At 59.8% G+C, this 220,296-nt stretch carries 207 protein-coding genes, 1 tRNA gene, 1 pseudogene and 3 riboswitches; of the genes and pseudogenes, 58 read left to right on the plus strand and 151 right to left on the minus strand.

What is annotated here, in order from left to right; genetic code table 11:
- Window positions 1–359: 359 nt before the first annotated feature.
- The 11 genes from KI810_RS10515 to KI810_RS17345 all read right to left on the minus strand — a co-directional run bounded on the left by KI810_RS10515 (window position 360) and on the right by KI810_RS17345 (window position 11,832).
- Complete coding sequence (locus KI810_RS10515) at window positions 360–1,337, minus strand: DUF4140 domain-containing protein (protein ID WP_214175499.1); 978 nt, start codon at window positions 1,335–1,337, stop codon at window positions 360–362.
- Between the two features lie 33 nt (window positions 1,338–1,370).
- Complete coding sequence (locus KI810_RS10520; protein ID WP_214175500.1) at window positions 1,371–1,841, minus strand: FKBP-type peptidyl-prolyl cis-trans isomerase; 471 nt, start codon at window positions 1,839–1,841, stop codon at window positions 1,371–1,373.
- A gap of 52 nt (window positions 1,842–1,893) precedes the next feature.
- Window positions 1,894–2,358, minus strand: coding sequence for an EVE domain-containing protein (locus KI810_RS10525; protein ID WP_214175501.1), 465 nt, complete (start codon window positions 2,356–2,358; stop codon window positions 1,894–1,896).
- Window positions 2,358–3,599, minus strand: coding sequence for a DUF1015 domain-containing protein (locus tag KI810_RS10530; protein ID WP_214175502.1), 1,242 nt, complete (start codon window positions 3,597–3,599; stop codon window positions 2,358–2,360). The genes KI810_RS10525 and KI810_RS10530 overlap by 1 nt, the downstream gene beginning before the upstream one ends.
- Window positions 3,600–3,763: 164 nt before the next feature.
- Window positions 3,764–4,579 (minus strand): C40 family peptidase, encoded by an 816-nt coding sequence (locus KI810_RS10535; protein WP_214175503.1) that lies wholly within the window; start codon window positions 4,577–4,579, stop codon window positions 3,764–3,766.
- A 76-nt stretch (window positions 4,580–4,655) separates the two neighbouring features.
- Window positions 4,656–5,769, minus strand: a protein-coding gene (prfB, locus tag KI810_RS10540) for a peptide chain release factor 2 (RefSeq protein WP_214175504.1) whose coding sequence is annotated in 2 segments (ribosomal slippage) — window positions 4,656–5,699 and window positions 5,701–5,769 — 1,113 coding nt in all. Because the reading frame shifts where the segments join, the coding sequence is not laid out codon by codon here.
- A gap of 52 nt (window positions 5,770–5,821) precedes the next feature.
- Complete coding sequence (lnt, locus tag KI810_RS10545) at window positions 5,822–7,384, minus strand: apolipoprotein N-acyltransferase (protein ID WP_214175505.1); 1,563 nt, start codon at window positions 7,382–7,384, stop codon at window positions 5,822–5,824.
- Complete coding sequence (locus KI810_RS10550) at window positions 7,384–8,238, minus strand: hemolysin family protein (RefSeq protein WP_214175506.1); 855 nt, start codon at window positions 8,236–8,238, stop codon at window positions 7,384–7,386. The genes lnt and KI810_RS10550 overlap by 1 nt, the downstream gene beginning before the upstream one ends.
- 132 nt (window positions 8,239–8,370) lie before the next feature.
- Window positions 8,371–9,078, minus strand: a complete 708-nt coding sequence (locus KI810_RS17595; protein WP_214175507.1) for a diacylglycerol kinase — start codon at window positions 9,076–9,078, stop codon at window positions 8,371–8,373.
- A complete protein-coding gene (ybeY, locus tag KI810_RS10560; protein ID WP_281412588.1) occupies window positions 9,075–9,449 on the minus strand; it encodes an rRNA maturation RNase YbeY in 375 nt (124 codons plus the stop codon). Before ybeY ends, KI810_RS17595 begins: the two co-directional genes overlap by 4 nt.
- Window positions 9,433–11,832 carry an HD family phosphohydrolase gene (locus tag KI810_RS17345; protein ID WP_246525500.1) on the minus strand — a complete coding sequence of 800 codons (2,400 nt, stop codon included), beginning with the start codon at window positions 11,830–11,832 and terminating at the stop codon, window positions 9,433–9,435. Before KI810_RS17345 ends, ybeY begins: the two co-directional genes overlap by 17 nt.
- A 334-nt stretch (window positions 11,833–12,166) precedes the next feature.
- Between KI810_RS17345 and eno the strand changes: the two genes are divergently transcribed.
- The 4 genes from eno to KI810_RS10580 all read left to right on the plus strand — a co-directional run bounded on the left by eno (window position 12,167) and on the right by KI810_RS10580 (window position 16,907).
- Window positions 12,167–13,456, plus strand: coding sequence for a phosphopyruvate hydratase (gene eno, locus KI810_RS10565; RefSeq protein ID WP_214175509.1), 1,290 nt, complete (start codon window positions 12,167–12,169; stop codon window positions 13,454–13,456).
- A 259-nt stretch (window positions 13,457–13,715) separates the two neighbouring features.
- Window positions 13,716–15,146, plus strand: coding sequence for a nicotinate phosphoribosyltransferase (locus KI810_RS10570; protein WP_214175510.1), 1,431 nt, complete (start codon window positions 13,716–13,718; stop codon window positions 15,144–15,146).
- Between the two features lie 17 nt (window positions 15,147–15,163).
- Complete coding sequence (gene pncA / locus KI810_RS10575; RefSeq protein WP_214175511.1) at window positions 15,164–15,757, plus strand: bifunctional nicotinamidase/pyrazinamidase; 594 nt, start codon at window positions 15,164–15,166, stop codon at window positions 15,755–15,757.
- Between the two features lie 85 nt (window positions 15,758–15,842).
- Window positions 15,843–16,907 (plus strand): 3-deoxy-7-phosphoheptulonate synthase, encoded by a 1,065-nt coding sequence (locus KI810_RS10580; RefSeq protein ID WP_214175512.1) that lies wholly within the window; start codon window positions 15,843–15,845, stop codon window positions 16,905–16,907.
- A 106-nt stretch (window positions 16,908–17,013) separates the two neighbouring features.
- Here KI810_RS10580 and KI810_RS10585 read toward each other — a convergent pair whose 3' ends face one another.
- Window positions 17,014–18,135 carry a hypothetical protein gene (locus KI810_RS10585; protein ID WP_214175513.1) on the minus strand — a complete coding sequence of 374 codons (1,122 nt, stop codon included), beginning with the start codon at window positions 18,133–18,135 and terminating at the stop codon, window positions 17,014–17,016.
- 292 nt (window positions 18,136–18,427) lie between these two features.
- Here KI810_RS10585 and KI810_RS10590 point away from each other — a divergent pair, with 292 nt between their 5' ends.
- The 3 genes from KI810_RS10590 to KI810_RS10600 all read left to right on the plus strand — a co-directional run bounded on the left by KI810_RS10590 (window position 18,428) and on the right by KI810_RS10600 (window position 20,334).
- Entirely contained in the window at window positions 18,428–19,183 is a 756-nt protein-coding gene (locus KI810_RS10590; protein ID WP_214175514.1) for a right-handed parallel beta-helix repeat-containing protein, read from the plus strand.
- A gap of 48 nt (window positions 19,184–19,231) precedes the next feature.
- Window positions 19,232–20,059: a hypothetical protein gene (locus KI810_RS10595; RefSeq protein WP_214175515.1), complete on the plus strand. Its 828-nt coding sequence runs from the start codon at window positions 19,232–19,234 to the stop codon at window positions 20,057–20,059.
- 89 nt (window positions 20,060–20,148) lie between these two features.
- Entirely contained in the window at window positions 20,149–20,334 is a 186-nt protein-coding gene (locus KI810_RS10600) for a hypothetical protein (RefSeq protein WP_214175516.1), read from the plus strand.
- Between the two features lie 161 nt (window positions 20,335–20,495).
- On the opposite strand, the gene KI810_RS10605 is transcribed toward KI810_RS10600, so the two are convergent.
- Both KI810_RS10605 and KI810_RS10610 read right to left on the minus strand, forming a co-directional pair.
- Entirely contained in the window at window positions 20,496–21,956 is a 1,461-nt protein-coding gene (locus KI810_RS10605) for a helicase HerA-like domain-containing protein (protein WP_214175517.1), read from the minus strand.
- Window positions 21,957–22,008: 52 nt separating this feature from the next.
- Entirely contained in the window at window positions 22,009–22,443 is a 435-nt protein-coding gene (locus KI810_RS10610) for a PPC domain-containing DNA-binding protein (RefSeq protein WP_214175518.1), read from the minus strand.
- A 590-nt stretch (window positions 22,444–23,033) separates the two neighbouring features.
- Between KI810_RS10610 and KI810_RS10615 the strand changes: the two genes are divergently transcribed.
- The 3 genes from KI810_RS10615 (at window position 23,034) to KI810_RS10625 (ending at window position 25,170) form a co-directional block, all read left to right on the plus strand.
- A complete protein-coding gene (locus tag KI810_RS10615; protein WP_214175519.1) occupies window positions 23,034–23,816 on the plus strand; it encodes a carboxypeptidase-like regulatory domain-containing protein in 783 nt (260 codons plus the stop codon).
- A gap of 116 nt (window positions 23,817–23,932) precedes the next feature.
- On the plus strand, window positions 23,933–24,718 hold the full coding sequence (locus KI810_RS10620) for a carboxypeptidase-like regulatory domain-containing protein (RefSeq protein ID WP_214175520.1): 786 nt from the start codon (window positions 23,933–23,935) through the stop codon (window positions 24,716–24,718).
- Between the two features lie 11 nt (window positions 24,719–24,729).
- Window positions 24,730–25,170, plus strand: a complete 441-nt coding sequence (locus KI810_RS10625; protein ID WP_214175521.1) for a hypothetical protein — start codon at window positions 24,730–24,732, stop codon at window positions 25,168–25,170.
- Window positions 25,171–25,286: 116 nt separating this feature from the next.
- On the opposite strand, the gene serA is transcribed toward KI810_RS10625, so the two are convergent.
- On the minus strand, window positions 25,287–26,912 hold the full coding sequence (gene serA / locus KI810_RS10630) for a phosphoglycerate dehydrogenase (protein WP_214175522.1): 1,626 nt from the start codon (window positions 26,910–26,912) through the stop codon (window positions 25,287–25,289).
- Between the two features lie 294 nt (window positions 26,913–27,206).
- On the opposite strand from serA, the gene KI810_RS10635 reads away from it, so the two are divergent.
- Both KI810_RS10635 and KI810_RS10640 read left to right on the plus strand, forming a co-directional pair.
- Window positions 27,207–27,716, plus strand: a complete 510-nt coding sequence (locus tag KI810_RS10635) for a tRNA (cytidine(34)-2'-O)-methyltransferase (protein WP_214175523.1) — start codon at window positions 27,207–27,209, stop codon at window positions 27,714–27,716.
- A 2-nt stretch (window positions 27,717–27,718) separates the two neighbouring features.
- Window positions 27,719–28,105, plus strand: a complete 387-nt coding sequence (locus tag KI810_RS10640; protein ID WP_214175524.1) for an HsmA family protein — start codon at window positions 27,719–27,721, stop codon at window positions 28,103–28,105.
- Between the two features lie 115 nt (window positions 28,106–28,220).
- Here the strand turns inward: KI810_RS10640 and KI810_RS10645 are convergent, their stop codons facing one another.
- From KI810_RS10645 to KI810_RS10700, 12 genes are all read right to left on the minus strand, one after another.
- Window positions 28,221–29,786 (minus strand): Ig-like domain-containing domain, encoded by a 1,566-nt coding sequence (locus KI810_RS10645; RefSeq protein WP_214175525.1) that lies wholly within the window; start codon window positions 29,784–29,786, stop codon window positions 28,221–28,223.
- Between the two features lie 90 nt (window positions 29,787–29,876).
- Window positions 29,877–31,439: an Ig-like domain-containing domain gene (locus tag KI810_RS10650; protein WP_214175526.1), complete on the minus strand. Its 1,563-nt coding sequence runs from the start codon at window positions 31,437–31,439 to the stop codon at window positions 29,877–29,879.
- 223 nt (window positions 31,440–31,662) lie between these two features.
- Entirely contained in the window at window positions 31,663–32,637 is a 975-nt protein-coding gene (locus KI810_RS10655) for a Tim44 domain-containing protein (RefSeq protein ID WP_214175527.1), read from the minus strand.
- Between the two features lie 114 nt (window positions 32,638–32,751).
- Window positions 32,752–33,537: an HD domain-containing protein gene (locus KI810_RS10660; protein ID WP_214175528.1), complete on the minus strand. Its 786-nt coding sequence runs from the start codon at window positions 33,535–33,537 to the stop codon at window positions 32,752–32,754.
- A 4-nt stretch (window positions 33,538–33,541) separates the two neighbouring features.
- Window positions 33,542–33,790, minus strand: coding sequence for a hypothetical protein (locus tag KI810_RS10665; protein WP_214175529.1), 249 nt, complete (start codon window positions 33,788–33,790; stop codon window positions 33,542–33,544).
- A gap of 521 nt (window positions 33,791–34,311) precedes the next feature.
- Window positions 34,312–35,583, minus strand: a complete 1,272-nt coding sequence (locus KI810_RS10670) for a class II fructose-bisphosphate aldolase (RefSeq protein ID WP_214175530.1) — start codon at window positions 35,581–35,583, stop codon at window positions 34,312–34,314.
- A gap of 175 nt (window positions 35,584–35,758) precedes the next feature.
- Window positions 35,759–36,466, minus strand: coding sequence for a response regulator (locus tag KI810_RS10675; RefSeq protein ID WP_214175531.1), 708 nt, complete (start codon window positions 36,464–36,466; stop codon window positions 35,759–35,761).
- Between the two features lie 19 nt (window positions 36,467–36,485).
- Window positions 36,486–39,158: a sensor histidine kinase gene (locus tag KI810_RS10680; protein WP_214175532.1), complete on the minus strand. Its 2,673-nt coding sequence runs from the start codon at window positions 39,156–39,158 to the stop codon at window positions 36,486–36,488.
- Window positions 39,155–39,724, minus strand: a complete 570-nt coding sequence (gene kdpC / locus KI810_RS10685) for a potassium-transporting ATPase subunit KdpC (RefSeq protein ID WP_214175533.1) — start codon at window positions 39,722–39,724, stop codon at window positions 39,155–39,157. The genes KI810_RS10680 and kdpC overlap by 4 nt, the downstream gene beginning before the upstream one ends.
- A gap of 47 nt (window positions 39,725–39,771) precedes the next feature.
- On the minus strand, window positions 39,772–41,841 hold the full coding sequence (gene kdpB / locus KI810_RS10690) for a potassium-transporting ATPase subunit KdpB (protein ID WP_214175534.1): 2,070 nt from the start codon (window positions 41,839–41,841) through the stop codon (window positions 39,772–39,774).
- A 135-nt stretch (window positions 41,842–41,976) separates the two neighbouring features.
- Window positions 41,977–43,734 carry a potassium-transporting ATPase subunit KdpA gene (gene kdpA, locus KI810_RS10695; protein ID WP_214175535.1) on the minus strand — a complete coding sequence of 586 codons (1,758 nt, stop codon included), beginning with the start codon at window positions 43,732–43,734 and terminating at the stop codon, window positions 41,977–41,979.
- Between the two features lie 20 nt (window positions 43,735–43,754).
- On the minus strand, window positions 43,755–43,982 hold the full coding sequence (locus tag KI810_RS10700) for a hypothetical protein (protein WP_214175536.1): 228 nt from the start codon (window positions 43,980–43,982) through the stop codon (window positions 43,755–43,757).
- Between the two features lie 209 nt (window positions 43,983–44,191).
- Here KI810_RS10700 and mnmH point away from each other — a divergent pair, with 209 nt between their 5' ends.
- The 5 genes from mnmH (at window position 44,192) to KI810_RS10725 (ending at window position 49,489) form a co-directional block, all read left to right on the plus strand.
- Window positions 44,192–45,220 carry a tRNA 2-selenouridine(34) synthase MnmH gene (gene mnmH / locus KI810_RS10705; RefSeq protein ID WP_214175537.1) on the plus strand — a complete coding sequence of 343 codons (1,029 nt, stop codon included), beginning with the start codon at window positions 44,192–44,194 and terminating at the stop codon, window positions 45,218–45,220.
- 279 nt (window positions 45,221–45,499) lie between these two features.
- Window positions 45,500–45,964, plus strand: coding sequence for a (2Fe-2S)-binding protein (locus KI810_RS10710; protein WP_214175538.1), 465 nt, complete (start codon window positions 45,500–45,502; stop codon window positions 45,962–45,964).
- Window positions 45,961–48,129, plus strand: coding sequence for a xanthine dehydrogenase family protein molybdopterin-binding subunit (locus KI810_RS10715; protein WP_214175539.1), 2,169 nt, complete (start codon window positions 45,961–45,963; stop codon window positions 48,127–48,129). The genes KI810_RS10710 and KI810_RS10715 overlap by 4 nt, the downstream gene beginning before the upstream one ends.
- 3 nt (window positions 48,130–48,132) lie before the next feature.
- Window positions 48,133–48,978 (plus strand): XdhC family protein, encoded by an 846-nt coding sequence (locus tag KI810_RS10720; RefSeq protein ID WP_214175540.1) that lies wholly within the window; start codon window positions 48,133–48,135, stop codon window positions 48,976–48,978.
- The gene (locus KI810_RS10725; RefSeq protein WP_214175541.1) at window positions 48,896–49,489 is read left to right on the plus strand and encodes a nucleotidyltransferase family protein; all 594 of its coding nucleotides are present in this window, start codon (window positions 48,896–48,898) and stop codon (window positions 49,487–49,489) included. The genes KI810_RS10720 and KI810_RS10725 overlap by 83 nt, the downstream gene beginning before the upstream one ends.
- Here KI810_RS10725 and KI810_RS10730 read toward each other — a convergent pair.
- Window positions 49,476–50,354 carry a DUF2156 domain-containing protein gene (locus KI810_RS10730; RefSeq protein ID WP_214175542.1) on the minus strand — a complete coding sequence of 293 codons (879 nt, stop codon included), beginning with the start codon at window positions 50,352–50,354 and terminating at the stop codon, window positions 49,476–49,478. The genes KI810_RS10725 and KI810_RS10730 overlap by 14 nt on opposite strands.
- A 304-nt stretch (window positions 50,355–50,658) precedes the next feature.
- Here KI810_RS10730 and KI810_RS10735 point away from each other — a divergent pair, with 304 nt between their 5' ends.
- Genes KI810_RS10735 through KI810_RS10745 form a run of 3 tightly spaced genes read left to right on the plus strand, consistent with a single transcriptional unit; the run spans window position 50,659 to window position 53,316 of the window.
- Window positions 50,659–51,099, plus strand: a complete 441-nt coding sequence (locus KI810_RS10735; protein ID WP_214175543.1) for a hypothetical protein — start codon at window positions 50,659–50,661, stop codon at window positions 51,097–51,099.
- A 16-nt stretch (window positions 51,100–51,115) separates the two neighbouring features.
- Entirely contained in the window at window positions 51,116–52,435 is a 1,320-nt protein-coding gene (locus KI810_RS10740; RefSeq protein WP_214175544.1) for a glycosyltransferase family 2 protein, read from the plus strand.
- Window positions 52,435–53,316, plus strand: a complete 882-nt coding sequence (locus KI810_RS10745) for a hypothetical protein (RefSeq protein WP_214175545.1) — start codon at window positions 52,435–52,437, stop codon at window positions 53,314–53,316. Before KI810_RS10740 ends, KI810_RS10745 begins: the two co-directional genes overlap by 1 nt.
- A 1-nt stretch (window position 53,317) precedes the next feature.
- Here KI810_RS10745 and KI810_RS10750 read toward each other — a convergent pair whose 3' ends face one another.
- Window positions 53,318–53,758: a DUF4149 domain-containing protein gene (locus KI810_RS10750; protein ID WP_214175546.1), complete on the minus strand. Its 441-nt coding sequence runs from the start codon at window positions 53,756–53,758 to the stop codon at window positions 53,318–53,320.
- Between the two features lie 212 nt (window positions 53,759–53,970).
- A riboswitch (cyclic di-GMP riboswitch) is annotated at window positions 53,971–54,047 on the plus strand.
- 145 nt (window positions 54,048–54,192) lie between these two features.
- Window positions 54,193–54,269: riboswitch (cyclic di-GMP riboswitch) on the plus strand.
- A gap of 166 nt (window positions 54,270–54,435) precedes the next feature.
- Here KI810_RS10750 and KI810_RS10755 point away from each other — a divergent pair.
- Window positions 54,436–56,913: a hypothetical protein gene (locus KI810_RS10755; protein WP_214175547.1), complete on the plus strand. Its 2,478-nt coding sequence runs from the start codon at window positions 54,436–54,438 to the stop codon at window positions 56,911–56,913.
- 79 nt (window positions 56,914–56,992) lie between these two features.
- On the opposite strand, the gene nudC is transcribed toward KI810_RS10755, so the two are convergent.
- Window positions 56,993–57,859: an NAD(+) diphosphatase gene (gene nudC, locus KI810_RS10760; RefSeq protein ID WP_214175548.1), complete on the minus strand. Its 867-nt coding sequence runs from the start codon at window positions 57,857–57,859 to the stop codon at window positions 56,993–56,995.
- Window positions 57,860–58,295: 436 nt separating this feature from the next.
- On the opposite strand from nudC, the gene KI810_RS10765 reads away from it, so the two are divergent.
- From KI810_RS10765 to KI810_RS10775, 3 genes are read left to right on the plus strand one after another with little or no spacing between them, the layout of a single operon-like run.
- Window positions 58,296–59,318 (plus strand): agmatine deiminase family protein, encoded by a 1,023-nt coding sequence (locus KI810_RS10765; protein WP_214175549.1) that lies wholly within the window; start codon window positions 58,296–58,298, stop codon window positions 59,316–59,318.
- Window positions 59,315–60,199, plus strand: coding sequence for a carbon-nitrogen hydrolase (locus tag KI810_RS10770; RefSeq protein WP_343213494.1), 885 nt, complete (start codon window positions 59,315–59,317; stop codon window positions 60,197–60,199). The genes KI810_RS10765 and KI810_RS10770 overlap by 4 nt, the downstream gene beginning before the upstream one ends.
- 9 nt (window positions 60,200–60,208) lie before the next feature.
- On the plus strand, window positions 60,209–60,733 hold the full coding sequence (locus KI810_RS10775; RefSeq protein ID WP_214175550.1) for a DUF2721 domain-containing protein: 525 nt from the start codon (window positions 60,209–60,211) through the stop codon (window positions 60,731–60,733).
- Window positions 60,734–60,801: 68 nt separating this feature from the next.
- On the opposite strand, the gene KI810_RS10780 is transcribed toward KI810_RS10775, so the two are convergent.
- Window positions 60,802–61,008, minus strand: coding sequence for a SlyX family protein (locus KI810_RS10780; RefSeq protein ID WP_214175551.1), 207 nt, complete (start codon window positions 61,006–61,008; stop codon window positions 60,802–60,804).
- Between the two features lie 10 nt (window positions 61,009–61,018).
- The gene (locus KI810_RS10785; RefSeq protein WP_214175552.1) at window positions 61,019–62,224 is read right to left on the minus strand and encodes a class I SAM-dependent rRNA methyltransferase; all 1,206 of its coding nucleotides are present in this window, start codon (window positions 62,222–62,224) and stop codon (window positions 61,019–61,021) included.
- Window positions 62,225–62,468: 244 nt separating this feature from the next.
- On the opposite strand from KI810_RS10785, the gene KI810_RS10790 reads away from it, so the two are divergent.
- Complete coding sequence (locus KI810_RS10790) at window positions 62,469–63,119, plus strand: hypothetical protein (RefSeq protein ID WP_214175553.1); 651 nt, start codon at window positions 62,469–62,471, stop codon at window positions 63,117–63,119.
- 13 nt (window positions 63,120–63,132) lie between these two features.
- On the opposite strand, the gene KI810_RS10795 is transcribed toward KI810_RS10790, so the two are convergent.
- From KI810_RS10795 to KI810_RS10845, 11 genes are all read right to left on the minus strand, one after another.
- On the minus strand, window positions 63,133–63,714 hold the full coding sequence (locus KI810_RS10795; RefSeq protein WP_214175554.1) for an LOG family protein: 582 nt from the start codon (window positions 63,712–63,714) through the stop codon (window positions 63,133–63,135).
- 177 nt (window positions 63,715–63,891) lie between these two features.
- Entirely contained in the window at window positions 63,892–64,941 is a 1,050-nt protein-coding gene (locus KI810_RS10800; RefSeq protein WP_214175555.1) for a hypothetical protein, read from the minus strand.
- A gap of 120 nt (window positions 64,942–65,061) precedes the next feature.
- A complete protein-coding gene (locus KI810_RS10805) occupies window positions 65,062–65,313 on the minus strand; it encodes a hypothetical protein (RefSeq protein WP_214175556.1) in 252 nt (83 codons plus the stop codon).
- 116 nt (window positions 65,314–65,429) lie between these two features.
- Window positions 65,430–65,621: a hypothetical protein gene (locus KI810_RS10810; protein ID WP_214175557.1), complete on the minus strand. Its 192-nt coding sequence runs from the start codon at window positions 65,619–65,621 to the stop codon at window positions 65,430–65,432.
- 441 nt (window positions 65,622–66,062) lie between these two features.
- The gene (locus KI810_RS10815) at window positions 66,063–67,445 is read right to left on the minus strand and encodes a sigma-54-dependent transcriptional regulator (RefSeq protein WP_214175558.1); all 1,383 of its coding nucleotides are present in this window, start codon (window positions 67,443–67,445) and stop codon (window positions 66,063–66,065) included.
- Window positions 67,446–67,488: 43 nt separating this feature from the next.
- Window positions 67,489–68,190 carry a zf-TFIIB domain-containing protein gene (locus KI810_RS17600; protein WP_214175559.1) on the minus strand — a complete coding sequence of 234 codons (702 nt, stop codon included), beginning with the start codon at window positions 68,188–68,190 and terminating at the stop codon, window positions 67,489–67,491.
- A gap of 13 nt (window positions 68,191–68,203) precedes the next feature.
- Complete coding sequence (locus tag KI810_RS10825; protein ID WP_214175560.1) at window positions 68,204–69,307, minus strand: SPFH domain-containing protein; 1,104 nt, start codon at window positions 69,305–69,307, stop codon at window positions 68,204–68,206.
- 101 nt (window positions 69,308–69,408) lie between these two features.
- Window positions 69,409–69,750 (minus strand): HVO_A0114 family putative DNA-binding protein, encoded by a 342-nt coding sequence (locus tag KI810_RS10830; protein ID WP_214175561.1) that lies wholly within the window; start codon window positions 69,748–69,750, stop codon window positions 69,409–69,411.
- Between the two features lies 1 nt (window position 69,751).
- A complete protein-coding gene (locus KI810_RS10835; RefSeq protein WP_246525503.1) occupies window positions 69,752–70,069 on the minus strand; it encodes a toxin-antitoxin system TumE family protein in 318 nt (105 codons plus the stop codon).
- 132 nt (window positions 70,070–70,201) lie between these two features.
- Window positions 70,202–70,600, minus strand: a complete 399-nt coding sequence (locus KI810_RS10840) for a hypothetical protein (protein WP_214175562.1) — start codon at window positions 70,598–70,600, stop codon at window positions 70,202–70,204.
- A gap of 67 nt (window positions 70,601–70,667) precedes the next feature.
- Window positions 70,668–72,635 carry a cache domain-containing protein gene (locus KI810_RS10845; protein WP_214175563.1) on the minus strand — a complete coding sequence of 656 codons (1,968 nt, stop codon included), beginning with the start codon at window positions 72,633–72,635 and terminating at the stop codon, window positions 70,668–70,670.
- A 219-nt stretch (window positions 72,636–72,854) separates the two neighbouring features.
- Here KI810_RS10845 and KI810_RS10850 point away from each other — a divergent pair, with 219 nt between their 5' ends.
- Complete coding sequence (locus tag KI810_RS10850) at window positions 72,855–74,870, plus strand: diguanylate cyclase domain-containing protein (protein WP_214175564.1); 2,016 nt, start codon at window positions 72,855–72,857, stop codon at window positions 74,868–74,870.
- Window positions 74,871–74,945: 75 nt separating this feature from the next.
- Here KI810_RS10850 and KI810_RS10855 read toward each other — a convergent pair whose 3' ends face one another.
- The 16 genes from KI810_RS10855 to KI810_RS10930 form a co-directional block, all read right to left on the minus strand.
- Window positions 74,946–75,728 (minus strand): inositol monophosphatase family protein, encoded by a 783-nt coding sequence (locus tag KI810_RS10855; RefSeq protein ID WP_214175565.1) that lies wholly within the window; start codon window positions 75,726–75,728, stop codon window positions 74,946–74,948.
- A 254-nt stretch (window positions 75,729–75,982) separates the two neighbouring features.
- Window positions 75,983–77,401, minus strand: coding sequence for a B12-binding domain-containing radical SAM protein (locus KI810_RS10860; protein ID WP_214175566.1), 1,419 nt, complete (start codon window positions 77,399–77,401; stop codon window positions 75,983–75,985).
- Between the two features lie 357 nt (window positions 77,402–77,758).
- The gene (locus tag KI810_RS10865) at window positions 77,759–78,592 is read right to left on the minus strand and encodes a sensor histidine kinase (protein WP_281412589.1); all 834 of its coding nucleotides are present in this window, start codon (window positions 78,590–78,592) and stop codon (window positions 77,759–77,761) included.
- 167 nt (window positions 78,593–78,759) lie between these two features.
- A complete protein-coding gene (locus KI810_RS10870; RefSeq protein ID WP_214175567.1) occupies window positions 78,760–80,232 on the minus strand; it encodes an ammonium transporter in 1,473 nt (490 codons plus the stop codon).
- Between the two features lie 33 nt (window positions 80,233–80,265).
- Window positions 80,266–80,604, minus strand: a complete 339-nt coding sequence (locus tag KI810_RS10875) for a P-II family nitrogen regulator (protein WP_214175568.1) — start codon at window positions 80,602–80,604, stop codon at window positions 80,266–80,268.
- A 182-nt stretch (window positions 80,605–80,786) separates the two neighbouring features.
- Window positions 80,787–81,545, minus strand: a complete 759-nt coding sequence (locus KI810_RS10880; RefSeq protein WP_214175569.1) for a hypothetical protein — start codon at window positions 81,543–81,545, stop codon at window positions 80,787–80,789.
- A gap of 337 nt (window positions 81,546–81,882) precedes the next feature.
- Complete coding sequence (modC, locus tag KI810_RS10885) at window positions 81,883–82,938, minus strand: molybdenum ABC transporter ATP-binding protein (RefSeq protein WP_214175570.1); 1,056 nt, start codon at window positions 82,936–82,938, stop codon at window positions 81,883–81,885.
- A gap of 1 nt (window position 82,939) precedes the next feature.
- Window positions 82,940–83,629, minus strand: coding sequence for a molybdate ABC transporter permease subunit (gene modB / locus KI810_RS10890; RefSeq protein ID WP_214175571.1), 690 nt, complete (start codon window positions 83,627–83,629; stop codon window positions 82,940–82,942).
- Between the two features lie 3 nt (window positions 83,630–83,632).
- Window positions 83,633–84,403, minus strand: coding sequence for a molybdate ABC transporter substrate-binding protein (gene modA / locus KI810_RS10895; RefSeq protein ID WP_214175572.1), 771 nt, complete (start codon window positions 84,401–84,403; stop codon window positions 83,633–83,635).
- Window positions 84,404–84,803: 400 nt separating this feature from the next.
- Window positions 84,804–85,289, minus strand: coding sequence for a peroxiredoxin (locus tag KI810_RS10900; RefSeq protein ID WP_214175573.1), 486 nt, complete (start codon window positions 85,287–85,289; stop codon window positions 84,804–84,806).
- Window positions 85,290–85,343: 54 nt separating this feature from the next.
- A complete protein-coding gene (locus KI810_RS10905) occupies window positions 85,344–86,057 on the minus strand; it encodes a type 1 glutamine amidotransferase (protein ID WP_246525533.1) in 714 nt (237 codons plus the stop codon).
- Complete coding sequence (locus KI810_RS10910) at window positions 86,057–88,051, minus strand: heterodisulfide reductase-related iron-sulfur binding cluster (protein WP_214175574.1); 1,995 nt, start codon at window positions 88,049–88,051, stop codon at window positions 86,057–86,059. Before KI810_RS10910 ends, KI810_RS10905 begins: the two co-directional genes overlap by 1 nt.
- Before the next feature lie 147 nt (window positions 88,052–88,198).
- Entirely contained in the window at window positions 88,199–89,527 is a 1,329-nt protein-coding gene (locus KI810_RS10915) for an electron transfer flavoprotein subunit alpha (protein WP_214175575.1), read from the minus strand.
- Between the two features lie 100 nt (window positions 89,528–89,627).
- On the minus strand, window positions 89,628–90,440 hold the full coding sequence (locus KI810_RS10920) for an electron transfer flavoprotein subunit beta/FixA family protein (RefSeq protein ID WP_214175576.1): 813 nt from the start codon (window positions 90,438–90,440) through the stop codon (window positions 89,628–89,630).
- A 358-nt stretch (window positions 90,441–90,798) separates the two neighbouring features.
- Entirely contained in the window at window positions 90,799–91,674 is an 876-nt protein-coding gene (locus KI810_RS10925; protein ID WP_246525506.1) for a GNAT family N-acetyltransferase, read from the minus strand.
- Entirely contained in the window at window positions 91,671–92,537 is an 867-nt protein-coding gene (locus KI810_RS10930; protein ID WP_214175577.1) for a radical SAM protein, read from the minus strand. The genes KI810_RS10925 and KI810_RS10930 overlap by 4 nt, the downstream gene beginning before the upstream one ends.
- 393 nt (window positions 92,538–92,930) lie before the next feature.
- Here KI810_RS10930 and draG point away from each other — a divergent pair, with 393 nt between their 5' ends.
- On the plus strand, window positions 92,931–93,893 hold the full coding sequence (gene draG, locus KI810_RS10935; RefSeq protein ID WP_214175578.1) for an ADP-ribosyl-[dinitrogen reductase] hydrolase: 963 nt from the start codon (window positions 92,931–92,933) through the stop codon (window positions 93,891–93,893).
- Between the two features lie 71 nt (window positions 93,894–93,964).
- Here draG and KI810_RS10940 read toward each other — a convergent pair whose 3' ends face one another.
- The 5 genes from KI810_RS10940 to KI810_RS10960 all read right to left on the minus strand — a co-directional run bounded on the left by KI810_RS10940 (window position 93,965) and on the right by KI810_RS10960 (window position 101,718).
- A complete protein-coding gene (locus tag KI810_RS10940) occupies window positions 93,965–95,158 on the minus strand; it encodes a pilus assembly protein TadG-related protein (RefSeq protein ID WP_246525508.1) in 1,194 nt (397 codons plus the stop codon).
- A 128-nt stretch (window positions 95,159–95,286) separates the two neighbouring features.
- Window positions 95,287–96,588: an L-lactate MFS transporter gene (locus tag KI810_RS10945; protein ID WP_214175579.1), complete on the minus strand. Its 1,302-nt coding sequence runs from the start codon at window positions 96,586–96,588 to the stop codon at window positions 95,287–95,289.
- Window positions 96,589–97,009: 421 nt separating this feature from the next.
- Window positions 97,010–97,687: a DUF1318 domain-containing protein gene (locus KI810_RS10950; protein ID WP_214175580.1), complete on the minus strand. Its 678-nt coding sequence runs from the start codon at window positions 97,685–97,687 to the stop codon at window positions 97,010–97,012.
- Between the two features lie 146 nt (window positions 97,688–97,833).
- Entirely contained in the window at window positions 97,834–101,367 is a 3,534-nt protein-coding gene (locus KI810_RS10955; RefSeq protein WP_214175581.1) for a DUF748 domain-containing protein, read from the minus strand.
- Window positions 101,368–101,544: 177 nt separating this feature from the next.
- Window positions 101,545–101,718 (minus strand): ribbon-helix-helix protein, CopG family, encoded by a 174-nt coding sequence (locus tag KI810_RS10960; RefSeq protein ID WP_214175582.1) that lies wholly within the window; start codon window positions 101,716–101,718, stop codon window positions 101,545–101,547.
- Window positions 101,719–102,007: 289 nt separating this feature from the next.
- Here KI810_RS10960 and KI810_RS10965 point away from each other — a divergent pair, with 289 nt between their 5' ends.
- Window positions 102,008–102,805, plus strand: a complete 798-nt coding sequence (locus tag KI810_RS10965; RefSeq protein WP_214175583.1) for an IclR family transcriptional regulator — start codon at window positions 102,008–102,010, stop codon at window positions 102,803–102,805.
- A gap of 79 nt (window positions 102,806–102,884) precedes the next feature.
- Here KI810_RS10965 and KI810_RS10970 read toward each other — a convergent pair whose 3' ends face one another.
- Complete coding sequence (locus KI810_RS10970; protein ID WP_214175584.1) at window positions 102,885–104,942, minus strand: hypothetical protein; 2,058 nt, start codon at window positions 104,940–104,942, stop codon at window positions 102,885–102,887.
- A 236-nt stretch (window positions 104,943–105,178) separates the two neighbouring features.
- On the opposite strand from KI810_RS10970, the gene KI810_RS10975 reads away from it, so the two are divergent.
- Window positions 105,179–105,472, plus strand: coding sequence for a hypothetical protein (locus tag KI810_RS10975; protein WP_214175585.1), 294 nt, complete (start codon window positions 105,179–105,181; stop codon window positions 105,470–105,472).
- Window positions 105,473–105,555: 83 nt separating this feature from the next.
- Here KI810_RS10975 and KI810_RS10980 read toward each other — a convergent pair whose 3' ends face one another.
- The 3 genes from KI810_RS10980 to KI810_RS10990 form a co-directional block, all read right to left on the minus strand.
- On the minus strand, window positions 105,556–106,602 hold the full coding sequence (locus KI810_RS10980; RefSeq protein ID WP_214175586.1) for a ParM/StbA family protein: 1,047 nt from the start codon (window positions 106,600–106,602) through the stop codon (window positions 105,556–105,558).
- 140 nt (window positions 106,603–106,742) lie between these two features.
- Window positions 106,743–107,522: an amidohydrolase family protein gene (locus tag KI810_RS10985; RefSeq protein ID WP_214175587.1), complete on the minus strand. Its 780-nt coding sequence runs from the start codon at window positions 107,520–107,522 to the stop codon at window positions 106,743–106,745.
- A gap of 144 nt (window positions 107,523–107,666) precedes the next feature.
- A complete protein-coding gene (locus tag KI810_RS10990; RefSeq protein ID WP_214175588.1) occupies window positions 107,667–111,113 on the minus strand; it encodes a pyruvate carboxylase in 3,447 nt (1,148 codons plus the stop codon).
- Window positions 111,114–111,395: 282 nt separating this feature from the next.
- Between KI810_RS10990 and KI810_RS10995 the strand changes: the two genes are divergently transcribed.
- On the plus strand, window positions 111,396–112,427 hold the full coding sequence (locus KI810_RS10995; protein WP_214175589.1) for a peptidylprolyl isomerase: 1,032 nt from the start codon (window positions 111,396–111,398) through the stop codon (window positions 112,425–112,427).
- A 72-nt stretch (window positions 112,428–112,499) separates the two neighbouring features.
- Here KI810_RS10995 and KI810_RS11000 read toward each other — a convergent pair whose 3' ends face one another.
- From KI810_RS11000 to KI810_RS11020, 5 genes are all read right to left on the minus strand, one after another.
- On the minus strand, window positions 112,500–112,772 hold the full coding sequence (locus KI810_RS11000; RefSeq protein WP_214175590.1) for a DUF1450 domain-containing protein: 273 nt from the start codon (window positions 112,770–112,772) through the stop codon (window positions 112,500–112,502).
- Window positions 112,773–112,782: 10 nt separating this feature from the next.
- Window positions 112,783–113,298, minus strand: coding sequence for a ferritin (locus KI810_RS11005; protein ID WP_214175591.1), 516 nt, complete (start codon window positions 113,296–113,298; stop codon window positions 112,783–112,785).
- Window positions 113,299–113,383: 85 nt separating this feature from the next.
- The gene (locus KI810_RS11010) at window positions 113,384–114,889 is read right to left on the minus strand and encodes a phosphotransferase (protein ID WP_246525537.1); all 1,506 of its coding nucleotides are present in this window, start codon (window positions 114,887–114,889) and stop codon (window positions 113,384–113,386) included.
- A gap of 112 nt (window positions 114,890–115,001) precedes the next feature.
- On the minus strand, window positions 115,002–115,763 hold the full coding sequence (locus KI810_RS11015; protein ID WP_214175593.1) for a slipin family protein: 762 nt from the start codon (window positions 115,761–115,763) through the stop codon (window positions 115,002–115,004).
- Window positions 115,764–115,858: 95 nt separating this feature from the next.
- Window positions 115,859–117,145 (minus strand): NfeD family protein, encoded by a 1,287-nt coding sequence (locus KI810_RS11020; protein WP_214175594.1) that lies wholly within the window; start codon window positions 117,143–117,145, stop codon window positions 115,859–115,861.
- A 116-nt stretch (window positions 117,146–117,261) separates the two neighbouring features.
- Here KI810_RS11020 and KI810_RS11025 point away from each other — a divergent pair, with 116 nt between their 5' ends.
- On the plus strand, window positions 117,262–118,623 hold the full coding sequence (locus KI810_RS11025) for a sigma-54-dependent transcriptional regulator (RefSeq protein WP_214175595.1): 1,362 nt from the start codon (window positions 117,262–117,264) through the stop codon (window positions 118,621–118,623).
- Window positions 118,624–118,627: 4 nt separating this feature from the next.
- Here KI810_RS11025 and KI810_RS11030 read toward each other — a convergent pair whose 3' ends face one another.
- The 5 genes from KI810_RS11030 to KI810_RS11050 all read right to left on the minus strand — a co-directional run bounded on the left by KI810_RS11030 (window position 118,628) and on the right by KI810_RS11050 (window position 123,233).
- Window positions 118,628–118,915, minus strand: coding sequence for a sll1863 family stress response protein (locus tag KI810_RS11030; protein ID WP_214175596.1), 288 nt, complete (start codon window positions 118,913–118,915; stop codon window positions 118,628–118,630).
- A 67-nt stretch (window positions 118,916–118,982) separates the two neighbouring features.
- Window positions 118,983–120,374, minus strand: a complete 1,392-nt coding sequence (locus tag KI810_RS11035; RefSeq protein WP_214175597.1) for an MBL fold metallo-hydrolase RNA specificity domain-containing protein — start codon at window positions 120,372–120,374, stop codon at window positions 118,983–118,985.
- Window positions 120,375–120,444: 70 nt separating this feature from the next.
- On the minus strand, window positions 120,445–121,800 hold the full coding sequence (locus KI810_RS11040) for an FAD-dependent oxidoreductase (RefSeq protein ID WP_214175598.1): 1,356 nt from the start codon (window positions 121,798–121,800) through the stop codon (window positions 120,445–120,447).
- A gap of 198 nt (window positions 121,801–121,998) precedes the next feature.
- Window positions 121,999–122,439, minus strand: coding sequence for a PaaI family thioesterase (locus KI810_RS11045; RefSeq protein WP_214175599.1), 441 nt, complete (start codon window positions 122,437–122,439; stop codon window positions 121,999–122,001).
- Window positions 122,440–122,468: 29 nt separating this feature from the next.
- Complete coding sequence (locus KI810_RS11050; protein WP_214175600.1) at window positions 122,469–123,233, minus strand: uracil-DNA glycosylase; 765 nt, start codon at window positions 123,231–123,233, stop codon at window positions 122,469–122,471.
- Between the two features lie 47 nt (window positions 123,234–123,280).
- On the opposite strand from KI810_RS11050, the gene KI810_RS11055 reads away from it, so the two are divergent.
- Complete coding sequence (locus KI810_RS11055) at window positions 123,281–124,189, plus strand: zinc dependent phospholipase C family protein (protein ID WP_214175601.1); 909 nt, start codon at window positions 123,281–123,283, stop codon at window positions 124,187–124,189.
- Between the two features lie 17 nt (window positions 124,190–124,206).
- Here KI810_RS11055 and coaBC read toward each other — a convergent pair whose 3' ends face one another.
- The 17 genes from coaBC to KI810_RS11140 all read right to left on the minus strand — a co-directional run bounded on the left by coaBC (window position 124,207) and on the right by KI810_RS11140 (window position 139,586).
- Window positions 124,207–125,403 carry a bifunctional phosphopantothenoylcysteine decarboxylase/phosphopantothenate--cysteine ligase CoaBC gene (gene coaBC, locus KI810_RS11060; protein ID WP_214175602.1) on the minus strand — a complete coding sequence of 399 codons (1,197 nt, stop codon included), beginning with the start codon at window positions 125,401–125,403 and terminating at the stop codon, window positions 124,207–124,209.
- 83 nt (window positions 125,404–125,486) lie between these two features.
- Window positions 125,487–126,113 (minus strand): MBL fold metallo-hydrolase, encoded by a 627-nt coding sequence (locus tag KI810_RS11065; protein WP_214175603.1) that lies wholly within the window; start codon window positions 126,111–126,113, stop codon window positions 125,487–125,489.
- 36 nt (window positions 126,114–126,149) lie between these two features.
- On the minus strand, window positions 126,150–127,247 hold the full coding sequence (locus tag KI810_RS11070; RefSeq protein ID WP_214175604.1) for a 3'-5' exoribonuclease YhaM family protein: 1,098 nt from the start codon (window positions 127,245–127,247) through the stop codon (window positions 126,150–126,152).
- Between the two features lie 177 nt (window positions 127,248–127,424).
- Window positions 127,425–129,005 carry an NAD(P)/FAD-dependent oxidoreductase gene (locus tag KI810_RS11075; RefSeq protein WP_214175605.1) on the minus strand — a complete coding sequence of 527 codons (1,581 nt, stop codon included), beginning with the start codon at window positions 129,003–129,005 and terminating at the stop codon, window positions 127,425–127,427.
- Between the two features lie 8 nt (window positions 129,006–129,013).
- Complete coding sequence (locus tag KI810_RS11080; RefSeq protein ID WP_214175606.1) at window positions 129,014–129,418, minus strand: response regulator; 405 nt, start codon at window positions 129,416–129,418, stop codon at window positions 129,014–129,016.
- Between the two features lie 71 nt (window positions 129,419–129,489).
- Entirely contained in the window at window positions 129,490–130,674 is a 1,185-nt protein-coding gene (locus KI810_RS11085) for a hybrid sensor histidine kinase/response regulator (RefSeq protein WP_214175607.1), read from the minus strand.
- 110 nt (window positions 130,675–130,784) lie between these two features.
- On the minus strand, window positions 130,785–131,225 hold the full coding sequence (locus KI810_RS11090; protein WP_214175608.1) for a universal stress protein: 441 nt from the start codon (window positions 131,223–131,225) through the stop codon (window positions 130,785–130,787).
- Between the two features lie 31 nt (window positions 131,226–131,256).
- Window positions 131,257–131,649: a response regulator gene (locus tag KI810_RS11095; RefSeq protein WP_214175609.1), complete on the minus strand. Its 393-nt coding sequence runs from the start codon at window positions 131,647–131,649 to the stop codon at window positions 131,257–131,259.
- Between the two features lie 60 nt (window positions 131,650–131,709).
- Window positions 131,710–132,438, minus strand: a complete 729-nt coding sequence (locus tag KI810_RS11100; RefSeq protein WP_214175610.1) for a GAF domain-containing protein — start codon at window positions 132,436–132,438, stop codon at window positions 131,710–131,712.
- An 83-nt stretch (window positions 132,439–132,521) separates the two neighbouring features.
- Entirely contained in the window at window positions 132,522–133,334 is an 813-nt protein-coding gene (locus tag KI810_RS11105) for a helix-turn-helix domain-containing protein (protein ID WP_214175611.1), read from the minus strand.
- 8 nt (window positions 133,335–133,342) lie between these two features.
- Window positions 133,343–134,089, minus strand: a complete 747-nt coding sequence (locus tag KI810_RS11110; RefSeq protein WP_343213495.1) for a tetratricopeptide repeat protein — start codon at window positions 134,087–134,089, stop codon at window positions 133,343–133,345.
- A gap of 163 nt (window positions 134,090–134,252) precedes the next feature.
- Entirely contained in the window at window positions 134,253–135,167 is a 915-nt protein-coding gene (locus KI810_RS11115) for a PfkB family carbohydrate kinase (protein WP_214175612.1), read from the minus strand.
- Between the two features lie 16 nt (window positions 135,168–135,183).
- Window positions 135,184–136,047, minus strand: a complete 864-nt coding sequence (mtnP, locus tag KI810_RS11120) for an S-methyl-5'-thioadenosine phosphorylase (protein ID WP_214175613.1) — start codon at window positions 136,045–136,047, stop codon at window positions 135,184–135,186.
- Between the two features lie 45 nt (window positions 136,048–136,092).
- Window positions 136,093–137,130, minus strand: coding sequence for a dual-specificity RNA methyltransferase RlmN (rlmN, locus tag KI810_RS11125; protein ID WP_214175614.1), 1,038 nt, complete (start codon window positions 137,128–137,130; stop codon window positions 136,093–136,095).
- Between the two features lie 62 nt (window positions 137,131–137,192).
- Window positions 137,193–137,606: a nucleoside-diphosphate kinase gene (gene ndk, locus KI810_RS11130; RefSeq protein WP_214175615.1), complete on the minus strand. Its 414-nt coding sequence runs from the start codon at window positions 137,604–137,606 to the stop codon at window positions 137,193–137,195.
- Between the two features lie 159 nt (window positions 137,607–137,765).
- Window positions 137,766–137,969 carry a hypothetical protein gene (locus tag KI810_RS11135; RefSeq protein ID WP_214175616.1) on the minus strand — a complete coding sequence of 68 codons (204 nt, stop codon included), beginning with the start codon at window positions 137,967–137,969 and terminating at the stop codon, window positions 137,766–137,768.
- A gap of 189 nt (window positions 137,970–138,158) precedes the next feature.
- Window positions 138,159–139,586, minus strand: coding sequence for an aldehyde dehydrogenase family protein (locus KI810_RS11140; protein WP_214175617.1), 1,428 nt, complete (start codon window positions 139,584–139,586; stop codon window positions 138,159–138,161).
- 99 nt (window positions 139,587–139,685) lie between these two features.
- On the opposite strand from KI810_RS11140, the gene amrA reads away from it, so the two are divergent.
- Window positions 139,686–140,228 (plus strand): AmmeMemoRadiSam system protein A, encoded by a 543-nt coding sequence (gene amrA / locus KI810_RS11145; RefSeq protein ID WP_214175618.1) that lies wholly within the window; start codon window positions 139,686–139,688, stop codon window positions 140,226–140,228.
- A 112-nt stretch (window positions 140,229–140,340) separates the two neighbouring features.
- Here the strand turns inward: amrA and KI810_RS11150 are convergent, their stop codons facing one another.
- The 4 genes from KI810_RS11150 to KI810_RS11165 form a co-directional block, all read right to left on the minus strand.
- Window positions 140,341–141,669 (minus strand): citrate (Si)-synthase, encoded by a 1,329-nt coding sequence (locus tag KI810_RS11150; RefSeq protein ID WP_214175619.1) that lies wholly within the window; start codon window positions 141,667–141,669, stop codon window positions 140,341–140,343.
- Window positions 141,670–141,953: 284 nt separating this feature from the next.
- On the minus strand, window positions 141,954–143,144 hold the full coding sequence (locus KI810_RS11155) for a M24 family metallopeptidase (protein WP_214175620.1): 1,191 nt from the start codon (window positions 143,142–143,144) through the stop codon (window positions 141,954–141,956).
- 86 nt (window positions 143,145–143,230) lie between these two features.
- The gene (locus KI810_RS11160) at window positions 143,231–143,389 is read right to left on the minus strand and encodes a hypothetical protein (protein WP_214175621.1); all 159 of its coding nucleotides are present in this window, start codon (window positions 143,387–143,389) and stop codon (window positions 143,231–143,233) included.
- A 43-nt stretch (window positions 143,390–143,432) separates the two neighbouring features.
- The gene (locus KI810_RS11165; RefSeq protein WP_214175622.1) at window positions 143,433–145,088 is read right to left on the minus strand and encodes an AMP-binding protein; all 1,656 of its coding nucleotides are present in this window, start codon (window positions 145,086–145,088) and stop codon (window positions 143,433–143,435) included.
- 450 nt (window positions 145,089–145,538) lie between these two features.
- Here KI810_RS11165 and KI810_RS11170 point away from each other — a divergent pair, with 450 nt between their 5' ends.
- Window positions 145,539–146,219 (plus strand): response regulator, encoded by a 681-nt coding sequence (locus tag KI810_RS11170; protein ID WP_214175623.1) that lies wholly within the window; start codon window positions 145,539–145,541, stop codon window positions 146,217–146,219.
- The gene (gene pnpS, locus KI810_RS11175) at window positions 146,216–147,985 is read left to right on the plus strand and encodes a two-component system histidine kinase PnpS (RefSeq protein ID WP_214175624.1); all 1,770 of its coding nucleotides are present in this window, start codon (window positions 146,216–146,218) and stop codon (window positions 147,983–147,985) included. Before KI810_RS11170 ends, pnpS begins: the two co-directional genes overlap by 4 nt.
- Before the next feature lie 113 nt (window positions 147,986–148,098).
- Here pnpS and KI810_RS11180 read toward each other — a convergent pair whose 3' ends face one another.
- The gene (locus tag KI810_RS11180; RefSeq protein ID WP_214175625.1) at window positions 148,099–149,115 is read right to left on the minus strand and encodes a peptidoglycan DD-metalloendopeptidase family protein; all 1,017 of its coding nucleotides are present in this window, start codon (window positions 149,113–149,115) and stop codon (window positions 148,099–148,101) included.
- Between the two features lie 61 nt (window positions 149,116–149,176).
- Between KI810_RS11180 and nfi the strand changes: the two genes are divergently transcribed.
- Window positions 149,177–149,836 (plus strand): deoxyribonuclease V, encoded by a 660-nt coding sequence (nfi, locus tag KI810_RS11185; RefSeq protein ID WP_214175626.1) that lies wholly within the window; start codon window positions 149,177–149,179, stop codon window positions 149,834–149,836.
- Window positions 149,837–149,863: 27 nt separating this feature from the next.
- On the opposite strand, the gene KI810_RS11190 is transcribed toward nfi, so the two are convergent.
- Together KI810_RS11190 and msrB are read right to left on the minus strand one after the other, a co-directional pair.
- Window positions 149,864–150,307, minus strand: coding sequence for a tetratricopeptide repeat protein (locus tag KI810_RS11190; protein WP_214175627.1), 444 nt, complete (start codon window positions 150,305–150,307; stop codon window positions 149,864–149,866).
- Between the two features lie 192 nt (window positions 150,308–150,499).
- A complete protein-coding gene (gene msrB, locus KI810_RS11195; RefSeq protein WP_246525510.1) occupies window positions 150,500–151,042 on the minus strand; it encodes a peptide-methionine (R)-S-oxide reductase MsrB in 543 nt (180 codons plus the stop codon).
- Window positions 151,043–151,202: 160 nt separating this feature from the next.
- Here msrB and KI810_RS11200 point away from each other — a divergent pair.
- From KI810_RS11200 to KI810_RS11250, 11 genes and pseudogenes are all read left to right on the plus strand, one after another.
- Window positions 151,203–151,641 (plus strand): annotated as a pseudogene (locus tag KI810_RS11200) (phosphate-starvation-inducible PsiE family protein).
- A 111-nt stretch (window positions 151,642–151,752) separates the two neighbouring features.
- A complete protein-coding gene (pstS, locus tag KI810_RS11205; RefSeq protein WP_214175628.1) occupies window positions 151,753–152,784 on the plus strand; it encodes a phosphate ABC transporter substrate-binding protein PstS in 1,032 nt (343 codons plus the stop codon).
- A 247-nt stretch (window positions 152,785–153,031) separates the two neighbouring features.
- Window positions 153,032–153,994, plus strand: a complete 963-nt coding sequence (gene pstC, locus KI810_RS11210; RefSeq protein WP_425513896.1) for a phosphate ABC transporter permease subunit PstC — start codon at window positions 153,032–153,034, stop codon at window positions 153,992–153,994.
- A 5-nt stretch (window positions 153,995–153,999) separates the two neighbouring features.
- Window positions 154,000–154,881, plus strand: a complete 882-nt coding sequence (gene pstA, locus KI810_RS11215) for a phosphate ABC transporter permease PstA (RefSeq protein WP_425513899.1) — start codon at window positions 154,000–154,002, stop codon at window positions 154,879–154,881.
- A gap of 59 nt (window positions 154,882–154,940) precedes the next feature.
- On the plus strand, window positions 154,941–155,699 hold the full coding sequence (pstB, locus tag KI810_RS11220; protein ID WP_214175630.1) for a phosphate ABC transporter ATP-binding protein PstB: 759 nt from the start codon (window positions 154,941–154,943) through the stop codon (window positions 155,697–155,699).
- A gap of 119 nt (window positions 155,700–155,818) precedes the next feature.
- Window positions 155,819–156,490: a phosphate signaling complex protein PhoU gene (phoU, locus tag KI810_RS11225; RefSeq protein ID WP_214175631.1), complete on the plus strand. Its 672-nt coding sequence runs from the start codon at window positions 155,819–155,821 to the stop codon at window positions 156,488–156,490.
- Window positions 156,491–156,836: 346 nt separating this feature from the next.
- Window positions 156,837–157,556, plus strand: a complete 720-nt coding sequence (locus KI810_RS11230) for a DUF4388 domain-containing protein (protein WP_214175632.1) — start codon at window positions 156,837–156,839, stop codon at window positions 157,554–157,556.
- Window positions 157,557–157,558: 2 nt separating this feature from the next.
- Window positions 157,559–158,248 (plus strand): roadblock/LC7 domain-containing protein, encoded by a 690-nt coding sequence (locus KI810_RS11235; protein WP_214175633.1) that lies wholly within the window; start codon window positions 157,559–157,561, stop codon window positions 158,246–158,248.
- Window positions 158,249–158,424: 176 nt separating this feature from the next.
- Window positions 158,425–159,789, plus strand: coding sequence for a S41 family peptidase (locus KI810_RS11240; protein WP_425513897.1), 1,365 nt, complete (start codon window positions 158,425–158,427; stop codon window positions 159,787–159,789).
- Window positions 159,767–160,687 carry a tRNA (adenosine(37)-N6)-dimethylallyltransferase MiaA gene (miaA, locus tag KI810_RS11245; protein ID WP_214175634.1) on the plus strand — a complete coding sequence of 307 codons (921 nt, stop codon included), beginning with the start codon at window positions 159,767–159,769 and terminating at the stop codon, window positions 160,685–160,687. Before KI810_RS11240 ends, miaA begins: the two co-directional genes overlap by 23 nt.
- Window positions 160,677–161,948, plus strand: coding sequence for a glycosyltransferase family 2 protein (locus KI810_RS11250; protein ID WP_214175635.1), 1,272 nt, complete (start codon window positions 160,677–160,679; stop codon window positions 161,946–161,948). Before miaA ends, KI810_RS11250 begins: the two co-directional genes overlap by 11 nt.
- 22 nt (window positions 161,949–161,970) lie before the next feature.
- On the opposite strand, the gene KI810_RS11255 is transcribed toward KI810_RS11250, so the two are convergent.
- Window positions 161,971–162,891, minus strand: coding sequence for a zinc-ribbon domain-containing protein (locus tag KI810_RS11255; RefSeq protein WP_214175636.1), 921 nt, complete (start codon window positions 162,889–162,891; stop codon window positions 161,971–161,973).
- Window positions 162,892–163,256: 365 nt separating this feature from the next.
- Between KI810_RS11255 and KI810_RS11260 the strand changes: the two genes are divergently transcribed.
- The 3 genes from KI810_RS11260 (at window position 163,257) to KI810_RS11270 (ending at window position 166,528) form a co-directional block, all read left to right on the plus strand.
- Window positions 163,257–164,936 (plus strand): ExeA family protein, encoded by a 1,680-nt coding sequence (locus tag KI810_RS11260; RefSeq protein ID WP_214175637.1) that lies wholly within the window; start codon window positions 163,257–163,259, stop codon window positions 164,934–164,936.
- Window positions 164,933–165,631, plus strand: a complete 699-nt coding sequence (locus KI810_RS11265; protein ID WP_214175638.1) for a general secretion pathway protein GspB — start codon at window positions 164,933–164,935, stop codon at window positions 165,629–165,631. Before KI810_RS11260 ends, KI810_RS11265 begins: the two co-directional genes overlap by 4 nt.
- Before the next feature lie 66 nt (window positions 165,632–165,697).
- Window positions 165,698–166,528 (plus strand): RMD1 family protein, encoded by an 831-nt coding sequence (locus tag KI810_RS11270; protein ID WP_214175639.1) that lies wholly within the window; start codon window positions 165,698–165,700, stop codon window positions 166,526–166,528.
- 24 nt (window positions 166,529–166,552) lie between these two features.
- On the opposite strand, the gene KI810_RS11275 is transcribed toward KI810_RS11270, so the two are convergent.
- Genes KI810_RS11275 through sixA form a run of 7 tightly spaced genes read right to left on the minus strand, consistent with a single transcriptional unit; the run spans window position 166,553 to window position 171,864 of the window.
- The gene (locus KI810_RS11275) at window positions 166,553–168,106 is read right to left on the minus strand and encodes a Ppx/GppA phosphatase family protein (RefSeq protein ID WP_214175640.1); all 1,554 of its coding nucleotides are present in this window, start codon (window positions 168,104–168,106) and stop codon (window positions 166,553–166,555) included.
- Window positions 168,103–168,993, minus strand: coding sequence for a CHAD domain-containing protein (locus KI810_RS11280; protein WP_214175641.1), 891 nt, complete (start codon window positions 168,991–168,993; stop codon window positions 168,103–168,105). The genes KI810_RS11275 and KI810_RS11280 overlap by 4 nt, the downstream gene beginning before the upstream one ends.
- A gap of 4 nt (window positions 168,994–168,997) precedes the next feature.
- Window positions 168,998–169,417, minus strand: a complete 420-nt coding sequence (locus KI810_RS11285; RefSeq protein WP_214175642.1) for a hypothetical protein — start codon at window positions 169,415–169,417, stop codon at window positions 168,998–169,000.
- A gap of 2 nt (window positions 169,418–169,419) precedes the next feature.
- Window positions 169,420–170,100 (minus strand): dTMP kinase, encoded by a 681-nt coding sequence (locus KI810_RS11290; protein WP_214175643.1) that lies wholly within the window; start codon window positions 170,098–170,100, stop codon window positions 169,420–169,422.
- A gap of 25 nt (window positions 170,101–170,125) precedes the next feature.
- Window positions 170,126–170,812 (minus strand): dTMP kinase, encoded by a 687-nt coding sequence (locus tag KI810_RS11295; RefSeq protein WP_214175644.1) that lies wholly within the window; start codon window positions 170,810–170,812, stop codon window positions 170,126–170,128.
- Window positions 170,813–171,340 (minus strand): helix-hairpin-helix domain-containing protein, encoded by a 528-nt coding sequence (locus KI810_RS11300; protein WP_214175645.1) that lies wholly within the window; start codon window positions 171,338–171,340, stop codon window positions 170,813–170,815.
- A 32-nt stretch (window positions 171,341–171,372) separates the two neighbouring features.
- On the minus strand, window positions 171,373–171,864 hold the full coding sequence (gene sixA / locus KI810_RS11305; protein ID WP_214175646.1) for a phosphohistidine phosphatase SixA: 492 nt from the start codon (window positions 171,862–171,864) through the stop codon (window positions 171,373–171,375).
- A gap of 207 nt (window positions 171,865–172,071) precedes the next feature.
- On the opposite strand from sixA, the gene KI810_RS11310 reads away from it, so the two are divergent.
- Window positions 172,072–172,374: a YcgN family cysteine cluster protein gene (locus KI810_RS11310; protein ID WP_214175647.1), complete on the plus strand. Its 303-nt coding sequence runs from the start codon at window positions 172,072–172,074 to the stop codon at window positions 172,372–172,374.
- Between the two features lie 45 nt (window positions 172,375–172,419).
- A complete protein-coding gene (locus KI810_RS11315) occupies window positions 172,420–173,706 on the plus strand; it encodes a DUF6178 family protein (protein ID WP_246525513.1) in 1,287 nt (428 codons plus the stop codon).
- 212 nt (window positions 173,707–173,918) lie between these two features.
- Here the strand turns inward: KI810_RS11315 and mtaB are convergent, their stop codons facing one another.
- The 26 genes from mtaB to KI810_RS11445 form a co-directional block, all read right to left on the minus strand.
- A complete protein-coding gene (mtaB, locus tag KI810_RS11320) occupies window positions 173,919–175,214 on the minus strand; it encodes a tRNA (N(6)-L-threonylcarbamoyladenosine(37)-C(2))-methylthiotransferase MtaB (RefSeq protein ID WP_214175648.1) in 1,296 nt (431 codons plus the stop codon).
- A gap of 194 nt (window positions 175,215–175,408) precedes the next feature.
- Entirely contained in the window at window positions 175,409–176,524 is a 1,116-nt protein-coding gene (gene mnmA / locus KI810_RS11325; protein ID WP_214175649.1) for a tRNA 2-thiouridine(34) synthase MnmA, read from the minus strand.
- A 3-nt stretch (window positions 176,525–176,527) separates the two neighbouring features.
- Window positions 176,528–177,670, minus strand: a complete 1,143-nt coding sequence (nifS, locus tag KI810_RS11330; protein ID WP_214175650.1) for a cysteine desulfurase NifS — start codon at window positions 177,668–177,670, stop codon at window positions 176,528–176,530.
- Between the two features lie 19 nt (window positions 177,671–177,689).
- Window positions 177,690–178,154, minus strand: coding sequence for an Rrf2 family transcriptional regulator (locus KI810_RS11335; protein ID WP_214175651.1), 465 nt, complete (start codon window positions 178,152–178,154; stop codon window positions 177,690–177,692).
- Window positions 178,155–178,156: 2 nt separating this feature from the next.
- Complete coding sequence (gene cysE, locus KI810_RS11340) at window positions 178,157–178,885, minus strand: serine O-acetyltransferase (protein WP_214175652.1); 729 nt, start codon at window positions 178,883–178,885, stop codon at window positions 178,157–178,159.
- A 158-nt stretch (window positions 178,886–179,043) separates the two neighbouring features.
- Entirely contained in the window at window positions 179,044–181,086 is a 2,043-nt protein-coding gene (locus KI810_RS11345; protein WP_214175653.1) for a hybrid sensor histidine kinase/response regulator, read from the minus strand.
- 569 nt (window positions 181,087–181,655) lie between these two features.
- Window positions 181,656–181,742 (minus strand) — tRNA-Leu (locus tag KI810_RS11350).
- Window positions 181,743–181,847: 105 nt separating this feature from the next.
- Window positions 181,848–182,132: an integration host factor subunit beta gene (locus KI810_RS11355; protein WP_214175654.1), complete on the minus strand. Its 285-nt coding sequence runs from the start codon at window positions 182,130–182,132 to the stop codon at window positions 181,848–181,850.
- A gap of 39 nt (window positions 182,133–182,171) precedes the next feature.
- Complete coding sequence (locus KI810_RS11360; protein ID WP_214175655.1) at window positions 182,172–183,932, minus strand: 30S ribosomal protein S1; 1,761 nt, start codon at window positions 183,930–183,932, stop codon at window positions 182,172–182,174.
- A gap of 76 nt (window positions 183,933–184,008) precedes the next feature.
- Window positions 184,009–184,851, minus strand: a complete 843-nt coding sequence (locus KI810_RS11365; RefSeq protein WP_214175656.1) for a 4-hydroxy-3-methylbut-2-enyl diphosphate reductase — start codon at window positions 184,849–184,851, stop codon at window positions 184,009–184,011.
- Between the two features lie 2 nt (window positions 184,852–184,853).
- On the minus strand, window positions 184,854–185,588 hold the full coding sequence (cmk, locus tag KI810_RS11370) for a (d)CMP kinase (protein ID WP_214175657.1): 735 nt from the start codon (window positions 185,586–185,588) through the stop codon (window positions 184,854–184,856).
- On the minus strand, window positions 185,585–186,874 hold the full coding sequence (aroA, locus tag KI810_RS11375) for a 3-phosphoshikimate 1-carboxyvinyltransferase (protein WP_214175658.1): 1,290 nt from the start codon (window positions 186,872–186,874) through the stop codon (window positions 185,585–185,587). The genes cmk and aroA overlap by 4 nt, the downstream gene beginning before the upstream one ends.
- Before the next feature lie 56 nt (window positions 186,875–186,930).
- A complete protein-coding gene (locus KI810_RS11380) occupies window positions 186,931–187,791 on the minus strand; it encodes a prephenate dehydrogenase (RefSeq protein WP_214175659.1) in 861 nt (286 codons plus the stop codon).
- Between the two features lie 190 nt (window positions 187,792–187,981).
- Window positions 187,982–189,058 (minus strand): prephenate dehydratase, encoded by a 1,077-nt coding sequence (pheA, locus tag KI810_RS11385; protein WP_214175660.1) that lies wholly within the window; start codon window positions 189,056–189,058, stop codon window positions 187,982–187,984.
- Window positions 189,059–189,180: 122 nt separating this feature from the next.
- Complete coding sequence (locus KI810_RS11390; protein ID WP_214175661.1) at window positions 189,181–189,936, minus strand: hypothetical protein; 756 nt, start codon at window positions 189,934–189,936, stop codon at window positions 189,181–189,183.
- The gene (locus KI810_RS11395) at window positions 189,924–191,846 is read right to left on the minus strand and encodes a GspE/PulE family protein (protein WP_214175662.1); all 1,923 of its coding nucleotides are present in this window, start codon (window positions 191,844–191,846) and stop codon (window positions 189,924–189,926) included. The genes KI810_RS11390 and KI810_RS11395 overlap by 13 nt, the downstream gene beginning before the upstream one ends.
- 53 nt (window positions 191,847–191,899) lie before the next feature.
- Window positions 191,900–193,417, minus strand: coding sequence for a LysM peptidoglycan-binding domain-containing protein (locus KI810_RS11400; RefSeq protein WP_214175663.1), 1,518 nt, complete (start codon window positions 193,415–193,417; stop codon window positions 191,900–191,902).
- A 32-nt stretch (window positions 193,418–193,449) separates the two neighbouring features.
- On the minus strand, window positions 193,450–194,754 hold the full coding sequence (locus KI810_RS11405; RefSeq protein WP_214175664.1) for a hypothetical protein: 1,305 nt from the start codon (window positions 194,752–194,754) through the stop codon (window positions 193,450–193,452).
- 400 nt (window positions 194,755–195,154) lie between these two features.
- The gene (locus KI810_RS11410) at window positions 195,155–196,321 is read right to left on the minus strand and encodes an ABC transporter permease (RefSeq protein ID WP_214175665.1); all 1,167 of its coding nucleotides are present in this window, start codon (window positions 196,319–196,321) and stop codon (window positions 195,155–195,157) included.
- A complete protein-coding gene (locus KI810_RS11415) occupies window positions 196,322–197,479 on the minus strand; it encodes an ABC transporter permease (protein ID WP_214175701.1) in 1,158 nt (385 codons plus the stop codon).
- Window positions 197,480–197,495: 16 nt separating this feature from the next.
- Window positions 197,496–198,218 carry an ABC transporter ATP-binding protein gene (locus KI810_RS11420; RefSeq protein WP_214175702.1) on the minus strand — a complete coding sequence of 241 codons (723 nt, stop codon included), beginning with the start codon at window positions 198,216–198,218 and terminating at the stop codon, window positions 197,496–197,498.
- A 10-nt stretch (window positions 198,219–198,228) separates the two neighbouring features.
- Window positions 198,229–199,443, minus strand: coding sequence for an efflux RND transporter periplasmic adaptor subunit (locus KI810_RS11425; protein WP_214175666.1), 1,215 nt, complete (start codon window positions 199,441–199,443; stop codon window positions 198,229–198,231).
- 248 nt (window positions 199,444–199,691) lie between these two features.
- Complete coding sequence (locus tag KI810_RS11430) at window positions 199,692–200,120, minus strand: quinol oxidase (protein ID WP_246525515.1); 429 nt, start codon at window positions 200,118–200,120, stop codon at window positions 199,692–199,694.
- 14 nt (window positions 200,121–200,134) lie between these two features.
- Complete coding sequence (locus KI810_RS11435; RefSeq protein ID WP_214175667.1) at window positions 200,135–200,638, minus strand: type 1 glutamine amidotransferase domain-containing protein; 504 nt, start codon at window positions 200,636–200,638, stop codon at window positions 200,135–200,137.
- 13 nt (window positions 200,639–200,651) lie between these two features.
- A complete protein-coding gene (locus KI810_RS11440) occupies window positions 200,652–201,230 on the minus strand; it encodes a superoxide dismutase (protein WP_214175704.1) in 579 nt (192 codons plus the stop codon).
- Window positions 201,231–201,453: 223 nt separating this feature from the next.
- Entirely contained in the window at window positions 201,454–201,735 is a 282-nt protein-coding gene (locus tag KI810_RS11445; RefSeq protein WP_214175668.1) for a DUF503 domain-containing protein, read from the minus strand.
- A gap of 195 nt (window positions 201,736–201,930) precedes the next feature.
- On the opposite strand from KI810_RS11445, the gene KI810_RS11450 reads away from it, so the two are divergent.
- A complete protein-coding gene (locus tag KI810_RS11450; protein WP_214175669.1) occupies window positions 201,931–202,938 on the plus strand; it encodes a DUF3187 family protein in 1,008 nt (335 codons plus the stop codon).
- A 22-nt stretch (window positions 202,939–202,960) separates the two neighbouring features.
- Here the strand turns inward: KI810_RS11450 and KI810_RS11455 are convergent, their stop codons facing one another.
- The 3 genes from KI810_RS11455 to KI810_RS11465 are packed head-to-tail and all read right to left on the minus strand — an operon-like array spanning window position 202,961 to window position 206,129.
- Window positions 202,961–203,503 carry a beta-class carbonic anhydrase gene (locus KI810_RS11455; protein ID WP_214175670.1) on the minus strand — a complete coding sequence of 181 codons (543 nt, stop codon included), beginning with the start codon at window positions 203,501–203,503 and terminating at the stop codon, window positions 202,961–202,963.
- A gap of 21 nt (window positions 203,504–203,524) precedes the next feature.
- Window positions 203,525–204,904 (minus strand): sigma-54-dependent transcriptional regulator, encoded by a 1,380-nt coding sequence (locus KI810_RS11460; RefSeq protein WP_214175671.1) that lies wholly within the window; start codon window positions 204,902–204,904, stop codon window positions 203,525–203,527.
- Between the two features lie 31 nt (window positions 204,905–204,935).
- The gene (locus KI810_RS11465) at window positions 204,936–206,129 is read right to left on the minus strand and encodes a pyridoxal phosphate-dependent aminotransferase (RefSeq protein WP_214175672.1); all 1,194 of its coding nucleotides are present in this window, start codon (window positions 206,127–206,129) and stop codon (window positions 204,936–204,938) included.
- A gap of 207 nt (window positions 206,130–206,336) precedes the next feature.
- Between KI810_RS11465 and KI810_RS11470 the strand changes: the two genes are divergently transcribed.
- Window positions 206,337–206,984 carry an OmpH/Skp family outer membrane protein gene (locus tag KI810_RS11470; protein WP_214175673.1) on the plus strand — a complete coding sequence of 216 codons (648 nt, stop codon included), beginning with the start codon at window positions 206,337–206,339 and terminating at the stop codon, window positions 206,982–206,984.
- A gap of 85 nt (window positions 206,985–207,069) precedes the next feature.
- Here the strand turns inward: KI810_RS11470 and KI810_RS11475 are convergent, their stop codons facing one another.
- The 4 genes from KI810_RS11475 to KI810_RS11490 all read right to left on the minus strand — a co-directional run bounded on the left by KI810_RS11475 (window position 207,070) and on the right by KI810_RS11490 (window position 210,902).
- Window positions 207,070–207,687 carry a tRNA-uridine aminocarboxypropyltransferase gene (locus KI810_RS11475; protein WP_343213496.1) on the minus strand — a complete coding sequence of 206 codons (618 nt, stop codon included), beginning with the start codon at window positions 207,685–207,687 and terminating at the stop codon, window positions 207,070–207,072.
- A gap of 71 nt (window positions 207,688–207,758) precedes the next feature.
- Window positions 207,759–208,244 carry a ferritin-like domain-containing protein gene (locus KI810_RS11480; protein ID WP_214175675.1) on the minus strand — a complete coding sequence of 162 codons (486 nt, stop codon included), beginning with the start codon at window positions 208,242–208,244 and terminating at the stop codon, window positions 207,759–207,761.
- A 162-nt stretch (window positions 208,245–208,406) separates the two neighbouring features.
- Window positions 208,407–209,204 (minus strand): rhomboid family protein, encoded by a 798-nt coding sequence (locus KI810_RS11485; RefSeq protein WP_214175676.1) that lies wholly within the window; start codon window positions 209,202–209,204, stop codon window positions 208,407–208,409.
- A gap of 60 nt (window positions 209,205–209,264) precedes the next feature.
- Window positions 209,265–210,902: an ABC-F family ATP-binding cassette domain-containing protein gene (locus KI810_RS11490; RefSeq protein WP_214175678.1), complete on the minus strand. Its 1,638-nt coding sequence runs from the start codon at window positions 210,900–210,902 to the stop codon at window positions 209,265–209,267.
- Window positions 210,903–211,133: 231 nt separating this feature from the next.
- On the opposite strand from KI810_RS11490, the gene KI810_RS11495 reads away from it, so the two are divergent.
- The 3 genes from KI810_RS11495 (at window position 211,134) to KI810_RS11505 (ending at window position 213,776) form a co-directional block, all read left to right on the plus strand.
- A complete protein-coding gene (locus KI810_RS11495) occupies window positions 211,134–211,664 on the plus strand; it encodes a MarR family winged helix-turn-helix transcriptional regulator (protein WP_214175679.1) in 531 nt (176 codons plus the stop codon).
- Between the two features lies 1 nt (window position 211,665).
- Entirely contained in the window at window positions 211,666–213,384 is a 1,719-nt protein-coding gene (locus KI810_RS11500) for a SulP family inorganic anion transporter (RefSeq protein WP_214175680.1), read from the plus strand.
- Window positions 213,385–213,449: 65 nt separating this feature from the next.
- The gene (locus KI810_RS11505) at window positions 213,450–213,776 is read left to right on the plus strand and encodes an RNA recognition motif domain-containing protein (protein ID WP_214175681.1); all 327 of its coding nucleotides are present in this window, start codon (window positions 213,450–213,452) and stop codon (window positions 213,774–213,776) included.
- An 89-nt stretch (window positions 213,777–213,865) separates the two neighbouring features.
- Here KI810_RS11505 and KI810_RS11510 read toward each other — a convergent pair whose 3' ends face one another.
- Both KI810_RS11510 and KI810_RS11515 read right to left on the minus strand, forming a co-directional pair.
- Window positions 213,866–214,879, minus strand: a complete 1,014-nt coding sequence (locus KI810_RS11510) for a DUF4382 domain-containing protein (protein WP_214175682.1) — start codon at window positions 214,877–214,879, stop codon at window positions 213,866–213,868.
- Between the two features lie 88 nt (window positions 214,880–214,967).
- Window positions 214,968–215,043: riboswitch (cyclic di-GMP riboswitch) on the minus strand.
- 99 nt (window positions 215,044–215,142) lie between these two features.
- Entirely contained in the window at window positions 215,143–215,523 is a 381-nt protein-coding gene (locus KI810_RS11515) for a hypothetical protein (RefSeq protein WP_214175683.1), read from the minus strand.
- Here KI810_RS11515 and KI810_RS11520 point away from each other — a divergent pair.
- Window positions 215,507–215,920 (plus strand): hypothetical protein, encoded by a 414-nt coding sequence (locus KI810_RS11520; RefSeq protein ID WP_214175684.1) that lies wholly within the window; start codon window positions 215,507–215,509, stop codon window positions 215,918–215,920. The genes KI810_RS11515 and KI810_RS11520 overlap by 17 nt on opposite strands.
- A 124-nt stretch (window positions 215,921–216,044) precedes the next feature.
- Here the strand turns inward: KI810_RS11520 and KI810_RS11525 are convergent, their stop codons facing one another.
- The 6 genes from KI810_RS11525 to KI810_RS11550 all read right to left on the minus strand — a co-directional run.
- Window positions 216,045–216,452 carry a YidB family protein gene (locus tag KI810_RS11525; RefSeq protein WP_214175685.1) on the minus strand — a complete coding sequence of 136 codons (408 nt, stop codon included), beginning with the start codon at window positions 216,450–216,452 and terminating at the stop codon, window positions 216,045–216,047.
- Between the two features lie 45 nt (window positions 216,453–216,497).
- Entirely contained in the window at window positions 216,498–217,076 is a 579-nt protein-coding gene (locus KI810_RS11530; RefSeq protein WP_214175686.1) for a ComEA family DNA-binding protein, read from the minus strand.
- A 64-nt stretch (window positions 217,077–217,140) separates the two neighbouring features.
- Complete coding sequence (locus KI810_RS11535; RefSeq protein ID WP_214175687.1) at window positions 217,141–217,425, minus strand: hypothetical protein; 285 nt, start codon at window positions 217,423–217,425, stop codon at window positions 217,141–217,143.
- Window positions 217,426–217,534: 109 nt separating this feature from the next.
- Window positions 217,535–218,170 carry a hypothetical protein gene (locus KI810_RS11540; protein WP_214175688.1) on the minus strand — a complete coding sequence of 212 codons (636 nt, stop codon included), beginning with the start codon at window positions 218,168–218,170 and terminating at the stop codon, window positions 217,535–217,537.
- A 180-nt stretch (window positions 218,171–218,350) separates the two neighbouring features.
- Complete coding sequence (locus KI810_RS11545; RefSeq protein WP_214175689.1) at window positions 218,351–219,580, minus strand: putative nucleotidyltransferase substrate binding domain-containing protein; 1,230 nt, start codon at window positions 219,578–219,580, stop codon at window positions 218,351–218,353.
- A gap of 86 nt (window positions 219,581–219,666) precedes the next feature.
- Window positions 219,667–220,296 (minus strand): sodium:solute symporter family transporter (locus KI810_RS11550; protein ID WP_425513898.1); only part of this gene is annotated, 630 nt, incomplete at its 5' end.

Genomic DNA, 220,296 nt, shown 5'->3' on the forward strand with positions numbered 1-220,296 from the left:
ACTCGCAACACCCCCCTGCCATATCACCTGCACCACTAGCGCTATCACCGTTACGGTAAAGAGGTTTCTCATTACGGTTGACATATAAATCACCCCTAATTACTTTGACTTAGGATTCATACCGCTGGCTACAGGAAGTTTCTGGGCGGAAATCCTTTACAGGACAGCAAGTTAAGTGCCATTAATTGAATTATTGATTTATTCCTATCATTTCAGTTTGTTACGAAAAACATGCGCAGAAACGTTTACCGCATAAAAAAACCGCCTTGCCGGAATGGCAGGACGGTTCGTGGTGAATTCGTGCATTGGCGCGAAACGGTTACGCCAGAACGCGAACTTTGGTGGGGGTGGAAACCTTGTTATCTTCCGCAGGTCATCTCCCGCGTTTCGCCGGGAGCAACGTCGGCAAAAGGAACCATTCCGAGAAATTCCCCCTGGCGGTAGCAGGTGGCCTCACCAGGTAAGAGAGCACGGTCCGACAGATTCCTGAAGGTGAAGGTAACAACCGGTTGGGGTGTGGAAGCGACCAGCTCTTTCTCCAGCGGCAGGACCAGGGTAGTGACCGGCGCCAGTGGTGCAGCGACGGGTTGAGCGGCAGGATGGGGGAGGGGGGCATCAAAGGCGCCGGAGACGACCGTTACCATGGCATCCTTGCCGAGTGGCGGAAAGTCGGCCCGCATGACCAGTTCCAGGCGGTTTCCCTCCCGCAGGTGCACGTCATAGACCGGGTGCCACTTCAGATCGGGGCGGAGGTATGAAGCCGTCACCCTTCCCCCCTTTCCGGCCAGCCAGACCCGGGCCACGGTGCCGTCGGCATTGCCGTTTTTCTTCAGAGCAGCCAGTTGTTCTTCAACGCTTTTGAGGTCATGCTCCGTCTTGCGCCGTGACTGGTAGACCCCTTCAAGCTGGGCAATGGCGAAATCGGTGCCCTGGCGGACACTCGCCAGAGGCTCAGGATTGGCCTTGGTTTTCCTCGGAGCCTTGCCGCTCTGAGCCTTGGCTGCGGCCTTGAAGATATCCTCCCGCGTAGCCAGTGCTTTCAGCCGATCATGGAGGAGTTCCCGCCGTTCCTCCAGCCGGGCAAGTTCCCGGCCAAGCTTCGGCTCGGGGCGGGCCGGAACCAGTTCGACCCTGCTCAACCGGGTACCCCCCTGCGGACGGATGCGCAGCGAATCGGTGGTTGCCCCGGCAGGGAGAGGTATCTCCAGGTAGGAACCCGAAACGGTGACACTGCTCTCTACCCGGGCACCGTCAAGATAGAGCGTAACCGATTTCGTCGCCGCAACCGCCGGCAGTGCAACGAGCAGCATACCGATACAACCGAGGACCGTTCGCATCCTTCCCCCTTGCCCGTTATAGGGCACCGAAGATTATTTCGCCACGTCCAGGAGCTCCACGTCGAAGATCAGAACCGCATCGGGGGGAATCACCCCACCCGCGCCGGCAGCGCCGTAGCCGAGCTGGGGAGGGACGATCAGCTTCCGCTTCCCCCCGACCTTCATGGACAACACGCCCTCGTCCCAACCGGGTATCACCTGACCGGCACCGATGGTGAAAACGAACGGCTCTCCCCGGTCCACCGAACTGTCGAACTTGACGCCGTTCTCAAGCCAGCCGGTGTAGTGCACCTTTACCGGTTTGCCAGCCGTGGGAGCCGGTCCGCTCCCCACAACCATATCCACATAGGCAAGGCCGGAAGGAGTCTTCTGCGCATTTGCCGGTAGTGCTGCGGCCACCTTCGCTTCACCGTCGGGCTGTTTCGCTTCTTTCTGGACACAGGCGGGGATCGAAATCGCCACCACCAGCAACAACGCCACTATCCATTTTTCCATACTTCTCACACCATCCTCCAACTCAGATGTTGATGTTAATTCAAAACTCAGAACTCAAGTATTAAAGTCCGCCTAACCCCAGAATGATCGTCCATTCCTCCGGTGTCACCGTCTGGATCGACAGTCTGCTCCGCTGCAGGAGCACCATCCCGGCCAGCAAGGGATGGGCCTTCAGCTCGGCAAGGGTGACCGGCCGCCTGAAGGCTTCCCCGTACCGGACATCGACCATATACCAGATGGGATTATCGGCCGAACTCTTGGGGTCGAAATGCTCGCTCGCCGGGTCGCAGGCAGTCCAGTCCGGATAACCGGCCCGCACTACCCACGCGGTACCCGCTATGTGGGGCTCGGGGATGTTGCTGTGGTAGAAGAGCACCCCGTCCCCCACCTGCACCTGGTCCCGCAGGAAATTGCGGGCCTGGAAATTCCGCACCCCGTCCCACTGCTCGGTCTGCCCGGGCCGCTGCGCCAGATCATCGAAGGAGAAACATCCCGGTTCCGATTTGAAGAGCCAGTAATTCGTCATCAGGATAGCAGATGAACAAACAGGCCCGACCTCAACTTCGGCTCAAACCACGTCGACTTGGGCGGCATAATCTTGTTCGCATCCGCCAGTTCCATCAACTCCTCCATGGAGGTCGGATGGAGGGAGAAGGCCACTTCGTACTCACCGCTCGCCACCAGCCGTTCCAGTTCCTCCACCCCCCGGATTCCGCCGACGAAATTGATCCGCTGGTCGGTACGGGGGTTGCGCACCCCGAGGACCGGGTTGAGGAGGTTGTTCTGCAGGATGGAGACGTCGAGCCGTTCCACCGCATCCTCTTCCGTAAAGGAGCCCTCCCTGGCCCGCAGTTCGTACCACTTGCCGTCCAGGTACATGCCGAACTGGTGACGTCCGGCCGGCGTGAAGCTGCCGTTTACCGGGTCGATCTCGAACCGGGCGGCCACCTTGGCCATGAACTCCGCGATGGTATGCCCGTTGAGATCCTTAACCACCCGATTGTACGGCATGATGTTCATCTCGTTGTCGGGAAAGATAACGGTCAGGAAGTAGTTGTACTCTTCCGTACCGTCATGGGCGGGGTTTTTTGCCCGGCGCATGTCCCGCACCCGGCTGGCGGCAGCGCTCCGGTGGTGACCGTCGGCCACGTAGAGAGTGGGGATGGCATGGAACAGGTCGGTCAGCCGGTCGATCCGCTGCCGGTCGTCGATTATCCAGAGGGTGTGGGCTACCCCGTCGTCGGTGGCGAAGTCGTAAGTAGCGGGACCGGCCGCAACCTCGGCAACGATGGCGGCGATGGCCGGCTCGTGCCGGAAGGTGTAGAAGACCGGCTCGTCGTTGGCATCCAGGTAGTCGATGTGCATCACCCGGTCCTCTTCCTTGTCGGCCCGGGTCAGTTCATGCTTCCTGATCACCCCCGTCTGGTAGTCGTCCACGCCGGAACAGACCACGAGCCCGGTCTGGACGATGTTCCTCATCCGCTGCCGGTAAACGTAGTAGCACTCACCATCATCCTGGGTCATGGTGCCGTTCTGCACGAACTGGCGGAGGTTCTCCCGCCCCTTCAGATAGACCGGCTCGGAGTGGGGGTCAAGCTCCGGGGAAAGATCGATTTCCGGACGCGAGATGTGGAGGAAGCTGTGGGGGTTTCCCGCCGCCATCTCCCGCGCCTCGGCCACGCTCATGACGTCATAGGGGAGCGCCGCGACCTTCTCGGCCAGCTCCCTCGTTGGTCTGACAGCTCGGAAGGGCTTAATGAATGCCATGCAACACCTCGTAATAAATGAAGTTTTGAGTTTTGAGTTATTAATTTTGAGTTAGTGAACACAAATTCCAGCAGACTCGTTCCCAAGCCATAACTTCGTGACGAAGCATATTTTGAATTTCAGACTTTCAACTAAAAACTAAAAACTCATAACTCAAAACTGCTTTAAAAGTACCGTTTCGCGCCGACGAATCGCGACGCGAAATAGTTCTCATCCAGGGCCGACACCTTGATGTCGTCCCCCCGGCGGGGAGCGTGAACGAAACGGCCGCTCCCGACATAAATCCCCACGTGGTTGATCTTCTCCTCCGACTCACCGAAGAAGACCAGGTCCCCGTCCTTCAGATCGTCCCGGCCGACCTGGTCACCGACTTTGTACTGATCCCGGGAAGTGCGGGGGATGTTGACACCGCACAGATTGAAGACCGCCCGGACGAAACCGCTGCAATCCATCCCGTCGACCACCGTGTCGCCTCCCCAGCGGTAGGGAATGCCGACGAAGCGCTCGGCGGTGCGGGCCGCAATCCCCCCCATGTCGCTGGACGTCGTCGGTCGGGATTTGGCGGGCGGGGTTGCCGGTGCGTGTGCAGCTGTCGGCGGCAACTGACGCGGCTCCGGCCCCTTCACTTTCCGGGCGGGTGCAGGACGGGGTACGGCGATGAAGAACGCACCCACCAGCTTCTCCGCAACCAGTTTCCTGCCTGCCTGCTTAGCCGCTTCGTGGGTAGAAAAGTCGCCGAAGCGGACTGCGTAGACGCCGTCCTCCTTCTTGAAGTAGAACGCATCGATCCCCTTCGCCTGCAGCTTGGCGGCCAACCGCTCGGCGTTCCCCACCTCCTTGAAGGCCCCCACCTGGATCGAATAGCCAAGCCGGCTGATCCCGGCAGGCCCGGCGGTAATCTTGCGCTGGGCGGCGCAGCCGGTGGTGGCGAGCACCAGGGTAAAATATACGATCCATGCAACGGAAAATAATCGGGTCATACGGGAATCCTCAACAGCAGAAAGGGAAAAAAGCTCTCTCAACAGGACAGACAATAATGCCCGGAAACAGGGTTTATCAGTCGTCGGTGACGTTTCGCCTTACCCCCATGAGAAAGGCGATGATGAACTCCTCCAGTGCGCCGTCCAGCACCGCATCGGGGTTGCCCGACTCCACGCCGGTACGGAGGTCCTTCACCATCTTGTAGGGGTGGAGCACGTAGGAGCGGATCTGGCTTCCCCAGCCGATCTCCTTTTTGTCCGCGGAAAGCTCAGCCGCCTGGGCCTCCCGTTCCTGCAACTCTTTTTCGTAGAGCTTGGAGCGGAGCACCTTGAGGGCCGCCGCCTTGTTCATGTGCTGGCTCCGCTCGCTCTGGCAGGCCACCACGATTCCGGTCGGGAGGTGAGTGATCCGGATAGCCGAGTCGGTGGTGTTGACATGCTGCCCCCCCGCGCCGCTGGAGCGGTAGGTGTCGATCCGGAGGTCGGACTCGACGATCTTCACCTCGATGTCGTCCTCGATCTCCGGAAAGGCGAAGACCGACGCGAAAGAGGTATGGCGGCGGGCGTTGCTGTCGAAGGGGGATATGCGCACCAGGCGGTGAATTCCCGCCTCGGCCTTGAGATAACCGTAAGCGTATTCACCCGTGACGGTGAACGTGGCCGACTTGACCCCCGCCTCGTCCCCCGGCTGGTAATCGGTGATCTCCGTTTTCCACCCCTTCCGCTCGCAGTAGCGGAGGTACATCCGGAGGAGCATCTCGGCCCAGTCCTGGGCCTCGGTGCCACCGGCGCCGGCGTTTATGGAAAAATAGCAGTTGCTGGCATCGTGTGGTCCGGAGAGCATCCGCTGGAACTCGGCGCCTTCAACCTCCCGCTCCAGGGAATCGTTGAGCCCACGCACTTCGGCCAGCACCGCCTCGTCCTCCGCCTCACCCCCCAGCTCGATGAGGATCAGGATGTCCTCCATCTGCCGGTTGAGCCGGTCCCACATCTCGACGGCCTTTTCCATCACCGTCCGCTTGCGAAGGAGCTGCTGGGCCGCTTCGTTGTCGTCCCAGAAGTCGGGGGCGGCGATCCGCGCCTCCATCTCCTGAATATCCTCCCGCTTGCGATCTATGTCAAAGAGACCCCCGGAGTTTGGCGATCCGTTCTGCAAGGGCTTCGATACGCGCTACTTCTTCTCTGAACATCACATGCTCCTTTAGTATGACAAGTAAATGATTACGGGAAGGGAGAACTGCCTCACCTCTGCGATTTTTTCCTTCTGAATCCAAGCACCCCGACAACGGCGGTTCCCGCCAGACAGAGCCCGGCAAACAGATCGCCATAACGGCTATAGAAGGTGTCACCCGTTCCGAGACGCACCTCTCCGGTCAGGACCGCTTCCTGGAACAGCCGGGTCGCACCCCGCACATGGCCCCGGCTGTCGATAATGGCGGTAATACCCGTATTGGTCGCCCTCACCAAGGGAACCCGGTTCTCCACGGCGCGGAAGACGGTCATGGAGAGGTGCTGGTAGGGGGCAGACGACCGCTTGTACCAGGCGTCGTTGGAAATGTTCACCAGCAGCCGGGCGCCGGCTTGGACGTAGGCGCGGGAAAGCTCGGGGAATATCCCCTCGAAACAGACCAGTACGCCGATCACCCCTTTGCCGGTATTGAGGGGGACGGCCCGCTTCCCCGGCGAAAAATCGCCGACCCCCTCCACCAGCTTATGGACGAAGGGGAGGAAACGGGCGAGGGGGACATACTCGCCGAACGGCACCAGGTGAATTTTGTCGCTCCGCCCCAGTTGTTCTCCGGTCGCCGACAGGAGAAAGGCGCTGTTGAGAAAGTGCCTCCCCTGTTCGTCCTTCTCGACGGCGGGACTGCCGAACACCAGGGGAGTGTGCAACTCCCTGGCCAGGTTCCAGATACGGGGAGCATAGGTGGGGTCGCTCTGGAAAAAGAACGGTGCGGCGCTCTCAGGCCAGACCACCAGGTCGGTCCCTCCGCCAGCCGCCGCCTGACGGGAAAGCCGCTCGTAAATGGCGACCGTCGCCTCCACGAAGGCCGGATCCCATTTCACGTCCTGGGAGATATTCCCCTGGATGAGCGCCACCTTGAACGGTTCTCCCTCTTCCTGCTGGTGAAGGCGGTAAAAGCCGTAACCGGTCATGGCAACAAGCAGGACGAACAGCACCACGGCGCCCCTGGTGGGATATCCTGTTCTCTCCTGCCCGAAAAGCCCCCGCAGGATACGATAGATGACCACATTGGCCAGGATGATGACGAAACTGAGGCCGTACACCCCGGTCATATCGGCCACCTGGATGAGCGGCAGGGTACGGAACTGGGAATAGCCGAGGCTTGCCCAGGGGAATCCGGAGAGGAAAAAGGAGCGGAGGTATTCCAGCCCGACCCAGAGCACGGGAAGGGATACGAGCGGCGAAACGCCTGCCAGTTCCCCCCTCCGCATGAGCCAGACGGGCACGGCCACGAACAGGGCGAGATAGGCCACGAACAGGAGATAGAGGCAGACGCTCACGCTCCAGTGCAGCTTGCCGTAGGTGACCATCACGATATTGAGCCAGTAGAGAAGCCCTGCAAAGGCGGTCGCACCGCAGACGAAACCGAGCTTGAATGCCTTCTCGGGGCTCTTCTTTCCCAGGGACATGAGCAGCGGCACGAAGGCGAACCAGGCGAGCAGGGAAAGGGCCGGCTTGGGAAAGGAGAGGGCCACCAGCACGCCGGAGAGGACCGCAAGCAGAAAATCGCGACGTTGAATGGCCTTGAAATCGGGCATGTTGAATCTTCGATAATCCACTACGCTTCCGTATCCTCGTTCTCAGGCAGGATACGTACGATCCTGACCTTGCTGACCCGCCGCTCGTCCGCCTCCAGCACCGTGAACCGGATGGTGCCGTTTTCTATCTCCTCCCCCACCGCCGGGATGCGGCCGGTGAGATGGAACAGCAGGCCACCGACCGTATCGAATTTCTCCCGCTCGACCTCGATACCGAAGTGCTCTTCCAGTTCCTCGATGGGGAGCCGACCGTCCACCACCAGCGAGCCGTCCGCCTCCTGCACCAGCCACTCCTCCTCCACGTCGTACTCGTCCTGGATGTCGCCGACAATCTCCTCCAGCAGGTCTTCTATGGTGACGAGCCCCGACGTACCGCCGTACTCGTCGACCACGATGGCCAGATGGACCCGCTTTTTCTTGAATTCCTGCAGCAGTTCCTCCAGGTTCTTGGTTTCGGGGATGAAATAGGGGGGGCGGAGGATCCGTTTCAGGTCCACCGCCGATTCGTCCATACCCCAGTACTTGAGAAAGTCCTTGGCGTAGATCAGGCCGATGATGTTGTCCGTGGTGCCGTCGTAAACGGGAAGACGGGAATGGCCGCAGCCGACGATCGCCTGCAGCACCTCCTGCACCGTGGCGTCCACCGGTACGCAGGCCATGTCGGTCCGGGGAACCATGATCTCCCGCGCCGTCGTGTCCCGCAGGGCGAAAATAGAACGGATCATCTCGTTTTCTTCTTCGTTGATGAGCCCCTCTTCCTCGCCGGCGTCCATCAGGTCCTGGATCTCTTCCTCGGTGATCCTGCGCCGTCCCGACAAGAACCTGCTCACCGCTTCCAGCAAACCCGGCCGTTTCCTGCCAGACCCTTCTTCCACAACCAGACCCTCCTGAAAAAAATCAATTATGGATGTTGAATTATGAGTTTTGAATTGAAATCCATAGTGACAACGTAATGATTAGCTTACGAATTTTCTTTGCTTTTACTTCATAATTCATACTCTCAACCTTTATCGCAAGGTTCGAAACAGCAACATGACGACGAGGGTGATGATCGTACCGGTAACCGCACCGAGGAATACCTCCCGCAGAGAGTGGATGCGGAGAAGCAGCCGGGAGTGGCTCACCATCACGGCCATGGCAATGACCAGGATGGAGATGATGGGATCCTGGGTGAGAATCGATACCAGCGTGGCGATAGCGAAGGCGACTGCCGCATGCCCGCTCGGCAGTCCACCTTCCAGCGGTGTTCCTTTACCGGAGACCGCCTTGAGGATCACCACCGCGATCACCACCATGAGGAGCGAAACCACCGCCACCATCTCGGTGGGAGAACCTGCCATGGCGAGCGCCTCCTTGTAGACGGGGAACATGTACCGGGAGAGGATGAGGTACCCCATGACCGCCGCGCCGATGGAGGCGACGAGCACCGCTCCCGCCGCCACGTCCTTGGCAATCTTGGCCACGGGATGATACTCCGGACTGACCAGGTCCACCAGCGCTTCGATGGCGGTATTCAACAGCTCGGCAAACAGGACGAAGCAGATGGAAACCGTGAGAAGCGTGAATTCCAGCGGCGAAACCCGGAGGAAGAGCACCGTCACGAGGAGCACGAGAGCCGCAAGAAAATGCCAGCGCATGTGCTTCTGGGTCCGGGCGGTATGGATGATCCCCTCGATGGCGCAGTTGACGGAATCTATGAAGCGCGTCGGTTTCACATGAACTCCGTTAACCCTTCCCCCTCAAGCATCGCGAACAGTTCCCGCTCCTTCTTCTCCATCCGGCGGGCTTCCGCTTCGCCGCTCCGTTCATGGTCGTAGCCGGCAAGGTGAAGGATACCGTGCAGGAGGAGAAAGCAAAGCCGGGCCGTGAAGGAGATATCCCCCTCCGCCGCTTCCCTCGCACAGGTATCGGCCGAAATGGCCACGTCACCGAGCACTTCGGGGGAGACCCCCCCGAACTCCCCCTCCTGCATGGAGAAGGAGATGACGTTGGTTGCCTTGTCCCGCCCCAGGTACTCCCGGTTCAGGATGCGGATGCTCCGGTCGCCGACGATGACGACCGACAGCTCGCTAGTGGGTAATCCCAAGGCGCTTAAGATCCTCTCCGCCACTTTTCTCAGGTTCCTGATGCTGACCGGATGGCGTCTCTGGCGGTTCTCGATGGCTATCTTCAAGGGTCTTTTTCCCTCCCGCGGTTTTTTCCTTGTATGCCGGCTCCGGGTAGTCGATGCGGTGGTGGTAGATGGCACCCAGTATCCGGTTGAAGCTCTTGGCGATCCCATGGAGGTTTTTCAGGGTAAGTTCGCACTCGTCGAGCTGGCCGTCGATGAATACCTTGTTGATGATCTTCTGCACGAGCCCCTGGATGCGGGCCGGGGTCGGGTCGGTGAGGGTGCGGGATGCCGCCTCCACACAGTCCGCCAGAAGCACGAGCCCCGCTTCGCGGGTCTGGGGTTTGGGACCGGGATAGCGGAACTCCCGTTCGTCCACGGTCTTCCCCTCTCCCGCCAGCTTTTTCGCCTTGTCATGAAAAAAGGTGATGAGACTGGTGCCGTGGGACTGGCGGATGATATCGATGATGGGAAGGCCGAGCCGGTGCTCCCGCGCCAGCTCCACCCCTTCCTTGACGTGGGCTATGAGGATGAGGGCGCTCATGTTGGGGGAAAGCTTGTCGTGGCGGTTTTCACCCCCTCCCACGTTCTCGATGAAGTAGAGCGGCTTGGATATCTTCCCCACGTCATGGTAGTAGGCCGCCACCCGCGCCAGGAGAGGATTGGCATTGATCTCCTCCGCCGCCGACTCCACCATGTTCCCCACCAGCACGCTGTGGTGGTAGGTACCGGGAGCCCGGATCATCAGTTCCCGCAGGATGGGAGAGTTGAGATTGGCCAGTTCCAGGAGCTTGATGTCCGTGGTGTAGTGGAAGAACCCCTCCAGTATGGGGATGATGCCGGTTACGAAGGCCGCGTTGATGATACCGCCTGCCAGGGCAAATACGATGCAGTAAAGGGACTGCATGGAGAAGAGGCTGTCTCCCACTATCTGAAAGGAGATGGCCAGGGCCAGGTTCGCCACGCTCACCTTCGCCCCCGCCTTGTAGATGGTCCCCCGGTCCTTGCACTGCCGGACCCCATGGGCACCGACCACCCCGCCGAGAAGGGAGTAGATGACCACCGGGAGGCTGTTGTTGAACATTATCCCGAAGAGAGGGGCACAGATGGCGGTATGAACCAGGGCGACCTCGGAGTTGAGGATGATCCGCACGAGGATGGCGCCGACGGCGAAGGGGAACAGGTAATAGTAGTTGGCGGTGTCGATGGAAGGGAATATCCCCCCCATCACCGTGGAGACGATATAGACGGTTTTCAGGAGCAGGAAGGAGCAGATGGTGATAAACGCCAGGAGCAGCAGGTCCTTGTTGGACGGATTGAATTTGCGGATGTTCTTGCGGGCGAAGCGGTAAGGGAGATAGAACAGGATGAGCACAAGTCCGTAGATGCCGACCCCTCCCACCACCCGGTTCATCCCCTTGCGGGCCTCGGCTATCCGCTGGAGCTTGAGAGCCTGCTCGGCGGTGATCCGTTCACCGACCCGGACGATCATCTCACCCTGCTTCAACTGGAACAGCACCGGACGCACAGCCTCCCGCGCCTCCCGCTTCTTCTCGTTCGTCGCCTCGCGGTTGAAGGTCAGATTCGGCTTAAGCATCCGTGCAAGAATTTCCTTGACGGTTGCCAGGGTATGCTGTCCCCCCCCTTGCGACATCCGGGCACGTTCCAGCGCATTGCGCGCATCTGCCAGCCCGATGTACGCAGTCGAGTTGCCGGCGGCAATCACCTGGCGGGTTTCCGCGTCGACGATGAGAATGCCGTGGCCCATATCTGAGGAAAACACCTGCCGGTCCACGACGATTCTCTGACTGTAGATCTGGCCGGTAATACGACCGATTTCAGTCAGAAGTGTCCGGTCCGACCTGACGGCCAGGAGTGCACCGAGTTCCACCGGCGACAACTCCACGCCGAGGGATTTGGAGACCACATCCCGCAGGTTCTTGATGTCGGGCCCTTCCTCCTGCCCCATCGCCTCACGTACCAGCGCCAGTCCTTTTTCGAATCGCAGGGTTATTTCTTCGGCGGCACTGGTGTTGAAATCGTAGACAAAAGGAGCAACGGATTCCGCCTCCGCCCGTTTCTTTTCGGTCAGGGGGTGGTCTTCCAACAGGTAGTCCTGGGTGGCGCGGATGTCGGAGGTGGCGATATCACCCACCTTGTAGCTGACCGCATGGAACTGCTTGCCGGGGATAATGAGAAAGGCGAGAATGGCGGCTGCAAGAAAGAGAAGGATGAAGCGGTTGCGTTGCTCGTGTCGGCCACCGGCGAACCTTTCCACCAGGGAATCCAGAAAGTGTTCGGCGATGAGGACCAGGGAATTCCGGGCAGGCTTATTCTTGTCACCAGTCTGGGTGGGCATGTGCGTTTGTTAAAACCCCGTCTGTACTGCCGTGGCGGTGGATTGCGTAAAGGCATACTATAGACGTATAGCAGATTGCTGTCAACTCAAACCATCCGCCCTAACACCCCACGATTACGGAAAAATCCTTCCCTTTCGGTCCTGTCTGGTATATATAAAAAACATTTATACTACAACCCCGGCTTCGGGATGGTCACTGCCACGAAAACAGGATTCCGGAAACAGTTCGGCGGTTCGTGCCGGACAGCGTGAACGACCGGACGCGGAGTTGTATATAAAACTGTAGACAGGTCAGCGGACCTGCCACTCCATATTCATCGCAAGGGGGCATGAAATGAGTCAGATTACCGATGTGTACGCCAGAGAAATCCTCGATTCCCGGGGCAACCCGACGCTGGAAGTGGAAGTTTTCCTCGAATCCGGCGCCATGGGGCGGGCCGCGGTTCCGTCCGGTGCATCGACCGGCGAGCGCGAGGCACTGGAACTCCGTGACGGCGACAAGTCCCGTTACCTGGGGAAAGGCGTTCTCAAGGCGGTCGACAACGTCAACGACATCATCGCGGACGAAGTCATCGGCATGGAAGCGAGCGACCAGGTCGGCATCGACCGGAAAATGCTGGAAATGGACGGGACCGAGTACAAGAGCAAGCTGGGGGCCAACGCCATCCTCGGCGTCTCCCTGGCGGTGGCCAAGGCGGCCGCCGACGAAGCGGGACTCCCCCTCTACCAGTACATCGGGGGGGCCAACGCCAAGGAACTGCCGCTTCCCATGATGAACATCCTCAACGGCGGCGCCCACGCCGACAACAACGTGGACATCCAGGAATTCATGATCATGCCGGCCGGTGCGCCCAATTTCCGGGAAGCGCTCCGGATGGGTGCGGAGATATTCCACGCCCTCAAGGGGGTGCTCAAGGCCAAGGGGTACAACACCGCCGTCGGCGACGAGGGGGGATTCGCCCCCAACCTGAAATCCAACGAAGAGGCGCTGGAAGTGATCATGGAGGCGATCGAAAAGGCGGGGTACAAGCCGGGTGACGAGGTGCTGCTCGCCCTGGACGTTGCGTCGTCCGAACTGTTCAAGGACGGGGTCTACACCCTGGAGAACGAGGCCCAGCCGAAGAAGACCCCCGAGCAGATGGTGGATTTCTACGAGAACCTGGTCAACAAGTACCCGATCATCTCCATCGAGGACGGCATGGCCGAAAACGACTGGGACGGATGGAAGAAGCTGACCGACCGCCTCGGCAAGCGGATCCAGATCGTCGGCGACGACCTGTTCGTCACCAACCCGGCCATCCTCAAGGAAGGTATCCGGAAGGGGATCGCCAACTCCATCCTCATCAAGCTGAACCAGATCGGCACCCTGACCGAGACCCTGGACGCCATCGAGATGGCCAAGCGGGCCGGCTACACCTGCGTCATCTCCCACCGTTCGGGCGAGACCGAGGACACGACCCTGGCAGACCTCTCCGTCGCGGTCAACGCCGGCCAGATCAAGACCGGGTCGCTCTGCCGCACCGACCGGGTCGCCAAGTACAACCAGCTGCTCCGGATCGAGGACGAACTGGACACCACCGCCCTCTTCCGCGGCAAGGACGTGTTCTACAACGTGAAGAAATAGCTACCTTTACATGGGAGACGAGGCTTTCCCGAAAAGAGAGTTCGTCTACCCCCACCCACCCCTCCCCCGCTGGGGGAGGGCAGAGAGTTCTCCCCCCGGAGGGGGGAGGTAGGAGGGGGGCTTTTTCGAATTGACAGTTGTTAGTACAATCCCAACGAAGGGGCCGACATCCGTGTCGGCCCCTTTTTCCGTCCGCCCCCATCGCACCTGCCCTATGGTATACTTGGAGGCACCTGCAATTCCAGCCAAGGAGTATTTCATGCGCTACTCGCCACTCATCACCGATCTCTACGAACTGACCATGCTGGCCGGCTACCTGGACGAGGGGATGGACGACACCCCTGCCGTCTTCGACCTCTTCTTTCGCCACAACCCGTTCAAGGGGGGGTATGCGGTCTTTGCCGGCCTCGACACCGCTCTCGCCTACCTGGAGAACCTCCGTTTCACCGAGGAGGAGCTCGCCTACCTGGCCAGCCTCGGCCTCTTCCGCCCCCTCTTCATCGATTTCCTCCGCGAGTTCCGCTTCCGGGGGACTATCACCGCCATGCAGGAAGGGACGGTGGTCTTCGGGCGGGAGCCGCTGGTCACCGTGGAGGGGACCCTGGCGGAGGCCCAGTTCGTGGAGACGGCCCTTCTCAATATCATCAACTTCCAGACCCTCATCGCCACCAAGGCGGCACGGGTCTGCCAGATGGCGGGAAAGGCCTCGGTCATCGAGTTCGGCCTGCGCCGCGCCCACGGACCGGACGGCGGCTTGTCCGTGGCACGGGCCGCGTACATCGGCGGGGCACGGAGCACGAGCAACGTGGAAGCCGGCCACCGGTTCGGCATCCCGGTCAAGGGGACCCACGCCCACAGCTGGATCATGGCCTTCCCCGACGAGCTGACCGCCTTCCGCAAATACGCCGAGGTCTTCCCCGACTCCTGCATCCTCCTGGTGGATACCTACGACACCCTGAAGAGCGGCATCCCCCACGCCATCACCGTAGCAAAAGAGTTGCGGGAGCGGGGGCACGAACTGGCCGGGGTCCGGATCGACTCCGGGGACCTGGCCTACCTCAGCAGGGAAAGCCGCCGGATGTTCGACGAGGCAGGTTTTCCCCGGGCCAGGATCGTCGCCTCCAACGAGATCGACGAGTACGTCATTGAATCGATCCTCGCCGAAGGGGGGAAGGTGGACATCTACGGCGTCGGGACCAGGCTCGCCACCGGCATGGGGGAAGGAGGCGGAGCGCTGGGGGGGGTGTACAAGCTGGTCCGGATCGGCGACCGACCCAAGCTCAAGGTGACGAGCGACGTCGCCAAGGCCACCCTCCCCGACCGGAAGCGGCTTTTCCGGGCCGTGGCCCCGGACGGCGCGTTCCTCATGGACGTCATGACACTTCAGGACGAAACGGTGCAGCCGGGAGAGCTGGTCTACAACCCGGCCAACCCCCTGGAGCGGAAGCAGATCCCCGCCGATGCCCGGCTGGTGGAACTGCGTCAGGTGGTGATGACCGAAGGAAAACGGACCGGCGCCACGCCGAACCTGGACGCCATGGCCGACCGCTGCGCCGACCAGCGCGGCCGCCTCCCCCAGGGGTGCCTGCGCCACGTCAACCCCCACATCTACAAGGTCTCCATCAGCCGCGGGCTCAACGACCTGCGCAACCGGCTCATGGACGAGGTTGAGCAGGGATATAAACCGTAAACCTCAAAGGAGTGCCCATGGAAAAAGATTCCGCCCTGCTCATCGTCGACATCCAGAACGACTTCTGCCCTGGAGGCGCCCTCGGTGTGAGCGAGGGGGACAAGGTGGTGCCGGTGCTGAACCGCTACATCGAGCTGTTCACGGCCCAGGGGCTCCCGGTCTTCGCGACCCGCGACTGGCACCCCGCCACGACCTCCCACTTCCAGGCCTTCGGCGGCGTCTGGCCGGTCCACTGCATACAGGGGAGTACAGGAGCCGCCTTCCATCCGGACCTCAAACTCCCTCCCCATGCCGTCATCATCTCGAAGGGGATGGACCCGACCAGGGACGACTACTCCGCCCTCCACGGCATCGGGCCGGACGGCACCCCCCTTCCCGACCTCCTGCGGCAGCGCGGGGTCAAGACGGTCTACGTGGGAGGGCTCGCCACCGACTACTGCGTCAAGGAATCGGTGCTGGAAGGGATAGCCCGGGGGTTCACCATGGTCTACCTGGCGGACGCCTCGCGGGGGGTTAATCTCCAGCCGGGCGACACGGATAAGGCCGAGGAGGAGATGGCTCGAGCGGGAGCAGGCACGGCTTCCCTGGCGGAGCTGGCCGCAAAAGGTTAATTTTATTGCATTTACCCGCCAAACGGCGTATATATGGGGCTCAGCTTATCCTTCATCCCACGTAGGCAAGGAAGCCCCGAACGCCATGATCAAGACCAACAACCTGAAAATCAAGAGCATCACCCCCATCATCGCCCCGGCCGACCTGCGGCAGGTATTCCCCCTTTCCGAAGAGGCGAGCGAGTTCGTCGCCGCCAGCCGCACCAGCATCAAAGAGATCCTGAAGGGAAAGGACCCGCGCCTCATGGTGGTGGTGGGACCCTGTTCCATCCACGACCCGGCCGGCGCCCACGAATACGCCCACCGCCTCGCCGAGCTGTCGAACGAGCTGTCCGACCAGCTCCTGCTGATCATGCGGGTCTACTTCGAGAAGCCCCGCACCACGGTGGGGTGGAAGGGGCTCATCAACGACCCGGACATGGACGGCAGCCACCAGATTTCCAAGGGGCTCGGCATCGCCCGCGGCCTCCTGAACCGGATCACCGCCCACAAGCTCCCCGTCGCCACCGAAATGCTCGACCCCATCACCCCCGAGTACCTGGCCGACCACCTCTCCTGGGGAGCCATCGGCGCCCGCACCACCGAGTCCCAGACCCACCGGGAACTGGCCAGCGGCCTCTCTTTCCCCATCGGTTTCAAGAACGGCACCGACGGCAACCTTCAGATCGCCATCGACGCCATGATCGCCGCCCTCCACCCCCATCACTTCCTCGGCATCAACCGCGAAGGGCTCTCCTCCATCGTCCAGACCACCGGCAACCCGGACGTGCACATCGTCCTGCGGGGTGGCAAGAAGCCGAACTACGCGCCGGAAGACATCAGGAAGACCGAGGAGATGCTGGAGAAGAACGGCCTCTTCCCCACCATCATGGTGGACTGCAGCCACGGCAACTCGGAGAAGAACCACGAGAAGCAGCCCCAGGTCCTGGAAAGCGTCGTCGAACAGATCGCGGCGGGGAACCGCTCCATCTCCGGCGTCATGATCGAGAGCTACCTGGAGGCGGGCAACCAGCCGATGCCGGAAAACCCGAAGCAGATGAAGTACGGTGTCTCCATCACCGACAAATGCATCGACTGGGCAACCACCGAACGCATCCTGCGCCAGGCCCATGCCCGGCTCAAGGCGTGCGGCGGACGGCGGCTGGCGTAAGACTTTTCCCCTATCCTGCAACAAAAAAGGCTCCTTCGGTTGAAGGGGCCTTTTTGTTGTGTCACGGATGGTAACGGTGGCGTACGGAGAACATGAAACCGGGAATTCAGATTCCAGTCTCCATACTTCTCAGCTCTGAGCCACTGACCGTTATGCCACGTTTTGCGAGTGTCTGGAGTAATTTCAGTGCTTGGCGCAGATCGGCATTACGCCCGACAGTTACCCGCCAGACTTTCAGCGGGACCATGACTCTGACGATCTGCAGCCCTTCCAGCCCTTTGGTAGCAAGCCGCTTCTGCTCCCTCCTGGCGCTTTCCTCAGACATGAGAGAGCATGCAACTACGCTATAAGAGTCGCCATCCCTGACTATGAATGCATCCTTGGTGTAGAGGGCGACCTGGGCTCGTCTTTGCTCGGCCGACTTCGCATCGGCGTAGCGGGCAACGAGCAAACGGAAGACCTCCACCTCCTTTGTCGCTGCGGCAACATCCGGCTTAAGGCCAGCGGCTATCACTTTTCTCACGACAGTGTCGAGCTTTTTCCGGCTCATGGCTTCCCCGACTACCAGAACAATGCGCTCGTTCGATTTCGCCCGTGGCGCGGTTGCCGGGGCAGCATTTTCGGCAGTTACGGGGAGCCGGGAAGGTGTCGACTTCGCAACCGGAGCAGACTGCGTACCTGTGTCAGTCGGCAATGCCGAAGCGACCGGGACGACCGGTTTATCCCTGGCACTCACGTAATAAGGCTCCGCCGGAAGGGCCGCCATGGGAACCCGCAACCCGCGGGAATTATTCAGCGCCTCGACCCGGGAGGGAAGCGGCGTCCCCTCCGCAGGAAACACCATAACCCTGAGAAAGTCGTCATTATTCATAAAAAAGACTTTGGCGATGCCTATCTTGTTGATATCGATCATGTCCGCTCCCAGCGCATTCGCAGCACCATGGATATCGATTTCAAGCCGGGACGGTGGTAAAAGGACGGTACGTACCTCGTACGAGACACTTCCTGTAAATATCATCTCCAGCGCGTCAGGCCGGACGGTCATCCCGATGAGCACTTTTTTCCCTTTGAACGACGTGACGGTGTCCCTCTTTGCCCGCCAATGTACCTGCTCCTGCAGGGTTTGAGCAGGTGCATCAGCCGGACCGGCAATCGGTTCCGTTTCGGCGATCGCGGTTGTGCTCAGAATCAACGAAACGATACTTAACAGTCGAACCGTTGTTTTCATATATTCTCCATCTCGACGCAACTCTTCCAGCACATCGCACTCTTACGTCGCGTGTCACGACGAACACTCCCTAGTTATATCAGAATACAAAACAATTGTTAGATACCTTCCATATTTTGCCTGCCTGAATCCGCCGCGTCCAGCCGTTGCGGCTCCCCTCTGCGCGATTGCCCGCTGTGCGCGGACGCGGGGGCAAAATCTTCCTTGACACCCTCCACGGAGAGGATTACAACCGTCTCATCTATCCCTCTTAGGAGTCGAATTACATGAGATTATTTGCCCGAGGAACCTCTTGATTCTGGTATTCATCCTGGCGGAGGCCGCACAGGCAGCAGGTGGCATATCCGGCAAGAGCAAAAGTATCGTCTGGCAAGGAACCGTCCAGGTCAATAAAACCTATACCGTTCCCAAGGGCAAAACCCTCGAAATCCGGCCGGGAAGCAGGATACACTTTGCAAAGGGGAGTGGACTGCTTGTACGAGGAACACTCCGGGCATTTGGCCGGAAGGGACAGGAGATTGTCGTCACCTCGACCAAAACGGGCTCTCGAGGGAGTTGGGATGAAATCAGGCTTGAAAGTGCCAGTGACAGTACTATGGAGCATTGCATCATCGAGAATGCCACGTGGGGCATTCAAAGTCATGATACTCGGCTGAACCTCACAGCCTGCACGTTCAGAAACGGCGAAGGGGGGATCAGGTTTCGCGGTGGGCCCCTCACCATCAGCAAGTGCACATTTACCGGCAACGGGATCGGTATAAGGTCGTTTAAGGGAATAGCGCAGATATCGGAATCTGATTTCACGGATAACGAAATCGGTATTTTTGTCCGGGAAAAAGGAAGCGGACTGAACATAACCGGAAGCAACTTCCGAAATAGCTCTTACAACATTAAAATCGGCGATTTCAATGACGAGGATGTGAAAGCTCCAGACAACTGGTGGGGAGGAGAGGACCCATCAGTAACTATCTACGATGGCGTAAGAGAGCCCGGAATTGGACGTGTCCTGTTTGAGCCCTTCAGGAGAGAGCGGATTTCATTGCACTAGACAGGAATGTTCGTAACCGATTCAATACAATGAGTAAGGAGTTTCTCCATGAAACTGCTGCGCCTGCTCGTTACCGGTTGTATGATGTTTCTTCTGGCCGGCTGTTTTCAGGTTACGACGGTGGTTCGCGTCAATCCCGACGGGAGCGGTACGGTGGAGGAACGGGTGCTCTTGAGCAATAAGATCGTCGCCCAGATCGAGGAGCTCGTGCGGAGCTTCGAAGACAAGGGTGGCAAGGGGAAACCCTTCGATATGTTCCAACCGGACCAGCTCAAGGAACATGCCCGCTCCATGGGGAAGGGTGTCACCTACCGCGGGGGGGAAAAAGCGGTAACTCCGGACTACACGGGCTATTGGGCAACCTACGCATTCAGCGACATCAACACGCTCAAACTCAACCAGCAAAGCGCCCCGGCCGGCGGCACCGAATCAAAGGCCCTCCCCCTGAGTTTCCGCTTCAAAAAGGGCCCCGCGTCAACCCTGACCATCCTGCAGCCCAAGACGGAACCATCCAGGGTGGCTCCTGCCGTGCCGGACGGGAAACCGGCCTCCCCTGCCGACGTTCCACCCCAAATGACCGAGGAAAAGACAAAGGAATTGCTGGAGATGTTCATGGGAATGAAGTTTGCCCTTGCCGTTGAGGTGAACGGCACCATCCTCAGCACCAACGCCACCCATCGCGACGGGAATCGCCTGACTATCGTCGATTTCGACCTCGGCAAGCTTGGCAATGCAACACCGGATGAACTGGAGAAGTTGAGCCAGATGAAGGGCGGTTCGCTCGAAGAGGCAAAGGAACTCGCGAAGAACATCCCGGGGGTAGCGTTTGATTTGAATGAAAAGGTGACGGTGGTCTTTGAGAAAGGGAGGCCCTGAAGAGCTACCTGAACACCTGACGTTGTTCTTCAGTCACGCGTTACCATTGCATGGCAACAAATGACCTTCAAAAGGAGGATCGAGCCATTATGTCTGAAAAACTGACTGACGATCAGGCGGTCGCCCTGGAAGAAGCGGTCATCAGCACGAGTTGTGAGATTGCCGCCCTGGTCAACATCCTTGAGCGCAAGGGGCTGATAACGCGCAACGAGCTTACGGAGGAGGTCCAGCGCATCAGGGAATCCATGCGCGGAATGATTGTCACGTACAAGTAAGTGAGCGACTGCCGATTCCTTGCAACCAAGCCTCTTGCAAAAAGAAAAAAACCTGCAAAATCTGTAACCCCCCTGCTTCGCTCCGCTCGCTTCCCCCCTTAGATAAGGGGGGATTGAGGGGGGTTATGGGGGCTTTGCTGTTTTCGGCAACGGTGAACCGTTTACCGCCGCCCCCCGCCGAAGATGGAACCGAGGACCCCGCGGATGATCTGCCGTCCCACCTGGCTCCCTATGGCATGGGCCGCGCTCTTGGCAAAGGCCCCCAGGAGATTTCCCACCTGGCCGGCCGCCTGGCTCTTGCCGGCCTGCTCCGGTGCGGGCGCCTCAGCGGCAGCTGCCGCCGCCCTGGCCTGGAGTGCTTCATAGGCCGATTCGCGATCCACCACCTTCTCGTAAAAACCTGCCAGGGGCGAACGGGCAACGACCGCCGTCCGCTCGGTGCCCGACAGGGGGGCGAAGCGGCTCTGGGGGGGACAGACCAGGGCCCGCTCCACCACGGTGGGCGCACCCTTTTCGTCGAGGACCGACACCAGTGCCTCTCCCACCTCAAGCTGGGTGATGACCGTCGCCACGTCGAGATCGGGGTTGGAGCGGAAGGTATCGGCGGCGGCCCGCACCCCCTTCTGGTCCTTGGGGGTGAAGGCCCGCAGCGCATGCTGGACGCGGTTGCCGAGCTGTCCCAGCACCGTGTAGGGGAGGTCGACGGGGTTCTGGGTGACGAAGTAGACCCCCACCCCCTTGGAGCGGATGAGCCGCACCACCTGCTCGATCTTCTCCACCAGCGCCTTGGGGGCGTCGTCGAAGAGAAGGTGGGCCTCGTCGAAGAAAAAGACGAGGCTCGGCTTCTCCGGGTCCCCCACCTCCGGGAGCTGTTCGAAGAGTTCCGAGAGCATCCAGAGGAGGAAGGTCGCGTAGAGCTTGGGGGACTGCATCAGTTTGTCGGCGGCGAGGATATTGACCACCCCCCGGCCGTCGGAATCGGTCTGGATAAGGTCCTGGATGTTGAGGGCCGGTTCGCCGAAAAACCGGTCCGCTCCCTGCTCACCCAGGGCCAGGAGGCTGCGCTGGATGGCGCCGATGCTGGCGGCCGAGATATTGCCGTAGGAGGTCTGGAAGTCGGCGGCGTTGTCCCCCACGTGGCGGACCATGGCCTGGAGGTCCTTGAAGTCCAGGAGGAGGAGCCCGTTGTCGTCGGCCACCTTGAAGATGAGCGTGAGGACCCCGCTCTGGACATCATTGAGATTCAGGAGCCGGGACAGGAGCAGCGGCCCCATCTCGGAGACCGTGGTGCGGACCGGGTGACCCTGCTCGCCGAAGACGTCCCAGAAGACCACGGGAAACCCTCCGTAGGAAAACCCCTCCAGTCCCATCTTCGCCACCCGCTCGGCCACCTTAGGGTTCTCCTCCCCCGGCAGGGCCATCCCCGACAAATCCCCCTTCACATCGGCCATGAAGACCGGCACCCCGATGGCGCTGAACCGCTCGGCCAGCACCCGCAGCGAAACCGTCTTCCCGGTGCCGGTTGCGCCGGCGACAAGCCCATGACGGTTGGCCATCCGCGGCAGGAGACCGATCTCCCGCTCCCCCCTGGCGATCAGCAGTGGTTCCGTTGCAGCACCCATAGAACACCCTCCTTCGATAGTGTGTATTCCCGTATACTCAGTGACCCAGTCATCACAACTTCAGCAGCACCATCCCCGACGCGGGGTCGAGTTCCCGGACGGCCGTTACCCCTCTGATCTCGGTGATCACCGCTTCCAGGACCAGGAACACCTCCGAAGCCTCCCGCAGGCAGCCGACCCGCACCGCATCACCCTTGCCGAAGGAACCGTGGAAATGGACCTTCGGCCGGTCCCCCTCCCGGAAGATGGTCCCGAAACCGACCGCCTCGTGGCTCCCGGCCAGCTGGCGCCAGACCGGGACCGGCGGCATCTCCTCCGTTTCCGGCCCCACCACGAAGCGTCCTCCCTGAAGTGCCCCCACGAGGTGAAAGGCAGCAGCCTGGAGATTCTCCCGGCGGGCGATCTCTACGAGTCCGGCCAGGACGTCCTCGCCGTGATTGAACCGGGCCACGATGATGCGCCCCGGAGTTCCTGTCTGGTAGTCCATGGAATCCCCTCCTCCTTCCGGTAATGTATTGAACATGAACGGGACGAAGTCCATTGTCAAGAGCGTGTCATTTCTTTCGCGAGAGTTACGGCAAAATATTTTCAGGAGGCGGTCAATTCATTACAGGAACATGAAATAATGCCCTGCAATTAACTAGCTGTTTTTTAAGCAGAAATTCACGAAAAAGGGCAAAATAACATTTGACAAGAGGTCATTAATTCTTAAAATCACAAATTGTATACATTCAGATAACGAGCACGCTGTAATTCTACCAGACCGGATGCATCGAGCATCGCTTGAGTACCACTCCCTGGGGAGAGAAAGGAGAGAAACCGATGAAAAAAGCCAAATACGTTGCCCCAAAGGTTGTCGGCAGTGCCACCGTCCACCCCTGTTGAGATGCACCCGCGCCATGCGTGGCACCGGGTACAGGCGCAGGTATCGCCCGTCCCCGGTGCCTCCATCAGCGCAGGATACACCTGCCGTCGCGCACTTTTTTGCTTTTCCGGCAACCGGACATAAGGAACAATTCTAGACTGCGTACGTACGACGGGACATGCAGGGCTCGCACGTACGAGGGGGCATTCCTGATGAAGATACAACAATGGGCCACGCTCGTTTCGTCATGGGTGATGGTACTCATGCTTTCCGTCGGCCTGGCAGAAGCTGCCAACGGCACGCTGAAATACACCTTGAAATACAAGGATCCCACCACCGGGGTTGAAACGAATCTTACCCGTGGGTATCTCTATCTTCACGACGCAACCAAACCGCCCCCCATGGAAAAATTTTTCACCAAGGCGGATTACGTCAATATGGTTTCTTTCGGCAACGGCACGTATGCGGACCCGAATGTCCCCGCGGGGACGTGGTACATCCGCATCACCCAGAGAAAAGGGGCCATAAAGCCGTACGGGCCGCCGGAGATGGGTGATTTCACCTGGATGCAGACGGCCCCCATCACGATCACTGCCGGCAGCACGCTGGACCTCGGAACGCTCTATGCGTATCCGTTTGCCGCCGCACCCATCACCATTACCGGCACCGTCAAGTCGCAGGCCGGCGCGCCCCTGGCGGGCCGGTACGTGCGGGCACAAACCGAACCGTGCAGGGACGACGGCTATAATTACGATATCAACCAGTGTGGTCCGGTCAAGCTCCTGGCACTGCAACCCACCGATGCCAACGGCACGTACACGCTGCAGATAAAAGAACCCGGCACCTATTACCTGTATACCTCTCCCTGCATCAGCGCCGACTACTCCCCCTATACCGGCAACCGGTGCGAGTACACCGCCGCAGCGGCGAATCCCGTAACGGTGAAGATACGGGATGTCAGGACGGTGGATATGACCGTCGGGGTATACCCCTGACACGTGTCGCTGGAGAGGGGCTGCCGGGGGTGCGGCACGTACTCCGGACAGCTAAGGGACGAAGGGGATGGCGCTTACCTGCAACGAGGCCGGAATAATCGCGTAACGGGGGGACAATGATGAAAACGAAACCATGGGCTGCTCTATCGCTATGCGTGCTCCTGACCATGTTCGCCGCCGGACTGGCGGAAGCCGCTAATGGCACGCTGAAATATGCCTTCAAATACAAGGACCCCGCCACCGGGGTTGAAACGAACCTGCCCTATGGCTATGCCTATCTCCGTGATGCGACGAAATCCCCCCCCATGGAAAAATTCCTCTCCAAGGCGGACTACATCCTGAGACCCTCCGGTCTTCGTGACGGCAGCGCTACGGTTGATGTCCCGGCGGGTAAATATTACCTCCGCATCCTGCAGCGGAAAGTCGTCGGGGGGACCGCGAGGCCTTACGGACCACCGGAAGCGGGGGACCTCACCTGGTTCCAGACGGCACCAATCACGATCACAGCCGGCAGAACCCTGGATCTCGGCACCACATACGCCACTCCGTACGGTTCGACCATTACCATTACCGGCACCATCAGGAATTCAACGGGAACACCCCTGGCAGGCCGTTATGTCAGGGCACATACGGTACCCTGCACCGAAGGGGGGTTTGATTACGGCCCCAACCAATGTGGCCCGGTCAAGTTCCTGGCCCTGCAGCCCACCGATGCCAACGGCAGATACACGATTGTCCTGAGAGATCCCGGCACCTATTATCTCAGCACGTTTTCCAGCTGGGACACCAGGCCCGGCTGCTCCGGGTATTGCGCCGCCCCGATCATAGGGACGGGGTATCCCCAACCCGTGACGGTGCAGATGGGGGAACACAGGGCAGTTGACATGGTTTCATATAACTGACGGGTGCACCAATGAATATCGCGATCCTCTGTGCCGTCGTTCTCTCGGCAGCCACGGCCGCCGCGGAAACGGTAATCGTCGAATATCCGGACCACTATTATGTCGAATCGACCGGAACTCCCGAGGCAAAACCGGCACCCTCCCGGGAAGGGAATGCTCCTCCCCGGACCGTCCCCGCACCCGACCGTGAAAGCGGGACGCCTTCCGCGGCGGCAAGCCCTGTCACCAACTTCGACGCTACTCCGCAACCCGTCGCTCCCGGCGAACGGCGGGCAGCGCTGGAGAGAGAGTTACCCCGGCTGCAGGGTCAGTATCGCGAGTTGACGACCCCGCGGGAAGGGGAAACCGCCGAGCAGGCCGACCGCAGGCAGCGCGAAGCAGAGGGGAAACTCCGGAAAATGAACAGGCTGTCGTCTGAGTTGCAGAAAATCGCTGGCCAGGGAACCGAGTGAAGTAAGTTCTCCCCCTAAAACCAAAAGACCCCGCCTGAACAAAGGCGGGGTCTTTCAGTATCCATGGAGCCCCTCCCGCGCGGGAGGGGCTTTTGCTATTACGGCTCTTTAAAAACCTATATGCCGCAGCCGCAGCCCCGGTTGCACTTGGCGGTCGGCATGTGGAGCGCCTTGACAAACGAGGCGTCGGTCGCCTTGCGGAGTTCGTCCACCACATTCTGGGGAACCGGCGAGTCGAGGGAGAGGATGACCATCGCCTCCCCCTTTTTCTCCCGCCGCCCCAGGTTCATGGCGGCTATGTTGATGTCGTGCTGCCCCATGATGGTGCCGATCCGGCCGATCATGCCGGGACGGTCCTCGTAGTGCAGGAGCAGCATGTGCTCCGCCGGGGCGAAGTCCATGGCGTAGTCTCGCAGCCGGACGATGCGCGGCTCCCCCTCGAACAGGGTGCCGGAGATGAGCTTGCGCTTCCCTCCCCCTTCGATCACCAGGGTGATCAGGTTGGAGAAGGCGTCGGTCTGGGTCGATTTGGTCTCTTCGATGACGATCCCCATCTGCTCGGCGATGAGGGTGGCATTGACCATGTTCACGTCCTGGTCCACCCGCCGGTTGAGGAGCGCCGTCAGGCCGCAGACCGAAAGGGGGGTGCAGTCGTAGTGGGCGATGTTGCCGGCGTAGCCGAAGGTGACCTTCTCCAGGTTGCAGTCCACCAGCTGGATTCCCAGGTCGCACATGACGCTCATCAGGTTCAGGAACGGCCGCATCTGGTCCATGAGGGCCATGTCGAAGCGGGGGATGTTGACCGCGTTCTCCAGCGGCATTTCGTCCAGGTAGTTGAGGATCTCCTTGGAGACGTCAACCGCCACGTTGATCTGGGCCTCGACGGTGTTGGCACCCAGGTGCGGGGTGACCACCAGTTTTTCCTGGGCAATCAGCTCCTTGAGTATCTCCGTCTTCGGCGGCTCCTCGCTCCAGACGTCCACCGCTGCGCCGAAGACCTTGCCGCTCTTCAGTCCCTCCAGCAGGGCCGCCTCGTTGATGATACCGCCGCGGGCAGCATTGACGAGGATGACGCCGTGCTTCATCATGGCCAGCTCCCGCTCGCCGATCATGTCCCGGGTCTCGTCGTTCAGGGGGGTGTGGAGGGTGATGATGTCGCAGTTCTTGTAGATCTCGTCGTGGGAAACGAGCTTGACCCCCAGGTCATGGGCACGCTTCACGGCGATGTAGGGGTCGCAGGCGAGCACGTCGCACTCGAACGCCTTGAGGCGCGTGGCGACGCGGCCACCCACCTTGCCGAGGCCGATGACGCCGGCGGTCTTCCCCTTGAGCTCGACGCCGGTAAAGGGTGCGCGCTTCCATTCGCCGCTCTTCAGGCTGGCGTTGGCCTTGGTGATGTTGCGGCAGAAGGCGAGGAGGAGCGCCATGGCATGCTCGGCAGCGCTGTTGGTGTTGCCGAAGGGGGCGTTCACCACGATCACCCCGCGGGAGCTTGCGTAATCGACATCCACGTTGTCGATGCCGACTCCGGCCCGGGCCACCATCTTCAACTTCTTCCCCGCATCCAGGACATCCTTGTCCACCGTGGTGCCGCTCCGGGTGATGATGACGTCGTAGTCGCCGATGACGTTGAGCAGCTCTTCCTTCTTCAGTCCGAGCCGGACCTCCATCTCGACCCGGGGGTCCTGTTTCAGCAGTTCGAGCCCTTCCTGGGCCACCTCGTCGGTAACGATAACCTTCATTGCCGCTCCTTATGGGATAAGAGATTTGGGGAATGTGCGCCACGAAACCTTGCGGCACACCGTCGTCCGGAAATAAAGGAGCATAATAGCCCCGCCGGCAAAAAATTGCAAGACCGGCCGCCCCGATTCGTGGTATACAATTTTGAATTCTTTGCCCCACCTGTCCAGCCCCTCACCCGGCCTTCGGCCACCTTCTCCCAGAGGGAGAGGGTGAACAGAATACCTTCTCCCTCTGGGAGAAGGATAGGATGAGGGCTGAGAGTGAGTTAACTGCAGACTAAAAATCGAGTCCCCATGGAACCTTGCACCCCCTTTCACATCGTCCTCGTGGAACCGGAGATACCTCCCAACACCGGCAATATCGCCCGTCTCTGCAGCGCCACCGGCACCGTGCTGCACCTGGTGGGAAAGCTCGGCTTCTCCACCGACGACCGACAGCTGAAAAGGGCCGGCCTGGACTACTGGTCTGCGGTGGAAATCCACTACTGGCCCGACCTCCCTGCCCTCCAGGCCGCCTACCCCTCGGCACGCTTCATCTACACCAGCAAGAAAGCGGTCCGGACCCACGTGGCCATCCGGTATGACGCGGGTGATTTCCTCGTCTTCGGCAAGGAGACCAAGGGGCTCCCCGACTCACTCATCGATGCCAATCCGGAAACGAGCGTCCGAATACCCATGTCAGGACCGGTCCGGAGCCTCAACCTCTCCACGGCAGCGGGGATCGTCCTCTATGAAGCCCTGCGCCAGACGGGACAGCTGGAAAACGGGGATCAGGGACCGGGGATCAGGGACCGGGAAGAATAATCATGCTCATGACCGGTGTCATCTACATGAATCTGGCGCTCATCTTCTACACTTATGCCGTCTTCAGCGGCCGGAAGGAGGGGCTCCATCTCAAGCACCTGCTCGTCTTCGGCATCGGCCTCCTCTGGGACTACCTGGGGACACACCAGATGAGCCTCTATGCCGCCGCCACCGGCCCTGCCCCCGAATACCACAACCTGTCCGGTATCCTCTCCCTCGCCGGCATGGGTTTCCACTTCCTTCTGGCCCTGGCCGCCACCCTCCTCAAGCGGGCCGACCGGGTCAACCGCACCTTCCACCGGGTCAGCCTCACCATCTACACCCTCTGGTGCGTCGCCTTCGCCAGCGGCGCCATCGCCGGCATGCTACGGGTCAGCTCCCACCACTGAACCGAGACAAAATCTGCTGCATGAAAGAATAAAACCCCAGCGGTGAGGCTGGGGTTTTAGACCAATGGTCAGGAAAAGATTCACAACATACGCTGGGATAACTAGCAGATATTCACTAGTGAAACAGCCCCACACCGAGCCCCATCACCGACGGGTAAAAATACAACCACACGGCAACCGCTTCGCCCCGTGAATTCATAGACACCTTTGCAAACGCAGCGTCAACATCCTGTCGACACAGGTAAGTGGGAGAACTCCATCCAATCCCGTTTTGATACCTGCTGCTGTATATGTGTTCGCTACCGCCCGAAGTGTCGTACCCATACCAAACAAGAAGGTAGTTGCCAGACTCATCAACCTGTAGACTGTTGTGTAGTAGAAGGTCAGTGCGTCTACCCCCGCTGATATCGACCGGTTGCTGCCATCCATTGTTGCTGTCATAGCGAATGGCTAAATGCCGGTGGGACGATGCCGAAGTCTCTGAGGTAACAAGCATCGCGTTACCAAGATCGTCCATCGCGATCTGCGGAATTGTATAGAAGGCATAGAGGTCCCCAGCCTGCTTCTGGTAGACAGGGACCAACGGGGTCCAGCCGGCGCCGGGCGTGGTGCTGGCAATTCTTATATCGTTCATCGTTGAGAAAGCGACCATGCTTTTGCCACTGGAATTCACCGCTGCAGAATGGGCAGTGAGATATGCGTACTCTCCGATTGCAACCGGTGCTGACCAGCCCGAATTCACATCATAGCTTTGGGCGTAGCCCGTGTTCAGAGCATTGCCCCGGTTTGCCCACGCAATAACGGCCTTGCCGGAACGGTGAAAGCCCCCCACAAACCATGCATTTTGCTCTGCAAGCGCCACAGGTGGCTGCCATCCCCTATTCGGGATAAATCTCCGGGAATACGCTTGAGCCCCGTCGGCACCGCCGTTAAACATGTAAATGACGAACAGCGAGTTATCAGAAAAAATCGTAGAGATGGCATTGAACGATACGGCATCCATCGTCGCGAATGTCTCAGCAGGCTGCCACGCGCCGTCTACAAAACGGGCACAATACATCTTGATTGTGTTGCCGTTATTGACCTGCCAAAAAACAGCATAACTGTCATTGGCGGCTACAACGCTGTACAGATACCCCCCCTCCCCCAGCAGAACGGGTGCTGCCCATGCGCCGTTGACGAGGAACGAAGCATAAGTTCCTGCCGTTGTCGACCACGCCAGCATCACCCTTCCGTTATCATCTATTGCAGCTTGGCTTGTGTTAGATTCCGAACCTCGAGGAGGTTCAAACATATCCCAGAGTCCGTCACGCGTGGTGAAACTCCACTGGTATGACTGGGCCAACATGTGTCCGTATACACCGTAAACGGTAGGTGAAACAGTAGCCGTATATTTACAGAAAAGGGATAGGGGTTTATTGGGGGTGAAGGTTATGTTGCTGCCGTTTATCTGTAAGGTTCCACTTACTGCACCACCCTGATTTGATAACCTGAAACTACTTGAGTCAACTGTTGCGGAGTTTATGGGTTCACTGAATGCCATAGACACCGTTGCGTCTGGAGTTGCTGTTGCTTCAACTGCTGGCGAGTGGTTCACTACTTGAAGTTGACTCTGATCTTGACGTTCACCGCAAGCAGCAACAAACAAAAGGGCAGAAATCAGGAGAACAAGCTTCCACATAAATCCCTCCGTTTAGCAGCACAAATAAATATTAATGTTTTGTAAAATAGAAAATACTGCTTGAACAATCAAGGCTATTTTGCAAAGGCTCTAGTGAAATAGCCCCACGCCGAGGCCCACAGCCTGCTGATAAAAATTCGGCCACACCGCCACCGCTTCACCTCGTGGATTCATGGACATTGTTGGAAACGCGGCATCTACATCCTGTCGGCCGAGGTAAGTCGGGGCATTCCACCCAACTCCTTTTTGATACCTGCTGCTGTACACATGCTCAATGCCGCCCGGAAGGACGTCGTACCCATACCATACCAGAAGGTAGTTGCCAGACTCATCAACCTTTAGATCATTAGGTAGTAAAGGGTCAGGGACTCTGCCACCACTGATATCGACTGGCTGCTGCCACCCATTGCTGCTGTCGTAGCGAATGGCCAAATACCGATGGAACGATGCCGAAAACTCTGAGATACAAAGCATCGCGTTACCAAAATTGTCCATCACTAGCTGCGAACCTGAGTATAATGTAAGAGCCTGCCTCTGGTAGAGAGGAGTTAACTGTGTCCAGCCTGTACCGGGCGTGGTGCTGGCAATTCTTATGTCGTTTGCAGTTGCATAAGCGACCATGCCCTGACCTCTAGAATTCACTGCGGCGGAGTGCGCGGTCAGGTATGTGTACTGCCCGATAGCGACCGGTGCTGACCAACCCGAATTCACATCATAGCTTTGCACATAGCCCGTGTTCGGAACATTGCCTCCGCTTACCCAAGCAATAACAGCCTTGCCGGAACGGTGAAAGCCCCCCACATACCACGCATTTTGCTCTGTCAGCGCTACCCGTGCCTGCCATCCTTGACTGGGGATAAATCTCCGAGAATACGCTTGAGCCCCATCAACTCCGCCGTTATACCAGTAAATGGCTAACAACGAGTTATCAGAAAACATTGTCGGAATGATGTAGATGGCCGTAGCATCAACCGTCGCGAATACCTTAGAAGCCTGCCATGCTCCGTCAACAAAACGAGCACAATACATCTGGATTATATTGCCGTTTCTGACCTGCCAAAAAACTGTATAATTATCATTAGCAGATACAACGCTGTCGAGGTGGCCGCCTTCCCCCAGCAGAACGGGTTCCGCCCATGCACCGTTGACGAGGAACGAAGCATAAGTTCCTGCCGTTGTCGACCACGCCAGCATTACCCTTCCGTTATCGTCTATTGCAGCCCTGCTTGAATCCGATTCAGAACCTTGAGGAGGTGGGGCAAGCATATCCCAGAGTCCGTCACGCGTGGTGAAACTCCACTGGTATGACTGGGCCAACATGTGTCCGTATACGCCGTACACAGTCGGTGAAACAGTAGCCGTATATTTGCAGAAAAGGGATAGGGGTTTATTGGGGGTGAAGGTTATGTTGCTGCCGTTTATCTGTAAGGTTCCACTTACTGCACCACCCTGATTTGATAGAGTGAAACTACTTGAGTCAACTGTGGCGGAGTTTATGGGTTCACTGAATGCCATAGACACCGTTGCGTCTGGAGTTGCTGTTGCTTCAACTGCTGGCGAGTGGTTCACTACTTGAAGTTGACTCTGATCTTGACGTTCACCGCAAGCAGCAACAAACAAAAGGGCAGAAATCAGGAGAACAGGCCTCCACATAAATCCCTCCGTTTAGCAGCACAAATAAATATTAACGTTTTGTAAAATAGAAAATACTGCCTGAACAATCAAGGATATTTTGCATAAACTAATCATTTAAATTCTCGTAACTGATTGCAAATTAGCGAAAAAAGAAAAACCCCCTGACAAATGTCAGGGGGTTAGATCAACCATTGAATTTGGTAACAGCAGTTTCATCCACCGGCTACAAATTTAGCCGTGTCTACTTCTGATCGATCCCCGACAGCTTCCACGGATTGTTCCCCACCGGCCTTGTAAAGGTCCAGTACTCCTCGAACTTCACCGGGTCGGTCTTGCTCCCCGCCACCACCTGGCCGGTGGTGTCGTCGGTTGTGTAGTCAAGGAGGTTGGCATAAATGAGGGCGGTGATGAAGTCCTGTCCCGACTCCTGCCACGCCTCCACCACCTCCACGCTCCGGACGGCGATGTTCTCCAGACGGTTCACCTTCTTGCTGGCCAGGAGCTTGTCGACATCTTCCTGGAAAATCCGGCGCATCTCGTCGGTAAGGAGGTTTGTGACCGGCGCCAGGTCACGGTTCATCCAGGCCCCCTGGATCTTGAAGAAGATGTCCATGACGTTGTCGTTGAAGCGGTTCTCGTCGAAGGATGAGTCCATCTGGCGGATGTGGGCAAGCCCCGCAGCCACGTCGTTCGGGTCGGGCTCATGGCTCTGGGGTGCCGCCTGAGTCGCCTGCTGGTACCCACCTTGCCCGTAGGAGGTCTGGTTGTAATAGGAGGGGCCTGCCTCGACCGCTTCACGTCTCCTCTTCACCATCCTGAAAATAAAATAGCCGATCCCCGCCAGGAGCAGGATCTCGAACAGGCCGATGCCGCTACCCCCCATGCCGGCGCCACCGCCGAAACCGAGGCTGCGGAACAGCATGCCGCCGAGCATGCCGCCGACAAGGCCTCCTGCCATGCTCCGCAGGAATCCGCCCCCCGCAGGCTGGGGCTGCTGGAAGGGTGGAGGTGTGGTGGGTTGCTGCTGGGGTGCAACCTGCCGGGACGGAGACGGCTGGCTGTAAGGGGTGGCGGGACGTGAATAGCTGCGGGAACCGCGGCTGCCGAAGGACCGTCCGCCACCGGCCCGGGCCGACGCCTCCATCTCCAGAACGCTCAAACTGAGAAACAGTACTGCGATTGCCATTGCAAAGAGTTGTCCTGTTTTTCTTTTCATTGTTCAAAGTTCTCCATGGTTTGTGGGGTTTCATTCATCGGGGGCAGTTTAGCATTATTTCCGGGATTTACTGCAAATTAATTACTGTTTTCTCCCCTGTCAACCTGAGGGTTACTACAGGGTTCCCCTCCGCTCCAGTTCCGTCAGCACCGCTTCAGCCGCTTCACGCACCTCCGGGATCGGGGGGAGGGTAGCGGCGATCCCCGCCAGGTACCCCTGTTCCCAGGCCAGCCGGAAGGACGCGGGGAAGTTCAGGTCGTGGACCCACGAGAGCTGGAGGAGCTTGAAGTCATTGAGGGTGGCGAGCTGGGAGAGGTTCACCATCTTCCCTTCCCGCAGGGAGTCCAGCACCGGAGCCGAGCATTCGGGGCGGTCGGCAAAGCCGAGGGAAACGGCCGACGCCCGTTCATTTTCGGGAGCCCGGTAGTAGTCGAGGAATACCCGCCAGATATCCAGCTTGTCCGCATCCCGGATAAGGCGTAGATGGAGGTCGGTGGTCCCGTCCAGGTCGGTGGGGAGGACAAAGGCGTTGTGGAGGGCAACGGCGCGGATGATGAGGGACTGGTCCGCCGTGGGAAGAGTGTCCAGCACACGCTCTTCAGTGAGGACCCGTGCCCCGAGTGCGGCATGGTTCACCGACGCCGCATCACTGAAGGTGCCGTACCGGCGATACTGCTCGAACCGCCCCACGTCGTGGAACAGGGCGACCGCCATGGCCAGCCGCCGGCCCCCCTCGTCAAGACCGAGGCTCTCCACCAGCAGTTCCATGTTGGCGCAGACCCGGTGGGTATGCTCCTCCTTGAGAAGGATGTTGCGTTGGGCGTCCGCATCGTCGACGTAAAAGGTCCGGCAGTAGCGGGAGAACCAGTCGCGCAGGCTGCTCAGGGCGGCGGGTTCCATGACTTCAGTCCCCCTTCTTCCCCTTCATGAGCCGTGCCACCCAGGTCACCAGCTTGTGGAGAAGGCTGAACTGGAAGATAGCGGCGAACATGATGAGCGATACGTTGACGAACTGGGTCCAGACGGGATCAGGGACTACCACAGCACGGTTCTTGAAAAGAACATACCAGATGCTGACGATGACGCCGACGACGATGCCGGCATAGATGAAAGAGCGCCGGGACGGTCCGGCAGGTTGTGGGGAATCGTTCATGGGCACCAGCCTGTGACAGGGCGTTAACTGCGCAATAGAGGGACTATCACTTTAGCCGGAGTGGTCTGATACGTCAACAGGGAATACTAGTTGAGGTTGGGGGAGCGTTGGTAGAGTTTCGTCCGTTGCGGTTGCCCCCTCGCTGCGGACCTTGACCGGCGACAGTACAATCCGGATATGGTTCAGCTATTCGCGAAGTCCATACAATGATACTTCTGGCTGGTGTCCGCTGCCGCTCGGTTTCTTCCCTCCACTCCCGAAACCCTGTCAACGCTCCCTCTTCCCGATATCCCCGAACCCGTGAGGGGAGGGTGCCCCGTGGAGCGAATGTGCCCGAGTGCCAGCTGATGTAGGCAAAATTGAGCAAAGCCGGCCAACGACCGGCGCGAAATGAGCCGTACAGCAGCGGCACGAGGGGACTCTGAGCGGAGCGGGACGCCCTCCTCTCACGAATACACGCAAAAATGGGGGGCTGCAAGAGCCCCCCATTCTGTTTCTTTTCGAATTGTTTTCCGCGTCAACTAGTCGTCGAAGTTCCCCGCCGGTCCCTTGTCTCCCGCCAGGCTCTTGGCCCGCTCCCTGATCTGGCTTTCGGTCCAGTGGGCCGGATCCTCGATCTGGCTCCCCTTGGGCCCCACATCGGCAGAACTGGCCTTCAGTATCGCCTCCACGGCCAGGGGGGCGGTGTCTTTCGAGTTGAACACCTCGGTGATCATCTTGTAGGCGAAATCCTCCACCCGCTTCGCCATCCGCTCCCGGATCGCCTCAGGCTGCGCCAGCAGCTTGTTCTCGAAGGGAAGGTTCAGGTTCTTGTAATCCCCCTTCTTCCACCCCTTGGACTCGGCGTGGGCGACCATCTCGGCCCACAGCTCCTCGGTCACCCCTTCACCCTTCACCTTGATAAAGTTGCCGCTGGCGTCCAGCTGGGCGTTGCCGTAATCGTTCACCTCCAGCCCCCAGGAGATCATCTGCAGGGCGGTGGCGACGTTCGCCTTGGTGGTCCTGGTCTTGGTGGCAATTTCCCGCAGCCGCTCCGAGCTGTTGCCGGAGGTGCCGTGCTGGGCGCCGCTCACCTTGTAAGGGGCGAGGGCCTTGTGGATGTCGGCGGTGAGCCCCACCTGGATACCGGCGTCGGAGGCCTCGAGACCGTGGGTGGTGCCGTTGTTGAGGGCGATCCAGTCGGGGAAGATGCCGTTGGCGTTCAGCCCCTGGATGAGGAATTTTGCCTCCTCCACGGTGGAGAGTCCCTGGTTTCCCTTGATCTCGCCCACCTCGGTCTCCAGTCCGGCCCAAGCGGGGATGAAGGGATTGATGGCCAGGTTGGCCAGCAGGTTCTCGTCGTCGGGGAGATGGGAGGCGTCGATGGCAATGGAGGTGATCCCCGCCTCGAACATGGTCGGCACTTCCACCTTGGCGGCGGCCAGGTCCTTGTCGTTCTTGATGCCGTAGTGATCGGCGTGGATCGCCACCGGGACGGTGATTCCCAGTTCGTTGCAGAGGGCATCGACGATGCGGGCCATGTTCCAGTAGTTGACGGCGCAGTAGGACTTCTGCCCCCCCTCCGATTTTGCGATCTCGATGATCACCGCCGCGTTCGCACGCTGGGCGGCCTTCAGCACGCCCCGGATGACGAAGTAGTTGCGGCCGTTGGCGGCCAGCGCCAGGGCGTTCCCCTTGGCGAGCATGGCCCGGTCGATCACCTTGCCGCTGACGATGAGGGCCTTGGAATTGGGGAAGAGCCGCTGGATGTTGGCGGGGCGTCCTACCGCCAGGGCCTTGTCGAAATCTGCCATTGCACACTCCTTTTTCAGTATTAGTGAAAATTTTTCGGATAACAAAAAAAAACGCATCACCTTATAGCACTTTAACCCTTAAAAATCAAGGATGAATGAGCCTCTGGGAGCGATCCAATGACGTACGGGGATTGCGACCGTCCACCGAAAACGAGCAACCGGAAGAGGGCAAAGGCTAAAAGTCAGCCCGCAGCCGATACCCCACTCCCGGCTCCGTCAGGATATACCGGGGACGTGAGGCATCCGCCTCGATCTTGTGCCGCAGGTTGCTGATGTTGACCCTGAGCACGTGGGGCTGCTCCATATAGGCAACCCCCCATATCTGCCGGAGTATCTGGCCATGGGTAAGAACCTTCCCCGCATGGGTCACCAGCAGACGCAACAGGTCATACTCGGTCGGGGTGAGCTGTACCTCGTCACCACGGACCACGACCCGGCGTCTGGTGAGATCGACTTCCAGATCGTCGATTGTGTAGACCGGTTCGGGTGCCTGCTGCACCGACCGGCGCAGCACCACCCTGATCCTCGCCAGGAGTTCCGCAATGCCGAACGGCTTGGTCAGGTAGTCGTCCGCGCCGGTATCGAGCGCCTGCACCTTGTCGTCCTCCCTCTCCCGCACCGAGAGAACAATAATCGGAACCTGCGACCATTCCCGGATGCGCCTGATCACCTCCACCCCATCCATGTCCGGCAGTCCCAGATCGAGCAGAATGGCATCCGGTTTCAACGCTACGGCGGCCGCCAGCGCTGCGTGGCCGTTTTCCGCCTGATGCAGGGAAAACTCGCCGGTATCGAGGGCGGTCCGCAGAAACCGCTGGATTGCCACCTCGTCATCAACCACGAGTATGCGCGGCAGGTTGGCGTTTGGTTTTTCGTTCGGCATGCGCCCCTTCCCTTCCCGATCATTTCAACGGCAGGGTGATGATCACCCGCAGCCCACCGCCACTACGATTCTCCGCCAGAATCTTCCCGCCGTGGGCCTCGACGATCCCCTTGCAGATGGAGAGCCCGAGGCCGGTCCCTCCCGCCCCCTCGGGGACCGGGATCCGGTAGAACTTGTCGAAGACCCTCCGGAGGTCCGCTTCGGGTACGCCCGGCCCATGGTCGGCGACCTCCAGCCTGAGCTGACGCCCCTCCGTTCTGGCCGCAATCTCGATGTCGCTCCCGGGGGGGGAATATTTCAAGACGTTGTCGAGCAGGTTCACCAGGACCTGGGCCATGAGCGCCATGTCCATCCTGACGGGGGGGAGGTCGGACGGAAGGCGGACATCGACCTTGCGCGTTCCGAGCCGGCGCTCAAGTGCCGCCAGGGCACATCCTACCAGATCCTGGACATCCAGCGTCTCCTTTTTCAGATTGATCCCCCCCGCCTCCAGGCGGGTCATGTCAAGGAGATTGCCGACGAACCGGTTCAGCCGCTCCGCCTCCTCCCACGCCATATCCAGGAGCTCCATGCGGGCTTTGTCGGCAAGTGTATGCACCTTTTCCCGCAACGTATCCAACGCGCCGGTGATGGAGACCAGGGGGGTACGCAGGTCGTGGGAGATGGAGTTGAGCAGGGCGCGCTCGAGCCCTTCCCGTGCCTGAAGAACCTGGGCTTGCTCGGCCTGCTTCGCCAGTTGCACCCGTTCGATGGCCAGTGTCGCCTGGGAGGCGAAGGCATTGAGGAGCCGGCGGGTTTCCGGGGAGGCATACTCTCCTTCATCCTTGAGCTTTACCCCCAGTACGCCGAGCACGTCAGTGGCCGTCTGGAGCGGCAGATAAAGCAGATCGGCAGAGATGAGGGTATCAGTGCCGCGCCCTGCCGGCTGCCGGTTCCGAAAGGTCCAGTCGGCCACGGCAAGCTCTTTTGCCGCAAGATGGACTCCTTCGCTGGCCGCCTTGGTCTCCAGCCGCTCCCCTTCCGCCAGTAGCACAACCAGCCTGGCATCGAGGCTTTCTCCGATATTCCTGACGATCGCCGCCAATATCCCCTGCACGTCGGCGGCGGCAGCCAGATCGCGGCTCAGGTAATAGAGGCTTGCGGTCTGCGCCTCCCGGCCCCTGATGGTTTCGGCCCGTTGCCGGGACTGGGAAACGAGCGTGCTGATGACGACGCCGACGGTGAACAGGGCGAAAAAGGTGAGAAAGTACTGTGTATCGGAAACGGCAAAGGTAAAGCGGGGGGGGACCATGAAGAAATCGAAGGCGAGTACGCTGAGAAACGCACTCAGGACCGCGGGTTTCAGCCCCAGCCGGGTGGCCGTCAACACCACCGCAAGGAGGTAGATCATGACGAGATTGGTCGGTGCGAGGAACGGTCGGACCAGCTCGCACACCCCTGTCGCAGCAATGACCAGGGCCAGGCTTTTCCCGTAGTCCTGCCACGCGGTCTCTTTTCGCGGACTGGCCGGAACCGGCTCCGGCTTCTTCTTTTCTTCACCCAGCAGGCTGACGACATAGACATCGATCGTCCCGCTCAGGCGTATGATCTGGTCAACGAGCGGAGTCCGCAGAAATTCCTGCCAGCGGGGCTTGGTCGGTTTGCCCACGACGATCTTGGTAATATTGTGTTTGATCGCGTATTCCATGACGGTGCGGGCCACATCGGTCGCGGTCAGGGTAGCGACATGGGCGCCAAGGGTTTCCGCCAGACGGAGATCACGCCAGACCCGTTCGCGGTTTTCCTGGAGATGCCTGCCGTCGCCGGGAGTTTCGACATAGACCGTATGCCAGTGGGCCTTCATTTCGTCCGCCAACCGGCGGGTCGAACGGATCAGCTGCTCACTGAACGGGCTGCCGCTGACACAGACGAGAAGGCGTTCCGCCGCAGGCCATGGGCCGACGATGGCACGGGTCTCCATGTAGATCCGCATCTCTTCGTCAACCCGGGCGGCTGCCTTGCGCATCGACAGCTCGCGAAGCGCGATCAGGTTCCCCGGCTGGAAGAACTTCTTCATTGCCAGGGCCGCCTGTTCCGGGATATAGACCTTCCCCTCGTGGAGGCGCTGGAGAAGGTCGTCCGGAGGGAGATCGACAAGCCTGATCTCGGCAGCCTCGTCCAGGAGGCGGTCGGGGACCGTCTCCCGCACCTTGACGCCGGTGATCTGGGCAACAATGTCGTTCAGGCTCTCGAAGTGCTGGATGTTGACCGTGGTGTAGACGTCGATGCCGGCAGTCAGGAGTTCCTCCACATCCTGCCAGCGCTTTTCGTGACGGGAACCGGGGGCGTTGGTGTGGGCCAGCTCATCCACCAGGGCGATCCGGGGCTTGCGGTTCAAGACGGCATCGATATCCATCTCCGGGAGTGTCACTCCCATGTACTCGATCTGGACCTTCGGAATGATCTCCAGCCCGGCGAGCATGGTATCGGTCTCGAACCGTCCATGGGATTCCACGTACGCCGACACCACGTCGCACCCCTCAAGCTTCCGCTGCCATGCCGCCTCCAGCATGGCAAAGGTCTTGCCGACACCGGGGGCGTAGCCGAGGAAGATTTTCAACTTCCCCCGCCCGTTCTCCGCAGTCTCTTCCGCCTGGGCCAGTTTCAGGAAGGCTTCGGGGGAGGGACGGATTCCGTCGCCGTTGTCAGTCATGGTGCCAGTTTATCCAATACCAGGTTTACCGCAAGCACATTCACCCGCGGTTCGCCGAGGAAGCCGAGCTGACGCCCTTCGGTATGGGCGACAACGAGCTTGGTCAGAGCATCATCGGCCATCCCCCGTGCCTTAGCGACCCGGGCAATCTGCACATTGGCAGCTTCCGGCGAGATGTGCGGATCGAGACCACTGGCCGAGGCCTGGACCAGGTCGGCAGGGACAGTGCCGGCACCCCCCGTATCCTTAAACGCCTTAACCCGCGCCTCCACTGTCTTCAGGTAGTCGGGATTGGTGGGGCCGGCGTTGGAACCGCCGGAACCCATCGGATTGTAAGCAAAATCGGTGGCGGCCGAAGGGCGGGGCCAGAAGTACTTCGAATCGGAGAAGGGCTGGCCGATCAGGATGGAGCCGACCTCGCGGCCGCTCGTATCCGTGATAAAGCTTCCCCCCGCCTTGTCCGGAAAGGCGACCGAGGCAATACCAGTTACCACCGCCGGGTAGATGCCGCCGCAGATGACGGTGAAGGCGATGAACATGAGAATTGCGGGCTTCAGTTCTTTCATGTTTTCTCCTGTTATAGGACCTATAGGTCGTATAGGACGTATAGGTCCTAAAAAAAGCCTCCCACCACCATATCGATCACCTTGATCCCCACAAACGGCGCCACAATCCCCCCGACGCCGTAGATCAGCAGATTGTGGATCAGCAGCTTCTCCGCAGGCATGGGATGGAACTTGGTCCCCTTGAGGGCCAGCGGCACAAGGCACGGAATGATGACCGCGTTGAAAATGACCGCCGACAGGATCGCACTCATGGGGGTCGCCAGGTGCATGACGTTCAGCACGTTCAACTGCGGATAGATGGAGAGCAGCATCGCCGGGACGATGGCGAAGTACTTGGCCACGTCGTTGGAGATGCTGAAGGTGGTGAGGTTCCCCCGGGTCATGAGAATCTGCTTCCCCACCTCGACGATGTCGAGAAGCTTGGTCGGGTTCGAGTCCAGGTCTATTATGTTGGCCGCCTCCCGGGCCGGCTGGGTGCCGGTGTTCATGGCCACTGCCACGTCCGCCTGGGCCAGTGCAGGGGCATCGTTGGTGCCGTCGCCGGTCATGGCAACCATGAAGCCGGCGTCCTGATTTTCTCTGATCAGTCGCAGTTTGTCCTCCGGCTTGGCCTGGGCGAGAAAATCGTCCACCTGGGCCTCGGCGGCGATGGCCGCGGCGGTGAGGGGATTATCGCCGGTGATCATCACGGTCTTTATCCCCATGCTCCTGAGTTGCTGGAACCGCTCCTGGATACCACCCTTGATGATATCCTTGAGGTTCACGACCCCGAGGATCTCGGCATCGCAACTGACCACAAGCGGCGTCGCCCCGGCCCGGGCCACGCGGTCGACTACGTCTCGCAAGTCGCCCGGGATGTTCACTGCACCAAGCCCCTTCGCGAAGGAGACGGTCGAGTCGGAGGCCCCCTTGCGATACTGCTTCCCCGCCGTATTCATGCCGGAAAGACGGGTATCGGCGTTGAACGTTATGGTTTCGGCATCCGTGGGGGGCGCTTCCGCTTGCAGTCCGTACTTCTGCTTGGCCAGCACCACAATGCTTCGCCCTTCCGGGGTCTCGTCGGTGAGCGAAGCCATGAGCGCGGCTTGGGCCAACTCCCTGTCGGTATGCCCTCCCACGGGGATGAACTCCACCGCCTCACGGTTCCCCAGGGTGATGGTGCCGGTCTTGTCCAGCAACAGCACGTTCACATCCCCGGCTGCCTCGATGGCACGGCCAGAAAGGGCGATGACGTTCTTCTGGAAAAGACGGTCCATCCCGGCTATGCCGATGGCGGGGAGGAGCGCGGCGATGGTGGTTGGCGCGAGGCAGACGAAGAGCGCCACGAGGACCGTCAGCGAAACAGGGGAACCCTGGCCTGCCGCCTTCACGCTGTAAATTGAGAGGGGACTGATGTTGGCGCATACCAGCAGGAACACCAGGGTCAACGCAATCAGGAGCACCTCCAGCGCAATCTCGTTGGGTGTCTTGCGCCGCTTTGCCCCCTCGATGAGGGAGATCATCCGGTCGAGGAAGGTCTCCCCGGGGTTTACGGTTATCCGGACGATGATCGAGTTGGCGATCACCGTGGTCCCGCCGGTGACCGCGCTCCGGTCACCGCCCGACTCCCTCACCACCGGCGCCGATTCGCCGGTGATGGCCGCTTCGTTCACCAGGGCCGCGCCGGCCACCACGTCGCCATCGCCGGCAATCAGATCACCGGCCTCCACCAGGATGTGGTCTCCTTTGCGCAGCTGGTTGGCATCAGCCGTGGTGTAGTCGCTGCCAAATTCGGGCTTGGCAAGGACCTTGGCCGTCACTTCCGTGCGGGTCTTGCGCAGGCTGGCCGCGCGCGCCTTGCCGCGCCCCTCCGCCAGCGCCTCGGAGAAGTTGGCAAAGATAACCGTCAACCAGAGCCAGGCTGAAACGAGGCCGGTGAACCAGGCCGGCTCCTTGTTGGCACCGGTGAGCGACATGACGAACGTCACCAGGGTGATGAAACTGGCGATCTCCACCGCGAACATGACCGGGTTACGCCACAGGTCGCGGGGGTCGAGTTTTCTGAAGGAATCGATCAGCGCGGGTCGCATGATCCGCGGATCGAAGATGGAAATCGGTTCAGGTGCATGTTTGGACATGGGTTAATCCTTTCAGAAAACCTAAAGGACGCAGATTCAAATCCGATGAACGCAGATTTAATCAACAATACTTTTTTTGTAATTTTACTTTGATCCGCCTTTTCTGCGTTCATCTGCGTCCTGTTCCGTTTAATTCTATAACCCCATCATCTGCAACTGCTCTACAATCGGCCCGAGCGAAAGCGCCGGAAAAAAGGTGAGCGCCCCCACGATCAGGATGACCAGGGTCAGCCAGAGCGCGAACGGCACCTTGTCCGTGGGAAGCGTCCCGAGGCTTGGCGGGACGTACTTCTTCTCCGCCAGCGAACCGGCCATGGCGAGCACCGCCACTGCCGGAACAAACCGCCCGACCAGCATGGCGATGGAGCCGAGGATGTTGAAGAAGTTTATATTGGCGCTCAGCCCTGCGAAGGCGCTGCCATTGTTGTTGGCCATGGAGGCGAAGGAGTAGAACACCTCGGAAAGACCGTGGGCGCCCGGATTAGCCATGGATGATACAGCCTGCGGGGTGATCATGGCGATCCCCGAGAAAATCAGCACCGTCACCCCGGCGATCAGGACGGTCACTACCGACAGCCACATCTCCCGCACCTCGATCTTCTTCCCGAGATATTCCGGGGTCCGCCCGATCATGAGTCCCGAGACGAAGACCGCGATGATGGCAAAGGCAAGCATGGTATAGAGCCCGGAGCCGACCCCGCCGGGAACCAGTTCACCCAAGAGGATCAGGGAGATCGGAACCATCCCGCCGATGGGGGTCAATGAATCGTGCATGGTGTTCACCGCGCCGCAGGAGGTGCCGGTGGTGGCAACGGTGAAGAGGTTGCTCCCGGCCAGGCCGAAGCGGGTCTCCTTCCCTTCAAGATTGGCTCCGTGGACGCCGAGCTTGGCGATAGAGGGATTGCCCCTCGATTCAACTCCCTGTAGTACCGTGAAGGAGAGTAGCAGGATCAGGAGCATGACCCCCAGGAGCGTCCACCCCTGGCGGGTGTTCCCCACCATCGCGCCGAAGGTGTAGGTGAGGGAGAACGGAATGAGGAGAATCAACAGGATCTCCACCATGTTGGTAAGCGGGGTCGGATTCTCGAACGGATGGGCCGAATTGGCATTGAAAAATCCGCCGCCGTTGGTCCCGAGTTCCTTGATCGCTTCCTGGGAGGCTACCGGCCCCATGGGGATGGTTACGTCCTTAGCCGTCACGCTCTCGGTCACCGGATTTCCCTTGTCGTCCAGCTTCGGCTTGTCGTAGGTGACCGGCTGGACCAGCGCTACCGTCTTGTAGGGGCTGAAGTTCTGGATCACCCCCTGGGAAACGAGGACGAGAGCGGCGAGGAGGGAGATCGGTACCAGGATGTAGAGGGTGCAGCGGGTCATGTCGACCCAGAAGTTTCCGAGCATCGAGGTCGTGCGTCGGGCAAAGCCGCGGATCACGGCGATCGCCACGGCGATGCCGGTGGCGGCGGATACGAAGTTGTGCACCGCCAGCCCCACCATCTGGGTAAAGTAGCTGGCCGTGGATTCGCCGCTGTAGGCCTGCCAGTTGGTGTTGGTGACGAAGCTGACGGCCGTGTTGAGCGCCAGTTGCCAAGTGAAGGCCGGGAATTTCTGCGGATTGAGCGGTAACAGGTGCTGCAGCATCAGCATGGTGAAGAGAGCCACAAAGAGGACCAGGTTGAAGAGGACCATGGCCCAGGCGTAGCGCTGCCACCCCATCTCCTCCTCTTTCCTTACTCCGCATATACGGTAGAGGATGTTCTCGCAGGGGGCGAAGGCGTGAGACAGGAAAGTCCGCTCCCCCTGGAAGACCCTGGCCATAAAGGCGCCCAAGGGTTTGACCAGCACCAGGAGAACGATAACGAAGATAGCTGTTTGCAGCCACTCATAGGGAGTCATCACTCCGCCTCCATCGATTGCTATTTCAGTGTATCACCTATTCCCGGCACCGAAAGGCGGCCGATCTCCGTCTGTAGCCATTGCTGCCGGACAGCGTCGAAGCAGAGGCAGTGCCCCGGAACTGCCGACGGCGGGGCAATGGTGGTAGAACCAGGAGAGATTTCGTACTGACCGGACCACATCCCTTCGTCGGCGAAGTCCTCCCCTTGATAAATGCCGGTTTCCGTGTCGTAATAATAGATACGCATGCTAAGAGCCTCTCTCTCTGGGCACATGCCCTGTACCCTTTAAGATCACCTTATCCCGTTATGCATAAAAAGGGTGTCAAGATAGAAGGATACTGCATCAAGGAATCATCAAGATGATGCCAGTCGCCAGCAACGTAAGCAGTATCGCCTCCCTTGCATTTGTCACCTCCTCTCCTCTATAATGCGGCCGACTGATTCCGGAGGAAAAGATGCCCGCTACCGTACCGTTCAACGAATCCCTGCTCGACAGCCACCTGGTGGTGGATGCCCGCACTCCGCTGGAGTTCGCGGAAGACCATATCCCCGGCGCCATGAACGTGCCGCTCCTTTCCAACGAGGAGCGGGTGGAGATCGGTACCCTCTACAAGCAGACCGGTCCCTACGAGGCCCGCCGCCGAGGCCTGGAGCTGACCGCCCATCGCTATCCCGCCATGGTGGCTGAAATAGCCGAAGCCGCGAACGGTCGTCCCATCCTGGTCTACTGCTGGCGGGGAGGACTCCGGAGCAAGACCGTCACGAGCATTCTTGAGCTGACCGGACACCAGGCGGTCCAGCTGCAGGGGGGATACCGCGACTTCCGCAACCACGTCGCAGCCTTCTTCACCCCCTATGTCCCCTCCGGCCCGCTGGTGGTCCTCCACGGCATGACCGGCATCGGCAAGACCACCTTTCTCCTGGGTCTAAGGACCGACATCTGGCGGGTCGTCGACCTGGAAGGGCTCGCCTGCCATCGGGGTTCCGCCTTCGGCGAACTGGGGCTCACCCAGGACCTCACCCAGAAGCGCTTCGAGACCCTCCTCTGGAATGAGCTTCGCCAGGTTCCACCGGGCATGCCGATTCTCCTGGAAGGGGAGAGCCGGCGCATCGGCAGGATATCGCTCCCCGGCAATTTCTACGACGTGATGCGGGAAGGAACGCTGGTCTGGTGCGATGCCTCCCTGGAAACCCGCGTTGCCCGCCTCATCGACGAGTACGGCAGACCCGAGTACAAAGAGGGGATGGGAGCGGCCCTGGAGCGGATCCGGAAAAAGCTCGGTGGTGAAAAGTACACCGAGATCGCCGGCTACCTGGAGCGGTGGGAACTGAAGCCGTTCATGGCCGAGCTCATGACCTCCTACTACGACCGGCTCTACTACAAGACCCGGGACTGGCAGGAAGATTTCACCCTCTCCCTGGAGGATTTCCCCGCCGCCGGTGAAGAGCTGGAGCGGCAACTGCGGGACCACCTCCGTTTCTGACACGGCAATATCCTCCCTACCCTGTATCCACAAGGGGTGAGTGCCCCGTGGAGCGAATGTGCCCGAGTACCAGCCGATGTAGGCGAAATTGAGCTGAGCCGGTCGGACGACCGGCGCGAAATGAGCCGTACAACGGCGGTACGAGGGGACTCTGAGCGGAACGGGGTGCTCGCCCCTTGCGCATACAGTCTCCTTTCCCTTCCCTTGCATTGCCCCCCAACCGTGCTATCCTTCTAAAATCGCATTGTTTTTCCCCTTTTCCCCTAAAAAGGAGGCACCATGATAGCGTTGAACGTGAACGGCAAGGCGTACCAGGTAGATGTGGAGCCGGATGTGCCGCTCCTCTGGGTCATCAGGGAGCAGCTGAAGCTGACCGGCACCAAATTCGGCTGCGGCGAAGGACTGTGTGGCGCCTGCACGGTCCATGTGAACGGCGAGCCTGCGCGCTCCTGCATCACCCCCGTCGGGGACGTCGCGGGGAAGAAAATCGTCACCATCGAGGGAATTCCCGCCGGGCATGCGGTGAAAAAGGCATGGCTTGCCGAGGAAGTTTCCCAGTGCGGCTACTGCCAGCCGGGACAGGTCATGTCCGCCGTCGCGCTGCTGAAAAAACATCCCAAACCGACCGACGGCGACATCGACAGCGCCATGTCGGGGAATATCTGCCGCTGCGGGACCTATCCCCGCATCCGTACCGCGATCCACCGGGCCGCCGGGGCGAAAAAGAAAGGGGGAAAACCATGAGCGAGATCATCAGGATGAGCCGCCGTGACTTCCTCAAGACCGGTGCGGTCCTCTCGGGGGGGCTGGTGCTCGGCTGCTATCTGCCCTTCGGCAACTCCGCGGGGGCGGCCGATCCCGCAACCACCTTTGCCCCCAACGCCTTTATCCGGATCGGCAGCGACGACACCGTCACCCTCATCATCAACAAGTCCGAGATGGGTCAGGGGGTCTATACCTCCCTCCCCATGTTGATCGCCGAGGAGCTGGCGTGTGACTGGAAAAAAATCCGCATCGAGGCGGCGCCGGTTGACCCGGTCTATAACCATACGGTTTTCGGCCTCCAGGTGACGGGGGGAAGCACCAGCGTCCGGACCGAGTGGGAACGTCTCTCCAAGGCAGGGGCAGCAGCCCGGGAGATGCTCATCGCCGCAGCTGCCAGGCAGTGGAAGGTCGACCCCGCCTCCTGCCGGGCGGAGAACGGCTTCGTCGTCCATGCAGGCAAAAAACTCTCCTACGGCCAGTTGGCCGCCAAAGCGGCAAAACTGCCGGTCCCCCAGGAGGTCCGCCTGAAGGATCCGGCGCGGTACGCCATCGTCGGCAAGCCGCGGCACCGCCTGGACAGCCCTGCCAAGATCGACGGAACGGCGCTCTTCGGCATCGATGTGCAGCTGCCGGGACTCCTGACCGCCGTGGTAGCCCGGCCACCGGTATTCGGCGGCAAGGTGACGAGTTTCACGGCGGACAAGGCGAAAAAAGTTCCCGGCGTGGTGGATGTCGTACAGGTCCCGTCGGGGGTGGCGGTTATCGCCACCGGCTTCTGGCCGGCGAAAAAGGGGCGGGAACTTCTGGACATCGTCTGGGACGACGGTCCCGAGGGGGGGCTGGCAACCCCGGCACTGCGGCAACAGTATGTCTCCCTTGCCCAATCCCCCGGGCTCGTCGCCCGGAAGGAAGGTGAACCGGCCCAGGCGATGCAAAAGGCGGCAAAACAACTCACCGCCGAATTCGAGGCACCCTTCCTCGCCCACGCCCCCATGGAGCCCCTCAACTGCTGCGTCGACCTGAAGAGCGACCGCTGCGATATCTGGACCGGCACCCAGTTCCAGACCGTGGACCGCAACAGCGCGGCAGAGGTGGCAGGACTCAAACCGGAACAGGTGCATCTCCACACTACCTTCCTCGGCGGCGGCTTTGGCCGCCGGGCCAACCCCGCGTCCGACTTCGTCAGGGAGGCGGTTCACGTGGCGAAAGCGGCCGGGAAACCGGTCAAGGTCATCTGGACCCGGGACGATGACATGAAGGGGGGATTCTACCGCCCCTTCTGGTACGACCGGATCAGCGCCAGCCTCGACGACACGGGAAATCTGACCGCCTGGCAGCACACCATCGTCGGCCAGTCCATCGCCACCGGCACCCCCTTCGAATCGGCCATGGTGAAAAACGGCATCGACGATGCGTCGGTGGAAGGGGCGGCAGAGATCCCCTACGCCATCCCCAACATTCAGGTTGACCTCCATACACCCAAGCTCCTGGTTCCCGTTCTCTGGTGGCGCTCGGTCGGTCACTCCCACACCGCCTTCGTGGTGGAGAGCTTCATGGACGAAGCGGCCCACGCCGCCGGGAAAGACCCCTTCGCGTTCCGGCGCGCACTGCTGGCAAAACACCCGCGGCATAAGGGAGTTCTGGAACTGGCAGCCGCCAAGGCAGGGTGGGGTAAGCCGCTCCCTGCCGGCCGTGGCCGGGGCATCGCCGTGCACGAATCCTTCGGCAGCTTCATCGCCCAGGTTGCGGAGGTATCGGCGGACAGGAAGGGAACCGTCAAGGTCCACCGGGTAATCTGCGCCATCGACTGCGGCCGGACCGTGAATCCGGACACCATCAGGGCGCAGATGGAATCGGGGATCATCTTCGGCCTCTCCGCTGCCCTCCACGGCGCCATAACCTTCAAGAACGGCAAGGTGGAGCAGGACAATTTCGACGGCTACCCCGTGGTGCGAATGAACGAATCCCCCGCCATCGAGGTACACATCATGCCGAGCAAAGAACCGCCGGGAGGGGTCGGCGAACCGGGGGTCCCCCCCATCGCACCGGCAGTCGCCAACGCCCTGTTCGCCGCCACCGGCGTGCGGCTCCGCACCCTCCCCTTCAACCCGAAGGCTCTTCTGGACGGCATGGGGAAGGGGTAGTCCATGACCGACCTTGATATCTACGAGGAACTGGTCAGGCTGAGCCGGGCCGGCACCCCCTTCGCCCTCGCCACGGTCATCGCCAGCAGCGGCTCGTCACCCCGCAAGCCGGGGGCGAAGATGCTCGTCCGGGATGACGGCACGACCGTCGGTACCATCGGGGGGGGACGGGTGGAAGCGGAAACCATCCAGGCCACCCTGGCCGCCATGGCGAGCGGTGTGCCGTCGACGCTGTCGTTCCAGTTGACGGAAGAGCACGGCTTCGTCTGTGGCGGCGCTCTCCAGATATACGTCGAGCCCCATGGCAACAGCCGGCGGCTCGTCATGTTCGGCGGGGGGCATGTGGGAAAGGCGGTGACGGAACTGGCGGCAGGGTGCGGTTTCCATGTCACGGTGGTGGACGAGAGGCCGGAGATGGCCAGCCGGGCGGCGCATCCTGCCGCGGCCGACGTTATCTGTGCTGAGGTTGACAATGCCTTTCCCGCCTTGACCGTCACGGAGGAAACGGCCATCGTCATCGCCACCACCGGTCATGAGAAGGATTTTCAGGCGGTGCGGGGTGCGCTCCGGACCCGGGCGGGGTTCATCGGCCTCCTCGGGAGCAGGCGCAAGCGGGAAGTGCTGCTGCAGACACTGGAGCGGGAAGGTTTTTCAGCGGAGGACCGGGCGCGCGTCGTGACGCCGGTGGGGCTCCCCATCGGCGCCGAGACCCCGGCGGAGATCGCCGTCAGCATTGTCGCCCAACTGGTAAAGGAAAGGAGGAGCCATGCAGCCGCACGTGTCGGCCATACTCCTGGCCGCCGGGATGTCGCGGCGGATGGGGTGCTGCAAGCAACTTCTCCCCCTTGACGGGCGGCCGGCCATCGTCCGGGGCATCGAAAGCCTGCTGGCTGCGGAGTTGGATGAGGTCATCGTGGTGGTAAATCCTGAAGGTGAGGAGGTGGCAGCCGCCATCTCCCATCTACCGGTAACCATAGCCGTGAACGGAACGTCCGGCAGTGACATGGCCGGATCGGTTCGGGTCGGCCTGAAGAGGATAGCCGCAACGGCGAGCGGTGTGCTCATCTCCCTGGCGGACACTCCGCTGGCAAGGGAAGAGACCTGCCGGTTTCTGACGGAGCTGCACCGGCGCCACCCGGATGACATCCTCATCCCGGCCTACCGGGGGCGCAAAGGACACCCCACTCTCTTCCCCCGCCAGGTTCTTGCCACCATCGACCGGCACCCGACCCTGCGCGACGTCATCCAGGCACATGAAGAGCGGGTTCAGCTCCTGGAAGTCAACGACCCGTGGGTGATTGAAGAGATGGACACGCCGGAAGACTACCGGCGGCTGGTCTCCCTCCTCACACCCTCCTGACGCGGAATTTCTTGACCAACTCCACGGGGTGATAGGACAGCTTGGCAGCTCGCAGCCCCGGTTCCCCCAGGTCCTGCTCCCGGTTGACGAACCTGCAGTCGGTGAAGAGGAGCCGGTTGAACTCCCGGTCCACCAGCTGGGAGACCCCTTCCAGAAACGGGTCGGACTTTTCGAAGTGGCAGACCGACGTCGTTTCGTTCAGCCGCTCTCCCAAAGCGAATGCCTGCACCACCCCCTCCACCAGCACCACCACCCCCGCAAGCCCCAGGTCGCCGGCCAGTTCCAACGCTTCCCGGGTCGCCGCCACTTCCTGGGCAATTGAAGGGCTTTCCATCTCCCCCCGCACCCGGAACCACTCCTCCAGGAGCGCCATCGCCCCGGCCAGATGGTTTCTGCCATAGAGCTCCACCACGTGCCCGTACCTGCCCGTAAAATAGTTCACCCGGTTCTTCTTCTTGTGGAACCGGTTGCCGGCAAGCTCCGCCAGCTCCTGACGGAGATAGAGATAGTCGAAATTGTCCCGGTCCTCGATTATTTCCATCCCCTCCCTGTCCAGATACTCCTCGATGAACTCCCCCTCCGCTACCGCCAGAGTCAGCCCCTTGGCCAGCAGGAAATGCAGGGTGCGCCCCTTCTCCCCCGACAGCGGCGGCAGGAAGTACTCTTCCCCTCCATACCCCCGTCCCAGCACCACGAGGGAATCCCCCACCATGGTCAGGCGATAGGCATGGGGAACCCGGAACAGATAAAGATTGGCAAAGGTAAACTCGGAAACCCGGGGCTGAATCCGGGAAAACAGGTCGTCAAGGAGTCGCTTGTCGGCCAGTCCGAGGTCGCGGGCGTCGGGATACGGGGGGATGTTCATGGTTGTCTCCTTCGGGAGGTAAGTATACCAAATCCCCGACACGTAGTGATTGATTTGTCAGTTAATTAATGAGCGAGCACCGCGTTCTATATTTCCAGGACATACCACACATTAGAAATATCATAAAAACTATTGTTTTTGCGGTAAGTTAGTGGTAAAAAGTACAATCAGCATTAAAATATAGATAACGGTGAGCTTACCGCTACATTCCTCTGCAATATCAGAACCGTAATGGGTCATGGCATCCCCCCCCTCAGGCCGATTCAATGAGAGGGGCCATGAAAGCTCCCAAGGAAAGCGTATCATGGGAAAATGGTTTCCGATTCTGATTATCTGCATAACCATCGTGTGGAGCGACGCAGACGCCAGGTCATACAGGTCTGTTGCCGGAGCGAGGGAGGCGGAGGAAACGGAACCTGCTCCAGGTGCCCCGCCACCGGCGCCAGCCTCCGGTGTACCGGCCATTCCGCCTTCCCCCCCCGCGCAGGCCGGGGGAGCAACGACGCCTGCAACTCCCGGGGCAAGCGAATCGCAGATATTTGTCTGGAAAGAGGGGAATGTCCTGCGCGCGACGAACAACCTGAGCGACGTCCCCCCCCGGTATTCGAAGCGGGTGGAAAGCGCGGACGGGAACCCGAAAGTGATCCGCATGGTGGCTGAGAAAGAGAAACCCCTCCACACAAAGCCCGTAAAGAAGGCACGAAAGAAACCTTCACGGCGTCACGGCCACAAACCCGGCCGATGACGCAGCAGGAGCGAACATGTATGTCTACGTACGGGTAAAATTCACGCTGGCGCTCATCCTGTCGGGGCTCTGGACGCTCACCTCCATCTACCTCGCGATCCCCTGGTACGTGGGACTGTCAGAACGCATGTACCATCCCCTGCCAGCATTGATCGTGCTAGGACTCGCCATCATACCGGGATGGGCCATGTCCTTCATGATCTTCTCCCTGCTCCTGGACCGGCGCCCCAGGTACGTCGAGAAACCGTTCGTCGCCCCGCCGCTGACATTGCTCATCGCTGCCTATAATGAAGAGGACAAGATATTCGATACGCTCATGTCCGTCTGGCTCCAGCAGTACCCGGCACATGTGCGGGTAGTGGTCATCGACGACGGCTCGACGGACCGGACCGCCGAGAAGGTCACGGAGTTCATCCAGCAACACCCGACAACGGGCAAGTCCTTCGAACTGATCCGCCATCCGGAAAACAGGTGCAAGGCCGCCGCCCTCTCCACGGGACTGGATACGGTAACGACCGAGTTCGTCATCACCATCGACGCCGATTCCTACCTGTACGAGAAGGCAATCGAAAACCTGGCCAGAAACATCGTGCTCGGCCCGAAACAGACGGCTGCCGTGGCAGGAAACGTCCTGGTGCGCAATTCCCGGGAAAACATGATGACCAAGCTGCAGGAATGGGACTATTTCCATGGCATCGCCGTCATCAAGCGGGTGCAGTCCCTGTACCAGGGGACCCTCGTGGCCCAGGGGGCTTTTTCCATCTATCGCACCGCAGCCGTCAAGCGCCTCAATGGCTGGCCCCCGAAAATCGGGGAAGACATCGTCCTCACCTGGGGGCTGCGCGACCTGGGATACAGGGTCGGCTATGCCGAAAACGCTTTCTGCTTCACCATGGTCCCGGAGACGTACCGGCAGTTCTTCCGCCAGAGAAAGCGCTGGTCGCGCGGCCTCATCGAGGCATTCAAATCCTACCCCTCCACCCTGGTCAAGGTAAGGATGAATTCCCCCTTCATCTGGTACAACCTCTTCTTCCCGCTGGTCGACAGTGCCTACCTGCTCTTCTTCCTGCCGGGACTGATCGCCGCGGTCTTTTTCCAGAACTACCTCATCGTCGGCATGATGACGGTACTGCTCCTCCCCCTTGCGCTCATTGCCAACGGGCTTTTCTACTGGCAACAGAAAAGGATATTCTCGGAGTACGGGCTGAAGGTAAGGATGAATCCCTTCGGGTTTCTCGTCTACCTCCTCGGCTACCAGGCGATCATGGCTCCGGCGACGGTTACGGGTTACCTGAGCGAGATTCTTAACATGGCCAAGAAATGGGGTACCAAATAATGAGACAGATAGCGCTATTGACGGCACTGGTGCTGGCCATCCCCCCCTCCGCGCACGCGTGGCAGCAACATGACGTGGAAGTCAGGTCGGAAATCTTCAACGACAACGACGGCACCCACAGTATGGGGTTCGACCAGGTTTTCCACTGGAAGGACAAGACGACAAAGGTTGGTGTCGGCGCCACCCAGACCGTCATCGATGAATCGGGAGGAAGCAGGATTTTTGCGGGTGGACTGGTGGAGGGATACAAGAAGCTGGACAACGTGGACTTTACGGGACAGATGAAACTTCTGGGCTGGAACGGCGAGTTCAAGACCCCCCTCTCCTTCGGCTCATCCCAGACAATCGGGCCGCTCCGCCTGGAGGAGAGCATCGACCATGGCACCATCGACTCGGTGAAGGCCTACGATGCAAACATAGACTACTGGTCCGCCGGCGGCTCCCTCGACTGGGAACTGGTGAAGAACTTCACCATAACCGGCGGATACTGGCACCGCTGGTCATCCGACAGCAACAGCCGCGACCTTTACGTGGGGCGGGCCGTCTACAGCTTCACCGACAATTTCCATGCCCAGTACCGCTACCGGGGAATCAGGAACAGGGAGAGGGTCCCGGAGTATTACAGCCCGGAATTCTTCGACCAGCACGCGCTGCTTGCCGGCTACGCCGATTCGTTCTTCGACAGGCTCAGGGTGAGACTGTGGGCCGGCCCCGTCTCCCAGGATGACGGGTTTTCGACGCACATCGGTGCACTGGAAGACATCAGGGTAACCTGGAGGATCGACGACCACTGGCAGATCGCAGCCCGCGCCGAGGCGAACCAGGTCGGCTCCGGCTATCAGTACGTGTATTCCACGATCGGCATTACCTACGATTTCTGATTCAGAGCAGCACCACCAGCACTACCCCGCCGCCGAACACCACCAGGTTGCAGACCGCCGAGATGCCGTGGAGCCTGGCGAACTCCTGCCGTTTCGGGTGATCCCGGGGGGTCGTTTCGAACGAGGGGATGTCCTTCTTGATTTCAGCCGCCTTCGGTTCGATGTAGAACGCCTGAAAGGCGGTCGCCGCCAGCATCAGCACAATGAGCGCTAGGGCGATGACGGAGCATTTCCCCCGCGCCAGAAGCAGTGTCACGAGCGCCACGGAGCCGCAGGCGAGCCCCCAGCGGAAATAGCCGGGGAAGAGGACCCCGACGATCATCCCCGCCAGATCCCGGGGCTGGGTCTTGAAGAGGATCGGGGTGAGAACGAAGGTGAAGATGGCGACACCGCCGACCCAGAAGGACACGGCAAGGCGGTAGATGACGGGTATGATCTGCATGGGCATCTCCTTTTTATGTGAATGACGCGCCGGTTTCCTGGTTGGCGAGCGGCGATAACCGGTCTTTATCCACGTATCCTACCAAGTAATACCACTGTTTGTCCGGTTGCGATACCTTCGGATTGTATTAGAAAGATTTTTTTTGACTTTGCCTGCCCGAATGGGGCATAAAGGGAACAACGCAGGAGTTACAACACAATAACAGTCGTGATACACGATAATACTCAACCATCCGCGAGGGTGGGGCGGAAAGCCTACAGGGTCTCACCGAGACAGCCGGGTTGCCGAAGATCGCACGAGATTCGGACCCGGCTTTTTTGTGTCCGCTCTCGAAAGGAGCGCATTATGGGAAAAACGGCAGTACGCGCCTGAAAAGGCGCAGGTTCATGCCGGTTTGCAGTCGTTGCAAACATTGGCATGATTGAGCAGGTGGTACACGATAATACTCAACCATCCGCGAGGGTGGGGCGGAAAGCCTACAGGGTCTCACGCAGACAGCCGGGTTGCCGAAATATCACGAGATATCGGCCCCGGTTTTTTTGTATGCGGAATCTCCGGGCCTCAACCAAGCACGTGGAGGAAACGTGAAGGAAATGAAGCAGTCATCACTTCCGCTCACCGGTGAAGAGCAGTACCAGGGAACGTTTTGTTCCGAGCAAACAACAAAAGGAGTAACCATGAAGAAAGTCAGTAAAACGTCGGTGCAGTTTCTTTTTGCAGTGGCGCTGGCAGCAACGGCTCCGGCCGTTTTCCAGCTGCCGGGAACGGACGCTTTGGCACAATCGTCGTATTTCACCAGCAGGGGCTGCGTAGACTGTCATGCAGCCCCGGTCACGGCAACCTGCAACGGATGCCATCATCACGGAAATTCCAACCTGAGCGCCTCTACCAACAAAACCTCCTATGCTCCCGGTGAGACCGTCACCGTAACCCTGAACGGCGGCAGCAGGACCGGCTGGATCGGTGCCCGCCTCTATAACCAGACCGGTGCCGAAATCGCCCGTCCCACCGGCAATCAGAGCGGCATGGGGAGTTCCACCACCTTCCCGGCTGTCCTCAGCGCCCCGGCCCCCGCGACGGCCGGTACCTATACCTGGAAGATGTCCTACTTCGGCAACCAGGACGGCACCGGAACCGGCGACGTTCACGCAGAAGCGGCTGTAAATGTCACGTTTACCGTGGTCTCAGCCGCTGACACCACCGCACCGGTGGTCAGCGCCTTCACTCTTCCCGCAACCGCCACCAGCCTCACCGTTCCGGTCAGCAGCTTCACCGCCACCGACAACGTGGCCGTCACCGGCTACCTGATCAACAAGGTCGCCACTGCTCCGCTGGCATCCGCCGCCGGCTGGACCGCTACCGCACCGGCCAGCGTCACTGCCGTGGCCGGCAGCAACACCTTCTACGCCTGGGCCAAGGATGCGGCGGGCAACGTGTCCCTCGCCAAGAGCGCCAGCGTTACCGTCACCCTCCCCGACACTACCGTACCGGTGGTCAGCGCCTTCACCCTGCCGGCTACAGCCACCAGCCTCACCGTGCCGGTCAGCTCCTTCACCGCCACCGACAACGTGGGCGTCACCGGCTACCTGATCACCACCAGCGCCACCGCTCCGGCGGCATCCGCAACCGGCTGGACCGCAACCGCCCCGGCGAGCGTCACTGCCGTGGCCGGCAGCAACACCTTCTACGCCTGGGCCAAGGATGCGGCGGGCAACGTGTCCCTCGCCAAAAGCGCCAGCGTCACCGTCACCCTCCCCGACACCACCTTACCGGTGGTCAGCGCCTTCACCCTTCCCGCCACCGCCACCAGCCTCACCGTGCCGGTCAGCAGCTTCACCGCCACCGATAACGTCGGTGTTACCGGCTACCTGATCAACAAGGTCGCCACTGCTCCGCTGGCATCAGCCGCCGGCTGGACTGCAACCGCACCGGCCAGCGTCGCCGCCGTCGAAGGTAACAACACCTTCTACGCCTGGGCCAAGGATGCAGCCGGCAACGTCTCCCTCGCCAAGAGCGCCAGCGTGACCGTCACGCTCCCCCCGGCAGCCGACACCACCGTACCCGTAGTGAGCGCCTTCACCCTGCCGGCAACTTCCACCACTCTGACTGTGCCGGTCAGCAGCTTCACCGCCACGGACAACGTTGGTGTCACCGGGTACCAGATCACCAAGAGTTCCACGGCCCCCACAAGCGGCTGGCTCACTTCTGCACCGGCCAGCGTCACCGCCGTCGAAGGGAACAATACCTTCTACGCCTGGGCCAGAGATGCAGCAGGCAACGTCTCCCTCGCCAAAAGCGCCAGCGTGACCGTAACACTCCCCCAGGCGGGTGACACCATCAAGCCGACCCTCACCGTCTCGGCCCTGGCAAACGGCACCCAGACCAACAAGGTAACGCTGAACATCAGCGGCAGCGCCAGCGATGCAGGTGGCCTCCAGTCCGTCACCGTCAACGGCCAGGCAGTCACCGTCAACGCTGACGGTTCCTTCAGCACCGCCCTTACTCTCGTTGCCGGTGCCAACACCGTGACGGTCATCGCCACCGACAAGGCCGGCAACCAGACGACCGATACCCGCACCATAACCTTTGACCCGACCGCACCAGTCCTGACCGTCTCCGCACCGGCCGACAACAGCACAACCAGCCAGTCGTTCATTACCCTGAACGGCACCATCAACGAGGCCTCGTCGGTCAGTGTCAGCGTCAATGACGGTGCACCGCAATCCGCCTCCATTTCCGGCACTACCTACAGCGCCACCGTCTACCTGGTAGCGGGCGTCAACACCATCACGGTCAATGCTACCGACCTGGCCGGTAACATCACTACCGTAAAGCGGACGGTAAGCTACACCGCTACCACCAGCAACCTCTCGCTCGCAGTCACCTACCCAACGCAGGACATCACCACCAGGAATTCGTCCCTGGTCCTCAGTGGCAAGGTTGCCGATGACGACGAGCACATAACCGTCAAAATCACCATGAACGGCAGGACCTATACTCCCCAGGTTGATGACGGAGCGTTCAAGCAGCGGCTCACCTTCTCCTCTCCCAAGCTGTATGCCATCACTGTCACCGCCACGGATGAGGCAGGCAACAGCAGCACGGTCGTTCGTAACGTGATCTACCGTCCTGGCAACAACCGTAGCGACGATTAATTAGCACTACACTGAAAACTGAAAAAGCCACCCGGCAACGGGTGGCTTTTTCAGTTCATCAACCAGGGAAACTGAGGCCTCAAGGGACGTTCTCCAGCCCATAGGTATCGATGATCCAGCGGGCTATGCTCCGCTTCCCCGGCAGCGACGCCGGAATGGTCTCCCGGCAGAACCAGCGGGCGTCTTCCAGTTCCTCCCGGTCCACCGCGATCTCCCCGCCGGCGTAGTCCGCCACGAAACCGGCCATGAGCTGGCTCGGAAACGGCCAGTTCTGGCTTCCGACGTACTGCAGGTTGGTCACCCGGATTCCGGTCTCCTCCAGCACCTCCCGGTGTACGCACTCCTCGAGGGATTCGCCGAAATCGAGGAAACCGGCCACCAGGCTGTAGCGCCCCGCCGGCCACGCGCTCTTTCTCCCCAGGAGGAACTCGCCGTTCTTCCGCACCAGTACGATGACACAGGGGTGGATGTGGGGGAAATGCTCGTGCCCGCAGCCGGTACAGCGCTTCCCCCAGCTGAGGGGGATCCTCTCCAGGGAACCGCCGCAGCGGGAGCAGAGTGCGCTGTGCCGATCCCAGGAAAGCACCTGGCTGGCCAGCCCCCCCAGGGTCAGCAGCCGGTCGTCGAGCCGCTCCTCCATGGCATTGAACGGTTCAGTCACCAGTCCCGCGGGCAGGTTCTTCTTCCGTGATAACGAAACCGCAAAGAGCGGCTTACCGTACCAGGTGCCGAAACATATCCCCTCCATCCCCTCCAGCCAGTCGGGACGATCTCCTTCAAAGAAACTGAACTCACCCTGTTCCTTCACCAGCACCAGGTCATTCCCCCGCACCACGACCCAGAGGGCCGGGCCTGCCGGCACTGGGTCACCGGGACGGAGCGGCCGGAACCCCTCCTGGATAATGGTACCGTTGAAGGGGAGATTGACCGCCTCCGGATACCGCATACCTGCCTCCTCACTGTATTTCACAAAGTGGGTAATGGGCGGTCCGTAACGCAAATGTGCCCGAGTGCCAGCCGATGTAGGCGAAATTGAGCTGAGCCGGTCAACGGCCGGCGCGAAATAAGCCGTACAACGGCGGTGCGCGAGGACTCTGAGCGCAACGGGGCGACCATTACTCACGGGTCGGAATTCTGTGATAGCATACCGGATTGAAAAATCGACGCAACCCTTTTGCTCCTGCTTGCCCTTGAATTCCCGCGGTAGCGATGATATGGTACGAAAGGTTATTTTACAAAAGGTACGCTGACTACTCGACATAGCCTCTTCCCCCACCCACCCCTCCACCGCTGAGGGAGGGCAAGGAGTTCTCCCCCCGGAGGGGGGAGGAAGGAGGGGGGGAATATTGGGTCGTCAGGTTTCGTCTTAACGAGGATGCCGTATGACACGACGATTTCCCGCCGAATGGGAAGAACAGGACGGGGTTCTGCTGGCATGGCCCCATGAGTCCACCGACTGGCGACTCCACCTGGACCTGGTGGAGCCGGTCTTCACGGAGATCGTCCGGTCGATCAGCCGCTTCGAGAGCGTGCTCCTTGTGACCCCCGACGAGGTGGAGACTGAACGACTCCTGGCCGATGCGGGGGTGGAGATGGCCAATGTCCGGCTCTTCCCCGTGGAAACCAACGATACCTGGGCGCGGGACTTCGGCCCCGTCACGGTTGAGGAGAACGGACAACCGCTCCTCCTCGACTTCGGCTTCAACGGCTGGGGGCTGAAATTCCCCGCCGACCTGGACAACCTGATCACCGGCCGACTCTGCAAGCTGGGGGCCTTCCGGGCCGAGCGCCAGATTGCCGGGCTGATCATGGAGGGGGGGAGCCTGGAGAGCGACGGCAGCGGCACCATCCTCACCACGGCCGAATGCCTTCTCTCCCCCAACCGCAACCCCCATCTCTCCCGGCAGGAGATCGAAGCGGCCTTGAAACAGGAACTGGGGGCGGAGAGGGTGCTCTGGCTGGAGAACGGCTACCTCGCCGGAGACGACACCGACTCCCACGTGGATACCCTGGCCCGGCTCTGCCCGGACGAGACCATCGTCTACCAGTCGTGCGACGACCCGGCCGACGAGCACTACGGGGCACTCGGCACCATGGCCGAAGAGCTGAAAACCTTCCGCACCAGGGATGGGAGCCCCTACCGCCTCCTCCCCCTCCCCTGGCCGGAGGCGCGCTTCGACGATGACGGCCAGCGGCTCCCCGCAACCTACGCCAACTACCTCGTCATCAACCGGGCGGTGCTCGTCCCGACCTACCGGGACAAGAACGACGGGGCGGCACTCGCGGTAGTCCGGTCCGCGTTCCCCGACCGGGAAGTGATCGGCATCGACTGTTCGCCCCTCATCCTGCAGCACGGCTCGCTTCACTGTGTCACCATGCAGCTTCCCAAAGGAGTCCTCACGTGAACAACCTGACTGTCGCCCTTGTCCAGCAGAGCTGTGGCGAGGACAAGGATCTCAACCTGGCCAAGAGCATCGAGAGCATCCGCCAGGCAAGCGCCCTGGGCGCCAAACTGGTGGTGCTCCAGGAACTCCACGCCGGCGTCTACTTTTGCCAGACCGAGGATACTACCCGTTTCGACATGGCGGAACCGATACCCGGACCCACCAGCGACAACCTGGGCGACGTGGCGAAGGAATTCGGGGTGGTCCTCGTCTCTTCCCTCTTCGAGCGGCGCGCGCCAGGGCTCTACCACAACACCGCCGTGGTCTTCGAGAAGGATGGCACCATCGCCGGCACCTACCGCAAGATGCACATCCCCGACGACCCCGGTTTCTACGAGAAGTTCTACTTCACCCCCGGCGATCTCGGGTTCACCCCCATCGACACCTCCGTCGGCCGGCTCGGCGTCCTGGTCTGCTGGGACCAGTGGTACCCGGAGGGGGCACGGCTCATGGCCATGGCCGGCGCCGAACTGCTCATCTACCCCACCGCCATCGGCTGGGACCCCACCGACCCGGACGAAGAGAAAGTCCGCCAGAAGGAGGCGTGGATCACTATCCAGCGGGCCCACGCCGTGGCCAACGGAATACCGGTGGTGAGTGTCAACCGGGTCGGTTTCGAACCGGACCCGGCAGGGGCAGGGCACGGCATCACCTTCTGGGGGAGCAGCTTCGTGGCGGGATGCCAGGGGGAATTCCTGGCCCAGGCGGCAAACGACCGGGAAGAACTGCTGGTGGTGGAGATCGACAAGGGGCGGAGCGAGTCGGTGCGTCGCATCTGGCCGTTCCTGCGCGACCGCCGCATCGATGCCTACGGGGATCTGCTGAAGCGGTACCGAGACTAGGAGTCTGTCATGGCAATGGTCGAAAGAGAACTGCTGGATGCACTCTCCAGCGCCCGCATCCTCACCTCCATGATCACCCCGGCGGTGCTCATCTCCGCCTGCGGCACCCTGATCTTCTCCACGTCTGCCCGCCTGGGGAGAATATTCGACCGGGTCAACGCGCTGAAGGGGGAACTGGAAGAGGTGCTGACGGATCGGCTCTCCTACCCCGGGGAGCGCATCGCCTTCCTCAGGGATCAGTTCCAGCTGCAGCGGATCCGCGCCGGCCTCATTCAGAAGGCGATGGCCGCCCTCTATACCGCCACCGCCCTGTTCGTGGCGGCAAGCCTCGCCATCGCCTTCAACGTGGCTTACGGCACAGCCGATACCGCCTGGATTCCCACGGCCATCGCCCTCCTGGGAGGTGTATTCCTCTTCGTCGCAAGCGCCATCCTGCTCTACGAAAGCCGCTTCAACCTGAGATTCGTCAGCCGACACCTGGACTTCATCCAGTTCCTGCAGGATCAGCACGAGCAAAAAGGCGATGGGCACTAGGCAATGGGCAAGGGGAACAGCCCCCCCTATCGCCTATCGCCTATCGCCTATCGCCTATCGCCCGCCTCTCAATAATGCGGCGGCGGTTCCTCGTCAGCCGGCTCTCGCACGGTGGAAGGCGCCATGCACTGGAGCTGCTGCTTGAGCAGTTCAACCTCCGCCGCCAGCCGGTCCAGTTGCTGTTGCTGCAGGTACACCACCTCGTTCAGCTGCTGGATGGTATCCTCCTGGTGCATCAGGTGGATTTCCAGATCGGTGATCCTCTGTTCCGTCATTCCCTCCTCCTCAACTCCTAACACTGATAACGTACTTGAGATAGCGCCCCTCGGGAAATGTCACCGGGTAGGGGAAATCACCCGACTGGCCGTTGCAGGCAATGACCCGCAGCTCAGCCCCCCCCTTGAGGGCGCCGCGCCGCAACTCCTTGAGGTAGTCGGGCACCTCCACCTTCTGATGGTTGGAGGAGGTGATGAGCAGACCGCCGGACGGCAGAAGCGGCAGGGCAGCAGCCACCAGGTCCGACGTCCCGCCACGGGTGGTGAAACGGCTTTTGGCGGTGGTGGAAAAAGAAGGAGGGTCCATCAGGACGATGTCGTAGGTTTTCCCCGCCGCGGCAAGCTCCTGGAGCACCTGAAAGCAGTCGCCGACGATGAACTCGTGGCGTTTCGGATTGAGCCGGTTGGCACCGAAATTCTCCCGTCCCCACGCCGTATAGCCGGGAGAGGCGTCCACGCTCGTCACCAGGGTCGCTCCGGCGGCGGCCGCAGCCACGGAAAAGGCGGCGGTATAGGCGAACAGGTTGAGCACCCGTTTCCCCTTGACCCGCCCCATCAGATCGCGCCGGTTCTCGCGCTGGTCGAGGAACAGGCCGGTATTGAGCCCCTGCTCAAGGGTCACCAGAAAGGTCAGGCCGTTCTCCTGCACCGCAAGGCGAGGGGAAGCCGGCTGACCGGCGAGGAGCCGGCCGTACGACTTGGAATCGCTCACCGCTTCCAGCTCCCGGGTGTTCCGTGGACGGGTCTTTTCATAGACACCGGCGGGGGAGAATATCTGCTGGAGCCCCTGCACGATCAGCGGCAGGTGGGGGCGCCACCCTTCGCAGTAAATCTGCACCATCAGGTAGTCGCCATACCGGTCCACCGTCAGTCCGGGAAGTCCGTCCCCCTCGCCGTTGACCAGCCGGTACGCGGTACTGCCGGTGAGGTCCAGGTGGTTCCGGCGCAACCGCAACGCCTGTTCGAGGCGGCGGTTCAGCCACCCCCTGTCCAGCTCCATGGGTCCGAACTCCAGCACACGGGCCACCACCCGCTCACCCGGGTCGAGGAGCGCCGTGGCCAGCAGGCGGCCCCTGTCGTCCACCAGTTCCGCCAGGGCACCGGCTCTCCCCTTCGGCCACTTTTTCGTCCAGGCATCGGCAATGAGCCATGGATGGCCCAGTTCCAGCATCCGCACCGACTCCGGTCCGACGGTGCACCGTATCCGTTCTGTCATGAATCCCTCCTGCAGTTCCTGCCACGACAGCAATTCTATCCGAAAGCCAGCGTTCGGCCAAGGCAAAACATCCCGCGAGTGGTTCCCATCCCGGCATAATCGTGCTATTAACAGTTGAGCCTCTTGCTAAAGTCTTGAAAGACGATCCCCCTCCCGAACCCTCCCCTACCAGGGGGGAGGGAACCTTTTTAGACTTTTTGCAAAAACCTCAATTGACACATCAGATTACAGACAGGAGCAGTCCATGGAAGCCACCCACCAATCCGGCGCAGAGCGCCACATAGAAAAGATCATGGAAGAACTCGACCCCGCGTCGGAGCGCTACCAGGTGCTCGACACGGCCAAACGATTCAAGTCCTCGTGGGTGGAACTGGGGGACAAGCTGCTGAAGGTGAGCAGCAGCACCAGGTACCGGGAATGGGGCTACCAGAGCTTCGAGGAGTATTGCGTGCAGGAGATACGGATCAGGAAACAGACCGCCGAAAAGCTGACCCTGGCCTACCGTTTCATGGAGCGGCATGAGCCGGCACTCCTGGAACGCCGGGAGGACCCACGGCCGCTCCCCGATTTCCGGACTGTCGATCTCCTGCGCCAGGCACGGGAGGAGAAGGGATTTTCCGACGAGGAGTATGCCACGCTGAGAAAAAGCGCGGTGGAAGAAGAGCGGAGTCACCCGACGGTTCTGAAGCGCTTCAAGGAGGTGACGGCTACCCGAGGAGACGTCCCGCCGGACCCGACGACACCCCTCAAGGCGAGTCTGGCAGCTGCCCGCCGCCTCGACACCATGTTGCACGAGGTAGCCGGCCTGCCAAGGGAATACGGGAACCAGCTCGCCGGGCTCATCGGCTATCTGGAGGGCGAACTGGAAAAGGTCGCTTCATCCTCCCCGGAGTGAACGCCAGCTCCTCTCAGATGCTCCTGACGTCCAGCACCCTTTCCACCTCCGGTGCGACGAACCCGGCGAACCTGCCCAGCAGTTCCATCGGGGTCGCTGCCACAAGCAAGCCAGCACGGTGACGCTCACGAATAAACTGCTCCGCCTGGGCGTGGTCGAGAAATGCAATGAGGCGGTCGTAATAGCCGCCGACGTTGAGCAGCCCGCACGGCTTGGCATGCATGCCGAGCTGCCCCCAGGTGAGGACCTCGAAGAACTCCTCAAGGGTGCCGAGTCCGCCGGGAAGGGCGATGAATCCATCGGACAGATCGGCCATGAGCGCCTTGCGCTCATGCATGGAACCGACACGATGAAGGGTGGTCAGGCCCGGATGGGGGGTCTCCTTGCCCTCCAGCACCCTCGGTAACACGCCGATGGCCTCTCCCCCCTCCGCGAGGACGGCGTCCGCAACAGTCCCCATCAATCCGCCGCTTGCCCCGCCGTAGACCAGTCCCACCCCCATGGCAGCCAGAAGGCACCCCAATTCCCGGGCTACACGGGCATATTCGGGAGAAGATCCCCGGCTGGAGCCGCAAAAGACGCATATTCGTCGCATGGAAAGACTCCTGGCAAGAAATCGCTCATTTACGTACGTCAAGTGTAGGGCGGGGTCGGCAAAAATCAAGGCGAGAAACACATCTGCTGCATGGAGAGTACAAAAAAAGGGGAACGGTAACCCGCTCCCCTTTATCCAACGGCGTTGTCTGCCGTGACTATCTCTATGCAAGTACCATCAGTGCTTCTCGATCGCCGTAGACTTGGACGGACCGTTCATCCGTATCGCCGCGGCAAATTCCATCCAGAAAATCAGGTAGATGGAGACCATGAGCGACAGGCCGATGTTCTGATTCTCGGGCCCGAGGGCCTTGGCCAGGATCGGAGAGGCAAAACCCGCACCCAGGGTGCCGGTGGCGCGCTCCAGTAGATAGAAGACCGGCAGGGTGAGAAGGGTGCCGACCACCATGATGGCAATGCCACGCCCCCGCTTCACCCAGTATTTGGGGGAGAAACCGAACATCCGCATGAAGATGACGACCCAGATTATCCAGACCGAGTAATCGACGGCTGCATCGGGAAGGGCCAGTTTGCTCTTCACGAGCACCAGTTCGAGTACGGTCACGACGCCGAGCAGGGTGAACATCCAGGAAAACTTTTCGTTGGCCTGGGTCTGCCATTTGCGGCTGTCCGGTGCGGCGCTCTCCTGTGCCGAATGGGAATGGGTGCCCAGCGCCGAGAAGAGAATGGCGAACCAGATGCCGGCGTTATGGAAGAGGAGTGAAGCGTGATTGCCGGCCACGTTGGCGATGCGGGCCATTGGTTCGCGGGCGAAGTCGGCGGCAATCCGCATCAGGAAGAGGTTGACGATGATGGAGCAGGTAGCGATGACCGTTACGGTGAAAATACGCCGGGGAAGCAGATAGGGATCGACCCGGTCGGGGAAGCCAAGGATGAAAGCGAACCAGATCAGGTACATGATGAGCGGAATGCCGAAACAGATGCCGTACACGGAGTCGCCGGCAAAATCGCCCGCCTGGGCATAGATGGTATATTTTTCCTTGCTGTCAGGATCCATGTTAGCAGCCTTCACCACATCCTTGGGCATCTTCTTGACGTGGGGAAGGATTCCCATGGCATACCAGCCGTGATCCCCCTGGGTAGTGTCCACAACCCAGTACTGATCACCCATCATCTCGTCCAGCCCCTGGAATATCCGCATGGAGAAGGTGGCACAGAGCGTCACCACCACAAGCAGCAGGATCGCGTTGGAAATTTTCATCGGCATAGGAGTACCCTCCTTGTTAATCTAGGTAAAGGTAAAGGTAAAGGTAAAGGTAAAGGCAGAGGATTTAGTATTTCTTTACCTTTACCTGTGAGCGCAGTGAACGCATACCTTTTCCTGTTTTCAGTTTTTATGCGTGGTCCAGAACATCGACACCGCATTCGCCGCAAACAGCCCGTAGAGCCACATGGTGTTCCAGGCAGGTCCCGACCAGTGACTGCCGCGGCCGCCACCGACCACGCCTGAAGCCACGATAATGCCGATCATTGCGGTGAACGCCACCATCGCCACGGCCCGCAGAATGGCACTGTTACGCCAGGTGTGCCGTTCCAGCTCCTCTATCCGTTCAAGAAGTTCAAGCTCTTTTTCGCTCATCTCTCTTCTCCTTTGCGATGGTAATAAGTACGAAAGCCGTCGCTGCCGTCAAGGCGAACGTAACGAGAACCACGTTGAAATGCAGACAAAGGTTGTACATCATAAAAAGCCTCCCGTTAACACTTGATCAGATCCAAAGCCTCGGAGGGGAACCGGTCGGCCAGTTCCTGGTATTTGAGACACTCCTTGTGGCGGCAACTGCAGTACCTGATAATCATGTTCACATCATAAGGCGATATATAGCCACATCCGACATCGCAGTAATCATCGCTCTTGCCATAGAAGGGGCACACTATCGCTGCCTTCATATCTACCTCATGGCTGTCGTCCAGCCTGCTGAAAGTTCGGGTTTGGCCGGAACCGCCTCCCAACGGTTCCGGCTGCCCCCATTTACGAAGGAGTAACTGTCTATGGTAAGAGCAACCTGCATACCAACATGTGCCAGCAGTAGACATAAATTTTATTATTGAATGATTTAAGCGAGTTGCGGGTTGGGTACTCTTTTGTGGGGGGGAACGCATGGCACGGCTGTTTTTGCAGGGATGCAAAACAAACGCTGCCGTGCAGCCTTCAGCACATCCCGGCAGGATGACGACCCCGGGAAATTACCGGAGTACACCAATAATTACCGGCAGTTAGAACAAAAGAGACCTAGCGGGGTGAGGAGATTTGCAGCACTGCAAAGGGAACGATGGACGATTTGCAGATGTGCGAATAAAGGGAGAGGCGGCGTCACGTCCGGCGCCGCGCTAGGAGTAGTCTTCTTTCCGGATGGCGTATTTCTTTATCTTGCGGTAGATGGTTGCCATGTTCGTCCCCGCATCACGGGCCGCCGCCTCGATATTCCCCTGGTGCTTCCGGAGGAGCCCCTTCAGGTAGTCGGTTTCGAATCTGGCCAGGGCGAGGACATAGTCCCCTTCTTCCCCACCCGATTCACCGAGGGTCTCCGCAGCGGGGAGGTCGATGAACTGGGCGATGACCGGCTGGCTGAGGTACTCGCCGCTTTCCAGCGCCATGGATGCCTCGACGACGTTTCTCAGCTGGCGGATGTTGCCGGGCCAGTCGAACTGGATGAACGCATCCAGGGCGTCCGGGGCAAGACCGCGGACCCGGGTGCCGAACTTCTTGTTCTGCAGGGTTATGAAATGGGCCGCCAGGAGCGGTATGTCCGCCCGCCGCTCCCGCAGCGGCGGAAGATGGATATTGACCACGTTGAGCCGGTAGTAGAGGTCCTCCCGGAAGGCGCCGCTTTTCACCGCGTTCTTCAACTCCGAGTTGGTGGCCGAAAGAATACGCACGTCCACCCGGGTGGGGGTGGTGTCGCCAAGGCGGTGGAACTCCTGCTCCTGGAGAAAGCGGAGCAGGGTCTTCTGCACGTTCATGGGGAGGTTCCCCACCTCGTCAAGGAAGAGGGTCCCGCCGTCGGCTGCCTCCAGAAGCCCCTGGCGGTTCTCCTTGGCGCCGGTGAAAGCCCCCTTCTTGTAGCCGAACAACTCCGACTCCAGGAGCGATTCAGGGAGCGCCCCGCAGTTGATGGCGATAAACTTCTTCTCCTTCCGGAGCGAGTTGTAGTGGATCGCCTGGGCGATGAGCTCCTTGCCGGTCCCCGATTCGCCGGTGATGAGCACCGACGTGTCGCGGATGGCGATCTTCTCCACCTTGGTCAGGATCTCCTTGAGCCCCTCCGAAGCGCCGATGATATTGTCGAACCGGAACTTCCCCACCAGCTCCTCCCGTAACTCCCGGTTCTCCTCCAGGAGCTGGGTATGCTTGAGGGCGTTCTTGATCCGGTAGAGAAGCTCCTCCGGCTCGAACGGCTTGGTGAGCATGTCGTACGCCCCCCGGCGCAAAGCCTGGATCGACATCTCCACCGTGGCATAGGCGGTGATCATGATGACCGGAATACCCGGATCCTTCTGCTTCAGCTTCTGCAGCACCTCCAGGCCGTCCATCCCCGGCATCTTGATGTCGGAGACCACCAGATCCCAGTCGCCGGGGCGAAACGCCTCAGCCGCCTCGAAGGAGCGGGTGAAGGCCTTGACCGCGTAGCCGTTATCCAGAAGCACCGCCTCCATCATCCGGCAGAGGGCCTCTTCGTTGTCGATGAGCATGATGCGTTTCTTGTCGGTCACCTGTATGAACCTCGTGAAAAGTAAAAAGTGAACAGTAAAAAGATTATCTGGTAAAGAAAGCGATCGCTTTCCTGATGAGATGGAAGAGTTCGGGATCTCCCGCTCTCAGGATGCTGCCGTAGTCGTCGAAGATGGGATTCTCCGGATAATTCCCCTCCGGGATCCGCGCGATCCTGTTGCGCTCCTCGCGCTCCCGTTCCGCTTCGGCCTTCTTCCGCTCCTCCTGCCGCTCCTGATCCAGCAGCTTCCCCCCTGCCTTCATCCATTCGAACAGGTGCCGCAGCTCGCCGCCGTCGAGCCAGACCCCGTGCTCCTTGCAGCGGTCAACGATGACGCCGCTCTTCGTTCCGAAGTTGATGCGGTTCATGATCTTGGCGCAGACCGGGCACTTGACGTAGGAGACACCGTAGTCGTTGGACCTCCTGGCGGTGCTGATGGTGTCAAGCCGGCTCCGGTCGACGGCGAACACGTTGGTCACCGTCGCCTCCAGGAGCGCCTCCAGCTCCCCCGGGTCGAAAAAGAGCCCGAGACATTCATCGCACCGCTCGATCAGGAACCTGCCGTCCAGCTTCAGGTCGATGGTCGTCAGGCCGACGTTGCACCGGGGACAGGTACGGCCGGTAGCGACCTCGTGGGTCGTATAGTAATGGACCCCCTTGAGGTCGATGTCGTTCCGGCTGCCGCAGTAGTCGCAGCGGATCGAGTCGGGAGGGAGGGGTGCCGAACAGTTGGTACAGTTTGCCACGTCGCCTCCCCTCTTATTTCGGCAACGGGGGGGGTGTCGTCCGGAACAGGGAGGCGAAATCGCCGAACTGGCCCGCCGCCTGCCACTCCGCCATCCCCTCCTTCCACAGGAGGGTTTCCCTCGTGATGGCCCCCTTGGTTATATAGCCGATGATCGTGGTCCTGTCGAAGGGTCCAGCCTGCTTGCCGTTCTTTCCCACGTAGTACCGCTCCTCCCCCGGAAGGGGGGGGGGCTGCGGAGCAGCCGATGCTGGTTCCTGGGGGGTGGCCAGCGCCTTTCCCAGCTGGTTCGCCATGGCGAACCCCATCCCCATCCCCACGCCGGCCGAGGCGTCTCCGCCGGGGTTCTTCGCCGCGGCCTCCATGGCGTTGGCGCTCTGGAACTTCACGTAGTTGTCCAGGTTACCCACTATCCCCATGCTGCTCTTCTTGTCCAGAGCTTCTTCCACCTCCCGGGGGAGGGATATGTTCTCCACCAGCAGCTTGGTGACCTCCAGGCCGTACTCAAGAAACTCGGGGGCTATTTTCCGGGCAAGTGAGGTGGAAAGCTCATCATAGCTGGCTGACAGGTCGAGCAGTGGAATCCTGCTCTCCCCGAGCATATCCGAGAAGCGGGTGACCACCAGGTTGCGCAGCTGATCGGCAACGTCGTTCAAGGTGAAATGCCCCCCCGTGCCGACGATCTCCCGGATGAACTTCGCCGGGTCGTTCACCCGCACCACGTAGGTCCCATAGGACCTGAGCCGCACCGGACCGAATTCCGGGTCGCGCAGCATGACCGGATTGCTCGTCCCCCACTTGAGGTTCGTGAAGTTCCGGGTGTTGACGAAATAGACCTCGGCCTTAAACGGGCTCTGGAAGCCGTATTTCCACCCCATGAGGGTGGCGAGGATTGGGAGGTTCTTCGTGGTCAGCCGGTGCTGCCCGGGAGGAAACACATCGGCGATCTCCCCCTGGTTCACGAAGACGGCGGCCTGTGACTGGCGCACCACCAGCTGCGCCCCTTGCTTGATCTCGTTCTCGAACCGGGGGAACCTCCAGACCATGGTGTCGCTTGAATCGTCGGTCCATTCGATGATGTCGAGCAGTTCCGCTTTGGCTTTTTCCCATAGGGTCATGATTTCGCTCCTGAGAAGAGTATTCATGCTCCACACAATTCAACTATACGTCCACGTCCGGATGATTTTGACCGTCATCCAACACCTGGCACTGCCGACACTCATGCGGCTTTCAGCATGAAATCCACATGCACGACGTCAAAGGGGAAGACGATCAGCCCTTTGTCGGTTTTCTGAAGAATTCCGGCTTTAAGGAGCGCCTGGACATCGCCATGCACCCCCTTCACATCCCGCCGCACGCGGCGGGCCGCCTCGCGAATCGTCATGGGTCCGGCACCGGTCATGGTCTTGAGGAGGTCCCAGCGTTTGCCGGAAATCACCTTGAAGAGAAGTTCGGGCGATTCGAAGCTGATGAATGTCCCTTGTGGTTCATCCTCAAACGCCCGCAGGAACCTTCGGTTGATTTTTTCGCGGGTAGAAACTTCCAAAGTTACGGTACGCATATCAGGACCTCCACGTGTCCACGTCGTTCCAGAAATCATCGAGCAGTACCTGCGGCGAGATGAAAACATAGGGAGTTTCTTCCTCGCCAACATGCCGGTGATCCCCCTTACCTGCCTCATTGTCGTAACGCAGCACGCAATGACCGTCAACAACAAGGGCGAGGCGATACTTGAAGGTGTGATGACTTCCGGAAAGAGGAGACGGCAGACGCCACACGACCATTTCTACAAATGCATGGTCCGAAACGATGTGGCGCTCGTTGAGCATCAATCTGGCATTCATGTTGGAAACAATACCAACAGCTGCAAATGTTGTCAAGCACTACAACACGTGCACATTAATTGATGGGAAATGCCAGAGAACGCAGCAGAGGAGCAATCGCCCTTTCGTATTTCAACGAACCGGGCAGTGGCCTGGCGCCTTTATCCGGGCCACTCTCCTTTAAAATGATTATTTCGTAAAGGTATACGTTGCGATATTGGAGGAACCTCCAACCGCATTCGAGAGATATACCGTCAGTGTATAGGTCCCCGCAGAGAAACCGGCATAACTTTCCGAAAAGCTGATGGTGCCGCTCCGCTGCCCTGGCGCGCTCACCCCGGGTTGTTCACGGAACACTTCAACACCCTGTGCGTCCCTAAAGTAGGCCGTGCGGGAGGCAAGGTCATCCACCGGGGCTTCGAACCCGAGCGTCACATCAATCTTTTGAGAGAGGGTGTCATTGACGAAGTTCGAAGAGGTGATAGTCGGATGGGTGGATGGCTGCGGAACTATCGAGATGTCATCGTTTCCGCAACTCGTGAGAAACAACGTCACTAGCGTCAGGAATAGGCAAAAATACTTTTTCATTATGTAACTCCTCCCCTCACCCGGCCTTTTGCCACCCTCTCCCGCGGGGAGAGGGGAACCGGTCTCCCTACAGCTCCTCCCGCTCCACCGGCAGCTTCACGGTGACGGTGGTCCCCTCCCCCACCACGCTGGCGATGGCGATCTTCCCCTGGTGCTGTTCGACGATCTGCTTGGTGATTGCGAGGCCGAGGCCGGTCCCCTTGACCTTGGTGGTGAAGAACGGCTCGAAGATCCTTTCCAGGTTCTCCGGCGGGATGCCGGCGCCGTTGTCGGCGAAGCGGATGACCACGTACCCCTCGCTGTCGAGGGACGTGCTCACCACCAGTTTCCCCCCCTTCTCCATGGCGGAGCCGGCATTGAGGATGAGGTTGATCGCCACCTGCCGCATCTGGTCGCCGTCGGCCTGGATATGGGGGAGGTTCCGGGCGAACTCCTTGGACACGGTCACGTGGTACATGTCGGTGTGGTTGGCGGCGAAATCGACGATCTGGTCCAGAAGGTCGTTTACGTCCGTATCCTCCAGGGTGGGCTTGGGGGTCCGGGCAAAGGAGAGGAGGTCCTGGACGATCTTCTTGCACCGCTTGCTCTCCCGCTTTATCTCGTGGATGTAATGATAGTTGGGGTCGCTCTCGTCCAGGCGCCCTTCCAGGTAACTGGCGTAGCCGAGGATCACGCCGAGGGGATTGTTGATCTCGTGGGCAACGCCGGAGGAGAGGACGCCGAGGGATGCCATTTTCCCCTGCTGGGCCAGGTTCGCCTCCATCTCCTTGTTCCGCTTTATTATCTGGGTCATCCGGTTGAAGGCGGTGGCAAGCTCCCCAAGCTCGTCGTTGGAATCCACCTCCATCCGCTCGTCGAGCCGTCCCTTCTTGACCTTGCGGATCACCTCCGTCATGTGGCCGATGGGATCGGTGAGTATCTTGGAGGCGAGAAACACCAGGGCAACGGAGATGATGCAGACCAAGATGGTGAGGACGATCATGCTCTCGGTGATCCGCCCCTTGATCTCGTTCGCCTCCTTGTAGAATTCGTCCTCGTAGGAGCCGACCGCCACGATCCAGTCCCACGGCTTGAAGTACTCGTAACGGACGATCTTCATCCGGGGGGTACGTTCGCCGATGTTCTTCCAAGGGTAGCGGATCCAGCCGTTCTTGTTCTCGCACATCTCCTTGATGAACGTAAACCCGTTGAAATCCTTGGCAGCGTAGAAATTCTTTCCCTCCCCGTCCGGATGGATGGTGAAGTTCCCCTTGCTGTCCATGCAGAAGATGTAGCCGGTCTTCCCCACCTTCTTGGACTTGATCTTCTCCTTCAACTCCTCGAAGGAGCGGCGCTCGAAGGCCTCATCTTCGTAGGTTTCCTCAAGATACCCGCCTGCAGCGACGATCCAGTCCCACTCCTTGAAGTAGCGGTAGGCCACCACCTTGTTGCGCGGTTTCTTGTCGCCGAGGATCTCATTCCGCCAGGGGTAGATGATGAAAAGCACCTCTCCCGGCTTGGACTTCAGGGCATTTTCGCACATGACCCGGATAAAGTAGCGGCCGTTCTCGTCTTTCTCGTTATAGACGTTGTCCCCTTCCCGCGCCACATGGACCGTCAGGTCCCCCTTAGTGGTCATGGCGTAGATGTAGCCGGTCTCCCCCACGTTCACCTTCTTCAGGGCCTTGTTGGCTTCCATCTTGGCGGTTCGCAGGTCGAGTCGGCCGCTCTTGTACTGACGGTGCTGCGTCTCGACGACGTTGTAGGCCAGGTTGGTGAGGGTAGCCAGTTCCATGTTGAAACTGCGCTGTTTGTCCTGTTTGTAGACCTGGAACTGCTGATAGTGGGAATTGAGAAGGTCGATGGTGAAATCGGCCATATGGGACAGGTCGTCTTTGGAGGTATGGGTGATGCCCAGGTAGGCCTGACGGGTCGAGATATAGCCGATCACCCCCCCCACCAGGAAAATGGGGATGATAATCAACGGAATAACCACCACGAGGAGTTTCCAGCGGAGTTTCAAGTTATCGATGAAACCGAACAGGTACCTGTGCATGGAAGGCCTTTATGCGCGGAATTAACGAATATTAGGTAAACACAGGGGCAAAGTCAAGGAGTATGACCCCGTTGAGCGGCCGATCTTTACCAAACATGATATATTGTTAATCCCCAAGGTTTGGGGTAGAATTGATAAGCCTTTTTGCCCATGCCCCGTCTGGCGGTCCGGAGCCCCCTTCGCCACAGGAGAACCTTATGCCCCCCGAGGTAACCTGCCATGCCTGAATCACCGGCACTCTCTCTTAAAGCCAAGCTGGCACTGGCGGTATCTTCCCTGCTGGTCATCCTCCTGACCTTCTTTTCCCTGGTCTTTTTCGGCTATTTCAGGACCGAGTTCAAAAAGACCATCGCGAACCAGCAGGAAACCCTCGCAAAAGGACTGGCAGACCAGATTGACGACAAGCTCAGGGCGGCACAGAAGACGCTCCTGACCATGGTGGACGATTTCCCCCCCGCCATCGCCGACTCCCCCGACAAGGTGCAGCAGTTCCTCGACACCCATCTGGGAGCTTTTCCCGTCTTCGATAACGGAATCTATCTTTTCTCTCCCGCCGGGCAACTGGTGGCCGAATCCCCGTTCCAGCCGGCGCAGCGCGGTCAGAATTTCTCGGGCCGAAGTTTTTTCAAGGAGGCACTGAAATCCCGCAATCCTGAAATTTCCGACCCGTACTACTCGACGCAACCTCACCATCCCACGGTCATCATGTTTACCGCACCGATCATCGACGAAAACGACACCATTGTCGCCATCCTGGGGGGAAGCTTGGACATCATGTCCGACAGCTTCCTCGGGGAACTCTCCCGGATCAGGATCGCCCGCAGCGGCTATCTCTATCTCTATGACACCAAAGGGACCATGATCATGCACCCCAACCGGCTCATGGTCCTCCGCAGGGAGATGCCGGCCGGTTCAAAGAAGTTCTTCGACGCCTCAGTCAAGGGATTCGAGGGGACCGGCACTACCGTCACCGCCGACGGAGTGCGCATGGTGACGAGTGTGAAGCGCCTCACCACAAAGAACTGGATCCTGGGGGCCACCTACCCGGAGGCCGAGGCCTATGCCCCCATTGCCAGGGCGCGGCGATACTGGCTGGCTGCCACCCTCATCGTGGCCTGTTGCGCTATCATCGCCACATGGCTCTTCGTCAGGCGCCTCACCATTCCCCTCTACCAGTTGAACCACCACATGCGGGAGATATCCCAGAGCGGCATGAAAAAACCGCTCCACCTTGACTGCAACGACGAGATTGCCGAACTGGCGGAAACGTTCAACCGGATGATCGAGTCCCTGGGCGAAAAGGAAGCCACCGTCAAGAAGCTCTCCGTAGCCGTAGAACAGAGTCCGAGCATCGTAGTAATCACCGACGCCTCGGGGGTGATCGAGTACGTCAATCCGAAATTCTGCGATGTGACGGGGTACAGCCGGGACGAAGCGGTCGGGGAGAACCCCCGCATCCTGAAGTCGGGTGAAATGGATCCTGCAACCTACCGGCAGCTATGGGAATGCATCGTGGCGGGGGGGGAATGGCGGGGCGAATTCCACAACAAGAGAAAAGACGGCAGTTGCTACTGGGCGGCCGCCACCATCACCGGGATTCGTGACGAAGCGGGGGAGATCACCCATTTTCTCGGCATGCAGGAGGACATCACCGCCCGGAAGGAGGCGGAGACGCGGCTGATGAACATGGCCATGCTCGACAATCTTACCGGGCTCGCCAACCGCAACCTGCTCCAGGACCGGCTGACCCAGCAGCTGGCCTACGCGGAACGTCACCAGACGACCATCGGGCTCCTGTTCATCGACCTGGATCACTTCAAGCAGGTGAACGACACCCTTGGCCACGCCATCGGCGACCTGCTTCTCAGGTCCTTCGCCGACACCCTGGTTTCCTGCGTCCGCAAGAGCGATACTGTGGCCCGCCTCGGCGGAGACGAGTTCATCATCATGCTGACCGACATCACGGACCCGGATACCCCCGGCATGATCGCCCGGAAGATACTCGACGCCCTCCAGACCCCCTTTGATCTGGAGGGGCACCGGCTGGCGGCCCATGCCAGCATCGGGATCGCCATCTACCCCATGGACGGGCGTGACGACGAGACCCTCCTCAGGAATGCCGACCTGGCCATGTACAACGCCAAGCAGGCCAGCCGCAACACCTACCTGTTCTACACCCCCGAAATGCGGACAACCACAGTCTGCTGCGACGGGTCCATCCAGCCATCGGCCTAGTCCTGCTTTTTCAGGAAAGTAGGTAGGCGGGGGTGGGGGCTTTTGGGAAAGTCCCCACTCCCGCTCCATAGACCCTCAACACACGTTCACCCCCGCCAGCACCGCCACCATCTCGTCGTGGATCAGTCCGTTGGAGGCGAGGATGCGGTGGTCGTAGCACGACCAGGCTCCCCCTTCGTGACTGGTCACCATCCCCCCCGCTTCGGTCACCAGCAAATGCCCCGCCGCCACGTCCCACGGTTTGAGCTTGCACTCCCAGTAGCCGTCCAGCCTCCCGGCAGCCACGTAGGCAAGGTCCAGGGCCGCCGCACCGGCCCGTCGCACCGCCCGGGCCGTCATCTGGAAATTTATGAAATGGGCGAAATTGTTCTCGTTGGAACGGGTCCGGTCATAGGGGAAGCCGGTGGCCAGCAGGCATTGCCGCAGGGGTGCACGCCGCGAGACCGCGAGCCGCCTGCCGTTGACAAACGCCCCCTCTCCCTTGACCGCCGTGAACAGCTCGTCCATCATGGGGTGGCAGATAACCCCGAGCCGCACCTCCCCCCCGATCTCCAGGGCGATGGAGACCCCGAACCAGGGGAAGCCGTGGGCATAGTTGGTGGTGCCGTCCAGGGGGTCGATGATCCATTTGTGTGACGAGCGGAGGGAGGCGTAGTCGTTCTCCTCCGCCAGGATGTCGTGGTCGGGAAACGCCTGCCGGATGCTGCCGACGATAAGCTCTTCGCAGGCCCGGTCCACCTCGGTCACCAGGTCGGTCTCCCCCTTGAAATCGATGGCGAAATCGCTCCAAAGCCGCTCCCGCTGGAGCATACCGGCGGCCCGGGCAGCCTGCACGGCGATGTCGAGGTAGTGTTGCATGGCGAATAACCTCCAAAAGCATTAACCACAGAGGACACAGAGGAACACGGAGAAAACCAGCAACAGAAAATATATTCGGGACACGGAAAAATCGGAAGAATCAGGATAGCTGCGGATAGGGGCCTCAACCTCAACCAACCTTCAGGGTGGGATCTGAAATCCCGGGTTCATCCGCCTTTATCAAAGATGTTATCCGCTCTTTCCGTGTTCCATTGCCGTTATGGGTTTATTTTCGTGTCCTTTGTGGAGCTTTTCTACCACTTCTGCTTCATTTCGAACTTCAATATCTCCGGCAGATTCCTGAGAAACGTCATGATGCTGTGGGGTGACTTCCAGACCATCTTCGCGTATCCCATATGGATGCGGGTGCGGTGGAAGAAACGGCGGATGAACTCGTCGTAGAGCTCCTCCAGCCGCTCTTTGGTCATGCCGTGGGGGACGAAGACGAAGTTGACGCAGTTCATGGAAGGCCAGTCCTCGGTGAACTCCCCCTGCTCACGAATGGTCTTGTAGATGGGGGCGCCGGGGAAGGGGGTGAACTTGGTGACGTTAATCTCATCGAGCGGCAGGGTCAGGGCGTAGTCTATGGTCCGGCGGATGGCCACCTCGTCCTCCCCCGGCAGCCCCACCATGAAGAGCCCCTTCACCCGCATCCCCGACTCCTTGACCATGGAGAGCTTCCGCTGCACGTCGTCCAGCTCCATGAACTTGCGATGCTTCTTGAGGACCTCCGGGTCCCCCGACTCGATGCCGAAGTTCACCTGCCAGCACCCCGATTTCTTCAGGAGCGCCACCAGTTCGGGGTCCACGTGCTCCAGGCGGGCGATGCAGTTGTAGGTCACCGGCAGCCGGCTGTCGGACAGGAGCCGGCAGAGCTCCTCCACCCGCCCCCGGTCGAAGGTGAAGAGGTCGTCGTAGAAGAATAAGTGGCGGATGCCGAAGTCCCGGTGCAGGTAGGACATATGCTCGTGGATATAGCCGGGAGAATTGAAGCGGAACCCCCGGTTGAACACCGACCGGTCGCAGTAGCTGCAGTTGTAGGGGCACCCCCGGCTGGAGATGATGCTCGTGTTGGGGGCCTTGGGGTAGCTGAAGAGGGGGAGGTTGTAGCGCCGGGGGAAGTCGGGGAGTCGGTGGTAGGCAGGGAACGGGAGGGTATCGAGATCGGCGATGTTTTCCCGTACTGCCGACAGCACCCCCTTGCCGTCCCGGCGAAAACCGACACCGGGTATGCCCTCCACCCCCCGGAAATCGGCGTTGATCAGCTCGTAGAAGGTCCGCTCCCCCTCGCCGATGACCAGGTAATCGATGGCCGGAAAGCTGTCGAGGAGAGAAACGCCGACGGAGCAGGCATGGGCGCCGCCGAATACGATCCTGACCTGGGGCGCCTCCTCCTTCAACCGTTCGGCTATCTGGTACCCCTCCAGGAACGAGGAGGTGGTGGTGGAAAAGCCGACAACGTCCGGTGCCCGGCGGACGATGGAGGCCACCAGTTCCTCCAGAGGGGCCGGGTGGGCGTAACAATCGAGGAGATCGACCTCGACCCCCTGCCGTTCAAGAAACGCGGCGATACTCATCATCCCCAAGGGGGGCATGAGGTTGAAGATGGTGCTGATATCCTTCATGGACCCCATCCAGTTCTTGCCATGGGGGTGAACAAACAGGACTTTCACGTAAACACCTCTTGGTAAATACAGGTAAAGGTAAAGGTAGAGGTGGCGTTAAACCCAAAACCTGCCTCGTTATTTCGACGGGTCATGCTAAACGGTTTACCCCTTAAAAATCAAGGGGCAAAATCCCATGGCTGGTGTTTGCGTGATGTCCAAGGGGGAACCAGGTGAAAGCGGGAGGTTGATTTGTTCTCAATCCGTGGGGGGTGAGTGTTTCGTGGAGCGAATGTGTCCGAGTGCCAGCCGGCATCGGCGAAATTGAGCAGAGCCGGCTGCACGGCCGGCGCGAAATGAGCCATACGGCGGTGGGACGAGGGTGCTCTGAGCGGAACGGAACGCTTGCCCCTCGCGGAGTTACCTTCAGGCAGCCGGAAAGACGGCGGTAAAGGTCGTCCCTTCACCCACGACGCTCCGCACCGTGATCCGTCCCCCCATCAACTCCACGATGGTCCGGGTGATGAAGAGGCCGAGGCCGGTCCCTTCGCCGACAGCCTTGGTGGAGTAGAACGGTTCGAATATGCGGGGGAGCACCTCCGGCGTGATTCCCGGACCGGTATCGGCAATCTGCGCCTCCACCGAGCCGTCCTGGGCGATGGCGGTCCGCACCAGCAGCGTCCCCCCCTGCTCCATCGCCTGGAGGGCGTTCATGACCAGGTTGATGAAAACCTGCTTCAGACGGTTACCGTCGGCAGCCACCGAGGGAAGATGAAAATCCAGCTCCTCGACGACCGTAATGGAGCGTTTCTGGGCCTCGTATTTCAGGAATGCCATCACCTCCCGCAGCACCTGGTTGATGTCGGCATCCGGACCGGCGTCATCTTCTCGACGGGCAAAGGTGAGAAGCCCCTTGGTAAACTGGGAAAGGCGCTGGGCCTCCTGGTCGATCCGCTCCACCATCTCCCGGACAAACTCCGGCAGTTCCTCTTCGCGCATGATCATCTGGGCGGCGGAGACGATCACCGAAAGGGGGGTGTTGAGCTCGTGGATCATCCCCGCGGCCAGCCGGCCGATCTCCGCCATCTTTTCGTTGAAGGCGAGCTGCTCCAGCAGATCTTCCGGGATCCGGCCTTCGTCGTTCACGTATTTGGCAAGGAGATGACTCATCCGCTTTTCCTGTCCTGGCTGCCGCATGCTGCCGGGATAACCGGCAGCAACGCTTTTCATCCGATACAATACAGGCATAAGCTGTGCCATAAAGATATCCCTTTGAATTCATTGTAGTTCAGCACAAAAATTGATATCGCGGAACTGCTGATGCCCAATAAACGGGCAAAATATGCCCACGGATAGAGCATTCCTGAATAAAGAAAAGCCGCCCTGAACGGACGGCTTTTCTTTGCGGACAAATCTGCCAGCGGCAATCAGTTGTAAGCGCTTTCCGAATGCTGGGTCTGGTCGAGCCCCATGATCTCGTCTTCCTTTTCCACCCGCAGGCCGATGGTCTTGTCGAGAATGAAGGAGATGACGAGGGTGACGATGAAGGCATAGGCGCCGGCCGCCGCAATCGCAATAATCTGGATGACCAGCTGCTTGAAGTTGCCCGACATGAGGCCGGTGGCGCCGACTGTGGCAAGGACGCCGGTAATGAGGGCGCCGAAGGTCCCGCCGACACCATGGACGCCGAAGGCATCGAGGGAATCGTCGTACTTGAGCTTGGCCTTCATCAGGACACCCAGGTAGCAGACCACACCGGCGCCAAGGCCGATGATGATGGCCGCGCCGGGCTGGACGAAGCCGGCAGCCGGCGTTATGCCGACCAGGCCGGCCACGACGCCGGATCCGAAACCGAGTGCCGACGGTTTGCCGGAATGGATCCATTCCGCGATCATCCAGGCCAGGCCCCCTGCGGCCGGGGCGATGGTGGTGGTGGCAAAGGCGAGACCGGCCAGCCCCCCCGCCGCATCGGACGTATTCACACCCACGATGGCCGAACCGGCATTGAATCCGAACCAGCCGAACCAGAGGAGGCCAACGCCGAGGAGGGTCAGCGGGAGACTATGGGGAGCCATCCGCTCGGTGGGGAAGCCGTGGCGCTTGCCAAGGAACATCAGGATGGCCAGGGCGGAGATACCGGACGAGAGGTGAACGACCGTGCCGCCGGCAAAATCGAGCGCTCCCTTCTTGAAGAGCCAGCCGTCAACCATCCAGACCCAGTGGGCGAGGGGATCGTAGACGAGGGTGGTCCAGAGAAGGACGAATACGCACCACGCGGCAAACTTGATCCGTTCGGCCACCGCACCGGAGATGAGTGCCACGGTGATCATGGCGAACATGCACTGGAACATGGCGAATACATATTCGGGGATGGAACCGGGCTCGGTCGCCACGTTCTGGAACAGGGTATAGACCGGGTTGCCATCCTTGAAGGTGATGAGCCCGTTGAGCATCGCCTTGGAAAAGTTGCCAACCAGGCCGCCGACCGCATCGGGTCCGAAGGCCAGCGAGTAGCCGATGACAGCCCACTGGACACCGACGATCCCCATGGCGACAAAGGAGTGCATGAAGGTGGAGAGGACGTTCTTGGAACGAACCATGCCGCCGTAGAAGAGCGCAAGTCCGGGCAGCATCAGAAGGACCAGGGCGCTGCAAACCAGAATCCAGGCGGTGTCGCCGGTATTGAGGACCGGATCGACGTTTTTCGGCTTGGCTTCCCCAGCCGGTGCGGCAGGGGCCGCAGCCGCGGCATCAGGGGAGGGAACGGCAACCGTCGCAGCAGCCGCCGGCGCTGTTACGGAAGCTTCGGGAGTCTTGGCCTCCTCGGCCAGGACCGCCGCCGGAGCCAGGAGCGTGCTGGCGGCCAACAGCAGCTTTATGAATGTGAGTCGAGCTTTCATGACAATAACCTCCACTTTGAGCTTGTGATTTTCTTAAATGGCGTCGGCGCCCTTTTCGCCTGTCCGGATCCGGACGGCCTCATCCAAGGGAAGGATGAAAATCTTGCCGTCGCCGATACGACCGGTCTTGGCGGTGGCTTCGATGGTCTCCACCACCTTGGCCACCAGTTCGTCGGCCACCGCTATCTCCAGCTTGACCTTGGGGATGAAATCCACCACGTACTCCGCACCCCGGTAGAGCTCGGTGTGCCCTTTCTGGCGGCCGAACCCCTTCACCTCGCAGACCGTGATCCCTTCGATGCCGATTTCGTTGAGGGCGTCCTTCACCTCATCCAGCTTGAACGGTTTTATGATTGCCTCTATGAGCTTCATTGCGTGCCTCCCTGTTGTGTTGGTGCAGGTCCGATTTCGTGCTGTTGCAGAGGTAAGAGCATCGGTCATGCCAAGCGTAATACACTCATAATTTCAGTATGTTACCCAACCACGACCTCTTATCCTGTTTCACCTGTTGCTGTTGCGGACCACTATCTGCCTGGAAATTGAGCATTTCCAGATCAGGGAAAGTTGATGTCCACCTGGGTGGTGAAGGTGTTCTTGCCGCCGGTCATGGCGTTGTTGTAGATATCATAGCCGAAAATCACCGACACGTTTTTGGCGAAGGCCCAGGAGACGCCGAAGTTCAGGGCGCCGTTCGCATTTTTGCCGCTCATGTAATCTACGGCTACCCACAGTTTATCGGATATTTCGCTCATCGTCCGGTCCCAGGAGAGCATGACACCGTCGTTGGCAGACTTGCCGTTCTCATCGAGAAGTACCGTGGAACTGCCGTGGTAACCCCCGGCAGAGATTCTTCCCACGACCGGGATGGTTTTGGCGAGGAGGCCGTAGGCAATATTCTGCTTGGTCATGGCGGTCCCCCCTGTCTTGGTCCCCATATTATAGATACCGACGGCGATTGCCGGGGAGTGGTTGAAGAGGGAACCTTCCGGGGTGCCGAGCTTGCCATGGAAATAGATCGGGCTCTGATCGGTCCCCGAGCTGGTGCCGCCGTCGATGTAATCGAAGCCGACTTCAGCCTGTACCTTCTCAAAGGGGAGGACCCCCACGGTCGGACCGGCGACGATGTAGTTGTTGCTGACCGGGCCGTTCTTCGACGTCCTGATGTAGGTATCGAAGTTCAGGTGGGCCGTTCCGAACGCCTGCACATCGGTGGAAGGAATCCATACCTGGGTGGAGGGGGTTGCCAGTGCTGCACCGGTGGTTGCCACGAACAGCGCCATTGCCAATCCTGCGGTTCTGATCATCTTTGTCATCTCTTACTCCTTTGTAATGTATTTTTTCCTGCCCACGAACCCGCTAAACAAAAAGGCGCCTCCACCCCGTGAGGGTGAAAGGCGCCTTTGCCTTGAATAATTCTGCGTTGGATGCACATCGTTGTGCGAATCTACTCAGGCTTTTAGCACAAGCCGTGCCAGCTGATTCATGAATAAAATATTCAGTATGATCCCGGAAAGTTAGCTCCGAACACTGGCAAATCCAGAATAAAAGAAAAGGGGGTAACGGCTCCGTCCACCCCCTCGTCCTGACTATTTATTGTGCAGCTGGTTACGTCGTCACCAGACGACAACGTGCCGCGTCCTCCTGTGGCGGTCAGCCGAGGGGACGGAAGGCCGAAGCCTTTATGGCCGCGTAGAGTTCACCTCCGGGCCGGATATCGAGCTCTGCAGCCGCCTCGTGCACCACCTCGGCGATGAGCCGGTCGCTGCCGCATGCCAGTTCCACACCCGTCTTGCTGCCGCTCTCGAAGGTGGCGACGACCAGCCCCTTGAGCAGGTTGCGGGCGCTGATCGCCTCGGGGTGCTGTTTGAAGAGGATGATATCCCGGGACGACAGTTCGTAGAGGCCAGCCTCGCTCTTCGGCGCCGCCGAAAGGAGCAGCTTCCCCCCTCCCCAGGCGAAGGTGTGCAGGCCATTGCTCCCGACAGGCCGGCCGAGGCGGAGGAGGTTGATGTACCCGACCTGGCCCAGTCCCATCCGCCGGCGAGCCAGTTCATCCGCGCTCCCCTGCTCCACCAGGCGCCCCTTGTCGAACATCAGGACCGTATCGGTCATGAGCCGCATTTCCAGAAGGGAGTGGGAGATGAAGATGAAAGGGATGCCGAACTGGCCGCAGACCCTGGTCAGGTAGGGAATGATCTGGAATTTAAGGTCGTCGTCCAGTGCCGAGAGGGGCTCGTCCATGACGAGGAGCCGGGGGCTGGCCATGACCGCCCGGCCGATGGCAACCCGCTGCTGCTCACCCCCGGAGAGGTTGTTTACGCCACGATCGAGAAGCCCTTCCAGCTTCAGGACCTGCACCAACGGATCGAATTCCACCCGGCGGTGCTGGGATGCGCACCGGTTGTAGCCATAGAGAAGATTGTTGCGGACAGAAAGATGGGGGAACAGGCTCGGCTGCTGGAAGACCATGGCGATCCTGCGCCGCTCGGTGGGAATGGCGACACCCTCGCCTCGGCTGAAGAGGGTCTCCCCCTCAAGGCATATGGTTCCGTCGTCCGGCTCCACCAACCCGGCGAGCATACCGATCAACGTCGACTTGCCGCTCCCCGACTCGCCGAAAATGCCGATCCGCTCCCCCTGCACGCTGAAATCGGCATCCAGGCGGAACGGACCGTAGCTCTTGCTCACCGCCATCCTCAGTTCCATGTCAGTCCCTCCGCGCCATTTTGAAGGCATCAGGACGCAACACATTGAGGGCCAAAAGCACAAGGAAGGAAAAAATCAGCATTATTGCCGCCATGCGGTGGGCCTGGGCATACTCCAGCGCTTCCACGTGGTCGTAAATTTGCACCGAAGCAACGCGGGTAACACCAGGAACATTGCCGCCGATCATCAACACGACACCAAATTCACCGACCGTATGTGCAAAAGTCATAATTGAAGCGGTCAGAAATCCAGGACGGGCCAAAGGCAGAGCCACCGTAAAGAATGCATCCAGCCGCGAAGCCCCTAGGGTGGTAGCTACCTCCAAAGGGCGGTCGCCGATAGCTTCAAAGGCATTTTGCAGCGGTTGAACCATGAATGGCAGAGAGTAAAATACCGAAGCCAGCACCAATCCCCAAAAAGTAAAGGGCAAGGCCCCGATTCCCAAAGCCCGGGTGAGATGTCCCACCGGGCCGTTGGGCCCCATGGCCAACAGAAGATAGAAGCCGAGCACCGACGGCGGCAAGACCAGCGGCAAGGCGATTACCGCGCCAAATGGTCCTTTCAGCCGCGATTTGGAATGGGCAAGCCACCAGGCAATCGGAGTTCCAACTATCAGTAAAACAAAAGTTACAACCATGGCCAGCCTGATGGTGAGCCAGATTGCCTGGATGTCACTATCCGTTAGAAACATTTTTTACTTGCCCACCTTTTCGGCCGGCAGAGCAAAGCCATACTTCATCATGATGCCACGAACCTGCTTCGAGTCCATGTACTCGGCAAACTTTTTGGCAAGGGGCTTGTTTGCTCCCCGTTTGGTGATGATGTAGCCCTGCTCCAGGGGGTTATGCAGGTTTTCAGGGATGAGGTAATACCTCCCCTTCTTCGCCAACTCCGGATTAAGGGCCAACGACAAGGCAATGATTCCCACTTGGGTATTGCCAGACTGTATGTATTGGGCGGTCTGAGCGATGTTCTCACCAAACACCAGCTTGGACTGTATCTTTTCCCACAGACCAACAGCCTTGAGTGCTTCTTCGGCACGCTTGCCGTATGGGGCATGCTTAGGGTTGGCAATGGCAATCTTAGTGATTTTCGGGTTAGTAAGGTCGTACAAGGTCATTTTGGTGGCATCCACCACTGCGCTCCATAATACGATCCGGCCAACGGCATAGGGCTTGACTTCGGACGCAGACTGACCTTGTTTGGCAAGCTCGCGGGGGAAACCGATGTCCGCAGAAAAAAACAGATCATAGGGAGCACCCTGCTGGATCTGAGTATGGAATTTGCCTGATGAACCATAGACGACCTGCACCTCGTCTCCAGAATGGATTTTGTTAAAGCCGGTAACAATCTCATCCATGGCAAATTTAAGATCGGCAGCGGCAGCAACTGTAATCCTTTCAGCATGGGCAGTGGTGGCCATTAGCAGGAAACATGTAGCGAATAGCAGTTTGAACAGTCCCATGCTTTGAGTTCCTTTGACACATTATTGCTTTGCTACATAAGAGGAAATAGCCCCTGGTCGCCATCGCCCCTCGCGGTTTCCATCCTCACGTCAGTGACCTCCAAATCGCATTCCGTCCGTATATATCACACTATGCAATGTTGCGCAAACGGGAGTTACGCCGCCCATAGCCAGCTACCTCTGGCGGCAAACAACTCCTGCAGTTTCCGGTTGCACTATCGATGCCACAGGCGTACCCATCTCTTCCACCTTTCGGGACGAAAAACCCCGCGTGCTGATGCACGCGGGGCACCGTTGCCCTGATACCGTACGTTCAGTTCAATGCTGGTACAATGCATGCCAGCAGGAAGACAGCCGGCAAATGACTGGCCGATACACCTTGCGTAAAACGATTACCTGCTCACTCTCCCAGCTTCTCCAACTCCTTCAACAGCACCCCGTTGTCCGGCACCCCCTGCTGGATGAACCGGACGACCCCTTCCCTGTCGATGACGTAAGTCACCCGGCCGGGGGCATACTGTTTCCGTACCTCCCCCGCCTCGTCGGCGACAAGTGGATACCGCAGACCGTTCTTTGTGCTGAATTCCTCGTGGGTCGCAATGCTGTCGGGACTGACGCCCAGGACCTGGGCGTTGAGCTTTTCAAATTTGTCGAGATCCCTTTGAAAAGCCTGCATTTCACCCGTTCAGACAGGGGTGAAATCGGCGAAGTAGAACACCAGCACCACGTTCATTTTACCCTGGAAATCGGCCAACCGGACGGAGCCTCTTGTGGACATGGCCTCGAAGAGCGGCGCCTTCTCCCCCGCCTCCAGGGCGTGGGCGCCGATACTCCCCAGGGCCACCAGGGCGGACGTGAAGAGCCCCTTGACGACAGATTTGCGCATGGAACACCTCCTGTTCATGTTCCCCAAGGGTATCATCCGGAGTGAGAAATACAATCAGGCGGGGTGAGATTCAACAAGGCGGGCGATGTTGAGGAAATTGAGGAGAATCCGGCGGGATGCCGCATCGTACTCCCGCAACCGGAGATCGAACTCCTCCTGGTAGTGACGGGTCCGGACCATTCTTTCCGGAGTCCGGCCGCTCCAGTCGGCGATGATCCGCCGGTTCACCTCGGGATGGAACTGGGTGCCGTAGGCAACGGGGCCGTAGCGGAACGCCTGGCCGGGACAGGTGGGGGACGAAGCGAGGAGGACTCCCCCTTCGGGGACGAGGAAGCTGTCGTTGTGCCACTGGAAGCTCACGAACTCCCGGCTCACCCCCGCAAAGAGGGGATCACTCTCCCCTTTCTCCGTAAGGATGACCGGCAGGGTCCCCTTTTCCCGGTGGGGGGAGTTGTATGTCACCGTGGCGCCGAGCACGTCGGCCAGAAGCTGCCCCCCGAGACAGATACCGAGAAGCGGCACCTCCCCGTCCACCATCTCAGCGATGAAGTGCTTCACCTCGTGAAGAAAGGGGTGACGGTCGGTGTCATGCACCCCCATGGCACCACCGAGGATGATGGCAGCGGCCACACCTTCCGCCTCCGGCAACATCTCCCCGCGGGAGGGCTGAACGGTGCGGTAGGGGACCGCCAGTTCCGCCAGATAGTCGGCGTAGCTGCCGAGGGGGACTTCCGGGTCGTTCTGGACGATGGTCAGCAGGGGGATCATCACGCCGGCCTGAGCCCCTCCGCCACCACCTCGGCTATGTCGCGGACCCGGGTCTGGCCAGCCTGCCGGTCCTTGAGCCCATCCTCGAACATGGTCATGCAGTAGGGGCAGGCGGTACAGATGGTGTCCGCATTCTGCCGGAGCGCCTCGTCCACCCGGTTCAGGTTGATCCGCTCGCCGCTGTGCTCCTCCATCCACATCCTTCCTCCCCCGGCACCGCAGCAGAAGGAGTTGTTGCGACTGCGCTCCATTTCTGCGGGAGCGCTGCCGGTGGCAGCCGTTATGGCACTGCGGGGAGCATCGTAGACGTCATTGTGCCGCCCCAGGTAACAGGAGTCGTGGAAGAGGACGCCCCCCAGATCGCTTACCTGCCGGTTGAGTTTCAGCCGGCCCGACGACAGGAGCTGGTCGAGCAGTTCACCATGGTGGATTACCTCCAGTTCCAGACCGTACTGCCGGTAGTCGTTTTTCAGGGCGGAGAAGCAGTGGGGGCACTGGACGATGACCTTGGTGATCCCCTTCTCCCTGAAGAGCTGGACGTTCTCCTTCGCCATCCGGTCGAAGACGAACTCGTTCCCCAGCCGCCGCACGCTGTCGCCGCAGCACTTCTCCTCTTTCCCCAGAATACCCCAGGATACACCCGCGGCATCCAGGATGGTAGCGAGCGCCACTGTCACCTGCTTGCTCCGGGAGTCGAAGGTGCCGGCACAGCCGATGTAGAAGAGGTACTCCGTCACCCCTTTTTCAAACGGCTTGATCTCCATAGTGGAACACCATTTGGTCCGCTCGGAGGGTGCTATACCCCATGGGTTGGAGCGCTGTTCCATGTTCTCGAAGAGATTGAGGAGTTCCTCAGGGAATTTGCTCTCCATCTCCACCAGGTGCCGTCGCATCTTGACGATCTTCGGCATGTGCTCGATGAGGACCGGGCAGGCCTCCATGCAGGCGCCGCAGGTGGTGCAGGCCCAGATGGTCTCCTCCGTGCTGCTCCCCTCCCCTTCTTCCCCGATGAGGGGGATGACCGGCGCGCCCCCTTTCTGCAGGAGCGGGCCGTTGGCAAGGAGATTGGTCTTGATGGCATGGATCACCTGGCGGGGATTGAGGGACTTGCCGGTGGTGGTCGCCGGGCAGGCATTCTGACAGCGGCCGCACTCGGTACAGGAGAAGCTGTCGAACAGGTCCTTCCAGGTGAAGCGGTCCACCCGGGCCACGCCGAATTCTCCCCCCTTGGCGAACTCCTCCCGAGGCTGGGTGTTCGGTTTCTCCAGTGAGGCGAAGAAGCAGTTGGGGATGGCGGTGAGGATGTGCATATGCTTGCTGTGGGGGAGAAAGCAGATGAAGGCAAGCAGCACGAGGGCATGTATCCACCAGGAGAACCAGGCGATAGACTGAAGGCTGACGGCTGAAGGGAAGGCCAGAAGCAGTCCGGCAACAGCAGAGGAAACCGGCATATAGGGAGCGGCCGGCTCATTCCCCAGGGAGATCTCCGCCCCGTGCAGGCCGAAGTAAGCGAGCATGAGGAGAGCGATGAAAGCGAGGATGAGGAACCCCTCCAGGCTGCGCGCCTTAACGTAGGTGGTGCTCATGTACGTCGGCGGGAAGAATATCCGTCGTGCAAACGCAAGAAAGATGGCCGCCAGGGTCAGCAGGGACACCAGGTCAAAGGCGAGGAGCAGTCCGTGGTAGAGAGGAGCGGGGAGGAGCGCCAGGGAGAAGGAGGGAACGACCCCTTCCACGAGGAACTCGCCGTTGGCCAGGAGCAGGATTATGAAAGACCAGAAGATGATGAAATGGTTGACACCGAACGGTTTCGCCACCACCCGTTTCTGGCCGAAGGCGTAGAGGAGCATCTCCATGAGCCGCATGCCGGGATCGGAGAACCGGTCCTCGGGGCGGCCGAGGGTGACGAGGCTGAAACGCCGGTAGCAGCTCCAGACGAAGAAGATGCCGGCGGCAATGAGCAGGGGGGTGAAGATGGCAGGATTGGGGGTCATGGTTATTCCTCGTGCAGATAAAATCAAATCTTTAATGGTACACGGAAAAAGCGGACACTGCAGATAAAGGCGGATAGATCATATTCCTGATCCGCCTTGATCAGATTTTTTCGCCTTTTCCGCGTGCCATTCGTTTTTCGGTGTTGTTTACGCGATTTTTCCCTGGCGCTCGGCCTTCAGTTCCCGCAGGCGGTTGGTAATGGCGGGGATGATCTTGAACAGGTCGCCGACGATGCCGTAGGTGGCCACCTCGAAGATGGGGGCATCCTTGTCCCGGTTGATGGCGATGACGATGTCCGAGTCCTGCATCCCCACCAGGTGCTGGATGGCCCCGGAAATCCCGCAGGCGATGTAGATCTTGGGGCGGACCGTCTTGCCCGTCTGGCCCACCTGACGCTCCTGGGGCATCCACCCCGCGTCCACGGCGGAGCGCGACGCTCCCACCACCCCGCCCAGCTCGTCAGCCAGCTCCTGGAGCATGGCGAAGTTTTCCTTCGCCATCAGTCCCCGGCCGCCGGAGACGATGAAATCGGCTCCCGCCACGTCCACCTGGTCCTTCTTCCGGTCGGAAATGATCTCCAGCACCTTGACGAGGATATCCTCTTCGGCGATGGGACAGCTCTCCCGGACGATCTCCCCCCCTGCCCCTTCCTGCCGCTCGGGCATGGGCATGACATGAGGACGGACAGTGGCCATCTGGGGGCGGAACTTGTCGCACATGATGGTGGCCATGATGTTGCCGCCGAAGGCGGGGCGGGTCTGCATGAGGTTTCGCTTGTCGTCGATGGCAAGACCGGTGCAGTCGGCGGTAAGGCCGGTCCCGACCACCGTGGCGACGGCGCCCGCAAGGTCGCGTCCCAGGCCGGTGGCTCCCATGAGGATGACTTCGGGCTTGTATGTTTCCACTAAATGACAGACCGCCTTGAGATAGGCCTGGGTACGGTAATACCTGAACACGGGGGCATCGATGAGATAGGCTTTCTCCGCCCCGTGGGCGAATGCCTCCCGGCAGAGGTGTTCCACGTTGTCGCCGATGACGATTGCGGCCAGTTCCACATCCAGAGCCCGGGCCAGTTCTTTCCCTTTCCCCAGCAGTTCCCAGGAGACCTTGGCCGGCTCCCCTTCCGTCTGTTCGACAAAGACCCAGACCCCCTTGTACTCCGCCAGCTTCTTCGCCAGGGCGGCGGCTTCCGGGTCGATTTCCTCTTCGACGGGAGCCGCCGAGGCAGCCAATTCCGCGAGGATTTTCTGTTCCTCGGGCGTAAAGTACATCTCCAGGGCAGAGGCAGGACAGATTTTCACGCATTTCTGGCAACCGATGCACTTTTCCTTGTCGATAATCGGTTCACCGGCATCGTTCATTTCTACGCAGTTGACCGGGCAGACACTCTGGCAACGGGCACCACAGGCGATACAGGCACCGGCGATGAGTTGGGCCACGCCCCGGGGTTTCTTTGGTTTCTTCGGTTCGGTCATTGATGAGTCCTTATGGATTGTATATGATCAAACCCCTCCCCCGCCTCCCCTTATCAGGGGAGGGGTTATCTTCCCCCCTGACAAGGGGGGACCGGGGGGGTTACAACGCCAGCAGGTCTTTGCTCAGCAGCTTGTCGATGAGCAGATTCGCCGTTCCGTCCGGATCGTGCACCCCATCGCCGATGATCTCCCCCTTGTCCCGCTCGGGGGAGAATATCCGGCTCACCCAGGTGGGAGAGCCTTTCAGTCCGATGGTCGGTTCGGGAAGCTGCATGACCTGGTTGTTCCAGACCTTGACCTCGGCATCCGCCGATTCCAGGCGTCGGGGGACGGTGGGGTAGCGGGGACGGTTCAGTTCACGGACCACGGTCAGCATGACCGGCAGGGGGGCCTCGACGATCTCGTGCCTTCCCTCCAGCTTGCGCCGTACCCGGATGACCCGTTTCTCCAGGTCGATATGCTCGATCCGGTCCACCAGGGTGAGCTGGGTGTACCCCAGCCGTGTGGCAATCCCCGGTCCGACCTGGGCGGTGTCGCCGTCGATGGTCTGCTTGCCGCAGAGGACGATCCCCACCTCGTCCTGCCCATGGAGCTTGCGGATTGCCGCCGCCAGGACGTTGCTGGTTGCCAGGGTGTCGGCTCCGCCGAAGACCCGGTCGGAAAGGAGGATTGCCTCGTCAACCCCCAGAGACAGGGCTTTTCGGAGCGTCGCCTCGGCGTTGGGCGGCCCCATGGAGATGGCCGCAACCCGGCAGCCGAAACGATCCTTGAGACGCAGCGCCTCTTCAAGGGCGTGGGTGTCGTAAGGATTGACGATGAACGGGATCCCTTCCCGCACCAGGGTGTTCGTCACCGGATCGATCTGCACCTGGGTCGTATCGGGAACCTGCTTGATGCAGGCGACTATCTGCATGAAAAACCTCGCTAAGGGTTGATTTACAGAGAACGACGGAGTATTAAGCCTTGCATGAACAGAAGGGGAAAACCTTGACCTGGGTCAAAACGGCATCATTGGTGTGCAGCAAAGGCCCACAGTGTCTATTTTTTAATCCGCAGTGGATAATAATCAAATTTACCGGGCTTGGCAATCACTTCTGTGCTTAATTTCTAATCAATTTTTTTTACTCTGACTGTAATTAACCGATATCAGGAAAGTTTCACGGCACAAGGTAAGTATGAGCAAGATATACGACATGTAACAGTACCAAATATCGGCACCATTACAACGCATGGCATCCACAAAGCAGCGAAACCAGGCCCTCCACCTGATATCACCCCATGCTTCCCATGCTGGCAAGGGCAAAAATGACACCGGGGTCGTAGTCAGGCACCTCTCCCCGGAACATGAGCGTTGTCGAGCCCGACACCGTGAATCCCCGTTCAGCAAGCAGGGAAGCCGCCGTGAGATTGCGCAGCGGCACATCCAGGAACAGCAGGCACCCGCCACCGGCCCGCACCATGGCGCTGTCCAGCAGAGTGGCCGCCAGCTCACGGTCACGAGAGTTCCACGGCCCCAATTGCACCCCCGTCGGCCAGCGCTGCAGAGCGAGAAATCCGTCAGACTCCCCGTACACCTCACCCCGCTCCCGCACCGCGGCAAGGAGAAGACGCCGGTCGTCACCCCATCCGGAAAAATCAAGGTGAACCATGCCGGCCAGGGGAACCATTCTTCCCCCTGCCACCGGCCCGTCTATGCCGGTACCGGCCCAGCGCCTGATGCCGTCGATCGACCTGAAGCCGAGCTTTTCGTAGAGCGGGCGGCCCGTCGGGGACGCGGTGAGCCAGATCGTCCTCGCTCCTGCCCGTTTCAGGGATGCAATGGCCCGGGACATGAGCCCCATCCCGAGACCGCGGCCACGCTGGTCATGCCGAACAATGAGATTGCCGATCCAGCCGCTGTTTCCGTACGTGACGGTGGTTACGAACGCTACCGGCAGATCGTCATGCCGCACCACGAAGCACCTCCCGGGAGAGGAGTGGAGCAGGAACTCCAGCTCCCAGCGGTTGCACAGCCACCCCTCCCGGGCCGCCAGCTGCAGAAAATGGTCAATGTCTGTCGTACGGAACCGGTCGACCATCCTGTCTCCAGAGCCACTGGCAGCTTCCGGCCGGTCCATCTCGGCTACTGATCTGGACCGTTTATTCATTGTCCCACCGCACACCCGGCATCCGCCCGTGCCACATCCTGTCCTATCAGGCCGAGGGCGTCGGCCCGGCACTGGCGGCAGTGCTTGAACTGGCCGATGATCCGCTCATTGGCCCGCCGCACGGCCTCCAGCAGCTCCGGGGCAGGAGGGACCACATGGGCGAAGTCCGCCTGGGGGATGAGGGGCATGACGTTCATGACGGACGCCCCCAGTTCCTTTACCTTCCGACCGATAAGGGGAATCTGGCTCTCGTTCACGCCGGGGATGTAGACGGTGTTCACCTTGATGGTCATGCCGTACTCCGCGGCGCGTCTGATCCCTTCCAGCTGGTTGGCACCGAGTATGGCCGCCCCTTCGGCTCCGGTGAACTTTTTGCCGTGATAGAGAATGTGACGGTAAATCATGGCACCGACCTCCGGGTCCAGCGCATTGACCGTCACGGTCAGGCTGTGGAGGTCCAACTCCTGGAGGAGATCGATCTTTTCCGGCAGGAGGAGACCGTTGGTGCTCATGCACGTTATGAGATGGGGGAACTCCTCCCTCACCAGCCGGAAAGTTTCGAAGGTCTCCTCGTTGGCCAGGGGGTCCCCTGGCCCGGCAATGCCGATCACCTTGATGATCGGGCCGAGTATCTCGCTCGCCATCACCTCACGTACCTTGGCGATCGCCTCCCGGGGAGTGAGGAGCTGGCTCGTCACGCCGGGTCGCGACTCGTTGGCGCAGTCGTGACGGCGGGAGCAGTAGCCGCACTTTATGTTGCACTTCGGCGCCACCGCCAGGTGCATCCGGCCGTTCTTGTGATGATTGCCACCGAAACAGGGGTGACCCTGGATGTTCTTCTTGCCGCTGCATGCCGTTGCCATCTCTGACTCCCTTTCCGCGGTGCCGTTACCGCAATGAAAAAGGCGCTCGACCGTTGGGTCAGCGCCTTTGCCGAATGAAAAAAGCCCGGGGGGAACTGCTTCCCGCCGGGCGTCATTGCCTCTGGTTCGATACTTCCTTGTACCGTTGCTGCCAATCTCCCTATCATTATCCATGCCAGAACGCAATTAATCTCCCAAAGCCCGCCATCAGCCTTGTTGCGGAATCTACGGGAAGAAATAATGGAGATACCGCTGCCTTAATTTTCGGATAGTGCTCATTTTGTGGGCAACTGACACAGCGAACGGTGAAAGGTGAATAGTTAGACGTTACCGCATGAATTCACCATTCGCTGTTCACCCTTTGAGAGGTCCGCTTATTGCATCCCCCACTCCATGACTGTTCCCCACGACATCCATGACATCCTCTCCCGGACAAGGGGAGCTTTCGTAGGCCTGGCGATCGGTGATGCCCTCGGTGCGCCGGTGGAGTTCATGACCAGCAGCGAAATCAGGGCGAAGCACGGCCTGCTGCGCGATCTGGTGGGAGGTGGCTGGCTGCGGCTGAAACCGGGGCAGGTGACCGACGACACGGAGATGGCGCTCTGCATCGCCCGGGCCATCGATGCTGCGGAGGGGTGGGACCTGAATGGTATCGCCGGCAATTTCGCCGCCTGGCTCAGGACCAGGCCGGTGGACGTGGGAGACACCTGTCGTCGCGGCATCCGCAACTACATGCTCAAGGGGGTGCTGGAAACCCCTTTCAACCAATGGGACGCCGGCAACGGCGCGGCAATGAGGATGGCGCCGGTGGCACTCTTCACCCTGGGGGACGACGAAGCCCTGACCGACCGCGCCGTGGCCCAGGGCCGCCTCACCCACAACCACCCTCTCTCCGACGCAGCCTGTATCTGCCTCGGCCGCCTCGTCCATCTGGCAATCCAGGGGCGGTCAAAAAACCGGTTACGCAGGGAGGCGGACCGGCTCGTCGCTGCGCATCCGGCATTCGGGTTCGACAAGTACAAGGGGTTGGCCAGCGGCTACGTGGTTGACACCCTCCAGACCGTTTTTCATCATTTCTTCAGAACAACCGGCTTCGAGGAATGCGTGGTGGCAACGGTGAACCAAGGAGGGGATGCGGACACCACCGGCGCCATCGCCGGGATGCTGGCGGGGGCCTACTATGGTATGGAGCAGGTGCCGCGGCGATGGATGAAAAGACTCGACCCGAAAGTGCGGGAAGAGACCACCCGCCTGGCGGAACGGCTGTTCCGGCTTTCCCCGCTGTACGCCGCCTTTCCGCCCGTCGGCTCGGTGAATGACCAGACGGTCGACTGCTGTCACTATGCGCGGAAATGAAAAAGGTCAGGTCCCACCGCATCCTGCCTTCGGCTGAAACCTGACCCCACTTTTTCACTACAGATGGCAAACTATTTGACGAGAACCGGATGGAGCCCCGGGAACTGGAGCATGGCCTGGCTTCCGCAATCGAGACACGAGATGCGGTCAATGTAGAGGCCGTTGGCACCGTCGCATACCGACGCCGGCGCATCGAAGGCCGTGTTGTTCTGTTTGCACCCCGTCGTCCCCTCCACGCAAATCCTGCTGATCCTGACCAGGGCATACCGTGCCGCCGTCTGCCGTTCGACCCCTTCCCCCCGCTGCGCGGGGGAGCAGCCGGTAACGGGGGCAATGACCCACCACCCCCGCAGTTTCCCTGTGGCCGGGTCATATTCCTTGTTCGTCTTGTCGGCGTTCGGGTTGTACATCATGGATTCCATATCCCGCAGGATGTCACTGCTGGCGCCCCGGACGACGAAAATCTGCTTTCCGCAGACCTCCTGGGGGGGCATGTCCATGCAGACCAGATCGGACAGGGTCGTGGTGCCGGTCGGCTGATACTTGAGGGAGGTGTACCGGTAGCCGTTCGCCGCAGATCCACCGTTTGCGGGATCGGGAGACATCTTTCGCTCCGGGATGGAGCAGATGGAGGGATAGGTACAAGCTCGGTCGCAGACATCGGAACAGAGCGCAATGTGCGCGCTCGCCCTCGCCGGAAAGGCGGCAATGGCATCGGGGGTGTAATTGAAATTCTGATGGCCCGAAATCTTGGCGATGAAGTTCCCCAGGGACCCCAGGCCGATGGTTTCACTCTCCGCCGTACGCCTCGTCCTCACCTGCATGGCGTTGACCGGTGCCCCGCCGGGGGTATAGGTATGGGTGCTCATGTTCCAGAACCCCACCGTCACGTCATTGTCCGCCGTCAACCTGTTGGAATTGCTGTTGAATACCTCTACCAGGGCGGCCGCATGGTGTTTTCCCCGCGCCGTGTCGACGGCAACGTCCTTTGCGGATGTTTGCGCCCCGTCATTGACCACACCGGCCAGCTGTGCAGGATCGGTCTGTATCTGGGTCAACATACGCTGCTTGATTGCCTGGGCTCCGGCAAGGGCGGATGTCTCCGCAGTACCCTTGAGATCTTCGTCGCTTACGTACATATAGCCGATATCGACTGCCAGAGCGGCGACGACAAGGAATACCACGGTCATGATCACCACATAGGTGGTGTCCATGCCGGTTTCTTCGTCGTCATCCTCCAGGCCGGGCGTTCTCCTATCGTCCATTCCCGCTCCTTGTCCCATCAGAAAAACTGCACCAGATTATACCCGGATTTTTTCATAATGAAATGAAATAAGGGCCATGCGGAAAGGCATGACCCTTATGTTGTTGCTACATGCAGCCCATCAAGAATCTAGACAGACTTCTCGAGGACGACAGCCGGTTCTCCGACGGTAACCGGTGCCTCGACTTCGACCTTCTTCTTGTCGCGGAGGAAGATGGTCAGGACCGTACCGGTGGCCAGCAGGGTACCGGCCAGGATGAAGGACTTGTTCAGGCCGCCGGGCTGGGCGTTGAGCATCTCGGATACGCGCCCCATGACGAAGCCGCCCACGCCCCACGCAGTGAAAAGGACGCCGTAGTTCAGGCCGTAGTTCTTGAATCCCCAGTAATCCTTGGCGAAAGAGGGGAAGAGGCAGAGGTTGGAACCGTAGTTAAAGCCGATGAAGGTGGCCAGGATAACCAGAAGCGAGGCGCTGCCGGAACCGACGACCGGAATGGCGGCAAACATCAGGATTGCCTGGAAGGCAAGCATGATGGTGAGGGTGGCCCTGCGGCCGATCTTGTCGGAAAGGATTCCGGCAATGACCCGGCCACCGGCGTTACCGACCGCCATGATGGCCACCGCCAGGAAGGCCATGGGGCCCATGCTCTTCTTGGCCAGGCCGGCAACGCTGCCGATGACCATGAGGCCGGCGCCGGCGCCGATGAAGAAGTTCGTCCAGAGGAGATAGAATTTGGGGGAGCGGATCATCTCGCTGACCGTGGCATTGTACACGTCTTTCTTCGCAACCGGCTTGGCATCATCCTTCTTGGCCGGTTCGGCAGGCACGTACCCCTGGGGAGGATTGATCAGGAGGAAGGAAAGGCCGCATACTATGACCGCAAAGCCGACGGCCAGGAAGAGACAGGTTTTCTGCATGCCGTAGGCACCCAGGAGATAGCTTGCAAGCGGGGCGATATAGACCGGCGCGAGGCCGAAACCGGCGACCACGATGCCGGCAATCAGACCGGTCTTGGTGGAAGAGAACCACTTGAGGGCGGGCGGGGTGGCGGCACCGTAACCGAAGCCGAAACCTGCGCCGGCGAGCACGCCGAAGCCGATTACCCAGGCGGCATAGCTGTTGGAGAAGGACATGAGGGTGAAACCGCTGCCGACAAGAATCCCGCCGATGAGGGCGGTACGGGCCGGGCCGATCTTGTCCTGGCACTTGCCGGCGATGATCATGGCAAATGCGAAGACGAGACAACAGAGAGCGTAGGGATCGTTTATGGAGGAAAGACTCCAGTTGAAGGCATCGGGTCCGCCCTTTTCGATGGACGTCTTGATCGCCCCCTTGAAGATACTCCATGCATACAGCACCCCCAGCGCCAGGTTGATGCCGAGGCCGGCCATGGTTACCTGCCAACCCTTGTTAGTTGATGTCTCTGACATGATAGTCTCACCTCCGTGGTTAATGTCTGGAATCTGATGAAGGGAAGAGCAACTTGCATACCAACGTTTTATATTTTTCGTAAACAAATTTATTCTTAGTAAAATAAGCTAGTTACAAACTGACGATTTCGAGGAAGGGAAGACGCCCGGAGTACCGATTTGTAGAAATGCAAAAATATTTCAAGGTGCGGAATCGAGCTTCACACTGAATAGCGGCAGAATTTCAACATGTTGAAGAAGAAGAGCCGACCGAAGGACTGTTTCGCAAAAATGCAAAAGCCCGGTAAAGATTTGCAAAAGTGAAAATATCCCTCAGACGCAGCGTTCGGCAGTTCACCACACAGGTCACCGAAAAAAAGGCGCCACCCATTCCAGTGAATGGTGGCGCCTTTTGTCGTGGATACTTCTGCGCTGACTTTTGTTACTTCTGGACCCAGCGGCCGTTGGGAAGCTGCATCCACCACCCCGGCTTCGCCTCCTCCCGCTTGGTTTCCGCATAGGTGGCCGCCGCCTTTCCCTGCACCTGGGCCAGCGCCGCTTTTGACTCCTGCTGCTTGTTGATCTTCAGGATCGCCTTCGCCATGTTGATCACCACCGTCTTGCGGCTCGCGTTTTCCGCCTTTACCAGCGCATCGTCCTCGGGAGTGACTTTCGTCTTGTCTCGCACCGTTACCAGCCCCTGGTTGGTCAGCCCGACCACCCCCGCATCATAGAGGGACTTCAGGTTCGGAAGCCGCTGGCTCATCTCTTCGTAGGCCTTCAGCACCTCCGCATTGCCGGAAAGCTCTATCGCCAGGTCGTCGGCAACGTTGTCGGCGGCATGGGCCGCGGGAACCAGGGAAAGGGACGGCAGCTCGTCGAACAGGCGACTCTGGGGTTTGGTCTCCGGGGCTTTCTGCTCCTCAGCCGGCGTCTGCCCCCCCGCAGGCTTCTCCTCCGCCCCCTTTTCGCCGCTCTTCTTCAGAAGCATCTCGTCCAGGGACTTGTAGGCTTCCTTGACCGCCTTCTCGGGGAAGTAGACATTGACCGTTATGATGGCGCAGGCGGTCAGGAGACCGCATCCCCCCGCCAGGAGCCACTTGAGAATTCTCATGTTCATAAACCCACCTCCGCAACTGTTTATTGTACTGTCGATTTCTGAATCATGGGGCAACCATCCGCATCAAGTCTACTCACAAAACAGCCTTCCCACAAGAGAAGAAAATGGACTTATGACCAGCAGAATCTGACCGGAGAAGTCAGGGGTCACTCCTCCCATTTGAATTCCGGGCTGGCCGGTGCCTCGGCGGGGGGCTGCTCTCCCGTTGCCGTTGCCGCCTTGCCACGGGCCGCCGCCTGCTTCACCGCCTCGAACAGGTGGTCCAGGGCTATCCGGTTCTGGACCGGGGCGACCGACACCCCCAGGTCGCGGACACCGATGAGATTCGTATGGGATATATCCAGGGTCTCGAAGGTCAGGTACCCCTCCTCCAGGGTGGCGCTTATCTCCGCGCGATCATAGGGACGGTCGTTGCGGAAGAAGAATCCGCGCAGCTTCTTCCCCGCCAGCCGCTGGAGGAACTCTTTGCTGACGAGCATCTTCTCCCCGTTCCCCTCCCGCGCCCAGAGACTGACGAAGCCGTCGAGCCCCCCCAGCCCCTTCCCTTCGCCGTAGAGGCTGACGATGCCGTCCACCCTCCCCAGGATATACCCTTTGATCTTGGGGATGGCGTTGCAGAACTCTCGCAGGCTCAGGCCGTTGACCAGAAGGTCGCCGCCGTAGGCGGTCCCCCCTTTCACCGCGACGAACCCCTTGCCGAGAATCGTCCCCTCATAGAGGGACGACCTGAGGGAGACGATCTCGGTGAGGCCGTTCTTCGCCCTGAGTTCCATGGTAGTCCGCTCCAGGGCGAGGGGGCCGAAGCGTACCGAGCCGATGGTGAGGTTCGGAGTGTCAGTCCCCTTTCCGAGCCGTTCAAGGAGCAGCGGGTAGTTCTCCCGGCTGAAAATAAGGGTGTCGTTGGGGCGGACCGCCCCCCCCCTGGAGAGGTCGAGGGAGAAGGGGACCCTGCCGTTGACGTCGGTCACCGTTACCTTCTGGGTCGCCATCTCCAGACGGGCGCCGTTCAGAAGCAGCGTCCCGTTCACCAGTTTTTCGCCGGCATGGAACCGAATGTCCCCTTCTGCGGCCACCTCACCCTCCATCGTTGCCTCCTGGAGCGGCCGGGGGAGGATGTTGACGAACGGATCGGTGAGCCCGTTGAGGGTGGTCCTGGCCAAGGCATAGGTAAAGCTCCCTTCCCGTTCGGGAGAGGGGAAGTTCGCCAGTTCCCCTTTCGCCGTGAGGGCCACCCCTTCACCGACGGTAACGACTCCGTCAGTCAAAGTCAGATTGCGCCCCCCGATTTCTCCCGCCAGGCGCACTGCTCCGCCGGCCAACAACCTCTTCCCCCCCAGGCCGGCCAGGGTGATTCCCTCGCCATTAGCCGCAAATTTGCAGTCGAGCCCACCGCGCACTGCGTAGCTCCCCGTGCCGGTGACGGAGAACTCACCCCCTGCAAGGGTCACTTCTTCCCGCTTCGGAAACAGGGTACCCGCCGCAGCCAACTGCCCGCCCTTCACCCCCGCCTGGAACCGGTATCCCTCCTGCCGGTCGAAGGGGTTGAAGGCTACCGTACCGCTCACCCCGCCCCCCAGCAGGATCCCTCCCAGCTCTCCCCGCCAGCCGGGCCGTGCCATAAAGAGGCGGACGGACGGCGACGCCACGTCCTTCCCGCGAAACATGATCCTGTCGGCCGCGACAGCAGCGGTCCCCTCCAGCCACTTCCCCCTGGCATCGGCAGCGTACGTCCCGCGCAGGGTAGCTGCAAGGCCGGTCACGTCCAGGTCTCCCCGGTGCAGGGCGACGCCGGTGGCATCGACCGCGAGGGGACGGCGGCCATGCGACCCGCCATCACCTGCCGTAAGCCGGCCGGTGACCCGCTCCACTGCCAGGGTTGCCCCTTCCCCCCGGAACGCCCCCTTTTCGAGGATGACGGCGCCATCGGCAAACCGGTAACCGAAACTCCCCTCTACCTTTTTGTCCCCCACCTCCACCCCGTCGAGGCGGGCGGTGCCGGCGACTGTCACCCCCCCGCCGCCGCGGCCGAAACGGGCATCGGCGGTGCCGTTGCCGAGGGCAAAGGTTGTGCCCCCGCGGTTCCCCTTGAGGGAGGCCAGCCGGACCTGGGCCGTGCCGCCGAACTGCCGGGGAGTGCGCCCCGCCGCCGTCACGGAAAGGGAGGCGGTGCCGGCGACATTCTGTAGGCCAAGTCTGTCCAGAAGGGGTTTGAAGGTTGCCACGGGGGTGACGGGGAGCTGGAGTGCAACGGAAAGCGGTTCGGCAGAGGCAGGGGAGAGTGCGGCACGGCCCGTGACCGGGATCCCCATGAAGCGGGCCGCAAGGATCGGTATTTCTGCCTGGAGCAGCTTTAGCCGGGGGGAGAGGGTGGCCGCGAAGGGGGCATCGAGGGTCTCCAGCAGTACCGTACCGCCGGCATCGGGCTGGGAGAGACGGCCGCGGACGCGCAACCTTTCTCCTTCGCCGGCGAGGTCTGCGCTCATCGTCAGGCCGCTCGCCAGGAGCCGCTCACCCCGCGCAACTTTCCCGTCACGCAGGACAAGGGAACCATCGACTGCGGTCACGCGCGACCTGTCTCCGGCAAGGCGGATTTCCGGAATACTGAGCTTCCCCCCGAGAGAAATCCCCACCCTGTCGATTGCCGGGACAAAACTGCCCAATCGTCCCAGGTCCATCTCCTCCATGGCAAGTTCGAGGGCAAACCGCCGCGCCCCCCTGAGATCGTCTCCCTTCACGGTGGCACGCACCCTGAGGAGGCCGTTCACGTCCAGTACCAGCCCCGCCAGACGTCCCTCGCCGCGCTTGATGTCATAATCCCCATCAACGTCCAGGGTCCCCGCCAGGGGATGCGTCCCGCTGCCGGCCACCAGCTGGAGCGCCTCCACGCCGGCATGTCCCCTGGCGCGAAGCTTTCCCTCCTTGAGAACGGCCGTCAGGGTGAGGGAGCCATTCCCCCCCTTGAGCAGGGTCCCCCCGCGCACCTTGCTTACAAACGGCGCCAGGGAAAGGGACGACGAGGTCAGCGTCAGGTCGAAGGCAGGATCGATGCCGGGACGGACCTTCCCCTCGACCCGGTACCTGTTCCCCGCCTGGTCCCCGAAATCCAGGGTCAACGGGGCATCCCCTCCCCCGCGGGTCGCCAGGCCGGAAAGCCGCAGCGTGATATCCTCGACCCCCCGGCCGTTCACCAGGATCGCACCCCTCTTAAGGGTGAGGTCGCCAATGGTCACCCCCCTGGCAGAGGGTTTCCCTCCCGTGAAGCGCTGCCGGAGGGGTGCGAAATTCCAAGCGCCGCCGCTTTCGGTCCGGAGATCGAGCCGCACCCCTTCCAGGGCGATCCGGCGGAAGACCACCTTCCCCCGGATCATATCCAGCCAGCGGGGGGCAATGGCCAGAGAGTCGGCGGCGGCCAGGTTGCCGGTGAAACCCGCCGGGTTCGCGACGGTCACCCCCTGGATATACAGGGTGTCTCCCGCCAGCCGGAGGCCGGCCACCCTGACGGGCTGGTGGAGACGGGAGGTCGCCAGACGGGAAAGCCGGTGGGATGCATCGGGAGTCGCCAGGTAGATCTTCAGGGAAACGACAGCCAGGGCGCAGAGGAGCACCACCGCAAAAAGAACCCGCGCCAGGACCTTCCTGATCGACCTCCCGCTGTTATTGGCTGTACTGGCAGTCTCCATCCCCATCCTCCCGCATGGAGACTTTAACCGGGAATCTTCCGTTTGACAAGAGCGTAGGGACCGTAAAGAAAAGACAGATTATGGGGCTGGCAGACAAGGTGGGAGATTAAACGGTAATGGTCCGCATAAGGCCATGGAAAGGGGAGCGGGAAAAACGGTCAGACGACCGGACGCCGGTCAGCGGGACGACACGCTCTTTCCCATCCGCAGCTGAACAAGCCCCACCGCCTCCCGCATGACGTCCGATATGCTCCGATCCATCCGGCGCGCAATCTCGGTGAGGGTTTCCTTTTCCGCGTCACTGATCCGTAACGACACCACATTGTAGCGAGGATTCTTTTTCATGGCCATGTCGACATCCCATCAAGTAGTTTCGTTCTGCAAAATCATATTTCCAATTACGCCCCTTTTGTACCCCATACCTGACCGAATGTAAACATAAATTTGACGGTGTATTCATTATACTTCCCCATAAACTGCCATTCTTAACGACCCTTGACACTTCATGCCACCCTCTTGACGTTGAACACCAGATTATTCCGTTCAGCGAAACATACTTCGAAAAATAAGCATTTGACTTCTCCGGAAAGTTATGGCACACCTTGAGTTAATTTCGCAGAATGAAACTAAGGGGTGGGGAATGGGAAAAGAAAAGAATGGGAACGGCGAAGAGACCGACCGCCAGTCGATCCGCTCCCTGGAGCGGGGGCTGGAGGTACTGCGCTGCTTCAAGCCGGGTGACCGTTATCTGGGAAACCAGGAGTTGGCGGCGCGCACCGGCCTCCCCAAGCCGACGATCTCCCGCCTCACCCACACGCTGACCAAGCTCGGCTACCTGAGCTACACGGAAAAGTTCGGCAAATATCACCTGGACTCGGCCGTCCTCGCCCTCGGCTACTCTTTCCTCGCCAACCTGGATGTCCGCCGCGTCGCCCGCCCCTACATGGAGGGATTGGCCGAATATGCCCAGGCGTCGGTCACTGTCGGCGTTCAGGACCGGCTCAACATGCTCTACGTGGAGGCTTGCCGGAGCAGCGCCACGGTCACCCTGACCCTCGGTGCCGGCTCACAGATACCCATAGCCACCACCTCCATGGGGCGGGCGCTCCTTTGCGCCCTGCCGGAACCGGAGCGGGCGAACCTCATGGAGCAGATCCGGGTCCGCAACGAAGCTGACTGGCCCCGGATCAGCGCCGGCATCGAGCAGGCCCTCAAGGACTATGAACACTTCGGCTTCTGCCTCTCCCTCGGCGACTGGAAAAAGGATGTCCACGCCGTCGCCACCCCCCTCGTCCCGTCCGACGGTTCCCGCATCCTCGTCTTCAGCTGCGTCGGCGCCGCCTTTCAGCTCCGCCGCCACATGCTGGAAGACGACATCGGCCCCCGCCTCCTGAACCTGGTAACCAACGTCAAAGAGGACCTCGACCGGCTCACGTAGGGGAAGCAAAGCATCTTTATCCACGCATAAAAAAAAGGGCCTGCTGTTGCAGGCCCGTCCTTTTTCTCTGTTTCCCTTTTCACCCTTCGGGGCCGGCGCCGTCGGTCACCTGCCCGTAATTGACGAGAAGCCGGGCAACCCGTTCATGGGCATGACGGATGAGCTCCACCAGATCACCCTCTCCCCCGGTCTTCTGAACCCCGCCGGCAAGATACGAGGTTTCCCGCGACAGGTCCGCCAGCTGTGCCGCTTCGGCCACCAGTTCCGCGAGGAACGTACCGGCCAGCCGGAGGGTCCCTCCGGCAACGGCCAGTGACCCCGTATACTCCTGGGCCTGGAGCTGTTGTTTCACCACCGCATCGTTCAGCGCCGATACGCGACCGACAAGCTCCCCCACCTGGATTGCCTGGCCATCCAGGGGACTCTGCACCCCCTGGAGTTCCTCTGCAAGTGCGGCGATCTCCCGGACAAGACGATCGACCTCGCCACCTTTCTTCCCCGCCAAGGAAAGGGCCTTTCCGAGCAGTTCTCCCTCTAGGGCGGAAGCGGCAGCGATATCCTCCGCGGCATTGCCGGCCCATCCCACCATCGAGTGTGCCATCCGGGCTGCATCCGTTACGGTACCCCCCACGCCGAGAGCCTTGCCGGCCAACGCACGGAACGCCTGAACGTCCCCAGTCATACTCCAGGCAAGCTCTTCCATCCGTGTCGCCAGGAGCTCGCACTCGTTCCCGGCAGGTCCGGGAACACCGGTCCGGCCGAGGGTCCGGGCCATGTCGGCCATATCGAGCACCGCCGCACTGCTCCGGGCAATGTCGTGGGCACGGTCATCCAGCTCCTCCAGCAGCCGGACAAGGGCCGCAACCCGTTCGGCAACCGCGTTCTCGTCATCACGGGCCGCAGCAAGGGCAGGAAGTACCCGTTCGCGCATCACGGAGGAACACTCTTCCGCCATCCGGGCGGCAGCCGACAGGTCGTCGCGCAGACTGCCGGGGTCGGCAGCGGGTGTCGCAAGCCGCTGCATCTCCGTGCGAACACGTCCAACCACCTCGAAAGCCTCCCGCACCGGGTCAACGGAATCGGCCACCCTCCGTGCCAGGTCCTGTACTTCTCCGACCTGGGCACCATCGGACGATACCGATGCCTCGCATCCCCCCAGCACCGACTCCACGATACCACCCCCCGCCGCGATCAGTCCGTCGGCACGGCCCGCCACATCTGCCGCCTGTCGCTGCAACTGGCTGACCCGGTCGCGGAAAAGCCGCGCATGCTCCGCTCCGCTCCGACGAAGCCCCTCTTCGGCCGACAAGGCCGACAAGGCTTCCTGCAGCGCACTGCTGGCATCGCACAGGTCGCGGGCAAGCGCCAGGGGAGATTTGTGTACGACAGGGGAAGGAGAAACATCGGAACTGTCAGCGGCAAGGAGGACCTCATCGCCAGGGAGATTGGAACAATCGGGAACTGAGATATCCGCCGTCGCCTGATCGGCGGACACGCGGGGGATGACTGCAGAGTACCTTGTCAGAAGAGGAACCGTCGGGAGAGGGATCGTGCGGGACACCGCTTGCAGGGTCTCCGCTCCCGTTTCATCATTGCGGGGCCTGTTATCCCACAAGCAGGCCGCTACAAGAACCGCAGCGACAAGGGAAAACAGCCCCCATTGAACCGCGGCAGTATGGCGGAGACGGGCAGTAAGCCGCCCATCCTCGCCCGCCATTGAAAAATGGGTAATTACGCTCCCTGCCTCCCGGCCATCCAGCCGGATAGGGGTCTGAAAGGTGTTAAGCCGTGCGGGAGGAGTGTCCTTGGCTTTTTCCAGAAGGACCTTCCCCTTCTTGTCCCGGACGGTTATGGAAACCAGATCCTGGTCCTTGAGTGCTTCATCGGTAGCACTGTCGAGACCGGACATCTCACCCCTGTCCAGGGAACGGGCAGCAGCATCACTGAGCATGCGGGAGATGACATAGGCTTTCTGCACGACCTCGTCGACGGAGGTCTCCCGCGTCCCCGTTGAATACCAGGCGGAGAGACCGATATTGACGCAGAGGAGCAGGAGCAGCACGAGGAGCGCGAAACGTTGCAGCGGGCTCCTACCGCGCCATATTCTGAACAGCCTTGTCGTTATTCGTTTGAGCATAGCCATCCGTGAAAATCAGGGTGAATGCCACCACCGGCCGTCTTGGGCATTCCGGGCATACGGGAACGTGCCAGGAACTCCGACAGCCACGTTACAATATTGTCAGGTTATAATATGATTTCCCAGAAATGTCAAAGAATGCCCAAGGGAAAACCCGTCAGGTATGCATGTATCCAGAAATAATCTGCATATTTCCCGAGGGAAAAGAGTATAGTGAAGACAGGAAACAGATGGATATGCACCCCGTACCACTGTCATGCCATGCATCGCTGGAGGGAGAAAGGGAGAACGCCATGTCCCGTCTCTATTACCTCCATTGCCATTACTGCGGCGAACCGCTCTCCAACCGCGAATCCCCCTACTGTCCCGCCTGCAACCTCTATCTCTGCTACCGTGCCATGCCGTTCCTGCTCGGCATGATCCTCACTGGCCGGCTGGCAACCGATCTGGCAACGGCCCCCTCCACCTTGGAACTCGTGACAGACACGGCACAGGGATATGACGATGAGCGCTCCCTCGTCTGGGAATAGTGCATCAGGGGAAATCGGGAGTGGAAACGACAATGGCCCGCTTTCGCAGGCCATTGGAGGGGGTTTGTCGTACCGGGGACGGACTAGGCTGGAGGGGTGGCTGGAGGCGTGACGATGCCCCTGGCCCAGATGTGCTTGCCGAATTTCCAGTACCCCTGGACATTGCAGAGCCGGGCGTCCTTGGCTGCGTCCGCCACGATGACCTGTCCGTTGAGGAGCGGCTGAAGATGCCGGGCTAGTGCCGCCCCTCCCCCGCCGGTCAGCACGATGGTCTCGATATCCCAGTCGTCGGTCCAGAGCCGGTCGACCTCGTTGGCGATGGAGGTCGCCAGCTGTCCGTAGACATGCTCGGTCGGCCCCTTGAGATCGAATTCCTTGCCGCGGATCTTGATGTTACCCCGCTCCACCGCGTCGTAGAGGCGGTAGAGTTCAACATTGACGCTGGTCTTCTCCCGCAGCTTGCCGGCTATCATGCCGAAGGCACGGGATATTCCCGAATCGGTAGTCCTGCTCCCCCGCTCCGAATAGCGCATCTTGTCGGCAACGGTAAAGTCGGCGGTCTTGAAGCCGATGTCGATGATGCCGACCTTCTCCTTCACGTAGCGCTTTTCTCCCAGTTCCCCCACGTCATTCAGCATCAGGTTGAAGAGCGAGCCGAAGGGCTGGGGAATTACCCTCACCTCGTTGATCTTGATGACCTTTTCCTCCCGCTTGCCGCTGCCGTTGGTCAGGACCACCTTGTGGTCCCCCTTGAGCATTTTCGCCAGTTCGTCCTTGTATTCCTTGAAATAGCCGATGGGGAGGCCGGTCACCAGACCGACGGGCATGAAGGTGCCGACCAGGCGGGACGCCGCCGCTAGCGCCAGCTGTTTGGCAAAGGCACTGAAGAACTGGGACTGGTCAAGGGTGAAGGAGCGGACGTTACTCTGCCGTTCGGCCATCTCGCCGACGAAATACGAGCGTCCATCTACCTCGATCTGGATGTTCTCGTCGGGAGAGCTCTCCCCCAGGATACCCCCCTTGAACTGGATATCGGTCGCCTCGCCGAGGATCGATTTGAAGACGATGGTGCGCGTCCCGTTGGTCGCCTTGGTGAATCCGAACCCGATATCGATTGCAATAATCTCCATGTCTGACTCCTTATGGCTGATCAAAATAGACGGCAGGAACAAGGGGAGGTCCCGCGCCACACCGGCGGGAAGGATACCACCCCGGTTTGACCGATGTCAACATGATTTCCCGCCGTATTTCCGCAGGATAGGGGAGGGGCTCAGGCCGGTTCGCGGGGCGAGGGTGGCGCGAAGAACACTGCCGCGTTGTCGTGGAACACCTTGCGAGCCCCTTCATCCCCCAGGGCTTCGACGACAAGGTCGAAATCCTTGTCTTCGTAGGGGCGGGGTGCCCGGGTGGAGGGGAGGTCGGTGCCGAACATCAGTGCCTCCGGATTGGCGGCGTAGAGCTCCTGGAGCGCGGTGCGCACGTCGAAGTCGACCCGGCCGAAACCGGTCGCCTTAACCCGGACGCCATGTCCGGCCAGCTTCAAGAGCGTCCCGAATCCTTCCCGGGCAAGCCCGAGATGGTCGATGCTGACGGCGGGAAGGGCTGCCAGGGTGTCGTACAGCCCGGCCAACTCCCGGGAATCAACGTACAGCTCCACATGCCACCCCACGAGCTCGTGAACCCGCCGTGCCATGCTGTCGAGGTACCGTACATCCGCCGAGCCACCCCGCTTGAGATTGAACCGGACCGCCCGGACCCCCGCCTCGTCCAGTTCCACCAGTTCCCAATCGGAAACTGTCGCCGGCAACTGGGTCACCCCCACAAAGGTCGGACCGAGCCTTTTGAGGGCATCGACCAGGTAGGTCTGGTCGAATGCCTGGAACGAGCCGGACACGATGGCCCCTCCCGCCAGGTCATATGACTTCATCCGCTCGAGGTAATCCACGCAGGCAAACTCGGCAGGCAGATACCCGTCGTTGGGTACCAGGGGGAAACGGCTGTCGATGATGTGCAGATGGGTGTCGAAGAGCTTGAATTCCTTGAGAGACAAGGGGACCTCCTCTGAGATCGCTGCAGTCTCCGGCCAGCGTGTTATGCGCACAACGAATGCAGTGGTGCAGGCTTTTGCATGGATTAAGAGGAAGGCCCGCTCATGGGCGGGTCTTCCTCTTCGCAACGGAGATGAACGGAAAGGTTACGCCAGTACGAAGGCCAGATCCTCCTTCTCCACCTTTTCCCCTTCCTTGAACTTCACGTCGACAACCTTCCCGTCCGCCTTGGCCTTGATGTTGGTCTCCATCTTCATCGCTTCGGTAACCATCAGCACGTCCCCCGCCTTGATCTCGTCCCCTGCCTTGACGTTGATCTTGAGCACCTTTCCCGGCATGGGGGCGCCGATGTGGTTCGGGTTCCCCCTGTCGGCCTTCTCCCGCACCACTTCGTCGGTCTGTACCGACTGGTCACGCACGGTGACCGACCGGGCGTTGCCGTTCAGCTCGAAGTAGACCTGGCGGGTGCCGTCCGCCTGTACCTTGCCGACGGCATTCAGCTTGATGATCAGGGTCTTCCCCGGTTCGATATCCAGGGAAGTCTCCTGACCCGGCTCCAGGCCGTAGAAGAAAATGGGGGTCGGGATGACCGAGGTGTCCGAGTACTCCTGGCGGTGCCGGTCGAAGTCGGGATAGACATTGGGATAGAGGATGGCGGACACGAGCGCCTGGTCGTCGATCCGGTGTCCCACCTTCTCCTCCAGCTTCTCCCGCTCCAGTTCGAAATCCACCGGCTCCAGCAGTTCGCCGGGGCGACAGGTAATCGGCTGCTCCCCTCTCAGGATGATCTTCTGCAGCTCCTCCGGCCACCCCTGGTAGGGCTGGCCGAGCATCCCCTTGAACATGCCGATGACCGACTCGGGGAAGGCCAGCTCGTCCCCCTTGGTGAAGACATCTTCCGGCTGCAAGCCGTTCTTCACCAGGAACATGGCCATATCCCCCACAACCTTCGACGAAGGGGTAACCTTGACAATATCACCGAACAGCAGGTTGACCTTGTGGTACATCTCCTTGCATTCGTCCCACTGGTCGAGGAGGCCGAGGCCGGCGACCTGGGGCTTGTAGTTGGAATACTGACCTCCGGGGATTTCGTGGTGGTAGACTTCGGCAGTGCCGCTTTTAAGGCCCGACTCGAAGGGGGCATAGTAGTCGCGCACCGTCTCCCAGTAGTTTGCCAGCCGCTGCAGGCCGTCGGTGTTCACCTGCGGATCCCTCTCGGTCCCTTCAAGCGCTGCCACAAGGGCGTTCAGGTTCGGCTGGGCGGTGAGGCCGGAAAGGGAGGATAGCGCCGCATCCACGATATCGACCCCCGCCTCGCTCGCCATGAGAAGCATGGCACCGGCATTGCTGGAGGTGTCATGGGTATGGAGGTGGACCGGGATGCCGATATTCTCCTTCAGAGCCTTGACCAGCTTGTACCCCGCGAAGGGCTTCAGAAGGCCCGCCATATCCTTGATGGCAAGGATATGGGCACCCATCTGCTCTAGCTCTTTGGCCATGTTCACGTAGTATTCCAGCGGATACTTGTCCCGCTTCGGATCGGTAATGTCGCCGGTATAGCAGATGGCCGCCTCGCAGACCTTGCCGGTTTTCCGCACCGCCTCCATTGCCACCGCCATCCCCTTGGTCCAGTTGAGGGAGTCGAACACCCGGAAAATATCCACTCCCGAATTGGCTGCCTCCTCCACGAATTTCTGCACCACGTTGTCCGGGTAGTTGGTATACCCCACCGCGTTCGAACCCCGGAGCAGCATCTGGAAGAGGATGTTGGGAATCGCCTCGGAGAGCTTGTGGAGGCGCTGCCAGGGGTCTTCCTTGAGAAAGCGCATGGAGACGTCGAAGGTGGCCCCTCCCCACATTTCCAGGGAGAAGATATCCGCCGCCAGGTACGAGGTGGGCTCGGCGACCTTCAGCAGGTCATGGGTGCGCACCCGCGTGGCCAGGTTTGACTGGTGGGCGTCCCGCATGGTGGTATCGGTGATGAGCAGTTTTTTCTGCTCCAGTATCCACTTGGAAAGCCCCTCGGCGCCAAGCTTCATGAACAGGTCGCGGCTCCCTGCCGGCCGCGGCTTGGTGAAATCGATCTCCGGCACCCGCGCCTCGATCAGTTCCGCCGACTTGAGCGGCTTGACGATCCCCGGCGAACCGTTGACGACCACGTCGCCGAGAAACTTGAGGACCTTGGTGGCCCGGTCCTTCTTTTCGCGGACCTGGAGGAGCTCGGGATGTTTTTCAATGAACGAGGTGTCGCAACTCCCCTTGATGAAAACCGGATGGGTGACGACGTTTTCCAGGAACCCGATGTTGGTCTTGACGCCGCGAACCCGGAACTCCTGCAGGGCGCGGTTCATGATATGGGCGGCATCCTTGAAGGTCAGGCCCCATGAGCTGACCTTCACCAACAGGGAATCGTAATGGGGGGTGATGTGGGACCCGGTAAAGGCATTCCCCGCATCGAGCCGGATGCCTGCCCCGGCCGCCGAACGATACGTAGTCAGGGTGCCGAAGTCCGGGGCGAAGTTATTGGCAGGATCTTCGGTGGTGATGCGGCACTGGATGGCATACCCCCGCATGTCGATGGCCGATTGGCTGGGGATGTTGATTTCCGGGTCGGAAAGCTTGTGCCCCGCGGCGACCAGGATCTGATACTGAACCAGGTTGCGGCCGGTGATCATCTCCGTGACCGTGTGCTCCACCTGGATACGCGGGTTCATTTCGATGAAATAGTAGTTCCCTTCCTGGTCCACCAGGAACTCGACGGTACCCGCATTACGGTACTTGACCTGACCGGCGATCTTCAGGGCCGCCGTGCAGAGTTCCTCGCGCTGGGTCTGGGTCAGACAGAGGGAGGGGGCAAATTCGACCACTTTCTGGTGCCGGCGCTGTACGGAACAGTCGCGGTCGAAGAAGTGGACAAGGTTCCCATAGTTGTCCCCCAGCACCTGCACCTCGATATGCTTGGGGTTCTCGATGTAACGTTCGAGAAAGACCGCCGGATTGCCGAAGGCGGCCTTGGCCTCACTGCGGGCGGAGGAAAGACCTTCCAGCAGCTCCTTCTTGTTCCGGGCCACGCGCATGCCGCGGCCGCCGCCGCCGGCCGCCGCCTTGATGATGATCGGGTACCCGGATTCCTTAGCGAACTTGAGGGCCTCCTCTTCCTTCTCGATGGGGTCCTCGGTACCGGGAACTACCGGAACGCCGGCAGTCATGGCGGCCTTGCGCCCTGCAACCTTGTCCCCCAATGCCCGCTGCATCTCCGCGGTCGGGCCGATGAACGCGATACCGGCGGCCTCGCACTTCTCGGCAAACTCGGCATTCTCGGCGAGGAAACCGTAACCGGGATGGATGGCGTCCACATCCGCCTTCAGTGCCAGGGAAATGATCTCGTCGATCCCGAGATAGGCGTCGATAGGACTCTTCCCCTTGCCGACCAGATAGGCTTCGTCCGCCTTGTACCGATGGAGGGAAAGCTTGTCCTCCTCGGAATAGAGCGCCACCGTGCCGATACCCAGTTCGGTGCAGGCACGGAAGATGCGGATGGCGATTTCGCCACGGTTAGCAGCCATTACTTTACGGAACGTTCTTCTATTCATTGAAACCTCCTGATTCGGTGTATTTTACGATAAATAAAACAGTTACAATATAAATAAAAACTTTAGTAACGCTAAATTTGTTTAGTTATTTTGAAGAGTTATGCTCTACATAAGACACTGCACATAAAACCAGATTCAAGCACACCTGTCAACACTATAATACCGTTTTATTGACCACAACACTCCGTATACACGAACGAGACCTTTCCACTTTGATAAACCTGACAAAGATGATATATAAAAGTGTACTTGCCGCACACCATTAGACAAGGAGAACATTCGATGAAATTCCCCCGTAAATTCGCAACAGGCGCACTTTGCGCCACGCTTGCCGGCCTCGTGCTCCAGGGAGGTGCAGCCCTCGGCTCAGAAGCAAAGGAAGCGCAACCTGCGGCACCTGCCAAACAGGAATCGGTGGCACGCAAATCCCCCGGCGACGTCATCGTGAAGGTCAACGGCGAAGCGATCACCCGCGGTGAAGTCGACCGGGCAATGAAAGTCCTTCTCTCCCAGCGGAACATGACCCTTGACCAGTTACCCGCCGAAGTGAGGACCCAGGCCGAGGAAGCCACGGTCGAGCAGCTGATTTCGGCGGAACTGCTCTACCAGGCAGGAAAGAAGGTCGAGAGCAAGGACCTGGACAAGCAGGTCGAAGAAAAGATCGCCCAGAGCCGGGCCAAATTCGGCAAACCCGAAGAGTTCGCAGCCGCCCTCAAATCAGCCGACCTCACCGAGGCGGAATTGAAGGTGCTCACCGTCAAGGATGTTGTTATCAACAACTACATCGAAAAAGAGATAGCGGCAAAGGTCACCGTCACGGATGCCGAAACGAAGAAGTTCTACGACGAGAACCAGGAAAAATTCAAGCAGAGCGAATCGGTCCGGGCCAGCCACATTCTGTGCGGCGTCGATGCCAAAGCGGACGCCGACGCAAAAAAGAAGGCGAAGGAAAAGGCTGAGGCCCTTCTGAAAAAGATCAAGGCGGGTGAGGACTTCGCCGCCATCGCCAAGTCAGACTCCACCTGCCCGAGCAGTGCACAGGGTGGCGACCTCGGCTTCTTCGGCCACGGCCAGATGGTCAAGCCCTTCGAGGACGCCGCCTTTGCCCTCAAACCGGGTGAAGTGAGCGGGGTCGTTGAGACCCAGTTCGGCTACCACATCATCAAGCTGACCGACAAAAAAGCTGCCGAGACCCTCAAGTACGAGGACGTGAAGGAAAAAATCGCCGACTACCTGAAGAACCAGAAAATCCAGAAAGATATCGATGCGCTGCTGAAGGACCTCCGGGGCAAGGCAAAAATCGAAAAAATCTAGCTTTGTAACGTTTGCTGTGAAATGAAAAAGCCCGCAGATGCGGGCTTTTTTTGTTAAATGTACCTGTTCCTTTTATCTGTTTTTCTTCTCTTTTCTTTTCTCCTTGTCCTCCTTCTCTTCCGTGCCAACACCTTCCCGGAGGGCAGCCACGATGCTCTGGTAGAGGTCCTCCAGATCCTTCCCCCTGACCTTCTTACCTCCGACCGTGGCTATGGGCTGTTCCGCGCAACTGCCGCACTGCCCGAGACATTTCTTGATCTTGGCATCCAGATCGGGGAACTCCTCCTGCAACCGCCGGTAGACCCGGGATTTCCCCTTGTTGTTTTCGCAGAACCGGACTTTCACGTGCACGTCCCTAGGCTGCAGTTGCCGACGGCGGGGTAAACACCCGCGCGGCCAGTTCGTTGTCGAGCATGAGGAGCCCCTGGCCGTTGTCGCCGATCAGCTTCAGCTTGCCGATGATCTCCCGGTCGTTCTCCTCCTCCTCGATCTGCTCGGTGATGAACCACTGAAGGAATATGCCGCTGGCGTGGTCCTTTTCCTTGATCGCCAGGTCGGCCAGGTTGTTGATGCACGAGGTGATGTACTGTTCGTGCTTGAGGGTCTGCTCGAACAGGTCGAGGAACGATGTGAACGTGCTGGCAGGTGCCGCCATGGCCTCCACGAGCGCCGGTTCACCCTGGCTGTTGAGATAGGTGTAGAATTTCATGAAGTGGACCATCTCTTCCTGGTACTGCACCATGAACCAGTTGGCAGTCCCCTTGAGCCCCATGTCATTGGCGCAGGACGACATGTTCAGGTAAAGATGGGCCGAAAACAGCTCGGTGTTCAGGTGCTTGTTCAGGGCGGTGTACATTTTTTTGCTCAGCATGAAGATGCCTCCTCGATAAAATGGTGATCGTATCTGTTTCCCCATTATAGCCCGAAATCAAGACAACGCCAGAAGCGACCCCCCGTCACCCGAGACAGCTGACCGCCTGTTCCGCTTCCACCAGCACCCGCCACAGGTCTTCACTCTCCCCCAGCCCGAGCTTTATGAGATAGGCGGCGATGCTCAGGTTGGTACGGGCACGGAACAGCTCGACCTGGCGCCGGAACTCCTCCCCCTCCATGCCGGTGTCATGCAGATAGGCATCGAGGAACAGGGACTCGGGAAACTCCTGCAGCCTGGCAGGATGGGCAAAGAACTGGTTGCGGAACTGGGCGAGAAAACACCCCACATCGAAGGCCCGGGGGAGCACAAGGGAGCTTTCGAAGTCGATGGCAGCGATGAACAGGGTCTCCCGGTTTTCCTGGTTGTCCTGGCCGAGGAAGACGTTCTTCGGATGGAAATCGCCGTGCCCCTGCACGAGGTCAGCCGGGTCGGCACGTACCAGCCGTGCCTCCTCTGCCTGCACGAGTTCCATGATCTCCCGGGCCTTGCGGGTATGCCGGTGGTTGATGGCGGTAAAGCGCTCCAGGTACTTGGCCAGCCGGAGCTCTTCCCGGGGGAGAAAGTCATCGGGTGAGGTTATCACCAGCCGGCAGTTGTGGAGACGGGCGAGCCAGCGCGCCGCCAGCCGGAGGTACTCGCGGCCATCGGCGGGGGAGGCGGTCAGGAGCTTGTCGAACAGGGACTTCCCCCGCAGCCCCTCCTCAATGATGATCATGGAGGCCGGGTCCTCGTCGATGGGGCGCGGCACCCGGAACAGGCCACCGCCGAAACCCCGCTCCGCCAGGGTTTCCATGATATGGTAGGCCCGATCGGCATTCTTCCACTTCTGACGGTTTTCGATACTCTTTATGATAATCCTCTCCCGGAGCTCGTCCGCCCCCTTGGTCCCGATGGTCACCTCCGTCACCCGGGTGTTGGCACCGGCGCGGGGGATCTCCTTGAAGAAGGGACGGCAGCGCCCATGACGGAGTTCCTCCACCAGGTCGGACATGGTGCGGAGAGGGTGGTCGAACTGGGTCGGGTAAGTCCCGGCATAACTGGCACCGTGGGTATCGGTACCGGCGATGGCGGTGAAATGCAGGCGGTGCCAGTCCTGGAGTCCCCGGCTGTTCCCCCGCACCGACTGGTTGGAATTGAATATCTCCACGCCATCCAGGTGGGGATCCCGCAGGTCCTCGTCGGACGGCATGCGACTCCCCCGGTAGGGGTGGGCCCAGACCAGGGCCACGTCGGGAAAACGGCGTCGGATATCCAGGAGTGACGTGCCAAGCGGCAGGGATTCGGTGGCGCCGTAGACGAGCACGTCCCCCAGTTCGGCGGAACAGACCTCCTGACCGGCCAGGAGCAGGAAATGGTCGGGAACCTCGGCGGCCCGCCGCACATGCTTAAGCTCCTCCGCACCCCACAGGTAATGGTGGTCGGTCAGGACGATCCCCTGCAATCCCTTGGCAAAGACCCTCCGCACCAGTTCCACGGCGGAAACGCTGCTGCAGGGGGAGTGCTCGGACGTATGGGCATGCATCTCCATCAACACGGGACGGGACTCGGGACCCGGAACCCGGGACCGGTAACCAGCAGCCTGTTATCGGTGGGAAGCATATGGTTTCGCGTTACACCGGTCCCCGCTCCCCCATCCCCGGTCACGACTTTTTGTCCAGGAACATCTTGATCAGGTCGATGGGGACCGGGAAGATGGTGGTGGAATTCTTTTCGGCGGCGATCTCCGTGAGGGTCTGGAGGTAGCGGAGTTGGAGGGACGTCGGTTCGGCGGCCAGCACCTGGGCTGCCTGGGCCAGCTTTTCCGAGGCCTGCAGTTCCCCCTCGGCATGGATAACCTTGGCGCGCCGCTCCCGCTCCGCCTCGGCCTGCTTGGCGATGGCCCGCTGCATCTCCTGGGGGAGGTCGATGTTCTTCACTTCCACATTGGCGACTTTCACCCCCCACGGTCCGGTATGCCGGTCGAGGATCTCCTGCAGCTCCTTGTTGATCTTCTCCCGGTTGGCCAGAAGCTCGTCCAGGTCCACCTGGCCGAGAACGCTCCGGAGCGTGGTCTGGGAGAGCTGGCTCGTGGCGTAGAGGAAGTTCTCCACCTCAACGATCGCCTTCTGGGGCTCCATGACCCTGAAGTAGATGACCGCCGAAACCTTGACCGTCACGTTGTCGTGGGTGATCACGTCCTGGGGGGGAACGTCGAAGGCGACGGTCCGCAGCGACACTCGCACCAGCCGGTCGATACCGGGGATGATGAAGAACAGTCCCGGCCCCCGCACCCCGGCCAGCCGGCCAAGGCGGAACAGCACCCCCCGCTCGTACTCGGGGAGAATCCGCACTGCGGTTGCGGCAAACATGATGCAGAGGATGGCGACAAAGATCACCGGCACGTAATTGAAAACATCGAACATGAACAAACCTCCTTGAAATCGGGGACCGGTAACCGGTTTAAAAAACATCCTGATTTTCTGGTATATTTCGAAAAGCTTTGACCGGTCCCTGGTCCCTAGTCCCGGGTCCCGGCCTTCCGCACCCTGAGCCGCATTCCTTCCACCGCGTCAACCACCACCTGTTCGCCGGCGGTGACAGGTTCCTCACTCCAGGCGTCCCAGTACTCTCCCCGTACAAAGACCTTCCCCCCCGCCGGGGTGAGCTCTCCGTCCGCCACGCCCACCTCCCCCACCAGCCCTTCCCGGCCGGTGGTCGGCTGGTTGCGGTGGGCCTGCAGGACCTTCCGGACGGCAAAGACGAAAAAGCCGACCGTGGCGACCACCGTCACCAGAATCACGCTCCAGGAAACCCGCAGGTAGGGTTCCGGGGACTCGAACAACAGCAGCGACCCGAGCACCATGGCTATCACCCCCCCCACCGTCAACATTCCGTGGGACACGATCTTGATCTCGGCGATGAACAGTATCAGTGCCAGGAGGATCAGCAGTACGCCGGCGTAGTTTACCGGCAGGGTCTGGAAGGCGAAAAACGCCAGAATGAGGGATATCCCGCCGATCGCCCCGGGGAGAATGACACCCGGGTTGGAGAGCTCGAAGAAGAGACCGAGCATACCGATCATCAGCAGCACATACGCCACGTTGGGATTGCTGATGGCGTTGAGTATCCGCTCTCGCATCCCCATTTCCGCCGGCACCACCGCTGCTCCCGCCAGCTTCAGGACCAGTTCCCTGCCGTCCCGGTTGATGCGGCGCCCATCCAGCTGCCTGAGCAGATCGGAACGGTCTGTCGCCATGAGATCGATGACCCGGCCTGCCAGCGCCTTCTCCGCGCTGAGGGAGATACTGTCGCGCACCATCTGCCGCGCCAGCGCCTCATCACGCCCCCGTTTACGGGCGATCCCCTCCACGTAAGCTTCCGCATCGTTGACGATCTTCGCCTCCATAACCTTGTCGGGCTTCTCGCCGATGCTCACCGGGTGGGCGGCGCCGATATTGGTGCCGGGAGACATGGCGCAGACATCAGCGGACAGGGCGATGATCGCCCCGGCCGAAGCGGCGCGGGCTCCGGCTGGCGCCACGAATACCGCCACCGGAACCGGACTGGCGAAGATATCCTGCACGATCGAGCGCATGGCGGTGTCGAGTCCGCCGGGGGTATCGAGCTCGATCAACAGCATCCGATCCCCGTCGCGCGACGCTTCCTGCAGGTTGCGGTGCAGAAAGCTGGCCGTCACGGGGGTAATCGGATCATGGATGCCGACGACCCTTATCCTGCCCTGTTCGGCACTGAAACCGACGGCTGAAATAAGCAGGCAGAGGATGAAGAAAACGATGCGCCCCATGGAACCCCCGTGAACACAACTGTTCAAAGTATACTCCCTTCCGCCCGCCGGTCAAAGGGGGTCTTGTCATTCCATCGTAATAATGTTATGTATAACGCCTCAGGAGAGTGGATGCCATGAAAGAGCGCAGCAAAATCCTCCTCATCGACGATGAAACCGCCAGCCGTGAAGCCCTTGTCCTGCTGCTAAAGAGCAGCGACTATCAGATTACCGGTTGTGGCTCGGGACAGGAGGCCTTCCAGCTCCTCCAGCGGGAACGGTACGACATCGTCATCACCGACCTGCTCCTCCCGGATACCAGCGGTATCGACATCCTGAAAAAGGTCAAGGAAGACTCCCCTCTTACCGAGGTGATCCTCATCACCGGCTACGCGTCGGCGGAAACTGCGGTACAGGCCATGAAGGAAGGGGCCTGCGACTATATCACCAAGCCGCTCAACATCGACGAACTTCGCATCATCCTCGCCAAGACGGTGGAAAAACACCGGCTCCTCACCGAGAACGTCTACCTGAAGAAACAGCTCCGCGACAAGTACGAATTCGCCAACATCGTCGGCAACTCCCCCGCCATGCAGAAGGTCTTCAACCTGATGAAACGGATCATCAAGACCGACTCCACGGTCCTCATCTTCGGCGAATCGGGGACCGGCAAGGAGGTCGTCGCCAAGGCGATCCACTTCAACGGCAGCCGGAAGGACAAGCCGTTCATCGCCGTCCATTGCGGAGCGATCCCGGAAAACCTGCTGGAAAGCGAGCTGTTCGGCTACGTCCGGGGGGCGTTCACGGGGGCAAACAAGGACAAGATCGGCAAATTCGAGGCCGCCAACCACGGCACCATCCTGCTGGACGAGATCGGCACCATGCCGATGCACCTTCAGACCAAGCTGCTCCGGGTCCTCCAGGAGCAGGAAGTGGAACGAGTCGGCTCAACCCGGCCGATCAAGATCGACGTACGGGTTATCTCGGCGACCAACCAGAACCTGGAAGAGGAGGTGCAGAAGGGAACGTTCCGGGAAGACCTCTACTACCGGTTGAACGTCATACCCCTCCACATCCCCCCCTTGCGGGAGCGGATCGAAGACATCCTGCCTCTGGTCAGGTTTTTCCTTGAAAAATACTGCCGGGAGATGAAGCGCCCCCTCATGACCATCGCGAAAAATGCCATGGAGGCGCTGGAATTGTACAGCTGGCCCGGCAACGTGAGGGAATTGGAAAACGTCGTGGAGCGCACTGTCGCGCTTACGGAGGAGAACGTCATCACCCTCAACGATCTCCCCCGCAAGATATCCGAGATGGCTCTGACCAAGGTCTCGGAACAGGGAGTGGACCTGGTCAAGACCATTACCGAAATAGAGAAAATGATGATCCTCGAAGCCCTGAGCCTTACCAACGGGGTCAAGGCCAAAGCCGCGGCCATGCTGAACCTGAACCGCACAACGCTGGTGGAGAAGATGCGGCGTCTGGGGATGGAGCGGTAGCTACTTACGTAATCTTCACGATCGTGTCACGCAAGATAGTCCTGACCTCCTCCCATACCTGTTCAGTTCCTGTTTTAAGGTCTTCCCATTCATCATCACTGGCGGCCGCTATCCCTTGGAGCTTCACCGCGGCCTCATCCCGCTTGAGCTGCAAGGCTGCGATTACGCCATAACAGTCAAACTTCAACGCGGGCGGGGCGCTTTCTGCCTTGTCCTTGAGCAGATCGATCTGGACGTCCCATTCGACTATCTGTGCAGAGAGGGCTTCGACGTATGCTGTTCGCTTGTCCATAAATAGCGATCTCCGTTACGCCCGTTAGCATGGAGGATCCCGTAAGAGCCGCGGCTTGTGGTTTGTGTCACAACTCGAAGGCCTGGTGTGGTGTCGGCATTTCCACGCGAGTATCTTTCAGGAGAGCCGCGAAGTTGCGCATCGTTTCCTGTTCACCATGGACCAGGAAAGTACGCTCCGGGCCACCGGTCTGACGGTGCCAGTCAAGGAGTTCTGCCTGATCGGCGTGGGCGGAGAATCCGTTGATGGTGTAAATGCGGGCTTTTACCGGGACTTCATCACCATACAGATGGACGTGTGTGGCACCATCGACGATCTTGCGGGCAAGCGTGCCGTTGGCTGCATAGCCGACAAACACGATGCTCGAGGCGTTTCGCCAGAGGTTGTGTCTGAGGTGATGGCGCACACGCCCCCCCGTGCACATCCCCGATCCCGCCATAATGACCGCCCCGCCGACGACCCGGTTGATGGCAATGGAGTCCTGTGTCCCGCGCGTGAAGGAAAGCCCCGGCAGGCTCAAGGGGTCGCGACCCTCGCGGAACAGCTGAGCGGTCTCCTCGTCGTAACACTCGGGATGGCGCCCGAAGACCGCGGTGGCGGAAATCGCCATGGGCGAGTCCAGGAAGACCGGCATCGAGCGTGGCAGGCGCACCTGGTCCACTCCTTCTCGCAGGTAGTACAGGAGCTCCTGGGCCCGTTCCAGCGCAAAGGTCGGGATCACGACGTTGCCGCCGCGCCTGAACGTATCGTTAATCGCCTCGTACAGCTCCTCGACCGACGGCTCCAGCGGCTTGTGCAGCCGGTCCCCGTAGGTGGTCTCCATGACCACCACGTCGGAGCGGGGGGGCGGTGCCGGATCCCGCACCACCGGCCGGCCGTTATTGCCGAGATCGCCGGAGAAAAGCACCCCCCGCTGCCGGCCGTTTTCCGTCAGCTCAAGAAAAATGCACGCTGAACCAAGGATGTGGCCGGCATCGATAAAGGTCGCCCGTACGCCGGGAGCCAGATCCATAGGTTGACCGTAGCCGGCTGCCCTGCCGAAGAAGTCGAGGCTGTACAGGGCGTCCTGCTCGGTGTACAGAGGTTCGATGACCTCTTCGCGATTTCCCCGCCGAGCGGCGTGGCGCTGCTTCCCCTGTGCCTCTTCTTCCTGCAGGTTACCGGAATCCAGCATCACCATCCGGGCCAGTTCCCGCGATGCCGGGGTCGTGATGATCTCGCCGCGAAAGCCCCGCTTGACCAGGAGGGGTACGCGACCGCAGTGGTCAAGGTGCGCATGGGTGAGCAGCAGGAAGTCGATACCGGCCGGATCGAAACCAAAGGGTTCCGCATTGTCCTCGTCAAGCTCGCGCCCACCCTGGAAAAGGCCGCAATCGATGAGGATCCGTTTCCCCGCGCATTCAACCAAGTGGCAGGAGCCGGTGACATCCTGGTCGGCACCGTGGAATGACAGTTTCATCTGAACCTCCCTGATCGTGTTGTGTGATAGTACCTTGGACGGCTATCCCTCTGGATGGCTCCTCTATCCGTTAAAGCTTCTTGACCACCTCGCGCGCAGCGGTCACGACCGGATCCCAGACCGGTGAAAAGGGGGGCGCGTAGCCGAGATCGAGATTGATCATCTCCTCCACCGTCAAGCCGGCATGAAGACAGGTCGCCAGGGTGTCTATCCGCTTGGCCGAACCTTCCATCCCGACGATCTGGCCTCCCAGCAGGCGGCCACTACCCTTTTCAGCCAGCACCTTCACCGTTATTTCCCCGGCACCGGGGAAGTACCCCGCCTTGGTCCGGCTCTTGATTACGGCGCTTGCCCACTCGATGCCCAACATCCCGAGTTCCTTTTCCTGAAGGCCGGTACGGGCAACTTCCACCTGGCAGATTTTTGTGACCGCGGTTCCCACTACCCCGGGAAACGTGGCGTAGCCACCTCCCAGGTTGATGCCCGCTACCCGCCCCTGGCGGTTGGCGACGGTGCCGAGAGCTATATAGAAGGGTCTGCGGCTGACCAGATGGAACGACTCGGCGCAATCCCCTGCCGCCCATACGCCGGCCATGCCGGTTTCCATCCGCCCGTTCACCCGGATCGAACCCTTCTCCCCGAGAGGGATGCCCGCCGCGGCGGCAAGCGCCGTATTGGGCCGCACGCCGAGGCCGAGTACCACGATGTCGACCGGAAGGCTCCGCTTGTCGGTCACCACTCCCGTGACTTTTCCTCCTGCTGTATCGAATCCCGTGAGAGCTTCCTCCAGGTAGAGGGTCACCCCGAAATCCCGCAGTGCCTGGGAAACCAGCTGCCCCATGTCATCATCGAGGGTCCCCATCACCTCGGCAGACCTGTCTATCAGCGACACTTCCAGGCCGCGCCTGACCAGGGCTTCCGCCATCTCCAGCCCTATGTAGCCCCCCCCCACGACAACTCCCTTTTTTGCACCTCCGTCGTCCAGGATCCGGCGCAGTTCGATACCGCTCTGCAGCGTATTCACCCCGCAGATGGCCACGGCGTCAGATCCGGGAAGGTCCGGGCAGATCGGCACCGCGCCGGTGGCGATCACGAGGTGGTCATACGGTTCCCATACAACGCGGCCACTCCGCAGGTCGCGCACCCGTACCTTCCCCCCAGTCGCATCGATTTCTTCAACTTCGTGGAGAATCCTGACGTCGATTCCATCCCGGTCCCGGAACTTTTCCGGAGTGCGGATAACGAGTGACTCTTCCCTGTCGACAACCCGGCCGACATAGTAGGGAATCCCTCAGGCGGAAAACGAGGTGTGGGGACTCCTCTCGAATACGACGATCTCCAGATCGGGACGGCGACGTTTAGCCTGGGATGCGGCACTCATCCCCGCTGCATCGCCGCCGATAACAACCAGCCGCTCTTTTGCCATGGTATACCTCCTGATCGCTGACTGCTGCCATGGGTACAAGCTTACAATTCTTCCCGGGAAATACAATTCCGAAGGTTCCCCGGTTATTACGGGCACGAAAAAAGGGCATCCAACGGATGCCCTTATCATTCTCGCGACAACGGAAAACGATCTTGTAATTGCCCCTGACGGCGAGCGCATACAGGATTCGCCTATGATCTATTTTTTGACCTTGAACACCGAGTGAAAAGTCGCTACCTTCGTCCCGTCCTCGTCGAAGACTTCTGCCTCCCCCCGGATGGTCCGGTCGTCCCGCTCCGCCACCCGAGCCACCGCCTTCACCGTACCCCCCCGCACCGGGGCATGGAACTTGAGCCCCAGATCGATAGTGGCAAAGTGGGTATCCTCCGGCAGGACGCTCTTGATCGCCATGGCTACCGCCGTGTCGGCCAGGGCCGTCACCGCCCCGCCGTGCATGAGCCCCTTCCCCTGGGCCAGCTTCACCTTGAACGGCATGGTCAGCACCGCCCTGCCATCCCGCGCCTCCTGGATATCCATCCCCAGGTACTCCTCGAACGGCGCGCAGGCGATCCATTCCGGCAATCGGAACGGCAGCGGCACTCCTGCGGTCATCGGCTCTTCGTAGACTTTCTTGTACACGACTCCTCCTCCCATGCTATCCCTAAACATCACTCTTTCCGCTTGACGTCAGGCACCGTCATATCGAGTTTCTGCAGTACCTGCACCATGTCATCCCAGACATTCCAGAACTTACTCGTATCCTTTTTATTGTGCAGCAAAAACGAAGGATGAAAGGTCGGCATGAGGGGGATGCCGTGGTAATCGTGAAACTTGCCGCGCAGCTTCGAGATGGGGGCCTTCGTCCCCAGGAGGGTCTGGGTGGCAAAGGTGCCGAGCGTTACTATGGCCTCGGGGGCAATCGCCTTCACCTGGCGGAGCATGAACGGCCCGCACTGATCGATCTCGTGGGGTTCCGGGTTCCGGTTTCCCGGCGGGCGGCACTTAAGGACATTGCAGATGTAGACGTCCTCCCGCTTCAGCCCCATGCGAGTGATGATGCGGTTCAGAAGCTGCCCCGCTTCCCCCACGAACGGTTCCCCCTGCAGATCCTCATCCCGGCCTGGCGCCTCACCGACGAAGACGATCCTGGCCCGGGGATTCCCCACTCCGAACACGAGAGTGGTCCTGGTCCCGCCAAGGGCGCACCGCTGGCACTCCCCCAGGTCTCCCCTGATCCGGTCAAGACTCTCGCCTTCAACCGGCACACCGGCAATGGGCACAGGGACTTCTTCTCCCGTACCTGCCTTGGCCGGAACCGGTGCATTCCCCTGCGGAGGAGCCCATGGCAGTCCGTCCACGCCGCTCTCCTTCAGTTCCTCCAGGTACGCCTTCAGCGAGGCGACCAGGTCGGCCGTAGATCCATCCGCCGTCATCCCAAACCCCTTTACATTTGCGTAAATATTCAATATCATTTGCCCCTATGTTATTCATCGGGGCAGCGCTGCTGCTTATCATATGCACCCCCGCCGACGCCCTGGCCTGGGGGGGTGGTATTCACCTGCAGCTGGGAACTGCGGTACTGAATAACCTGACGGCAGTCCGTCCCGCCGTAGCAGCCGTCATCGGCGCGTACCCCTACGACTTCCTCTACGGCTGCCTCGCCGCCGACATCACCATCGGCAAGAAATTCACCCATTATCTTCTTCACTGCCATCGCTGGCAAGTCGGCATGAAGGTCCTGGGGTACGCCGGCCCCGATCCCCAGAAGGCCTGCGCCTACGGCTACCTCTCCCACCTGGCCGCCGACACCATCGCCCACAACTATTTCGTTCCGTTCAAGGTGATGCGGAGCTTCGCAAGCCTGACCCTGAAACATGCCTACTGGGAGATGCGCTTCGAGAACTTCGTGGAGCGGGAGATATGGGAGACCGCCCGGAAGATCTCCCAGGAAAACTACCGGGCCAACGACGCCATGCTGCGCAAGGTCCTGTCGGACACCATCTTCTCGTTTGGCACCAACAAGCGGATATTCAACTCCATCCTCCTGGTGAGCCGGCTGGAAAAATGGCAGCAGGTGCTGCAGACCCTGAGCGACACTTCCCGCTACAACCTTGAAGAGAGCGACCGGGAGGAGTACATGGGGCTCGCCCAGGAAGCGGTGTTCGACTTCCTCAACGAGATGGAGGAATCACGCTACTTCCACGCCGACCCCACCGGCGAACGGGCGCTGGTGACCGCCGAGGCGGTGCGCAAGAACCTGCGGCTCCTCTACCGGAGCGGCAAGCTGACCAAGGAACAGGCACTGGAGCAGCTGGACGGAATGAAGGGGAAGCTGCGCGAGGCGATATGGGAGCCCGACCAGCTTCTCCGCATACTCTCCACCGAATAACCTTTCACCCTCACTTTTTACTTTTTACTTTTCACGTCCCTCACCCGATCGAGAATCACGTCCGCCAGTGCATCCTTCCCCATGAGGGGCAACTCTTCTACCCTGCCGTCGCGGTAGAGGAGCCTGGCGATATTGGTGTCCACGTTGAAGCCGGCCCCCACCTGGCCAACATCGTTGGCCACGACGAGGTCCAGGTTTTTCTCGTTCAGCTTCTTGCCAGCGTTCTCCAGGAGGCTTTCGGTCTCGGCGGCAAAGCCGACCAGAAGCTGCCCCCCCTTGTTCGCACCCAGTTCCGCCAGGATGTCGGGATTACGCACGAGTTCGATGGTTTCGGGCTGGTCGCTCTTCTTGACCTTGTCCGGCGCACGCCGGGCAGGGCGGTAATCCGCCACTGCCGCCGCCTTGATGACGATGGAGGTTGATGCATACCGTTCCAGCACGGCATCCCGCATCTCCCGGGCACTGGTGACGTGAATGGTCTCCACCCCCCAGGGGGCGTCGAGGCAGGTCGGACCCGTCACCAGGGTGACTCGTGCGCCACGGCGGCTGGCCGCCCGGGCAATGGCATACCCCATTTTGCCCGAGGAGTAGTTGCTGATGAAGCGTACCGGGTCCAGCTCTTCCCGGGTCGGTCCGGCTGTCACCAGCACATGCTTTCCCGCCAGATCCTTGGGAGTCAGGACCGCCAGGGCCGCTTCGAAGATGGCCGCCGGCTCCTGCAGTTTTCCCTCACCCTCCCAGCCGCAGGCAAGCATCCCCCGGGAAGGCTCCACAAAGAGGTAACCGTGGGCCTTGAGCCGCGCCTCGTTCTCCTGGTAGAGCGGGTTCTGGTACATGTTGACGTTCATGGCCGGGGCGATGAGGACCGGTGCCTTCGTCGCCATGACCGTGGTGGTGAGCATGTCGTCGGCGATGCCGTGGGCCAGCTTGCCGATGACGTTGGCGGTGGCGGGGGCGATGATGAACAGGTCCGCCCGGTCGGCCAGGGAGATGTGGCCGATCTCCTGCTCGGAGATGAGGTTGAACAGCTCCGTGTGGACCGGGTTCATGGAAAGGGTCTGGAACGTGAGCGGGGCCACGAACTCCGTCGCCGACCGGGTCATGACGACGTGGACGGTGGCGCCGGCCTTGGTCAGCAGACGGAGGAGCTCCACCGCTTTGTAGGCGGCGATCCCGCCGGTGACGCCGAGAATTACCACTTTATCCTTCAGCATGCTCCCTCCCTCAACACGGAAACCAGGATAGGTTCGAAATATTTTCTTCCTTCCCCACAGCAAACCTTCCGCCCTCCGCTCCATCAAGTGATGTACGGATTGTGCAGCCGCTCATGGCCGATGGTGGTGGATGGCCCATGCCCCGGATAGGCGCGGGTCTCGTCCGGCAGGGTCAGGAGCTGGTTGCGGATGCTCTCCATCAGCGCCTGGTGGGAACTGCCGGGGAAATCGGTCCTCCCGACCCCGTCGGCAAAGAGGGTATCCCCCGTAATGACGATCCCCTCTTTCGCCAGATAGAGGCAGCACCCCCCCGGCGTATGCCCCGGCGTATGGAGCACCTTGAGGGAATGCGTCCCGAACGTGATGGTCATGCCATCCTCCAGCGCCCGGTCGGGACGGGGAGAGTTCTCCGTGACGAGGTTGTACATGGCAGCCACGTCTGCGGCACGGGCCAGGAAATGGACGTCCCCCCCGTGGATGAGGAGCTGGGCGCCGGTGGCTGCCAGGACAGCCCTGTTCCCCCCTACATGGTCGAAGTGACCGTGGGTGTTGATGACATGGCTGATCTTCAGCCCGAGGCGGTTAACGGCAGCCAGGATCCGCTCACCGTCCGCGCCCGGATCGATCACCACCCCCTCGCCGGTCTCCGCACAGCCGAGGATGAAACAGTTTACCTCCAGCGGACCGACCACAACAGTTTCAAATATCATTGCTTCCCTCGCGTACGTTGTTCAATACAATGCCCGTCAGAACAGGTCCAGGTTCTTTTCCTTCAACTGCTCGAAGGGGTTGTTGTGAAAGCTTTTCCGTTCTTTCTCCCTGACATGCTCGCGGGGAGGAGGTGTCGGCTCTTCGGGAACCATCTCCACCGGCAGCGGCGGTTCTTCCCCTTCAAGACCGTTCTCCTTGAAGAAATAGCGGTCATAGAGGCGGTGGTAGGCGGTCCAGCGGGACGGATTGTCCGGCTCCTTCCGGATATGGGTACGGATGCCGTTGATCTTGGAATCGAGATCGTCGAGATAGTTAAGAATGGTCGCCTCAAGGGTCTTGGGACGCTTGGGAGAACCGAATTCGTACTGGCCGTGGTGGGAGAGGAGCATGTGCTTGAGGAGCATGGCCAGTTCCGGCGGAAACCCGGGAAGGGTGACGAGCTTCTCTTGGATCATCTCCACGCCGATGGTGATGTGGCCGAGGAGTTTTCCCTCGTCAGTGTAGTCGAAAGAGCGCTGGTACGCCATCTCCCGCACCTTTCCCACGTCGTGGAGCAGCGCCCCGGCAATGAGGAGATCGCGATTGATTCCCGTATAGAGCGGCACGATGCTGTCCACCAGCCTGGCCACTGCAAGAGAATGTTCGAGGAGCCCCCCCAGATAGACGTGGTGCATCCCCTTGGCCGCCGGCGCAAGTCGGTAGGAGGCCATGAGTTCCGGGTCGTCGAAAAAGGCCGCGAGAAGCCTGCGGATGTTGTCGTCCGTCAGGGACGCGAGGAGCGCCGTCAGTTCGACCTCCATCTCCTTGATGTTCCGGTCCGTTTCGGGGAGGAAGTCCGCCAGTTCCACTTCCTCGTCCGGAATCCGCCGGAGTTCGGAGATAATCAGCTGCATCTTGCCCAGGTAGACCGTCGCCTTGCTCCGGATGGAGATGAAATCGTCCCGTTCGAAGGTGGCCGCCAGGGTGTCCACGTTGTCCCATACCTTGGCCTCAACCTCGCCGCTCTTGTCCATGAGGCGAAGCGTCAGGTACGGCTTGCCGTTCTTGGCCATGGCCGTGATCTTGTCCTTGACGAGAAAGACCGCGTCCACCTGGTCCCGTTCCCTGATATCGGCTACGTATGTTTTGCGCAAATCTCTCTCCTTTAGTGCTCAAAAACGATTTTACCACGGAGGTCACAGAGAAAATCCCGAAGAAGTAACAGGCTTGAAACGGTCACATCATGCAAAAGATGATTATCGGGTTTTATCCTGGTTATCCTCTGTAGCCCTGGCAATTCGATTTTCCGCTTTCATTTCGGTTTGATGTCTTCACTTCAGACTGTCGGCGATTGCGTCAGCCACCCGGATGCCGTCCAGGGCGGCGCTCATGATCCCCCCGGCATACCCTGCACCCTCGCCGGCAGGGTAGAGTCCTTTCAACGATACCGACTGGAAATCGTCACCCCGTACGATCCGGAGCGGAGCCGACGTCCGCGTCTCCACGCCGGTCAGGGTCGCCTCGCCGGTGACAAATCCCCGCATCTTCCGGTCGAAATGGGCCAACCCTTCCCGCAGAGTCGCAACCACATAGTCCGGCAGAACCTGGGCAAGATCGGTCTCCCGCACCCCCGGCAGATAGGAAGAGGTAAGTGGATGGGAACCCGGCTGACCGAGAAACGCCAGCATGTTCTGGGCCGGAGCCCGGTAATTCCCTCCACCATGGCGAAACGCCAGCTGTTCCCAATGCCGCTGGAACTCCACCCCCGCCAGTGGTCCGCCGCCGGGGAAATCCCCCCGTCCCACCGTCACCACCAGCGCGCTGTTGGCAAAGGGGGCATTGCGGAGATGGCCGCTCATGCCGTTGGTCACCACCCCACCCGCCTCCGAGGCGCCCGCCACTACCACCCCCCCTGGGCACATGCAGAAGGAATAGGCGGACCTGCCGGTGCGGGGATTGTTGTAGGTCAGCTGGTAATCGGCCGGGGGGAGCCGGGGATGGGCCGCAAGGCCATACTGGATCCGGTTGATCAGCTCCTGGGGATGTTCCACCCGTACCCCGATGGCGAACGGCTTGGGCTCCATGAGAACCCGGCATTCCGCCAGCATCCCGTAGGTATCGCGGGCACTGTGCCCAGGAGCAAGCACCAGTATATCACAAGGATATTCCTCGCGCCCATCAATTATGACGCCTGCCAGACTGCCGGCATCGGCCACAAGGCCGCTGAGCCGCTTCTGAAAGCGGACCGTCACTCCCTGTGCCTCCAGGTGACCGCGAAGGGATGCGACCACACCGCGCAGCCGGTCGGTGCCGATATGGGGCTTCGCCAGACAGAGTATCTCCGGAGGGGCTCCGAAGCGGACCAACCGGTCGAGAACATAACGGATGTTCGGGTCTTTCACCCGGGTCGTCAGTTTGCCGTCGGAAAAGGTCCCCGCTCCACCTTCGCCGAACTGGACGTTGCTCTCCGGGTCGAGCTCCCCCCCGCTCCAGAAGGACTGTACGTCCCTGACCCGGTCCTGAACCGGTTTTCCCCGCTCCAGGAGCAGGGGGGAAAGGCCGTAGTCGGCAAGCCGCAGTGCGGTGAACAGCCCCGCCGGTCCGGCGCCGACGATCACGATCCGCCGGGACGTCGTCAACCGGGGAAGTGCTGCTTCCGGCTGAGGATGGATCCTCTCCAGGTCAGGATCATCGCCGTAACGGCTCCAGAATGCCCCTTCGTCGTCAAGGGTGAATTCTACCGTGCAGACGAACTTGATGCGGGGTTTCTTGCGGGCGTCGATCCCCTTCCGCACGAGGCTGAGCGACCGGATCGCCGTCGTGTGCAGACCAAAGCGGTCGCACAGCCTGAACTTGAGCTGTTCCTCGGCTTCATCCAGATTGAGAATGAGATTGCGCAGCAGAAAGGGCATAAGGACCGTCAGCTGGAGGCAGGTCTGTATTGATGACGCTCCAGCAGCTGTTCGACAATGATGACGATATCGAGGGGATTGGTGGATTTGGGGATATGGACCCTGGCTCCCATCTCCGGTATCTCGTGCTCGTGGGGTGCTCCCCTGAACATGGAGGTGAGCAGGATGATGACCGGCTCCCGGTTACCGGCCAGACGCTTGATTTCCATGCAGGTGCTGACACCTCCCATGCGCGGCATGATGAGGTCGGAAATGACCACGTCCGGAGCATTGTCAACGAAGGCCTTGATGCCGGCTATGCCGTCGTCGGCGGTAACGACCTGGAACCCGTTCTGGGAAAAAGCATCGGACAGTACCTTGAGAAAAAAAGGATCGTCATCGATAAGGAGGACTTTTCTGCAGAGGGGTTCCATCGCAACCTCACGGGGGGTTCAGATGCCCGCATCATACAAAAAAGCACCTTAAAAGAAAAGGGTAAACAGGGCTAGGTGGCGCGGAGGGGAAGCCTTATACGGAAGGTGGTGCCGGTTTCTCCGGTTTTTTCCACCTCGATTTTCCCCTTGTAGGTCTTGACGATCCGGAGGACCACCGCCAGCCCCATGCCGGTACCGCTGCTCTTGGTGGTAAAAAAGGGGTCGAAGATATTGGGAAGATTTTCCACGGGGATACCCGGCCCGGTATCGCTTACCCGGATGGTTATCTCATGGTCATCATGATCCAGTTCTACGCCAAGGATGCCGTTTTCGGGCATCTCGTGCAGGGCGTTGAGAAACAGGTTGGTGAATATCTGCTCGATTTCGGAGGCATCTGCCGGGACTGCCGGTGGCACGCGGTGATAACGCCGCTCTACCGTTACCCGCTTGACCTCGATCTGGGGTTTGAATATGTCCAGGATGCCGTCGATTACCTGGTCGACCCGCACCTCACGTATCTCGTATCGCGGACGCTTAGATGCATCGAGGAGTTTGCGGAGAATACTGTCGATCCGGTCGATTTCTTTGAGGATCTTGTCGATGTATTCCAGTTTTTCCGGTTCTTCAGGACCGCTCTTGATAAGCTGCACGAACAGGGTGATGGAGTTGAGGGGATTCCGGATCTCGTGGGCCATCCCCGCAGACAGATAGCCCAGTGTGGCAAGCTTTTCCGCCTGGACGATCTCCGCCTGGGCTCGCTGCAGGGCCTCGGACTTTTCCTGGACCCGGGTCTCCAGCTCATGGTTCCACGCCTCGATCTCCGCCAGGAGATGCTCCCGCTCCCGGAGCAGTTCCCGGTTGTTGATCTCGATCTCCCGGATATGAAGGACGTTTTCGATCCGTTCGGCCAGGTCCTGATTGTTGAACGGCTTGAGCAGGTAATCGGAGGCGCCGGCCTTCATCAGCTCAACCGCAATCTCTTCGTTACCCTTGCCGGTGAACATGATCACGTAGGTGTCGGGGAAACGCCTCCTGATTTCCCTGAGGGTGGTGAGGCCATCCATGCCCGGCATCATGTAATCGAGCAGGGCAAGCTCCGGCTGCTGCGCCTCCACAATCTCCAGGCCGGCCATGGCGTCCTGGGCGGTAAACACCTGATAGCCGCGGTTTCTCAGGATGATGGAGGTAAGGTCAAGAATGACTTTCTCGTCATCGATGATCAGTATTTTCCTGGATTTCTGCGTGATTTCTGTCATAAGGGGCCAGAGTTTCAATCTTGTCTGTTCAGTCTGGTCTGGATCGACAGGAAAAAAAAAGGGCAGCGGCCGCTGCCCTGAATCGTGCGCCTCAGAGGCGACCTTTAACGTCAGGGGAGACGGACGGTCATTACCGGGCACTTGGCACTTCTGACCACCCGCTCGGCGGTGCTGCCGAACAGAAAGTGGTCAAGCCCCTTGCGCCCCTGGGTCCCCAGAACGATGAGCGAGATATTCTCAGCCTCGGCCTTTTTCATGATTTCCTCGTAGGGGATACCGGCAATGATCGACGACTCGTAGTTGGAGAAATCTTTCAACTTTGCCTGGCAGAACTTCTGCATCATCTTTTCCGCACCTTCCTCGATCTCTTTTTCCAGTTTTTCGAAAGAGATGTGGGGTACATAAAAGCCCCGCAGGTCGACCGGTTCGTTGATGACATGGACCAGGTAGAGCTTGGCATTGAACTGCCGCGCCAGAGAGAGGGCATACTCGAAGGCGTGTTCGGAATTTTCGGAAAAATCGGTAGCGAACAATATCTTTTCCAGATGCATGGTGATACCCCCGTGGCAGAAATGAGAAAGGCTAGTGGTTGGTTTCCTTGAATATCTTCTTGAGAATCGATTTCAGTTCTTCCATCTTTACCGGCTTGTTGATGTATTCGAACGCACCGAGATTCATGGCCTCGATATAAGATTCGACCCCGCCGTATGCGGTGACCATGATCACGTTGCTCTTGGGAAAACTCTTGTTCAGTTCCTTGAGAAAGTTGATGCCGTTCATCTCGGGCATGTTGATATCGGTCACGATAAGGTTGACGTCCTGTTGTCGCAAGTAGTTAAGGGCCTCGTAACCGTTGGATACGCTGTCGACAAGAAATCCTTCTTTGGCGAGGAGGCGGGACAGACCGATGCGGGCGTTTTCTTCATCGTCTACGACGAGGATTCTCTTCTGGTCTCGCTGCAAAGCAATCTCCATGCTGATGATATCATAGTTCTGATTCAGTCTAGCATGGAGTTATACCCTGTCAAGGCAGGTTTACAGACCCGTTTTCCCATGTGCAACCCTCTGCCGCAGCTTGACAGCTGTCAGGATGAGGTTGGCTATGATGGATACAAAGTATATCTCATCATCGGAAAAGGTTTTCAGGGCCGTCGAGTTGAGGTTGATGACGCCGTAGACATCGCTTTTGTCCGCAACGGGAAACGAAAGCATTGCATTGTATTTCTCTTCCTGCAATTCGGGGAAGAGCTTGTAACGCGGGTCCTGGGATGCGCTGCTGAGGGCTATGTACTGCTTGTCGCGGGCAACGGTGCCCGTGATCCCTTCCCCGACCTTAATGCGGATTTTGCCGACAAACCCCGTATCGAAACCGTGTGTTGCTGCCAGGACCAGTTCATCCCCTTCGGCCAGATAGATGTTGCATACGCTGACCCTGAGCTGACCGGCCATTTTCTGGGCCACTTTCTGAAGCACCTGGGGGAGATCGAAGTCGGACGAGACGAGCATGCTGATCTCTTCCAGGGAGATGATCTCCAGATGCTCCCGGTTGGCCTTCTGCATGGTCAACACCATTTTCCCCTTTTCGCTTTCGATGAAGGGGGTGAAGATTGCCTTCTGATAAAAGGGATTGACGGTCTTAACCTTCTCCGTCATTGTCCGGAAATCGGAAAAACCGCAACTGCAGGTCATTTTGATCCGATAGCTGTCCACCCGCTCACTCTTCATCACCCTGCCGCATTTTCGACAACGCGCCGCCAGTTGCATACGCTGCAATCTCCTTGTCGTTAAGTCATCTGCTCCGTTGGTTCTAGCCCGTCACATCTTCCCCGTTCAGCAAAGCGAATCCGTCACGCACCCTCCGCCTTGAGTTCAACATGGGCGGCCTCCCCCTGCGCGCCAAAGGGTTTGAGGGGCTTCCCGTTGAATTCTCCTTCGATGCCGCCGGCATTCCCCAAGTCAAGAGTGAAAATCCGCTCCCCCTTCCACTCGATCAGGTCCCCTGCCTTCAGGTCGTACTGCTGGGAAACAGCACCATCGATAGTAATATTCAACCAGCTGTCCTGATTTATCTTGAGGCGCAGAACAATCCCGTTCCCCGACTGCTCGGAAGGGGTAATGGTAACCTCGGGAAGGGAAGGTTCGGGTAACGTTGCCGGGAGAGTTGCGGCGACCGTCGCGGAAGTTCTGACCGTCTGCACCGGAACCGGCACGCTTGCCACGGGAGACGGGACAGGGGTCTGGGGGGGAAGCTGTTTCGCCCCTTTATCATCGAAGAAATATGCTGCCACGAGAACCAGGGAAAGGAGTATGGATGGTATGAGCCAGCGCCCCTTGCCGCGCTTCGGGGGGAGTTCCTGTCGGGCCGGCTTCTTCTCGATGACTGTCCGGACAGGCTGAGGAGAGGTGTCACGCTCGTACATCGCCACAACGGCATCGCCCGAAAGCCCCAGGAAGCTGGCATAAATGCGCAGGAACCCCTTGACATAGGCAGCATTGGGAAGCTTGTCAAACCTCTCCTCTTCGAGGGCGACTAGATAATTTTTTCCGATGCGGGTTATCCGGGCTGCATCGTCCAGATGCAGCCCGCGCGCCTCGCGGGTTTGCCGCAGGTAAGCTCCAACCGGCTTTTCGCCGTTATGGCCGGGAACCGGGTCAGACAAGCCGCCCCTCACTTGAGCACATCGAGGTACTCCCTGGCGAGTTGACCAAGCTCGGACTCGGGGGCAATGCGCAGCACTTCGCGAAAAGCGGTCGCGGCAGCCCTGTTTTCCTTCTGCTTCAGGTAGGCAAGTCCGAGGTTATAGTGGGCATTGGCATAATTGCTGTTGAGCTCGATCGCCCGGTTGTACTCTCCAATCGCCAGATCGATCTTGTCCATGGCGAAATAAACCTTGCCCAGGTTGAGCCGGGCCCGGGGTTCACGGGGATTGTTGCCGACGACCGAGCGCAGGACGGACAGAGCGCGGGGATAATCCCCCTTGTTGAAATAGGCTATGCCCAGATTGACACTGGCAGCCTCCTGGTTTTGGAAAAATATGTCTTCCGACACTATCTTGAACTGGATGATCGCATCGTCCCAGCGTTTCATCTCCAGATAGTCAACCCCAAGGTCATTGCGGGCGCTGGAATTATTCGGCTTCAAGGCCAGGGATTTCAGGTATCGCTGTTCGGCGAGGTCGTATTTCTTCTTTTCGAAATAGGTCCTGCCCAGATAATAGAGGAGTTCCGGGTCATCCGGCGTGAGTTTTTCCGCCTCGGTGAACTCGACCAGTGCGCTGGTGTAATTCCCTTCCGTGAAATTGGAAAGACCCATCTGGTAATGGTAGGATGCCTTTTTGGCAGTGGCGGAATTCACCGCACAGGAAAGGCAGAGAGAGGAAAGAATCAAGATGCCGATGAGCTTGAAGAGCTTCACGTTCACTCCTTGTCCCGACGGGTCGGGGCACCTTGCCGGCAATGCGCACCGGAGCCGCAAACGTTTATCCGTAAGGAGATAATAGCTTCCGGATGTGGAAATTACCAGATTTGCACGGTCCTGTCAATCACGGTGCCGGGCGAACGCAGGCGGAGTGGTATGTTCAGCCGTCAAGACCTTCGAAATGGGTCATGGACCTAAAGGTACGGTAGCGCTCCTCGATCTCGCGGTAGTCCAGGCTTTTCAGACGATTGAGGCTGAAATCCTCCACGTTGAAGGATGCCATGACGCTGCCGAAGACGATACTCTGGCGTATTCCCTCGTCGGAGAGGTTTCCCGTATTGGCAAGATACCCCATCATCCCTCCGGCAAAGGTATCGCCGGCCCCGGTCGGGTCGAACACCTCTTCCAGCGGATAGGCGGGTGCTGCGAAGATGGATGATGCCGTGAACATCAGCACACCGTACTCACCCCGCTTGACCACCAGCCGTTTGCAGCCGAGAGAGACAATCTGCCGGGCCGCCTTGACCAGATTCGCCTCGCCGGTGAACTGGCGTGCCTCTCCTTCGTTGATGACCACCATATCCACCCGTTGCAGCACCTTTTTCAGTGCTTCCGGCTTGGAGGATATCCAGAAATTCATGGTATCGCATGCCACCAACCGGGGATGTCGCACCTGGTCGAGCACTTCAAGCTGGAGGTCGGGATCGATATTGGCCAGAAAGAGATAGTCTGCCTCCCGATATGCTTCGGGAAGGTCGGGACGGAACTGGGTCAAGACGTTGAGCTGGGTATCGAGGGTCTGGGCCTCGTTCAGGTCGTAGCCATAGCGGCCTGTCCAGTGGAAAGTCTTGCCGGGGATGCACGCCAATCCGCTGACATCTATATCTCGGGAGCGGAGGAACCGCACATGCTCTTCGGGAAAATCCTCTCCCACCACCGCCACCAGCGAGACATCGGTGAAAAAGCTTGCCGATGTGGAGAAATAGGTGGCCGAACCACCGAGCACATTCTCCCCCCTGCCGAAAGGTGTTTCCACCGTATCGAATGCCACCGTACCGACAACGACAATGCCCATGAGGCTGTCTCCTCGCTTAAAGGTATTTTCCGATTATCAGATCGAGTTTCTGGCGCGTCCCCTCAGGGATGTGCGACTTTTCGGTGATTATGGAGAACTGCATGGCCGTTGCACAGGAACAGCTGCGCTCGCCACCGATCTCGGCAACGGCATGGCGTATGATGTTCTTGGCCATGGCCACATTCTGCTTGATGATGGCGACGATCGCATCGACGGTCACATCGTCGTGATGTTCGTGCCAGCAGTCGTAGTCGGTGGAAAGCGCAATGGTACCGTAGCATATCTCCGCCTCACGGGCCAGCTTCGCCTCGGTCAGGTTGGTCATGCCGATGACCGAAACACCGAAGGACCGATAGAGGAGGGACTCGGCGCGGGTCGAGAATGCGGGTCCCTCCATGCAGACATACGTGCCACCCTTGTGCACGGTGGCTCCCGCCGCACGTGCAGCCGTGTAGAGGATGTCCGAAAGGGAACCGCAGACCGGGTCGGCAAAGCCCGCATGGGCCACGACGCCATCGCCGAAAAAGGTGTCCTTTCTGACCCCCTTGGTGCGATCAATGAACTGGTCGGGGATGACGATATCCCCCGGCGGGATATCCTCCTTCATGCTTCCCACGGCCGAAACGGAGATGATCCGCTCTACCCCGAGTTTCTTCATGCCGTAGATGTTTGCCCGGTAGTTCACCTCCGAAGGGAGGAGGCGATGTCCCCGACCATGGCGGGGGAGAAATACCATCCGCACCCCGTCCAGCATGCCGGTGACAAATTCGTCGGAGGGAGCGCCGAACGGCGTGTCGACCGTCACCCTCTGAATATCCGTCAGCCCCTCCATCTCATAGAGCCCGCTGCCACCGATGACACCGACAATCTGTTCCGTCATTTCCGCCCCCTTGTATCGAGCCTGATGTGGATTTGAACGCTGAATTTAGAGCGTTGAACCTTGAGCGGATTCCAGCCGCCCCTTCAACTGCCCACAGGCAGCCGAGATATCGCCTCCCCGGCTTGCCCGGGTAATGACGGTGAAGTGTTTGTCCAGCAGGTATTTGTGGAAGCGATCTATAGCCTCCTGGGTGGGCGCCCGGAAAGAGCACCCCTCATGCTCGTTGAACGCAATCAGGTTGATCTTGCAGGGGATATCGCTCACGAGCTTGACCAACCTGCGCGCATCATCGAGGGTATCGTTCAGATCCCTGATAAGCACGTATTCGAAGGTAATATAGCGGCGGGACGGCAGGGGAAAGCGCTTGCAGGCGGCAAGCAGCTCCTTGAGAGGGTATCTGCGGTTGACCGGCATGATCCGGTCACGCAACTCGTCGGTGGTGGCGTTGAGGGAAACGGCCAGATTGACCGTAACCGATGCCCCGAGAATGTCCAGTTCAGGAACAAGGCCGGAGGTAGAGACCGTCACCCGGCGGTTCGAGAACTGCAGACCGTCGTTGTCGATGAGTACCTTGATGGCAGGGACGACATTGTCCAGGTTTGCCAGCGGTTCCCCCATCCCCATGAAGACGATATTCCGTATATCGGCGTCCCGTTTCACGCTACAGACCTGGTTGACAATTTCCGCAGTGGTCAGGTTGCGGGTAAACCGGAAGGTACCGGTGAGACAGAACTCGCATGCCATGGCGCAACCGACCTGGCTGGAGATGCAGAGGGTATTGCGCCCTTCATCCGGTATCAGCACCGACTCCACGCGGGCACCATCTTCCAGACGGAAGAGGTACTTTCGCGTTCCGTCCGTGGAAACTTCCACCACTTCCGGTTGCAGGTCGCTGACGCGAGCGGCAGCAGCCAGTTCGGCACGAAATTCCCGGGAAAGGTTGGTCATCGACGCAAAGTCGGTCACGCCCTGCTGGTAGATCCATTTGAAGATCTGCCGGGCACGGAAACGCTCTTTCCCCTGCCCCGCGATGAAGGCTTCGAGGTCAGCGAGGGTCAAATTTTTCAGGTCAACGTTAGCCATGGGTACGGATATGAAAAAGCCCTTCGTATGAAGGGCTTATCGTGATCTCAGTTCAGTTCGGTTCAGACCAGTTCAAGTTGACTGAAAAAATAGGGAATTTCGAAAGCGGCCGTTTCCGGAGCATCGGAACCATGGGCCGAATTCTCTTCGATGCTGACCCCGAATTCCTTGCGGATGGTTCCGGGCTCTGCATTGGCCGGATTTGTCGCTCCCATAACCTCGCGCCACTTGGCAATTGCGTTTTCCCGCTCCAGCACCAGCACCACCACGGGGCTACGCGACATGAACGCGCAGAGGTCGTTGAAGAAGGGGCGCTCCTTGTGGACATAGTAGAACCCTTCCGCCTGGGCCTTGCTCAGATGAATCTTCTTCATACCCACTATGCTGAAACCAGCTTCTTCGATCTTGGCCAGCACCTTGCCGGTTATCTTGCGCTCCACGGCATCGGGCTTGATGATAGCAAATGTTCTTTCCATGACGTCCTCCTAGGGTTTATCGCTGTACGAGAATATACAAAGACCGGTCTATTTATCATGTGGTCACATGCATGTCAAGGGGTTTCTGGCTCGGAAATAAAATAGCCTACAGAAAAAATCTGTAGGCTATTTTCGTCCAGAACAAACAGGAAACCGAGATTACTTCTTCTCAGCCGGAGCAGCAGGGGCAGCCGGAGCAGCAGGGGCAGCCTCAGGAGCCTTGGCAGAAGACATCGGTTTCTGCTCGGGAGCTTTCTGCTCAGCAGCCGGAGCCGGAGCCGGAGCTTCCTCTTTCTTCTTGCAGCCAGCAGTGAATGCCAGCGCGAAGGTCAGGCACAGAGCCAAAGAGATCAGTTTTTTCATTGACGTAATCACCTCTTTTCTTTTTTGATTACCATTATGGCGCGAAGCGCATGGTTTTTCGGACACAACAAATGCGAAATATACTACCTTTGAAACAAATGTCAACATTTTTTTAGCCGCCTATAATTTTTCCTTAACCCGGGATTTCAACCAGTTAGACTGCGTCGTAAACACCACGTGGAATAGCGGTTACAGATTAATGCAGACCATTTTGATGTTCGTCATCTCCTCCATGGCATAACGCACCCCTTCGCGCCCCAAACCACTCTCCTTGTTACCTCCGTAGGGCATATGGTCAACCCTGAACGTGGGCACGTCGTTGATGATGACGCCACCGACATCCAGTCTTTTGACGGCCTTGAACGCCTTGTTGATGTCACTGGTATAGACCCCTGCCTGGAGACCGTACACCGAGTCGTCCGCCATATCCAGAGCCTCGTCAAAAGTATCGTAGGGAAGAATTGAGACGATGGGAGCGAACACCTCTGAACACATTACCTTCATCTCTCGGGTCACGCCGGTCAGGATGGTCGGTTGCAGGCAGTTGCCGACCGCCTCGCCACCGGCAGCAACGACAGCCCCCATGTTTTTGGCCTCTTCAAGCCATTCCAGCGACCTGGCAAGTTCCTTGCGACTGATCATCGGCCCGATGTCACACCCCTTGTCCAGGGGGTCGCCAACCTTGAGCTGGCGTGTTGCGGCAACAAACTTGTCGACGAATTCCGCATAGCGGTTGCGGTGGACGAATATCCTCTGCACCGAGATGCAGACCTGCCCCGAGTTGGCAAAACTTCCGACGACACAGCGGCCGACCGCGGCATCCACATCACCGTCCTCCTCGATAATAGTGGGTGAATTGGAGCCGAGTTCCAGGGTCACCCGTTTCAGGCCGCAACGCGCCTTGATCTCCCTTCCCACCGGTGGACTGCCGGTAAAGGTGATCATGGCAAGACGCTCGTCCTCAACGAGGCGGTTGCCGACGGTGACGCCACTCCCGATGACCAGGTTGAGGGCACCGGCAGGCAAACCGGCCTCCATCAGGATTTCAGCAAGCTTGATGGAGGCAAGGGGGGTCTTTGTGGCGGGTTTAAGCACCAGTGCATTGCCTGCGGCAAGTGCGGGAGCCACCTTGTGAACCACCAGGTTCAGGGGGAAATTAAAGGGGGTAATCGCCCCGATCACGCCAATGGGGGTGCGCAGGTAAAATCCGAAACGACCGGCAGATACCGGCGAAGCATCCATAGGAACAAGTTCCCCGTGGCTCGCCTTGGCCTCGAGGGCGGCAAAGCGCAGCGTCTCGGAACTCCGCTCTGCCTCGGACAGGGCGAATTTCCACGATTTGCCCGCCTCACACGCAATGATTTCCGCCACCTCTTCCTTGTCCCGCAGTATGAAATCTGCCGCACGGTTGAGGATGTCAGACCGTTTATATGCCGGCAACGAGGCCATCACGGCGGCCCCCTTGAGTGCAGCCTCAATGGCGCGGTCCACTTCTGCGGCAGTTGCCTCGGGAACAATGCCGATCACTGAATCGTCATAGGGGTTGACAACCTCAATCCCGGGCCAGCCGTCACCAACCCACTCGCCACCAACAAGTACCCTGTAACGTTTTGCCATGAGTTCCTCCTGAGGAAGTCCATTAATTCTTGCCAAGCGACGGTCAAATATATTACGTTAAGAAATCATTAGCAACCAATTACCAGGGAGGATGACAGCGTGCAGAGCTTATTGACCAGTGAAGAAAAGCAACTTCTGCTAGAAATCGGCCGCGAAGCCGTCGTTGCCTCCGTAACAGACGGGAAAAAAACTCCTCGTACGGTAACCCAGGCAAACCTTCTTGCCAAACGAGGATGCTTTGTCTGCATCAAGATCAATGGTGCCTTGCGTGGCTGCATTGGCAACTTCACTGCCGACATCCCCCTCTTTCAGCAGGTTCAGGAGATGGCAGCAGCAGCGGCAACCCGCGATCCCCGGTTCTATCCCATGAAACCCTCGGATCTGAATGACTTCGAACTGGAGATCTCCGTTCTTTCCCCGCTCCAGAGCATATCCTCCCCGGACACGATCAAAGTCGGCCTGCATGGCATCTACATAGAGAAGAACTTTTCCCGGGGCGTGCTTCTTCCCCAGGTGGCAGTCGAACAGGGATGGGACCGGGAAACCTTTCTGCGTCAAACCTGCCTCAAGGCAGGACTTCACGAAAATTCCTGGATGGAGGGGGCCGCTATCTCCGTTTTCACTGCCGAAGTATTCAGTTGATCCACACACGGTAGGATCTGGATGAGTGCTGCGGTGACTACCGCTTAGAATAATGAAAAGGGGAGGTGCATTTGCACCTCCCCTTTTCGCGTTCAGACAATTTGCGGGCACATTAGGCCAGCTTGCGGCCGCCTTCTGCAGCCCACTTCTCGAGCATCGCGGTGGTAACCGACTTCGGACGCTCGATGGCGTAGCCGAGGCCGCGGTCCCAAGTGATGTTCGCCATGCAGCCGAGGGCGCGGCCAACACCGAAGAGGACGGTATAGAAGTCCCACTCGCGGAGGCCGTAGTACCACTGGATGACGCCGGACTGTGCATCGACGTTCGGCCAGGGGTTCTTCGCCTTGCCGTGCTCCATGAGAACGCCCGGGGCGGTCTCGAAAATCATGGCGACCAGCTTGAACAACGGATCGTCCTTAAGTCCCGGGGTTTTGAGGCAGAATTCGCGCTGCGACATGTAGCGGGGGTCGGTCTTGCGGAGAACGGCGTGGCCGTAACCCGGCACAACCTGACCGGCATTGAGGGTATCCCAGAGGGCCTTGGTGACGAGCTCTTTGGTCGGCTCTACGCCCTTGCAGTACTTCTCCTGGAACTTGATGGTCCAGTCGAGAACTTCCTGGTTGGCAAGACCGTGCAGCGGGCCGGCGAGGCCGTTGAGGCCGGCGGAGTATGCATAGTACGGGTCGGACAGGGCCGAGTGGACAAGGTGGGTGGTGTGAGCCGAGACGTTGCCGGACTCGTGGTCGGAGTGGAGGATGAAGTACATACGGGCGACGTCCTCGTACTCTTTGACCTGACCGATCATGCGGGCGAAGTTGGCGCCGCAGTCTGCGGATGCGTCGATCGGCTTCTGCTGATCGTTGCGGTACTTCAGGTTATAGATGAATGCGGCGATAACCGGGATACGGGCAACGAGATCATAGGCATCTTCGTAGACGTATTCCCAGGCGACCATCTTGTTGAACTTACCGGAGTTGTAGAAACCGGCGAACTTGGAGTCCTTCTGCAGGGCCAGGATACCGACGGAGAGCATCACCATGGGGTGGCTGTCGCGCGGCAGGGCACGAATGGCGGTGAATACGTACTCGGGAACGACCTGGCGGACTTTCCACTCTTTCACGACTTCGTCAACCTGGGCTTGGGTCGGGACATCGCCGGTGAGGAGGAAGTACCAGAAGGACTCGACCGTCGGGTAGTCTGAGCCCGGGGCCTTGGGGAGAGCTTCAAAGGTCTCGGGGATGGTCTTGCCGCGGAAACGGATACCTTCCTGGGGATCGAGGTAGGAAATATCGGTTACCAGGGAGCGGATATCGCGGGCGCCGCCAATGCACTGGTCGATGGTCACCTGGTCGATGATGACCTTGCCGAACTCCTTGGTAAGCCTAGTGGTGCGGGGACGGAACTCCTCAATCTTCTGCTTAAGCGTTTCCTTAAGTGCCATGGTGCGTAATCTCCTTTCGTCTGGTGGTGTTAAAAAATAACATTTAAAGTAACCTAATCCCTGAAGACGCCTGAAGCCCCTCCTTTCCAGTCCTGATATACGACAAACGCAAAGATGGAACGTCTATAACCACCCATGGATACGTATTTTGCATGATTTTAAAGAGAACGGTTACAAGGGAGGAAAAATGAGTTTTTAGTATACTGTATACAAAAAATTCTGCAACTGTATACCATCGCAAAAAATTAAATTCAACAAAAATCTTTCGTTTTTCTTAAAATTATTTAAATAACGACGAGTGATTGATCCGAATGGGTGAGCTGCTTGAGGCCGCTTTCGGTAAGATAGAAGGTGTCCTCGATCCCGACTGCTCCTTCGCCGGGGAAAACAACCTTCGGCTCGAAGGCAAACGCCATGCCCGGCTCCAGCCGCTGGTCATGGAATCCCCTCGCGAGGAAAGGGTACTCATCGATCTCGACGCCGATGCCGTGACCGATGAAGGATACCTGTGCCCCCCTGTTCCCCATGAAGCTCTCCGCGTAGCCAAGCTTCTCGGCCATGAAGAGGCACTCATCGTATATCTCACCCCAGGTGGGACGTTCCGGCGCCATCGCCACCATCCGCTCCTGAATTTTGAGCATGTCGTCGTATCCTTTGCGAAGCCGGTCCGAGAGGGCACCGATCACAAAGACCCGGGTCTGGTCCACCAGGTAGCCGTCGTAACTCCCCGCGAAGTCGACGATGATCGGCTCGTTGCGGCCGATCGGCTTCAGGCTGGCACCCTGGCCGAAGGAGGGGCTCGGCCCCATCCCCCCCAGGGGGGTATCGGTATAGGCCGGTACCGCACTGTCGGCACCCGAGAAGGTGTGGCCGAACATCATTTCGCCATTGAAGGCCCGCATCCGGATAAGTCCCAGATGCCCTTCCCTCCGGGCCACGTACTCAAGCTCAGCCGCCAGCTCCAGATCAGTCATCCCCTCGCGGATAACGTCCCTGGCCCGCCGATAGACCTTGTCAACCTGGTCGGCGGCATCCTGCATGATGTGTATCTCGTAGTGACTCTTGATCATCCGCACCTTGCGGATGATCGGCGTTGCATCGCTGTATTCCGCCTGGGGGTATACCTTGCGATAGCGCTCAAACAGGTTTACCGGCAGAACATCCATCTCCATGCCGATTCGTTTCGGCTCCGCGTAGCCGTAATCTGCCAGGATGCGGGGAATATCCTTCATGGACGCGAAGGGACAGACTTCTTTGAGTCCCGATTCCATCCTGGCCCGTCCAGCGTCCCGGCGTACCATATAGACCGGCTGCCCTTCCTTCGGGACGTAGAGGTTACCCGACTGAATGGTGCCGGTGAAGTAGAACAGATCAGCATTCTGCAGAATTATCACCGCGTCCAGGCCGGACAAGGCCATCTCCTCCTGCAGTCTCTTGCAGCGGTACTCGAGTTCAGTGGCGGGGGTAAGTCGCATAACTTCTCCTGTGAGGAAATGAAAAAAAACAATGAATGCGCTTTTTCCGGGGGGACCGCGGCCGGGAAACGGGAACGGAGTCGGGATTACTTCTTCATCGGTTCCTGTCCGGAAATCCGCTCCTGGCGGAGTTGTTTTTCCAGCCGCCGGCGCCGCCGGCCGCCAAGAAAAAGCTCCTCGACCACTATGGCTATAAAACAGGCAAAGAAGAGAAAAAACAGGGTTCCGAGAATAATGGATCGCACGGACACTACCTTTCGAGAGAGCGCTCACAACGGAAAGCGAACATCAGGCGCCCTCTCCCTCCTCCAGTTGAAGTTCCTTGATCGCCATCTCCCGCAGCTTGAACTTCTGGATCTTGCCACTTGCCGTCATGGGGTAACCTTCCACGAACTTGACGTATTTCGGTATCTTGTAATTGGCGATCTTCCCTCTGCAATACTCCCTGACTTCGTCCTCGGTCATGGCTTCCCCCTTCTTGACAATGACCGCAGCCATGACCTGCTCACCGTATTTCCGGTCCGGCACGCCGTAGATCTGCACGTCGGATATCTTCGGATGGGTATAGAGGTACTCCTCGATCTCTTTAGGGTAAATATTTTCGCCGCCGCGGATAATCATCTGCTTGATCCGGCCGGTGATCTTGCAGTAACCGTTCTCGTCCATCACCGCCAGGTCGCCGGTATGAAGCCAGCCATCCGCGTCTATCACCTTGGCGGTCTCCTCCGGCATCTTGTAGTACCCCTTCATGACCATGTAACCGCGGGCGCAGAGCTCCCCCTGCTTGCCCGGCGGCAGGGTGGCACCGGTCTCTATGTCGGTGATCTTCACCTCGGCACCGGGGAGCGCTCGCCCCACGGTGGAGACCCGAAGTTCCACCGAGTCCTCGGTGCGGGTCTGGGTGATGCCAGGCGACGACTCGGTCTGGCCGTAGACGCTGGTGATCTCGGTCAGGTTCATATCCTTGACGCACCGCTTCATCACCTCTATGGGGCAGACCGAACCGGCCATGATCCCGGTGCGCAGCGATGAAAGGTCGTACTTGGCGAAATCCGGATGCTCCAGCTCGGCGATGAACATGGTCGGAACGCCGTGTACCGCCGTACAACGCTCCGCGGCAATGGTCTGCAGCACCTTGAGCGGATCGAATATCTCCACCGGCACCATGGCGGTCCCGTGGGTGACCGAGGCCAGAACCGCCAGGACCGAGCCGAAACAGTGGAAGAACGGCACCGGGATGCAGAGCCGATCCTTTTCGGTGAACTTCATGCACTCGCCGATGAAAAAGCCGTTGTTGACCAGGTTGTGGCTGGTCAGCATGACCCCCTTGGGGAACCCGGTGGTACCGGAGGTATACTGCATCTGAATGGTATCATGCTTGTCGACCGTGGCCTCCGCCGCAGCCAGTTCGGCGTCGGAGACTTCCTTACCCATCTCCATGATCTGGTTGAAATTCAGCATGCCCGCAGGGGTCTCTTCACCGATGAACACCACGGTCTTGAGAAACGGCAGCTTGGGGTTGTTGAGCTCGCCCGGCTTGGTAACCGGCAGCTCGGGCACGACATCCGTGAGGGTGGCGACGTAATCGGTGTCCTTCCAGGATTTGACCATGAACAGTGTGGTTGAATCGGACTGGTTCAGGAGGTACTCCAGCTCCGCCGACTTGTAGGCGGTGTTGACGGTCACCAGAATGGCGCCGATCTTGGCGCTGGCGAACATGAGCACCACCCACTCCGGCACGTTGTAGGCCCAGATGGCGACATTGTCCCCCTTCTTGATGCCGAGCCTGAGCAGCCCCTTGGCAACCTGGCGGCAGACCCCGTTGAACTCCCGGTAGCTGTAGCGCAGTCCCCGTTCGGGATACACCAGTGCATCGTTGGCAGGGTAACGCTCCGCCACATGGTCCAGCAGCCCCCCCATGGTAAATTCCAGTTGCTGTGCCATAACCCCCTCCCCCCATCAGAAATGAAACTCAAAAATTCAGGCCTAAACCTGTTGATTTAACTGGGATTTTATGAATTAACACGGAGCATGCCGCAAGTCAAGACATTTGTAAAACAAGGTATTATTCCTTTTCGGCCCGTTACAAATGTGCTACAGGTAGAAAAAATGACTTGACAGAGATATTTCTCGAGGATTCCAAATAGTTACGATATATATCTGATTTTTAAAGGTTTTCTGGCAAATTATCCCAAAAAATTATCTGCTCTTTTTTTGTGCAATGAGCTAATAGCGGTTACTATTTGCACCCCTTGGGAAAACTCACCACCTTTTTCCACAAGGCTTTCCACAATTTGTGTGGATATGTCCAACCTGCCGGATTTACATCAGAATTAACATGAATGTAACATGACCGCAACTTTTTGCCGCTACCCTGTCGTCAGGAGTGACCCCATGAAAACCATCCTGATTATCGAAGACGAACATGACCTTGCGGAACTGGTGGCATTCAACCTGGAAAAAGAAGGGTATCGCCCCCTCGTCGCCCTCGATGGCCCGTCGGGCCTGGAAGCAGCTCGCCGCAACCTGCCGGACCTTATCCTCCTTGACCTCATGCTCCCCGGCATCATGGGAACCGAACTCTGCAAACTCCTCAAGAACCACGAAAAGACGGCAGCCATTCCGGTCATCATGCTCACCGCCAAGGGTGAAGAGATTGACCGGGTCGTCGGCTTTGAAGTGGGAGCCGACGACTATATTGTCAAGCCGTTCTCAAGCCGGGAACTGCTCCTGCGCATAAAAGCGGTGCTGCGTCGCACCATTCCCGACAAGGGGGGTGAAAAGCTCCTCCGCATCGGTCCGCTCACCATCGACACCGACCGGCACCTGGTCAATGTCGAAGGCGAAGAAATCGTCCTCACCACCACCGAGTTCAAGCTCCTCCTCAACCTGGCCGAACGGACGGGGAGGGTCCAGAGCAGGGACCTGCTCCTGAAAAACGTGTGGGGCTACAACTACATCGGCGACACCCGCACCGTCGACACCCACATCACCCGCCTCCGCACCAAGCTGGGGGAGGCCGGCGACCTCATCAGGACCGTCCGCGGTTTCGGCTACAAGCTGGAGGAATCATGAAAATCAGGATACAGTGGAAACTGATGGCGTCCTACCTCCTGCTGATACTGCTCATGGGCGGAGCTCTCTACGTCTACCTCAATCACACCCTCTCCGACTACCTGGTAAACGGTATCAGGGACAACCTTTTCAACGAAGCCCGCCTGGCAAGACTCACCGTAGCCCGTCACAGCAGCGACCTGCACAGGGACGCGCCAGCCCTGGCAGATGCAACCGGCAAGGAGATCAAGGCCCGGGTCACCATAATCGCCACCGACGGCCGGGTAATCGGCGATTCCGAAGTCAAGGCCGCCGACCTGGCGGGACTGGAGAACCATCTGCAGCGGCCCGAGGTACAACAGGCCCTGACGACCGGCAGCGGAAGCGCCATCCGCTACTCTTCCACGCTCAGGACCTCAATGCTGTACGTAGCCATCCCCATCCGGACAGAGGGGCCGACCCCCGCCGTTCTCCGTCTGGCTCTGCCCCTGGCTACGCTCGACAAGACCAGGGAGAACATCCACACCATGCTCGGCGCCGCCCTGGCGGTGGCGATCATGCTTTCCCTCCTCTTCAGCTATATCCTTTCCCGGATGACATCCCGCTCACTGCGCACCATGACCGCCAGCGCCGCACGTATAGGAAGGGGGGAGTTCGGCCGCCGCATCCCGGTCCGGACCAGCGATGAACTGGGAGAGCTGGCACAGGTGATGAACGACATGAGCGAACGGATCAAGGGGCAACTGGAACGTCTAGCTGCGGAAAAGACCCGTCTCGACACCATCCTGCGGGGAATGGGAGAGGGACTCATGGTGACCGACGCAGAAGGTGTCGTCACCCTGGTCAATCCGTCCTTCCGCACCCTCTTCGCTATCGGCGAAGAGGTGGAAGGGAAACAGCTCATTGCCATCACTCGCCACCCGGACCTCCATGAAGCATACCGCAAGGTTCTCGCCACCGGCTGCGAACGGATCGAGGAACTGAAGATCCAGCTCGGAGGTGATAAAACCCTCCTCACCCACTGGGTACCCCTCCAGGACGAAGGAACGCTCCTGGGTGTGGTGGCAGTGTTCCACGACATCAGCGACCTGAAACTGCTGGAGAAAATCCGGAGGGATTTCGTGGCGAATGTCTCCCACGAATTGCGTACCCCGGTCACCGTTATCAAGGGGTATGCCGAAACCCTGCTGGGAGGAGAGCTATCCGCCAATCCGGAACGGTCCGCCCGTTTTCTGGGGATCATCTACAACCATGCGGAGCGCCTCGCCGCGCTCATCGGGGACCTCCTCACCCTGTCGGAGCTGGAATCGGGAGATCTCGCACTGGAGGTTACCCCTGTCAACCTGGAAAGCACGTTGAACAGTGCCATCGCTTTGATGGAACACGCAGCCGACGAGAAGGGGATAACCATAACCTGCAGCGACCAGATCGGAGCGACCAGAGTCCTGGCCGACCGGGGCCGACTGGAACAGGTACTCATCAACCTGCTCGACAACGCCATAAAGTACACCCCGGAACGGGGGGACATAACCGTCGATTGCTCCAGAGAAGGGAATATGGTACGGATCGCCGTTGCCGACACCGGTCTCGGCATCCCCCCCCAGGACATACCCCGCATCTTCGAGCGTTTCTACCGGGTGGACAGCGCCCGGAGCCGCGACCAGGGGGGGACCGGCCTGGGGCTTTCCATTGTCAAGCATATTGTACAGCTCCACGGCGGAACCGTGGCGGTCACCAGTACGCCGGGAAAGGGCTCCGCCTTTTCCTTTACCCTGCAGGCCGCCTGAGACCGAACAGGCCAGCCTGCATCCCTGCACGGCACACCAACGAAAAAGGCTTCCGTTCCACCGGAAGCCTTTTATCATGATTCATCATCATCAATGTACCTGCAGGCGAGTTCTTAATTGCTGCTCCTGCCAGATGGGCGTGACGCCACGTTTACTCCGACCGGCGGCAGACGGCGAAAAACGGCCTTTGCACTCTTCACCCCGGCTGCCGTCAGGGTGCATTCCGGTTTCGAACCGCTGCACGCCCCCTCCCAGCCTGCGAATTCCGCCCCGAAATAGGGGACCGCGGTAAGGGTCACGCTGGTCCCGGGGACAAAACTTGCCATACATCCGGAACCGCAACTGATAGTCCCCTCCCCGCCAGTCACCACCCCGTCGCCTGGAGAACTCCTCTCCACGATAACGTCGGCCCGGAAGGGAGGATCGTACTGCCAGAGCGCAGGCCCCGTATTCGGACCGCACTCCCCTGCCCACGGATCCGCCAGCCGTATTCGCCCTTCTTCCCGTGCGAATACGCCGAAATGGAGGTGGGGAAGGAGGGATGCACCGGAACTCCCGACCTCACCGAGCTTCTCGCCTTGCTTTACCCTTTGTCCCACGACGACTGCCAGGGAACCGGTGCGCAGATGCGCGTACAGTGTGGCGGCAACCTCCGGAAAGCCCCGGTGGGCGACAAGCACGTAGTTACCTGCGTCGAACCCCCAGCTGAAACAGCCTTCCCTGGCGGAACAGAACTCATTGTCGGCCGCATCGTCACTGGCACGACCGGCACTTCCTGACAGCTGGGGTGGCAGGGCGGTGCGGCACTCCGGTTCATCGCCGTCAGGACAATGGTCGAAACGTCCGCCTGCCACCCATAATACCTCGCCATCAGCAGCTGCATAGACGGGTACGCCGGCCTCGGTGGATGAGACGACGATGTCGGTCCCCGTGTGCCCCGTATATCCCGGCGCTCCGCAGTTGAAAGCCTTCCCCACTCCATCCAGATCGGGGTACCCGACATAAAACTTGCTTCCCGCACAGTCCACGCCTGGAGTACAGCCGATAGGCCACGCCAGCGGGCCGGCTGAAGCCATAGCCGGTGCGACGATCACCAGTAACACACATATGACCAGTTTCAGTCTGAACATCGGAGTCACCCTTGAAGAATTGACAATACGGTCTACAATCGGTTGGGGAGGAAAGCACTCCATGAAATGGCCAGCCACCATAGCGGAAGCGAAACGACTCCAGGAAGAGATGGTCGGCAGGGTGAGGCTGACGCCGCTCACCTGCAGGCCCCTGACCATAGGAGGAGTTGACGCGGCCTACGGCAATGGGCAGACCGTGGCCGCCGCAGTGGTGTACGACTATCCAACCCTGACCCTCCGGGAGGAGGCGGTCGCGGCACTCCCCACCACGTTCCCCTACGTCCCCGGCTACCTCTCCTTCCGGGAAGGGCCGGCCATCCTTGCCGCCATCACCCGGCTCTCTGCGCTCCCCGACCTGTTCATCGTCGACGGCCAGGGGATCGCCCACCCGCGCGGCATCGGTATCGCCACATTCCTCGGCGTTCTGCTGGACCGTCCCACCATCGGCAGCGCCAAGTCACTTCTCGTCGGCACCTACGACGAGCCCCCCGCCGAACGGGGGTCCCGGACTCCTCTTTTCTACCGGGGGCAGGCCGTCGGCGCCGTCCTTCGGACCCGACAGGGGGTCAGACCGCTCTTCGTCTCACCCGGCCATCTCGTGACCATCGATGAGGCAGCGGACATTGTCCTGGACTGCTGCACCCGTTACCGCCTCCCCGAACCCCAGCGGGAGGCTGACCGGCTGGTGGGAACAAGAAAGCGGGATTTCTCCCCGCTCTGATGAACATTCCCCCGTCGATGCCGCGCGTCACCTCATCCCCAGCCTGCAGAGAAGAAGGCCGAGATGCTTGTTTATGATATTGTCCCTGCCGAGAAAGCCGATGACAGGGGGCTTGCGGGACCCTATCGTTTCGAGGAGCTCACCGATGACAGGGTGGGGAGCAATCGCCATCCCCTCTCGCAGGACCTCAAGCGCTTCCGCCTTGTTGCCGGCAAGGAGAAGAATCCTCCCCAGATTGAGGTAATGGTCCGCCATGCCAGGATCTTCCGCAATGGACTGGCGACAGAGCCCGATTCCTTTCTGCACCTGCCCCCGCTGAAGGGCAGCACAGTACCCCAGGTAGGAAAGGTAGCGCGGCCGGGAATCCACCTGTACCGCCTTCTCGAAATGAACGAGCGCAGCAAGGGTGTTTCCTTCCGAGAGATCAGCCATCCCCCGCGTAAATTCCCGTTCGCTATCAACGTGCGGCATGTCCCCTCCCGCAAGCTTGGTGTCCGACACTTTCCTCTTGGCACTGCATCCTCTGCGCTATGCAAAAAAAACGCCACCGGAGGACAAGCTCCCGGCGGCGTTTTATCATGTACCCACTAGCGTCGATCCGCCATATGACCCACATTGTCCGGGATAATGGCGGTGTAAGACGGGAAAAACCTCAATCTGCCGTCATCGTGCCAGCCCCCCCTCTCCTCGCGGGATAAATTTCAGGGCTGCCGAATTCATGCAGTAGCGGAGCCCCGTCGGTTTTGGCCCGTCGTTGAAAACATGACCCAGGTGGGCATCGCAGCGGGCACAGATCACCTCGGTCCGACGCATGAAAAAGGAGCGATCCTCGACGGTGCGGATGTTGTCCGGAGCGACCGGCTGCCAGAAGCTGGGCCATCCGGTTCCCGATTCGTACTTGGCCTGGGAGCTGAACAGATCCAGATCGCAGCAGATGCAACGGTAGATCCCCTCTGCGTGGTTGTTCCAGTATTCATTCTTGTAGGCAGGTTCGGTCCCTCCCTTCCGGGCAACCTTGAACTGTTCAGGAGTGAGCTGCTTGCGCCACTCCGCATCGCTCTTGACTACCTTGTCCGTCATGACGTACCCCCCCTTGGCCACCGAATAAAGCCGGATTTGCCCCCCCTTCTGCTGGGCCGCCACCGTTGCCGTACCGGCCATGACCGTGCAGAGCGTAATCACCGCAACCATTTTCCCCATTCCCATGGTCGTCACCTTTCGTCGGCGGGATGTAATCTATGGCTAATTACCCCATGAGCATACATTCATTCCACGCCGACTTCAAATTTTTTCCCATTCATTACCGGCATTTGACATTGCTGTAACACGGGTGGTCTAAGGTGACGTCTATTAACAGGGAGGAAACATGTGGAAAGAAGATGTCATCGATCTTGAAACTGGCGCGTTTTTTCGAAATCTCGGCCCGGGTTCTGCTGAGCCTGCTTATCACTGCCATACTGGTGGCAATCCTGGCAGGCACACTCTACACCTTTTACGACCTGCGGCTGGTACTCATGAGCGATTTCCATGGTGCCTTCCGGACCATTCTCGTCGACCTTCTGACCGTCCTGGCACTGGTGGAGGTCCTCCGGACAACCCTGGCATACTTTTCTGAAGGACGGGTCAAGGTGACCTATATCATCGACACGGTCATCGTGACGGTCCTCACGGAGGTAATGGCATTCTGGTACCGGGAAATGGGATGGGAGAAACTCGCCATGGTGATCGTGCTGGTCCTTTCCCTAGCCCTGGTCCGCATCATCGCCGTACGCTTCTCCCCCCGGCGTGCCCGGGAAGAATTCTAGCACGTTGCGGGAATTTTCCCACTGTTCAGCAAGCTGTGACACAGCTGTAACATTGATCTGGGTAGTATGTTCCCAGACAAGACAACAACCGACAGAAGGAGACATGTACCCATGCTCAAGAATGTTCGCAAAAGCCTGCTTGCCCTGGCCATCATGGCGGCAACCGCAGTGGCGGGTCAGGCCTCGGCCGAAACCCTCGTCAACGGCGCCGGCGCCACCTTCCCTTACCCCATCTACTCCAAATGGTTCAGTGAGTACGCCAAGGTCGACCCCAGCGTGAAATTCAACTACCAGTCCATCGGCAGCGGCGGCGGCATCAAGCAGATCACCGCCCAGACCGTCGATTTCGGCGCCAGCGACAAGTTCCTCTCCGATGCGGAGCTGAAAGCCGCCCCCGGCAAGCTCATTCACATTCCGACCGTCATGGGGGCAGTCGTTGTCATTTACAACATTCCCGGCGTACCCAAGGGGCTCAAACTCTCCTCCGAGGACGTGGCAGACATCTTCCTCGGCAAGATCACCAAATGGAACGACCCGAAGATCGCTAACGACAACCCGGGAGTGAAACTCCCCGACCAGCCGATCGTCGTGGTGCACCGGTCCGACGGAAGCGGCACCACGAGCATCTTCACCGACTACCTCTCCGGCGTGAACGCCGACTGGAAAAGCAAGGTCGGCACCGGTTCGTCGGTCAAGTGGCCGGTCGGGCTCGGCGGCAAGGGTAACGAAGGGGTCGCCGGCCAGGTAAAGAACACCAAATACGCTATCGGCTACGCGGAACTGGCTTATGCCTTTGAAAACAAGCTCACCTACGCCACCCTGAAGAACAGGAGCGGCCAGTTCGTCGAGCCCTCCATCAAGTCCACCAGCGCCGCAGCGGCGGCAGCGGCAAAGCAGATGCCGGCCGACTATCGCATTTCCCTGGTGAACCAGCCGGGCAAGGAGGCCTACCCTATCGTCGGCTTCACCTGGCTCCTGGTCTACGAGCAGCAGAAGGACAAGGCCAAGGGGAAGAAGCTGGTGGAATTCCTGGAGTGGTCCCTGCACAAGGGACAGAAAATGGCCAGCGGCCTCCTCTACGCACCGCTGCCGGAAAACGTCCAGAAAATGGTGGGAAAGACCATCAAGACCATCAAATACTAACCCGGATTGCTCTGTGATTCAGCCCGGCCGGCGTGCTTGTCCCCTTCGCCCAGGCCGGGCCTTTTTACTCCCCTGGCAATCATTACAGCCGGGTTAAGATTCTGCCACAAGAGATCGGCGACACAGGGAAAACTCCAGTCGCAAGGGAGCGGGAACCGGGAGCAAGGCGTACGGAGGTACGTCGAGCTTTCCGGCCCGCAGCCTGATGCCGCAGATGGACTTTTACCGACGCCGCCCTGGAGGTACCGTGTCCGACGTCACGGCATCACACCGATGGAAAATTGAAAAAGGATTGTCCGGCGACTTCATCTTCAAAGCCGTGACCGTCCTGTTCGCCTTCAGCATCCTCGTTATTCTCATGCTGATGCTCTACGAAATGGTCTCCCAGAGCCTTCCGTCCCTCAGGAAATTCGGCGGCCATTTCATTACCGGTATGGAATGGGACGCGGTCCAGGAAAATTTCGGCGCGCTTCCGTTTATCTATGGCTCGGTGGTCTCTTCCATCCTGGCGCTCCTTCTCGCCACCCCCCTTGCCGTGGGCACGGCCCTGTTCATCACGGAGATCGCCCCCCGCCGCCTGGGAGGGTTCGCCGCATCCCTCGTGGAACTGCTGGCCGCCATCCCCAGCGTCATCTACGGCCTCTGGGGGATACTGATCATGACCCCCTGGCTGCAGCAGACGGTACAACCGCTTTTGCAGAAATATCTCGGATTCCTCCCCTTCTTCGATGGACCCGCCTACGGCGTGAGCATGCTGGCAGGGGTGCTGATCCTGATGATCATGGTGGTACCGATCATAACCTCCATAACCAAGGAGGTTTTAATGGCAGTCCCCCGCAGCCAGCGCGAAGCCGCCATCGCCCTGGGTGCCACCCGCTGGGAAATGATCAGGATGGCCGTGCTCCCCTACGGCAAGTCCGGCATCCTCGGTGCGGTAATCCTCGGCCTGGGACGGGCAATCGGCGAAACCATGGCGGTGACCATGGTGATCGGCAATAACCCGCAGATATCCCTCTCCCTCTTCAGTCCCGCCTACACCATGCCGAGCGTCATCGCCAACGAGTTCGCCGAAGCGTCCTCCCCCCTCCACAGTGCGGCCCTCATGAACATCGGCCTGCTCCTGCTGGTCATCACCCTGATCATCAACGCCCTGGCGCGACTCCTCCTCTGGAGCATGAGCCGCGGGGCAGCACGGGGGACAAAACTGTGAACGTCATGACTTCAATCGACCGGTCCGCCGCAGAACAGCGCAACACCATGCGCTCGCTCCCCCTGCGCAACACCAAAAACACCATCATGACCCTGTTGATGGGAGGGGCGCTGCTGGCGGTCCTCTTCCCCCTCGGGCTCATCTTCGTCCATATCGTGAAGATGGGGCTGAGCGCCATCAGCCTCGACTTCTTCCTCCACATTCCGCGGCCGACCGGTGAAGTTGGGGGGGGGATGGCCAACGGCATGGTCGGCTCCATGGTCCTCATCGCCATGGCCTCCCTGATGGGGATTCCGGTCGGTATTTTCGGCGCCATCTATCTCTCCGAATACGGCGGCTCCCGCATCTCGACGGTAATCCGGTTCTGCGCCGACGTCCTCTCCGGCATACCGTCCATCATCACCGGCATGGTCGTCTACAGCATGCTGGTGGTGCCGATGAAGGGGTTTTCCGCACTTGCCGGCGCCTTCGCCCTCGCCCTCATCATGATCCCCATTGTGCTCAGGACCACCGAGGAACAGCTGAAAATGGTCCCCACTTCCCTGCGGGAGGCATCCCTTGCCCTGGGGGTCCCCCTTTGGCGCACCACCCTCAAGGTGACGCTCCGGAGCGCCCTGACCGGCGTGATGACCGGCATCCTGCTGGCTATAGCCCGCATTGCGGGTGAAACGGCTCCGCTTCTCTTCACGGCGCTGGGAAACCAGTTCTGGAGCAGCAAGCTGACCCAGCCAATCGCAGCACTGCCGCTCCAGATATTCAGCTTCGCCATAGCACCCTACGACGACTGGCACCGGCTGGCCTGGGCCGGCGCGCTGGTGCTTGTCGTGACCATGTTCGCCCTGAGCCTGACGGCGCGGTATTTCGGCAGGAGCGGGCACAAAAACTAGCACGGAAGAATTACTGTACGGAATGCACATAGTCTGCTTCCTCACCACATGAGGTTCCCATGAACAGCAAGGTTAAACTCGACGATCTGAACGTCCATTTCGGCGGCACCCACGCGGTCAAGGGGGTCACCATCGACTTCCCTGCCAACAGCGTCACCGCCATCATTGGCCCCTCCGGCTGCGGCAAGTCCACGGTCCTGCGCGCCATCAACCGGATGCACGACATGACCCCCGGCGCCCGGGTCTCCGGCAGGATTCTCCTGGACGAAACCGACATCTACGGGCGGGGTGTGGACCCGGTCGCCATCCGGCGCAGGATCGGCATGGTGTTCCAGAAACCGAACCCCTTCCCTGCCATGTCGATCCATGATAATGTGATTGCCGGCTACAAGCTGAACGGCCGGATGCGCCGGGACGAGGCCGACGAGATCGTCGAAACGAGCCTGCAGCGGGTCGCCCTCTGGGACGAGGTAAAGGACCGCCTGAAGAGCAACGCCATGGAGCTTTCGGGGGGACAGCAGCAGCGGCTCTGTATAGCCCGTACCATCGCCGTCCGACCGGATGTGATCCTGATGGACGAGCCCGCCTCGGCCCTCGACCCGATCTCCACCCTCAAGATCGAAGAACTGATCGAGGAACTGAAGGAGCGGTACACCATCATCATCGTCACCCACAACATGCAGCAGGCCGCCCGAGTCTCCGACGTCACCGCCTTCTTTTACCTGGGGGAACTGATCGAATGCGACGTCACGAAGAAGATCTTCACCACGCCGGACAGGAAGCAGACGGAAGACTACATTACGGGAAGATTCGGGTAAATACAGGGACCGGGGACCCGGGACCGGTAACAACCAAAAGCGATTAATCCAGAGAGGTTGGGTATGGGGTTTCGGTCTTACCGATTCCTGGTCCCTGATCACCAATCACGGAGTTTAATATGGAACGGGAACATTTCAGCAGACAGTACGACGCGGAACTCAACATCATCCGGGAAAAGCTCCTGGAGATGGGGGGGAAGGTGGAGGTGATGCTGGTCAACGCCATGAAGGCCCTGGTGGAGCGTGACACGGCACTGGCCGAGCGAACCATCGCCTTCGACCATGAGGTCAACACCCTGGAGATGGAGATCGACGACAAGTGCCTGGAGGTCCTGGCCCGGCGCCAGCCGGCCGGCCGTGACCTCCGCTTCATCACCCTCGCCTTCAAGATCGTCACCGATCTGGAACGGATCGGCGACCAGTGCGCCAACATCGCCAAGCGGGCGCGGGAGCTCAATGCCGAGCCCCCCCTCAAGCCCTACATCGACCTCCCCCGCATGGCCCACTGCGCCATAGGAATGGTAAAGGAAGCACTGGACTCCTTCGTCAGGGGGGATGACGAACTTGCCGTGAAGGTCTGCAAGGACGACGAGTTCGTAGACCAACTGAACGAGCAGATCCAGCGGGAACTCCTCACCTTCATGATCGAGGACCCGTCAACCATCTCCCGTGCCATCAAGGTGAACCACATCTCCAAGTGCATCGAAAGAATCGCCGACCACGCCACCAATGTGGCGGAGATGGTCATCTTCATGGTCAAGGGAAAGGATATCCGCCACACCATCGCCTGACATCTTCCCCCCTGGGACGCGCCGGCCGGTGCGTCCCAGGGGGAAGAAACTCTCCGTCATTTCCCAACCGACTCGGCGTACATTTTGCTTTCCTTTTGACAGGGGCACCTGTCGACCTGTCAGCACCGCATGCCGACCGTGCAATCATGCGGGATTCGACGCATCGGCCCCCCGCCATATTTTCAGCCAATTCTAATATATTCCGTCATTTCGCCAATCGGTCCCGGCCAATCCGGGCATCCCGTTTCGCCCTTCTCGGCCGCGGGAATTAACCTATTTTTATTTTTCGTTTTGTTTGGTAGAGTAGGGACTCTTTTTGCAGCTCACGTGTCGAGAGAGGGATGCCATGGCGCAGGAAACACCTCAAAAATCCCCGACCGGCTTCGCCGGGTCGGTCGATGGCCTTCAACTGGCAGATGTCCTGCAACTGAAAGGACACAACCGGTTTTCAGGCTGCATTACCGTGGAATACGGGACCGCGCAGGGGATGATCTTTTTCCGCGACGGCGAGATCATCCATGCGGAGCAGGGGAAAGCGACGGGGGTAACGGCCTTTAACGCCATCATCTGCTGGCCCGGGGGAAAGTTTGCCATCCAGCCGAAGGTGACCACCACCAGCCGCACCATCACGGAAAGCCTGAACTATCTCCTCCTGGAAGCCCACCGGCTCATGGACGAAGCACAGGCCGGCATCCGGCAGCCGCAGCCGGAGCCTCAGCAGGAAAGCAGACGGTCGCTCCCCGGCATCGCAGAACGGGCACTGGCCGTGCCCGGCGTTACGTACGCCGTCGTTACCGACAGTAGCGGCGTTCCCCAGCAGGATGGTACCTTCGAGGCAGAGTCCCTGGCCCGCCAAGGAATGGCCTTGACCCGGATCGGCAACAGCCTGGGGGGGTTGTTCGGCGTCGGAGCGGTTAAATCCGCAGCCTGGCAGGGGGGAAACTACCAGTTGCTCCTGTTCGAAGCACGGAACAATTACCTGTGCGTGGCGGTCCAGGGTTCCAGCCAGCTCGGGCAGGTGGAAACCGACCTCCGGGCGGCGCTCACCGCCAGGAAGCAGGGGTAACCATGAAAGAAATCCTTCATCAGGTGAACGGCGTGCCCGAAGTTGTCGGCAGCCTGGTGTGCGACACCACGGGCCAGGTCCTGGGCCACGACTTTCCGCCGCTGTTCGACGTGGCCATCGTCCAGAAGGCGGCATCACTTCTTACCGACAGCTCCCTCCCCCTGCAGAACGGCACCGCCATGAGCGGCATGCTCGACCTCCGGTACAGCGACGGGCGGATCATCGCCCGTGAATTGCACGGGGGGCTCCTCATGGTGCTTTGCACCAAGGCCGTCAACCTGGCGATGCTGAATATCTCCCTCAACGTTGCCAAAGCCAAACTGGAGCAGCTTCTCCCCTCCACCGCAGATACTGCTGCACAAACAACGACCACCACACCGGCCAGCACAGGTGAGGGGGCCCTTGTCGCCTGCCGGCTGGAGAGCAGCGCAGCCAGCCGCGGCTTCAACGAACTCGGCATGGTCGGCATGAACCATCTCACCGCCCGCCAGATCGGCGACCGCCACCAGTGCGGATCATTCAAGAAAGTGACCATCGCCAACCAGAAAAACGGCACGACCGGCACCTTCCCGGTCATGCTCATCAATGACGAAACGAATCAGTACGACGACATGCTCATTCTCAGCCCCGCCATCGAGAAAAAGCTCGGTGCCGCCGCGGGCGATCCGCTGGTCGTGACGCCGATTACCTGAAAAAGCCCCCACCTTCGTGCCGTGCGCCCGCAGGCCTGCGCCGGGGCGCCGGCCGCCTGCGGCCTACCCCAATTGGCAGTTGACATCCATCACCCCCGCAAATTAAAGTGACAGAAACCCATCTACACCTGCCGTATCCGAAATAACGGGGCAGTTCACCAGGAGGCATTGGCTTCATGATGCAGAGAGTAAAGAGATTCTTCCTGCTCACGACAGGCGTCACCATCGCCATCCTGGCCGTCATGGCCAGCATGCAGTTCGTGAAACGGACGGTAACCCGAAGCGATCAGGACTACCTGAATCTGTTCCGGCAGGTCATCGGCACGGTGGACAAGAGTTACGTCGAAAAGGTCGAGCCGAAGAAGCTCATGCAAAGCGCCATCACCGGCATGCTGGCATCCCTCGACCCCCACAGCGCCTACCTCCCCCCGGAACCCTTCAAGGAGATGAACATCCAGATGTCCGGCTCCTTTGGCGGCCTCGGCATCGAAATCACCATGAAGGACGGAAAACTGACCGTTGTCTCCCCCATCGAGGACACGCCCGCCTTCCGGGCCGGCATCAAGCCCAACGATCATATCGCGAAAATTGACGACAAGCCGACTCGCGGGCTGACCATCACCGAAGCGGTCAATCGGATGCGCGGCAAGCAGGGGACGAAGGTCACCCTTTCCATCCTCCGCGAGGGGAGCCCGACACCACTGGTCTTTCCCCTGGTGCGCGCCACCATCCAGACGAAAAGCCTGAAATTCCGGACCCTGGAGCCCGGCTACGGCCTCGTGCGCATCAGCCACTTCCAGCAACATACCGGCGATGAAGTCGTCGCGGCACTGGACAAGCTCAGGGGGCAGAATGACGGCACCCTCAAGGGGCTGATCATCGACCTGCGCAACAACCCGGGCGGCCTCCTGGAATCGTGCACCCAGGTGGCGGGGCGCTTCATCGGCGACCGTCTCGACAACGGCCTCATCGTCTCGACCCGCGGGCGCCTCCCGGACGCCAACCAGCAACTGACCGCCTCCATCGGCCCCAAGGAACCTCCCTACCCCATCGTGGTACTGATCAACGGCGGCACGGCCAGCGCCTCCGAAATCCTGGCGGGGGCGCTTCAGGACCATAAGCGGGCGATTGTCATGGGCACCCAGAGTTTCGGCAAGGGGTCGGTCCAGTCGGTCATAACCCTCCGCGACGGGGCAGGACTGAAGCTGACCACCGCCCTCTACTACACTCCCAGCGGCCGGTCCATTCAGGCAAAGGGGATAACCCCGGACATCGTCGTCGGCAACATCGACCTGAAGGAGGCGAAGAAACAGACCACCCCCGAGTTTCACGAAAAGGACCTGGACGGACACATGATCGTGCCGGAGAAGGGAGATACGCAGCCCCCTTCCCCCGCCACCAGGCCGTCAACCCCGGCGAAACCCGACGGAGAACTGGCAGGAGACTACCAGCTCTTCCGCGCCCTGGAACTCCTCCGCGGTCTCGATGTCATGGCGGTTGCGCCTCTCCCCAGAAAAAATGACCGGCATAACCCGCGATAGCAACCTGCTCGTGGTGCTGGGACCGACCGCTTCGGGGAAGACCCGCCTGGGGGTGGAACTGGCACGGCGCTTCAACGGAGAGGTCATCTCCGCAGACTCCCGCCAGGTCTACCGTGGCATGGACATCGGCAGCGGCAAGGACCTGACGGAGTACGGCAGCATCCCCCACCACCTCATCGACATCGTCGAGCCTGCGTACGAATTCAACGTCTTCGAGTTTCAGCGCCGCTTCCTGGACGCTTTCGGCGATATCCTCCAGCGCGGCCGGCTTCCCGTCCTGGTGGGAGGAACCGGCATGTACCTGGAAGCAGTCCTGAAGGGATATCGTCTGGTGGAGGTACCGAAAGACCGGGTCCTGCGCGGGGAACTGGCGAACCTCGCCGTGGATGCACTCGCCGAAAGGCTGCGGAGCGTCAATCCCCGCCTCCACAACACCACCGACCTCCTCGACCGGGAGCGCCTCGTGCGGGCCATCGAGATCGCCGCGTACGAACGGAACCATGCGCCTGAGCCGCTGCCGGAAATACGGCCACTCGTCCTCGGCATCCGCTGGGAACGAAGCGTGCTCCGCCAGCGCATTACCGACCGTCTTCGGACCCGGCTCGACCACGGGTTGATCGAGGAGGTGGCACGGCTTCACGCCGAAGGTATCCCCTGGGAAAGGCTGGAATTCTACGGTCTGGAATACCGTTTCGTGGCAAAACACCTGCAGGGGGAGCTCAACCGCAACGACCTGTTCCAGAAGCTGAACAGCGCCATCCACGACTTCGCCAAGCGCCAGGATACCTGGTTCCGCCGCATGGAACGAAACGGGACGTCGATCCACTGGCTCGACGGGACCGGCGACCCGCTGGCGGAAGCGTTGGGAATCATTTCACGGGAACGGCATGACACCTGATGTCCGCTCCCGTTATCTCGGCACCCGCACAATCGACGGCAGCTGGGAGCTATCCGGCTGCGGCGAAACCGGCTTTGCGGGAACCGTGGTCATCCCCGCTCTGGCGGAAAGCGCCCGCCTCGGCGCGACTCTCCGCTCCCTCGCCGCCAATCCGCCCGAACCCCTGGCCCGTTTCCTCATCGTCGTGGTGGTGAACCATAGAACCGACGCCCCGGATCGCGACAAGGCCGACAATCGTGCAACACTCGCGTTGCTCCCCGCGTGGGGCCAACGGCTCCAGCAACTCAGGCTTGCCTGGGTGGATGCTGCCACCACCGGCAGGGAACTGCCGGTCAAGGGGGGAGGGGTAGGCCTGGCCCGCAAGATCGGTCTCGATCTGGCCCTTTCCCGTCTTGCAGGCAACGACGTCGACCCGCTCCTGGTATGCCTCGATGCCGACACCCTCGTGGAGCCATCCTACCTGCAAGCCATTATCGATCATTTCAGGGTGACGAAACGCGGGGGCGCCATCATCCCCTTCCGGCACCAGGCGGGAGAGACATCGGCCGAACAGGCCGCCATCGACCGGTACGAACTGTTCCTCCGGAGCTACGTGCTCGGGCTTGAACTAGCCGGCTCGCCCTATGCCTTTCATACCGTCGGAAGCGCCATGGCCTGCACCGCGTCAGCCTATGTGCGGATGGGGGGAATGAACCGCCGGGCCGCGGGTGAGGATTTCTACTTCCTCCAGCAGCTCCACCGGACGGCTGGCATCGACCAGGTCCGGGGAACGACGGTCCACCCGGCATCCCGCCCATCCCATCGCGTGCCGTTCGGTACCGGGCGGGCCATCGGACGAACCCTTGCCGGTGACAGCTCGGCCATCGGCTTTTACCACCCGGAATGCTTTCTTCTGCTGGGGAAATGGCTGCAACTGGTAGGTAACGGTCTGGGTAGTGATGGAGATGAACTGCTGGCGGCTGCGGCAGACGCCTCACCCCATCTGGCCGAGTATCTGGAGAAAGAAAGTTTCGGCCCAACCTGGGCCGGGCTGCGACGCAACAACCGGCACGAAGACACGCTGCTTCAGGCTTTCCACGGCTGGTTCGACGGCCTCAGGACCATGAAACTGATCCACCACCTGGCGGCCGGGCCTCTCCCCCGCTGCGGCCCGGAAGCGGCGCTCCCTCCGTTGCTGGAGCGGGCCGGGCTGAAGCCGGCCATGGGGGTGGGCGATCAACTGGAACTGTTGCGCAACGTCCAGGGCATTGCGTTAAAATAGCTCATTGGTGCCAGGTAGAACCTCAGGCAATCTCCTCGAACAAGTCACTGACCAGGTCGCCGCGCAGGAACCAGATGGCGGCCAGGAATGGTGCGGCCAAGAGCGCAAGCATGACCAGAGTGCTCACCACGCCGATGAGATAGTAGAGGATGGTTGCATCGCTCGACGAACGCCGGACCCAGTTCACCAGGGAAACCAACTGGTCGCCGGCAACATAGGCCAGTCCCCACCAGGCACAGATCTCCAGTCCCCTGCGAGCCCAGGGGAGCAGCCTGAGAAAACAGGCGGCGACACCGATCGTCACGGCGCCGAACAGTATCTGGACAACCGGGAACACCACTCCACCCCATACGGAGTGGAGCGCGGCAAACTCCTCGGCAAGAAACTGGTCTCCCGCAACTTCCCGCAATTTGTCATAATAGGAGCTGATTCCCAGCCCGGAATAGACTATGACGGCGAGTGCTGCCAGGACGAACGTCCACCCCACCAGCTGCACCGGCAGGGGGACAACGGCTGCCGGCTCGGGAGGTAAGTCCGGCATGGCACCAGGACTGCCGTACGATCTGCCGGCATTCTTCTCTTCGAGCCGGCGGAGATCCTCTTCAGCACGCTGCCGTATTTCGGCCGGATCAAGCGCCTCTTGCTGCCGGGGGGGCCTGCCCGGCGCCGGCTGCGCCGGAGCACTCCCACTCTTCCCCTTCTTCTCGTTGTAATCCTTGATCACCAGACCGCAGGTTGGGCAGATATCGAACCGCTCTTCGGAAAAGGTCGAAAACCGGCAGGCCGGACATTCGGTAGCCGTATCCTTCCAGCTGGCAGTCGCCTCTTTCTTCACGAAAAAACTGGTCTTGCAGCGGGGACAATCCATGTTCATTCCCTCGGCGGGAACATTCACATCGCTTATCTGGCCGCTGAGCCGGCAATGGGGGCACTGAATTTTCATCGTCTGAACCTTCCTTACAGATGCAGTTGACGGGGAATCGCCGCAATCGACGTTTGCGTGTGGCGGGAACGCAATGACATCAATGACTGCACGGAGTTAAGGCTAGCAAATTTTGTACCCTGCGACATTTACATGACACTACGCTGCAAACACTGAAAAAATGGGCACAAACTAAATTGTTGCAGAAGAGACATCGGCCCTCAGACTGGCGATCTCGCCCCTGACTGACAAAAAACGTCTCCTCGACGCGCCATCGCCGGAAAGCCCGCAGAACCCGATTCCCCTTGTAAGCGACCGATAGTTATGGAATAATCTCAAGGTGATAACATTCCCCACGTGACCCCGGCCGACGAAGGATCAACCCCATGTACTGCACCTATTACGGGTTTCGGGAAAAACCGTTCACCATCACCCCCAATCCCCGTTTCGTTTTTCTCAGCAAAAATCACCGGGAGGCATTCGCCCATCTTCTCTACGGCATAGACAACCACGGGGGGTTCATCGTCCTGACCGGCGAGGTGGGAACCGGCAAGACCACCGTACTCCGCACCCTCATGGAAAAGCTGGACGACGGCCGGTATCGGACCGCCCTGATCTTCAACCCCTGCATCTCTGCCCTTGAACTTCTTCGCAGCATCAACCGCGAATACGGGCTCCCCGCAGAGGGGCTCGACAACGCCGATCTCCTCGACCACCTCAACCGCTTCCTGCTGGAGGAGAACCGGGCGGGCCGTACGGTCGTGCTGGTTATCGACGAGGCCCAGAACCTTCCTCCCCAAACCCTGGAGCAGATCCGACTCATCTCGAACCTGGAAACCGACACCGACAAGCTGATCCAGATCGTGCTCGCCGGCCAGCCCGAACTGGAGCGTCTCATGTCCCGCCCGGAACTGAGGCAGCTCGCCCAGCGAGTGTCAGTACGCTACCACCTCCTCCCCCTCGACTTCGAGGATGCGCGGGCGTACATCGATCACCGGGTAACCGTGGCGGGAGGTAGAGGAGCGGCCGCCTTCTCCCGAGGGGCGTTGCAGCGGATATTTCGCAGAGCCGGTGGCGTGCCCCGGCTCATCAACATCGCCTGCGACCGGGCGCTGCTGATCGGCTATACCGACGAGAAACGGAACATCTCTGCGTCCATGGCACGAAGGGCCATCAGAGAGGTTGGCGAATTCGGGAAGACCGGATGGCCAATGGAGCGGTTGCGCACGGCATGGACTGGCCTGTTGATCCTTGCTGCCGTTGTAACGCTTATTGCGGCCTTCCACCGTGTACAGCGAAAACCGGTGCCGCCTGCTGCCGCTGTTCCTCCATCCTCCCCGCCTGCCGCGAAAAAGGGGTCTTCCCCTTCGGCAAAGCCCCCTCTCCTTCCAGCAAACGACGATTTCGCCGCGGCGGTCCGCTGGGAACTGTCCTCCACGGGAGAAAGCGCAAATGCGGTTCGGGCTTTCAATGCCCTGACAAAAGGCTGGCATGTCCGGCAGGTTACGGCCGGCAGGAAACTCTCCCTGCCCGGCGACATGGAACTTCTTGCCGCACAGCGCGGGCTTCGCCTGGCGCGCATGGATGCGGACCTCGCCACGCTGCGCCGGTTCGACGTGCCTGCCCTGCTGGAGATCCCCCTCTCCGGCAAAAACGGTAGACGCTACCTTGCACTGACCGGCGTCAATGCACAGGGGGTTTCGGTGTCGCCACCACTACTGGGAAAGAGCTCGTTCAGCGAAGCTGACCTGAAGCGCTTCTGGGCCGGCCGCGCCTATCTCCCCTGGAAGGATTTCAACCAGCTGGCACACGCCACCGCAACCGACGCAAACAGGGTGGAGATACTCCGCCTCCAGATTCTGCTTGCGGGCGCAAAAACTTACGACCACGAACCGACCGGGGTCTACGACGAGGAGACCATGAACGCCGTCAAGGAGTTCCAGAAAAGGCACGGAATCCCGGAAGACGGACGGGCAGAGGGAATGACCCTTCTTCTCCTCTACCGTGACGCGGGAAGATTCGCCATACCTCGATTGGATGGCAAAGAAAACAGGCAGAAACGATGAGTTCGATTCTCAAGGCCCTGCAGAAACTCGAGCAGGAAAAATCCAGTCGCCGCCAGGGTGCTCCCGACGTTACCGTTGACATCGCCAAACCTACAACGGCTAAACGACGCTCTCCCTGGTTTATTCCTGCCGCCATGGCCGGCGTCACCCTACTGGCTGTCCTCATCACCTACGCCGCCATGGGAGGATTCTCCCGCACCAGACTGGCGCCAGTCGCCGTTGCTCCTCCTGCCGGCACTCTCCCGGGAAAGGTGACGCTGTCCCCCCCGGCAGCGGTCGCACCTGCGACGCCCCCCCCATCCCTCTCCACGCAGCTCCCGGTCAATCAGAAGCCCCAGAACAAAGGGGTGACACCTGACCTGACCAGGACCGTCGCCCCGAGATCCGCACCCCTTCCCCGGCAACAGGCCACCACGCCTCCCCAGCCCCCGGTCCAGGCTGCCCCCCCTGTCCCGGTAAAGGTGGAACCCGTATCCTCCCCCGCCGCTCCCCCTCTGCCGGCGCTGAAAGTAACCGGCATCGCCTGGCAGAAGGACAACTCGTCACGGCTGGCGATGGTAAATGGCGCAGCGGTGGCAGAAGGAGGGAGCGTGGGAGGTGCCCGGGTCGAGGAGATTTTCCCGGACCGGGTCCGCTTTACGGCAGGGAAGCAGAACTTCGAGGTTCCACTGGGAAAATCCTCCGCCGATCGGTGATCCGCGGCCGGGCTCAATTTGCGTCCCCCCTCTCCGTACGTTACTATTGGGGGAGGAGGTTGCATCATGACCGGACGGGAATTCACCGCCTTTGCCCTGGCAGGGGAGATAGACCTGAACAGGCTTGCCGGCCAACTCGGAATCCACCGTCGCTACCGATGGGAAGAACCGCTCCTCCTCAACCCCGACACCCTCACACCGATTACGGCTGAACAGGGCCAGGGGCGGCAGGTCTACCTCTACTATTTCGGCGGCGTAGTGTTCATTGATTGCCCCGACCAGGTCATGGCCGACTTTGCCCACCGGATGGGGAACACGGTAGAGGCATTCAAGACCTTTTCAGCCGGCAGATACCGGGAAACCTACTCACTGCGCGTGGAAGCCCGGCGAGAACCTGTCGTCGCCAACAACTACGCCATCGTGCCCGTCTATGCACCGATATTCTCCGACCTCATTGCCTTCGTCATCGCAAAGTCCGTCGCCCTTGAACGTATCGAGGAGAACGTGGACACGGTGCTCGATGAGGTCGAGGGGCTCATTGCCCTTCTCGACAAGGGGAAGGTCGGCATCCCCGACCGGCGCCTTGCCAAACTCGCCTCCACCATCCTCAACTTCAAGTACCGCTCCATCTCCCACGTTATGATCCTCGACAAGCCCGACATAACCTGGGAAGATCCTGCCTCCGAACGTCTCTACCTGACCATGGCCAATCAGTTCGAGCTTTCCCAGCGCTACCAGGAGATAAAACACAAGTCCGATACGCTTCTCGATATCACGGAGGTTTTCTCAAGCCTCTCCCATGCGCGGCGCGCCGCCCGCCTGGAGTGGATTATCATTATTCTCATCTTCATCGAGATCGTGATTTATGTTTTCGATATTGTCCGCAAGGGAGGATGATGCCGGAGATTTCCCGACGGCAGGTCAGGAGATGGCAGGAGAAGCGGCAGGGGTAGGGGTCAGCTGAAGTTTCCGCTCGAAGGCAGCTTCCATCAGGTCTCCCTTCAGCTTGCCGCCGAACAGTTCCACCGAAAGGTCTTCAGCCCCGGCCAGACGGAGGGTGAGTACCGACGGCGAAAGCGAGCATTCCACCCCCTGAACGAAAGAGTTGCGGCGGCGGTCGAGACCATCGGCAAGACGGAGGATGCCGCCAAGGCGGTTTACCAGCCGCTGATCGGGCGGGGCAAGACGGGCAAAGCTCTCGTGCTTCTTTTTCGGCAGGGACTTGCGGTGGTAACGGGCGATGTTGGCGATCAGTTCCATCTCCCGCGGCGTGAAACCGAACAGGTCGGCGTGACGGATCAGGTGGTAGGAATGCTTGTGGTGTCGGGAATAACTGATGAAATAGCCGATGTCATGGAGCAGGGCGGCACTCTCCAGGAGCTGTCGCTCCCGTTTCCCCAGCCTGAAGTGGTCCGCCAGGGGATCGAATATCTGCAGCGCCAGTCGTGCCACGTGACTGGAATGCTCCTCGTCGAAATGGCAGGAGCGGGCAAAATCGAGTACCGACTGCCGCCAGCTTCGCGCCCGTGGCGACCCCGGCAGCAGACGGTGCTTTTTCAGGCTGCGGAGGATGAGCCCCTCCCGGATACCCCGCTCGTTGACCTTGAGCAGGTTGGCGCCGACGAAATCCATCAGTTCGTCCACCGCAACCACGCCTGCCACGATGATGTCGGCCCGGTCCGGATTCAGGCCGGGCACCCCCCGCCGCCCCTTCAGATCCCTGCGCAGTAGCATGGCAAGAAGGTGCACCACTTCGGAACGGAGCACCTCGTAGCCATGGATCGAACCATACCCCTCCTTGCGCATGGCCATGACCATGGCGGCAATGGCGGTCATGGTTCCCCCCGAGCCGAGGATCGTGTTGAGCGCAACCTCTTCTCCGTAAAAGGCTTCCTTGAGGGCCTTGCGGACATGCTTGCGCAGTTTCGCGTAATCACCGCGGCTGACCGGGTCGGATCCTATGAACCTCTCCGTCAGGACAACCGCCCCCAGCTCCAGGGAATAGATCTCCTCGATGTGGGCGCCGAGGGCCGTGACGATTTCCAGGCTGCCGCCCCCGATGTCGACCATCGCATAACGCATCCCTTCCATGTCGAAGTTGTTCTGGGCGGAAAGGACCGCCAGTTCGGCCTCTTCGTCCCCACCGATTACGGTGACGTCGATGCCGATGTCGTTCCTGATGGCGTCGACGAACGCAACCCCGTTTACTGCCTTGCGCACCGCACTGGTTGCGACCGCTTCCACGTTTTTCACCCTGTAGCCGTCAAATATTTTCTTCATCCGGGAAAGGCCGTCCATCGCCCGCTGCCAGGCGGCAGGCGCAATCGCACCGGTCCTGGCAAACCCCTCCCCCAGGCGCACGGTCGCTTTCTCGTCGTCAAGAATTCTGAAGGTACCGGTCGCATCCACCTCCACCACGATGGAGCGTATGGAGTTGGTTCCGATGTCGATGGCAGCCAGCCGGTTTCCTTTCACAGCGCGCTCCTTACCCGTTCACCGATGCCGTTTAGGGGTTTGTCTTTCAGGAGAACCAGAAATTCCCCATGCAGTTCACGCCGTTCCCGGGCAATCGATTCCAGCACGATTCGCTCCGCCGAAGGGAGAAAACCCGCTTTCCGCACCAGCCCGGCGAACACATCCCGGTCGTGCATCCGACCAAGCAGGTCCTGGTAGCACTTCAGAACATCGATGTTTTCCTGAGATCCCCTGGTGACCGGAAAGGACAGAATCTCCAGCCGGTAGCGAAAGTGCTTGATTGCAATCCGCAGCTTGTGCTGGACAGCGATACCGGCTTCATCGCGCGCTTCCGGCACCAGGTCCAGCACCAGCGACAGCCGCTCCTCGATGGCCTGCCGGGCAAAGGAACCGATCGAGGAGAAGGGGTTCACCGCTTCGGATGGCAGGGAAAAGAGGCGGGGGGTACCGAGCGTTTTCCGGAAATTGTCGCGGACAACCCTGATTGACAATGATTCCAACGCCAACGTCAGATGCCGTGCCCCCTGATCCCGTTCCTTGCGCAGACCGGTGATGAGGGTGTCAAGGGAGGCGGCTTCCGGAACGCCCAGCCGTTCGACGAGGCAGCCGAAATAGAGGAGCGCCTCGTCAGCATTGCGCATCTCCCCCAGAAGCCGGGTTACCCCCTTCACCCGGCGGATGACACGGGCAAGGGGACTGGCGGGGTAGCAGGGGGCGAAAAGCGCCAATCCCTCCCGCAGACGCCGGGAGGCTACCCGCAGGTCATGGATCGGCTCCGCCTCGCCCCCCTCCAGAACCTGCTGCCAGCAGTGAAAAAACTCCTTCAATCGCAGGTGCAGGAGCGCACGGGCGGCAAGCCAGAGGGGCGTGTCGGCGCCGATCGTCATAAGGCTACCCGGTGTCTTCAAGGGAATGGGATACCGGCACCGCCACTTTCCCGGACTTCCGGAGTACCGGCAACTTCACCTTATCCTGGGCGTCGGTCAGGGCATCCATGAGTTCGCCGATGAGCCGGTCCACATCCTTTACGTCCTTAAGGCGCCCCTTGGCAGGCTTTACCTTGAGATGTCGCACCATGCGCAGCCATGCAGGCGCATCCGCCTTGACCCGGCCGGCAGGGAGCGCCGTAAGGTAGGCGATGAGAGTTTCGATCTCACCTTCCCGGCGCAGGATGAAGCTCTCGCCTATATCACGCACCAGGCGCCTCAACTGCCTGAGCTCCGCGGTCAATTCCGCCTGAAGGTCCTTGCCGTTAGCCCCTTTGCCGCGTTTACCGGTATCCTTTCGTCCCTTCCCTTCCTTGCCGAGCATCCCTAGACCTCCAGTTTCTGTTCGACGAGAGAGGTTATTTCCCTCCCGACGGACCGGATGGAAAGGTTGCCGCTTACCACATGGAAGGAGTACTCCTCCTGCATCAGGGCGAATTCCTTCTGGATCAGGCGCTGGTAGCGGATGAAGCTGTCGAAGATGTCCCGGGAAAGCCCCAGGTCCATCCCCGCCTCCCAGTAGTCGAGGGTGGGGTTTTTGCGAAAATTCCGCTCCACCAGCTGGGCCGGGCTGACCCGCAGATAGATGACCAGGTCAGGGACGGGGGCAATGCCATAGAGAGACTGCACCCATTCCCGGTCGGCACCCCGGACGACGTCACGGGCCATGAGGGTATAGATGTAGCGGTCGGCAAGGACGATGAAACCGGCCCGGAGAGCCGGCATGATGCGATTTTCAAGCTGGTCGGCGAAATCGGTGGCATAGAAGAGGCTCCGGGTGATCTCGCTCAGGACATTCCCCTGCTTGGCTTCCTGCAGTTCCTCCGATACGAGGGTGGAGCGCCGGAGTCCCATGTTGACCGTGGCATGCCCCTTCCCTTCCAGGTAATCCCGCAGAAGATCGATCTGGGTGGAACGCCCCGACCCGTCCGCCCCCTCGATCACCACCAGCTTGCCGACCAGTTCTTCCGCTCGCACGCCCGGTATGCCTTCGCCGTAAAATCTCATAACACCTCTGCACTGGCAGGTTTTGTCATCGCACGGTCTTCCAGCGGTAGCGGGGGAGGTCAATGGCCTGACTTACCATATCCCGAACCACCGCCTGTTGAGTCTCGATGGTGGCCGAACCGTCGATGACCCGAAAACCGAACTCATCCTTCATGGCCAGATATTCGCGATAAATCCGCTCCTGAAAAAGACGGAAGCTTTCGTAAGGGTCGTTCGCAAGCCCCAGATCCATCCCCGCTTCGTGGAATTTGAGCTGGGGGCGGCCGGAAAGGATGCGTGACAGGGCAACCTGAAGGGGGGTATTGAAAAAGAACGTGATATCCGGCCGGCGGGCAAAGCCATAGAGGTTATGCAGCCAGGGGCGCGCACAGCCGCGCACCGCATCCCGGGCGAAGGCGGTAAAGATGTAACGGTCGCAGAGGACCAGATACCCGGCCTTGAGGAGCGGCAGAATCTGCCGCTCGTAGCGGTCGGCAAAATCGGTGCAGTGGATGAGGCTGAAGGTGGTAGGGGTGAGGAGCTGTCGCTTCTTCCCCTTGCTGGTGGCCTTCTTGACGATAACCGATGAGTTCCATTCGGTGAAGAACACCTTGGCGCCGCTCATCTCCAGCCAGCGCTTGAGGAGATATATCTGGGTAGACTTGCCGGAGCCGTCGAGCCCTTCCACCGCGATCAGCCTGCCGGGGAGTTCGGTAGTGAGACTTGATTTCATCTAGGCGAACACCTTCCGGAGAGATTTGCGGGCTTTTTTCAGCCCCCTTCCCACATCCTTGAAACGGGCATCGGTTAGTTCGAGGAGGCGCTTTTCCGCTCGCACAAGCCCCTTCCCGGCTTTTTTCACCCGCTTCCCCAGCTTCTGCTCGACCTTTTCCAGAGACGCCAGCGCCTTGAAGAGCTCCTTCTCCACTTTCCGCCCTGCCTTGCCGGTGAGTTCGGCCTGGAAACGCTCCTTGAGCTGAAGGGGCATATCCTGCAAGCGCTTCTTGAGAAGTGCGGCACTCTTTTTCAACTCTTCCACCTTCTCTCTCCGGTCGCCATCAGCCGTCCCTGCAAGCGCTTCCGCCTGGGAGATGATGGACGGTATACTCCGGGGGTTGATCCCACGGATCTGTGCCAGTCCCGCAGTGCCGGCAGCAGCTATCTTGGCGAAGGTATCCAGTCCTGCCGCAGCAAGACGGGCTGACAGCACCTCTCCCACCCCCTTCAGTTTCTGCAGTTCCTTTTCCCGTTTTCCCGACATAGCTGGTTCCTTTCCTGTCTCTGTAGAGTTTCTCACGGCAGCTCTTTACTCACCTTGTTGCCGGCGATCAGCCAGCGAAACCGGGCCGATGCCGCCCCGTTCCGAATGTCGAGTTTCAGCGACAGCACCGCCCCCTTCTTCAGATGCACCGCGTCACCGGTTCCCAGCAGCTGTGCCGCCAGTATCCCCAGGTCGGGCTCGTGTCCCACCAGCACCAGCTCCCGGCAATCACCCATGCGCTCCATAATCTTCCGGAATCCCCCCAGGTCAAAACCGGGGGACAGCTCCCCGGCCACCTCGACTGGCCCCTGGTACGCAAGTACCTGTGCCAGAATCTCGGCAGTCTGAACCGCCCGGACCAGCGGGCTGACAAGAATGCAGTCGGGGGCAAGCCCCTGCTTTCCCGCTTTGGTAGATATTGTGCGGAACGATTCGCGACCGGCCGAAGTGAGATAGCGCCAGGAGTCATCCAGCTGCGATGTACGCTCCACCGCCTCCCCATGTCGAACCAGACAGAGCTTCACGGCAGTCACTCCCGTCGTTGAACCGTGTACCGTAAAAAACAGTTAACCAGAAAACGGAGGGAATTCAATGTGATTTCGTGGAAAGACGGCCAATCAGCGCAGTTTTTACCTGTTTGTAACATTTCAAGGCGCCACCATGCCGGCTCCGCAGGGTATCGGGTGCTGAATCATTGACAGCAGCGGTGGATTGTGTGGTATTCTGACCGCATGCACACACCAGACACCGACACTGAAGAGTGGGAAGCCCTCTGCACCCATTGCGGACTCTGCTGCTTCGAAAAGCTGGAGAACGAACGGGGCACCGTATTCTTCACCCAGACCCCCTGCCGCTACCTGGACGTTGTCACCCGCCAGTGCCGCATTTACTCCCGCCGCTTCGCCATCAATCCGGACTGCATCCAGCTGACCCCCGAGCTGGTGGAAAAGCTCCACTGGCTCCATGACGAATGCGGTTACCGGAAGGCTCTCGGTCTGAGTCGTACGAACCGGCAACAACGGCGCAAATCCTGACCTTCATCCCCTTAATCAGCACAACCCAAGGAGCACCGACAAACCATGACCAGCGATAACGACCGGCATAAGCCTGCCCTGTCCCTTTTGCCAGGAGGAAAATGCGACGCGCGCGACTTCGCCTCTCTCCCCCTGGACCGCAAACTCGCCATGCTGCACACCCTCCCCGCCCGGCGGAATATGGAGCTGATCCTCGACGATCCCGCGGCGGCAGCCCTGGTTCACGCCTTCCAGCCCCAGGAACTCTACTGGCTGGTGGAGGAAATAGGCTTCACCGACGCCCAGGAACTGATTACCCTCGCATCGCCGGACCAGTGCCGGTTCTTCCTCGACATGGAGCTCTGGGACAAGGAGACCTTCGTGCCGGACAAAGCCTGGGAGTGGTTCGGCCACTTGCTGGAGATGGGAGAGGAGCGAATCGTCGAAATCATTCCCGAACTCGACCATGAACTGCTCCTCCTCTTCCTGAAACAGGCGATAACCGTCGGCGGCGGGACCGGCGACCTTATCAACGACGAAGAACGGCTTTTCGAATGGGATCACACCTTCGACGAGCTTTACTTCATCAGCTACCGCGAGCCGCGCCATGCCCAGCTCGTCGGCGCGCTCCTCGACATCATCTACCGCCACTACCACGACCTCTACCGCGAACTGATGGAGGGGGTAAAGCACGAACTGTTCAGCGAGGTGGAGGAACTGGCCGGGCAGTTCCGGTCCGGCCGGCTCGCCGACCTGGGCTTCCCCGACCCCCTGGAAGCCGCCGCCCTTTATGCGTATCTCAACCCCGCCACGTTCTCGCCCGCCACGGATAAGGGAGATGTCATCCCCACGGAAGCAGAACAGGGTCTCCCTGTCCCCAGGAAAAGTGGAGACTCGTTTCTGGTGCGGGTACTGGATGGCGTTGCCAACGAAGGTATCTACCAGGAGCTGAACTACCTGGTGAACACCGCCCTGGTTGCCGAAGGTGCGCCCCTCTCCGATGTGGCTGCCCTGCAGTCGGTCATGGAAAGGGTATACGGTTGCCTGAACATTGCACTTGAAGATTTGAGCGGTGGGAACGAAGGAACGGGACGGGAGATTGTGACGGGAGAGTACCTGAAGCGGCTCTTCCAGCTGGGCTTCAGCATGCTTCTCGATCTGCAGCGGCAGGCGGCGGAAGTCAGGAGCGACAACTATGCCGCCAACAAGGCCCTCAAGGGGCTCAAGGCGACGTGTCCCCGGTTCTACCGGGGGCTCGACCCGGACCACGCCGACGGCTACCGGGAATTCAGGGCCCTGGCCGATGTGCAGACAGTGCGAGAATTCCTGCAGATACTGGCAGGTGCACATTAAACGCTGATGGACGCTGACGCGAACGGATTACCGCAGATTATAGCGGAAAGGTATGACCCTGAAATAGCAATTCATTACCACAAAGACGCAAAGTTCGCAAAGAAATCATAGAGTTAAAACATCTTTTTTGAACATCGTTTGGGTTACAGAATATATTCTTTACGTTCTCGAATTCCTTCGCGTTCTTCGCGTCTTTGCGGTTCAAGTTCCGTTTACAGGATAACCTCCCCCCTCACGAGTTCCCGTTCCACGGCAACGATCCGCACCGGCACTTCCCGGTTGACCAGTTCATCCCCCCCGGCAATGACCATCGGCAGATAATTGCGCGACAGACCATGCACGAGGCCGTCGCTGTCGGGACGCAGCACGAGGACCGGCAGCACGCGCCCCAGGAAGCGCCGGAAATAGGCGCGCCGTTTCTCGTCGGACACCCGACGGAGGGCCTGAGCCCGTTCCCGGATAACGGAGGGATTCACCTGACCAACCATGGTGGCGGCCGGCGTCCCTTCACGGGGGGAAAAGGGGAAAACGTGAAGGTAGGCAAGGGGAAGGGACTGGATGAACTCCAGCGTGCGGGTGAACTCTTCCGCGGTCTCACCCGGGAAACCGGCGATGATGTCGCAGCCGATGCAGACGTCGGGAATGGCGGTCACCAGGCTCTCCACCACGTCCCGGAAACGGGCCGTCGTGTAGTTGCGGTTCATCCGCTGGAGCACCTGGTCGTCACCGCTCTGGAGCGGGATGTGGAAATGGGGGCAGACCGTCCGGGACGACGTCAGGAAGGCAATCAGTTCGCGGGTTACTTCCGTCGGCTCCACCGACCCGACCCGTAGCCGCGGCACGAGCCGTCCCTCTTCCACCCCTTTCAGGAGATGGAGGAGCGTGATGGGGGGATTCAGATCGAGACCGTATCCGCCCAGGTGGATGCCGGTCAGCACCACTTCCTGGAACCCCGCGGCGGCAAAGGTCCGTACACCCGCCAGCGCTTCTGCCAGCGGGACGCTCCGGCTCCCCCCCCGGGCGTAGGGGACGATGCAGTAGGAGCAGAAGGCATCGCAGCCGTTCTGCACCTGGAGAAAGGCCCGGGTGTGTTCGGTGAAGCTCTCCAGATGAGTCCCCTCCGTCTCCCGCACCCGGGAGATGTCGGAGACCAGTACCCGCTGCTCGTCTCCCAGTTCCCGCAGAAGCCCCACGAGCCCCTTTTTCTCCAGGTTGCCGATGATGAGGTTCACCCCCTCCATCTCCTGCAGTTCTTCGAAGGCCACCTGGGCATAGCAGCCGGTGACCACGATGCGGGCCGCCGGGTTGCGCCGCCGGGCCCGGCGGATCAGCTTGCGGGATTCGGCATCGGTTTTGGCGGTGACGGTGCAGGTATTGATCACGTAGATATCCGCCGCTGCCTCGAAAGGAAGGAGTTGGAACCCCTCCTTTCCGAGTGCCTCACCCATGGCTGCCGACTCGAACTGGTTGATCTTGCACCCCAGAGTTGTTATGGCTACTGTCTGCATGCTGTCCTTCTGTCGTCGAATCTGCGGGAGGGTGCGCCCTGTGGAGCGAATGTGCCCGAGCACCAGCAGCTGTAGGCGAAATGAGGCAAAGCCGGCCGAACGGCCGGCGCGGAATGAGCCGTACAGCCGCGGTGCGAGGGTACCCTGAGCGCAACGGGGCGCTCCCTCCCGCAGATTAAGGTTTCATTCAAAATTCATACTTCAACATTCAAAATTGCCTTTTCGATCCACCCACCACCCAGCACCTCGTCATCCCGGTAGAAGACCACCGCCTGGCCGGGTGTGACCGATTTTTCGGGGACAGTGAAGCGGACCTCCGCACGGTTCCCCGGCAGCTGGATAACGGTGCACGGCACCGGCCGGTGCCGGTAGCGGATCTTGCAGGTGGCTTCCAGCGGAGCTTCCGGCGGGGTGATGATCCAGTTGAGGTCGGTGGCAAGAAGACCAGGGCTCACAAGCTCTTCCCGGCCTCCCACCACCACCTGCCGCTTCTCCGCATCCACTCCGAGCACATAGAGGGGGTGGGGATGGGCAATTCCCAGCCCCTTCCGCTGTCCCACCGTGTAGCGGTAGGTTCCACGGTGCCGGCCGAGGACGTTCCCCCGGCTGTCGACGATGTCGCCGTCCAGCTCTCCTGCACCCCGCGCCTCCTCCAGAAAACGGACGTAGTCGTTGTCCGGCACGAAGCAGATCTCCTGGCTCTCCCCCTTCTCCGCCACCCGCAGTCCATAACCGGCCGCCAGCTGCCGCACCTCCGGTTTGGTCATACCTCCGAGGGGGAAGAGGGTCCGGGACAGTTGCTCCTGGGTCAAGGTGAAGAGGAAATAGCTTTGGTCCTTACCGGCATCCTGTCCTGTGTGGAGATGGCAACGGCCGGTTTCGTCACGCTCCACCCGCGCGTAATGCCCCGTGGCAAGATAGTCGGCGGCCAGGTCCCGGGCCTTTTGCAGCAGCAGCTCAAACTTGATACGCTGGTTGCAGCGTACACAGGGATTGGGAGTGCGGCCGCGGAAATACTCCCCTACGAAGTCGTCGATCACCAGTCGCTGAAACTCCTCCTCGAAGTTCACTACATAGAAGGGGATGCCCAGTTGCTCCGCAACCCGCCGGGCATCGTGGATGTCGTCGAGGGAACAGCAGGTATCGAATTTCTCCCCGTCCGGAGCGGTGAATTTAGCGTAGTCCCAGACCTGCATGGAAATACCGATAACCTCGTACCCCTGCTCCTGAAGAAGGGCTGCGGTAACCGACGAATCCACGCCGCCGCTCATGGCGACGACCACCCGTTGTTTTCTGTTGGTATCTGTCATGATTCAGGAATTCCGCAACCTTTCCACGAGGGGGGGCAACAGTGCCAGCACCCGGTCCACATCCTCCTCCGTACTTTCCGCTCCGAGCGAAAAACGGACAGAACCCCTGGCGTAGACAGGGTCCAGGTCCATGGCGGCAAGGACATGGGAGGGTTTGAGGGTTCCCGACGCGCAGGCGGAGCCGGACGAAACGGCTACGCCGGCAATATCGAGATTGAGAAGCAGCGAGTCGGCAGCCACATCCCGGAAGGAGATGTTGGAGGTATTGGGAAGTCGCTCCGTCGGATGGCCGTTCACCCTGGTGTGGGGAATCCGTTCACTAACTCCCCGCTCCAGGCGGTCGCGCAGGGTGGCCAGGCGCTGCGCCTCGTCGGCAAGCCCGGCCCCGGCCAGCTCACAGGCCTTGCCAAACGCCACGATGCCGGCCACATTTTCGGTGCCGGCCCTGCGGTTCCGTTCCTGGGATCCGCCGTTCAGGAGAGGGTGGAGTTTCGTCCCGGTCCGGACCAGGAGGGCGCCAACCCCCTTGGGGGCGCCGAGCTTGTGGCCGGAGATGGCGGCCAGCCCTATCCCCATTTCCCTTACATTGACCGGCACCTTGCCGAAGGCCTGGACGGCATCGCAGTGGAAGCAGACCCGGCGTTCGGCAGCAAGGGAGGCTATCTCCTGCACGGGGGAAAGGGTGCCGGTCTCGTTGTTGGCGAACATGAGGGAGATGAGGAGGGTGCGGCCCGTTATGGCCGCCGCCAACTCGTCAAGGGCAGGCAGGCCGTGACGGTCCACCTCCAGCCACGTAATGTCGTACCCCTGCTGTTCCAGCGCGAGACAGGTGTTGATAACCGCAGGATGCTCAACGCGGGAGGTGATGATGTGGTTACCTTCTCCACGCCGGGCTGCAGCAACTCCCTTGATTGCCATGTTGTCGGCTTCCGTGCCACAGGAGGTGAACACCACTTCCACCGGCTCGCAGCCGGCCAGGGCAGCCACCCGCTCCCGCGCCTCCTCCACTGCCCCCCGAACCTGTCGACCGGCCCAGTGGATGCTCGACGGGTTGCCGAACTGCTGCCGGTAAAATGGCAACAACGCCTCCAACACCGCCGGTTTGACCGGTGTCGTGGCGTTGTAATCCAGGTAAATCAGCCCCATGCTGTCGTACTCCCTGCGCTCAGCCCGTCGGTTGGCAGACGCCTTTTTCGTTATCTCCTCCACCTGCCGGCCTGGTTCGCGCCTCCCGCGTCAGGTCCGCCAGGGTGATGGAATCGAGAAACCCCTTGATCCGCTCCCCCAACCCCTGCCAGACGGTATGGGTGAGACAGCGGGCACCTCGGCGGCAACTCCGGTCTCCCTCATCAAGGCAGGCCACGGGACTGAGCTGTTCTTCAACGGTTTCCACGATTTCACCGACCTTGATGGCCGATTCCTGGCGGGCCAGCACATACCCCCCGCCGGGGCCACGAACGCTTGTAACGATCTGTCCCTTTTTCAGGCGGAAGAACAGCTGCTCCAGGTAGTTGAGCGGGATCTCTTCCCGCCGGGAAATTTCTTTCAGCGACACCGGCCGCCCTTCGGAATAGAGGGAGAGGTCCACCATGGCCCGCACCGCGTATTGAGCCCGCGTGGAGAGACGCACGGTCAGGCCCCCTTGGAAATCTGCTGCTTCAGCGCCTCGTGCTCGGTCGCAAGAGCCTCATACTTCCGCTCCAACTCGCGGATCTGGTCGAACAGGCAGGCAATGGCCTTCGCCTCCGGATCGGGAAGCTTGCCGTGCTCCAGGTCCATCCTGTCGGCCGGCTTTTCCGTCGACACGACCACGCGACCGGGAATACCCACAACCGTGGAATTGGGAGGGACTTCCTTTACCACCACTGAATTGGAACCCACCTTGCTTCCCCGGCCTACGGTAAACGGTCCGAGGATCTTGGCGCCGGAGCCGACCACCACGTTGTCCTCCAGGGTGGGATGCCGTTTAACCTTTTCCCAGCTCACCCCGCCAAGGGTTACCCCGTGATAGAGGGTCACGTTGTCGCCGATCTCGGCGGTCTCGCCGATCACCACCCCCATGCCATGATCGATGAAAAACCCCTTGCCGATGGTGGCGCCGGGATGAATCTCGATACCGGTGAAAAACCGTCCCAGATGGGAAATCAACCGGCCGATGAAATACTGTTCGTGCAGCCAGAACCAGTGGGCAACCCGGTAAAACCAGATGGCATGGAGCCCCGGATAGCAGAACATAACCTCGGGCACGCTCCGGGCCGCCGGGTCGCGGTCGAACACCGCCTTTATGTCATTTTGCATGCGAGCAAACATCGTCTCCCCCTTAGCTGCGGCTGTACCAAAAACCTCTTTCCTGAGTAACATACCTTACTATAATTGTCAAGTATGCAATCGAATCCAAGGAGGAGATGCCCCTCCGCGGAACGCCCCAGTGCTGCGGTCAGCGCGTCAGAGGGAGAGGGAGTGGCGGGAACGGGAGGAAAATCGTGCCGATTCGCCGAGAAACTGGGGTGCAGAAGATTTCAGGAGGAAGGACAGCTCGGAAGGGTAAAGGTGAAGATGCTCCCCTTCTGGGGAGCGCTGTCGACCCACAGGTCTCCCTTGTGGGCCGCGATGATGCGCTTGCAGATGGTGAGGCCGAGACCGCTCCCTTTCCTGGGGCCGCTGGTCGCACCGACCTGGCAGAATTCGTCGAAAATCTTGCTGTGGCATTCTTCGGGGATTCCCACGCCAGTGTCGCTGACGGTCACCCGGACATGTTCGCCATGGCGTCCCGCCGAAATGCCGATCCCACCCCCGGGGGGCGTGAATTTAATGGCGTTACCGATCAGGTTGGTGAGAACGCACGCTATCTGGGCAGGATCGAAGCAGGCCGAAAGTTCTTCGTCAATCGGCTCGATGGAGATGTGCAGACCATTTTGCTCCGCATAGGGTGCGAGGACAGAGTAGACGTCCCGAATGGGTTCGATGATTTTTTTCTCTCCCAGGTTCAGGGTGGGGCCACCGCTCTCGATCCTGGCAAGGTCGAGCATGCTGTCTATCAGGTCCACCAGCCGCTCGCCACTCTCCACTGCCGCTTTCAGATACTGCCGCTGGGTCTCGGTCAGGGTCCCGGCGTCACTCTCGCCGAGAAGGGCGCAGTAGCTGTACATGATACTGACGGGGATGCGCAACTCGTGGGTGGCCGTACGGATGAATTCCGACTTGAGCCGGTCCAGGCTCCGCAATCGCTCATTGGCATCTTGCAACTGCTTCTGAAAGCGGCGTTCTTCGGTGACATCGGTGAAGGAGCAGATGAGGTACCTTCCGTCAAGCCGGTAGTCGCTCACCGACATTGATACGTGGAGCTTCTCCTCCCCCTTGGTGAGAAAAACCAGATCACACCGGCGCCGGTATTCGCGGCCGACAAAGAAACTCAGATGGTTTTCCAGGGCATCCTGCCGGCATTCATCCGCAACGATATCAGCAAGGCCAAGATCAAGTACCTCATTGCGTGAGTAACCGAGCATTGCCAAGGCGCTTCTGTTGACGTACACCAACTCCCCCCGGGCATTGAGAGCCATAAGCCCATCCGATGCATGCTCAAAGAGGAATTCAAAAAGAGCTTTTTCCCGCAGCTCCCGCTCCAGTCGCTCCTTGACCTCGCGCAACTCCTGGGACTCTCCCCGAGCCTTTTCGTAGAGGTAGGCATTTTTCAGCGCGGAGGCCGAGACATTGGCCACCAGTTCGCAGAATCGAAGCTCGCGGCTGGAAAATGAATTGCCGGCGCGGGCAGTCCTCAGCATGAGCGTGCCTATCACCTCGTTCCGGTAGATGACGGGCAGCACGAGAATCGAGGAGAACGCCAGCCCTGAGATATGTTCCCTCACCTCCCGCATGAGCGGATGATTCTTCACATCTTCCAGGACGAGGGATTTGCCGGTACGGATCACTTCGCGGATCTCCGGATACCGATCCAGCGTTATCCGTAAGCCATTGATGCCGGGGTCGTCACTGGATGCCAGCACATAGCCGTAGTCGTCCCCCTCTGACAAACGGACAATGGAACAACGCAGTACGTCCATGTTGCCGGCAATTTTTTCAACGATGATCTGAAGAATGCGCCGTGTATCAAGACTTGAGGTGATGGCCTGGGAAATCTCCAGCAGAATCCCCGTGTCCGTGACCTCCTGGCGAAGCATCTCGGTGGATGACCGTTTTGCCAGGTTGGAGTTGATCCGCGCCAGCAGTTCGTGACTCGCAAACGGCTTGTTGAGATAATCGTCCGCCCCGGCCGCAAAGGCGTCAACCAGTTTATTCTTTTCCTTGTTCGCCGTCAGCACGATTACCGGTATGGACGCAGTTTGTGGATCAGCCTTGAGCCGACGACATGCTTCAATGCCATCCAGGCCCGGCATCACCATGTCCATCATTATCAAATCCGGCTGGAATGTGGCAGCCAGCGCACACGCGGCTGCACCATCGGCCGCCTCCGCAACCAGCATTCCCGCGGCAAGGAGTTCGTCGTGCAAGAGTTGCCGGGCAAACGCCTGGTCATCTACTATGAGAATTTTTGGTAGTGCCATAAGCTCCAAGCCCCACGACTTCAATGGTATAAAAAATTGTGCAATTTACATACCATTGATTCGTGTATCCATATAAACCATAACGGCTACCGACCTCTCGTACCTGGGCGAGCGAGTAACACATGCTCTGCCAGCAAAAATATGTCAGAGAAATTAGCCCGTTAGCGCAGACGCCCTCTGTCCGCAAATTCATTCACGCAAAAACAGAGCAGACACACGCACCCACTACTTGTAAATTTGTCTAACAATTCACATATTTCACTCTCAAGACTTTACGCCATATAACTGTGAGCGCGACCTTACCACAACAACATAGCATGCACTGCTCAGCTAAATGGCGATGCTGTTATTTTTTAGAGATATATCTCAAAATAAGGGCCTACTCTGATGTTAAGTAACTTGGGCCAAATAACCAAACCTATGGTTTGAGTTTACGGGGTTTCCTCGTTAGACCAAGGGACATATCATGTAATGCTACCTGACCTGCGTCAAATTACTTGCACATAAAAAAAGAGGTAGACTAGTGTCTACCCCTTAACCTAATTGTTTAACACAATCATCTATTTACATGGTGCCCGAAGCCGGGGTCGAACCGGCACAGCCTTGCGACCGAGGGATTTTAAGTCCCTTGCGTCTACCAATTCCGCCATTCGGGCCTTATCCGGTCTCTTTCGCCGCGGTGAATCCCGGGATAAACAAACGGGAGGAGAATATCACAAGGTGATTTCCCCTCCCGCTAGAGACAAAACCGCTGCCACCGATCAGTCGAGGGTATTGACCCGTTCCCGCAGGTCCTTGCCGGTCTTGAAGAATGGTGTCCGCTTGGCCGGAATCCTGACGACTTCGCCGCTCTTCGGATTACGCGCCTCGCGCGGTCCCCGCTCGCGTATGGTGAAACTGCCGAATCCGCGGATTTCAACCTTCTCTCCCTTTTTCAGGGCAGCGCTCATGGCATCGAACACCAGGTTGACCACCAGCTCGGATTCCTTGCGGGTCAACACACTGTTGGCCTCTACTATTTTTTCTACGAGTTCACTTTTTGTCATACGCACACCTCTTCCCTGCAGTTTGCTTTCGGCTTCACGTTACTTGTCGCCATTGCCGTTTTTCTTGACCTCTTTCAGCAGGTCGCCGAGATTGGACGTCGCCTCTCCCTTGGACCCCATGAACGCCTCGAACTCGGCCTTTTCCAGCGCGCTCTGCAACGACTTGATGGAAAGCCCGATCTTGCGGTCGACGGTATCAACATTGAGAACCACCGCCTCAAGTTCGTCCCCCACGTTGCAGAATCCTTTCGGAGAGGCAAGTTTCTCGTGGGAAAGCTCAGAAACATGAACGAGCCCCTCGATCCCTTCTTCAAGTTCAAGGAAAACACCAAAATCGGTAACAGAGGAAACCTTCCCCACAACACGGGTACCAGGACGGTATTTGCCGGGGATTTCACTCCAGGGGTCGGGGGTAAGCTGCTTTATACCGAGGGAAAGCCGCTCGTTGGCCACGTCGATGTTCAGGATTACCGCCTGGACCGTCTCTCCTTTGCTGTATATTTCGCCGGGATGCTTGATCCGCTTGGTCCAGGATATATCCGACACATGCACCAGTCCGTCGATACCATCCTCGATACCGATGAACATGCCGAAGTCGGTAATGTTCTTGATCTGTCCCTCAATCTTGGTGCCGACCGGATAACGCTCGCCGACCACGGTCCAGGGGTTGACGGATGTCTGCTTGAGGCCGAGGGATATCCTGCGGTTCCCCGGATCGACACCGAGAACGACCGCCTCGACCTCTTCGCCAACCTTCAGCAACTCGGAGGGATGGCGGACCCGCTTTGTCCAGGACATCTCGGAGATGTGCACCAGCCCTTCGACCCCTTCCTCAAGGGCAATGAACGCCCCATACTCGGTCAGGCTGACCACCTTCCCCCGAACACGCTCACCCGCCTGGTACTTCGCTTCAACGTTGAGCCACGGATCGGGCATGGCCTGCTTCATGCCAAGGGAAATTTTCCCCTTGGCGCGGTCGAACTTCAGCACCATGACCTTGACCGTGTCGCCAACCTTGATAAGTTCACCCGGATGGGTCAGGCGCCCCCAGGACATGTCGGTAATATGAAGCAGGCCATCCAGCCCCCCCAGGTCGACGAATGCACCGTAATCGGTGATGTTCTTCACGACCCCGTCGACCACCTGGCCTTCGGCCAGTGTCGAAAGGGTGTCTTCCCGCGCCTTGTCCCTCTCCACTTCCAGCAGGACCCGGCGGGAAAGGACAATGTTCCCCCGTTTGCGGTTCATCTTGAGTATCTTGAAGGTGGCGGTCTGCCCCACATACCGGTCGAGGTTTCCTCCGGGACGCAGATCGACTTGGGAAGCAGGCAGGAAGCCGGTTATGCCGCCGATATCCACATTGAGGCCACCCTTGACCTTCGCGACAATCTTCCCTTCGACATCGCCCCCTTCGCCACCTGCTTCGGCGATCCTGTCCCAGACGAGATGGGCCTGGGCCTTTTTCTTCGAGAGAACGATGTACCCCAGTTCGTTTTCACGCCGCTCGAACAGGACCTCGACCGGATCCCCCACCTTGACGGTCAACTGGCCGTTTTCGTCCATGAATTCATTGGCCGGAACGCACCCCTCGGACTTGTACCCCACATCGACCAGTACGTAATCGGGCGAAATCTGCACCACGACGCCGCGCACAATCTCTCCGACGCGAAGTTGTTTCAGGCTGTCCTGGAACATCTCCTCGAATTCACCGCCGCTCCCCTGGTCCAGTTCATCATCCGTATCATGAAAGCGCTTGATCGGCATTTCTTTCTGCCGTTTCATCCGTTTTTCATCCATCATTAACCAAGTACCCCCTCAAATATTTGCCATTCGCTTAAGCATGTTAAATTAGCACATTTGCTAAAAAATTCAACGGTTATTTATTGCGGTTTATCTGTTGGATACGCTCCACCACCTCATCGATCAGCCACTTGGGGGTTGAAGCCCCGGCAGTCACCCCCACCCGCTCTACCTTGTCAAACCACGCCGGGTTGAGTTCCTGGGCCGTCTCGATCTGAAAGGACTTCGGCTGGAGTTCGGTACAGACCTCCGTAAGCCGCTTGGTATTGGCGCTGTTGTAGCCACCGATTACTACCATGCAATCGACCTGCCGTGCAAGCTCTTTGGCTTCCTCCTGCCGAATTGCCGTGGCATCACAGATGGTGTTGAATACCCGGATCTCGCCCCCCCTGGCCAGGCATTTCATCACCACATTCTGGAGATTTTCGAATGACTGGGTAGTCTGGGCAACCACGCCGATTTTCCCCATCTTGGGAAGCCGGGACGCCTCCTCGTCGGAACCGACAACATAGACCTTTCCCGTGGCATAGGAAACAATCCCCTGCACCTCGGGGTGGTCGGCATCACCTACGACAACCACGTCATAACCTGACTGGGAGAGGCTTTTCACGTGTTCCTGTGCCTTTTTGACAAAGGGACAGGTGGCATCGATTATGTCGAGCTCCTTGCGGACAGCCTCTTCCAGTTCTTCGGCCGCGACGCCGTGGGAACGGATGATAATCGTGGCATCGGACAGGCCGGCCAGGTCCTTGCGAACCTTTACCCCCATTTCCTCGAGCTTCTGCACCACCTGGGGGGAGTGTATGATCGGTCCGAGGGTGAACGTATTCCTCTTCTCCTTTGCAGCCTCGAAGGCCATCTGGGTGGCCCGTTTGACGCCGAAACAGAATCCGGCCCGTTTGGCAACAATGATTTCCATGCTTAAGACTCCCTACGGGTCGCAGGAGCTGGTTCCAGCCCCTTGCCCCCTAATCCTGCCTCGATAACTGCCGTCATCCGTTCCAGCACCTCCTCGATGGAAAGCCCGGAGGAATCGATGTCAATGGCGTCCGCCGCCCGCCGCAGGGGGGCGTGTTCACGCTCTTCATCCTGTTTGTCCCGCTGGACAACGGCGGCAATGGTTTCTTCGAGGGAAATATTTTCCCCTCTGGCTCTGAGCTCCAGATACCGGCGCCGGCCCCGCTCCTCCGCCGAAGCGGAAAGGAAGAATTTGACGTCCGCATCGGGGAAAACCACCGTCCCGATGTCACGCCCCTCCAGAACCACCCCGCCTGCGCTCCCCATCTGCCGCTGCAGTTCGAGGAGAAAATCCCTTACCACCTTCTGGGCAGAGATTGCCGAAGTGAGCAGACTGATTTCCGGCGTCCTGATGGCACGGGAAACGTCCTCACCGTTGAGCAGCACCTGGCAGCAGCCGTTGGTGCGTTCAAAGGAGATGGTGCACTCATGGCAAATGCGGGCAAGGGCAGGTTGGTCGTCCGGCGAAACCCCGGCCCGACGGACCGCAAGCGCTACGGTCCGGAACATGGCTCCGGTATCTATGTGGATGTAGCCGAGCCGGTCGGCCAGAAGCTTGGTTATGGTGCTCTTGCCGGCGCCGGAGGGGCCGTCGATGGCGATAATCAGACGCTTATGCCCCGCCCCCGAAGCGCTCACCGCTCTGCGACCTGTTCAAAAAGCGGAACAAACGTCGGAAACGAGGTGGCGATACAGGCGATGTCGCTGACCGTTACGCTGTCCCTTGCGGCAAGACCGGCAACAAGCATGGACATGGCGATGCGATGGTCGCCGAAACTTTCCGCCATGCACCCCTGCAGCTTCTCCGTGCCTGAAATCTCCATCCCGTCTTCCGTTTCCACGACCTGGACACCTGCTCTCCTCAAGTTGTCCGCCATGGCGGCAATCCGGTCAGTCTCCTTGACCCGCAGTTCCCGGGCGTCCCGCAGAACCGTCTTCCCTTCCGCCAGGGCGGCGGCGACGCAGATAACCGGAAACTCGTCGATTGCCCGGGGGACAACGTCGCCGCCGATCTCGACACCCTTGAGTCTCGACGCACGGACCAGGAGATCGGCAACCGGCTCGCCGGACACCTCCCGCCGGTCGAGAAGCTCGATAGCCCCCCCCATGGCAGTGAGGATGTCGATGATGCCGGTACGGGTCGGGTTGACGCCGACGCCACGGATAAGGAGTTCGGCCCCGGGAACGATGAGGGCCGCCACGATGAAAAAAGCGGCCGACGAGATATCCCCCGGCACCACGATGTCACGGCCGTCCAGCTCCTGTCCTCCGCGCACCGTTACGGTGGTGCCCGCAGCTTCCACGTCAGCACCGAAATGGCGGAACATCCGCTCCGAATGGTCCCGGGAAAGGTGGGGTTCGGTCACCGTCGTGGCGCCGTCGGCGTACAGGCCGGCAAGCATCAGGGCGGATTTGACTTGGGCGCTCGCCACCTTCGAAACATACGAGATGCCGGCCAGCTCACTCCCAACGATGGCAAGGGGTGCCTTGTCGCCACCCGCACGGCCGAAGATGGTGGCGCCCATCCGGCCGAGTGGCTCGATAACCCTCCCCATGGGGCGTTTGCGCAGGTACTGGTCGCCGGTCAGGACGGAAAAGAATCCCTGCCCCGCCAGAAGCCCGGTAATGAGGCGGATGGAAGTGCCGGAATTGCCACAATCGATGACATCGGCAGGCTCGGACAGGCCATGCAGTCCTGCCCCGCGGATGCGCAGGATTTCGCCATCGTCTTCGACCCTGACCCCCATGGCCCGGAAGGCATTGAGGGTGGAGATATTGTCCTCTCCCCGCAGGAAACCGCGTACCGTCGTCTCTCCCCGGGCAATGGAGCCGAGCATGATGGAACGGTGGGATATGGACTTGTCGCCGGGGACGCTGATCTCTCCCCGAAGCGTCTTTGCTGGCTGAACGATGTAGCTATTCACGCTTGTCCTCTCTATGCCAATGAAGGGACGGGACTCACCCCGCCCTGCGGACCGACCTACAGAATCGCGTCCCGCTGCTCCTTGGAGCGGGCGAAGAAGTCTTCCAGTCCTGCACCATCCTCCCCATCCACCAGCGATCTCAGTTCCGCAAAGTAGCGGGAAAAGAAGTCCATCATCTCCAGGATGCTCTCCCGGTTCATGAGGGCGATGTCCCGCCACATGGCCGGATCTGAGGAGGCGATACGGGTAAAATCCCGGAAACCGCCGGCAGAATAGGGCAGAATACCTTCTTCGAATCGGTCATATCCCCCCACTGCGTTGACCAGGGCGTAGGCCACCATATGGGGGAGATGGGAGATGGCGGCAAGGACCCGGTCGTGCTTCTCCACGTCCATCAGCACCACTTCGCTACCGGCCAGTTCCCACATCCGCACCACCTTGTGCAAGGCAAGCGGATCAGTGGCGGCAGTGGGGGTAACGATGCAGCGCCGTCCTTGGTAAAGGGAGGCAAAGGAGGCTTCGACCCCCGAATGTTCCGTGCCGGCGATGGGATGCCCCCCCACGAAGAAGGTTCCGGCCGGCATGAGCGCCTCGCAGGTGGCCACAATCTCCCCCTTGACGCTGCCACCGTCGGTCACGATGCACCCCGGCGCCAGATGGGGGGCGATACGGGCCAGAACGGACGCAATGGAGCAGACCGGTGTGGCGAGAAAAACCAGGTCGGCCCCCGCAACACCGCCAACGGGATCGGTCTCGTACCGGTTGATCACCCCGAGTTCAACGGCCCGCCGCAGGTTCGCTTCCCCCCGGCCGATCCCGACGATCTCACCCACTTCCCCCTTCTCCCTCAGGATCCGGGCAAGGGAGCCGCCGATGAGGCCGACGCCGATTATGCACAACCGCTGAATGAGCGGCATTGATTCTCCAAGGAAACAAAATTGGGTAATTCATGGACACTATCAGGACTATTCGGGTTTTACCTGAAGCGGCACAGCAAAAGGCTCCAGATGCAAGGCACGCGAGGACCGTGACGCGAGGCGTACTGGAGGTACGTTGAGTGTTACGGCCCGAAGCGTAACGCCGCAGATGGACCTTTGGCGAAGCCGCTCACTTTGCCCGGGGGTAGGAGCCGAGCACCTTCACAAACTGGCAGCACTGCTTGAGTTCCTCGATCGCCTCGACGATCACCGGATCGGAGACATGCCCCGCAAGGTCGAGGAAGAACATGTACTCCCAGGCCTTTTTCTTCATGGGACGCGACTCGATCTTGGAAAGGTTGATCCCCCGCTTGGCGAACGGCTCCAGCATCCGGTAGAGGATACCCACCTCATCCTTCACCGCGAACATGAGGGATGTCTTGTCGTCACTGCTTCTCTCCGTCAGCTTCTTGCCGATCACAAGGAACCGGGTGAAGTTGTTGACCTGGTCCTCGATCCTTGTGCGCACCAGCTTGAGATCGTACATGGTGGCCGCCAGCTCGCTGGCAATGGCCGCCGCCGTGTAATCCTCGGAAACGATCTGGGCCGCCACGGCGGTTGACGCCACATCAACCAGCGGTACGTTGGGGAGATTCTCCTCCAGCCATTTCCGGCATTGGGCGATGGGCTGCGGGTGGGAGTAGACTTTCTTGATATCCTCGATCCGGCCGGTGCGGGAAAGGAGGTCATGGTGAACCTCCAGCAGCACCTCTGCATTGATCTTCAGTTCGCTCTCCATGAACATGTCAAGGGTATAGGAGACCACCCCTTCGGTGGAATTCTCCACCGGCACCACTCCGTAGGTGGCACGCCCCTTCTCTACTTCTTCGAACACGGCGGGAATGGATTTTTGGGGAACCAGTTCGGCGGAATACCCGAAATGCTGCATGGTGGCAAGGTGGCTGAAGGTCGCCTTCGGGCCGAGAAACGCCACTTTCATGGGCGCTTCCAGGGCAAGGGACGCCGAGATGATCTCCCGGAACACGCTCTTCAGCCCCGCGTTGGGAAATGGCCCCTGATTGCGGGCCGTAAGGCGTTCGTAGATTTCCCGTTCCCGGCTCGGGACGTGAAAATCGCCCCGGGAGGCGGACTTCAGCTTGCCGACCTCCATGACCAGTCCGGCCCGGCGGTTCAGGATATCCAGAACCTGGTCGTCAAGGCTATCGATTTCCTGCCGTAATGTTTCGAGCGATTTTTTGTCGCGCAAGGTTGAGTCAGCCTTTGGGAAGGGAATGGGGGTGTGCCGTGGAGGGAGCTAATCTATAGCAATGCCGCTAAAAATGCAAACAGTTTTTGGCTGGCTGACAGGGCCGCAAGGCAGGGGAATCATCACCTGGCGGATTTTTGCCCCGCCTTAGCGCCCTGTTTCTTCCCCTGCTGCCGGGGTGGAATCTTCGTCAGCTCTGCCTGGCGGATGACTTCCTGCCGAACGTCCTGGTCCGACATGATGAAGTAGGCAAAATTGAGCAGGGTATGCTCCTGGGGAGCGTAGACGGTCCGGTAGGTTTCGTTGAGGATGCGAACGAGGTTTCCCTTGGCGAACAGGTTGGAATGGGCGCTACGCCCCACCCCCTTGGCGGCCTCCTCGAGAATCGGCAACGTGGCTGCGGTTACGGCCGATTTTTCCGGTTCAGCGCGGTTGATCTTCATGGTAATGGAATTTTTTCCCACGCTTCGCGCCACGGTATCCGTATCGGGAAACCAGGTGTCCCTGAATTGCCCGTAGTCTTTCTCCAGCCGTTCCTCCTTGAAGTTGCTGAACACCAGGCGGGCGGATGGCTGGACAATGGTGGCGTTCCCCTTCTGGCAGTCGAACCGGGATCCGGGGTTCCCCCTCTCCAGGAGATTGTTGAGCTCCTGGTACTGGGCAGGTGTGGCAGGTACCCCCTTGATGGCCTTGGGAGTGCAGTTGCGGGTCAGAAGAAGTTCGGTCGCAATCCTGGGGACCACGTACCCTTCGGTATAATCCTCCACGGTCAACCGGTAGCCCGCGGGACCTTTTTCACCGGCTGTAGCGCCAGAGTGGGCAAACAGGATCAGCATCAGGCCGGCTATGGCGTGGCAGCCATTCCTCATTTCAGGCACACCCGCCGTATCTCGGCAAGATCGGTCAGCCCCTGGAATACCTTGAGCAGACCATCCTGCTTCAGGGTCGTCATCCCGTCAGCCACCGCCTGCTCCACGATCTGTTCCGTGCCGACCTTCCTCTTGATGAGACCTTTCATCCGGTCGGTACATTCCAGCAGCTCATGGATACCGAGCCGTCCGCGGTAGCCGGTCTGTGCGCATTTGTCGCAGCCGACGGGGCGGGTCATGGTCAACTCCTCCCCCTTAAGCCCCAAGCGGACGAACTGGTCCGGACCGAACTCCTCGACAATGTCCGCCAGTTCCTGCTCGTCGGGCCGATACACCACCTTGCAGTCGTCGCACAGCTTCCGGGCCAGGCGTTGTGCCAGTACACAGAGAAGCGAATCGGAAAAACTGAACGGGTCAAGCCCCATATCCAGGAGGCGGGTCACCGTTTCCGGCGCCGTATTGGTATGGAGGGTGGAAAAGACAAGATGCCCCGTCAGGGATGCCTCGATGGCGATGGAAGCGGTTTCGATGTCCCGCATTTCGCCGACCATGATCACATCCGGGTCGAGGCGGAGAAACGAGCGGAGTGCGGCGGCAAAGGTAAAACCGATGCGATTGTTCACCTGTACCTGCCGCATGCCCCGCTGGGTTATTTCCACCGGATCTTCGGCGCTCCATATCTTGATCTCGGGGTTATTGATCCTGGCAAGGGTCGAATGGAGGGTGGTGGTCTTCCCCGAACCGGTCGGCCCCACCACGAGCACCAGGCCATAGGGCTTGGTGATGGTCGCGTCGAACACGCGCTGGTTCCTCTCGGTCAGCCCCAACTGGTCGAAGGAAATGGGTTCTCCAGTGGAGAGGATACGGAGCACCACGTCCTCCAACCCCCCCTGGGTGGGCATGGTCGCCACCCGAAGTTCCACGTCGATGGGGCCGAATTTCTTGAAGTTGACCTTTCCGTCCTGGGGACGGCGACGCTCGGCGATGTCGAGGTCGGACATGATCTTTATCCGGGACGGGATGGCAAACTTGTATTTGTACGGAATCCGCTGGTAAATCTTGCAGCGCCCGTCGACCCGCATGCGGACGATCACATCCTGCTTGCCGGCATAGGGCTCGATGTGGATGTCGGATGCCCTGGCCATGTACGCGTCGTAGATGATCTTGTTGACCAGCTTGACGATAACGCTGTCCTTCTCCGTAACCTTCCGGACCTCTTCCTCCACGTCCGGCTCATCCCCCATATGGCTCAGGAGTTCCCCTATATCTTCCGGAACAAGATCCAGCTCCACCTCCCCCTGGGTATCCTGTACCGCGGAGGTCTTATAGAGGCGCTGCTGGACCTGGACAATCTCGCTCTCCCCGGCTATGACCGGAATGATCTTCAGCCGGATGGTCGCCCCGAGTTCCCTCAGGTCATGCATGTTAAGGGGGTAGGCCATGGCCAGCGTAAGGGTGTTGCCGATCCTGGAGATCGGAACGATCTTCTGTTTCTGTGCGTAGGAAGAATTGATGAAGCGGGCAAGGTCTTCTTCGACAACAAGGTTCCCGAGCTGGACATAGGGCAGGTCGTACTGCGTGGCGATGGCCTTGGCCAGGGGCTCCTCACCGACGTAGCGGAGCCTGAGGAGCGCTTTCCCCAAGGGGATATGCTGCTGCTTGCTGAGGGTCCTGGCCTGGGCAAGCTGGTCCTGATCGATGAGCTTCTGTTTCTGCAGGATGTCTGACAGCTTCTGGCGCTTCCCCTGGTGCTCCAGGATGTATGAGAGATCCGACTCGTTGAGGTGTCCGAGCCGGCACAAAAGCTGTCCGACAGTCTGGTCGGGAAAAACCTTCTGCAGTTCGAGCGCCTCCTGCAATTGCTGCTCGTTTACAAGATGGTTTTCCAGCAGTATTTCACCGATTTTTTTCTGTGACATCTACACCTGTCTCCGGCGACCCGCATCCGCTCGCCCGGGCTCCTGCACTGGTTCTATTCGCGCACCACACGGAAATCGTTGTATTCCAGAAGGTCTTTGACGAGCGGGTCGATCTCCCGATCCGTCAGGAAAACCCGTCCCTCGCTTTTCCCGTCCTGGAGCATGACGCCAGACATCTGTATGCCGTAACTGCTGTCAGCCTGACTCCAGAGGTTGTGCATGGCAAAACTGCCGGGAAGGCGGAGGCGGGTCAGGAACTTTTCCGCAACCTTCCGGAAATCGTCCCGCGCATCCAGCAGTATCACCCTGTACCCACCCCCCTCAAGGAGGCGCATGAGGGTGTACTGGACCGGGTCGCCATCGAAAAAGCTGACCACGTAAGGGGTGCCGCCCCGCTCGAAATAACGATCCGTTCGTACCATGAGACTGATTCCGCCGGCATTGCCTCCCAGCAGGTTGACACTGTGGTCTACCTTGTAAGGAACTGCAAGGAATTTCATCAGTGAGTCGGCCATGGTCTGGGGATCACGAGCAGTCACCTGGAAGACGCGGTGCTGTTCACCGTGACGTCCTTCCCGGTAGACGGGATAGGTATCTATCGCATGGAACCCCTTCGATTCCAGAAAGCCTGTCAGAACCGGCGGCAAACCGCGACGGGCGTCATTGACGTTGAGGAGAACGATATCATTCCGCATGAGGCTGTCGGCATTCTTCTCGATCTTGTAATCCGCCAGCACCGTCACCTTCGGGTCGACCCCGAAGTCCATCCGGAAATCCTCTTCAACCGAATAAAATTTCGCCGCCGCAAGAAGAGACGAAAAAAAGCGCCTGCGGTTGGCGGGATTTTCGTGTATCACCCGGGTTTTCGGGTCCTGGGACATGATCAGGCTCTTGACCAGGGGGGGAATCTTCCCTTCCCGGTCAACAACGATCTTCCCGCCGTCGGCAGCCGGAAACACCGGGTAGCGACCGGGATCAAGTGAAAGGGAATAACTGTCGCTCCGGATATCCACCGGCTCTGACGCCACTGGCGGCGCAGGGAGCAGGCTGTCCCATACCTTGCGGACGGCCTCCATGCGGATACCCCTCTCTTCCCTGGCACCATTGTCCAGGTGGAAACTGGCAGCCGGCTGGTCATTCCTGACGAGGAGCTTTCTCTTGCCACCCCTTCTCTCCCCGACGTCCGTTTCTCCGCGAAGTTTAGTCAGGGAAGGCATCTGGATGGTTTTCCCGACCTGGAGGTTCTTGCCGCTGCCAAGATGGTTGATATCCCTGAAGCGGGGTATCAGCTTCTCCGCCTCATCATTGCTGAGCCCGTATTCACGCATCAGTATCTTGAAAAGGTTGTCGCCGGGCTTGATGGTATAGGCGGTTCCCTGAACGGAAACGTGGCGCGCCTTTTCCGAGGGGCGTGCCGCAGGCGCAGCGGATGACGGAACTTTCTTGTCCAACGCTTTGGGGTCGAGTTCGAACCGGGGGTCCATCCCCCATGCCGACGATGCCGTCAGCAGGATGCAAACCACAAGCATCGGCAGAAACGGACGAAACGACGAACTATAACATGGCAACATAGTGTCTCCATTGGGCAGATGCACTGTTATTCCTACGGAAAGGCGATGACCAACGCCCGGATCTCACCGGATGGGCGCTTGCGGTAGATGGCAAGTTCGATGTTCCCTTTTGCAGAACCTTTTTCCACAAGAAAACCATCCTTATCGGCGCGGAAACCGACCTGATAGGCACGGTTGCCACTGGCCTCATGGATTCTCTCCGCAACGTAGGCATCGGAAAGGGCCCCCTTCCGCAGCGCGATGATCTGAATCGCCTTGACGGCGCCACTCTCACGGAACACGCGGAAATCCATCGTGTCGTCGGTAAAACGTTCCCACCCCGGATGGGCAGCGGCATAACCGGCATCGGGCCTGTCCCGGGGAATGGAGGCAAGAATCCGCTCGGGCGCCGATGCTGTTGGGGATTGTTGCCCCGCCGGGGATACCGGGCCGACATCCCTGGTCACCGAAGCGTTGCGCGGAAGTGATAAGAGGTACAGATAGACAAACGCGCACACTGCAAGGACAGCAAGGAGGGCGATGACATACCGCCATGGACGGCGCTGGGGCTTGCGGCCGTTGGACTTGTTCGGCAAGGGGGGGAGAGTGCCGCGGAATTCCCCCGGTTTCCGCGTTCCGCCCGCGGCACTGATCGGTTGCGGCGGCTGCATTTCAACGTTGAAGACAGGCTCGGGGGGAGTGACAGATGGTGAAATGGCCTTTTCGCGGAGAGGTGATATCAGCGGCTCCGTTGCCGGAGAGCTTTGAGGTTCCTGCCCTGTAGCGGGAGGAGGAACCGGTTGCTGAACGTCAGGGAAATCGCGGGGTTCGCGGGGGAATCCGTCCGTCTGGGGGGAAGAGGCATGCGGCGGCATGGCCGAAAAGGATCCGGCCGACTCGGCAGTCGCCGCAGCCAGTGCCGCAGCATACTGATCGGAAGTGGACATGACGGGTACGACCGGTCCCTGGTCGGGGAGGAGGTCCTGCCAGGTGAAACCGGGGATGCTCTCCATCTGCGTGCGAACAGCCTTCTGAATATCGTCCCCGTCGAGGAACAGGTCGACACTGCCGTCATAACAGGATTTCGCCCCGAGCCTTACCTGCAGGGTCTCCCGCAGCAGGACCAGACGCGGTGCCTGTTCCCGGAGAAGCCCCTTGATGTGGCGCGCCACGGTTTCGCCCGAAACACCGTCAATTTCGCCCTGGATAAATACTAATTGGGGGCGTTTATCGAAAATATCTTTCATCCCCTGGTCAAAATCGGAGACAACATCGACCCTGATCTGGGGCTGGGATTTGAACTGCTCCACCAAGGCCATCGCCCGCTGATCGGTGGTTATGAGCAAAATGTTGAACATGGGACCTCTGTATCGCTGAACAGCAGTGTTTCGCGCCTCGCAGGAATTGCAGCGCAAACGGCAAACCCACCGTCAATTTCGGGTCTGGCGCCGGTTCGCACGTCGCTTACCAATCATGACATTCAATTGGATTAGCACTTTACATCATTTACGATGATTAATGCAAGGATTACGGGACAAACCGGGCCCGGCCGCCAATTTATCACCAAAAAATATATTATTCCAGTTTCATAAGGGAGTCAAACAAGCAAAGACAGCTGGTTATGTCAATGGATGGTACGCGCAGGCGGAGAACTTTAATCATCAACACACACTATATCGCCAGGAAATGCGCTGTCAATCCGCACCCAGCCTGCATGGGGAAAACGGGTCAGGGGGCAGAACGTTGCAGCGCACGCAATCAGGTAGACCGCAGTGCCTCGACGATATTCATCCGCGCCGCCCGAAACGCCGGAAGCACTCCCCCCACGAACCCCATGCCAACGGAGAACAGCAGACTTTTTCCGAGAATGTCGAGGGTGAGGGTGAACGTGAATGCAAGCTCGGAAAAGGTCTGCCAGTTCATGGTGGAAATGGTGATGAGTTGCATGAAGGAGGCGCCGAACAGTCCCACTACCCCTCCCAGGAGCCCGAGCAGGAGCGATTCCATGACAAAGGCTGCGAGGATGCTCGTCTTCTGGAACCCGAGTGCCCGCAGGGTGCCGATCTCCACCACCCGGTTTGCCACGGCTGCATACATGGTGATCATGGCGCCGATCACCGCCCCGAGAGAGAAGATGACCGTCAGGGTTATTCCCATGATGCGGAGGAACTTCGCCATCGCTTCCGACTGGTCCTCGTAATACCTGGTCTCCCGCTTGGCTTCCACGGTCAACCGCGGGTCCCCTTCAACCCGCTTTTTGAACTGATCGAACGCCGTGGCATCCTGCAGTTTGAAGGAGACCGACGAATAGGCCGGACGGCGGAAGGCCTGCATCAACTGGTCCACGTCCCCCCATATCTCCGAGGAAAAGCCGGTGGTGCCGGCGTCGAATATCCCGACCACGGTCCAGTCCCGCATGCCAAAGCGCAGCGTTTCGCCGATCCCTCCCCCCTTGAAGCGACGGGCGATGCTCGTGCCGGCAATGACCTCCGCCGAACCGGGCCGTGGCATGCGCCCTTCACTCAGCCTCACCTGGGGCCGCAGGAGAAGCGATGCCGGGGCAATCCCCCGGATTACCACGTTGGCAGGCTTGTTGCTCTCCCGCTTGGGGATATTGATAAGGACCACCAGTTCCTTCGCCAGCAGCAGCCGGCCATCACTTCCCCGCGCCACCTCGGGCTGGCTTTCGATGGTAGAGGCCTGCCCCCGGTCCACGCCGCTCTGCACCTCGGAATTGGCCGACTTGCGGATGACCACCACGTTGTCATACGAGCCGGTCTCCACCAGGGTCTTGCGCAGCCCTTCCGCCAGCATGAGGGTGGCGGCAAAAACGAAGACCACCAAGGCCATGCCGGACGCGGTCAGGACCGTTGTAAGCCTGCGGGTCCAGAGGTTGCGCATGCTGTAGGAGAAGGGGATCGCCATTCAGCCGATCCTCCTCAGCCCATCGGCGATGCCGATGGTCGCCCCGCGCCAGGTGGGGAATATCCCGGCAACCGTACCGACCATCGCCGCGGCAGCCAGATCGAGATATATGGTGGTCATGGAAACGGGAAAAGCGGGAAAGAATTGGGCAAGCTCCGTCTCTATCCAGTGGGACGCAGGAAAAGTCAGGGCCACGCCAAGGAGCCCACCGGAAAGGGCAATGACAAGAGATTCGCCGAAAACAACCCCCGCGATGTGCACCCATCCGAACCCGAGGGTCTTCATGGTCGCATATTCGGCGATCCGTTCCCGGGCAGTCATGGCCATGGTATTGGCCGCCACCACCATGATGATGACGATAACCACGTAGGAGACGATCTTGATAGCGATCATGATCGCTTCCGTCATGGCGACGAAACCGAGCTGAAAGGCCTTTTCCGTCTCCGTCAGCGTTTCGGCCAGCGAATTCCTGAAAATCCCGTCCACTGCCTGGGAAACTTCCGCCGCCAACTCCGGCTTGGTGACACCTATCATGTAGAACCCGACCTGATCGGCCCTGCGCGGCATGGTCTTCTTCAGGGTCTCATTGAGATAGTCCCAGTGGAACATGAGCGCCCGCTCTTCCGTGCTCTTCTCCGCCCCCCGGTAGATACCCCGCAGGACGAACTCCCACTGTCCGGGGAATATGGTTCCCCGCAGGGTAATGAGATCGCCAATCTTCCAGCCGTAGGTATCCGCCAGCCTCTTGCCGACAATGCACCCTTTCCGGTCGAGAAAAAAGGCTCCTTTCTGTTCGGGAGACAGAACAAATTCCGGGTAGAGGTCAAGATAGCTTTTCGGTTCCACCGCATAGTTGGCAAAGAAATGCTTTTCGTCAATATAGATGCCACCGAACCAGTTGCCGTACGATACGGCTTGCACACCCGGAACCTGGCGGATGCGGTCCTTGTGAGAAAGGGGAAGGGAGAACACGAGGGAGATGGCATTCCGGGTGACCAGCCGGGTGGCGGAGGAAGCTTCCACCCCGTGGTACCAGAGCCCGACCAGAGTTCGCAGCAGGCCGAACGCGAGGATGGCGATGGCAACGCCGACGACGGTAAGGGCCGATCGGAGCTTGTGGCGAAAGGCGTTTCGTATGATGAGCTTCAGGAGAAACATCGGACCGTAACCGGGATCAGGAACCGGCAACCGGTGAAGCAGGTTGCCCGTCACTATCGGTGAGGATCCCCTTCTCCAGGTGCCGGATGATGCGAGCCTTCTCCGCTGCGCGGGGGTCATGGGTTACCATGATGATGGTCTTGTCGAACTCGTGCACCAGCCGGTCCATGAGCTGCAGGATCTCACCGGCCGAAACCCGGTCCAGGTCGCCGGTCGGCTCATCCGCCACCAGGATGGCCGGATCGCTCACCACCGCCCGGGCAATGGCGACCCGCTGCTGCTGCCCCCCCGACAGCTGGGCCGGATAGTGATCCACCCGGTCGGACAGGCCCACCAGCTGCAATGCGAGGTCCACGTGCTCTCGGCGCTCGTTGCGGGAGAGACCGGTCAGGAGGAGCGGCAGTTCCACGTTTTCGAACGCGGTCAGTACCGGCATCAGGTTGTAGAACTGGAAGATGAACCCCACATTGGCGGAGCGCCACGCGGCAAGTTCCTTATCTGACAGGGAGGTTATATCGACCCCACCCACCCGGATTGTCCCCTGGTCCGCCTTGTCTATGCCGGCAATGAGATTGAGGAGCGTGCTCTTTCCCGACCCGGACGGCCCCATGAGGGCGAGGAATTCCCCGTCGGCGATGTCGAAGGTGATATCCTCCAGCACCGGGATGGTCTGGCTCCCCCGCCGGTAGGACTTGGAGAGATGCGCTATTTCTACGATGGGAGGTTTGCCGTTGCCCATGCCCACGATGTCATTTCTCCGCCGTTTTGATTTTCGTCCCGTCCTTCAGTTTGTCCAGGGGCTTCAGGGCGACCGAATCTCCGGGCCGGACGCCGCTCAGGATCTCGACCTGATCCCCGATCCGCTTGCCGAGAGTCACCACCGCCTCCACTACCCGGTCCCCCTTCACCAGGTAGACCACCTGTTTCCCACCGCGAGCCGCGACCGCAGACTGACTCACCGACGTCTTGGGGCGCTGTTCGGTCTCGGCGACCGGCCGCTCCAGGAACGCCACCTTGGCACTCATCTCCGGCAGGATGCGTCGATCGGGATCAAGGAAACGCACCTTGACCATGACCGTCGCCTTGCTCCGGTCCGCCGTCGGCACGACCGTGTGAAGCACCCCGCGAAACCGGACGTCCGGCAGGGCGTCCAGCTGGATCTCGCACGGTTGTCCCTCCTTTACCTTTCCCAGATTGGCTTCCGACACATCCGCTTCGACCTGGAGCGATTTCATATCGGCGATGGTCACCACCGCAGCTTTGGCATTGGCCGCAGCACCAAGGGGGGTCACGATATCTCCCACATCGGCGTCTTTGGTCAGCACCACCGCATCGAAGGGGGCACGGATAAGGGTATATTCCAGGGCAACATCCGCCCCCCTGAGGGCAGCGGCAGCGGAATTCACCGCGGCGTCCGCACCGGCGACCCCGGCTTTGGCCCTTTTGAAACGGGCTTCAGCCACATCGTATTCTGACTGCGCCACAATTCCCTGGGAGAGCAACTCCTTCTGCCGGCTGAAAGCCTGGCCGGCATCGTCCTGTTCAGCACGGGCCTGCTCCAGACCTGCCTTTGCCGTCACCAGGTTGGCTGCAGCCTGTTCGCGAGCAGCGGCAACATCACGGTTTTCCAGGCGGGCGAGAACCTCGCCGGCCCTGACCCGGCTCCCCTCTTCGACGCCGAGCCACTCCAGCCGCCCGGTGGCCTTCGAGGCCACAGCCGCCTTGCGCTGGGCGACCACATACCCGCTGGCATTGAGCAGGGTGAACCCCTGGGATGGGTAAACCTGTGACACTGTGGTCGTCTCTATCTCCACCCGTGGCCCAAGCCCACCCCACAGCAGAAATGCTGCCACAACGAAGAGCAGGAAAAGCACTATCCAGAACAGGGCTCGCTTATGGGCACGCGGAGCACCTTGCCGGTCTTTCTTTTCAATCTTCAACTTCGTCAGGTCTTCATTGGCCATAGGGCGGCGACTCCTGGTTGTTCATCGGGTCCTGTGCAGGGCACGACCGGCCTTCACGTTCCGGCAGCTAAAAAATAGCACCTATTTCCGGTCATGTACAGTGCCGAAATAAACACCGAGAAGAATAGACTGGGACCGTTCCGGCAGATGGCGGCAATGAAGCCGGAAGCAAACTGCAACAAAAAAGGCGCGGCCATTATGCCGCGCCCTTCAATGCCCAATAGAGTGGAGACAACCGCAGCACCACCCTACTCGACCACTTCGAGCACCCCTTCCATCCCCTTTTCCCGATGGCTCTCGAAGAAGAGAAGCTTCTTGGTACAATAAAACGGATAGGTTCCGGTCCTGGTCGGCGTGAATTTGACCACTTTCGGTTCCTCCCCCATTGACACACTGAAATCGATCCCCGCTTCCGGGGCCTTAATAGCGATATCGTGGGGGACGTAGCCCGCCTCCTTCCTGACCTTGAGTTCGACCGGCACATTCACCTTGACGATTATCCGGTTCGGGGTGAAGTAATAGCCACCACCGAGGATATCCACCCGCTGCACCCCGTCCTGACCGGCTGTCGCCCGGAACACCTTATCCTGCTTCGGCTTTTCTTCCGCGACGGCACCGGTGGGGTAACCGTACAGGAGCGTTCCCGCAAAAAACAGCATGGTCAGATACTTCATCATGGGCATCTCCCCTCTCATCTTCCGAGCAGTTTCATCATCTCCCGCAGAAACGCCGGCAGGTCGGCCGGTTCACGGGACGTGACCAGATTGCCGTCCACCACCACCTCACTGTCCTCGTAACGAGCCCCCGCTTCCCGCATCTCATCCGCCACCGTCCGGTAGCACGTGGCCCGCCGCCCCCCCATAAGCCCTGCGCTGATAAGGGTTTGCGGGCCGTGACAGATGGCAGCAACCGGCTTGTTCCCGGCAAAGAAATGCCGGGCTATGGCCAGGGCCTTCTCGTCGCGGCGAACGGCAGCCGGGGCCTTGCCGCCGGGGAGAACGAGCAGATTATAAGCGGCCGGATCAATTTCCGGCAGGGTCTTGGTCACGGTCACCGCGTAGCCATGCTTGCCGGTGATCTCCCCCTTCCCAGGAGAAGCGATGTCCACCGTGATCCCCGCTTCCAGCAACCGGTAATAGGGGACCAGCAGTTCCGAATCCTCGAACCCGTCCGCGCTGATGAAAAGGGCTTTCATATAGTGTCCCTCCCTATTTCAGACGGGCTTCCGCCCGCTTCCAGTCGATGTTCCTGAAGAACGCCTCGATGTAGTCGGCCCGCTTGAGCCCATAATCGAGCATGAAGGCGTGCTCGAACACGTCCATGATGAGAATCGGCGTCCCCCCGGCCGGATGGGAGACATCATGCTCGTTGATCCAGAAATTGATGAGCCTGCCGTTAGCCGGATCCTGGTACAGGACCGCCCAGCCGATGCCGCGCATGGCGCCGGTCCCCTTGAAATCCTTCTCCCAGGCGTCCAGGCTGCCGAAGCTTTCGGCCAGCTTTTTGGCCAGCTTGCCGTTCGGGTCGAGGGGCGCCTTCCCCCCCAGGTTCTCGAAGTAGTACTCATGCAGCCGCATGCCGTTGAACTCCCACCCCAGCCGGCGTTTCAGTTCGGCGAACTCGGGTGTGGCGGTCTTCCCTTCCTTCAGCACCTGGTCAAGGGTATCGAGCACCTTGTTGGTATTGGTCACATACCCCTGGTAGAGGGTGAAATGGTTTTTCAGCAGCGCCTCGCTGAAACCGGGCATTCCGACAAGCTTTGCATAATCCTTTGCGGTGTAACTCATGGTCCTTGCCTCCTTTTTGACCTGGGCACGCGACGGCAGTGCCCGCTCCAGCAACAGGGCGGTCCCTCCAAGCGCTGTAAGCTGGAAGAATTCGCGTCGATTCAGCATGATCCCCTCCTCGTTCTCCAAACCACCGAAGTACACGAAACGTTACCACGGCAGGGGGAAAATGCAATCCGCCCCGCCGGCACCATACCACACCATGGACAGGCTGTTTGCAGGCTTAACGCTCCTCGATATCGGCACTCACCAGTTCCACATCGGGCCGCTCCTCAACAAGCCATTCCTCCAGCTGTTCCAGGATGCGCCGACCGGCGGCCCGGCTTTCCGTAACCGTCACGAACCCGAGCATGGCCGAACCCGGCACGTCCTGCAGGTCCACCTCGGCGGCCGCCACGTTGAACCGGTTGCGCGCCCGCGCCAGCAGGCTTTTCACTATCCCCCGCTTCCCCTTGAGGGAATTGCTGGGGAGATGGAGGTGGAGTTGGACGGAAAAAACGTGCATGGAGCCCTCCTGCTACAGGGAATATGCAGTGAGTATAACAGGACTTCCCCTGTGGGACAGCGGGGAAGGATGATTGACTTGCTCCGGAAACCCTTTAGACTTGTCCTGTCGAAAAGGGTACCAGTTACCGCCTCGGCAACGCGCAATCTGCACCACGTCCACCATCTCTATTACCTCGTCCCAAGGAGCCTTCAGGTGAAAAACAGTGTGCGCTATCCCCTCTGGTCTCTCGTCCTGCTCGTCAGCACCCTTGTTGCACCCCGGCCGGGTTTTCCTCTGGAACTGACCCCGTTCCAGACCTTCAACCAGAGCCCGCTTGTACAGATATACGGTCTGCCGGCCCCGGAATCGGGGAGCACCGTCCCTGCCGGCAGGCTCCATACCCGCCTTTCCCTCGATATCGCCAACAATTTCGCCGTTGACACCAAGGGGGACGAAGCAATCACCCTCGATGGCGAAACCTACCGCACCACCCTCGCCCTCCGTTACGGGGTGACGGACCGTATCGAGCTGGGGCTCGACATCCCTTACCTTGTCGCCACAGGAGGGATGTTCGACAGTCCCGTCCAGTGGTGGCACCGCGAGTTCAATATCTCCCAGGCGGGACGCGATGAAACCCCGAAAAACCGGCTCATGTTCAGTTACAACCGCAACGGCGTGGAGCGGTTCAGCCTGCAGCACGGCAACGACAGCATAGGCGATATCCGCCTTTCGGGAGGGGTCCAGCTCTACCGGGAAGACCGCCCGCAACCGCTGGCTGTGGCGCTGCGGGCCAGCCTCAAGCTGCCAAGCGGCAACAGCAGGAAGCTGCAGGGGAGCGGGGGGACCGATTTCGCCCTCTGGCTCAGCGCGCTGGACCAGTTCGAACACTGGGGGATCTACGGGGCTCTCGGCGGGATGGCAGTTGACAAGGGGGATGTGCTGCGCGACATGCAGCGCGACCTGGTGGCTTTCGGCTGTTTCGGTATCGGGCTGACACCGGTGGAGTGGCTGTCACTGAAGATGCAGCTCTACGGCAATACCCCCTTCTACAAAGGAAGCAGCCTCAAGGAGCTGAGCGTATCGTCCCTCCAATGGGTTTTCGGCCAGACCGTGGCGTTCACCCCCGACACGGAGCTGGACATCGCCGTCGCCGAGGACCTGCTGGCTCTCACCACCTCCCCCGATTTCGGCGTTCACATCGCCCTGCGCATGAGATTCTAAGCTGAAACCAGGATCAGAATTATCAGTACCCCCGGACCACCACGTCCAGGTGGCCATCATCGGGGCAGAAGATAAGGCCGTGCACCGCCACGTCCCTGGGGATAAGGGGGTTGTTGCGGATGATGTTCACCACCCGTTCCACGTTATCCTCGGGACAGGCAAAGGCGCCGAGCCACTGGGAGAGGTCGGGGACCAGCCCCTCTATGGTATGGGCATCGATCCCCCGCTCGATCATCCGCTTCTTCAGGTGCTCGCCATCCACGCTGGCCATGCCGCAGTCCCGGTGACCGATGACGAAGATCTCCTCCACCCCGAGCATGAAGACCGCCGCCACCATGCTCCGGATCACCCCTCCCAGGGGGTCGATGATGGTATTCCCCGCATTCTTGATGACCTTGGCGTCCCCCCGGCTGATCCCCATGGCAGGTTCGAGGAAATCCACCAGCCGCGTGTCCATGCAGGTGAAGATGGCGAACTGTTTTTTGGGGTTCTTCGTCAGGGGGGGAAAGGCTCCCGGATGGACGAATTTTCTGTTGGCGTCGAGAATGGTGTCTAACAGCGTCATCGGCATTCCTCCTGGTGATGTTTAACTTTTCTTCAGATCAATACCGTAGCTCTTGATCTTGCGGTGCAGGTTGCTCCGCTCCAGTTCGATGGATTCGGCAGTCTTGCTGATGTTCCAGTCGTGCTCCTCCAGCTTCTGGATGATGAACTCCTTTTCGAACTCCTCACGCGCCTCCCGCAGGGAATTCAGCTCCAGAACACCGCCGAGTCTCCCCCCTCCGATCCCCCGCGACTCGTCGCCGCCGGCGATATAGTCGGGCAGATGGGAAAGACTTATGGTCTGCCCCGCCGTCATGATGACCAACCGCTCGATGATGTTCTTCAGTTCCCGCACGTTCCCCGGCCAGTCGTACTGCTTCATCAGCGCTACCGCTTCAGGAACCATCATCTTGAGCTGCCGCCCCTCACGTCGGCTGAACATCTGCAGGAAGTGGACGATCAGAGCGGGGATGTCGTCGCTCCGTTCCCGCAGGGGGGGGACCTTGAGGGAAACCACGTTGAGCCGGTAAAACAGGTCCTCGCGGAAATTGCCGGCACGAATTTCGTCCTCCAGCACCTTGTTGGTGGCTGCCACGATCCGCACGTCCACCTCCAGGGTCCGGGTTCCCCCGACCCGCTCGAACTTTCTTTCCTGCAGGACGCGGAGCACCTTGGCCTGGGTCTTGACAGACATGTCGCCGATCTCGTCGAGGAAGATCGTGCCGCCGTCTGCCAGTTCGAATTTCCCCTTCTTCTGGGCCACTGCCCCGGTAAAGGCACCCCGTTCATGGCCGAACAGCTCGCTCTCGATCAACTCCTCGGGAATGGCCGCGCAGTTGATCTCCATGAAGGGATTGTCCCGGCGTGGGCTGTGGTAGTGGATGGCGCGGGCCACCAGTTCCTTGCCGGTCCCGTTTTCGCCGGTGATGAGGACTGAAGCATCGGAGGGCGCGACCAGCGTGATCTCTTCCCTGAGTTGCCTCAGGGGGGAAGAACTGCCGACCATCTCGTGGTCCTGGAGCACCTGCCCCCGGAGGGAATCGTTCTCCTCCCGGAGACGGCGCATGTTCAGCACGTTGGCCACCGTCACGATCACCTTTTCCAGGGAAAGGGGCTTTTCGATGAAATCGTAGGCACCCATCTTGGTGGACCGGACCGCCGTCTCGATGGTTCCATGCCCCGACATCATCACCACAGCCAGGTCGGGATAGAGTTCCTTCAGCTTCTTCAGGGTATCCATCCCGTCCAGCCGGGGCATCCAGATGTCCAGCAGCACCAGGTCGGGGAGTTCCTTCTTCGCCAGTTCCAGTGCCTCAACCCCGTCCACTGCGCACTGGGTTGCATACCCCTCATCCTCCAGAATTCCCACCAGGGAGGTCCGGATGCTCTCCTCGTCGTCCACAACCAGTATCGTCGCGCCCATGAAATGTCCTATCCTGAATATAGTGGAAATGTTACTTCGTAAGCCCCAGTTCCTGCGCCAGTGCCCGCCAGGCGGGGAGACTCCGCTCGATCATCCCCTTCTCCACACAGTAGGCGACCCGGAAGAAGCCGGGGGCGCCGAAACCGGCACCGGGAACAAGAAGGATGTTATGCCGCTGCGCCGCCCGGACAAATTCCACGTCATCGGCGAGGGGAGACGCGGGGAAAAGATAGAAAGCGCCGTCCGGCTTCACCAGGGAAAAGCCGAGGGCCGTCAGAGTGTCGCAGAGAAGGTCCCGCTTCTCCTGATAGAGGGCGATATCCACCGACTCCCGCTGCAGCTTGGCCACCAGCCGCTGCATGAGGGCGGGGGCATTGACGAAACCGAGGACCCGGTTCGAAAATACCGCTCCCTCCATGAACTGCTCCACCTCCGCCATCCTCGGGTTGGCGGCCAGGTAGCCGATCCGTTCCCCGGGAAGTGCCAGATCCTTGGAGTGGGAGGTGACGATCACCGCGTTTTCCACGTGGGGAAAGATATTCGGCACGTTCTTGCCGTCGTAGGATATCCGGGCGTAAGGCTCGTCGGAAATAACGTAGATCTGCCCCCCCAGCTCCTTCTCCTTACGCTTCATCATCTCACCCAGCGTCCGCAGGCTCTCCGCCGGATAGATGACACCGGTGGGGTTGTTGGGGGAACAGATGATGATGGCGCGGGTCCTGGGGGTAATGGCGGCTTCGATGGCCGGAATGTCCAGCTGGAAGGTCGCCCGGTCGGTCCAGACCTCCACCGGCACTCCGCCGTGGTTGTCGATGTAGAACTTGTACTCGACGAAGAAGGGGGTGAGGATGATCACCTCCTCGCCGGGATTGAGGATGGTCTTGAGCACCACGTTGAGCGCCCCGCCGGCGCCGCAGGTCATGATGACGTGTGCCCCCTTGACGGGAAGCCCGGACGCCTCGGCAAGGACCTCCGCCACGGCGGAACGGGTTTCATCGTAGCCAGCGTTGTTCATGTAGCGATGCATGCCGGGAATGGGGTCAAGCGCCAGGCGCCGGAACTCCTCGTCGAATGCCGGCGGGGGCTCCACATCCGGATTCCCCAGGGTGAAGTCGTACACCTTGTCCGCCCCATGCAGCTGGCGAAGCCGCTCCCCCTCCTCGAACATCTTCCGTATCCAGGAGGCCCGCTCGATAAAGGCGGCTATCTTGGTGGCAATGGCCATAGGTCACACACTCCTTTGCTGTGGCAATAATGCAACACTTTTACCACAACGCGCCATATACCGCAAGGGGAAGGTGTGTCGCGACAGGTGAAACGGATCGAGGGCATTCGTTGTTGCCTATTCGCACTAAAAGATTTATTCTCCTCCCGTTCGGACAACTCCCGGCAGTTCGGTCTCCCATCGGCTGTCACAGAAAGAAGGTACTCCATGAAAAAAATCATCATCCTAGCGGTCATCGCCGCCCTTGCCGCATCAATCACCGCAAACGCCCTGGCAGCCGAGCCTGCGGCCGCCGACGGGCAGCAAACGGCTCCGGCAACTCCCCCTGCTGGCGACGTAAAACCGTCAGCGCCGGCCAATGTGACAGCCACGGCACTCCCCGCAACGCCGGCAAAAACCACCCTCATCGGTTACGTGGACATGGTCAAGGCCGCCACCGACTGTGCCCAGGGAAAGGCCGCCTTCGCCGAAATGAAGACGAAGACCGACAAGTACAAGCGCCAGATCGAGGCCAAGCAGAAACAGCTGGAAAAGCAGAAAGCGGCCATCGAGGCGAAGATCGAGACCATGACCCCCCAGGTGCGGGCGGCCAAGGCGAAGGAGTTCCAGAAGAAGGTGGAGGATTTCCAGAAATTCGTCCAGAACGCCGAAAAGGAAATGCGGGCCAAGGAAGAGGCACTCTCCGGAAAACTGTTCAAGGCAATCGAGAAGACCGCCGCCGACTACGGCAAGGCCAACGGCTATGCCGCGGTGGTGGTGAAGAAGGAACTTCTCTACATGGGGGAGAATGTGGACGCCAGGGACCTGACGGAAGAGATCGTCAAGGGGATCGACGCAAAGCCGGCAGAGAAGTAGGGGCGAAAAGCCTGATGTAAACCAAGGCAGGAGTCAGCCCTGCCTTGGCATATTCTTCCGTTCAGACAACCGGAACGGTCGCACGTCAACAGCCGCATCCCCGAGACTGGAGGGTCCTTTGCACCATGAGGCGGAAGAGGTCTTCCATCCCGGCCTGAACAGCAGGTGACTCGATGATGCCAAGCGCCCGGGCTATGGCTTCGAACGTGGCCAGACCGTTGGGATGATACTCTCTCCGTATCCCCCACTCGGTGCCGGGCCCTTCGGGGAGCCGGACCATTTCGGCATGCCGGAGCCCGGGAAGCCGTCGCCCCATTCTGGATGCCTGACGCCAGTTGCCATCGGGAACCACCAGGGTAATCGGACGGAGGTCCAGAATGTCCCTGCTGAGAACCGGGACACCATCACCGGGGTAGAGGAGAAGGGTTCTCCGCTCGGGGACATCGAGATCGCTGAAATCAAGGGGTCGGTCCCGATGCCCGTGAATGCGCACTTCACTATTGGGGAGCGCCTCCAGGGCAAGGGGACCGGTCGCGGTGGTTTTCACCGCTTCACGGTGATGCATCACGAGAACAAGACGGGTAGCCAGGAGATACCGGGGGATGGACGGACAGATGCACAGAGTGACATGCATCCGGCATCGCAGACAACGTTCGCTTCGCTTAGTTCTGGTACCCATATTCCCTGTAGCCCACTGTTCCATAAATGCGGTGAAGGATTACGGCCGTTAGCCGTTTCATCGGCAAAACCCGCCATCGATCAACCCGGTAAACGTTATAACTCCTGCAGGTTGCTGAACTCCCGCCATGCCAGAAAATACTCCGGCTTCAGGACGAAATCGTACAGGTTCTCCATGATGTTGTAATGCTTCTTCTCCTCGCTGGCGATCTTCAAAAGGAGCATGACGATATCGGGATTGCTCTCCTTCTTCGCCATATCCTCGTAGAGCCGCACGCTGTCCGCTTCAATCTTCATGGCGTGCCGGTAGCCGTCCAGGTCCTTCTTCATCCCGCCAAGCAGGTCCTTCTCACCCGTCAATTCCTGGAAAACGTTCTTTGCCTTCTCCAGGACGGTGGTCGAGGCCATGGTGCCGTCGGCTCCCTCCTTCATGGCAACCACCGTGTCGTAATGTTTCTGCTCGTCGGCCGCCAGCATGGTGAATATGGTCTTCAGGCCGCCGACCTCCGTTTCCGCCGCCATCCTCTCGTAGTATGCCTTGCCGTCCAGCTCCATTTTCATCGCAAAATCGAAGACGTTCATGGCTACCTCCTCTGGCATTCTGTTCCGCACAAGTACCGGTTATCTGGTGAAAAGAGTACCATAGGACGATATGAATACCAGAAAGGAGGGACGGACAATCGGAAACAGAGGAGAACTTTGCGCTGAAGCCTTCTCCCTAAGGGAGAGGGGAACAAATTATGGTCACTCCTTCACATGCTCATGGCTGAAGATATGCTCCTGGCAGTAGCCATGCTGGCCGGCGCACTGGGGACAGTAGCGGAAATCCATCCGGGGGTGGGTCTTATCCGTTATGCCGCAGACCGTGCAGCGGTGGAGCGGCTCTTCGTGGCTCCGGACCGGGGGCTGCCAGTTCTTCTTCGCCAGCTGCCGCCCTTCCCGCTTCGCCAGCCAGCGAAGATCGTTGGCGAAGAAGATGAGAAAGTTGCCGACGGAGGCAAGAACCAGCAGTCGGGTCGGCCCACCACCGGTGAGGAAGAGGACGCCGTAATAGAGCCAGGTAAGGAGGGCGAGCCACTTGATCCGGACCGGCAGGACGAAGAAGAGCATCAGGGTGAAATCGGGATAGAGAAAGGCGAAGGCGAGGAAAACCGAGCCGGCAATATAGGTATTGCTCACCGGGTAGGCCGGGATGAGAAAGGAGACGGCGACGGTGAGGAGATAGCCGATGAGGATATAGGCGTTGTAGCGGAAGGAGCCCCACTGCTCTTCCAGGGCCGACCCCATGAGGTAGAAGAGGTACCAGGCAAAGAAGGCAAAGATAATGCTTAGCCCCGGAGGATCGAAGGGGAAGGTGGCAAGTCGCCACCATTCCCCTGCCAGCAGGCGATCGGCGGCAAGAATGGACACGCTTCTCTCCAGCTTGCCGGTCATGTAGAGGACGTAGAAAAACGTTTGCCCGGCAATCAGGTAGACGGTCAGGTTCGGAACGGCAAAACGGCCGAAGGTTCTTTCCAACTTGTCGAGCAGTCGTTGCGGCATGGCTTCCTCCCGCTTCTGTTATGGCACCCATTCCCCGATGGTGCAAGCAGAACGATACTTTTACAGACTCAGCTCCCGGTGTCCATGGCAGAGTTCGTCCCTGGTCCGCGCCACCTCGCCATCCTCCAGATACTCGTCGAACCCCATCACCCGGTCGATGATCCCGCCCGGGGTAATCTCCACGATCCGGTTTGCCACGGTGGAGACGAATTCATGGTCATGGGAAGCGAACAGCACCACTTCGGAAAAGGCGATGAGACCGTTGTTCAACGCGGTGATCGACTCCAGGTCCAGATGGTTGGTCGGCTCGTCCAGGATGAGGACGTTGGCACCGGTGAGCATCATCCGGGCCAGCATACAGCGGACCCGCTCGCCGCCGGAAAGCACGCTGGTCTTCTTGAGCGCCTCGTCGCCGGAAAAGAGCATCCTACCCAGAAACCCGCGGGCGAAAGATTCCCCTTCGGTCGGAGGGGAATACTGGCCGAGCCACTCGATCAGGTTCAGGTCGTTGGCGAAATACGCACCGTTTTCCCTGGGGAAATAGGCGGAGGTGATGGTCACCCCCCAGCGGAAGCTGCCGCTGTCCGGCTCCAGTTCCCCCGCCAGGATCTGGAAGAGGGTGGTCTTCGCCAGGCTGTTCCCTCCGACGAAGGCAATCTTGTCCCCCTTGCGAACGGTGAGTGAAAGGTCGGTCAGCACCGGCTCTCCGTCAATTGACTTGGAGAGGGCATCTATCTCCAGGATGATGTCCCCGCAGGGGCGCTCCGGCTTGAACACCACGTAGGGATACTTGCGGGAAGAAACGGGCATCTCCTCGATGGTCAGCTTCTCCAGAAGCCGCTTCCGGGAGGTGGCCTGCTTCGCCTTCGACGCATTGGAGGAAAAGCGCTGGATGAACTCCTTCAGTTCGTTGGCCTTGTCGGTGATCTTCCGGTTCTCGTCCTGTTTCTGCTTCAGGTTGAGCTGGCTCGCCTGGTACCAGAAGTCATAGTTGCCCGTGTAGACCTTTATCACCCCGAAGTCGATATCGGCCACGTGGGTGCAGACCTGGTTCAGAAAATGGCGATCGTGGGACACGACAATGACCGTGTTCGGAAAGCGATAGAGAAATTCCTCCAGCCAGGCGATGGATTTGAGATCCAGGTTGTTGGTCGGTTCGTCCAGAAGAAGCACGTCCGGGTTGCCGAAGAGCGCCTGGGCCAGGAGCACCCGCACCTTATCTCCACCTTCCAACTCTTTCATTTTCAGGTTGCGCAGTTCCTCGGGGATACCGAGGCCATTGAGAAGTACCGCCGCCTCCGACTCCGCCTCGTAGCCGTTCATCTCGGCAAACTCGGCTTCCAGTTCCGCCGACCGGACCCCGTCCGCCTCGGAGAAATCACCCTTGGAATAGATCGCATCCCGCTCGGCCATTACCCGGTACAACCTGGTATGTCCCATCATCACGGTATTGAAAACCGTCTCTTCGTCAAAGGCGAACTGGTCCTGGCGGAGCACCGCGACCCGTTCCCGGGGGCCGAGAGTGACCGTTCCCTTGTCTGCTTCCGCCTCACCGGCGAGTATCTTGAGAAACGTGGACTTGCCGGCGCCATTGGCACCGATGAGTCCGTAACAGTTCCCCGATATGAACTTTATGTTCACATCCTTGAAGATGACCCTCTTCCCGTAGGAGAGGGATACGTTCGTTGCGCTTATCATGACTTGATTTCTCCCTTGTGGACAAAAAAAACCACAGGGGTGCACCCTGTGGTTCACATTCTGGGTGAAGCATATCACTCTTTCCCCTTCGGCGGCAATCACTTATTTCATGAGAAATGTCATCCCTCCCGTATTACCCCTTGATTAATATGTAATAAATGTGCAAATATATTTTGCATACATTTTATTTGTACTGAGTTTTATTTGCATACAAAATTTTACGGAGGATCCATGGCTGACGTACCGGCGGACATCATGGTTGCCGAAATCCTGGACAATATCAGGCGGGTATTCCAAGTGGTCAACGAACAGTCGAAGGAAGTGGAGCGGGAGACCGGGCTGACCGGCCCCCAGGCGTGGGCGGTCAAGGTAATTGCCAAGCACGGGCCGGTGCGCGTTTCCGATCTGGCCCGGCTCATGTACCTCCATCCGGCAACGGTCGGGGGTATCCTCGACCGCCTGGAGAAACGGGGAATGATCGTCAGGACCCGCTCCAGCGAAGATCGGCGTGTCGTGGAGGTCAACCTGACGGATGACGGCCGCACATTGATGGAGCATTCACCGGAATCCGCCTCCAACAAGATTGCCCGCGGACTGGAAACGCTCCATCCCGCCGAGCTTTCCACCATCCACCAGGGGCTCGACCGCCTGACCGTTATCCTCGATGCCCGGGAACTGCCGCCGAAACTGATCGGCACCACCGAAGTCAATCTCCCCAAAACCCCAACAAGGTCTAAAGCATCTGCCAAGGAGCAGCACTAACATGTATCGCAAACACCTTTCACGCTGGCTTCCCAAATCCGTCGAAGCGCTCAAGGGGTACAACCGGTCGGACTTCGCCGCCGACCTCACCGCCGGCTTCACGGTCGGACTGGTCGCCCTCCCCCTCGCCATGGCCTTCGGCATCTCCTCGGGGGTCACCCCCCAGGCGGGGATATACACCGCGGTTATCGCCGGATTCCTCATATCTGCCCTCGGCGGATCGCGAACCCAGATCGGCGGCCCCACCGGCGCCTTTGTCGTGGTCATAGCGGCCATCATCACCAAACACGGCCTCTCCGGTCTTCTCATGGTCACCATGATGGCGGGGGCCATCCTCATCTTCCTCGGTGCCACCGGCCTCGGTAACGCCGTCAAGTTCATCCCCCGACCGGTCATCATCGGCTTCACCAACGGCATCGCGGTCCTCATCGCCTCGACCCAGATCAAGGACTTTCTCGGGTTGAAGTCCGCCGGCAGCGTTCCGAGCGAGTTCATCGAACGGATGCGCTATATCGGCGAACACATTGCCACCACGGATCCGACCACCGTCCTTCTCGCCCTCATGTCGCTGATGACGATCATCATCATGCCCCGCTTCACCCGCCGCATCCCCGGCTCGATCCTGGCGCTCATCGGCGCCACCGTCTGCGTCGGCATTTTCAACATTCCCGTTGAGACCATCGGCAGCAAATTCGGCGGCATCCCCACCGGCTTCCCCCAACTCAGCGTCCCCGAATTTCGCCATGATCTCATCATCCCGCTCCTTCCGTCAGCCCTCACCGTTGCGCTACTGGCGGCAATAGAAAGCCTCCTTTCCGCCGTAGTTGCCGACTCCATGAGTGGTGACCGCCACAACTCCAACGTGGAACTGGTTGCCCAGGGGGTAGCCAATCTTACGGTACCGCTGTTCGGCGGCATTCCGGTCACGGGAGCCATCGCCCGGACAGCCACCAATATCCGCTCCGGCGCCCGCACCCCCTTTTCCGGCATAATCCACGCCCTGACGCTCCTCTGCATCATTCTTTTCGCGGCGCCCCTCGCCCGCTTCATCCCCCTCGGAACCCTCGCCGCCGTCCTCTTTGTCGTCGCCTATAACATGGGGGAATGGAGGGAAATCCCGATGATCCTCCGGCTCGACCGGAAGGATATCGCGGTCTGGCTCATCACCTTCGCCCTCACGGTCATAGCCGACCTGACCATTGCCGTGGAAGTCGGAATGGTGCTCGCCGCGCTGCTTTACATCTACCAGGTTTCCCGGACAACCGTCGTCGAACTCCTGACGCCGGAAGCGATCGAAAAGGCCAAGGCCCACATCGTCCAGGACCAGCATATCCCCTATTACGTCAGCATGTTTCATATCCAGGGGCCGCTTTTGTTCGGCGGTTCCGAAAAACTGAACCAGTTGGCCAGCAAGATCGATGACCTGCAGCCGGTCGTGATTCTCCGCCTGCGCTACATGACCGCCCTCGACGCTACGGGACTCCATGCCATAGAACAGTTCCACGAAAGCCTTCACGCCTCCGGACGCACCCTCATCCTCTGCGGGACGCGGGGTCAGCCGAAGCGGCTGATTTACACGTCGACCCTCCCCCGCATCATCGGCACCCGGAACATCCGCCCCAATATCAGTTCGGCCCTGAAGCGGGCACAGGATGTGCATGAACGGTTCGGCGGGGTGGGCGAAGAGGCCGCCCTCGGCCTGGCGCAAGCGCCGGTTTAGAATGACTTGACACACGTCCCGAACTCTGCCACTTTTCAGCAGGAAGGTCAGGGAAAGGAGGCACCATGGGAAGAGAGCTGTACGTGGGAAGCATCTCGTTCGATGCAGGGGAAGACGACCTGAGGCGCCTGTTTGCGGTGTCCGGAAAAGTCAGTTCGATCCATCTGATAACCGACCCCCAGTCGGGGAAATTCAAAGGATGCGCGTACGTAAAGATGTCCACTGCCGAGGAGGCAAAGGATGCCATAGAAAGCCTTGATGGCGCGCTGCTCCTGGACCGGACCATCACCGTCACCGAAGCCAGGCCACAGAAACCGAAGGCGCAGCAGCCTGCCGGCGGGCATCTGCGGAAGCAGGGGCCGGGGAAAGGCTCCGGAAGAGGCAGAAAGTAACCGTCACCCCCGGGCATCCGGTATAATCGACACGAAGAAGGCCTGCCAATCGGCAGGCCTTCTTCGTTCAGTTCGAACCGGGGCAGCATCTACGGCATGAACTGCACGACGCCGTCGGGTGGCACCGGATAGTCAACGCCTACGGAATTTACGCTCATGAGGGGGGACGAATAGAGCCTGAAGGCCGGCTTCAGCATCCTGGTGTCGCGATAAGCCTGAACGAACACTTTGTAATTCGCGGACTGCATGACCGCAGAGTTGTTGGGGGGCACAAATGCCACAAAGGGGGCCTTCCATACCCCTGCCCCGCTGTAATCACTGAAAACGATGCCGGATGTGATAGCTGCGGCTGCGGCATTCCTCGGCACGACCGCTACCGTTGCGCTTGACCAAGATTTAAAGGTGGAACTCGACAGCGGTTTGAATGCAGGCGATCTGAGCATCCCCGAAATCGAACCGGAAGTTGCAGGAGACGAAAATACCTCCATGATACGTATACCGGTTGGCTTGAGGTTATAGTCGCCGTTGCCGCGGACCACGATGGCGGTGTTCGGGTCAAAATCGAGGATAATGGCGTTGAGGACCCCCGGTTTCACCGTGAACTGTCCGAGCACCTTGAGCCCCGATTGCTGAGCACTGGGGGTCTTGAGAGGATACTTGACCGGTGTCGGCGACAGGTCAGTTTTCAGGGTGAGGTAATTGACCGGCGGGACCCCCCCGGTGGGGTTGGGTTCGAGGATGAGACGGACCTGGCTGTAGGTCCCTGCAGGGAGCGTAATGGTACCCAGAATTTCCTGCTGGAAATGAAGGGAGAGGATGTCGACCGTGTGCGGTACGGCGTAACTGACAACCACCGGCAGACGTGCATCGTTGTCCTGCGCGTTCTCCATGCCGGCCGGAACTACCCTCACCTCGCGGATTGTCACAACCACCTGCTGAAAATCATCGCGCTGCTTGTCCGTGAGTGCGACCTGTAACGATCCGGACGGCGTCGTGGCACCGCCACCTCCCCCGCCACCGCAACCCGGCAATTGGCTCACTGCGAAAATCGCCAGCACTGCCACGCCTGCCAGCCCCAATCCCTTGAATAACCTGTGCGCCATGACAAATACCTCCAGAGGATAGATTGTCCCTTTCCACCCCGCCACACTCTTGCAAACAAAACAGCCGGGGCAGAAATATGGATGATATTTCGGCAACCCGGCTGTCTCGGTGAGACCCGTAGGCTTTCCGCCCCATCCTCGCGGATGGTTGAGTAGTATCGTGTATCATCTCCGATAGAGACTTTGTATGGCAAGTAAAGCAAAAAAGGGGTGAATGTCAACTCCCCTTCGCGACGACCAGGCACCCTCGCAACTGCGGGCACCTATTCTCCTTTGAAAAACCTCCTGATATCCCGTCCCATCTGCCTGAACGCCTCACCGGTTTTCCGTCCCGCATCACGGAACCATTGCCCCACGGACCGGCCCGCCTCCTTCGTCTCTCTCCCCGTCTCCTTCCCCATCTCCTTAAATCCCTTGCCGACCTCCCTGCCACCCTCCTTAAAAGCGTGACCGACCTCCTTTCCTCCTTCCTTGAAGGCCTGCCCCACCTCTTTGCCCCCTTTTTTAAAGGCCTGGCCGGTCTCTTTCCCTGCCTTCTTGAAGGCCTGCCCCACCTCTTTCCCCTTTTCCTTGATCGATTCATCCCCCCATGCCGGCACGGCAAGAAAAAGCGCCAGCATGGCACCCATGAGCATATTCCGCATGAATTCCTCCCTTCTCCAGACAGGGACACTTTACCATGTCAGAGCATTGGCGTCAAAAGAGCAGCTGGGGCGCTCTGCGGCAGGCGATGGCAGTTTTGCCGGCAATGGATACGGAAAAGGCCCGCATCTGCGGGCCTTACCTTTCTCGGACATCACTCATTTATTCGCCGAATGTGCCGCTGTCGGAGATGACTACCGGGTCACAGACATTTGCCGCTGCATCGGCCCGGACACCGCAGCGACCACAGGAGAATGTGGCGTGCGCTGCCATGTTCCGGCGTTCGGACGCGTCCTCGACGTTACAGATTTTAGTATTTCCCATGCTGCCTTTCATGACTTAACCCACCTTTCAGGAAAAACGTTCTTCCTGATTCAACTCTACACCCGACAATATTGAATGTCAATTTCATTGCTTTGCCCCTGGCATGCAGTTTCCCGTTCTGGGTTTCCCATTGGCCATGAGGATAAAAAAAGAGCCACCCAACCGGGTGGCTCTTTACATAACTGATATATCAGCCAGATCAGGACATCCGCCCCTTGAGAAATTCCAGCCCCTTTTCCAGCAATCCCCCTTCGGGTATGGTTCCATCCGGCGTCATCTTGTCGATGATCCCGGGAAGAAACTCCGCAAGCTTCCCGCTCACTTCCTCCGGAGCAATGCCAGCCTTTGCTGCCAGATTCTGCACCATGTCGCTGCCGAGCACCTGCTGGATCTGCTCGCCGGAAACGGGAAGGTTCTCTCCCGTCCCGATCCATGAGGAGATGACGCCTCCCAGTCCCTTCTCCTGAAACGACTGTACCAGCCCTCCCAGACCGCCTGTATCCTTGTTGGCAAGCATTTCCATGACTCCACCCACGAGCCCGGACTGCTCTCCCTCACCACCCAGCATGCTGGATGCTTTCCCAACCAACTCGTCCAACAGTCCCATGGTAATCTCCTTTTTCCGTTAGCACCATGTCCCGGTGCCAGGACTCTACTTGGCTCCCGACTTGGACTCCCGGTAGCCCGCCTTGATCGCCTCTGACTCGGACATGTAGTTCCCCTGTTTGGTCTTGCCGTACCACTTGCTTCCCTGCTTGTGATAAATCTTGGAGTCCATGTTTACCCAGACCATGTCCTTGCCGGCCGGCGGGGGTGTGGCAGGTTTGGCGGATTTGGCGGCTGCACCGGCCGGAGTAGCTGCCGGGGCCTTTGCCGGGGCGGCAGCCGGCAGCCCAAGCGCCTTGGGAGCCGCAGGTTTCGCAGGGGCAGCCGTTGCTGAACCGACGATGACGAGGGGGGTAATTTTTTCGATGGTCTTTGCAGGAACCCCCGCTTTGGCAAGGTCGCCAACCGCGGCATAGGGGCGGCCGGCGATGATTTTCTTCGCCGTCGCGGAACCGATGCCGGGGAGCGTCTCCAGTTCCGCAGAAGACGCGGAATTCAGATCCACCTTCGCCGCTGCACCAGCTTTTTTCGCCTCAGCCTTGGGAACCGCCTTGGTTTCAGCATGACATACGGCGCCAAATACCATCATTGCTATAATTGCTGCAAATACGCGGTACATTTTCATCTGTTCCTCCTCGCTTTTTGTGGGCCATTACAAACTCGCATGACATGAAATGCCGTTGCTGGTGTCACTTTTTCTTCTTTGCATCTCCCTTGGCGTCGCCCTTTGCCTCAATGGTCGCGGCCTTCATGGTGTACGATACCGTCGCCTTGCTTCCCACCTTCAGGTCCCCCGTCACCTTGGTATCCTTGTCCTTGGCGATCTCCCACTTCTCCTTCCCCTTCTGGACCACCACGACATCTTCCTTTACCTCGAGCACCGGCCCCGTCACCTGGTAGGTTTTGGTCCCGGCGGCCATGGCAGTGGAAGCGGCCAGCAGGGCGATCCCCGTGAGTGCAGCAGCGATCTTCATGTTAGACTCCTTTCACGAACAAAGATTAGTAGGTTATTGATACCAGCAGATCGGCAAATGTCAAGGAGACATGCCACATGCCCCCCCTGCCGGCCGACGAAAGGGGGAATCATCCCTCCGGGTACTCGGCGAGAATCCGGCAGGTCTCCCGGAATTCGAAGGCGGCGACAGAAAACAGCCGCTCCAGGAGGCGGGTGGACATCGCAGGAGGAAAGAGGGGGAAGGTCAGGCGATACATGAGATCGAGCAGGTTGTCCTGGCGGTTTTCCTCGAGGAATATGGTGCCGTACTGGTGGACGGGGGTAGAGTAGAGGAACGCCTCCTCCATCACCGCTTCGTCTTCACTGAAGTAGGGAAGGATCATCTCCACAGACAGACTGAGGCCGTTTCCCTCCAGGTCTTCCACAACATAGACGAGCACCTCGTCCTGGGGGGCACTCCCGTACTCAACCGCTTCGGGACAGACCATGCCAATGGGGAGCACCACAAGCCTCCCATGCTCGGGATCAAGGCCATACGACCACTCCCGGACCGAGAAAAATCGCTCCAGCTTTTCGTACGCCTTTGCCTGCCAGGGGCTCAGTCCCGCGTAAAAGAGGGTTCTGAAGTCATCGCGGCGGGCCAGAAGATCTTCCAGGGGGAAGAATTCTTCTCCTTTGTCCGCCGGTCTGCCGGCCCGCTTCTCCGCATTATCCACAACCAGCCGCAGGTGCGGCCGTTTCCGATCATCCTTGTCCTGCGTCATAAACTCTTCCTCTCTGAGACACCATCGGCAGCGCCAGTCATTTTCACGGCTGTCACGCTCAAGACTGCCTACTCCATTACATTGGATTTTTTCATTACTACACATACACGAAAGCCATGTCAACGGGAGAGAACGGGGACGAATCATGCCATGGGTGAATTCGAGTGATTCCCGGCGGGGTTACATGATGGAGAAATTGGTGTGGATAATTTTCTGCAGCTCTTCAATACGAAGGATGGCACTCCGTATCTGTTCACGCTCATCGGTCGAAAGTTCGTAAGGGTTGAGATAATAGGAATCCTTCTGTATCCCCTTGATAACCTTGATCTGGAGGAGGATGCGGTGGCGGGTGAGCACGTGGTAGGCCTCTATGAGATCGCCGGCGGTGGTTGCGGATAGATTTTTCTGCTCCTGGAGGAGTTCGATGCGACGGAGGGTGCTGGTGGCGGGAACCCCCTGATTGATAGCGAGTATCCGCACGTTCATAACCAGCGGGGCCCAGGCAAGAAGCTTCAGGTTGAAGGCTCCCTTGTGCTCGCCAGACCCTTCTACCCATATACGCTTCATGAAACCGATGGCCAGCTTCATTTCAGTGGCGGCCTTGGCCATCCCCCAGAGGACCTGGAAGTAATCCTGTTCCAGGCCGCGTATCAACTCGACGAGGGACTGGGCGAGTTCCCGGTCTCCCGCGACATACCGTGCATCGGAAAGGACGATAAGGTCCATGAGGTTTTTGGCGTAGTCTTCGAACTCGTACCGGACGATGGAGAGGAGTCGCTTCCGCCATTGGGACAGAGAGCCTCGCCAGGTAGGATTTGTCGGCATGATGTCGCCGGTACATTTTTTGAAACCGATCTCCGCCAGGCGCTCCACGAGCAGCTCTGAAAAATCCCGGAACCAGGCATCTGCCTCCTCTCCCCCGTCGTCGGCATAGACGATGAGATAATCCTGGTCGGTAATGAGCGTCTGTTCTTCCCGTCCATCGCTCCCCATGCTGACGAGAGAGAAGGGGAGCGGCGGGGTACCTCTCCCCTTGCCCGCCATCTCCCGGGCAACCAGCTCCACAGCCCGGCCCGCCAGCATATCACGGTATTCGGTGCAGTTCCTGTGGAGTGACGTGACCGACTGTATCTTCAGGAAACGCTCCAGTTCCTGGTTATTAAGATACTCATGAATCTGCTTGAGCGATTCATAGGAGGCTTCCCGGACCTGCACCAGCAATGCGGACTGACGGCCTGCCAACTCCTGGAGAGCGCCGATCTCCCTGCTGGCGTCCGCATGCAGCGTCTCCAGCAAGTAGCGGATCTCGTCCTGATCGAGGAGAGGAAGAAAACCCCGGATTCGCCGCATGATGTTGGCCAGCACGTCATCCGGGGGAAGTTCTTCTATGCGGTCAAGGTGTTCGGGCATACATATATCCAGAATTACATAAAAAAAGGGGGGAAGGCGAACCTTCCCCCGATAGTATCACACAATACAGGTAAAACACGTGGTTTTTAGTGGTCGATCGCCTTGGCCATGCCGATGCCGGTATTCTGGCGGACATAGATCTCGTCGAACATCTCTTCCGAACGACGGCTCGGGAAGGCCAGGGTGCCGATGATGGCGGCCAGGAAGCCCAGCGGGATGGAGAAGATGCCCGGGTTCTTCAGCTTGAGGATCGGCTTGTCCAGACCAAGGATGGACTTGCCGTCCTTGTTTTTCTCGAAGTCCTTCCGGGCCTTGTCCAGAGCCTTCATATCCTTCTCGTCAAGGGTGGCTCCCGGAGGCAGGGCGGCCTGTTTGGCCTCCATGGCGGTGATCACTTTCTGTGCACCGGCAGCAATTACCTTGGGATAGGTCATGTTGGGGGAAACCATGACCAGGGCGATGGAGGCGACGGTGCCGACCAGCAGGCCGGAGATGACACCGGCGGTGTTGAACTTGCGCCAGAACAGCGACATGACCACGACCGGCAGGTTGCCGGAGGAGGCGACGGCGAAAGCCAGCGCCACCAGGTGGGCAACGTTCTGCTTCTCGGCGGCGATGCCGATGATGATGCCGACGGCACCGACGCACAGCGACGTGATACGTGCCGCCATGACCTGCTCGTGCTGGTCGGCATGGCCGTCCTTGATGACGTTGAC

It is taken from the genome of Geomobilimonas luticola, assembly GCF_018476905.1.
In the GTDB taxonomy this organism is placed as follows: Bacteria; Desulfobacterota; Desulfuromonadia; order Geobacterales; family Geobacteraceae; genus Geomobilimonas; species Geomobilimonas luticola.

Excerpts from the sequence above, each read along its gene's own strand:
- KI810_RS10515 (WP_214175499.1), bottom strand. The coding sequence starts at position 1,337 with ATGCGAACGGTCCTCGGTTGTATCGGTATGCTGCTCGTTGCACTGCCG.
- KI810_RS10525 (WP_214175501.1), bottom strand. The coding sequence starts at position 2,358 with ATGACGAATTACTGGCTCTTCAAATCGGAACCGGGATGTTTCTCCTTC.
- KI810_RS10530 (WP_214175502.1), bottom strand. The coding sequence starts at position 3,599 with ATGGCATTCATTAAGCCCTTCCGAGCTGTCAGACCAACGAGGGAGCTG.
- KI810_RS10535 (WP_214175503.1), bottom strand. The coding sequence starts at position 4,579 with ATGACCCGATTATTTTCCGTTGCATGGATCGTATATTTTACCCTGGTG.
- KI810_RS17345 (WP_246525500.1), bottom strand. The coding sequence starts at position 11,832 with ATGCCCACCCAGACTGGTGACAAGAATAAGCCTGCCCGGAATTCCCTG.
- eno (WP_214175509.1), top strand. The coding sequence starts at position 12,167 with ATGAGTCAGATTACCGATGTGTACGCCAGAGAAATCCTCGATTCCCGG.
- KI810_RS10570 (WP_214175510.1), top strand. The coding sequence starts at position 13,716 with ATGCGCTACTCGCCACTCATCACCGATCTCTACGAACTGACCATGCTG.
- pncA (WP_214175511.1), top strand. The coding sequence starts at position 15,164 with ATGGAAAAAGATTCCGCCCTGCTCATCGTCGACATCCAGAACGACTTC.
- KI810_RS10580 (WP_214175512.1), top strand. The coding sequence starts at position 15,843 with ATGATCAAGACCAACAACCTGAAAATCAAGAGCATCACCCCCATCATC.
- KI810_RS10585 (WP_214175513.1), bottom strand. The coding sequence starts at position 18,135 with ATGAAAACAACGGTTCGACTGTTAAGTATCGTTTCGTTGATTCTGAGC.
- KI810_RS10595 (WP_214175515.1), top strand. The coding sequence starts at position 19,232 with ATGAAACTGCTGCGCCTGCTCGTTACCGGTTGTATGATGTTTCTTCTG.
- KI810_RS10600 (WP_214175516.1), top strand. The coding sequence starts at position 20,149 with ATGTCTGAAAAACTGACTGACGATCAGGCGGTCGCCCTGGAAGAAGCG.
- KI810_RS10605 (WP_214175517.1), bottom strand. The coding sequence starts at position 21,956 with ATGGGTGCTGCAACGGAACCACTGCTGATCGCCAGGGGGGAGCGGGAG.
- KI810_RS10610 (WP_214175518.1), bottom strand. The coding sequence starts at position 22,443 with ATGGACTACCAGACAGGAACTCCGGGGCGCATCATCGTGGCCCGGTTC.
- KI810_RS10615 (WP_214175519.1), top strand. The coding sequence starts at position 23,034 with ATGAAGATACAACAATGGGCCACGCTCGTTTCGTCATGGGTGATGGTA.
- KI810_RS10620 (WP_214175520.1), top strand. The coding sequence starts at position 23,933 with ATGATGAAAACGAAACCATGGGCTGCTCTATCGCTATGCGTGCTCCTG.
- KI810_RS10625 (WP_214175521.1), top strand. The coding sequence starts at position 24,730 with ATGAATATCGCGATCCTCTGTGCCGTCGTTCTCTCGGCAGCCACGGCC.
- serA (WP_214175522.1), bottom strand. The coding sequence starts at position 26,912 with ATGAAGGTTATCGTTACCGACGAGGTGGCCCAGGAAGGGCTCGAACTG.
- KI810_RS10635 (WP_214175523.1), top strand. The coding sequence starts at position 27,207 with ATGGAACCTTGCACCCCCTTTCACATCGTCCTCGTGGAACCGGAGATA.
- KI810_RS10640 (WP_214175524.1), top strand. The coding sequence starts at position 27,719 with ATGCTCATGACCGGTGTCATCTACATGAATCTGGCGCTCATCTTCTAC.
- KI810_RS10645 (WP_214175525.1), bottom strand. The coding sequence starts at position 29,786 with ATGTGGAAGCTTGTTCTCCTGATTTCTGCCCTTTTGTTTGTTGCTGCT.
- KI810_RS10650 (WP_214175526.1), bottom strand. The coding sequence starts at position 31,439 with ATGTGGAGGCCTGTTCTCCTGATTTCTGCCCTTTTGTTTGTTGCTGCT.
- KI810_RS10655 (WP_214175527.1), bottom strand. The coding sequence starts at position 32,637 with ATGAAAAGAAAAACAGGACAACTCTTTGCAATGGCAATCGCAGTACTG.
- KI810_RS10660 (WP_214175528.1), bottom strand. The coding sequence starts at position 33,537 with ATGGAACCCGCCGCCCTGAGCAGCCTGCGCGACTGGTTCTCCCGCTAC.
- KI810_RS10665 (WP_214175529.1), bottom strand. The coding sequence starts at position 33,790 with ATGAACGATTCCCCACAACCTGCCGGACCGTCCCGGCGCTCTTTCATC.
- KI810_RS10670 (WP_214175530.1), bottom strand. The coding sequence starts at position 35,583 with ATGGCAGATTTCGACAAGGCCCTGGCGGTAGGACGCCCCGCCAACATC.
- KI810_RS10675 (WP_214175531.1), bottom strand. The coding sequence starts at position 36,466 with ATGCCGAACGAAAAACCAAACGCCAACCTGCCGCGCATACTCGTGGTT.
- KI810_RS10680 (WP_214175532.1), bottom strand. The coding sequence starts at position 39,158 with ATGACTGACAACGGCGACGGAATCCGTCCCTCCCCCGAAGCCTTCCTG.
- kdpC (WP_214175533.1), bottom strand. The coding sequence starts at position 39,724 with ATGAAAGAACTGAAGCCCGCAATTCTCATGTTCATCGCCTTCACCGTC.
- kdpB (WP_214175534.1), bottom strand. The coding sequence starts at position 41,841 with ATGTCCAAACATGCACCTGAACCGATTTCCATCTTCGATCCGCGGATC.
- kdpA (WP_214175535.1), bottom strand. The coding sequence starts at position 43,734 with ATGACTCCCTATGAGTGGCTGCAAACAGCTATCTTCGTTATCGTTCTC.
- KI810_RS10700 (WP_214175536.1), bottom strand. The coding sequence starts at position 43,982 with ATGCGTATCTATTATTACGACACGGAAACCGGCATTTATCAAGGGGAG.
- mnmH (WP_214175537.1), top strand. The coding sequence starts at position 44,192 with ATGCCCGCTACCGTACCGTTCAACGAATCCCTGCTCGACAGCCACCTG.
- KI810_RS10710 (WP_214175538.1), top strand. The coding sequence starts at position 45,500 with ATGATAGCGTTGAACGTGAACGGCAAGGCGTACCAGGTAGATGTGGAG.
- KI810_RS10715 (WP_214175539.1), top strand. The coding sequence starts at position 45,961 with ATGAGCGAGATCATCAGGATGAGCCGCCGTGACTTCCTCAAGACCGGT.
- KI810_RS10720 (WP_214175540.1), top strand. The coding sequence starts at position 48,133 with ATGACCGACCTTGATATCTACGAGGAACTGGTCAGGCTGAGCCGGGCC.
- KI810_RS10725 (WP_214175541.1), top strand. The coding sequence starts at position 48,896 with ATGCAGCCGCACGTGTCGGCCATACTCCTGGCCGCCGGGATGTCGCGG.
- KI810_RS10730 (WP_214175542.1), bottom strand. The coding sequence starts at position 50,354 with ATGAACATCCCCCCGTATCCCGACGCCCGCGACCTCGGACTGGCCGAC.
- KI810_RS10735 (WP_214175543.1), top strand. The coding sequence starts at position 50,659 with ATGGGAAAATGGTTTCCGATTCTGATTATCTGCATAACCATCGTGTGG.
- KI810_RS10740 (WP_214175544.1), top strand. The coding sequence starts at position 51,116 with ATGTATGTCTACGTACGGGTAAAATTCACGCTGGCGCTCATCCTGTCG.
- KI810_RS10745 (WP_214175545.1), top strand. The coding sequence starts at position 52,435 with ATGAGACAGATAGCGCTATTGACGGCACTGGTGCTGGCCATCCCCCCC.
- KI810_RS10750 (WP_214175546.1), bottom strand. The coding sequence starts at position 53,758 with ATGCAGATCATACCCGTCATCTACCGCCTTGCCGTGTCCTTCTGGGTC.
- KI810_RS10755 (WP_214175547.1), top strand. The coding sequence starts at position 54,436 with ATGAAGAAAGTCAGTAAAACGTCGGTGCAGTTTCTTTTTGCAGTGGCG.
- nudC (WP_214175548.1), bottom strand. The coding sequence starts at position 57,859 with ATGCGGTATCCGGAGGCGGTCAATCTCCCCTTCAACGGTACCATTATC.
- KI810_RS10765 (WP_214175549.1), top strand. The coding sequence starts at position 58,296 with ATGACACGACGATTTCCCGCCGAATGGGAAGAACAGGACGGGGTTCTG.
- KI810_RS10775 (WP_214175550.1), top strand. The coding sequence starts at position 60,209 with ATGGCAATGGTCGAAAGAGAACTGCTGGATGCACTCTCCAGCGCCCGC.
- KI810_RS10780 (WP_214175551.1), bottom strand. The coding sequence starts at position 61,008 with ATGACGGAACAGAGGATCACCGATCTGGAAATCCACCTGATGCACCAG.
- KI810_RS10785 (WP_214175552.1), bottom strand. The coding sequence starts at position 62,224 with ATGACAGAACGGATACGGTGCACCGTCGGACCGGAGTCGGTGCGGATG.
- KI810_RS10790 (WP_214175553.1), top strand. The coding sequence starts at position 62,469 with ATGGAAGCCACCCACCAATCCGGCGCAGAGCGCCACATAGAAAAGATC.
- KI810_RS10795 (WP_214175554.1), bottom strand. The coding sequence starts at position 63,714 with ATGCGACGAATATGCGTCTTTTGCGGCTCCAGCCGGGGATCTTCTCCC.
- KI810_RS10800 (WP_214175555.1), bottom strand. The coding sequence starts at position 64,941 with ATGCCGATGAAAATTTCCAACGCGATCCTGCTGCTTGTGGTGGTGACG.
- KI810_RS10805 (WP_214175556.1), bottom strand. The coding sequence starts at position 65,313 with ATGAGCGAAAAAGAGCTTGAACTTCTTGAACGGATAGAGGAGCTGGAA.
- KI810_RS10810 (WP_214175557.1), bottom strand. The coding sequence starts at position 65,621 with ATGAAGGCAGCGATAGTGTGCCCCTTCTATGGCAAGAGCGATGATTAC.
- KI810_RS10825 (WP_214175560.1), bottom strand. The coding sequence starts at position 69,307 with ATGACCCTATGGGAAAAAGCCAAAGCGGAACTGCTCGACATCATCGAA.
- KI810_RS10830 (WP_214175561.1), bottom strand. The coding sequence starts at position 69,750 with ATGCGTACCGTAACTTTGGAAGTTTCTACCCGCGAAAAAATCAACCGA.
- KI810_RS10840 (WP_214175562.1), bottom strand. The coding sequence starts at position 70,600 with ATGAAAAAGTATTTTTGCCTATTCCTGACGCTAGTGACGTTGTTTCTC.
- KI810_RS10845 (WP_214175563.1), bottom strand. The coding sequence starts at position 72,635 with ATGCACAGGTACCTGTTCGGTTTCATCGATAACTTGAAACTCCGCTGG.
- KI810_RS10850 (WP_214175564.1), top strand. The coding sequence starts at position 72,855 with ATGCCTGAATCACCGGCACTCTCTCTTAAAGCCAAGCTGGCACTGGCG.
- KI810_RS10855 (WP_214175565.1), bottom strand. The coding sequence starts at position 75,728 with ATGCAACACTACCTCGACATCGCCGTGCAGGCTGCCCGGGCCGCCGGT.
- KI810_RS10865 (WP_281412589.1), bottom strand. The coding sequence starts at position 78,592 with ATGGCACAGCTTATGCCTGTATTGTATCGGATGAAAAGCGTTGCTGCC.
- KI810_RS10870 (WP_214175567.1), bottom strand. The coding sequence starts at position 80,232 with ATGAAAGCTCGACTCACATTCATAAAGCTGCTGTTGGCCGCCAGCACG.
- KI810_RS10875 (WP_214175568.1), bottom strand. The coding sequence starts at position 80,604 with ATGAAGCTCATAGAGGCAATCATAAAACCGTTCAAGCTGGATGAGGTG.
- KI810_RS10880 (WP_214175569.1), bottom strand. The coding sequence starts at position 81,545 with ATGACAAAGATGATCAGAACCGCAGGATTGGCAATGGCGCTGTTCGTG.
- modC (WP_214175570.1), bottom strand. The coding sequence starts at position 82,938 with ATGGAACTGAGGATGGCGGTGAGCAAGAGCTACGGTCCGTTCCGCCTG.
- modB (WP_214175571.1), bottom strand. The coding sequence starts at position 83,629 with ATGTTTCTAACGGATAGTGACATCCAGGCAATCTGGCTCACCATCAGG.
- modA (WP_214175572.1), bottom strand. The coding sequence starts at position 84,403 with ATGGGACTGTTCAAACTGCTATTCGCTACATGTTTCCTGCTAATGGCC.
- KI810_RS10905 (WP_246525533.1), bottom strand. The coding sequence starts at position 86,057 with ATGATCCCCCTGCTGACCATCGTCCAGAACGACCCGGAAGTCCCCCTC.
- KI810_RS10910 (WP_214175574.1), bottom strand. The coding sequence starts at position 88,051 with ATGACCCCCAATCCTGCCATCTTCACCCCCCTGCTCATTGCCGCCGGC.
- KI810_RS10915 (WP_214175575.1), bottom strand. The coding sequence starts at position 89,527 with ATGACCGAACCGAAGAAACCAAAGAAACCCCGGGGCGTGGCCCAACTC.
- KI810_RS10920 (WP_214175576.1), bottom strand. The coding sequence starts at position 90,440 with ATGCAGATAGTCGCCTGCATCAAGCAGGTTCCCGATACGACCCAGGTG.
- KI810_RS10925 (WP_246525506.1), bottom strand. The coding sequence starts at position 91,674 with ATGAATAAACGGTCCAGATCAGTAGCCGAGATGGACCGGCCGGAAGCT.
- KI810_RS10930 (WP_214175577.1), bottom strand. The coding sequence starts at position 92,537 with ATGGCAACGGCATGCAGCGGCAAGAAGAACATCCAGGGTCACCCCTGT.
- draG (WP_214175578.1), top strand. The coding sequence starts at position 92,931 with ATGACTGTTCCCCACGACATCCATGACATCCTCTCCCGGACAAGGGGA.
- KI810_RS10940 (WP_246525508.1), bottom strand. The coding sequence starts at position 95,158 with ATGGACGATAGGAGAACGCCCGGCCTGGAGGATGACGACGAAGAAACC.
- KI810_RS10945 (WP_214175579.1), bottom strand. The coding sequence starts at position 96,588 with ATGTCAGAGACATCAACTAACAAGGGTTGGCAGGTAACCATGGCCGGC.
- KI810_RS10950 (WP_214175580.1), bottom strand. The coding sequence starts at position 97,687 with ATGAACATGAGAATTCTCAAGTGGCTCCTGGCGGGGGGATGCGGTCTC.
- KI810_RS10955 (WP_214175581.1), bottom strand. The coding sequence starts at position 101,367 with ATGGAGACTGCCAGTACAGCCAATAACAGCGGGAGGTCGATCAGGAAG.
- KI810_RS10960 (WP_214175582.1), bottom strand. The coding sequence starts at position 101,718 with ATGGCCATGAAAAAGAATCCTCGCTACAATGTGGTGTCGTTACGGATC.
- KI810_RS10965 (WP_214175583.1), top strand. The coding sequence starts at position 102,008 with ATGGGAAAAGAAAAGAATGGGAACGGCGAAGAGACCGACCGCCAGTCG.
- KI810_RS10970 (WP_214175584.1), bottom strand. The coding sequence starts at position 104,942 with ATGCTCAAACGAATAACGACAAGGCTGTTCAGAATATGGCGCGGTAGG.
- KI810_RS10975 (WP_214175585.1), top strand. The coding sequence starts at position 105,179 with ATGCACCCCGTACCACTGTCATGCCATGCATCGCTGGAGGGAGAAAGG.
- KI810_RS10980 (WP_214175586.1), bottom strand. The coding sequence starts at position 106,602 with ATGGAGATTATTGCAATCGATATCGGGTTCGGATTCACCAAGGCGACC.
- KI810_RS10990 (WP_214175588.1), bottom strand. The coding sequence starts at position 111,113 with ATGAATAGAAGAACGTTCCGTAAAGTAATGGCTGCTAACCGTGGCGAA.
- KI810_RS10995 (WP_214175589.1), top strand. The coding sequence starts at position 111,396 with ATGAAATTCCCCCGTAAATTCGCAACAGGCGCACTTTGCGCCACGCTT.
- KI810_RS11005 (WP_214175591.1), bottom strand. The coding sequence starts at position 113,298 with ATGCTGAGCAAAAAAATGTACACCGCCCTGAACAAGCACCTGAACACC.
- KI810_RS11010 (WP_246525537.1), bottom strand. The coding sequence starts at position 114,889 with ATGGAGATGCATGCCCATACGTCCGAGCACTCCCCCTGCAGCAGCGTT.
- KI810_RS11015 (WP_214175593.1), bottom strand. The coding sequence starts at position 115,763 with ATGTTCGATGTTTTCAATTACGTGCCGGTGATCTTTGTCGCCATCCTC.
- KI810_RS11020 (WP_214175594.1), bottom strand. The coding sequence starts at position 117,145 with ATGGGGCGCATCGTTTTCTTCATCCTCTGCCTGCTTATTTCAGCCGTC.
- KI810_RS11025 (WP_214175595.1), top strand. The coding sequence starts at position 117,262 with ATGAAAGAGCGCAGCAAAATCCTCCTCATCGACGATGAAACCGCCAGC.
- KI810_RS11030 (WP_214175596.1), bottom strand. The coding sequence starts at position 118,915 with ATGGACAAGCGAACAGCATACGTCGAAGCCCTCTCTGCACAGATAGTC.
- KI810_RS11035 (WP_214175597.1), bottom strand. The coding sequence starts at position 120,374 with ATGAAACTGTCATTCCACGGTGCCGACCAGGATGTCACCGGCTCCTGC.
- KI810_RS11050 (WP_214175600.1), bottom strand. The coding sequence starts at position 123,233 with ATGACGGCGGATGGATCTACGGCCGACCTGGTCGCCTCGCTGAAGGCG.
- KI810_RS11055 (WP_214175601.1), top strand. The coding sequence starts at position 123,281 with ATGTTATTCATCGGGGCAGCGCTGCTGCTTATCATATGCACCCCCGCC.
- coaBC (WP_214175602.1), bottom strand. The coding sequence starts at position 125,403 with ATGCTGAAGGATAAAGTGGTAATTCTCGGCGTCACCGGCGGGATCGCC.
- KI810_RS11065 (WP_214175603.1), bottom strand. The coding sequence starts at position 126,113 with ATGATATTTGAAACTGTTGTGGTCGGTCCGCTGGAGGTAAACTGTTTC.
- KI810_RS11075 (WP_214175605.1), bottom strand. The coding sequence starts at position 129,005 with ATGCCCTTTCTGCTGCGCAATCTCATTCTCAATCTGGATGAAGCCGAG.
- KI810_RS11080 (WP_214175606.1), bottom strand. The coding sequence starts at position 129,418 with ATGGAACCCCTCTGCAGAAAAGTCCTCCTTATCGATGACGATCCTTTT.
- KI810_RS11085 (WP_214175607.1), bottom strand. The coding sequence starts at position 130,674 with ATGACAGAAATCACGCAGAAATCCAGGAAAATACTGATCATCGATGAC.
- KI810_RS11090 (WP_214175608.1), bottom strand. The coding sequence starts at position 131,225 with ATGCATCTGGAAAAGATATTGTTCGCTACCGATTTTTCCGAAAATTCC.
- KI810_RS11095 (WP_214175609.1), bottom strand. The coding sequence starts at position 131,649 with ATGGAGATTGCTTTGCAGCGAGACCAGAAGAGAATCCTCGTCGTAGAC.
- KI810_RS11100 (WP_214175610.1), bottom strand. The coding sequence starts at position 132,438 with ATGCAACTGGCGGCGCGTTGTCGAAAATGCGGCAGGGTGATGAAGAGT.
- KI810_RS11115 (WP_214175612.1), bottom strand. The coding sequence starts at position 135,167 with ATGGGCATTGTCGTTGTCGGTACGGTGGCATTCGATACGGTGGAAACA.
- mtnP (WP_214175613.1), bottom strand. The coding sequence starts at position 136,047 with ATGACGGAACAGATTGTCGGTGTCATCGGTGGCAGCGGGCTCTATGAG.
- rlmN (WP_214175614.1), bottom strand. The coding sequence starts at position 137,130 with ATGGCTAACGTTGACCTGAAAAATTTGACCCTCGCTGACCTCGAAGCC.
- ndk (WP_214175615.1), bottom strand. The coding sequence starts at position 137,606 with ATGGAAAGAACATTTGCTATCATCAAGCCCGATGCCGTGGAGCGCAAG.
- KI810_RS11135 (WP_214175616.1), bottom strand. The coding sequence starts at position 137,969 with ATGAAAAAACTGATCTCTTTGGCTCTGTGCCTGACCTTCGCGCTGGCA.
- KI810_RS11140 (WP_214175617.1), bottom strand. The coding sequence starts at position 139,586 with ATGGCAAAACGTTACAGGGTACTTGTTGGTGGCGAGTGGGTTGGTGAC.
- KI810_RS11150 (WP_214175619.1), bottom strand. The coding sequence starts at position 141,669 with ATGGCACTTAAGGAAACGCTTAAGCAGAAGATTGAGGAGTTCCGTCCC.
- KI810_RS11155 (WP_214175620.1), bottom strand. The coding sequence starts at position 143,144 with ATGCGACTTACCCCCGCCACTGAACTCGAGTACCGCTGCAAGAGACTG.
- KI810_RS11165 (WP_214175622.1), bottom strand. The coding sequence starts at position 145,088 with ATGGCACAGCAACTGGAATTTACCATGGGGGGGCTGCTGGACCATGTG.
- KI810_RS11170 (WP_214175623.1), top strand. The coding sequence starts at position 145,539 with ATGAAAACCATCCTGATTATCGAAGACGAACATGACCTTGCGGAACTG.
- pnpS (WP_214175624.1), top strand. The coding sequence starts at position 146,216 with ATGAAAATCAGGATACAGTGGAAACTGATGGCGTCCTACCTCCTGCTG.
- KI810_RS11180 (WP_214175625.1), bottom strand. The coding sequence starts at position 149,115 with ATGTTCAGACTGAAACTGGTCATATGTGTGTTACTGGTGATCGTCGCA.
- nfi (WP_214175626.1), top strand. The coding sequence starts at position 149,177 with ATGAAATGGCCAGCCACCATAGCGGAAGCGAAACGACTCCAGGAAGAG.
- KI810_RS11190 (WP_214175627.1), bottom strand. The coding sequence starts at position 150,307 with ATGCCGCACGTTGATAGCGAACGGGAATTTACGCGGGGGATGGCTGAT.
- msrB (WP_246525510.1), bottom strand. The coding sequence starts at position 151,042 with ATGGGAATGGGGAAAATGGTTGCGGTGATTACGCTCTGCACGGTCATG.
- pstS (WP_214175628.1), top strand. The coding sequence starts at position 151,753 with ATGCTCAAGAATGTTCGCAAAAGCCTGCTTGCCCTGGCCATCATGGCG.
- pstA (WP_425513899.1), top strand. The coding sequence starts at position 154,000 with ATGACTTCAATCGACCGGTCCGCCGCAGAACAGCGCAACACCATGCGC.
- pstB (WP_214175630.1), top strand. The coding sequence starts at position 154,941 with ATGAACAGCAAGGTTAAACTCGACGATCTGAACGTCCATTTCGGCGGC.
- phoU (WP_214175631.1), top strand. The coding sequence starts at position 155,819 with ATGGAACGGGAACATTTCAGCAGACAGTACGACGCGGAACTCAACATC.
- KI810_RS11230 (WP_214175632.1), top strand. The coding sequence starts at position 156,837 with ATGGCGCAGGAAACACCTCAAAAATCCCCGACCGGCTTCGCCGGGTCG.
- KI810_RS11235 (WP_214175633.1), top strand. The coding sequence starts at position 157,559 with ATGAAAGAAATCCTTCATCAGGTGAACGGCGTGCCCGAAGTTGTCGGC.
- KI810_RS11240 (WP_425513897.1), top strand. The coding sequence starts at position 158,425 with ATGATGCAGAGAGTAAAGAGATTCTTCCTGCTCACGACAGGCGTCACC.
- miaA (WP_214175634.1), top strand. The coding sequence starts at position 159,767 with ATGACCGGCATAACCCGCGATAGCAACCTGCTCGTGGTGCTGGGACCG.
- KI810_RS11250 (WP_214175635.1), top strand. The coding sequence starts at position 160,677 with ATGACACCTGATGTCCGCTCCCGTTATCTCGGCACCCGCACAATCGAC.
- KI810_RS11255 (WP_214175636.1), bottom strand. The coding sequence starts at position 162,891 with ATGAAAATTCAGTGCCCCCATTGCCGGCTCAGCGGCCAGATAAGCGAT.
- KI810_RS11260 (WP_214175637.1), top strand. The coding sequence starts at position 163,257 with ATGTACTGCACCTATTACGGGTTTCGGGAAAAACCGTTCACCATCACC.
- KI810_RS11265 (WP_214175638.1), top strand. The coding sequence starts at position 164,933 with ATGAGTTCGATTCTCAAGGCCCTGCAGAAACTCGAGCAGGAAAAATCC.
- KI810_RS11270 (WP_214175639.1), top strand. The coding sequence starts at position 165,698 with ATGACCGGACGGGAATTCACCGCCTTTGCCCTGGCAGGGGAGATAGAC.
- KI810_RS11280 (WP_214175641.1), bottom strand. The coding sequence starts at position 168,993 with ATGACGATCGGCGCCGACACGCCCCTCTGGCTTGCCGCCCGTGCGCTC.
- KI810_RS11285 (WP_214175642.1), bottom strand. The coding sequence starts at position 169,417 with ATGCTCGGCAAGGAAGGGAAGGGACGAAAGGATACCGGTAAACGCGGC.
- KI810_RS11290 (WP_214175643.1), bottom strand. The coding sequence starts at position 170,100 with ATGAGATTTTACGGCGAAGGCATACCGGGCGTGCGAGCGGAAGAACTG.
- KI810_RS11295 (WP_214175644.1), bottom strand. The coding sequence starts at position 170,812 with ATGAAATCAAGTCTCACTACCGAACTCCCCGGCAGGCTGATCGCGGTG.
- KI810_RS11300 (WP_214175645.1), bottom strand. The coding sequence starts at position 171,340 with ATGTCGGGAAAACGGGAAAAGGAACTGCAGAAACTGAAGGGGGTGGGA.
- KI810_RS11310 (WP_214175647.1), top strand. The coding sequence starts at position 172,072 with ATGCACACACCAGACACCGACACTGAAGAGTGGGAAGCCCTCTGCACC.
- KI810_RS11315 (WP_246525513.1), top strand. The coding sequence starts at position 172,420 with ATGACCAGCGATAACGACCGGCATAAGCCTGCCCTGTCCCTTTTGCCA.
- mtaB (WP_214175648.1), bottom strand. The coding sequence starts at position 175,214 with ATGCAGACAGTAGCCATAACAACTCTGGGGTGCAAGATCAACCAGTTC.
- mnmA (WP_214175649.1), bottom strand. The coding sequence starts at position 176,524 with ATGACAGATACCAACAGAAAACAACGGGTGGTCGTCGCCATGAGCGGC.
- nifS (WP_214175650.1), bottom strand. The coding sequence starts at position 177,670 with ATGGGGCTGATTTACCTGGATTACAACGCCACGACACCGGTCAAACCG.
- cysE (WP_214175652.1), bottom strand. The coding sequence starts at position 178,885 with ATGTTACTCAGGAAAGAGGTTTTTGGTACAGCCGCAGCTAAGGGGGAG.
- KI810_RS11345 (WP_214175653.1), bottom strand. The coding sequence starts at position 181,086 with ATGGCACTACCAAAAATTCTCATAGTAGATGACCAGGCGTTTGCCCGG.
- KI810_RS11355 (WP_214175654.1), bottom strand. The coding sequence starts at position 182,132 with ATGACAAAAAGTGAACTCGTAGAAAAAATAGTAGAGGCCAACAGTGTG.
- KI810_RS11360 (WP_214175655.1), bottom strand. The coding sequence starts at position 183,932 with ATGATGGATGAAAAACGGATGAAACGGCAGAAAGAAATGCCGATCAAG.
- KI810_RS11365 (WP_214175656.1), bottom strand. The coding sequence starts at position 184,851 with ATGGAAATCATTGTTGCCAAACGGGCCGGATTCTGTTTCGGCGTCAAA.
- KI810_RS11380 (WP_214175659.1), bottom strand. The coding sequence starts at position 187,791 with ATGCCGCTCATTCAGCGGTTGTGCATAATCGGCGTCGGCCTCATCGGC.
- KI810_RS11395 (WP_214175662.1), bottom strand. The coding sequence starts at position 191,846 with ATGTCACAGAAAAAAATCGGTGAAATACTGCTGGAAAACCATCTTGTA.
- KI810_RS11400 (WP_214175663.1), bottom strand. The coding sequence starts at position 193,417 with ATGTTGCCATGTTATAGTTCGTCGTTTCGTCCGTTTCTGCCGATGCTT.
- KI810_RS11405 (WP_214175664.1), bottom strand. The coding sequence starts at position 194,754 with ATGTTCAACATTTTGCTCATAACCACCGATCAGCGGGCGATGGCCTTG.
- KI810_RS11410 (WP_214175665.1), bottom strand. The coding sequence starts at position 196,321 with ATGGCGATCCCCTTCTCCTACAGCATGCGCAACCTCTGGACCCGCAGG.
- KI810_RS11415 (WP_214175701.1), bottom strand. The coding sequence starts at position 197,479 with ATGTTTCTCCTGAAGCTCATCATACGAAACGCCTTTCGCCACAAGCTC.
- KI810_RS11420 (WP_214175702.1), bottom strand. The coding sequence starts at position 198,218 with ATGGGCAACGGCAAACCTCCCATCGTAGAAATAGCGCATCTCTCCAAG.
- KI810_RS11425 (WP_214175666.1), bottom strand. The coding sequence starts at position 199,443 with ATGGCCAATGAAGACCTGACGAAGTTGAAGATTGAAAAGAAAGACCGG.
- KI810_RS11430 (WP_246525515.1), bottom strand. The coding sequence starts at position 200,120 with ATGATGAAGTATCTGACCATGCTGTTTTTTGCGGGAACGCTCCTGTAC.
- KI810_RS11435 (WP_214175667.1), bottom strand. The coding sequence starts at position 200,638 with ATGAAAGCCCTTTTCATCAGCGCGGACGGGTTCGAGGATTCGGAACTG.
- KI810_RS11440 (WP_214175704.1), bottom strand. The coding sequence starts at position 201,230 with ATGAGTTACACCGCAAAGGATTATGCAAAGCTTGTCGGAATGCCCGGT.
- KI810_RS11445 (WP_214175668.1), bottom strand. The coding sequence starts at position 201,735 with ATGCACGTTTTTTCCGTCCAACTCCACCTCCATCTCCCCAGCAATTCC.
- KI810_RS11455 (WP_214175670.1), bottom strand. The coding sequence starts at position 203,503 with ATGACGCTGTTAGACACCATTCTCGACGCCAACAGAAAATTCGTCCAT.
- KI810_RS11460 (WP_214175671.1), bottom strand. The coding sequence starts at position 204,904 with ATGGGCGCGACGATACTGGTTGTGGACGACGAGGAGAGCATCCGGACC.
- KI810_RS11465 (WP_214175672.1), bottom strand. The coding sequence starts at position 206,129 with ATGGCCATTGCCACCAAGATAGCCGCCTTTATCGAGCGGGCCTCCTGG.
- KI810_RS11470 (WP_214175673.1), top strand. The coding sequence starts at position 206,337 with ATGAAAAAAATCATCATCCTAGCGGTCATCGCCGCCCTTGCCGCATCA.
- KI810_RS11475 (WP_343213496.1), bottom strand. The coding sequence starts at position 207,687 with ATGGAACAGTGGGCTACAGGGAATATGGGTACCAGAACTAAGCGAAGC.
- KI810_RS11480 (WP_214175675.1), bottom strand. The coding sequence starts at position 208,244 with ATGAACGTCTTCGATTTTGCGATGAAAATGGAGCTGGACGGCAAGGCA.
- KI810_RS11485 (WP_214175676.1), bottom strand. The coding sequence starts at position 209,204 with ATGCCGCAACGACTGCTCGACAAGTTGGAAAGAACCTTCGGCCGTTTT.
- KI810_RS11490 (WP_214175678.1), bottom strand. The coding sequence starts at position 210,902 with ATGATAAGCGCAACGAACGTATCCCTCTCCTACGGGAAGAGGGTCATC.
- KI810_RS11495 (WP_214175679.1), top strand. The coding sequence starts at position 211,134 with ATGGCTGACGTACCGGCGGACATCATGGTTGCCGAAATCCTGGACAAT.
- KI810_RS11500 (WP_214175680.1), top strand. The coding sequence starts at position 211,666 with ATGTATCGCAAACACCTTTCACGCTGGCTTCCCAAATCCGTCGAAGCG.
- KI810_RS11505 (WP_214175681.1), top strand. The coding sequence starts at position 213,450 with ATGGGAAGAGAGCTGTACGTGGGAAGCATCTCGTTCGATGCAGGGGAA.
- KI810_RS11510 (WP_214175682.1), bottom strand. The coding sequence starts at position 214,879 with ATGGCGCACAGGTTATTCAAGGGATTGGGGCTGGCAGGCGTGGCAGTG.
- KI810_RS11520 (WP_214175684.1), top strand. The coding sequence starts at position 215,507 with ATGAGCATATTCCGCATGAATTCCTCCCTTCTCCAGACAGGGACACTT.
- KI810_RS11515 (WP_214175683.1), bottom strand. The coding sequence starts at position 215,523 with ATGCGGAATATGCTCATGGGTGCCATGCTGGCGCTTTTTCTTGCCGTG.
- KI810_RS11525 (WP_214175685.1), bottom strand. The coding sequence starts at position 216,452 with ATGGGACTGTTGGACGAGTTGGTTGGGAAAGCATCCAGCATGCTGGGT.
- KI810_RS11530 (WP_214175686.1), bottom strand. The coding sequence starts at position 217,076 with ATGAAAATGTACCGCGTATTTGCAGCAATTATAGCAATGATGGTATTT.
- KI810_RS11535 (WP_214175687.1), bottom strand. The coding sequence starts at position 217,425 with ATGAAGATCGCTGCTGCACTCACGGGGATCGCCCTGCTGGCCGCTTCC.
- KI810_RS11540 (WP_214175688.1), bottom strand. The coding sequence starts at position 218,170 with ATGACGCAGGACAAGGATGATCGGAAACGGCCGCACCTGCGGCTGGTT.
- KI810_RS11545 (WP_214175689.1), bottom strand. The coding sequence starts at position 219,580 with ATGCCCGAACACCTTGACCGCATAGAAGAACTTCCCCCGGATGACGTG.